Below are 197129 nucleotides of genomic sequence, written 5' to 3'. Positions count from 1 at the left end.
CCCGCGAAAGATTCTCGGCTACCGGACACCGGAAGCGTGCTTCTTAGAAGAGCTCGCCCACATCGCCTGAACCACACACGGTTTAATGGGTTTTCATGTTTTGTTGCATTTAATATTGCAATCTAGGTTTGTCTTATTTTAAAGTATAAGTTTAATAACCAAGATTTAAAAGGAAGTATTTTTTGTATACAATTAAAAAATAAATGTATACAAAAATATAAATTGTGTGTACAATTCAGTTTATGTAAGAGTGAAAGCGCTATCTAACCGATTGTAGTTCGAAATTGAAGGGAGATATTTAAATGACAAAGACTATAGGAGTTATTGGTTTAGGAATTATGGGGAAGCCGATGTCACTCAATTTACTTAAAGCTGGATACGAGGTAACCGTAAACGATCTCAATACACAAAGCGTAGAAGCGTTAGTAGAGGCGGGAGCAACATCAAGCACGCCTGCTGAAATGGGGCTTACTTGTGACGTGATTATCACAATGTTGCCAGCTTCACAACATGTGAAACAAGTTGTAACCGGAGGAAATGGAATTTTAAAAACGGCAAAAGAAGGACTTGTCATTATCGATATGAGCTCTATTTCTCCAGTGGCTTCTGTTGAAATTTCTAATGAAGCTGCAAAACAAGGAGTAGAAATGTTAGATGCTCCAGTAAGCGGTGGGGAGCCAAAAGCAATTGATGGCACGCTATCTATTATGGTAGGCGGCAAAGAAACGGTATTCGAATCCGTAAAACCTGTATTGCAGGCAGTAGGTTCAGAAATTATACTCGTTGGCAAAAGTGGAAGCGGTGTCACAGCTAAATTGGCAAACCAAATCATTGTCAACTTAAATATCGCAGCAATGTCTGAAGCACTCATTCTCGCAGCTAAAGCAGGCATAGACATTGAAAAAATGTATCAGGCGATTCGAGGTGGACTGGCTGGAAGTGCAGTTCTTGATGCAAAAGTACCTTTGATTCTAGATCGTAATTTTGTAGCAGGTGGACGGATTGATATTAATTTAAAAGACATCTCAAACGTAATGGAAACAGCGCATGATATTGGGGTGCCGCTACCGCTTACGAGTCAACTACTTGAAATTTTCCATGCCTTAAAAGTAGACGGTAAAGCGGGAGACGATCATGGCGGCATTATTCAGTATTACGAAAAATTGGCGAATGTTGAAGTGAGAAGGGGGTAACCAACTGATGACCAATTCAAAAAAACTTAATACAACCGAAACACTTAATAGTTTACCAACCGTTCCGGATGAACAAACAGTAAACACCCTACTCAATCGTGAATTAAAAAGTTTTAACAAAAAAATCATTGTGTTAGATGATGATCCGACAGGCGTTCAAACAGTACATGGGATTTCTGTTTATACAGACTGGACTTTTGAAAGTATAGAAGCTGGTTTTGCTGAAGAAAGTAAAATGTTTTTCATCTTAACCAACTCAAGAGGATTTACAGCTGATGAGACTAAACGCGCACATGAGGAAATAGCAACGGCGATTCGTCAAACAGCAGAAAACCTACAAAAAGACTTTATAATCATTAGCCGAGGAGACTCAACACTACGTGGTCATTATCCTCTTGAGACAGAAGTATTAAAAAATACAGTAGAAGCGCAATCTGATCGTGTATTTGATGGAGAAGTGATTATGCCATTTTTCAAAGAAGGTGGGCGCTTCACAATCCAAAATGTTCATTACGTGCAGGACGAGGATCAATTAATTCCAGCCGGTGAAACTGAATTTGCGAAAGATCGTACATTTGGTTATACATCTTCACATCTCGGTGAATGGGTAGAAGAAAAGTCAGCGGGTGCGTTTAAGTCAACCGATGCGGTCTATCTTTCTTTGGAGGACATTCGGGGTCTTAAAATCGATCGTCTAGTGAATCAGCTAATGGCATTAAAAGACTTTAACAAAGTCGTTGTTAATGCCACTGAATATCTTGATGTGAAAGTTGTCGCAATCGCTCTTATCCGGGCGATGAAAGAAGGGAAAAATTTTATGTTCCGAAGTGCTGCAGCTTTAACTAAAATCATTGGCGGTATTGAAGACAGAACGCTTTTGACCAGAGAAGAGTTGATAAAGGATCATTCTGGAAATGGCGGACTCATCATGATTGGATCTCACGTGAAAAAAACAACGGAACAGTTTGAAGTGCTTCAGACATGTGATTTTATAGAATTTATTGAGTTCGACGTTCATTTGGTATTGCATCCAGAGAAATTTGAAGAAGAAATCCAACGAGTTATTCAAACGAGCGAACAACTTATCCGAAAAGGAAAGACGGTTGCCGTCTATACGAAGCGGGAGCGGCTTGATCTGGGAGAGAACCAAAAAGAAGGAGAGCTTAAGCTATCAATAAAAATTTCTGATGCTGTAACAAGTATTGTCAAAAAAATTAAAGTAAGACCAAGCTTTATCATTGCCAAAGGTGGTATTACTTCTAGTGACATAGGGACAAACGGACTCAGTGTGAAGCGAGCAACAGTGGCGGGACAAATCAAGCCGGGTATTCCAGTTTGGTTGACAGGTAGTGAAAGTAAATTTCCAGGACTAGCCTATGTTATTTTTCCAGGGAACGTAGGGTCAAAAACAACCTTGAAAGAAGTAGCAGAGCTATTGCACCAGTAGGTTGATGGATTTTTGTTCTCTAGATGTATTATAAGCAAATACAATGAAAAGGCGGTTTTTGAATGTTAATAAATACGAAAGACATTCTTTTAGCAGCACAAAAAGAAAAGTATGCCGTAGCTGCTTTTAATGTCTATAGTCTCGAAACTCTGCAGGCAGTAATTCGCGTGGCAGAAGCAGAAAATCAGCCAGTGATTATCGCGCTAGGAGAACGCTATTTTAATATGGTAGATGTAGAAGGCTTTGCTGCTTTAACTAAAGCATTGGCAGAAAAATCGACAATTCCGATTGCGCTCCACTTAGATCATGCCTATCAAAAAGAATCGATTATTCGGGCGATTGACTGCGGGTTTACTTCTGTCATGTTCGACGGCTCAAAACATGATCTTGCACAAAATATCCGCTACACAAAAGAAATTGTGGAAATTGCCCATATGGCAGGGGTGAGTGTGGAAGCAGAAATTGGCTCAGTTGCTCGAGGTGCTTTTTCAGATGAAGAAGATGGCGATGGGACATTAACAGATCCAAAGTCCGCTAAAACATTTGTGGAGGAAACGGGCGTTGATTTTTTGGCAGCCGCCATTGGCACTGTACACGGCATGTATACAGGAAAACCAAACATCAACTTAGAACTATTAGAAGAAATTCAACAGGCTGTTAGCATTCCGTTAGTTTTACACGGTGGCTCGGGTACGCCAGAAGACATTATGAAACGAGCAGTAGCAAAAGGGATTTGTAAGGTAAATGTAAATACAGAAGTATCACTGGCTGCTACTATTTACCTCAAGCAGGCTTTAGAAGAGCAAGAAAAAATGCATCTTTCAGATGTAATGGCTGGTTTGCAACAAGCCATAGAACCGGTAATAGCGAAGTTTATTCGTGTGCTGAAAAAGTAGTATGCGAATACAAAGCAATCATTTTTGCTCGTCACAAGCCATAAAGCTAGTTTCGTGCATAAATCATGCTTTGAAAGATACGGAATAGGTTTTGTGAAACCGCTATCATTTCTAAATAGATTCTTACTAGGTATGCCCAATAAAAACTTAATTGATAAGGGAGATGTTCTCATGATTACTGGTAATTTGTTGATTTTGATTTTTGTTCTGTCACTTGCTGTCTTATTTTTTGCTATTCTTAAGCTGAAAATCGAACCATTTCTTGCATTAATTACGATTGCTGTTTTAACAGCACTATCTATCGGTATGCCGCTAAACGAAGTAGCTTCGACTGTAACCGCAGGATTCGGAAATACGCTTGCAGGCGTTGGTATTTTAATTGGTCTTGGGGTCATCTTTGGTCAGTTTTTGGGTGCGTCAGGTGCGGTTGAAAAAATTGCACAAACTGTCTTAAACATATTTGGGATTAAACGATCTCCAGCAGGTCTCGCATTGACAGGTACAGCCGTTTCGATTCCCGTATTTTTTGATGCAGCATTTGTTATTTTAAGTGGTTTGATTCGCTCTCTTGCTACCAAAACAGGAATTTCAGTCGTTAGCTTTGTAACGGCACTTGGTGTCGGGTTAATCGTGTCACATAACATGATTGCACCAACACCCGGACCACTTGTGGTCGCAGAAAATATGGGGGCAGAGCTTGGTCTCTTTATCATCTACGGCATTATTGTCGCTATCCCAGCTACCTTAGTTGGTGGTTATTTGTATGGAATGTTTATCGGAAAGCGCATTAAGCATTCGGGTGAGGTCGAAGAAATCGCCATTGATAAAGCAGACTTACCGAAAAAAGAAATTAGCACAGGCCTAAGTTTCTCTATGCTAGCATTGCCGATTATCCTAATTTTGACGAATACGGTTTCTCAGCTATTAATGCCTGGTACAGCAGCAGCTAGTTTCTTCGGCTTTGTTGGAGAAAAAAACGTGGCACTGTTAATCAGTGTGTTCGCAGCAATCATCTTTTTACGTCCGTATATTGCCATTCCAAACAATCGTTTGTATTCTGAAGCGATCAACTCGGCAGGAATGATCATCTTGATTACAGGTGCGGGTGGTGCGTTTGGTGCTGTTATTAACAGCAGTGGAATTGGTGATCACTTGATTGCAACCATGCAAAGTTGGAGCATTCCAGTTCTCTTGTTAGCCTTTATCTTTTCTCAGATTTTACGTGCTTCACTTGGTTCCGCAACAGTGGCACTTGTTACGACATCTAGTATTCTTGGACCAATGGTTGGTGAACTTGGCGTTTCGCCAATTTTACTCGGTCTTGCAATTTGTGCGGGAGGGATTGGGCTGTCACTGCCAAACGATTCCGGCTTTTGGGTTGTTAATCGCTTTGGCAAACTGACAATTCCGCAAACGCTTCTCGCTTGGACAGGTGGAGGATTTGTCGCAGGTTTAACTGCTTTAATTACGGTCTTTATTTTAAACTTGTTTGCAGGAATATTGCCCGGGTTATAAGTGGTAACTGGAGTAACAAAAAACAAGATTTCTTATCAAAGTCCAACTAAATCGAACTTCTTGCAACATGAGCAATCTGACTGAGAACATCTAGTAAGAAGGAGATAAAGAGTTAGGGAATAACTATTGTTTCAACTAAAAACACACCATTTCTAAGCTGCAACAAGCTTTGAGATAGGTGTGTTTTTGTGGGTATGTTGATGCTTTTGTTAGTTATGTCCCGCGCTAAATAAAAAATCGTGAAGGATCAAGTCCCCTCTCTACCAATAGAGCATCTAGTTCAAAAACAGCTCTTTTCAATCCGTATGTTCAGTTTCTCTAAAGCCCAAAAATAGAACGCTAAAATAAGTAAGTATAGCCGTTAGCAAACCTACAGCAAATAGAATACCACCCAAAACAACGAAGACAGTGGTATACGCTTCCATCACCATCACAAACTGGCTAGTATCAGCAATACCATCTTGTTGACTCCTAAGCCAAGAGCTTCCTAACGAAATTCCGAACGAAGCACTCACAAATAGTAGGACCAAGCCTACAATTGCTAATAAGGTCGAAACGATTACCAATCCACTAATATGGTTTTTGAATATCTTCTCTACTCCCCCATAATCTTTCTTTAAAGCTTACTAACACCTCTCCGAACACTTTAAAGTTATTCTTGAATTTCAAGCTCGAAATACTTTCCGACTTCAGAAGAGCAACCGCTCAAACGGTAGATTCTACCTGTTTCGCTCGTTTCACTTTCTAGATGTTCGCAAGTTCCACTTTCTACTCCCGTATTTGAATCACCAAATTTATCCCGAGAGTTGTCATACGTATATGTAATAGTTTGACCATTATATTCTAGTGTATTAAAAATTGGATCGCCTTCTGTAGTTCTTTGGACAATGCGTATTTTATCTTCTTGTCCATTTTCAAGATTTCTGATAAACGTTTCAAACTTCTCCGAATTAGTTGTTATTTCCTTTTGCTCGAGCACGATATCGCTATCCTTAACGGGGTTACATGCACTTAAGAAAATGGTCAGTAAAATTAAAAGGAACCCTTTTTTCAATACCTTAACCTCCTGAAACAAGGGACAATTTTCACCTGAGCTAGAAAATCACTCACCTACCATCCCGTCGTTATCGTTATCACGCATATGTGGGTACAACCAATGATCGCTCATAATTGGCATACTAAATCCGGCTGCTTCGGCTTCTTTGATCGTCACTTGTCCGTTGCCATTGGTATCCACGTTAGAAACATCCTCAATTGTAGTAGCGCTGCTTGCACTAGCTGAATCTGTCGGCTCGCTATCTGTTAACCCGAGTGATGCGTTTACTTCGTCAGGGTTCACATTATCAAACGTATCAACAATTTCGTTGCCCATTAATGTGTAGGTGTATTGATAACTCGATGGGATCTGAGTTTCTGTATCTGTATAGGTAATAATGGCTTCAAAATCTGTAGCACCACCGGCATCGCGGATAGCATCTTCCATATACGCTTGATCCCCATGGCGGTTGAGCGTACTTTCTTGCGGCGTAATATTATAAGCATTCGAAACCCCGCCAAGTGAATCGGCAAGGACATGCCCTTCATCTAATAGATCACTTTCCACACCCGGCACCTTTGCCTCGTCCGAATAGTACCTGCCAGTCGATAAGACAGGTTCGGTATCGTCATCCTGCAAAACGATTTCGTCCGCAACAACCCGTTCCAATTGTCCGTATTCGTTTGTAAATGCCCAATAGTCACGATCGCCAAAGCCAATGTTCACGGCGACATTAGGTTCACGAGAGCCCGACAAATCCCCGCCATCGACTTCGATTAGGTCGTATCCTGCTAAAAGGTCATCACTTGTTTTTGTTGGTGTTTTTTCAACAGCTTGCTCTTCAACAGCTGGTGTGACAGGTTCTTCTTTTTCACGATTATCATTTGCTTCATCTGCAGGTACTTCCTGTGCCTCTGTGTTTGTAATGGCTGTTTCTTCTACATCGGTACAGCCGACTAGAAAGACAGATAGCAAAAGGATCATTAAGTGGTTCCATTTCATTTTAAAAACTCCTCTAATTGTTTCATGCTAATCAAAAATCTCATGATTTAACAGTGATTAATATTTTTTCCTAATATTAGTATATTATAAAAGCAACTTTATTACAGGAATACTTTCGGAAAGAGCAACTTGAATCGAATTGTATAATAACAAAAATACACTGGATTTAGAGTTATAGTAAATTGGAAACAAGGGGTTGCGTGGTATGTTTTTCTTTGGAGGTTCAGTAGCAAGACTTCGATGGGAAACTTAAATAACAAGTACAAGTACTGTGATTTTTAGAGCAGAGAAACACGAAGTATATGTTAAAATAATGTAAATAAATACTATTGAAAAGGAGACCATCCATGCCAATTTACAACAAACTAGTACGCGACGGGATACCCGAAGTGATCACTAAAACAGGTAAACAATTTTCAACACGTATTTTACTGAAAGAAGAGTACGAAGTAGAAGTAAAAAAGAAACTCAGCGAAGAACTTGATGAATATAATGAAGCGAATACGAACGAAGAAGCTATTGAAGAGCTGGCTGACATCCTCGAACTACTCCACGCAGCAATAAAGGTTCAAGGTTCTTCTTTTGACGAATTAGAAAAAGTGCGCAAGGCGAAAGCTGAGAAACGTGGCGGTTTTGAAAAGCGGATCTTTTTAATCGAGGTAGAAGATGACTAAGCTGGAACTGGTTACTTCTCAGCTTGTTTCACATTTAGAGAGATTATCAAATGAAGCAGTTGAAATTCAGTGGATTACAGCTTTCGCTATGAAGTCAGGCGTGAAAAAAATCATTCCTTTCTTGCAGCAAGCTGCAAAAAGAGGCGTACCGATTAAACTACTGGTAGGCGATTATTTATTTGTCACACAGCCAGATGCACTGCAATTACTGCTTGAAGAGTTGTCTTCTGCTGAAATTCGAATTTGGAAGAGTGGTGGAACTTCTTTTCATCCCAAATCTTATTTGTTTCGAGGAACAGAAACGTCCCATTTAGTAATAGGATCTTCTAATTTATCAGCTACTGCTTTAACCAATGGAGTTGAATGGAATTTAATTGCGCCAACGTCTGTTGATGCAGAAGTTTTTGAGGAAGCGACAACTCAATTTTTGAAATATTTTTATGCCGAGCAAACGGTGTCTTTAAACAAAGAGACGCTGGCAGAGTATCGGTTCTTACATACAGCAGCAAATACAAAACGACCCATCAGTCCGGTGTGGTCAGAAGCAGAAGAAGTTGAAATGACAGTCGGTCCGATTCTCCCACAACAACCCGAAGTGGCGGAAACTCAAGAAGCTTACGGTGCATCCGTTTCTCCAAGACCTGCACAACAAGAAGCGCTCGACGCTTTGGATAATGTGCTAGCCGAAGATTACAACCGGGCAATGGTCGTATTAGCAACCGGATTAGGTAAAACGTATTTGGCCGCTTTTTTTGCGGATCAATTTAAACGGGTGTTGTTTGTTGCTCACCGAGAAGAAATTCTGATGCAAGCCCAGCAATCCTTCAAGCATGTTCATCCCGATAGGACGAACGCGTTTTATAATGCTTTAGAGAAAAAAACGGACGCAGATTTTATTTTTGCTTCTATTTATACATTAGGAAGTCAGTATCATTTAGATCGGTTTGAAAAGGATACGTTTGATTTAGTTGTCATCGATGAATTTCATCATGCAGCGGCACCAACTTACGAACGATTACTAAATCACTTCGAACCTAAATTCTTGCTAGGCATTACCGCAACACCTGATCGTATGGACAATAAAGATGTCTATGCCTTATGCGATGGAAACGTCGCGATATCGATTCATTTTTTAGATGCTATTGAGCGCAATTGGCTTTCTCCGTTCCGCTATTATGGAGTGTATGATGCTAGCGATTACTCAGCTATTCCATGGAGAGGAACGCGCTACGATGAACAGGAATTGCTTCAGTTACAGTTACGTGATAGTTTTGCGCAAAAGATCTACGAAAAATGGAATCGTCACAAACAGACGAGAACCATTGTCTTTTGCTCTTCTGTTAAACAAGCTGTCTATATGAATGACTTCTTCCAACGAAAAAGTGTGCGTTCTATCGCACTTCACGGAGAGTCTCATCCAAAAGAGCGAAAAACAGCCCGTTCCAAATTAGAAACGGGAGAACTTGAAGTTGTTTTCACGGTAGACCTATTTAATGAAGGAGTCGATATTCCAAAAGTAGATACACTGTTGTTTATTCGACCGACAGAATCACTAGCTGTTTATACGCAGCAAATTGGGCGAGGTCTGCGAATTGCAGAAGGAAAGTCACATTGTGTCATTATTGATTTTATCGGCAATTATCGGAATGCGGATTTGAAATTGGCTATTTTTGATCCAAAAGACAATATGACAAAAAATAACCCTATTGCGCCACTTGTACCTACTTTGTGTGAGTTCAACTTGGACTTGCAAGTAATCAACTTGCTTGAAGAAATGCGCAGAAAAAGAGCGCCTCGTAAAGACTTGTTAGTTACGGCTTACCATGAGTTGAAAAAAGAAGCAGGAAGACGTCCCACTTATCTTGAATTTCATCTTCATGCAAACACGGACTCCAAAATAGTCAAGCAAGAGTTTGGTAGTTATTTCGGAATGCTTGCTTATGCCAATGAATTAACGACTGAAGAACAACAAGTATGGCTGGCATACAAGAGTTGGTTTTTAGAAGTTGAACAAACAGCAATGACCAAAAGCTATAAGCTGGTCGTTTTAAGTTATATGCTGTCAAAAGGCACAGAAAGCTGGCTAGACTCAACAACTCCAAAAGAAGTAGCACCTTTTTTTCACAGCTATTTAACGGAAAGGGACTACCGTATGAATATCGACTGGAGCGGTGCACAAGGAAAAAGATTACGTATATATGACGAGAAGAAAACGGCTGATTTGATTTCGCAGATGCCAATGACGAAATGGAGCGAAAGTGATAAAAATGACGTGGTTTCTTTTGAAAATGGTGTTTTTAAATTCAAGTTGCATCCATCTAATGCCGAAAGAGAGCCTTTGTACAACTGGACTCAAGAAATAACGGCGTACAGACTGCATGCTTATTTTGAACGAAAATCAATACTTTCAGCAAAAAACTAATTCCATCTATTTGAGGATTGGCACTACTTAGATGGAATGATCGGTCAGGTTGCAGTGAATGTGTGAATAAGTTTCTGAAAGTCTCATTTCACCTCATCAACTGCTCGACTCCTGCAGAAAGTAAGTGCTGGAACGAAAAGCAATTAAGAACGCAGCTCTCTCTCTATATTCGTTCCCAGAAAAAACAAAGTAAAAAATACTTGATTAAAAATAAGAAAGCGTTCGCCTGATGCGATTTCTCCACATTTTATCTATGGCTATTACCCTACGAACAGGTTATTATAAAACCAACTGCTGCAAGTCAAATGCCAGTAGATTGACCTGCATAAGAGCTAGTCATCCATCAAATTTATAAAAAAATTACTAAGGGGGCTATCAAGTGGCTTATCAACTAGGAACAAACTTTAAGCTGTTTACATTGAATTCGAATCCAGAATTGACCCAAGAAATTGCGGATTTACTTGGCTGTGAGATGGGTAAAAGCGCGATTACCCATTTTAGCGATGGGGAAGTTCAAATTCATATTCAAGAAAGCGTCCGAGGTGCAGATGTTTACGTCGTACAGTCGACATCTCAACCGGGTAGCGAACACGTTATGGAACTGTTGATCATGATTGATGCCTTAAAACGAGCATCTGTAAAAACCATTAATGTGGTCATTCCGTATTACGGCTATGCCCGTCAAGACCGTAAAGCCAGTTCGCGTGAGCCGATTACGGCGAAACTTGTTGCGAATATGCTGGAAAAAGCAGGCGCAACGCACGTCATCACTATGGATTTGCATGCGCCTCAAATTCAAGGATTTTTCAACATCCCAGTAGATCAATTGTTAGGTGGCAAAATCTTAGAAAAGCATTTTTTGGACAAAGGATTAACAGATGCCATAGTCGTCGCTCCCGACAACGGAGGACTTGGACGTGCGCGTAAATTGGCAAGTCATTTAGACGTGCCAATCGGCTTTATCGACAAACGTCGGATGCACCCAGATGAGCCCGAAACGGTGAACATTGTCGGAGACATTAAAGGCAAAAACGTCATCATCATTGTCGACATTATCGATACGGCTACGACGATTTCCTTAGCTGCTAATGTGCTTGTGGAAAACGGGGCAAAAGCGATTTATGCTTGCTGTACGCACGCTGTGTTATCTGGCCAAGCCGTTCAACGAATCCAGGACTCAGCGATTACAGAGCTTGTCGTGACGAATACGATTTACTTGCCTGAAGAAAAACGTACTTCGAAGATCAACATTCTGTCAGTCGCTCCTTTATTAGCAGAAGCGATTGAGCACGTTCACAACGAAAAACCCGTAACGCCTTTGTTTGAATAAAGACAAGAAAAGGCTCCAGTAAAACACCGCAGAATTAATTTTCTGCGGTGTTTTTGTTAGAGAAACTGAATTTTGCCTAATTTGACGCAATTCTCCTGATACGTTATCTTTAAAAATGCGTAAACAATAAAACGAAAAGGAGAACGATATGAAAAAAGTCACAAAAGTATTTTACATTACCATCTCACTTGTCGTGATTGCTGTGCTGATTGCTGCATTAATGCCAGTTGCGTATGAACAAGCGACAAACTCGATTACTTCCGTACTGAGTACTGTATTCGGCTGGTATTATATGCTGATCATGACCGTCATCTTATTTGTTGTTGGATTCCTCATTATTAGCCCCTACGGCAATATCCGCTTAGGTAAACCTAATGACCGTCCTGAATTCGCTCGAGCCACTTGGGTAGCGATGCTTTTTTCGGCAGGATTAGGAATTGGCCTCGTCTTTTACGGCTCTTATGAACCGCTGTCTCATTACGCCATTCAACCCGCAACGGCAGATCCTGAAACAGAAGCTGCTTTTAAAGAATCCATGCAACGAACTTTTTTCCATTACGGCTTTAATGCCTGGGCTATGTATGGAATCGTCGCGTTGGCCCTTGCTTTTTTCCAATTCCGCAAAGGTGAACGGGGCTTGATTTCGAGCACCTTGAAACCACTATTCGGTAAGAAAATGGAAGGTGGTTGGGGAACGCTCATTGACGTGATTGCGATTTTCGCAACCGTGTTTGGCGTAGCCAGCTCACTTGGGTTTGGTGCCGTCCAGATTAACGGGGGACTCACGTATTTGTTCGGTCTTCCCAATAACAACTGGAGTCAACTGATTATTATTGCGATTATTACCGTGTTGTTTATTATTTCGGCATGGTCTGGACTCTCAAAAGGGATTAAGTACTTGTCCAATATCAATATGGTGTTAGCACTCGTCTTGCTTTTACTCGTCGTCGTTTTGGGACCGACCTTACTCATTTTTAATGTCTTTACGCAATCCTTTGGTGCCTATATCCAAAATCTAATTCCACTCAGCACCAATACAGAAGCCTTTAATAGCGGCAATCGAGAATGGCTAGACGCTTGGTCGATCTTTTACTGGGCATGGTGGATTTCTTGGTCACCATTCGTAAGTATGTTTATCGCCCGTGTTTCTAGAGGCAGAACAATCCGCGAATTTTTAATCTTTGTGGTACTTCTGCCGACGGTATTGTGTGCGATTTGGTTTTCTACGTTTGGTGCAACAGCAATCGACATCCAGCAAAAAGGCGTTGTTGATTTGACGACCAGCGCTGTAGAAACAACGTTATTCACGATGTTCAATGAAATGCCATTTGGTTTTGGTTTGTCCATCATCGCCATTATGTTGCTGTTGACGTTCTTTATCTCGTCTGCTGACTCTGCGACATTCGTTCTTGGCATGCAGTCGACAGGTGGCTCGTTGACGCCTGACAATAGCGTTAAAATTGTATGGGGCGTTCTGCAATCAGCTATCGCGGCAATTCTTTTGTCGGCTGGTGGACTAGCAGCCATTCAAAATACAATTATCATTGCCGCTCTGCCATTTTCTCTGGTCATGGTGCTTATGGTATTCGCACTGTTAAAAGCATTAAAAGCAGAGTTAAAGGTAATCGAAAGCAAAAAGAAAACAGTTTAATCGGGAGTAGAAATAATCACACAAAAAGCCTCCAAGTATTCCTTTAGTGGAATGCTTGGAGGCTTTTTGTGTGATTTTGTATTCATTGCTTTAAAACAGCGTTAAAAATTTCTCCGCCGTCATCAATATCGGTGAGGATGAGTCGATCTGTATTTTTGATGAAGATCGATTTGTATTGTTCGACACCTTCTTTGTCACTAAGGAGCAGAATTCGTTTTTCTTGATTGTCCGAAACCGTCTCGAATTTATAGTCCCCGTCTTCGATTTCTTCTATGATTGTCGGATATTCAGGCAATGAAGCCCATTCTTCGTGACCGGCGATTACCGTTTCGTTTGGAGGTGCGGTGTCACTACAAGCGGCGAGGAATAAAGCAACAATGAACACCATGATCATTTTCTTGGTCATCTTAGTTTCAGTCTCCTTTGAAAAATCAGTTAGGATTCTTGTTTGTTAAGGCTAAGGCGATTCGGTCTATTCCGTCAGCTAAGGTTGCACGAGGACAAGCTGCGTTTAATCGTAAATACCCCAGTCCAGCAGATCCGTACTTGCTTCCAGGTTCTAGTGCAACTTTTCCAGTAAACAATAGTTTTTTCATGACTTCGTCTTCTGTTAAGTCGAGTCTACTGTAATCGAGCCACAACAAATAAGTCGATTGTGGCTTCATAACGCGCAGTCCAGGAACTTTTTTCTGCAATTCACTGCTGGCGAAATCGATATTGTCAGAAATCGTCGTCAGCATGTCCTCAAGCCAAGACTCGCTTTCATTATATGCTGAAGTCAAAGCTGCAGGTGCAAACGCGTTGAGCATGCCAGAACCATGAGCCAGTGCATGTTTTTCAAGCTTGTCGCGTTTTCCTTTGTCTGTGGCAACAATCATGGCCACTTGAATGCCAGCCAAATTAAATGTTTTCGTAGGAGCCATGCAGGTAAAGACTCTATCGCTTTCAGCGCCAGCAATTTTTGCGAGCGGCGTGTGCCGATGAGGTTTAATCATTAAATCGCCATGAATTTCATCTGAAATAATAAGAACGTCGTGTTTGCTACACAATCGGACGATTTCAGTTAACTCTTCAGGTGTCCATACGCGGCCGCCGGGGTTGTGCGGGTTACAAAAAATGAAAAGAGACGCATCTCGCAGTTTTTCTTCAAAATCGTTAAAATCTATGACGTATTGGCCATCTTGAACAACTAGTGGTGAATAGATTACTTCTCGATCTTGATGTTCAGCCAACTCGAAAAAGGGAGGATAGACCGGTGTAGTGACGACTATTTTATCGTGTTTTTCTGTGAAAGTCTCAATGATTGAAGCGATGGCTGGAATAATCCCTTGATGGAAAAGCAGCCAATCTGATTCGATTTTCCAATCGTTTCGTTTTTTCTGCCAATCAATCACAGCTGTTCGGCATTCTTCACACATAAACGAATAGCCAAAGATCGAATGTTCTACTCGGTCGTGTAAGGCTTTTAAGACAGCAGGTGGTGCAGGAAAATCCATATCGGCAATCCACATAGGCAAAATGTCTGAGCTGTCTTCTATACCGTATCTTGTTTCCATTGTGTCCCATTTAACGGAACGGGTATTTTTTCGGTCGTGTATATGTTGGAAAAAAGTCATTTTCGTATCTCCCTTATCAAATAATTTTAGAAATTCATTCGCTTTAATCGTAAAGCAATAAACAAAATTGTCATAGTAGATAATGAGAGCATAGCCCGTTCAAGCCAATCTTTCAAGGTCCTTTTGTGCGAATATAGCTTTGAGATGCGCATTTAGAGTCTTCGTCGACAAGGAAAGACCAAAATGCGAAACTATGACATAATCAAATTATTAGAAAACTTGGGAGGGGAAATCCATATGGCGAAAAAAAAGACACCTCAGCAAATGAGAGAAAGTTTAAAGCGAGACGAATTGAAAAACAATCCGGGTGGAACTTTGCGAGATGGCTTCGACAACGGAGCAGGCGCAGCGGGTGATATGGGTTGGAAAGGAATGGCTTTGTTAATCTTAGTATTAGTAATAGGCTACATCATTTATCAATTGTTTTTTTAGTTGAAAGGGGAATTCAGATGGATGTGCTAGCGCTCGGTTTGTTTTTGGCAGTTTTGTTCGGCGTAATTTGGTTGGTGAAATGGATGTTGAGAAAAGTATTTGCTATTAAGAAAGAAAAAGTTGATTGGCTTTCTTATAATCATATAAACAAGCTACATAAAAAAATAGACTGGGGAATCCGAATCGCAACGATGGTTGGGATGATCTTCACGATCTATTTCGTGTTGTATAAACAATACCCAATCGCTCTTTACCTTGTTGTTTGGGGTGCATTCACCATTATTGATTACTCTGTCAGGGCTTTTTTTGAATGGAAATACACCGATAATCCAAAACAATGGATATTGACCATGAGTGAAATCGTCATTTTGGTTATTGCGGCAATTGTTGCGACGATTCAATTCGATTTGCTTACGATTGGTTGATCCATAACCATAAAAACACACCAAGCTTTCAACGGCTTGGTGTGTTTTTTTGTTAATTTACAGCTTTGTTGTTGCGGATAAACAGAGAACCGATTAATCCAACAATGGCAGCTATCAATACCGCATAAAACGCGAAATTTGTCCCAAACGCTAAAAATTCTGCAGGATTGAGCGCACCAAACTCTGCAATGTAATTTTTTTGGCCGGCTGTAAACAAGGTAATAGCAATCGCTGTCCCAGCAGCACCTGCAACTTGAGTCAATGTATTCATAGCGGCTGAGCCATCTGCATACAAATTTGGTGGCAACTGATTCATCGCATGGGTTTGTGCGGGCATGATGGCCATGGAAATCCCTAAGTACAGGACACAAAGCGCTGCGATGATTTGCCATACCGGCGTCGTAGCTGACAGAATGACAATAAACGCAATGGCCGCTACTGTCATAAAGGCAAACCCAACACGTGTGTAGAGGCGTGCACCCACACGGTCAAAGCTAGAGCCGACGATAGGCGCCATGAGGATGTTTAATAGGTTAGCAGGTAACATCAACAGACCAGCAGCAATCGATGAGTAAGCGAGTACACTCTTCAAATAGATCGGAATTAAAATCGATACCGAGAGAATAACAAAAAGAGTAGCAACCATAAGCAAGGTTCCTAATGAGAACATCGAGTAGTTAAAGACACGCAAATCGATCATTGGCTGCGACATCTTCAGCTGGCGAAGGATAAACAGCAACAAGGCAATAAATCCTGCAGTTAATGGGCCAAAGACGAGCGGCGCGGTAAGAGACGTTTCTGCTAATGCCGCCAGTGAATAAATAATTCCTCCAAACGCGATGGTGGATAATACCAACGAAGCCACATCAATTTTAGGTTTGGAAATCGTTGAAACATTTTCAATCGTTAATGCACCCAGTAGTAAAAACCCGTTTAACGCGATCATTACCCAGAAAATATAATGCCAGCTGCTGACCTGGATGATTAATCCGCTTAGTGTAGGTCCAAGAGCCGGACCACTCGTTAGCACTAGCCCGACAATGCCCATTACCGATCCTCGTTTTTGAATTGGAAAGATCATTAACACCACACTGAACATCAACGGTAAAAAAATTCCGGTTCCGATGGCTTGGATCAACCGACCAGCTAACAGGATTGAAAAACTCGGTGCCACAGCAGCGAGCGTCGCACCGAGTGAAGAAATAACCAGTGCTGAAACGATCAACTGGCGTGTAGTAAACCAACGAACCAAATACGCAGACAACGGCACTAAGACGGCTAATACCAACAAATAACCGGTCGTCAACCACTGTGCGGTACTCGCGCTAATCGAAAAATCCTCCATAATATTAGTCAACGCCATATTCAATGCAGTTTCGCCGAATAACCCGATAAAGGATCCGAGCATTAAAATAGCGGCAATCAATTTCGGTCTTTTTACGTGTACATGAGATTCCATAACGCAACTTCTCTCTATCTGTAATTTTGACTTGTCAATTTTCTTGACGTTCCGAGCTTTTCAATAAAATCAATAAGTCCATTTGCAACTATAGCAAAAAATCTTAAGAAAACTCAATACAATTTGATTGGATAAAAGGTAGTTCAGCCATACTTTTGTCATATTCTCTGGAAAGAAAAATTTGTGATACGAATATAAAAGAATATCTTCACCAATGATTAAAATGATAGCGCTACCTTTTTACATGTATAGAAATCCTACTGTCTGAGAAGTTTTGGAATAGCCAGTCGTAGCAAGGGAACAAGCTGTTTTTAAAGGTGTGCTACCACTTTCCTAAAAATCTCAATAGTTTTAGCGCCAACAATAAAAAAAATGAAAGTAATTATTCACCGGTGCTATTAATTTTTAGAACGGGCGCATAAAAGCATCATCGATTTGCAAGCTGTTGGTTGCATATCCAAAAAATTAATCATAGATGACTAACAACAGAAAGGATTGAAGTAACATAGACAACGGGTGAATATAGGACCTTTCGTAGTAGAATCTCTATGTATTTTCTAACGGAGCAGCGATCCAGGAACAATAGACGACTATAAGCTTATTTAAAATCCGTTGACAAAATAATATTTATCGTTAAAATATATTTTAACGATAAATATTATTTGTGGAGGTGATGAGTTGTTAAAAGATAAAAATATCCGAAATCTTTTTTGGGGAAGGCTGGTTTCTACATCCGGTGACAGTCTATATGAAATTGCCGTAATTTGGTACGTGTTTGAACTGAGTCAAAATGCTTTTTATACAGGTTTGGCAGTAGCTATTGTCATGATCCCCAACTGCTTTAATTTTCTCTTAGGCCCATTGATTGAAAAAACGAACAAAGCGAAAGTATTGATTTATGCACAGTTTTTTCAATTTTTTTTAATGCTGTTGATTCCTATAGGAATCGGATACGGATACGAATCAGTTTTTCTTGTTCTCGGAATTATGTTTTGCATTTCATTTCTTGAAAATTTTCAAGGAACTGCTGAAATTTCGGTGGTACCTAGAATCGTTGTGAAAGAAGAGAGAGGAAAGTTTAACTCGTTAATTAGCAGCTCACAACAACTGGTGGATATCTCGATGAAAGCTGTTTTTGCTGGGTTTATTTTGACCATTGGTGTACAAAATATTTACTTGTTTAATGCCTTAACCTTTTTAGTAGCAGCCATATTTTTTAGTATGCTAAAGATAAAGTCGACAACAGGAGAGGCAAAACAAACAACAGGAAATTGGGAACAGTATCAATCCAGTTTGAAAACTGGATTTGCGTATTTTTTCAAATCAAAAATTGTCTTTATTTGCTTGCCGTTTTTAATCGCTAACTTTTCTTTTGGTATGGCTGAAGCTATTCTTCCAGTCTACGCCAGTGAAAGAGGTGGAGCTGAACAATACGGCATCGTCATTATCGCCATCACACTCGGCAATTTGGCAGGATCTTTACTAGTAGTGAAAGTAATGAGATATCCGTTAGGGATTTTGATGATTGTTTTGCCACTTCTGTCATTTTTATTGTGGTCTTCATCCATTTTGGTGAGTCACAACGGAATCTCCACCTTCCTTTTAGGCTTGGCTTTCCTTCCTTTTGGAATGATGAGCATTCTATTAATCACGTTTTTGCAGACATCGATTGAAGAGCATTTACTAGCAAGAGTGTCGTCGATTATCGATAGTATGTTAGTATCTGCCATGCCGCTCGGTGCCTTGCTTGGCGGAATTTTATCGCCTGTCATTGGTGTTGGGAACATGATGCTAGTGAGTTCAACAGGTTTACTGGCCATTGTTTTTTACTTTTTGTTCAATAAAAACATTCGCTCCTTGCCGAAAATTGAAGACATTCAATTACAAGAATAAAAAAGCCATTAAGCTTTTTTAGGCTTACTGGCTTTTGCGTCTGTTTCATAAGTTAGGATAGAAAACGTATAGTTTGTCTTGTCATCTGTAGAAGAGCGCTTACTGATCAATTTTTCGATTTCCTCATTGATCTTCAGCCATTCGGAATGTGTGAGAGAAACTGTCGCTTCTCGGTACATGGCACGCGTTTCACCTGTGTCTTCTAAATCAGCCTTCAGCAAATTCGCGCCTTTGTTGAAGGTTAGAAACATATGAGATAGTAGCGCCGCCGAATTTGTGCGAGCTAGTTCTCCTTCAATGCTCATAAATTCTTCGTTAGTAGCGAACAATTGACGAGAAGAGTAATATTTTTCGATTAAGTTACCAACTTGTTTTTCTTCACTCACTTGAATAAGTCCTGTATCCAAAAGCTTTTGGATCGGGTAATACAGCCTCGAAGGCTTGTCATCCAATTCACTAGCAATTTCTTTCACAGTTTTGTCTACAGCTTGAATCGAGTACAAAATCGCCTCTATTTTAGGGTCAGCAATCAATTTCATCAAATCAAAATTACTCGTCATGAGTCCACTCCTTTATCTTTCGTATAAATTAATTTTAACGGATTAATTCTTTTTAACAATGGCTGATGAAGATAAAGTGAGGCTTACGACTATTTTTATATCTACAGAGAGAAACTCGCTCTATGAAACTTACATCAATCCCAACCGTATTACCTAAAAAGGAGTGATCTTTAAGCATATGAAAATTTTCAGGCTAGCATTACTAATAATAGGAATGGCTTCAGCAATCGTCTGTATGGGAATTGGTATTTTTATATTCATTCACCCAGCTACTGAAAGAGTTCAGTTTTTAACACAACTATCCTATGTTTTAATAGTGATCACTCTCCTAAGTGGAGTAATGATTAATAAATTAAGAAGATCAAAAAGTACCCAATCATAAAGAAAGCAGCATATCTAAAATATTACTCACAGAGGCAAATCTATGGTTCGACGAAAAATCAATATGCTTAGTATGCAAAAGAGAAAGAGAAGGCGGGGAAATCGTACATATTAAAATGTGTTATCCAAAAAGAAGAAGGATGACTGAAATCAAGGTCTACTTAAAAAATGAAGCCTATTCTACGTGTGAATCTTGTTTCGGAAACCAGAAGAAATCAGTCTACAGTAGCTATCCATTATTATTTCTAAAAGCAGCAAGGGCGTTTTCCTTGCTGCTTTTTCTTACCTAAAAACTTGTGCCAGGATATGCAAGACCGATTAGTATCCTGATAACTCGAAAGTGAGTGGCAAACGAACCATTAGAATAGTTTATGTAGCTGATTCTTTAAGGTGATTTGCTGACAACTAACTATCAAATTTTAAAAAATATTGACAGAAAACTCTCATAAAAGTATACTTACAATAACTTAGTGAAGGTTCTTTGTCAAAAATAAATAAATAATGAAAGTCAGCTTTCATTATTTGTAAGCACTTTCATTAAAGAATTGAAACATTTTTAGAATTTATCGGGCTGCAAAAAATATGAATTTCGATAAGTGAGGTGAGTTGCTAAATGAAAACACAAACAAAGTTGGTCGGTCTTAAACCGACGCTATTAATGGCACAAATGAAAGCAGACTTCACAAAATCAGATATAAAAATTTACGAATACATTTTGGCGAACAAAGAGAAAGTTCTTTATCACTCTTTAACAGAAATGGCAGAAGCGTGTGTTGTGGCAGAAGCTACATTATTGCGGTTCTTTAGAAAATTAGACTACAAGGGCTTCCAAGACTTCAAGTTTATGCTTGCTCAAGAACTTTCATTAACCACAATCGATGCGGTAGAAAACACCTATGTTGATAAAGTGAAAAATAATGTGATTCAAGTAATTACAGATACTGCTGCAGTGGTAGAAGAAGATTTGCTAGACCAAGCCATCATTAAAATAGCAGCTTCTGAAGATCTTGTGATTTTTGGTATTGGTTCATCAGGAATTGCAGCACTAGACATGCAAAATAGGTTGATGCGTATCGGAAAAAATTCAAGTATCATCACCGATTCGCATTTCCAAATGATGCGGGCAGCTTCTATGACGGAAAAAACGGTCGTTATTGCGGTTAGTTTGACAGGCAGTACAAAAGACATTGTAGACGCCGTAAGTGCTTCGAAATCGAACGGAGCAACAGTTATTGCTTTGACGAGCTATACAAAATCCCCTTTAACAAAATTCGCTGATTTAGTCTTACTATCTTCTTCAAAAGAAAGCCCATTAGACAGTGGATCGCTCATTTCAAAAATATCGCAGTTATTTTTAATTGATCTTATTTGCACAGGATTAGCGTTGAAAAATGAACAAGAAGCAAAAGTAATACAACTAAAAATTTCGGAAAACACAGCAAATAAACTTTATTAAACATTAAGGAGTAGTCATTATGGATAAACAATTATTGTTAGCAAAACTAAAGGGTGGTCTAATTGTCTCTTGTCAAGCATTAGAAGACGAACCGCTACACAGCTCTTATATCATGTCTAGACTAGCAGCGGCAGCTCAAGAAGGTGGAGCAGTAGGCATTAGAGCTAATGGTTACGAAGATATCAGTGCCATTAAAAAATCAGTCAATTTGCCAGTTATCGGCATTGTTAAGCGAGATTACGATGACAGCAAAGTATTCATCACAGCAACGTTAAAAGAAGTCGAAGAAGTGGTGAAATCAGGAGCAGAAATCATTGCTCTTGATGCAACAGATCAGTTGCGGCCAAACGGACAGCGACTGGATGAATTTTATGTAGAGGTTCGTCAAATTTTTCCAGATGTTGTGTTAATGGCAGACATTTCAACGTTCGAAGAAGGTGTAAAAGCAAGTAAGCTGGGCTTTGACTTAGTGGCAACTACATTATCGGGATACACGGATTACACAAAAGACCACGTGCTACCGAATACCGACCTGATCAAATCTCTTGCTGAAGCAATAGATACACCGGTAATGGCAGAAGGAGGATACTGGAAGCCGGAAGAATTAGAAAGAGCGATGGCTTATGGAGCTCATGCGTGTATCGTAGGATCTGCTATTACGCGGCCAAGAGAAATCACCAAACGTTTTGTTGCAAGTTTGAATAAATAAAACGTAAAAGTATAGTGCGCGATTAGATGTACTATTTCTTTTAGTAGTTGTTCTTTGGTTGATGGTGTGATGGGAAAAGTTGAGGTTGTCAAAAAGAGTAGCATAGAATATTTTAGCTTCTAGCTGTTACTGAAAATGAAATCTAATTTTGGTACGCAGTATGCAGAATCGAAATTATCTAATGTAAATCATCAAGGGGGTTTGTAAGTTGAAAAATTTATTTGGAAAAGCACAGCAATTTGGAAAGTCATTTATGTTGCCCATTGCGATACTACCAGCAGCAGGATTACTGCTTGGAATTGGTGGATCTCTATCGAACCCGAATACAGTAAGTACTTACCCGTTTCTAGATATCGCATTCTTACAAGCGATATTTACAATTATGAGTAGTGCAGGAAGCATTATTTTTGCGAACTTGCCTGTTATTTTCGCAGTCGGGATTGCTATTGGTTTAGCACGTTCAGACAAAGGGACGGCCGGTCTTGCTGCACTTATCGGCTACCTCGTGATGAACGCATCAATTAATGGGATTTTAATCATCAACGATGAACTTGCTGTTGAGGCGTTATCCGGCGCTGGACAAGGGATGGCGCTTGGTATTCAAACGCTCGAGATGGGTGTGTTCGGCGGAATTATGGTTGGGATCATGACAGGGCTGTTGCATAACCGATTTAATAAAATTGAGTTGCCCCAGTACTTAGGATTCTTCGGAGGCTCTCGTTTTATTCCGATTGTGACTGCTTTTTCGGCCATTCTATTAGGAACGGCGTTGTATTTTATTTGGCCGCTATTCCAGCACTTGATTACTCAGGCAGGCGGTTTAGTTAACGCAACGGGTGTTATTGGCACTTTCATTTACGGCTTTATTCTACGAATGCTTGGTCCTTTTGGATTGCATCACATTTTTTATCTGCCCTTTTGGCAAACGGGGATTGGCGGGTCACTTGAAATTGGTGGTCAGCTCGTACAAGGAACACAGAACATTTTCTTTGCTCAGTTGAGTGATCCTTCGACTACTCACTTTTTTGAAGGAACATCACGCTTTATGTCTGGTCGCTTTATTACGATGATGTTTGGTTTGTTAGGTGCTGCATTAGCAATTTATCATACGGCAAAACCTGAAAACAAAAAAGTCGTGGGCGGGCTTATGTTATCTGCAGCATTGACTTCGTTTTTAACGGGAATTACCGAACCATTAGAATTCTCTTTCCTCTTTATCGCGCCGGTCTTGTATTTAGTTCATGCGATTTTTGATGGTCTAGCCTTCATGATGGCGGATATTTTTAATATCACAATTGGTCAAACGTTCTCAGGAGGATTTATTGACTTTATCTTATTTGGAGTGTTACAAGGTCAGGATAAAACAAACTGGATATATGTGATTCCGCTTGGGATTGTTTGGTTCTTCATGTATTATTTTGTATTCAAATTTTTGATTAAGAAATTCAATTTCAAAACGCCAGGTCGTGAAGATGAAAAAATGGACGCACCCGCAGCAAATGCGGTTTCGGTTGATCCGCAACAGAGCCGTCCACATACAATCATTGAGGCATTTGGCGGACAAGCAAATATCGTGGATCTGGATAATTGTGCAACTCGCTTAAGGGTAACGGTTAAAGATCCAGAACTTGTACAAAAAGAGGCATTTCCTGCGACGGGTAGTAAAGGAATTATTATGAACGGAACAGGTGTACAGGTTGTATACGGACCGCAAGTATCGGTTATTAAAAATGAAATTGAAGAGATACTTGAGCAATAACAGTAGAAATAATCAAACAGAGAATCCTGTCGAGTTTAACTATCGGCAGGATTCTCTGTTTTGTTGAACTGTAAAATCACAATGCATGAAAAGCGATTATTTCAAAACTAGCCAAATAGTTTTTCAACGCGTCAATGTCTTGCGCTGTACTCGCTAAAGCGACGTGACCATCCGGGCGAACAAGATACAATGCATTTTGCTGAAATCCTGCTTTTTTCATAGTAGCTTGCCACGCAAATTCATGGACCTCAAGCGACTGCATGTCAGCGAAGTCTTTTAGTTCTTGACTGGCTTTGCCATAAATATGGATTTGCCAATCAACCGATTGCAAGGCTTGAAAGTTACTGCTGTCAGCAAGTTCGATCCATGGCAAACGCATACCTCCAAAAATTTTTCCCGCTTTTCCTTTACTTAAGGCACTGTCCCGGTAATTAATGTGAATTTGAGATAACACTTTAAAGGCATTCAGTTTAGTAAGCGAAAATTTGAATAACGAAGGCACGACATACGGTACGATAAACTTACGCAATAAAGTGCCGCGAAGCTTTTGATTGATGATGGTTTGAAAGGCTTTATCAGTAGTCGCAACCAATCTCCGCGCAAAAGCAATCCGCTCCGTTTCATAAGTTTCGAGTAAGGATGAGGCAGCTTTTCCATGGAGCACTGCTGCGAGCTTCCAAGATAAATTGAAGGCATCGCCAATACCCGTATTCATGCCTTGTCCGCCTGCAGGGCTATGAAGGTGTCCTGCGTCACCTAATATAAAGCAACGTCCTTTGGAAAAATGCTCACTGACGCGGTAGTGGACGCGATAAGTAGAAAACCAGTTGACCTGTGACGTTTTTACTCCAATTTTCCTTTCGATATAATCGCTCATATGGTGGTATTCAACATCCGGAATCTCACTGAGTTCCTCAGGCACAACTCCAAGTATCCTTTTTGTGTGTGCGTTTCTTACAGACATATACAACATAAAACCGTCATCATCCATATACATATCCATTTTTTCCATTTCCACTTCTGATTTTTCGGTTTCGACATCGGCGACGAAAAATAACTGCTTATACGTACCACCGGGAAATTCAAAGTTTAGTCCTTTTCGTACCGTACTTCCCGCACCGTCGCATCCGCATAAATAAGCGAAATCAGCAGTTTCTTCAGGGGCTCCTTCTTTTTTTAAAACCGCGCGTATGCCTTCTCCGGTGTCTACAAAAGAAGACAGTTCCGTATTCCACTCCACGCTAATTCCGAGTTTTTTCAATTCATCAACAAGAATTTCTTCGTGTTCATCTTGAGGCAAGCTGAGGATTAATGGAAATGGGCTCAAGCCTTTACCAAAATCGTGAAATTTCAAATTGGCTTTGACTTCTTTCCCATCACTCAAATCGAGCGATAAAATGGGTTGCCCTTTCCTGACGATTCTATTAGATAAGCCGAGCTGTTGGTAATGCTCTAATATCCGTGCATGCACAGCGAGTGCACGAGACGCTGTACCGGTTCCGGACTTTTTTTCGATGATCCGAAAAGGAATATGAAAGCGTGCTAGGCTGTAAGCAAGATCAAGTCCTGTTGGACCTGCTCCTACGATTAATACTTGTGGTTTCACGATGAAGACCTCCTATCGAATAGAACAACTAATTGGTATGAGAATGTATTCGTTTAATTTAAGGAAGTGTCGATAAAGAATAGAGAAACGCAACTGCAATGAGTTGATCGAATTTTGTTCCAGCCTATCGAGACGTTTTCTAAAGCTGGTGAAAAAATTATCTAGTACTGCTACTATATCCTTAATCAGACGAGTTCAAGCAAATTGGGACTAAAAAATTGTAATCCTGTAGAAAGCAGCGAGCCGCAAGAGAGAATTACTTCGCTTTTTTTTTATCTAATTTCCCAATTATAGGAACTTTCCTTCTTTTGGTTCGTAAAGTAAAGGGAAGAAAATTTATGGAGGCGAGTTTATGTCAAAACCAGCAATGCAATTGGTCAACTTAAAAAAGACCATTGGGAAAAAGCCAATTATTAAAGGGCTAGATTTTGAAATTCAAGCAGGAGAAGTGTTTGGATTTTTAGGGCCAAACGGAGCGGGCAAGACGACAACCATTCGCATGATGGTCGGCTTAATCGATATTACAGAAGGTGATGTGCTGATTGAAGGAAAAAGCATTAAAACCGATTTTAAAGGAGCCATTCAACATGTTGGGGCAATTGTCGAAAATCCCGAAATGTACCCATTTTTAAGTGGTTGGAACAACTTAAAGCAATATGCACGAATGGTTAACGACGTTACGGAAGATCGCATGAAACAAGTAATTTCACTCGTTGGGTTGGAACATGCGATTCATGAAAAAGTAGGAAGGTATTCACTCGGTATGCGTCAGCGTCTAGGGATTGCACAAGCATTGCTGCACGGACCGTCGATTTTGATACTAGATGAGCCGACTAACGGTCTCGATCCTTCTGGAATTCGAGAAATTCGTAAATACATCCGCAATTTAGCTGAAAAAGAAAATGTCGCGGTCATCGTATCGAGTCATTTACTAACAGAAATTGAATTGATGTGTGACCGGATTGGTGTCATTAAAAACGGGGAATTGATTGCGATTGAAGCGGTTCGGAGCGTCCAAAACGATGAAGCGTTAAAAGAAGTATTCATTGAAGCAGAGCCACTTGAATCTGCTAAAATCTATTTGGAAACGCAGACCACAAATAAAATTGGAGTGACGGCAAAAGAGCTGTCCATATCCATTAAACACGAAGAAATTCCCGCTGTTTTAAAGAGTTTAATCGAACAAGGAATTAATATTTACGGTGTTCGTGTGTTACAAGCAACGTTAGAAGATAAATTTTTCGACTTGATTGGAGAGAATACCATTGAGTAATTTTATGAACTTAATCTGGAACGAGCAAATCAAATTATATGCCCAAAAATCGACATGGATTATGTTTATTGTTTTAGCACTTATTGTTATAGGCGGCGGACTGATAACCAAATTTATGGGTCCTGAAACTGATTTTAAAGAATACGGCGACAATTGGCAGGAAGAAGTGCAGGCGGAAAATGCACAGCTGGCGACTGAAATGGAGGAAGATGAATTTCTGCAATTTTCCAATCCGGTGATTATTGAAGAAAACAACTATTATCTAGAAAACAATATTAAACCGCAGCCTTATGACGGCTGGGAATATGTGTTAGAAAATAGTTTTCTTTCATCAGTCATTAGCTTGTTTACCATTATTGTCGCAGCAGGAATTATTTCAAATGAATTTAAATGGGGCACGATAAAGCTATTGCTTATTCGTCCGATTTCACGCACTAAGATTTTGTTTTCCAAATATGCCTCGGTGCTAATTTTCGCACTGACGTTGCTCGTTTTCCTGCTTGTCACTTCTTTAGTTGTTGGAGCCATACTATTCGGCCTTAACGGGGTGAATCCTTCTATCGTGCAGCAACAAGCGGGTGGCTTTGGCCAAAATGGCGTGTTAGGTGAAATTGTGCAAGATTACGGATTGAGTCTCATAACACTCGTTATGATGGCAACTTTCGCATTTATGATTTCTGCCATTTTTAGAAGCAGTAGCATGGCAATTGGCTTAGCGATTTTCTTAATGATGGCGGGCAATGCGATTGTTGCGTTCCTCTCACAGTACGGATGGTCTAAGTACATTTTGTTCGCCAATACGAATTTAAAGCAATATATGGACGGTGCAGAGCCACTGATTGAAGGCATGACACTAACGTTCTCGATTGTCGTTTTGTTGGTCTATTTCGCCTTGTTCATTGGTGCAGCGTGGACTGCGTTTACTAAACGGGACATTGCAGGACAATAAATCAAGTATAGGATTAACATTAGGAGGATGATGATGAAACGAACAGCAGAAATTGTATTAGCCGTTATCGGTGCCTTGGGTTACGCGTTTACCGCAGCTTTAGGTGGGTTTATGATTTGGCTTCAGAATAATAAAGGGTTAATGGAAGAGGTGTTCAATGAAACGATTGAACAAAATCCTGAACTTGGTATGAGCGATATGGAAGTTATGCTAGATGCATTAGGGACGGGCGGCTGGTTGTTCGCAATCGCTTCTGTTGTGGCCGTGATTTTAGGGATTGTTGCGATCGTTTTACTAAAAGGCAACGAAAAGCGGGTAGTGGCTGGCATCATCTTTATTGCGACCGCAGTGATCGTCGCAATTGTTACAAGTGGAGCCGGTATTTTGGCTGGACTCTTTTATCTTATTGCGGGCGTGATGGCTCTTGTTCGTAAGCCTAAGCAAGTGATTGAAGAATAAGTGTGAACTGAAAAGACAACCTGGAAGATATCAGTGTATCTTCCAGGTTGTCTTTTTTAACTTAATGAAATTGGTGAAAAGAGGGAGAAAACTATGAATCGGTTTGATATGAGTTTTAAAAATAACAGAGTACGCGTCTATTTTGCTACAATGATCCCGTTAATCATCGGAGCCATCTTATTGTATCTATTTTTACCGAATGAGCTTCAGCTGATCCCGACGTTAATGGTGATTATTGGAGTGATTACTTATTATATTTGGCTAATTCTCGATCGAAAAAAACAAAAGGGAGGTAACTAAATCAGTTAGTAAGCAAACGCGCAGCTTGGTATTAGAATCTCTTTTAAGTTTTCTGAAAAGTGTGTTAATATTAGATCATTTATAAGTATTGTTCACGTTTATTTTGAAAATTTTAGCAGTAGATGAAGCAGTAAACCGAATATGTTAGAAATCGAACGAAGAATTTTTAGGAGGGATTTAGATGAGTCGAGAATCGTGGTTACCAACGTTAAAGACGGATACACCTGAGGAAGGGTACGAATTAGCAGTGAAATTGGCACGGAAAGCTGTAGGAATGACGCAACCAGATGAAAGTATCCGTAAAAAGTTACGTCCAGTCTACGCAAGTAACGCAGATAGTTTAACTTTAGCTTCCCAAGTGGTGGCGATCAATTTTCAAACAGTAGCTGCAGCTAATAATTATTGGAAAGAGTAAGTACTAGTAAAAAATTGATTGACCGTTGATTAAAGTCTGATTTCCCAGCAATAGCCGAATACGAAATAATCGATGTGAACAGCATAACCCCCACAAAGAATTATTTTCTTTGTGGGGGTTGTACTTTTTTAGTGATCTTCACGTACTTTTTTATCACCAATCATAAACGTCAAGATGAACATCATTACGTATAGCGACAAGATAATACCGAACGTATACTGATGATTTGCGGTCACGTCGTAAACAACTGCAATCAAAAGTGGCAATAGTCCACCTATGATAAATCCACCGGTTTGCATCATGGCCGTCCAGGAACTAGCTTCTTCAGCTGTCTTTGTTTCATCCAGTGGCAACAGCAGGGCAATCGGGAACAATCCGCCAAGCGGAATACCCATAATAAAGGCACCTGTCCACATGAGTGGATGAATCCCTGTCCAAAACAAGGCGACTGCGAGCGTCCCTGCAACTAGCATAAGCAACAACCAAAACTTCCGTGCGGGAAAACGCTCCATGAGCAACGGTAGAAGGATGTTCAAAAACAGTTGAACGGTCGTCATAATGCTAAGCAACAATCCTGCCTGCAGCAAGGTCATTCCAGCCGCAACCGCAATTGGTGCGAGCCATGTAATGATCGAGAAAAACGCAGATGACTGTAACCCGAAGAATAATAAAAATAGCCAGGCCTTGCGTGTTTTCCACGGAGATCGTATTTTTTTCTGATGCTCTTTCGCGACAACGGAATCGAGTTGACGTACTTCGATAGGTCCTTTCATCGCGAAAAACCACGCAACTAAACCAAAAAGTGTCAGCACAGACCAACTACTAAGCGCCAACAAGTAGGACCCGGTTCTATCAAAAAACACAACGGTTAATCCGGCACTAGCTGCAGAACCTACTCCCATACCGAGTGAGTAAACGCCAATGACGGCTGCCGCGCGATCCGGGAAATACTGTTTAATCATCGCGGAAAGAAGGGGGCCAATTACCGCAATCGCGATACCAATAATTAATGCGGTCCCGATTAAAACGATAAAGCTGGAAACAAAACCTCGTAACGCAGTCATGAGTCCAATCAAAATGAGCATCGCATAAATCGTCCGTTTTAATCCGAATTTCCGGTTTAATACGGGAGCCATCGTGGCAAAAACACCCATACAAATAACTGGAACCGCCGTCAACAAACTAACTTGTGCATTAGACAAGGTCAGTTGCTCACGAATCGTTTCAAGCATGGGACCAATTGATGTGATGGCGGGTCTCATATTGATAGATATCGCAAAAATAGCGAAGATAATTAGAACAGACTTTTGCTTGCTTATGTTATTGAGCATATACTGGTTCCTCTATCTATCTATTTATTTGCTGTATAGCTTTTTCTAATGCGAACGTGCGTTAAAAAAACTACACTAACTCTATTCCATACTATAGTAATTCATTACCACTTTCTATAAGGTAAGAACTTTCCGTTCAATGTTAGAACGACACGATCTCCTTTTGGATCTTCTTTTTTCTGCATATCCAGTTCAAAATCAATCGCACTCATAATGCCTTCGCCAAATTTTTCTTGGATGAGTTCTTTAATGGTAGGACCGTATACCAATACCATTTCGTACAAACGATATAGACCTGGATCAGTAGGGGGCATTTGTATGGCGTCGCCTCGGAATGGGATTTGCGTCAAAGCTTGTACGACTTCTTCATCAAGATCTAATAATGTTCCCATTTTTTCAGCTTCTGGACGAGTCATTGTAGCTTGTCCTAATAAAGCAGTGACGATCCAACTTTCAGCATTTTCACTTTCCATAGCGATTTCGTTCCATGTTAATCCTTTTGCAAATTTAGCATCAAGTATTTTTTGAGTTGCTTCTTTTCTATTCATTTATAAAAACTCCCTTTTCATTTCATTTATTTTGATATAAGTGGAACGGATGCTCCTGGGCATCTCCTCTAGTGTGCACTGTATTTTACCGATTTTTAGTATAAGACACTGACAACAAAACGTCTTTCTAGAGTGATTGCTCCAATTCAACAGATCTTGCTAAATCTTTGTATCCATCAACGATGACATCTAGTTTTCCTGTCTGCGGGTCAATAACAAGACCGTGTACGGGAATATCTTTAGGAATGAGTGGATGGTTTCGAACTAATTCGGTGTTCGCAGTTATGGAGTCAACGACGTCATCAAATCCGAACAACCATTTGTGCAGGTCAACACCCGCATATTCGATAGCAGAAAGAACCATCGGAGAAGTCACACCGCGATCGACCATCTTTTGCAGTGTTCCTTGTGGATTGCTTTGGCTCATGCCGCATCCATGATGTCCAATAATGTAAATCTCTTCAGCATTCAGTTCGTATACTGAAGTAACAATACTGCGCATAATGCTGCCGAACGCATGGCTAATAGTTCCGCCTGCATTTTTAATAATCTTGGCATCCCCATTGTGTATATCTAACGCTTTTGGAAGCAACTCAATTAAACGAGCGTCCATGCATGACACGACAACCATTCGCTTTTGTGGCATTTTAGTAGTTTCATAAGGTACGTATTCTTTTTTTGCTACGAACTGGTCATTGTGCTCTAAAATTTCCTGTAGTAACATTCATATAACCTCCTTTTGGTTTATATCTTATTTCTTTAGGAATGAACTAAATGTATATGGCTAAACAATTAGTGAAACAGGATATAAACCAAGTATAGATAGTCGTAGACAAAAGAAGAATAAGTTGGCGAATCGCTTTTTGACGTTCAACTTTCATGATGAAAGGGTTGGGAATTATCATTGATCACATAGATTTTGAGATACTGGCATTATTAAAAGAAAACTCCAGAATACAGTGGAAAGAAATTGGACAAAAAGTACACATGACTGGGCAAGCTGTGGGAAATCGGATTCGAAGGTTGGAAGATATGGGGATTATTGAACAGTACACAATCGCCATAAATCGCGTAAAGCTAATACAGCCGATCACAGCATTTATCACGTTCTTCGTCGAAACGACGGATCACAAAACCTTTCATGACTTTTTTAAAGCACAAGAGGCCATCTCTGAAGCGCACCGTACGAGCGGAGATGGCTGTTATTTATTGACTGGGCATTTTGGTTCGAATGAAGAGCTGGAGATGTTCCTCGAACGTCTTTTAACATACGGAAATTATCGTATTAACTTATCAATAGGTAAAATTAAGTGACAGTTTACCTTTATATGTTCACCTGTTCATAATGTAAAGTCATATCCAAATTAAAAACACCCCGGTCTAAGCACTTTTGATAAGTGCTTAGACCGGGGTGTTTGTTTTTCTATGCTTTATTTGTACCATGTTTTTCGTTCCACAGTTTATAAGGGGCTAATCTTTCCGAATGATCAACTTGTGTCATCGGAAGGCGTCGCGCATCGGTGGATTTTGAGAACTCATCGTAAAAATTTTCTAACTCAAAATATTTTCGATCGTCACGGTAATAGGTTTTGTACTCTTCTCTAGTTGTGATGTAAGTGACTTTTTGCGGGCTGCAATAATACATCGCGCCTAAACACATTGGACACGGACTGGCCAGTATGTAAATCTCGCAATCTGTTAAATGTTCAGTTCCGAGCTTTTTACAGGCGTCTTGAATAGCAAGAGTTTCTGCATGTGCAGTGGGATCATTTGTTTGCGCAACTTGGTTTGCGCGTTCAGCGATAATTTCATCCCCACGCGTAATGATACATGAAAAAGGTCTGCCGCCTTCTGCTACATTGTTATTGGCTAATTGAATGACTCGTTCAATAATATCCAAGTTATCCATCCTCTCAAAAGCAATTTCGTTCTTTTCAATACATCAACTATTCCCACCTCTCCAGTTCGTTAAACTTTTAACAATATTAAAAGTAAAAAAATGTTTTTTTAAAATGTTAATGTCGTATACTGTAAATGCAAGATAAAAACATATACTAATGAAGGTTTAATTTTGAAAAAATTGGCTATTGACTCGACTTTATGAGTGACCATTTCATGAGTGTGAAAGTACCTGCAACAACTTAAGTGCATGTAAGCGATAATAGCTGCAAGTAAAAGCTGTTTTTCGAAACAGGAAGTCTATAGACATCAAGGAGGAAATGCATGAAGAATTCATTTGAAAAAGGGATTAGGTATAAATATTTGCGGTTAACATTTTCATCTGTCCTTGTTTGTTGCTTACTAATTATTGGGATTTACTTCTATATGAACAACCAACAACAAGAAAAACTAGACGAATTTACAGAACTCACAGAAAAACAAGAAACACTTAGAAGTCTTGTGCATTCATTAAATCAATTATTTTTCCGAACTAGAGGATTTTATGCTTTTCAAAACGAACAAGAATTGATTATGTCATATACAGAGCTAGAGGATTTAAAAAAATCAATCGTTGACATGAATGATCTATCAATTACGCGACAAGAAAAAGAGCGGCTTGTTGAGTTAAGTGATTTTGTTGGTACATTCGAAGAAGTAATCTTTCCTGCTGCAGTTGCTGCTGTTCGGAATAATGATTACGAAGAATTACGGAAGTTATCTCAAGGCGGTACGAACACTGCAGTAAATGAATTTGTAGCATTTTCTGAGGAATATCAAGCGGCTAATGAAAATACATTGAATAAATTAAACGAAGATATGCTCAAAGAAGCAGAAACTTTTTCGTTTGTCTTAATTCTTTTGTTTGTTCTTTTATTTATCGTCATTGTTTTTATTATTTTAAGAGCTTTAAACGATATTGTGAAGCCTATCGAAGGAATGCAAAAATCAATTGAAGGATTTGTGCAAGGAGAGGAAGTCGCCTACAAACCACTCGAACGCTCAGATGAACTAGGCGTTTTGTCTAAGACTTTCCATGAAATGATCAACACCATTCAAAAAAACCAAGAAGAGTTAACTTCTCAAAACCAAGTGTTGCTTTTAAACGAGACAGAATTACAAGAAAAACAAACGAAGCTCGGGGCATCTTTAAAAGAAACCGAGAAAACGAAAGAACGGTTGATTCGATTTAATGAGCTAAATCATATTTTGTCTTTTACGTTGGATAAACAGAAGTTGATCAATGCAACGCTTGAATATTTTAATGATACGTATGAAGTTGATACGGGAGTACTGTGGTTGCCTAAAACTGGTGAGTATACGTTAAAAGGATTTACAGCTATCATGTTCAAGCAATTTCAAGAAGAACGAATCAATTATTTGAAAGCTAGATTGAAAGATCGCCAATCGTTTACTGTAAAAAGAGAAGCGCAGCAAGAAAAAGGATTTACTGCTGATACTGTATATATCCATGATCTATATGCTTCAGTGAAAAACGAAGAAAATGATCATATTGCGTTAATTGGCTTATCGCGAGTAGGCAGAACTTTTTCAACTGAAGAAGAACAAGATATTAGTGGATTGTTAAACCGCATTCACTTAGCGATTGATCGCATTCAACTTTACGATGCGGCCATCCATGAGCGGACGCTAAATGAACGAATTATCAATAATATAAACGAAGGCATTCAATTTATTTCGAAAAATGGAGACATGGTGCAGCGCAACGACACCATGTGTACAATGCTAAATTGTGGCGAGGCACCACTGGATACTTCGATTACTCAAGACATATGGATTAAGGGCATGTCTGATCAGACCACTGATTCTGAATCGATGTTTACGTTTTTAACTAACTGCATTCGCGAAACAGACCGAGAAGCCAATACATTCCAGTACACTGTAAAAGAACCGTATGAGCGCGTGATCGATGTTTACAGTACACCGGTCATTGTAGAAAATGAAAAAACCGGTACTATTTTTGTCCACCGAGACATTACGCGAGAACACGAAGTGGATAAAATGAAATCTGAGCTTGTCAGTACCGTGAGCCATGAGCTTCGAACACCATTGTCCAGTGTTCTCGGATTCACCGAGTTATTGCTTAACAAGCAACTCAAGCCAGAAAAACAAGAACGCTATTTAAAAACCATTTACAAAGAAGCGAAACGTTTAACTAACCTTATCAATGACTTTTTAGACTTGCAACGAATGGAGTCTGGAGACCAAGTCTATCGCATGGACAAAATTTCACTCAATGAAATCATCATCGAAACTGCTGAGAAATTCCGTACGCAAAAAGATCATTCAATTGTCTTTGTGGACGATGCTTCTGACGTGATTGTTGAAGGAGATCAAGAGCGTATTGCCCAGGTGTTGATGAATTTAATCGGCAACGCTGTTAAGTTTTCACCACTTGGTGGTAAAGTGACCATTTCTATCAAAAACGATGCGAACAACTTGCGTGTATCGATAGAAGATGAAGGAATCGGTATTCCACCTGATGATATTCCAAAACTATTTTCTAAATTCCAGCGTATTGATAACAGCTCACGCCGAAAAATTGGTGGAACTGGTCTGGGTCTTGCAATTTGTCAGGAAATTATCCTTCAACACGACGGAAAAATTTGGATAGAATCGCAAGAAGGAATAGGATCAGTCATTCATTTTGAGTTGCCGCTTGTTTCTAAACTGCAAGGACACGCGACTCACGAAGGCGCAGAAGAAAATCCGCCAGTGATGATCGTAGAAGATGATATGAGTCTGACGCTCTTACTTTCTGAAGAACTAAAGGTCAACGGATTTAAAGTGATTTACCATACTTGTCCAAAAGCCGCCTTTGAAGAAGCAAAACGCACACCGCTAGTAGGAGCAGTTATCGATATTATGCTCGGTGAAGAAATGGATGGCTGGGACCTTGTCGACATGATGAAAGCGGATGATTTAACCAAAAACATCCCAATCGTCATTTCCTCTGCGCTAGATCCTTCTTCTGATGCCAAGAAAATCAATAAAATTAGCCATTACTTAACAAAACCATACGCGCCAATTAACTTATCAAAAGTAATGAAAAAGCTATTGGCTGGTCAAGATGAAGACGGCGTTATTTTTTACGCTAGAAAAGATTATATTGATAACGAATAGCGAGTGTGCAGGTTGTACGAAAGAAACCGATTTTTTGATACCGCTTCGCTTACGTGGATGCGCCGGCGCTAAGCAACCAGGTAGAATTTTCTATTTGGTTCGAAATTTTAAAAAGTAATTTCACAAAAAACGAACAGGTCCTCAAAGGATCTGTTCGTTTTTTCTTATGAAGCTAATATGTTCTCGACAAGTGTGAGCAGTTCCATTGGGCTAAATGGTTTGGACATAAAATAATCCGCTCCTTTTGCTATCGCATTTTCCCGGTCCGCATCTTGTGCTTTAGCCGTCAGCATCAGCACTTTGGTGGTGTTATGATCGTTTCTTACTGCTTCTAATACTTCGAGGCCTGTTAAGTAAGGCATCATATAATCAAGAACAATCAAATCGTAATCGTTGTCTCTAATTTTTTGAAGCGCTTCTTTGCCATCTTCTGCTTCTTCAATATCAAAATCGTCTTCAAGTGTATCCGTAATGAGGATGCGCAAAATGTCTTCATCATCTGCTACTAATATTTTTTTCAACTAAGCTTACCTCCTAAAATTAAGACGAAATTCCTTTGCGTTTCATATCGCCCCAATGCGCTTGTTTGCGAAAAGTGGCAAAAATGCCTTGAATTCTCCACAACACCATTAGCGGGCGGTACCAAAAAGCTTCTGTTAATGCCCAAAAATATAGGCGTACTAAATGAGACGTTTTTGGATATTTGTGGAGTGTTAATTCTTCTAATAAGACAGCTAATGCCGAAATGAGAGAGCCATATAAAACTGTCACTAAGAACAGAATGCCGGCAATTTGTGGATCGACCAAAGAAAAGAAAAGGCCACCAACAATAATGAAATAACCAAAAAATTCAAAGACTGCGCCGAGAAGTTCAACGAAAAGAAAATAAGGCATTGATACCAATCCAACTGCGCCATATTTAGGATTGAACATCATTTTTTTATGCGTCCATAAAGTTTCGAATAATCCGCGTTGCCATCGCACTCTTTGAGATCTAAGAACTTCAAGTGACTCCGGGGCTTCGGTCCAACAAACTGGATCGGGAATGTATTCAATGCGCTGTTTGGATTTTTCTTCTCGTAAAAGTCGGTGCAGCCTTACGACCAGTTCCATGTCCTCACCGACTGTGTTTTTGTTGTATCCGCCGGCTTGTATAACTAGTTCTTTGTTAAATACGCCAAAAGCGCCAGAGACGATAAGTAAAATGTTCAAATGGCTCAAAGCTAGTCTGCCGATTAAGAATGCGCGGAAGTACTCAATAATTTGCATAAGCACAACAGGATGCTTTGGAAGATCAATAATTTCTACTTTACTTCTCGAAATGGTGGAACCATTTGCAATCCGCACCGATCCGCCGGTTACAATAACTTGTCCATCCGACTCGATAATGGGTTTCATCGTTTTAAGCAGTCCATCATTTTCTAAAATGGAATCGCCGTCAATCGCACAAAAATAGGAATAAGAGGACAAGTTAATACCGGCATTTAGAGCATCTGCTTTTCCGCCATTGGCTTTCTTAATCAGGCGGATATAAGGGAATATAGAAGATTGATAGATTGAATCGATTTTTGCTGTTTGTATATGTGTACGAACAGCAAAAGGGATTTGAACCATGTTAAACTCTTGAATCATTCGTTCAGAGGTGGAATCTTTCGAACCATCGTCAATTACAATAACTTCTTTTTCGGGATATTCGAGTGCTAACAACGAACGTACTGTGCTAACGACACCTACTTCTTCATTGTAAGCGGGAACCAGTATAGAAACGGGGTACGTATACGGATTTTTTAAGATGTCTTCGGTTGACTCTCTTCGGTCTAGCTTGCTCTCTTTTTTTACTTTTCCAAATGCCAGCATGAAAAGACCTACATAACTCAAGCTCGAAAAAAGCATATAGGCAATAATTACATAGGCTAAAATTTCAAAAAACGTGTGCATTACGTTTCACTTCCTAAAAGGAATGTTTCCCACTGAGCTGCCATGTCTCGAGCAAAGCGATCGGGGTGGTTAATAGCTAAATGGGTGAGTAAAATATCCCCATCTGAAAACTGTGTCAAAGCCTCAGCTGACGAATAACGTACCCACCAAATTGAATCGCCAAGTAGTTCACCAAGTATTTCTTTAAAGCGGGATAGCTGAAGTCTTCCCGCAATTCGAGAAGCGAACATGCGCTCTTGCCAAGAGGTAGAGTGAAAAAATGGCATTAATGAGCTTGGTGTCGTTATATATTGTAAACGTAAAATTGACTTTAAAACTTGAATTCGTATTTCGCTGTCTTGACTGTTTAATTCTTTCTCAATCAGAGGGAGAAATGCTGTTAATCCAGCCATTCCGATATAAGAAATCGCAGCATATTTCAATGTTTTATTCGCATGATCAGCTTGTAGAGCAGCATGCAATGCTCTTTCTTGCGTACTCAATTCCATTCGCTTGAATACGTCAATGTACAAGCGAACAGGTGCATCGGGATATTTTGCTAACGCAGAAACAGTTTCCGACTCGTTTAACGAGGCTAAGGTTCGAATAAGTTGTTGCGTTTCTTGATCCAATCGAACCGATTTGTGAAGTTTTTCTTTAAGCAGTGGGGAGAGGGATTGCATATGAAAATCTTCGATAAAATACAATGTATTCATGCGAATAGCCCAGCTCTTACGCTCGAGTTGCTTCGTATAACGTTCGGTCAAAAAATCTTCTGAAAGTTTTGCGACAAGGGGAGATGTGCTACTGCCTTTTGTAACAGAAACATAACCGTTTAATAAGTGTTCAAGAACTACTTCCTTATAGGAACTGCTGCGTAGTTCTTGACTAAACTTTTCATCAGAAGGGTCCAGCATATAGGTACTAAATGAATCTGTTAAGGCTTCATATTGCGCTTGGATAGCTTGTTCTTTCGTCCGTAAACGTTGTTTTCGCCAAGCTAAAATGAACAGAAGAACAAGTTGGCTAAGAAACAGTGCAGCAACGACAATCCATAGATAGTATATAGTCAATTGAACATCCTCATCGTTAGGCGTTGAACACGTGCCACAATTTCCTGTGCATAAAATGGCTTAACGATATAGTCATCTGCACCACTCTTCAAAGCGAGAACGATATCCGATTCATTTGTACGTGACGTCAACATAGAAATGACAATGTTTTCGTTAGGGTACTGACTCCGCACATGATTTAATACTTCTAACCCATCCATTTTCGGCATGACGCCATCAAGTAAAATCATATAATTTTCATCCGGTGTGTACCATTCGGACTCGATAAAACTAACACCATCAGCAAATTCTTTTATATAGAGATCAAAATCATCTGGCTTCCAAGTAGAGAATTGTTTTGAAACCAGTCTACGTACGAGCGAATCGTCATCGACAATGATGATATTGAGATGACGTCTTAAATCTTCACTAGCCATTTCATAAATCATCGTCTGATTTCGGCCATTCTTTTTAGCTTGATACAAAGCTTGGTCTGCCGTACTCACTAAAGTATCTTGTTTTAGTCGGTACTGACTAATTCCAGCAGAAAACGTAACATGAAATGTTTCATGTGTGTCATTTGGAAAAGTCATATTCGCGAAGGCTATGCGAATTCGTTCTACTAAAACTTTGGCATCTAGTGCCTTTGTATCTGGAAGAATCAAAGCAAACTCTTCTCCGCCGTATCTAAAGAAATAATCTGATTGTCTTTTCATTTTTAGGAAAAGCTGACCGAATGTCCGCAAAACGTCATCGCCTACAGGATGACCGTAACTGTCATTTACTTTTTTAAAATGATCCAAATCAAATAAAACAAGAGTGAAGATGTTTTTTGTTCTTTCTGATGAATTCGTCATTTGTACCAATACATCATTAAAGTACCGTCTATTTCCGGCTCCAGTTAACTCATCAAAAAGTGTTTCTTGTAAGATCAGTTCTTGATTACGCAGCCGGTTCATCACATAAGGCACAAAAATAGCCATATTCAAAGGCTTAGGAAGAAAATCTGTTGCGCCTATTTCCATTGCTCGAACTTGGTTATCCACGTGATTGTCCTCACTGACGACGGCAATGGGAAGGGAACGGCTTTGAGCAGCGTCGTGAATTTGAGTGACCAACTTAAAGCCATCTGCGTCTGGTAAGTTTGAGTCAACTAGGATCATTTGCGGTTGAAGGGTATAAAAGAACTCCATTCCTTTTTTACCATCAAGTGCAATCACGACAGGAACTCCTTGTTCTTCCAATGATTCTTTTATGTGCGATGCAAATTCTGGATCAGAATCAATAACTAACACCAATGATTTTTTAGTAAGCGCGTGTTCTTCTAAATCTACAATTACTTCTACGTTTGGAGAAAAGTCCTCTACTACAAAAAAACTTTTTAAGGTCAACATGAATTCTTCTAATGAATCAACGGGCAGTAAACGGATGCTGTCTTCTGAAAAATGCTCGAGTTGTGTTCCACAAAAGTCAGATAGCTCCATAAGTCCAATGGTTCCTGCAGTACCTTTCATCGTATGCAAAAAACGATAAACTTCGCGCTCTTGAATTTCTTTTTGCTTAAACCATTTTGAAAAATCTTGCTCCACTCTATCAGAAAGCAAAACTTTATAATTTGTTGGTGCCATTATCATTCACCTTCTTTTGAAAAAATATCTAGATACTTCCACTATACTATATAAATTCCTTTTATGTAGTGATGTATAACTAAGATAGTTCGCGATATTTACGGATAAGAAGTATGATGCTTTCCTGGTTTAAAAGGATAGTAGCTGTGTGCTTTGTGATTGCTAGCTTACTGGAACAAGTTGTTTAGATCAGTCTATGGATAGTGTCTAGCGTCCAAATTACAAGAAGTTCCTATATGTATGGAAGTAACCAAATCATCTTTTTAAAAATAAAGTGATCTAAACAAATGCCCTTTGCGTTATGTCTGTATAACTTAAAAAAAACAAGAAAAAGGGAGCGATTTTAGTATGAAATTAAACAAATTACTGTTAGCCCTACCACTTAGCCTAGCGTTACTTGTACCAACGGCAGCACTTGCCGACAGCCACGGCGGTCATTCTGCGTCAAGCGAAACCGCAACGGAAGTAAGCACGACAACACCTGCGGCGGAACTGCGCATCGCACTGGATACGACCTTAACAGAGCACGCATTTCTAGCAGTTGAAGCGATGCGGAAAGGCGTCGACGGGGCAGAAGATTTTGACCAAGCAGCCGGGGCGTTACTGGCAAACGCTGACGACTTGTCTGCAGCTGTTGGTTCAGTTTACGGGGAAGAAGGCGCCACACAGTTTGACGAAGTATGGAAGTCGCACATCGGCTATTTCGTCGATTACGTGACAGCAACCGCTGAAGACAACCAAGAAGGCAAAGATCAAGCGTTAGCAGAACTGGAAACCTACAAAGTCGAACAATCGAAATTCTTTGATACTGCCACAGGCGGACTCTTGCCAGCAGCGGCGGTTCAAGAAGGATTGGACATGCACGTCGATCAGTTGATCATGGCGTTTGACGCGTATGTAGCCGGCGATTTTGAAAAAGCTTACTCACTTGAGCGCGAATCGATTCAACACATGAGCATGTTCGCCGAAAGCTTGTCAGTAGCGATCACGACGCAATTCCCGGACAAATTTGACAACACCAGTGCCGATACACCGGCCATTGATTTGCGTGCAACATTGAACCAAACGTTCACTGAACACGCAGGACTTGCGGTTATGGCGATGCAAGACGGCGCGGACGGTGCTGAAAGTTTTGACCAAGCAGCAGGGGCACTTCTTGCGAACGCCGATGACTTGTCAGCAGCCGTAGGATCGGTTTACGGCGACGAAGCCGGTGCACAGTTTGAAGAAACATGGAAGTCGCACATTGGTTACTTTGTGGATTACGTAACAGCAACGGGTGAAGGCAACAAAGAAGGGCAAGAACAAGCACGTGCCGAGCTTGATCAGTACATCGTAGACCAAGCAGCCTTCTTAGACGCAGCAACAGAAGGTCGCGTTCCTGCAGCAGCATTGGAAGAAGGTTTAACTGCCCATGTTGGGCAACTATTGGCAGCATTTGATTCGTATGTAGCGGGCGATTATGACGCAGCGTACAGCTCGATTCGCGAGGCGTATGCACATATGCAAATGCCAGCAGCCGGCTTGTCAGCAGCGATTGTCGATCAATTCCCAGACCAATTCGGCGCGACTGAAATGCCAGCCGAAATGCCAAAAACAGGCATGGGTGGTATGTCTGATACCGGATCATTCCCATTCATGTGGGTACTGGCCGGCTTAATGTTAGCGGCATTGACGACCGTAGTCGCAGTTCGTACACGCAAGCAATAAGCGTTAGTTTAAACGGAAAAAGCTAGCCTAACTGGCTAGCTTTTTTTTATCGCATTCGCTTAAGGAAGTTGTGTTTATTTGGAAAGCTATTACATTAAACCTTGCACTGAATACAAGAGGAGGTATTCGATTATGGAGATGGGATGTGACTTTGTTGTAGATTGCATCAATAGGTCTTTGCCGTTTGAAAGAAAGTGGGAAGAAAAGGTTGAAAAGCATCTAGAGGTTTGTCAGGAGTGTCAGGAACTTATGCAGTTCATAAGTGAACTCCCTTCCCTCATGAATGATGGCGTGTTTTCAGCCCAAATGAAAAAAAGAATTTTGACTACGGTGTTTGAGGAGAAGGTCGTATCAATTTCGGCAGAAAAACCTTTTCATGGTAAAATAGTTGGGTTGCTATTTCTTTCGGTCCCTTTTGTTACATCATTGTTTCGCAAGGTGATAAAAGAGACAAAGTAAAGTTTGAGGAAAGAAACAATAAAGAGTTGATGATTTTAAATTTTAAAAACAGGAAATGGAGCGACTAAAGATGAAAAAAATTATCCTACTACTCGTATTAACGCTCTTCTCAATGCCATTAGTTGGCCAAGCACACACAACGCTGTCTTCATCATCACCTGCAGAAGGGTCAGTGGTGGTTGAATCATTAGAAGAAGTGGTTCTGACTTTCGGAACTGTCGTTGAACAAGGAAGCACAATGACATTAGAAAGCGAAGGAACTACTTACGAGTTTGATGAAGTTTTACTGTCAGATGAAGTCATGACAGGGACGATAACAGAAGAGCTACCGAACGATACGTATACGATTAACTGGAAAATCATCGGTGTAGATGGCCATCCAATAGAAGGAATTGTGTCGTTTGAGTTGAATGTTGAGGCGGTAGTCGAAGAGCCAGTGGTAGAAGAGCCGGCAACTGAAACAGTAGAAGAACCAGCTGTAGAAAAAGAAGCATCAGTGGCAGAAGAAAAAACTGCTCAAACTGTAGACAACTCTTCAGAAGATGAAGGCAGTTCATTAGTTACCATTTTGCTAGTGTTAGCCGTTCTGGTCATTGGATTTGTTGGGTATCGACTTATGAAGAAAAAATAACATGATAGCTAAGCAAAAAAAGAGAGGAGCTTCTAATAAAGCTGCCTCTCTTTTTGTGCAATTGCCTAATGGAATGACGACCAACTACTCAACCAAACCATCTTTCATCGTAACAATATGGTCAGCATATGACAGCATGTCTTCGTCATGTGTAACTAATAGCGTAGTGATACCCAAAGTTTTGGTCAAATTTTGAATCAGCTCCATGATTTCTTTCGAGCGCTTTGAATCTAAGCTCGCCGTTGGTTCATCGGCAAACAGCATTTTAGGTTTGTGGATAATGGCACGCGCAATCGCCACACGCTGCTTTTCTCCGCCTGACATGGATGCCGGATACGCATCTTTTCTGTGACTCATCCCAATTTGTTCTAGAAGTTCGCGCACTTCTTTTTTTTGCTGCTGTTTGGTTAATTTGGATCCTGACACTTCAAGCATCAATAGCAATTGTTCTTGCGCTGTCAGAAAAGGGACCAAATGTGCGGATTGAAAGATAAAGCCAAACTCACTTGCCCGAATTTCTCGGATTTGTCCTGGATTCATCGCAGTCAAATTTTTACCGTCAAAAATAATTTGACCATCCGTCGCTGGTTGTAGTCCTGCAGCAATGGTTAGTAGCGTACTCTTGCCGGAACCAGAAGCCCCGACAAGTGCGGTAATCTCGCCTTCGTGAAGTGAAAGATCAATGCCTTTCAAGATTTCTTCCGCTATTTCGCCATTGGTAAATGTCTTTCTCACTTCTTGAGCTGTGAAAATGGTCATTTTAAACCTCTCCTTGTTGAATCGCTTGTAGCGGTTCGACTTTTTTAATTTGAATGCCTGATAACGTAGCTCCAATAAACCCGATGATTAAGAATACAATCGATAGCTGAATTGTTACGGTAGCTGTTAAGCTAAATGGCATGCCAGCCGGTGCAAATTGGTTGAAAAGTTGGCTCAGTGTAATTGAAAAGACCAACGCAATTCCTGTAATAAAGAACATTTGCATCCACATCATTTTAAACAAGGTACTGGTTTTCACGCCAATGGCTTTCAATATGCCATACAAGCCTATTTTCTGTACATTCATCATATAGAAGAAAATAGCGAACAATAAAGCGCTAATGACTACTAAAAACCAAACAATCATGTTAAGTGATAGTTGTTCGGCACTATAGCTTGGCATAGCCGAAAGAAACTCTTTGTTCGTAAAAGATTGCATGCCAGCAATGGTCGGGTACGTATCACTTTCAGGAACAAATAGCATTTGCATTTCAGTGGTGCGGTACATTTCTTTATAATTGTCCATATTAATAAAAGCAACAGGGGCATGGCTGTATTTTTGCTGATCGACGAAATCTTTTACAACAAATTCGCCGCTGAATTGGTCATTTGTTAATGTGTCGCCCACTTGTAAGCCCGCTTCTTCTAATGAGCGATCGAGTACGATTTCGCCTTTTTTCACATCTTCAAACAGTGGGGACTCTGTAGAAGTAACAAACGCAACACTGCGTTGTTTGTCTTCTTCATCATTCAAAAAGCCCATTTGAATGGATAAAGCAACGGCATCTTTGGTTTCTGTTAGCATTTCATCTTGAATCTCTACATTGATACGCGATAAATTATTGGTGCCTTCCGCATCTTCAGCCATGTAAAACTGGCCGTCTGGTAAATCTTTAATAAGCGCTGCATTATCTTGAGAAAGCCCATTTGCTAGTCCTGAAATAATAAATGTTAAAAGGCTAACGAGAAAAACAATTGAACCTAAAATTGCGAACCGTACTTTATTTTTTTTAATTTCTTTCCATGCGATATTCATCATAGCGCCTCCGTTTTCTTTAATAACTTAAGTTTAACGCTCGTAGATGAACGGAAGATGAACAGAGGGTGACAATGATAAAAAAGCCGATTTTCTCTGTAGAAGAGAAAATCGGCTTTTTAAAGTACGGGTCATTCGGACAAAGGGAGTGTTACTTGTACGGTAGTGCCTTCTCCCGGAACACTGGATAGTAGGACCGTTCCGCTATGAAGCTCTACAATTTCTTTTACAATCGCAAGCCCTAAGCCTGACCCTTTTGATGAGCGAGTCCGTGCTTGGTCTGCACGATAAAATCGGTCAAAGGCGTGTTCGACTTCATTTGGGGACATGCCGATGCCTTCGTCTTGAATGGCTAACAGGAGTTGTCCAGAGTGAATACGTAACTGGACATCGATAGAACTTCCCGGTTCACTGTATTTGATGGCATTGGTCAAAAGATTTTCCCAGACGGTTTGAAGAAGAACGGCATTTCCCTTTACAGTCCCGGTTTCTAGTTGCGCTGAAATGCCAATGTCTTTTTCTTCAAAAGCATAGCGCAGGTGCGAAAGGGTTTGCTGAAGTTGCTGGTGTACAGGCACTCTTTCAGATAGCTCTGCAGATTCTGCGTCAAAGGATGCTAGAGTCAGCAATTGCTTTGTGAGTAGAGATAAGCGTGCTGTTTCATCTTGAATAATCGCGGCGTAATGTTCTTTTTCGCTCTTTTGAAGGCCTTCTTTTTGAAGCAAGGCCAGATAACTTTGGATAGTGTGGAGCGGCGACTGAATATCGTGGGAAACGTTATGGACAAATTCTTTGCGTTTTAAGGTGGATTGTTCGATTCGCGAACGCATCGTTAAGAATTGATCAGCCAAACGACCAATTTCATCTTTGCGATGGATAGTGAGCGGCACATCAAACGTTTCCGTTCCCATTTTTTCAGTCGCTTCGGTCAATTTTGTAATCGGTTGTATTAGCAAGCGTGCAACGATCAACATGCCGATAAAACTAAGTAAAATAATGCCTACTGCCAAGCCACCAAATAGTAAGTGAAGTTCTTGAAATAGTAATTTAATGTCAGGTCGCATAAAGAGTGCATAGGGCTCACCGTCTAATTCAACTGGAACACCCACTGTGTTTTTCAATTCATTGGCAAAAAAACCAGTAACGAACGTTTCGCGAGGGAACTCACGAATCCCATTAAAGGACTCTCCAGCAAGCACTTGTTGAATATCAGCTAGATCAATTGACTCATCCCGGTAGTCGCCGCCAAAACGTTCTACGGAGTCACCGTTTGTTACATAAAGTTGATAGCCAGCATCGCCAAGCATTGTCAAAGTGGCTTGTGCTCGTTCTGTAGATTCTCCATCTAAAAAATCTGCAAAAGACAACGCAATGGCCATGTTTTTATCATTGTTTTGTTCTTTTAAATGACTGTGATAATAAGCATTCATTCCGAAAAATGCGATGCTGCTACTAACGAGCATTGTCGCGAAAGTAAACCAAATAAATTTGACATAAAGACTCATCCAACAACCTCCAGCTTATAGCCCACGCCTCTGACCGTGACAATCCGAACGTCAGGTGCAAACCGCTCTAAACGCTGACGCAGTCGTTTAATATGAACGCTAATCGTTTGTTCGTCTCCTTGAAAATCAATGCCCCAAACTGACTCAATGATATGGTCTCGGCTTACAACTTGAGGAGATTTTAGAGCGAGAAGTGCCAGTAAGTCAAATTCCTTTAACGGAATAAATAACATACCGGTAGTCGATCTGATTTCATAGCTTTTTAAATCGATAGTTAAAGAGCCTACAGTTAGTAAGTCGTTTTCAGGATGGTTGTACCGTCGCAAAATAGCTTTGACTCGGTACAAAAGCTCTTTTGCTTCAAACGGCTTGACCAAATAATCGTCAGAACCAGCTGAAAATCCGCGTTCTTTATCTTCGATATGATGTCTAGCTGTTAGTAAAATTACGGGCAACTTATAGTCTGCGCGAAGTATGCGTGTCAGCTCAAAGCCGTCGATGCCTGGCATCATTACGTCAACAACTGCTAAATCGACTGTTTCGGATTCCAAGAGTTGTAAAGCCTGCTCGCCTGAGTTTGCTTCTAGGACTTCATAGCCTGTTTGGCGAAGTTCGGTAGCAACAAAATTCAACATATGCATATCATCATCCACTGCTAATATTCGAATCATTGAAATCAGCCTCCTTGATTTGTATTATACAGTGATTTGGTGAAAGTGCGGATTTAGGAAGAGGGCGCGGTCTTTTCTGTCATCCTCAGTAAAAGATGCTCCACACAAAACAGGGATCGCCTCTGTTTTGTGTGGAGCATCTTTTTGGTAAAGCCTGCATGTTATTTGGTGCATCTACTAATGGATTAACGAAGGGATGCCTACTAGTTGCCAGACCTATTCATAAACTTGATACGCATCGCGATCGCTTTTTTTAGCTTCATACAAAGCTAAATCGGCACATTTAATCAATTGTTTTTCACTAGTAGCGTGATCGGGATATAAGGAAATTCCGATGCCTGCGCCCATCGTAATTTTATAGCCGTTAAAAAGAAATGGAGCTTCATATGACGTTAAAATTCGTTTAGCGGTATCAATCGCGGTTTTTACAGAGTCGATATCAGGCAAAATAACAGCCATCTCATCTCCACCTAAACGTGCAGCCGTATCACACGGACGAACGCAAGCTTGTAGTCGCCTAGCCATTTCTTTAATGACGGCATCTCCGGCATCGTGGCCAAATTGGTCATTAATTTGTTTAAACTTACGTCCATCAAGCATCAAAAGGGCGATTTTTTTGCTTGATGGATCAACTTGTAGAAAGGCTTTTTCCAATTTGCTATCAAAATTACGTCGATTAGGAATTCCTGATAAATGGTCATAAAAAGCCATTTTTGCAATTTCACTTTGAAGTTTTTTGCGCTCTGTAACATCTCTAGCAAGTGTAAACAATTGAATCATTTCTCCATTTGAAAAGACCGGATTAAAGGAAACTTCCATCCAAATGTAGTGACCATCCCGGTGCAAGTAACGAACGTCTAATGGGATCGGCTTTCCTCCATTAAGAAGAGCCGTAATACGATCTGATAAATGCAAGACGTCTTCTGAATGGATATTTTGAGTAAAGGAGTTCCCAATGTATACGTGTTCAGGAAATCCTAGAACTTTTTCGCTGGCAGGAGAGACGTATTCGATTTTTCCAGAAAGATCCATTAGCGTAATGATATCTAGTGTATTCTCTGTGATCAATCTGTATTTCTCTTGGCTTTTTTGAAGTTCTTTTTCAATTTTTTTAAGTTCGGATACATTGTTGTATATGATGGTTGCTCCAACGATTTCCCCCCTCTCGTTACGCACAGGTGAATAAGAAGAAATGATATTTAGTAATTTCCCTGACTTGGTTACACGGAGCGTATCATGTGATTTGACTGTATCTCCTTTTAAAATTCTTTTGAGAATATTGTGTTGATCTGACTTCATCCCTTTCGGAATAATAGTCCCTTTACCGGCTATCATTTCTTCTTCTGTAAATTCAAATGTTTCTTCAAATGCAGGGTTTGCTTTTAAGATATCTCCTTGTGCATCAATATAAAAGATGGGAACTGCGGAATTTTTCCAAAAGATTTCAAGTTCTTCTTTTGTTTTAGTTAAGCTTTGTTGAGCCTGTGTAATTTCAGTGATGTCGGTCACAACGCTATGAATTCCAACCAACTGACCATGTAAGACGAGGGGGATATTTGTTGCTTGAAGATAAATGAGCTGGCCGTTTTTATGATGGCAAGCAAATTCATAACGCTCGGACTTATTGTTAGTGATTGTCTCGTGAAAATGATAACTTATTTTTTCTAGTTCATCCGGGATAATCATGGCTATAAAGGACGTCTCGAGCAATTCTTCTACAGAATACCCAGTAATATTTTCTGTTCCAGGATTTGCGTTCTTTAAATGCCCCTTTTCGTCAAAAACAAAAATTCCGTAAGGATGGTTAGCGACTAGTGATTTATAGCGCTGCTCACTTTCTTGCAAAAGCCACTCTGTTTTTTTCTGTGTGGTAACATTCTTGGCAATCGCATAGACTCCAGTTAACGTTTCTTCAATAACTATAGGAACCGTATTCACTTGAAAAACAACTACTTCATGTGTTTTTGTATAAAGAGTCATTTCAAATTCAATAGGTATTCCTGCTAAAGCCTGTTCGAAATTCGAAAGAGTAGCTACTAATTGGTTTTCGACAGTTAAGGAGAACAAAGATTGAACGAGCAATTCTTCTTTACTAAAGCCGGTGATTTCAATAGCTTTAGCATTGACGTTGACTATTTTCTTTTGCTGGTCAAACTCGAATACAGCATGAATATTGTTTTCAAAAATAGATATTCCTTTTTGTCGTTCTGCATCCAAAGATTGAAGCGTTTCTTGCAGCATATTGTCTTTGTTCCTTTGTTCTGTAATGTCTTTTACGGTGGCTAAAATATAGTGGCAGTAGCCGTCTTCTGTCAAGATGGGATTGAGTACAACTTCTCCTAAAATTTCTCCGCTTTCGGTTTCAATATTTTCAATCATTTCGATCGATGTTTGTGAAGCATGAACTTTACGATAGTACTCAAAATGGATTTGAGCTCGCGCGGGAGATAGGACATCTTCTATGTTTTTGCCAATATCTGTTTGTTGGAGTGAGAGAATTTTGAAAGCAGCTGCATTTGCGTAAACATAACGGAATGTTTCGTAATCTTCGGCTACCAAAAAAATCGCATCTTGCATCAAGTCAAAAAGTTCAGTAGAAAGTAAAATAGGCTGTTTTGATTTGTCTAAAAAGTTTTTCAATTTTCTTGATCTCCCTTCGATACAGAAAGCCACTATTTCATTCAAAATCTATGTATTGTATTGTGAAAATGCATGCTTGGAACAGTTTTTTTGACACTTGCAACTCCAGTCAAGTCGATTGTTCCTATCATTTGATCGCTACTTAAAAGTAAGTATTTAACATCTTTCTCCAGTTTAGTGGATTAACTAACAACAAGATATAGTTTTCTGAAATATCGCTTTAAGTTATATCGTGTCATGGCAAAGAGAGGAGATTTTATTTTTCAATTTAGTGGAATGGGGATAACTGAATATAAGTTTATACATCACTAGCTATTGAAAGAGTATTCTGTCATTTGATTTGAAACGGAGAGACATTTCCCTTATGATGAAGAGACATCAAGGAGTGAAGGTTCATAGAGCTAAGACCGCATCACAATTTGAGGAGGAACTCATTCATGACAAAAATCGGGATTATTACAGGCAGTACACGACCAGGACGTAATAGCTTGCAAGTTGCTCAGTGGGTGAAAGACATTGCTGATCAGCGTGGAGACGCTGAATACGAAGTAGTGGATTTGGCAGAATTCAAGTTGCCGATGTACGCAGAGCCCATTTCAGCAGCATATAGTCAGGATTACAAAACACCTGAAGCCATTCCATGGTCGAAAAAAATTGCGGAACTCGATGGCTATGTCTTTATTTGTCCGGAATACAATCACGGTGTAACGTCTGCCTTGAAAAATGCGATCGATTATTTGTATCCGGAATGGAACAACAAAGCAGCAGGAATTGTCAGTTACGGTTCGTCAGGCGGCGTACGCGCAGCTGAAGCATTACGGGTTATTTTAGCAGAGTTACAAATCGCAACGGTTAGAACCCATCCGGCTATGTCGTTATTTACGGATTTTGTGAAAATGAGTGAGTTCAAACCGGCAGATCTTCATACGAAATCAGTGACGACCTTGCTTGATCAAGTGAATGCGTGGACCAATGCGTTTGAGCCACTTCGAAATAAAAATGAATAGTTAGTAGAGAAAAGAGCAATCCGAATTTTTGGATTGCTCGGACTGCATGAAAAGTTTAATCAACATGAAAAAATGTGATGCATGAATGGTGGCGAAACAGGAGATTTGCACATGAATTTACCTCAGGGGTTAATGACATTTAGAGCTTAAGAAAAAGATTCACGCATTCAAAATTCGCTGGAATTCGAAGAAGCGTGTAGAGGCTTAAAATACCTTGTTCGAACGTGTGTAAGCCAACTCTGCACAACAAGCTTTTTTCTTTAGTAGTGAACAGCAATGAAATCACCTGAAAATCGAGTCACCAATGATTAATACGTAATATGCAATGTACAAATCGTTTCATTAACTTTCGCTAGAAGAGCGATTCCGGTCAAAATGGCCGTGGAAGTAATGAACTTCACTTTAGAGACCCAAACATCTTCTTGCCTAAATTTTGCAAGTTATTTCTAAATATATTCCCTAAAAATTCAATAATTATGCGCAGGCAAGACTCTTGAAAGAAATCTTTTTTTAGACACATTTATTAGTTAGTCGGTAGGTCAGGAGGTGTTATACTAATCACACAACTCAATAGACTTTGACATCACGTCAAGGGGGAGTAGCTATAGGGAAACCTATTTCACAGTCGTCATTACATGGTTCGTAGCCATCGGTTGTGATAGCAAAATTTTGCTTAGCGAGACCTTTGCCTTTTATTAGGCAAGGGTCTTTTTTGTTGGCAAAAAATAAGAGGAGGATGAAAGATGGAAGCGGTTTTATTGGAGTACGTATGGGTGTTGCTGGTGTTGGTGGCGTTGGAAGGGTTGTTAGCTGCAGATAACGCAGTCGTTATGGCGGTTATGGTCAAGCATTTACCAGAAAAACAACAGAAAAAAGCGTTATTTTACGGATTAGTAGGAGCATTTGTTTTTCGCTTTGCAGCTTTGTTCATGATTACACTATTGGTAAACGTATGGCAGATTCAAGCGTTAGGTGCTGCGTATTTACTGTTTATCGCGTTTAAGCATATTTATGATCAGCGAAAAAGAAAAGAGCATAGCCTTGAACCAGAGGCGACAAAAGGTTCCGGTTTTTGGATGACTGTATTAAAAGTTGAACTAGCGGACATTGCGTTTGCGATTGACTCAATGCTAGCAGCTGTTGCATTGGCGATTACTTTGCCTCATTTGGAGTTGTTCGGTGTCAGTGAAATTGGCGGCATTAACTCGGGTCAGTTCGCAGTCATGTTGGCAGGCGGACTCGTTGGACTCGTTATAATGCGGTTTGCCGCCCACAAATTCGTCAAACTCTTAGCCGATTATCCACAGTTAGAAACAACTGCTTTCATCATTGTTGGTTGGGTAGGTGTTAAGTTGACCGTACTTACGCTAGGACATGAGAAGCTCGGGATTATCCCATATGATTTTGCTCATTCTACAGAGTGGAAACTTATTTTCTGGGGAGTGCTGCTTGGAATCGTTGCAGTAGGTGCATTAATAAGTATCAAAAAGAAAAAAGAACAGCAAGCATAAAAAGCAGTATCCAAAAGGCCGCATGTATGTTAAATCTAAGGAAAAAAGTTCATTTAAATATGTTGCTATAGTAATCACATACTTAAGGAATGAGGAAATAAGTTGAAAAAAGAAGTTGTTATTATTGGACTGGGCAGATTTGGGACAAGCATGTGCCGAGAGTTAAACCGATTAGGACATGACATACTCGCTATTGATACGGATGAAGAGAAAGTCAATGAAGTCTCGGATTGTACGACTCAAGCCGTTATAGCAAATGCCACAGATGAAAATGTATTGAAATCACTAGGAGTGCGCAATTTTGAACACGCCGTTGTAGCTATTGGAGATAATCTTCAATCTAGTGTGTTATGTACGTTAATCCTCAAGGAAATGGGGATTTCAACTATCTGGGTCAAAGCCAGAGACTTGCAACATCAAAAAATTCTTGAGAAGGTGGGGGCAGACCGAGTGATTCAACCGGAATACGAGATGGGAGTTCGTATGGCACATCACCTAAACTCTGAAAAAATCATTGATTATATTAATCTTTCAGAGGAATATAGCATCATCGAATTGGTCGCTCCCCCGTCTATTTCAGGAAAAACCTTGTTTCAGCTTGATATTCGTGCCAAATTTAATTGCACGGTACTGGCGATTAAACGTTTTGAAGATGTCAACATTGCCCCGAGTCCAGAAGATGAGATTGTCAAAGGAAATATTCTGGTCTTGATGGGCCATAAAGATGATTTAAAGCAATTTGAGGAAAAAGGACTGTCATAGCTTTCCCCTGTTTGGTTTTAGAAAGAGACGGCTAAACAAAGGTAACGAACAGTAAGCTAAAACGATTTTCTTAACGTATAGTGATGAGTTGGAATTATCGTCTTGAGTAATGGCGTATGGTTGTGTCGAAGGAAACGCTAGAGAAGTCATAGCAAAAGAGGGAGCTCAGTTCAGTCATGCTGGAGTTCCTTCTTTTTTGTGTAAATAGCTAGGTTCATAAAGTCGTAAGAATTAACGCATAATGCAAGAACCAACTTTGCTATAGTAAGGAAGAGAGGAGAGATACTATGAGAGTTCCATTTTTTGTGATTATGGTGGCTTTACTAGGGTTACTAGCAGGATGTACGGAGGAACCATCGTTAACCCAAGCTGAAGTAAAGGAGTTAGTGTCTGACTTAAGTGGGAGTGACAAAGTCAGTGCAGCTTCGATAGATGATCAAGAACTAACGGTTGAAGACGAGGGAGAAACAGTTGTCTATCCGTTAGCAGGAGAAGAGTTTTTTGTTTCAATCGCACCTTATGAGACATACACACATCCTTGTGAAATTCATAGTTTGACGGGATGCCAAGGAGAGCTAGCAGAAAAAGAAATGACGGTAAAGATTATAGATGATCAAGGAGAAGTTTATGTAGACGAAGTGATGACAACGCCGGCAAACGGGTTTATCGACCTCTGGTTGCCTCGTGACCGAACATACACAATTGAAATTGAAGCAGAAGGTAAAAAGGGAGAGATTGGCTTTTCTACATTTGCAGGCGATCCTACTTGTTTAACCGATTTACTGCTGAGCTAAGTTGAAAGTTCACTAGTATAACTTCCTTTAACATTGTGCTTGGTGTCTTGAAAAAATTGGCATGAATTACACGACCATAATGAGTTGAGAAACTTATATAACATTGTCATTAGGCTGTTTGCGCCCTGGATTTCCTGGGCGCAAGCAGCCTAATTTTTGGGGGATCGGATTTGCATTCGCGTACTTTTAAAGTCTAGCATCTCGAAGATGTTTTTTAGTTTCTCACTTAATTATGGTAAACACAATAAAGTTCTGAATTGAGGGAAGTCACTTCTAAAGTAACAACTAATCCTTCCAATAAAAAATTGCATCAATCACCAAGTATTGTCGCGTACTTCTGTAGATGATCGGGATGATCGTTGGAAAAGGCAAAGGCTGGTTCATCTTTTTTGACTCCATTAAAGTAGACATCAGCCTATTCTGTAGTAGGCAAAAAGAGCTGCACTCAAGAAGTCATTTTTCATGACCTTATGGGACAGCCTTTTTAAATTAAAGCTTTAGCATTCTGTAACCAACACGTACATGGGTCTGAATGTATTTTGGATCTGAAGGGTTTTCTTCGATTTTTTTTCGTAAAGTGGCCATAAATACACGCAAACTCGGAACGTCAGATTGAGATACATGCTTCCAAACTTCTTTTAATAGAAAGTTATGCGTCAAAACTTTTCCTACATTTTTGGAAAGTACAATCAGTAATTTATATTCAATCGGAGTCAAGTGAATTTCTTGTCCACCGATAAAAACGGTATTTGCTAAGTAATCAATACATAAGTCACCATTTTTGAACACCGGTTGTTCGTTCTCATAGTTGCGTTCGATCGTATTTCTTCTAAGAGCCACACGAATACGAGCTAAAAGTTCATCAACGCTAAACGGTTTTGTTACATAATCATCTGCGCCTGCGTCAAGCGCATTTATCTTGTCATGGTCTTCTCCTCGAGCGCTTACTATAATGATTGGTGTTTGTGACCAGCTTCGGACTTTATGAATCACATCAATTCCATCCAAGTCAGGCAGCCCAAGATCTAGAATAATAAGGTTTGGTTGAATGGAGAGCACCTTTTGCAGTGCAGACTCACCATTAGTTGCAATTTCATGTTCATATCCATTCACTGTTAATGTCATTTTAATTAAATTTGCAATTGCAACATCATCTTCTACCACAAGAATTCGTTTATTCATCGTCATTAATGTCTCCTTTTTTTAGCATAAAACTAAAAATAGTACCTGTTGGATGATTGTCCAATACCGTCAATTGACTACCGTGTACGTGTAGGATTGACTGACATAATGCTAATCCAAGTCCAAGTCCTCTACCACTGTCACTTCGATGTATTTTTCCTGTAGTAAAAGGTTCAAATAGTATGGATTTCAATGTGTCGTCAATACCTTGTCCAGTGTCACTAACAGTAATTTGAATATCATCATCAATTTCCTCAGCTTTTAAACTTATTTCAGTGCCTACAGGTGTGTACTTTAATGCATTATCAATGAGATTAATTAGTACTTGGATGAGCAGCCTAGCATCCATCATCGCGATTGCTAATGCAGGCTCGACTTGGCATGAAATACGGTGTGTGGTTTTGTTGTGAACTACATGTAAAAGAGCTTCTTGCATAATATCTTGCATAATCTCAGGCTGCATTTCAATCGCGAGTTTCCCCTCATCCAATCGAGATACAGCTAGTAAATTTTCAACTAACTGCACGAGCCATTTTGAATTGCTGTAAATATCATGATACAACTGATTTTTTTGTTCATCGGTAATTTTGTTTGAGCTAGTCAATAATATATCTGCGTTGCCTGAAATACTTGTTAAAGGTGTACGCAAATCATGTGAAATCCCACGCAATAAATTAGCCCTCATTTGCTCTAGTTCTGCTTCTCGTTTTACTTCTTCGGTCGCTTTTTGCAAATACCATTTATCTAGTGCAAACGCAAAATCATTGAGAATAGCATTCAAAATATGACGTTCAAAAGCGGGTAGTGGCACTTCAATGGGTAGTAAAATACCGAGGACGCCTTTAACACTTTCACCAGAAAAAAATGGAACATAATAAGCGCTCGCTTCAGGAAACGTATCAGTTGTCATACCTGCTTGTTGGTTATTATTTGCTACCCACGTTATTACACCACGCTCGTTGGCATTATGGAATTTGGAGAGTAGCTCCTTATTTTCCTGAGCTGTTAAGACGTCAGAAGACGAAGCTACTGAATGTGTGATGAGTTCGTTTGCAATTTCACAAAAAATAACAGGTCGTTCGATGAGTTTTACAACTTGAGACATTCCTTCTGTAATAATCTCTTCCAGCGATTTTGCATAGTTTAATTTGCGACTTGTTTCTAACAATACTTCTGTTCGATAGGACTTGCGTATCGCTTCCCTAGCCTGTTTTTTTACTTTTCGTGTCAAACTGCTTGTAATAAAACCAGATATGAACATGATGGGAAACGTCATTGCGTAATCCCGATGATATGCTTCAAACGAAAATCTGGGTTCAGTAAATAAAAAATTGAAAAGTAATACGGCAATTAGCGAACTGACTATGCTGACCATCCACCCACTTGACCACAAGGCGAGTACTAACACTCCTAAAATATAAATAGTAATAATATTCGATTCACCTACGCCAAATGTAAAGAAAAGCAAACCGATTGCTGATACCGCAATAAAAATTACTATCATCTTTAATAAGTCGTTCCAGTCAAGTGAAAACTGTGGCTTTACAGGAAGAAAACCTTTTGGTTCTTGATGTTCATCTACGACAATGAACATCGCCAAGTTAGGCGCGTACTTACTAATCTGATCAGCTATTTTAAAATTTGTAGACCACCATCGATTTTTAGTTACCGACTTCCCTATTACTAAATTTGTTACACCACTCATCCGTGCATAGTTTGCGATAGTCGCAGCGACATCATCTGCTTGCATACTGACAACGCGCCCGCCAAGCTGTTCTACTAATTTGCTATGTTCTTGAATTCGTTGTGAGTCTGAAGGATAAGACCGATCATTATCATCTTTTTGTACGTATATAGCGGTGAAGTTCCCGTGAAGGGCTTGGGCAAGTCGTGCTGCTGACCGTATCACTTTAGGATTAGTAGACGAGCTACTTATACCAACTAATATGTGTTCTTCTATATGCCCGCTGGTCCCGAATGAACCCGCTTCGTGAGCCGTTCGACGATAAACGGTATCTGCTGTACGACGAAGTGCAATTTCTCGAAGTGCAACAAGATTTTTTCTTTGAAAAAAGTGATCCATTGCGTATTTGACTTGTTCAGATTTATAAATTTTCCCCTCTATTAATCGCTGTATCAGATCATCTGGTTCAATATCGACAAGCTTAATCTGAGAGGCATTGTCAATCATAAAATCTGGAATACGCTCGCGCACATTGACTCCAGTAATCTCTTCGACCAAATCGTGAAGACTTTCAATATGTTGAATGTTAACGGTGGTATAAACATCAATGCCTTGTGCTAATAATTCGTTTACATCGCCGAAGCGCTTTAAGTGACGCATGGTTGGAACATTACTATGTGCTAACTCATCTATCACTACAATTGAAGGCTTTCTTTTAAGAATTGTATCGATATCGAGTTCTTTGAAGGTCTTTTCTTTGTAGTCGATTTTAATTGGTGGTATGGATTCAAGACCGTTGAGTAAAGCTGTGGTTTCTGGTCGGATATGTGGCTCAATATAGCCAATTATTACATCTATTCCAAGCGCTTTTGCATGATGCGCAGCATCTAGCATTGCGTAGGTCTTACCAACACCTGCCGCATACCCAAGAAATATTTTTAACTTTCCTTTTTCTAAGTCCATCTGCTGTTGTTTGATTTTTGCTAAGATTTTTTCTGGATTCGGCCGGTTGTCTTCCATCAGTCTTCACCTCTTCTTGATTATACCGCCAACTATCATTAAGACAGTATTAAGATTGGCATCTTAATACTGTCTTAATACAATTTGTCTTTCTCTAACGCTACGTTAATTTAACAAGCAGTATGATGAAAATAATTACTAAGTAGAAAGGGTGATAGATGTGATGGATGTTTATATGGTCGCTTTACTCGGCATTTGCTTTACTAGTCTCTACGGTTTTACTAATTGGTGTTATCAGAAAGAAAATAAGTAGGAGGAGATTTTATGTGGGTTGTTATCCTCATTATCGTTGGATTGTTTGTCTATTTAGGTCATGCATTACTCTACCCAGAAAAATAGTAATAAGCCAATAGGAGGTTAAGAAAATGTGGCAAATCGCTTTCGTATTACTTATCTATCTACCTATGGTCGTGTTAATAGGCCATTATTTATATCATGTAACAATGCGCGAAAAAACATGGTTAGATCCGGTTATGGATCGTATCGATGGAGTTATTTACAAAATTTCTGGTGTTAAGCAAAATGATATGACTGGTAAACAATATGTGCTGGCACTCATTCTTTCGAATGCGCTCATGGTATTTATCGGTTATATTGTACTGCGTATTCAGTCAGTCTTATTTTTAAATCCAAATGAAATTACTAATATGGAAGCAACGTTATCATTTAATACGATTATCTCCTTCATTACCAATACAAACCTACAACATTATAGCGGTGAATCAGGACTAAGTTATTTGTCTCAAATGCTTGTTATTACATTTCTGATGTTCACTTCTGCAGCAACGGGTTACGCGGCGTGCATGGCATTCTGTCGACGCTTAGTAGCAAAAAAAGATACACTCGGCAATTTTTTTGTCGATATGGTACGTGTAATCACTCGAGTGTTACTGCCGATTTCATTTATTGTTTCAATGATTTTAGTGTTCCAGGGTACACCGCAAACTTTTAAAGCAAACGAAACTGTTCAAACTATTGAAGGAAAGATGCAAGATCTTGCCCTTGGGCCTGTGGCATCTTTAGAATCTATCAAACACGTTGGTACAAACGGCGGCGGTTTTTACGGTGCCAATTCAACGACGCCATTTGAAAACCCGACTGTGTTAACAAATATTATTGAAATATTATCTATGATGATACTGCCAGGGGCGTGCGTTATTGCGTTTGGCTTAATGGTTGCAGCTCGACGTAAGAGAGCCTTAATTGGAAAGCAAGGAATGGTTATTTTTGCTGCGATGGGAATTTTATTTCTGGCTGGCTTAACTGCTTGTTATATGGCAGAGCGTGAAGGAAATCCAATCATTAGTTCACTCGGTATTACTCAGGAACTGGGTAGTATGGAGGGGAAGGAAATGCGTTTTGGTATTGCACAATCGGCTTTATTTACTACTGTAACAACGGCTTTTACAACGGGTACTGTAAATAATATGCATGATACGTTAACGCCAATTGGAGGTATGGTTGCATTATTTAATATGATGCTTAACGTTGTGTTTGGAGGTAAAGGTGTTGGGTTGATGAATATGATGATGTATGGCTTGCTGACAATTTTTATTGCTTGTCTGATGATTGGACGCACGCCGCAGTTTTTAGGTAAGAAAATTGAGGAGAAAGAAATGAAGTTAATCGCGCTGTGTATTTTAATTCATCCGGCAATTATCTTAAGTTTCTCAGCAATTGCAATTTCGACTACGGCAGGTATCGCAGGTATTACAAATCCAGGTGCACACGGGTTGTCACAAATTCTTTATGAGTACGCCTCTTCTTCAGCAAATAATGGTTCTGGCTTTGAAGGATTAGCGGATAATTCAACGTTTTGGAATGTGACAACGGGCTTAGCGATGTTTTTTGGTCGTTATCTTTCAATTATTATTCAACTGGCTATTGCTTCTATGCTTGCGACTAAGTTACTACACAGTGAAACGGCTGGAACATTAAAAACAGATAACGTAATGTTTGCATTCATGCTGATTTCAATTGTACTAATGATTGGTGCTTTGACATTTTTACCGGCTTTGGCACTCGGTCCAATTACAGAACACTTGCAAATACGTTCTTGACGAGGAGAGACAACGATGGAGACTGTATCTAAAAAAAGTTTTATCACAAGTGAAATTATGAAAAGTTCCATTACAGCAGCTTTTAAAAAGTTAAATCCCGTTTATATGGTGAAAAATCCGGTAATGTTCGTAGTCGAAATCGGTTTTATTTTTGTTCTTGTATTAACTATTTTTCCCGCTTTATTAGAGGATAGTAGCGTTCAGTATGCACGTCTTTATAACGCGCTCGTTGCGGCTATTTTGTTTATCACAATTCTCTTCGCAAATTTTGCTGAAGCAATTGCGGAAGGTCGAGGTAAGGCTCAAGTACAGACACTTAAGAAGACAAAAACAAGTACAGATGCACGTGTCGTGATGGCTGATGGTACGCATCTTATGAAACAAGCTGAAGATCTTAAAAAGGGAGATGTTGTCTTAGTAAAGACTGGTGAAATCATTCCTAACGATGGTGAGGTGGTGGATGGAATTGCCACTGTTGATGAATCTGCAATCACTGGTGAATCTGCTCCGGTAGTGAAGGAGCGTGGTGGAGACTTTTCATCAGTTACCGGTGGTACGACTATAACAAGTGACTGGTTGAAAGTTGAAATCACTTCGTTACCAGGAGAATCGTTTCTAGACAAGATGATTGCGTTAATCGAGGGAGCAAAGCGTAAAAAAACGCCAAATGAAATTGCATTAAATACATTATTAGTCAGTTTAACTATTATCTTTTTACTAGTTGTGGTCACACTTTACCCTATGACCATCTATTTAGATGTTGATATCCCCATTTCAACACTTATTGCGTTAGTCGTTTGTTTAATACCAACAACAATCGGTGGGCTATTATCGGCAATTGGAATTGCAGGTATGGATCGCGTGACGCAATTTAATGTAATTGCAATGTCAGGAAAAGCTGTGGAAGCCTGTGGAGATGTAGATACTTTGATTTTAGATAAGACGGGGACAATTACTTATGGAAATCGTCAAGCTTCAGAGTTTTTGCCAGTACAGGGTATTGATCGGAAAAAACTTCTACGTGCTGCATGGCTAAGTTCACTAAAAGATGATACACCGGAAGGTAAATCCATTTTAACTCTTGCAACTACATTAGGTATTGAAAAAAATGATGAAAAAAAACTTGTCGAAACGAGCACTCACGTAGCATTTACAGCCCAGACGCGTATAAGTGGGGTGGATTTAGAGAATGGTCAAAAAATTCGAAAAGGCGCTTACGATTCAATGAAAAAAATGAGTGATGCTGCCAATCAAGTGATACCGAAAGACTTGGAGGGCATCGTTCAACAAGTATCATCTCTTGGTGGAACCCCGTTAGTAGTTGCCATAGATGAAAAAATACTGGGCGTCATTTATTTAAAAGATGTTGTGAAATCTGGTTTAAAAGAACGCTTTGAACTACTACGCGCGATGGGTATTAAAACCATTATGTGCACCGGGGATAATCCATTGACAGCAGCCACAATTGCAAAAGAAGCAGGTGTTGATAGTTTTGTTGCAGAAAGCAAACCTGAAGACAAAATCAATTTGATTAAAGAAGAGCAAGCGCTTGGGAAGGTTGTCGCTATGACTGGTGACGGTACAAATGATGCACCTGCACTTGCGCAAGCCAATGTTGGATTAGCGATGAATTCTGGAACAAATGCGGCCAAAGAAGCGGCAAATATGGTTGATTTAGACTCGAATCCAACCAAAATTATTGAAGTTGTAGAAATCGGAAAGCAATTGCTAATGACTAGAGGTGCATTGACAACTTTTAGTATTGCCAATGACGTTGCAAAATACTTTGCAATCCTACCAGCGATGCTAATGGTAGCGATTCCAGAGATGGACGTCTTAAATATTATGCATTTAAATTCACCAACAAGTGCGATTATCTCCGCATTGTTATTTAACGCAATCATCATTCCATTGCTCATCCCTATTGCGTTAAAAGGTGTCTCTTACAAACCCATGAGTACAGAGAAATTATTAACTAGGAACTTGCTACGTTACGGTCTAGGTGGGGTTATTGCGCCTTTTGTGGGCATTAAATTGCTTGATATACTGACAAGTCCTATTTTAACTATGATGAATTTATAGGAGGTAGATGAAATGAGAGGACTTTTTGAATATACAAAACAAGCCATGTTTATAACGTGTTCGTTGTTCATCTTATGCGGGCTAGTTTATCCATTTGCAGTCACTGGTGTTGCGCAAGTGTTTTTCAAACAACAAGCAAACGGTAATTTAATCCAGGTTGACGATAAAGTAGTGGGATCTAAAAATGTGGGACAAGCGTTCACAAATCCAGCTTATTTTTCAGGTCGGATATCTGCAATTAATTACAATGTTTATACAAAAGAAGATACCTTACCGGATGTAAATGGCGACATAGCTTTTGGAGGTGTTAGCTCGGGGACATATAATTATGGACCTTCTAATCCAGAACTGGAGAAACGAATTGAAACAGACATAGTCGCATTTTTGAATGCTAATCCAGATGTAAAACGCGAGCAAATTCCAGCAGATTTGATGACTGCCTCTGGGTCGGGTCTTGATCCTCATATTAGTATTGAAGCTGCACAGATTCAAGTGAGCCGAGTAGCACAAGCAAGTGGATTATCTATAAAGGAAATAAATACGATTGTGCTGGACAATACTGAAAATAAAGTATTGGGATTATTGGGTGAAGATAAGATGAATGTTTTAGGGTCAAATATAGCTATTTTTCAAAAAATAAATGAAAAATAATCTTTTTGCTAGCAGTTCATAAAAATCAATACAAAGTATAAGTTGTTAAAGAGCATCTAATGTAACTTAAAAAGATGCTCTTTTTCTTTTATGTATAGTTTTGATTGTTCTCAACTACCAACCTAAATCAGTTTTTTATATCACAGCAGAACCAATTAAACATCAAACTAGAAAAACCAACTCAACTAGTTGACACCCCAAAAACTACATGGTATTATTATCTCGAATTAAAGATAAATTGTTTCGAGATAGTTTGTGTTGATAGAATCTTGGATTTATTAATTGTGAAATTTAATAAGCTTCCGTTGAGCCACTGAAAATTATAGGACGATTAAATTTTTTTAACTATATATCTCGAATTCGAGATATTGATTGCTTTCAAAAAGAGGAGAGAATTTGATGAACGAATTAAAAGGAATTCACCACGTAACAGCCATCACTAGCAGCGCGGAAAAAAACTATGAATTTTTTACGTATGTATTGGGCATGCGTCTTGTCAAGAAAACGGTGAACCAAGACGATATCCAAACGTATCATCTATTCTTTGCAGATGATAAAGGGTCAGCGGGAACAGATATGACGTTCTTTGACTTCCCGAACATTCAAAAAGGCGTGCACGGAACAAACGAAATTTACAAAACAGCTTTCCGCGTGCCAACGGATAGCGCACTCGATTACTGGATCAAACGTTTTGACAAATACCAAGTGGCACATAAAGGTATCGAAGAAGTATTCGGCAAAAAAACGATTTCGTTTGTTGATTTTGACGATCAGCAGTACATGCTGATTTCAGACGAAAACAATAGAGGCGTAGCGTCCGGTACACCGTGGCAAAATGGTCCTGTTCCACTGGAGTTTGCGATTACAGGACTTGGCCCCGTGCATATTCGAATCGCAGATTTTGATAGCTTGAAAAAAGTATTAGAACATGCAATGTTGATGCGCGAAATTGCAAAAGAAGATGCTTTCCATTTGTTTGAAATAGGAGAAGGTGGAAACGGAGCACAAGTAATTGTCGAGCACAACACATCGTTGCCATCTGGACGCCAAGGCTTTGGTACAGTTCACCACGCGGCTTTCCGTGTAGCAGATACTGACGTATTGCAAGAGTGGATCGACCGGATGCAAAGTCTTGGGTTCCATACATCCGGTTACGTCGATCGTTTCTTCTTCGAATCATTGTATGCACGAGTGGGACAAGGCATTTTGTTTGAATGGGCAACGGATGGACCGGGCTTCATGGGGGATGAACCTTATGAAACAGTCGGAGAAAAATTATCTTTGCCACCATTTTTAGAACCAAAACGTGAGGAAATTGAACAATTAGTTCGTCCAATCAATACGATACGCAGCACACAGACGATTGAAAAAGAGGTTTTGTAACAATGGGAAAAAGAACAAGCATAATGAGTAAATTGTTCGGAACCAAACAAGAGGAGGAAATAATAATGACAACAGTAAATATCGGCATCATCTTAGGATCAACACGCGAAGGGCGCTTAAGCCCACAAGTAGGCAACTGGGTAAAAGAATTAGCAGACAAACGCGGTGACGCGAACTATACAATTATTGATATTGCTGAATACAAATTGCCGCTTCTTGGCGAAAACGGTGGCGACGCATCCGGAGCAGCTGGCTGGTCTGAAGCGATTGCTAAACAAGACGGCTTTGTCTTTATTACACAAGAATACAACCATTCCATTACAGGGTCACTAAAAAATGCACTCGATTATTTACGCGTGGAATGGAACAATAAAGCAGCGGGTATCGTATCGTACGGATCTGTCGGCGGAGCGCGTGCTGCAGAACATTTACGGGGCATTTTGGGTGAATTATCTGTAGCGGACGTTCGCGTTCATCCAGCATTGTCATTGTTCACAGACTTTGAAAATGGCGCAGAGCTAAAAGCTGCACCGGTTCAAGCAGATTCCGTCAATCAAATGCTCGACCAAGTAATTCCGTGGTCAACAGCATTGAAAACAATCCGTTAATCTTCTCTAAACCGACAGAATGTGCGTAACTATCCGCGCATTCTGTTTTTTAGTTACAATGGGTTATAGATGACGTAAATTGAGTAAATAAGTTGAATGAAAGAAGAACTCGCTGCAAACGGACGTTTTGCAACGAAGCTAGCGCAATTTTTTCTTAGCCTGTTCAATTAACAAATCATCAGGCTATGGAGCAAACCAGCGTAGACTCCCGCGAGATAGCGAAGTGTCGAAATCCACTCAGGCGTAAAGTCCGAGTTAGTTTGGTGCAAGCTCGCAGGAAAGCGTAGTTGGTTTGTGGAATAACCATTGCAGAACATTTCTTACGGAAGCTATGGCCAAAGCGATATGTAAAAAATAGCTCATTTATATAGATCAATCTCATTAGTAAAGGAGTGGATAAGCATGATATCAATTGATCCGGAACAAAACGAGGAACGCGACAATTACAAACTATTAGTGGGCTCAATTATTCCACGACCCATCGCGTTTGTCACAACGCAATCCGCGTCAGGAGTCGTTAACGGTGCACCGTTCAGCTATTTCAATGCTGTGTCTTCCAATCCGCCGATGGTGTCACTTGCGATTCAACGACCAGCAAGTGGCATGAAAGACACTGCTCGTAATATTTATGGGAACGGTGAGTTTGTCGTGCATATTGTAGACCGTGACAATGTAACAAAAATCAACGAAACAGCCGCTTCTTTGCCTCCATCAGAAAGCGAAGTTGAAATAGTAGGGCTGACGCAAGTGCCGAGTTCAATCGTATCGGTTCCAGGCATCGTCGAGTCGAAAATTCGTATGGAATGCCGCTTAGTAGAGTCAGTTGCGTTAGGTGGAGACGGTGCAGGCAGTGATTTGTTCATTGGGGAAATTGTGCAGTTCCACATTGACGAAGCTATTTACGAAAAAGGGCGCATCGATCCGAAAGGACTAGATGCTGTAAGCCGGTTAGCAGGAACAAATTATGCAGCGATCGGCGAAATTTTTTCAATGGAACGTCCAAAATAAAGAATTTAAAAACAAGACAAGCCGCTGTCAGATAGCGGCTTGTCTTGTTTTTAGTTGATGAATTCTTAGGAACAGACTAAATCATTTTGACTGAAGGGAATCCGGTGACCATCAACTGAGTAAAACGATCAGCAGGTAGCGGTCTGCTGAAGAGGTAGCCTTGGATTTCGTCACAGCCCAATTCTTTTAGTAGCGCCAATTGCTCTTCAGTTTCCACACCCTCTGCAATTACTGACATATCGAAGCTATGAGCGATAAAAATCATCGCTTCGACGAGTGCTTTATCGTATGGATTTGTGGTCATGTCTTGGACAAAAGGTTGAGCGATTTTCAAGTTGTTGAGTGGGAAACGTTTCAAATAGTTTAGCGACGAGTAGCCAGTTCCAAAATCATCAATCGCCATCTGAATGCCCATTTTTCTCAATGCGTGCATTCGAGAAATGGCTTTTTCCGCATCATCAAGCGCCACACTTTCCGTAATTTCTAGTTCTAACAAAGCTGCTGGAAAGTGGGTAGTTGCTAATATCAGACTGATCGTCTCCATCAAATCGTCTTGCAAAAACTGAAGGGGTGATAAGTTTACAGCGAGCTTCAGGTGAGGATATCCAGAATCATGCCATTCTTTTACTTGCTTGCAAGCTGTATCAAGCACCCATTCACCAATAGGAAGAATTAAGCGAGTTTCTTCAGCCAAAGGAATAAATTCTGCGGGAGAAACGATGGTACCCTCTGCTTTTTGCCAGCGAATCAACGCTTCCATTCCGATAACATCACCACTCGAAGCACAGACTTGTGGTTGATAATGAAGAAAGAATTCCTCATTGGAAAAAGCGCGACGCAGATCATTTTCTAATACTAATTTACTGGAAGTAACGAAAGTCATATCAGTTGAGAAAAATTGATAATTATTTTTGCCTTTTGCTTTTGCACTATACATGGCACTATCCGCATGTTTTAGCAATTCGCTTGGTGTTTCTCCATCTTCTGGATACATGGCAATGCCAATACTCATCGAGATAGGCAATTCTTGCCCATTGATGTTCATAGGCTTTGCAAAATCAGACTGTAACCTACGAATGATTGGGATAACGTCTGTTTTAAGATGGATATCAGCAAGGAAAAGTGTGAATTCGTCACCGCCCTGTCGAGAAATGGTATCAATCGGACGCAAATTCGCCAATATTTTTTGCGAAAATGCTTGAAGCAATAAGTCTCCAAATTCGTGGCCGAATGTATCATTAATATTTTTGAAACGATCCAAATCTATGAATACGACAGCGAGCTTTTGACCATTTTGTTTGGCAACTGCTATGGAATTCTCCACTTTTTCAACGAATAGCCTTCTGTTTGGAAGGTTGGTTAACACGTCGTGATAAGCCATGTGCTCCATTTGTTTGACCGCTTTTTCTAGCTGTTCGTTCTTAGAAGTGACTTCTACTGTTCGTTGTTCAATTTTATGCTCAAGGATAGAGGTTAGCTGGTCATAGTTGAATAGCAGTCTCCGATTATCACGTAGCGTAAAAACTTGTCTCGTAATAATGAGAACAGCCGCCACAAAAGCACCAGCGATCAAGCCCATCATGTTTTCTTTTTGTTCAACAAGCATAATGGTGAACAGTAGAAGGAGACTCAGGTACGGTAACAGCATACGAATTGAAATTCGTTCATGTGCCCTTGTTGAAGTTGCTTGTAAACCATTTTTGGGTAAAGGATCAAGAGCATTCAAGCCAGCAAGTGCCACTAGTAACAGACTAAGAGACCATAACGGAGCATATAAAATGCCCGATCTATAAGTATCAGTAACTGTTGAATACAGATAAGCAGTATCGGCAAAAACCATGAAAATAAGACCAGTGATGATTAGAGCTAATACACGTGTCGGTAACAAATAGGAAAAGCTGATATAAAAGCTGATAGCACCAAACAGCATCAACAAATCTCCAATTGGATAACCTATGAATACCACAAGCAGCATAGGGGAAGATGCTTCCGTCAGTAAATACTGAATCAAAAAATGCCAGCTGAGAGCAGTAGAGACGGTAATAATAATCATAATATCAAACATGAATTTAATTTCATAAGAAATTTCTTTCTTTTGCTTAAACTGATAAACAACAGCAGCTAAATAGAAAAAGATTTGGAAAAAGTAAAAGACATCTGGCCATCCTGGATAACTGGGTTCTTTATGTAAAACGTTGAAGCTATAAACCGAAATGCCTTCAGCGATTGCGTAGCTGAAAGCTCCTAAAGAAAGCAGTAACCAAAACAGACGATTTTTGCCAACTAATTGACGGGAGACGATAAACAACGTGACACAAGCAACGATAGGCGCAAGCCATGAAATCAGGTTTTCGACCAATACAAAAGTACGTTCGTTGCTATCACTAAACAAAATCCAAGCGTAGTAAATAGAAATATGAAGAAAGATATAACTAGCAAATTTACTTTTAATGTTGGAACGTTCGATATGCTTCACCTCTTTTTAGAGAGCAGAATTATCTGCTAGAGTATCAAGGTCGGAAATTCACTCGTATTTTCTTAAGTATAAAGAATTTCTGAAAGAAAGGAATAGATATATCCCATAAAATAACATTTACTTAATAAATATTATTCTTTATGTAATATGATTTTAAAAGTCCAATAGCCTACCAAATTATTCATTTAACGTAATGTGTTAAAACTCACGACAAAAAGACTGACTCCCTCCTGTCGTCAGTTTTTTCGGTGTGTTCTTTTCAGTGAACTGATTAAAGGAGAGGAAATCAACAATAATCCAACTTAAAAAGACTTATTCCTACTATTGGGAATAAGTCTTTTTCATTTTAGCTAATAGTTATAGCCCAATTTAGCCGAAATACGCTGACTTGTTTCTTTCACTTGCTGTGCTAGAAACGCAAGTCGCTCGTCTGTCAAGTTATAGCTGACAACACCGATGCTAAGAGCACCTTGCACTTTTCCAAAACGATTAAGGATAGAAGCGCCAACAGAAGAAGTGCCTTCTGTTCGTTCGCTATGACTGATGGCGTAGCCTTGATCTTTGATTTGCTGCAGGAGGTCATAAAAAGCGGGTTGTTTTTCTTTGGCGATAAATGGCGTAATGGCTTTTTTTATTTCTGCATTTGGCATATGCGAAAGCATCGATTTATTGGCAGCTCCGATGTGAAGTGGAATACGGGAACCGAGTTTGTCATAGACACGGATTGCGTGATTTTCGTTGTCAATTCGCTCAGTAATCAATGCTTCACTTCCCATCGGCTGGCTTAGGTAGACGCTTTCTCCAGTTTCTGTCATTAGACGAACGAGTTCTGGCCGGATGGTACTAATATAATCCATCGTGTCGTACATATGCAGTCCGTACTCTAGCCAAATATTGCCTAAATCATAACGTTTTGTTTTATCGTCTTGCTGAATCATGCCGTGAGCTGCCATGGCTTTTAGTAAACGATGCATAGAACTCACCGGAAGGTCACATTCAGTTGAGAGTTCTGTAATGGTTAGCCCACCTTCAGTTGAACGTGAAACTAATAATTTCACGACACCCATTGCGCGATCAATTGATTGCATAATTCTTTCACCTGTCCTCTGTCTAATATAATTGTTTTAACATTTAAAATATATTGACATTATAACACGTGTATCTTATATTGTTAAAAATATCTTTTCAACTAGCGGAAATAGTTTCCACTATGCGGAAAAAAGGAGTTGAGAGTTTTGAGTGTTTCATCCATGTATCACTTTTTAGAACGAGTTATCGTCAAGCATCCGAATGATGCTTTTATCAACCAGCATCATATTAAAAACGAGTGGCAAAAGCTTAATTATTTATCAGAACCTGATTTTGAAGAAGCAACAAGTGAATACGCTGAATTTATTTCACTGTTATCGCGACATGTTCCGACAATCGATTACTTACCACCGTCAGAGCAGGTTAGTATGGATTCCATCTATGCGCACGACCCGGTCAAATTTACACCTGAAGGGGCTCTTATTCTAAAGTCTGGAAAAGCGCTTCGTCAGCCAGAAGCAGCTATTTACAGAAAATTTCTTGAAGAAAAAGAAATTCCTATTATTGGTGAATTGACCGGGCAAGCGACGTCCGACGGCGGTGACATTGTTTGGCTTGATGACCGTGTGTTAGCTGTAGGAAACGGTTACCGAACCAATGCAGAAGCTATTCGACAAATCAAAGAAATGACGGCACATCTAGTCGATGAGTTTATCGAGGTGCAGTTGCCTCATGCAGACGGGGAAGAAGAGTGCCTGCACTTAATGTCATTTATCAGCATGGTCGACAAAGATCTCGCTGTTGTCCACTCGCCCTTGATGCCCGTCGCTTTTCGAAAGCTCTTGCTGTCACGCGGTATCCAACTAATCGAAGTACCAAAAGCGGAATACGATCTTCTCGGTTGTAACGTACTGGCAGTTGCACCTCGAGTGTGCATCATGGTAGCAGGCAATCCATCAACAAAACAGCAGTTAGAAGAGGCTGGAGCTGTAGTTTACGAATACAAAGGCGAAGAAATTAGCGTTAAAGGAACTGGCGGACCGACTTGCCTAACAAGCCCGGCCGTGCGTACACCAACTTTAGTGAAAAGGGGACTAACACATGTTTAAAAATGTCATCGTCAAATCACCAGGAAAAAGCTACTTGAATGGATTAACGACATCGGATTTAGGTACACCCAACTACGAACTTTTGCTGGAACAGCATGCTGCTTATATTGAAGCTTTAAAGACGTGCGGAGTTGAAATTACACATTTGTCAGAAAGCGAAGAATATCCCGATTCAACTTTTGTCGAAGACGCAGCCGTGTTAACACCAGAATTTGCGATGATCACAAACCCTGGGGCAAAGAGCCGAAACGGCGAAAAAGAAGAAATTGAAGCCGTACTAAAAAATTTCTACACGAATTTCCATTACATTACGGCACCAGGCACATTAGACGGTGGAGATGTTTTACAAGTAGACAAACATTTCTATGTAGGGATTTCTGAACGTACAGACCGTAAAGGCGCAGAACAATTCAAAACGATCGTGGAGTCAGAAGGCTACACGGCAACAATTGTTGAACTGCAGGAATTTTTCCACTTGAAAACGGGCATCGCTTATCTTGGTAATAATACGGTGGTAGCAGCTGGAGAATTTTTGGACCATCCTGACTTTGTGGATTACGAGAAAGTAGAAATTCCCGCGACAGATGAATATTCGGCAAACTGTATCAAAGTAAACGACTATGTCATTATTCCAAAAGGCTTTGAGGAGACAAAACGCAAGTTTGCAGAACGCGGGCTCGAAACCATCGAGCTCGAAATGTCAGAGTTTCAAAAACACGATGGCGGACTTAGCTGTTTGTCATTGCGGTTTTAAAAAAGCTGACGGATGAACAATTCGACTAAGTGGCTCTCGTGTTGATATAAAGTGTCCGTGTAGAGGGACTTTATCGTTTATCAACTACAGCTAAAATATAGAAAATAACAATAGGAAAGGGGAAATTTTATGGTCAAAACACCGGAAGTGCCAGCTGCAAACCAGTTGAATCGTTCCATGAAAAGCCGCCATTTGTTCATGCTTTCACTTGGAGGCGTTATCGGAACAGGATTGTTTTTGAATGTAGGGTATACAATCAACCAGTCCGGTGCAGGAGGCGCGTTAATCGGCTACCTAATCGGCGGCTTGATCCTGTATATGGTGATGGTGTGTCTCGGAGAGCTAGCGGTTCATATGCCAGTTACCGGTTCGTTTCAAACGTATGCCTCGAAGTACATTAGTCCATCTGCAGGATTTTCACTCGGGTGGATGTATTTTGTGGGATCTGCTGCGACAGCGGGTGTTGAATTTACCGCAGCCGGCATTCTGATGAAATATTGGTTCCCAGAAACGCCGATATGGATTTGGTGTGCATTCTTTGTAGTGCTGCTATTTGCATTGAACGCGTTGACGACAAGAGGCTTTGCAGAAGCAGAGTTCTGGTTTGCTGGCATTAAAGTAGTCGCGCTTCTGTTGTTTATCGGAATTGGAGCTGCTGCGATTTTCGGTCTGATTCCACTAGCAGATCGTCCGGCGCCGTTTATGGATAACCTGGCACCTACAGGGCTGTTCCCAGCAGGTATTGCCATTATTTTTATCACGATGATGAATGTTATTTTCTCTTATCAAGGATCAGAGCTCGTTGGAATTGCAGCGGGTGAAACAGAAGATCCTGAAAAGAATATTCCGAGAGCGATACGCAATATCTTAGTCCGAATTATCGTTTTTTATATCGCGTCTATTATTATCCTATCCGCGATTTTCCCAGCGTCTGAACTCGGTCTTATGACGAGTCCGTTTGTGACATTGATGGAAATGGCAGGAATTCCATACGCGGGAAGCATCATGAATTTTGTGATTTTGACAGCGATCTTGTCTGTAGGGAACTCGTGCCTTTATGCATCGACCCGTCTTTTGTGGGCGATGGCAAATGAAGGCATGGCGCCGCGTATTTTCAGCACGCTGACAAAACGAAAAGTACCGCTTGCAGCATTAATTTTTACGATGATGTTTTCACTGCTGTCGCTTTTAACAAGTGTTATGGAAGCAGACACAGTCTTTATTTTGTTGATGTCGATTGCCGGTATTTCTGTAACGATTTCTTGGATGGGAATTGCCACTTCTCAGTTAATGTTCCGCCGTCACTACGTGAAGTCGGGTGGAGATATTGCCGATTTAAAATTTAAAGTACCTTTTTATCCGTTTGTCCCGATTTTCTGTATTGCTTTTTGTTTGCTGATTCTTGGATTTCTTGCTTTTGATCCAACGCAGCGTATCGGGTTGTTATACGGCATCGGATTTTTCGTAGCCTGTATGGTGTTCTACAAAGTGAAACTAGAAAAGAAAAAATCTGTTCTAGCTCCGGTGGAAGTAGAGACTGTCAAATAAGGAGGAATAGAGAGTGGGAAAATTGTTGTGGGGAACGCCAAAAGATCTTCGTACGCTACTATGTGAATTAGTCAGCTGGGAAAGCCGGACACTGACAGAAGGAGAAAAAGAATTTCCTTTTAAAGTGGAGAATAAGCTAAAACAACTCGATTATTTCAAGCAACATCCTGAATTTTTGGCGCTTCACGAAGCAGATCAGGGACGAAACTTGGTGATGGCTCTTTATGAGCATCCGAAAGCGTCCGATACAATTGTGCTCATCAGCCATTTTGATACGGTGCAAACCGAAGAATACGGGGATCTGGAACAACTCGCATTTCGTCCTGAAGAGCTAACGAAAAAGCTGTTTGAGCGAAAAGACGATCTTCCAGAAGAGGCGCGTGCAGATCTCGAGTCAGGCAACTACTTATTTGGCCGTGGCACGATGGATATGAAAATGGGGCTGGCTCTCCATATGGCACTCATTGAAAAAGCCAGTACGGAAAACTGGCCGCTGAACCTCGTGTTATTGACTGTGCCCGACGAAGAAGTTAACTCAATGGGCATGCGTAAAGCGGTGAGTGAGCTTGTTAACTTACGCGAAGAGCGCGGCTTGTCGTACAAGATGTTCTTTAACAGTGAGCCGGCATTTTCACAAAAACCGGGTGACGAAAAGCATTACGTCTATTCGGGGACGCTCGGAAAAATCATGCCAGCTGCACTTTTCTATGGCAAAGAAACGCATGTGGGTGAACCGTTAAAAGGCATGACAGCGAATTACATGGCTTCTTTTCTATCGCAAGCGATGGAGTGGAACGCTCTATACCGCGAAAGTGATCTTGGTGAAAGTACACCGCTACCGGTTTCGCTTCAACAAAAAGATTTGAAAATGCAGTATTCGACACAAACACCTTACCGAGCAACTGCTTTGTATAATGTTTTTCTCATGAAACGAAATGCTGCCGAAGTGATGGAACTGTTTGAACAAACGGCAATGCAAGCGGCGACTATGTGTAATACGGCATATAGCGGACTATGCAGGCGTGAAGGGATCGAAGGCATTGGGGAAGTACAGGTATTGCGCTTTGAGCAGTTACTTAAGTATGCAGAAGCGAAACGCGGTGTTCGCTTTGTTTCAAAACTAAAAGCAGAAATTTTAGCACATCCAGAATGGGACGAACGCGAGAAATCGTTGCGTATTGCTGATAAACTGATGATTCAATGTCACGAATTAGCACCAGCAATCATCTTGTTGTTTGCACCGCCTTATTATCCGGCAGTCAATTCATCGGAAGATCCATTTATCATGGAGTGCATTGCCACTGTAAAAAGAGCAGCCGCAGAAAATGGCATTGAAGTTGATCAAGTTCACTATTTTAACGGACTTTGCGATTTGAGTTATGTTAATTATAGCGACCCTGGTAACGGATGGAGCTCGTATGAACGCAACACGCCTGTATGGGGAAAAACCTATAGCATTCCGTTTGCCGACATGCTTGAGCTACAAGCGCCTGTGTTGAATGTTGGTCCGTTCGGCAAAGACGCTCATCAGTATACAGAGCGGCTTCATATGGACAGTGCTTTTGTTCATACGCCGCATATGCTGGAAAGTTTGATGAAGAGTTTGTGTAAAAAAGTACTTGAGACAGTTTAATGACAAAAACAAAAAGCACAGCCAAAACGGACCCCCGTTTGGCCGTGCTTTTTGTTCTATCTGAACTTATATGACTCCGACTTCTTCGGTTTTTATATCTGTAATAAACATATGCCCTGGCGCATGAGTAATCATGAATGGCGGTTTGACATGTGCAGCAATGGCTTGTGGCGTGACCCCGCAAGCCCAAAAAAGCGGCACTTCACCATCGTTAATCGTCACGCGGTCACCGTAGTCAGGCTGATTTATATCGTCGATACCGATACTTTCCGGATTGCCAATATGGAGCGGTGCACCGTGGACGGTTGGAAAACGACTTGTTACTTGCACAGCGCGTACCACATCTTTTTCGGCAACAGGACGCATACTGACAACAGTGGGTCCTTCGAATATTCCGGCTTTAATGGTTGGAATAGATGTTTTGTACATCGGTACATTTATTCCTTCGTCGTTGTGGCGAATCGGAATGCCATTGTTGACTAAAGCTTCTTCAAACGTAAAGCTACAACCAATGAGAAACGCGACCATGTCATTATTCCAAAGCTCCGTAATGTTTGTCAGCGTTTCCGTTAATTTCCCGTCTCGGTAAACATGATAAAGCGGAATGTCACTTCTTATATCTGCTGTAGGCGCGGATTGGACAGGTGTAAATGAACCGGCATCGGTGACGTCTATTAATGGACAAGATTTTGGGTTGCGCTGGCAAAATAGCAGGAAATCGAACGCCATGTCTTTTGGAAGAACGACAAGGTTAGCTTGCAAAAAGCCATTCGCCATCCCCGAAGTAGGACTCTTTAAATTGCCTTCTCGAATCAGCTGCCGGATTTCTTCTGGTGTGGAATTTTGTAAGTTGATCATTTGCGATCTACTCCCATCTGAAAGCGTGAGTTTTATCAATTGGTAGTCTTGTTATGTGAGGTTACTGATTAGCAATAAAAGTAACATCTGATCATTATTTTATACATCAAATAAAACAACAAAGAGCACAATCAAAACGGTACTCCGTTCTGGCTGTGCTTTTTCATAGTGGATCAAACTTGAGCTGCCCAAATTTCAATTTCAATTTTGATGTCGGGCAACCCCAGTTCTGTAATGTACCCAATCGTCATGGCTGGATAATCAGTGCCGAATAGCTGTGACCATTCAGCATATAAGAAATCCCAATCGATCTTTTCGGTAGCCCATATATTTACTTTGATGATATTCTCAGCAGTTAACTGTTCTGAATAGAGAACTTGTTTAATATTTTTAACTGTATTGGTAATTTGAGAATGGAATCCCTTAGGAAGCTTGCCGTTCGCATCTAGACCAATTTGCCCCGAAGTCACATACAGCTCTGCATTTCTGGGGATTCTCGTAATGTGTGTGTAATTGCCGACGGGTTTCGGCATACCGATGGGATTGCGTCTGGTGATTTTATCGTTTTCCACTAGGCTTCCCACCTTTCTTTGCAATTGTATTTTTAGAAAAAGAAAGGATGATCAGTTGTTCCACACCACGTTTTTTTGCGCTTTCTCATTGACACTCAACTGAAAAACATCCGGTCTAGCGTAATGTCCCGATACGTCAAAATCAAACTGACTTTCGGCGATTTGGTCTAAATCGAGTTCGGCGTAGAGAATGGTTTCTTCTCCGTACACCGGCTCGACGATCAACTCCCCTAGAGGTCCTGCTATGCAACTTCCGCCACGAGACATTTCCTCTGGCAACTCTTGAAATTCAGCCCGTGACGAAATAGCTTCTGGGTACATTGATTTTGTTGAATACTGATTGCACGACAATACGAAGCAACGCCCTTCTGCCGCTACGTGTCGAACCGTTGACGTCCACGTATCCCGTCCATCAGCAGTTGGCATAACGTAAATCTGGATGCCTTTGTCATACATTGCAGCACGTGCGAGGGGCATATAATTTTCCCAGCAAATTAACGCACCAAGTCGTCCGTAAGGCGTCTCGAAAACTGGCAATGTGCTGCCGTCGCCTTGTCCCCAAATAAGACGTTCCGACCCGGTCGGTTTTAACTTACGGTGCTTGCCGAGCAATTCGCCATCAGGTCCAAAAAATAAGACCGTGCAATACAGCGTGCCTTGGCTACCGTTCGAGTCTTTTTCGATGACACCGATTACGACGTAAGCTCCCGCTTGTCTCGCTGCTTTGCCAATCGCTTGTGTTTCAGGACCAGGTGCTGTGATGGAATGGTCCCAGTATTCACGAAAATCTTTGCGACCTTCCCAATCACGGCTGCCAACCACTGCACCAAACGACATACCACGCGGATAGGCGGGGATGAATGCTTCTGGGAAGACAATAATGTTAGCTTGCTGCCTAGCTGCTTCTTGAATCAAACGAACCGTTTTGGCTACGCCTTTTTCTTTGTCCATGATTTCAGCACCGGCTTGCACGACGGCTACTTTGAATTTCGTGATTTTTTTCATGTGATCATCCTTTCCTATCTAATAGGTGTTTTGAAAAATCTCAACTCGTTTGAAAAAATTTCGAATATACACAAAAAATATTCCATAAAATAGAAATAGTGGAAAGTTGACTTGATCCAAAGCTGCATTGTATATATCCTTGATAAGAAGACATAACTTATATCGTAACAATTAAACCGTTTTTCTAAAACTGAATTTTGCAACAGTTAAATTATATCAAATTTAAATCAATCTATTACCACTGCTTTAACTTAAATGAAAATAAAAGTAGGTGAGAAAAATGAAAATAAAAAACATACATGTCGTTGGGGCAGTTATTAAAGACGGTAACAAAATTTTGTGTGCACAACGTGGAATGGAAAAAAGTTTGCCTGGTTTATGGGAATTTCCAGGAGGCAAAATAGAAGAAACTGAAACGCCACAAGCAGCGTTGCGAAGAGAAATCCAAGAAGAAATGCATTGCCAAGTAGAAATTGGTGAACAAGTAGAACATACGGTGTATGAATACGACTTTGGTATTGTTCACTTAACTACGTTTTACTGCCAATTAGTCGAAGGAACTCCAGTATTAACAGAACATATAGCAATCGAATGGTTAGAAGCGCACGAACTCGAGCAGCTAGAATGGGCGCCAGCAGATATTCCAGCGATACAAAAACTAAAACAGTATGCTTAAGTTTAGAGATATAAAATTGGCTGAAAGAAAAGCGGGGGATAGGTATGAATTTTCTTCAGAATTTAGAAGACTCTCTATATAAAGGGTTTATCGACCAAGCAAAACCAAGTGGTGAACGTTTCAAGCCAACTTTGCTGATCAATAATACGAAAACAAATGACACTGTGTTGAATTCCATTACAGAAGAGTTAGATAGCTGTCAATCATTTCTCTTTTCTGTAGCATTCGTGACAGAAAGTGGCTTGGCGACCTTAAAAACGCATTTATCGGATCTTGACCGAAAAGGAATCAAAGGAAGAATTTTAACTTCGACTTTTTTAAATTTCAATCAGCCTAAAGTATTTAAAGAACTTATGAAAATCAATAATGTGGAAGTCCGGTTATCGAACATAAAAGGTTTTCATTCAAAAGGCTATATTTTTTCACATGAAACGCATCAGACGTTAATTGTCGGCAGTTCTAATTTAACGGCACAAGCCTTGCAAGTGAACTATGAGTGGAATGTCAAATTGAGTTCTCATGAAAACGGAGAATTGGTCCACCATTTTTATCAACAATTCGAAGAGGTTTGGGAAAGTGCACAACCACTAACAGAACAGTGGATTACAAACTACGAACAATCTTATGTACCGATTGAATACCGCAAAGAATTAAAAAATATAGCTGAATTTCCCGAAGTGTATACTGAAAATCCGTTAAAAGAAGCCATCAATATCAAGCCGAACAAAATGCAAGAAGCTGCTCTTCAACAAATACAGTCAGTACGTGAAGCTGGAAATGACAAAGGTTTGGTAATTTCGGCGACGGGGACAGGGAAAACTTATCTATCTGCTTTTGACGTCCGAAGTTTTGCTCCAAAAAGAATGCTATTTATCGTTCACAGAGAACAAATTCTTCAAAAGGCAAAGTCGGACTTTATTCGAATACTGGGCGGAGTGGAAAGTGATTTTGGAATTCTTTCAGGAAATTTAAGAGAAACGGATGCGCGTTATTTGTTTGCGACGATTCAAACCATTTCAAAAGAAGCGACGCTCAATCAACTAGATCCGCAAGCTTTTGACTATATTTTGATTGATGAAGTACATAAAGCGGGAGCTAAGTCGTATCAGAAAGTCATCGAGCATTTCCAGCCGAATTTTCTCATGGGCATGACGGCAACACCGGAACGAACCGATGATTTTAATATATATGAGCTATTCGACTATAACGTTGCGTATGAGATTCGCTTACAAGAGGCATTAGAAGAAGACATGCTTTGTCCGTTTCACTATTTTGGCGTAACCGACGTTGAGTATGAAGAAGGCGTGATTGACGAAGCGACCGTTTTTTCGAAATTGATAACAGAAGAACGAGTCGATCATCTTCTGCAAAAAATCAATTACTATGGACATTCAGGTGAAAAAGTGAGAGGGCTCATGTTCTGTAGCCGAAAAGAGGAAGCTATCAAGCTTTCAGAAGAATTGAATCGTAGAGGGTTAAAGACGGTAGCATTGACTGGCCAAAATTCGCAAGAAGAACGAATTTTACACGTTGACCGGTTAGAGAATGGCATCATTGATTATATTTTAACTGTCGATATTTTTAATGAAGGAATCGATATTCCGAGTGTCAATCAAGTGGTTATGCTAAGACAAACACAGTCTAGCATTATTTTTATCCAGCAGTTGGGCCGTGGTCTTCGCAAGCACGGATCAAAAGAATTCGTAACCATCATTGATTTCATCGGTAACTATAAAAATAACTACCTCATTCCGGTCGCGTTGTCAGGTGAGCGTTCACAAAACAAGGATAATATTCGCCGCCGAATGAAAGACACTAGCTACATCAGAGGGATTTCCACAGTGAATTTTGAAGAAATTGCGAAAAATCGTATTTTTAGTTCTATTAGTCAAAGTAAACTAGTCAATATAAAAATTTTAAGAGAGGCTTATTTTGAATTGAAAAATCGACTAGGGAAAATTCCTCGATTTGAAGACTTTATAATTCACAACTCTATTGATCCTATGATAATAGTGAAAACTCATAAAAAGAATAAAGCAAGCTACAATCTCTTTTTAAATTATTATCAGTTTTTATTAAAATTAAAAGAAACAGAACAGGTATTAAATAAATACGAAGATCAGATACTAACTATGTTATCTCAGGAAATTCTAAACGGCAAAAGGCTGCATGAGATCCTATTGCTTGAATTGTTAGTGGAAAAAGACCAAGTCACGCTGGGCACTTACGAGCAATCTGTAAAATCCCATAACTGTACGGTCAATTCGGACACTTTTGCTTCGGTAGAGCGCATCTTAGGTTTAAGCTTTTTCAACCAAGGTCCACGTAAAAAATATGGCAATAAACCACTTGTGGTCTTTGGAGAAAGCAGCATCTATTTTAATGAAGATATTCAAGAAAGCTTAAAGAAGAATACGAGCTTCCGAAAAATGTTTGTTGATCTAATAGTGAGTGCTAAAGAATTGAGCAAAAGCTACGAATGTAATCGTGCTTTAACACTTTATAAAAAATACACGCGTAAAGATGCGTGCCGTTTATTAAACTGGTCAAGCGATGAAAGCTCCACGATTTATGGCTATAAAACAAAGCACGGTTCTTGTCCGATTTTTGTTACGTATCACAAAAACGATGAAGTAGAATCGAGCGTCGCCTATACAGAAGGCTTTATCAGTCCTGAAATCTTTAAATGGTCAACAAGAAGTAATCGCACTTTAGCATCTGGAGAAGTAAAAACCATTATAGATGCTGCTGAAAATGATATTGATCTTCATTTGTTTATCAAAAAGGATGACGACGAGGGTGGCGATTTTTATTATTTGGGTCAAGCTCTTCCAGATAAAGAAAACATCGAGCAAGCGTTAATGACGGATAAAAATCTAAAAGAAATCCCGGTAGTCCATATGCATTTAGCGTTAGAGAATACTGTGGAAAGTAAGTTGTATCACTACATTACGAGTGAAGAAAATTGATTTTAACATCAGCTCTTGCAAAGGGAAGACACGTATTTAGATTCACCACTGCCGGCAATGAGTACAGTAATCGGTGACTAGATACGTGATTTGCATGACTGGAAAGCAGCGGGTAAAAAATGTGCTTACATAAAAAACTGCTGTCTCGTGAGTCTCTATAAGTACGATTAATGCTTGATTTTACTTTATTAATTTTTACTTTATCTCCATTTGAGAATAGGCTGATTGAAATGAAGGCGGCGACTCCTGCGGGAACAGCACGAGCTGGAGCCACTGGACTGAGTGGAGCGAAGGAAGCGGCAGAGGCCGTGCCCGCGGAAAGCGTCCGCCACAATGAAAATTAGCCGGTCTTATCGAGAACAATAAAAGGGCTGTCACCAAAAGTCATTTTTTATGACCTTTTGAGACAACCCTTCTTTTTTATGCTGTTTTCCCTGAAAATCCTACAACTTCACAATCGTTCTTCCTAAATGCTGGCCGTTTTTAATCGCTTCAATCGTCTGAGGCAATTCTTCAAGCGTTACTTCATCCGTTAAAGTCGTTTGGGTGATGTTCCATTCGTTGGCCATCTTCTCCCAAATAGCTCCACGCTTGTGAATCGGTACGTTCACCGAATCGATACCAAGCAAGCTTACACCTCTCAAGATAAAGGGCAAGACCGTAGTCGTGATTTGCAAGCCACCAGCGTTGCCACACATGCTCATACTGCCGTCGTAAGCAAGTTGAGGAATGAGTACAGCGGCAACATCTCCACCGACTGTATCGACCACATAATCAAAACGTGTTTTGTTTAATGGCTTTTGCAATTCACCTAAGTCATCTGCGAAAACGACGTTTGTTGCGCCAAGTGATTTTGCGACTTCAACTTGGTTGTCTTTCCGAACAAGTGCCGAAATGTTTTGGAAGCCCATTTTCGATAAAATCTGAAGTGCGATACTGCCGACTCCGCCTGTTGCACCGGTAACCAAAATTTCGGGATGGTTCGCTGCGTCCATTCCGCTCTTTTCCAACGCACCAATAGAAAGTGCTGCAGTAAATCCAGCTGTTCCGAAGACCATCGCGTCCTTTAAGCTCAAGTTACCAGGCAATGGGACAATCCAATCTGCAGGGACACGTGCGTATTCTGAGAAACCGCCTGTGTGGCTCATGCCCATGGCAAAGCCTGTAACGATGACTTCTTGCCCTTTTTTGAAACGTGAATCTGTCGACTCAAGGATTGTTCCGCTCAAATCGATTCCTGGTGTCATCGGATAATTGCGGATCACGCCGGTATTTTTTTGAACAGCTAACATATCTTTATAATTGATGGAGGAGTAGGCAACTTTGATTAAGACTTCACCTTCTGAGAGTTGGTCGATGGTGACCTCTTCTAAATCATAAGTGACTTCAGTATTTTGTTCATTAACTCGAATTGCTTTAAACGGATTCATAAATAATTGCCCCTCTCTATTTGTTGTTTCTACAGAATAGTTCTGCAACAAAACTATTTGAATACAAAACCTAACATGATAAGATGGATATTGTCAAGATGGAGGAGATCAAATGGAACTAAATGAGTGTATTAACTACTTACTGAGTATTAGCCAAAACAAGGTGTTTAAACACTTTAGTAAGCTATTAGAAGAATACGACTTAACCCCAGCTCAATATGGGGTGTTAAATTGTTTATGGAGAAAAGGCAAAATGTCTCCTAAACAAATTGGTGCCATGATGCATTTGGAAGCTTCGACGGTGTCTGGGATTTTAGATAAAATGCAAAAAGCAGGCTTTATCGAACGCTCAATCGATCCTGAAAACCGCCGAAACATTTTAGTGGCCACCACGAAAAAGTCGAAAGCGATTCAACAAGACGTAGAAGCAACGACTGAACAGCTAAATGAGTCAGTGCTGCAATTTCTCTCAGATAGCGATAAAGTGGTGCTAAAGAAATCATTAGCAAGTATCATACAAGCTGATTTTTATTAACTAAAAGAGCTACCGAATCGAGGGATTCGGTAGCTCTTTCTTATCGTAATTTTCTTTTTAAGCTAAGCTGTTTTTTCTTTTTCTTTTCTGAAATGGGCGGCTCTGGTGCTGGATTGTAAGTATCTGCATATAATCCGGTGTAGGACTTGTACCAGGTGAACAGATGACTCAAAATTACTTTAAGGACGGCGTAGGCCGGAATTCCGAGAATGACGCCGAAAATACCAAAGAGATTTCCCGCAGTCAACAAAACCGCAATGATGGTAACAGGGTGAATTTGTAAATTACTGCCAAGTATAAGCGGTTGAATAACGCGCCCTTCTAAAGTTTGTTCGATAAAAAAGACAATCAGTACTTTAACGAGCATAAACGGCGAATGGACGACAATCGCGATAATAACGATAGGAACGAAAGCGATAAAGGATCCAAGAAAAGGAATCAAGTTCAAAATGCCCGCCAGTACACCTAGGGTTAACGCGTATTTGAGTCCAATGATGCTAAAACCAATCCAGAACATCAGTCCAACAAAAAAGGCGACAATCAATTGTCCTCGGATATACTGGCTAATCTGCAAGTTCATTTCGCGCAACAACAGGTAGCTATGTTCACGCATATGCGAAGGCACGAGCTTCATAATGTGATAAGGCAGATGGTGGCCGTCTTTCAGCAAGTAAAAAAGAATAAATGGAGTCGTGATGATAGCGAGTAACGTTGTCGACAAGACGCCAAAGACACTACCGAGGCCAGTCACGGTCGTCCCCACCACATTATCTGCTTGACTAGTAATGGACGTGGATAAGTTCTCTGTTCCTCCCGTTAGCTGCGTTTGCAGTTGTGACAGCAAATTACTTTGGAAAAAGCTATCGATTTGAGAGACAAAGGTATTCAAATAGTCTTGCCAGTTTTCAAGTAAACTTATTGTCTGTTCTCGGATAATCGGAATCAATGTTGCAATGCCCCAAGCGAGCAACCCAGCAATCACTACAAAGACAATTAAAATACTAGCCGAGCGTGGGAATTTTTTCGTTTCCATCCAATTAACGAGTGGATTAAGCAAGTAATAAAAGACCCCCGCCATGATTAATGGCAGCCCCATGACATCGAAAAAAGCAGTGAATGGCCGGAATATAAAACTAACTTTTGGTAACAGTAGCAAGTTTACTAAAATCAACAAAACAATAATCAGTATAGCTACCGCTTTGTTGTTCAGCACCCATTTTGTAAACCAGGAAGCTGCATGGCTAAAAGCATTCTTGTTTTTATCTTGCTCCATCATGTCCACCTCTTTCTCATTAACTCTAGCTAGTGTCGTTTTGAAATTCCATTTCTTGTAGTAAGATTAAAATACCCGGATAGCCGATTTTTCACACTAAAAAGAATTTTTCTTTCAAATTGTTTTTAGTTATGTTGAAAGTTTGTCGTAAATTTCTAACGTATTTGTCCACATGTGGATAAGTGGCAGAGAATGACAAAATGACATAGTTATCCCCGTTTCTACGTGAAATCATCCACATATTCAAGGTTAGGTCCAATCCCTAAACAACTTCTCCTTCACTATCCACTAAATTAAAGAGCAGAAAAAACCGAAACCTCAATTCTTTTCGTTCGTAGAATAGACAAGCGGTTAGGAGGTGCGAGATATGGATACAAGTTTTTTGTTTGTTTGGCTAGTCGTTATTTTCGGCTTTCATTTTTTAAGAATATTTTTGAAAAAGCGCTTTGGGATTGATAAAGAATTACATGCGGGAGTCCCGGTTAACAAATTCGAGCGTTGGAATGGTCTGCTGACTGTAGCTGCAATCATTGCCATAGCTTTAATGTTCCAAGGTTCATTAGAAAGATTTTTCTTTTGGGTATTTTGTATTTTTTTTGTGGGGAGTGCCATGCAAATTATTTTAGAATGGAAGTATTTAAAAGGATCTCGAAAGTATCAGGCGTCACTTCTGTACTTTTCAATCGTAGCAGTGACCTTGGTCGTTTTCATGACGATGGCTTCCTTACAAGTAAGCCAGTAGATGAAAAAATTTCGGGCAAATTGATTTTTTGAGGAGGTAGAGTGAAATGGAGGCGTTAATACTAATTGGACTTGGTGCTCTTCTGCTGTTTATTGGCTTCTTGCTCCAGCGAATAGAGAAAAGCACGGAGTAGACCGAAAAGCAGCGTCCGTAAAGAAAATCGAGCGATGGGTAGGATGGATCCTTGTCACGAGCTTGATTGTACTTATACTTTTGTCGATAAACGAGGTAACGATCAATTACATAAATGTCTTATTGTTTTTTGGAATAGTAGCATTGTTCCAGGCTGTTCTTGAATGGGGTTATGTTAGAAATACGCAACGATCTGTTATTAGCTTAGTTTTAAATCTTGTTTTTGTCTTGTCGCTAGTTGGGTTGGTTGAAGTTGTGAAATGGACGCTTGCAAACTTTTAAAAGAGATCTCGCTATGACGAAAGCATAAGCATAATCAGTAGAGAATGAATATTCTTTTCTCTTGTTTATACCGGATTCTGCACTCCAGTCGGTCGCTTTCCGCGGGCTTGCCCCGAACTAACTCTGGCTAATCGCCCGAGTGGATTTCGTCGCTTCGCTATCCGGCAGGAGCACCTCTTTGTCCTTCGCCGCTTTGCCCTTCGAATCCTGGAGTGTCAGGGCTACACGTATTCAGCATCTCTAAGTAAGAAACGGATAAATAGTCTGCTCTCTTTGATTAAAGCCGCCTGCTTCTAAGCGGGCTGAGCCCACGGAAAGCGAAGTGGTCAGCTCGCTTGGAAGTATACACTACTATTCATTCTCATGTGGACTAGTTATCCAACACTACCGAACCGTCATACATTTTGCCATGAAGTTGCGCAAGTTTACCCGCCATGATTTTGGGAGAATCTTTAAAATCTTGCTGGATCCAATAAAAGAAAAAACCTAAGCTACCGTAAGTCATAAAATAATTGAGTGTGGGAATTTCTAAGTCGCTTGTTTCTTCCAATTGCAGCTCTGTAGCGGATATCTGAATGAGGGTTTCACAAAATTGATTTTGTGAACCAGGCAGTACTTCTCCTTTAATAATCAGTTGGAAGATAAATTGGTGTTGGTAAATGTGTTCGAAAATCGGCAAATGGCGCTGTATGTCGGTTGAAGAAAAGCGCTTAAGATCCTGAAAGCTCTTACGGAAATAACTCGCGAGACTCTCCAAGTGATCTGTCACGATAGCTGCGAGCAAGTCGTTCAAATCCTTATAATGTGAGTAGAACGTCACCCGGTTACAGTCTGCGCGTTTCGCGACTTCTGTAATAGTCAGTTGTTTCAGTTCTTTTTCTTTCAATAAATACAATAAGGCTGTTTTTAACTTTTTTTGTGTTCGCAGGATACGGCGGTCTTCTGTGCTGTTCACCTTATGTTCCTCCTTTTGTATCTAGAAAATGAAGCCATTTATGACTTAAGTATGACACGGAATCTTTTCATTGGACAAACTGAATATTTATCTGTTAACTTACAAGTGTAGTTTAATTATGAATCGTTTTCCAGCAAAACCACAGGAGGAATAGAAAATGGCAAGATTACAAGACAAAGTAGCAATTATTACGGGTGCGGCACAAGGTATGGGTGCATCACATGCGAAGAAATTTATCGAAGAAGGCGCAAAAGTGGTAATTACGGACTTAAACGTAGAAAAAGGCGAAGCGCTAGCGAAAGAACTTGGAGACAATGCATTATTCGTTAAGCAAAACGTCACAAACGCAGAAGACTGGGCAACAGTAGTAGCAGAAACTGAAAAAGCATTCGGTCAAGTAGACGTATTGGTTAACAACGCCGGTATTACGATGGCAAAATCAATCTTACAAACGACAGAAGAAGAATACCGTCGCATTGTAGACATTAACCAAGTATCTGTATTCCTTGGAATGAAAACAGTCATTCCAGCTATGCAAAAAGTAGGCGGCGGTTCGATCGTCAACATTTCTTCTATGAACGGGATGGTTGGTGGAGCAATCGGTTACACAGATACAAAATTCGCAGTTCGCGGCATGACAAAAGCAGCAGCACTTGAATGCGCAAACTACGGTATTCGTGTAAACTCTGTACACCCAGGCGTTATCGCAACGCCAATGGTTGTTCAAGAAGATACAAAAGCAGCTGTAGAAGCATTTTCAAAAACAATTCCAATGAAGCGCGTTGCGCAATCTGAAGAAGTTTCGAACATGGTATTATTCTTAGCTTCTGACGATGCAAGCTACTCTACTGGTTCAGAGTTTCTTGTTGATGGTGGACTAACAGCTCAGTAAAAAAAAATAAAAAGCCGGTGCGCTGCAATTTGCGTAACGGCTTTTTATTTTGTTTTTTTGTTTACAAACAATACGAGTACGGGTCCAATAATTGGAATCCAAGCGAGCGCTTTGAGTTTCGCGTGTGGGTAAAAATGATAAGTAGCATAGACGGATAAGCCCCATAGCACAAACCAGTCAACAGTCATGACAGATACCAAGCTTGATGCGAAAAAAGCTTCGCGGTAAGCAGCTAATGAAAACCCCTGCAATAATGTCAGGCCATTGATTAACCAAAACACCATAAGCACAACCAGCCAAAAGCGGGAAGCAAGAAAGCGAGCAAGCCAGTCGGGAGTCCGTAATTTTCTGTCGGTGTGTCGATTGCCAAAAGCGAAATACAGTAAGAGTGAAAAAGCACCGATACCAAAAGACAGCAGTGCAAACGGCCACGCCGGCCATTTTTGACGATCGTTTAACAATAAAATCGTTACAAACATCATTGGAAACAAACCAAGTGAATTAAAAACAGCGAGCACGAGCGGATCAATGGCACCGAGGTCGCCACTGAATATGCTCGACAAGATTGGATCTGTTTCGCCACCAGGTGCTAGAAAAACAGCATAGCCGATTAGTAGTAGCCAGACAATCAAAAAAATCACGGGTAGCACTCCTTTTTAGAGTAAAGTTATTAAGTGACTAGTTCCCTTAAAAAGCTATAGACAAACGAACGAGTGGTTTAGCTAACATGGAAAAAAACCATAAGGGCAAACAAACCGAGAATTAGTAAGCTTCTGACTTTACTAGCTTTCCATGTGACAATGCTTGAACCAATGCCACCTATAATCAGTAACACAAGGCCCATTGTTTTGATCATGGGAACAGCAAAGGTATCACTGAATTCGATAAGAAAAGCCCCTAAAGCAAAAGAGCCCATACTTACTAGGAATTTTGGCGATGTAAAATCAGACTTTACAGACTGTTGGTCAGTCGCGTTCATTTTGAAATAAGCCCATGTCATCATTGCAATGGGTACACCAAACGCAATGAGGAAAGTGACAAGTGAATCTGTATCCGTCTCCAATGCATATGCCTCCAATCACGTAGAAAAATAAGTAGCAGGTGAAATCGTCTCTTTTGTAGAATTTTAACAGGTAGAGGAGTGCTTGCATATGGAAGTTGTGATGTATATGGGGTTATTTGTTCTTGTCATTTCTTATTTTCTTTTCTCGGACGTATATTTAAAGAAAAAGCGTGGAATCAAAAGAGGTTCGAGAAGTATTTTTCACGAAGACAAAAATCGTTACGTACTGATTTTGCAAGGAGTTATTTTCATCGGTTTTATTTACGCGTGTATGTATATAATTGCAGAACTAGATTTTACAGAACTTTCTTTAGCTGTCCAGATCAGTCCTTTAGCAGGTCTCTTTGTTCTCCAAACAGTTGTTACAGGGCTTGAAGAGTGGGTGCTCCATAGAGACAAAGAGCGCTATTGGTATGATTGGACTGAAACAGTATTTGTTGGACTAATTTTTGCTTTATTACTTACAACGGGAGGGTAATGACTATGTATAGGGTAACGAAAAAGAGAGCCAAAGCGTTGTTGATCGATTCGGTGATTGCTGCGACTGTGTCATTGGGCGCAGAACTGTTATTAAAAAAGAGAATAAAAAGTCCGTTTTTTCACCAGATAGTTTCGCCTTCATTAGTTTTCTGGGGGCTTGAGTATGCGCAGCTACGAGTGAACGGGCAAACAATCGGACAGAAAACGATAGGCATTGCGTTAAAAGATGAAGCCGGTGGTGAGCTAAGCGCAGAACAAATTCTCAAACACATCGTGCACCGAGATACGATAGGTGCCTTCATGTATGTGAAAAATCGAGCACGCTACGATAGTTACAAAGGTGAAAAATACCCACATGATCTTTATGCGCACACAGTCGTTAAAGAAGTAGATTGACGGTCATCTCTCCTTATTCAAGGAGAGATTTTTTTGTTTTGAAAATGATATTGCAAGATACAAGACATAATCTACCGGCATATCCTACTCGTTTGATTTGTGAGAATATATTCTATCGATATACAATCTTGTTTTTTAGCGCTACAATATCCAAGGTGCTAGTCATTCCATCATTTTTTAACGGGTGACAAGTGCAAACGTATACGTCAAAACGATGAACTAGATGGTTCGAAAGAATATAAAAGTAAGCTGCTGGAGGATTTGTATGAAGAAACAAACAGAAATAAACAATACTGAAAAAGCTGGATGGTTATTGTTGATTGGTATTGTGTTAATTGGAGCAAATTTACGTGTGCCGATCACGTCGGTGGGTACGTTAATGTCGTTTATCCGTGAAGATCTTGCCATAAGCAATGCGGTCGCAGGATTGGTTACGACATTGCCTTTAATCGCTTTTGCTGTGCTTTCTCCCTTTGCACCGAAAATCGCAAATCGTATTGGCATGCAATGGACAATCGCCTTATCCATGGTGTTTCTAATTATCGGAATTGCCATAAGGTCTGTAACGGGAATTGGTTTTCTGTTTATCGGAACACTTCTCATCGGATTGGCGATTTCTATAGGAAATGTGTTGATCCCGGGAATTATCAAAATGAATTTTCCCTATCGAATCGGCGTCATGACGGGTATATATGCAGTCTTTATGAATATATTCGGTGCGTTAGGCTCTGGTTTAAGTGTACCGATTTCTGGTATCGGTAATATGGGGTGGCAAGGTGCGCTTGGGATTTGGGGATTACTTGCCACCATTGCCTTAATCGTGTGGCTTCCGCAATTGCGCAAACAGCAAGGAGCCGTGTCAAAAGCACCGATACAACCAAAACAAAAAACCAAGTTATGGCGATCCCCGCTTGCTTGGAGTGTCACTCTTTTTATGGGAGGACAGTCTTTAGTCTTTTATACCTTAGTCGCCTGGATGCCAGATATACTAAACACGATTGGGTACAATGCCGGTTCTGCCGGATGGATGGTCTTTCTAATGCAAGCGGCCATTATTCCGACTACGTTCGTAGTTCCCGTGATTGCTGAGAAGTTAAAAAATCAAGTCGGTCTTGCGATTGCTACAGCTTTGTTGTTTATGACCGGATTTTCGGGCTTGCTTTTTGGGAGTATGATGTTGGTGCCGTTGTGGGCCGTGTGTCTCGGAGTTGCTGGGGGAAGTGGATTTAGTCTTTCGATGATATTCTTTACACTAAGAACGAAAGATGCAAAAGAAGCAGTGGAATTGTCAGGGATGGCTCAATCATTTGGTTATATGCTGGCAGCTATTGGTCCTGTTTTTGCAGGCGTCTTGTACGATATCGGCAGCGGTTGGACATTGCCACTGTTATTCTTGATGTTGATATCTATTGTTATCTTGATTGCAGGGATCATCTCTGGTAAAGAAGGCACAATTGCAGAACGAGCTAAAATAATAGCATAAATGCACGATAAGCTTTTATTACTCGACTTTCCTATCATAAGGAAAGTCTTTTTTATGGAGAAAATCAACTAGAGTACAATCTTCTTGCCAAGTTATATAATGATAAAAAAGCGAAAGGGTGATTCGCGTGAAACTGTACAAGGACTTGGCCAACTGGTGGCAGCAATACTTTTTACTTTAAAAAGTTTTTTTCAATGACTTTGACGGACTTGTCACCAAATATGTTGGAAGTGAGTCGGGAGTTGAACCCAGATTGTCTTCATATGCAAAGCGAAATGGGGATCATCGACGCAGGGCGCGATTTTGATTTGGTATTTATTCATGACGTAATTTCTTATTTTACGGATAAAAATGATTTACTCACGGTAATGAAAAATGCTAAAAAACATTTGAACTCCGATGGCCTGCGCTATTTGGAATGGAGCTATGACTTAGACACAAAAGACCAAGTAACGGAAGTTGAATACGCTTATCTTATGTGTGGAGAAGACGACTAGATTTTCTATGAATTTGACAGCGCAAAATGCGTGTAGTTTTCTATGGGTAACTAATAGGTAACGCTGGAATTAACGCTCATTTTGAACGCGTAATCTTTTCAGAGGAACCCGGTACCTATTTTGCGATTGCTGCTACACAAATAAAACAAAAAGTATAAATATGATTCAAGGAATAGAAAGGACAGTGGATATGGAACAGTACCGCATCAATCCAGACAAAGGCATGGAATTTGGTATTTATACTTTGGGAGATCATCTGCCAGACCCGCATACTGGGCAGCGGATTTCTGCAAGAGAGCGCATTCAAGAAATCATTGGCTTGGCAGAACTAGCAGATCAAGCGGAACTCGACTTTTTCAGTGTCGGTGAAAGCCATCAAGAATATTTTGCCACTCAAGCGCATACGGTGGTACTCGCGGCGATTGCGCAAGCAACGAAAAATATCAAAATCTCTAGCTCTTCTACTATTATTAGCACGTCAGATCCGGTACGTGTGTTTGAAGATTTCGCGACCATCGATTTGATTTCAAATGGCCGCGCAGAAATTATTGCGGGGCGAGCGTCGCGTGTTGGATTATTTGACTTGCTTGGCTACGACATCCGTTATTACGAAGAATTGTATGAAGAGAAATTTGAGTTACTGCTAAAAATCAACAAAGAAGAAACGGTCGATTGGAGCGGGCAGTTTCGTGCTCCGTTACGTAGCGCACAAGTTATTCCGCGTCCGCTTACAGGTTCGCTTCCCATTTGGCGTGCGGTTGGTGGACACCCAGCAAGTGCGATTAAAGCAGGGCATGCGGGTGTGCCGATGATGCTTGCGACGCTCGGCGGTCCTGCAGAAACATTCAAACATACGATTGATGCTTACCGCGAAGCCGCGGAAGAAAGTGGCTTTAGTCCCTCTGCGTTACCTGTTGCGACTGCTGGGTTTTTCAACGTGGCCGCAACAACTCAACAAGCCATGGAAGAAGTTTATCCACATGTGGATAAAGGGATGCGAAAAACCAATGGACAAGGTTACCCACAAGCGGCATTCATGCACGGTGCACAAATGGATAGCGTCATGAACATCGGCAGTCCCCAGCAAATTATCGAAAAAATCCTTTACCAACATGAACTGTTTGGTCATCAACGCTATATCGCGCAAATGGATTTTGGTGGCGTGCCGATTGACCGCTTAAAGCGCAATATCGACTTGATTGGTACAGAAATTTTGCCAGCGATTCGGAAATATACGATGAAAAAATAAAAAGATGGTTCAGGCATTTCGCCTGAACCATCTTTTCGAATCTTACTGTTTTACTTTTACAGTCGCTACAAAGTCTAAAAGATCTTTCAACGGCATATCCGCCATCGAATCCAGGCGGTGCTCTACGTGACCAAAATTCATTGTGCTTGTGATTTTGTTCGGCACCACTACACAACTCATACCCGCGCGTTTTGCCGCTGTGGCACCATGAGCCGAGTCTTCAAAAACAAGACATGTCTCAGGAGCTAAATCCAAATGCTCGGCTGCTTGTAGATATAAAGCAGGATCGGGTTTTACTTTTTCAACATGGTCCGATGTTCGGATACACTGAAAGTAATCATACAGATCTAGGCGTTTTAAATGACCCGAAACCCAGCGATAACTAGAACTCGATGCCAAACCAATTCTCAAATCCATTTCTTTTGCTGTTTCCAAGTACTCAACGACACCATCGCGTGGTTTTTCTTTAGACAAAACAGAAAGAAATCTTTCTTTATATTGTTTGTTTAGTAACTCATGTTCTACGGGCTTACCAATTTGCTGCTCCATATAATGGAACGGTGAAAACGAACCATCTGTACCTACTTCATTTTGCCACATACCTAGTGGCAATTCGCTATTATACTCGGCAAACATTTCTTGAAGAAGTTGATACTGATGTGTTTCTGTGTCAAAAATCAATCCGTCAAAATCAAATATAATTCCATTTATCATAAGGCACGTCCTTTGCTGTTTAATTGAATAAGCTATTCTTCAAAATTAAAGCTACTCTATTTCTTCTGCTATATGTCTAAATACAACATACTCAGAAGAAAGTGCGAAAGGCGGCGACTCCAGGGGGAACAGGACGAGCTGAAGACCCTGGACTGAGCGGAGCGAGGGAAGCGGCTGAAGCCGGCCCCCCGGAAAGCGTCCGCCTGGAGCGCTTTCTTCTTTGCTCTCTACGCCAACAACTTCGTCACTTCACGAGAAATAGCATGTGTGTTGATCGTTGATTCTAACTGCTCGTTTTTCACACAGCTGATAAACTCTGCCAACTCATAATACATCGAGTCAAAATTATGCGCTACAGACAAGTCTTCAGTCTGACCGTCTCTATACTTAATAAGGATATTTTTCGGATCACTGATGCGGTCGATTTCAATCGTTCCATTCTCGCCTTGAATTTCACTTGGCAGAAAAGAATCCGAAATCTTCGAATACATAATAACCGCTTCCATATCCGCATAGTTCCAAATCATGCTGCCTTGCCCATCGGCACCTGTCGATAATAGTAATTGATTTTTCATTGCTGAATCAGGGACACCAACCAAATGAATAATCGGCGCGATGCAATAAACGCCTAAATCCATTTTAGAACCATTGCCAAGTTCAGGCTTAAAGGCATTTTCAATAATGCCCTCTTTGTATTTATCGTAACGTGAAGAATATTGGTTATAATGAAACACAAAGCGACGAATTGGTCCGATTTTATCGATATTTTTCTTCAAGTTCAAAAAAGAAGGAACCAATGTTGATTTCATCGCTTCCATATAAGTGGTTTTGTATGTTCTTGAAGCTTCAATAATTTGATCCATTTCTTCAATTGATGTAACAGCCGGTTTTTCACAAAGAACATGAATGCCGTGCTTCATCGCCAATATGCTTTGCTCGGCATGCATAGCATTAGGTGACGCGACATAAACCGCTTCAATCTGTCCGCTGCTGAACATAGCCGCCATATCGGTATAGACGTTTTCAATCGTGTATTTTTCTGCAAATGCGGTGCCAGTTTCTAACTTTCTGGAATATACAGCTCCAAGTGTAAACTCAGGATGCTCTTTAGCCGCTTTAATAAATCGGTCGGTAATCCAATTTGTGCCGATAATGCCAAACTTCATTGTAACTCCTCCAATATAAATATAGATACGATTCTCATTCTCTATTCTAACCTAAATATCTCCCAAAAGAGCGGGAGGGATCAGACTGTAGAAAAAGTCTCATTAAAGTGAATAGCGGTGTATAACTTCCAAGCGGGCTAACCACTTCGCTTTCCGTGGGCTCAGCGCTTCGTCCGCGGAAAGCGTCCGTTTGATGCGGAGGATCCCACATAAATACGAGACAATGAATTACTATTCTTTTGTCTACAAGCTGGGAGGGATGTTCTTTCTAAAGTTTGTTCGGAAAATGATTCAGCTTCTCTGCTACGGAAGTTATACTGTAAGTACAGAAGCTTCACTGGAATAGCTGAGCTCTACTTTAATGCATGAGGAGTCCTTAAAATGAAAAAAACGATGGGTCTTATAAGCTTGGCTTTGTTGATGAGTGGTTGTAGCAATACTTCGGCAAATGACGAAAAATTGTTAGTTTCAGCAGCCTCTAGTCTGACAGATGTACTGAAAGAAATGGAACTGCAATTTCATGAAATCGAACCGAATATTGAGCTGACCTTCAATTATGGCTCATCTAGTAAGTTGAGAAGCCAAATTGAACAAGGCGCACCGGCCGACTTGTTTTTGTCAGCTAGTGAAACAGATATGGAATTACTGGAATCCCAACAGCTAATAGATGAAGATAGCATCAAGCCGTTTGCTGAAAATCAGCTCGTTTTAGCGTCATTAGAAGAATTTCCGGAAACAACTGATTTTCAAGAACTCGTCTTGAATACAGAAGAAAAGATTGCGATTGGAGAACCTGACAGTGTTCCCCTTGGCGCCTATTCAAAAAAAGCATTAGAAAACGAAAACTTGTGGAACTCCCTTAGTGCTCGTCTAATTTATGCAAAAGATGCTCGTCAAGTCGTTACTTATGTGGAAAGCGGAAATGCAGAACTCGGAATTATTTACTCATCAGATGCGGTTATTTCCCGGGAAATAAGTGGGACACTTGAAGTGCCAGGGCAGACAGACCCTATTATCTACCCAGGAGCAGTCGTTGCAGATTCCGCAAATCAGCCTGCAGCAACTGCTTTTTTAGAGTTTGTCACCAGTTCAAAAGGGCAAGCCATTCTTAAAGAATATGGATTTATGCCCCCAGCTGGAGAAACGCCATGATGGCTTATGATTTGTCTCCACTTTGGTTATCGCTCAGAGTCGCAGTGATTTCAACGTTATTTGTGTTTGTCGTGAGTCTTGCGCTGGCTCGCTTTATGACGAGACGTGATTTTTTCGGCAAAAGTTTTCTTGAAGCGTTGATCCTATTGCCTTTAGTATTGCCACCGACAGTAATTGGCTTTGGGTTAATTGTGTTATTTGGCGTAAATGGGCCACTAGGTATGTTACTTGAACAGTGGTTCGGCTTTCGCGTAGTGTTTACATGGATTGGTGCAGCAATTGCTTCGTTTGTTGTGTCGTTGCCGCTTATGTATCAAAGTGTTTTGGCTGCTTTCGAAAAAGTAGATCCGCGCTGGGAAAACGTAGCGCGAACTATGGGCGTTTCTGAATGGCGAATTTTTCGGACCATTACGTTTCCGCTTGCTTGGTCGGGTATTTTGGCCGGATTAATCTTGGCTTTTGCACGTGGCATCGGTGAATTTGGTGCGACGCTAATGATTGCCGGCTATATTCCAGGGGTAACAGAGACTATACCACTGGCTATTTATTTTGCTTATGAAGCAGGCGATATGGAAAAAGCTTTGTTTTGGGTATTGATTGTGTCGTCACTCGGAGTAGCTGCAATTACGTGGGTGAACTATTGGCGTAAAAAAACCGCTGTACGAATTGGAAGGGAATGAGCAAATGCTGCAAGTGGATTTCAAAAAGCAATTAGAGCATTTTAGTTTAACGATGCAATTTAGATTGGATAAGGAAATTTTAGCATTGGTTGGCTCTTCTGGTTCGGGTAAGACGACGCTATTAAACTGCATCGCAGGTATTGTCCATCCGGATGTTGGTGAAATTTCATTGAATGAACGAAAATTTTATAGCGATGATCAAAAGCCACTAAAAATACAAAAGCGCAAAGTTGGTTATTTATTTCAAGACTATGCACTATTTCCGCACTTGACCGTAGAACAAAACATTCTTTACGCAGTGCCAAGAGAAAGCGCTATTGCACATATTACGGAATTAACGAAAATTCTTGGCATTACAGGTTTGTTAGGAAAATACCCACACCAAATTTCAGGTGGCGAAAAACAGCGTGTCGCATTGACGCGTTCGTTAGCCGCACAACCAGATATTTTATTGTTGGATGAACCTTTTTCAGCATTGGACGATGCCAATCGTGACCGCTGTCAAAATGAACTGTTGCGAATTCACGAAAAGTGGCAGATTCCCATTATTTTCGTAACACACCGAATTGCGGATGCTGAAAAATTAGCCGACCGTATTATGAGAATTGAAAAAGGACAGATGACTGAAGAAACGGTACGCTTAGAATTATAAGATAGATAAGATCGTTTGAGAGATCAAGCGGCTAGAAAGTGGGAATCACAGTGGATGAACGTTATTCAAGACAAGTCTTATTCAAACCGCTTGGTGAGTCGGGGCAGCAACACTTATCACTTGCGACCGTTACCATTGTTGGTTGCGGAGCTTTAGGTTCAGCGATTGCAGAAACCTTGACACGAGCTGGTATTGGAACGATTCATTTGGTCGATCGTGATTACGTTGAAGTATCCAATTTGCAGCGCCAGCAATTATTTACGGAAGAAGATGCGCGGCAAATGATGCCAAAAGTGGCAGCGGCTGAGCAAAGACTAAAAGCCATTCGCAGCGATTTGCAGTTAATCACCTATTTAGAACATCTCGATGCAGCAGGTATGGAAAAGTTGGCAGCAGTCAGTGATTTGATCTTGGATGCGACGGATAATTTTGAAACACGTTTGTTGATCAACGATGCTTCTGTGAAATTTGGCGTGCCTTGGATATACGGTGCTTGTGTTGGCAGTTCAGGAGTCGTATTTCCATTTGTGCCGGGAGAAAGCTCATGCTTTCGTTGCTTAATACCCATTCTTCCAGCCATTAATGAAACATGTGATACAGTCGGTATTATCTCTCCAGCTGTTCAAGTGACAGCAGCGCTTCAATGTACAGAAGCTTTAAAGTGGTTGAGTGGCAACCGTGGTGCAATGCGTAAAAAAATTCATCATTTCAACTTATGGGACAATAGTCAAATGGATATTGGCGTATCGCGCATTAAAGATCCTAACTGCAAAACGTGCGGAGAAGATGCGGTATTCCCGTCACTTAATGAAACAGTCTCAAGTTCTTATGCCGTTTTATGCGGACGCGATGCTGTTCAAATTTTACCTGATGCGAACCGTCCGATTACGTTAGACGACGCCGAAAAGGTCGGCAACCGATTAGCAGCTGGTGTAAAAAGAACGCCTTATTTTGTTGAACTGAAAGTATTCAATCATCGCATGGTCTTGTTCGGTAATGGCCGCTTGCTAATTCACGGCGTTCACAATATAGCAGAAGGTCGGAAATTATATCACCAAGTATTTGGCTAATCAGAAAGGGGAGATTGGATGTCGGAAACGTTTCACACAGACCATCAAGTGCGCATTGCAGTATTAACTGTTAGTGACACCCGGACAGAAGAAACGGATACTGGGGGTCAGCTCGTACAGAAAATGGCTAAAGATAATGCGCTAGAAGTTAGGGATTATGCGATCGTTCAGGATGATATTGCAAGCATTCGATTAAGGATTTCTGACTGGTTGGAGCAAGATGATATAGATGCGATTATTACAACTGGTGGAACGGGAATAGCGAAACGCGATGTCACTTTAGAAGCTGTTCAGTCGCTGTTTGAAAAAGAAATATCCGGATTTGGAGAACTCTTTCGTTACGTAAGCTTCACTGAAGATGTCGGCACTAAAGCACTTCTTAGCCGAGCGGCAGCAGGAGTAGCCAATGACAAAGCCATTTTTGTATTGCCAGGATCTCGCGGCGCTGTAAAGCTGGCGATGGAGCGATTGATTTTACCGGAGATTAAGCATATTTACTCGGAATTGACGAAACATTAATCACGTTCATAATCACTGATTGAAAAACCCTGTGGCATTGTCAGTTGAATGACATTACCACAGGGTTTTTAAATTCATAAAGTAACAATTTAATCACGCGCATAATCAGATTTCCCGCCAGTTTTCTCAAGCAACATCGTCGGTCCAATGACCATTTCTTTGCCAGAAGCTTTGCACATATCATAAATCGTCAGTGCTGCGGCAGAAGCGGCGGTAAGGGCTTCCATTTCAACCCCTGTAGGTCCTTTTGTTTTTACGGCAACGGTCAACAACACTTCGAAATGGTTTTTTTCTTCATCAACATTCCATTCAAATTCAATATCGACTCCACTAAGTGCTAATGGATGACACATCGGAATGATTTGTGAAGTGTTTTTAGCTGCCATAATGCCAGCTACTTGAGCAACTGCAAAAACATCGCCTTTTTTATTGGTACCCTCTTTAATTTGTTGATAAATTGCTTTGTTTAACAAGACAGAAGTAGTCGCACGCGCTGTGCGGACACTGTCTTTCTTGTCGGAGACGTCGACCATCTTGGCACGTCCTTGGGCATTAAAATGTGTGAGTTTTGACAATGAAATCATCCTTTCGCGAGTGAATAATGTCAGTATAGCATGGCGGATATCGACTGCTTTAACTATTCAATCCGGTTACACCGATGTTTGCGAGAAGAATGCTTAACACCGCGTAGGTTGAATAAACTCTTATGATGGCTGTATTTTCTAATATTTACATTATTATTCCAATATGTTTGAATAGAGAGAGTATAAAAAAAGGTGGAGATCAATTGAAAACGACAGAGTACCAAGATAATTTGAATCCGTTTACGGCTATTTGGACACGTCCGCGCGAGACCGTTCGATATGTGATTGAAGAAAAAGAGTCTAATTTTAGTTTTTTATTAATCGTGTTGTCAGGCTTTGTGGGAGGTCTTCTCAGTAGCCTGGATTCAGAGCTATTTCTTCCTGTATGGGGAATTCTTTTGCTAGCGTTACTAGGTGGACCGATTGGGGCTGTAGTAAGTACCGCGATTGGAGCTGGTATTTATTTGTTAGTAGGTCGGTTATTTAAAGGCGAAGCTACATATACTGAAATGTTTCGTGCAATTTTAACAGGACAAATTCCACAAATCTGGCTTTTTCCACTTCTGTTATTTTGGATGCTCGTATTTCCGGAAACTTATTTTGTAGAGTCTGACCAACTGCCATTTGAAGACACGAATCTACTGTCAATGATTTTTTTCCTTGTTTTAGGGGTAGTGTCTATTTGGACGTTTGTTGTTCAGTGTAAAGCTGTAGGAGAAGCACATAGACTTTCTGCTTGGAAAGGGTTTTTCATCATTGTTCTTCCTGGGATCGTGTTTATTGGAGTCATTGTGGCCATTATTGCCGCGGTTCTAACGACAATTATGTAAGTTATCAAAAACAAGGCAGCCAATAAGGCTGCCTTGTTTTTATGGTTTTTCTACCTTATGAACAACTCCAGTTTCTTCAACATCGGCTACTTCTCGACGGACCGTCTCTTTGACAACCTCTACGTCTTGAACAGTACGTTTGCCAATGACAATTTCTTCTCGAATGACTTTCTTTTTGCCAATATCTAAACGTTCTTCGGACAGCGGAATGTAAATGGCATCGCCTTTTTCATACGCTTGCTGCGGTGTTAATGTATGTTCACTTTTTTCATTAGCTGTTTCTTCAGTAATGGGACGTCGGTTAATGACGATTTCCTCGCGCTCTACAGGTACTTGAATTTCTCTGTCTTCTTCGACCATTTTTTTATGAACTTGGACTTCCCCTGTCTGAACTTTTTCTTTATCAATGCTTAGCCGTTCTTCGTGTAAGGCAAGGCGTTGTTCTTCAGTAGCAATAGCTTTATTTGTTTGTTCAGCTGGCGAAGAGGGTTCGGATTGAAGTGCAGACAAGGGTTCGCTGCTTGTGTAAAGGAGGAGTCTACCATTCTCAACCTGCTGGAAATAATAATCTGTTTCTTCCGCGCTCAATCCCATCCGGTTAAAGGCATCTTTTGTGATGTCATCGCCGGCTAAAAAAGCAATGACTTTGCCTTTGAAATTGTCCCGGTCTTGTGTATCCACATGGACAGCTGTGTGCGTGATTAGCAACTCTATTTGTTCGTCATGTTTTGATACTAAATACAGTTCCTCTTCTTCGTATCCTACTGCTTTGAGTTCACCGACTGTAATCAGCACTTGTGCTTGCGCATCAAATAATCCAATGCGTTTGTTTTCTTTTTTATCCATGCCCAATTCCTCCCCTGTCAATTGTACCGAATTGCTTTGTTAAGGCTCATTTACCCGTAGTCACGTTCTAGATAAACCTCAACATCAAAAAGCGTATCCGAACAAAATCGTCCGGATACGCTTTTTTACCCATTAAAATAAATCGCGCTCATCTTTTTTCGGTTTTACTAGTTCATCAATATCCGCTTCTTCGTGTCGGACAGTTTCGCTCACCAGTTCAGAGTCTTGAACTGTGCGTTTACCGACAATAATTTCTTCACTAACGACGTCTTTCTTACGGACGTTGACACGCTCTTCTGAAACAGGAATATGAATCGTTTCTTCATCATCGTAAAGGTTTATATTTGCTGAATTAGTTGTATTAGAGTGGACTTCTTCGTTTACCGGACGACGTTCTACATAAACTTCTTCACGTTCCACTGGAATTTCGAGAGTTTGTTGTTCTTCGACAACGTGCTTTCCGACAGTTACTTCACCTGTCTGAACCCGTTTTTTGTCAACGCTTAGTCGTTCCTCGTGAAGACGTAGATGTTCTTCTTCAGCAGTAGTTGCTCGCGCCTCTGTTTGAGTATAAGTGTGTGGCTTGTACGATGCGCCGTAATCGCTATTCACGTAAAGCACTAACTTGCCGTTTTCGACTTGTCTGTAATATTCGTCTGCTTCGCCGCTTCCTAACCCCATTTGTGTAAATGCATCATGCGTCGAATCTCCACCAGAAATGAATGACTTGAATTTGTCCATCATATCTTCATCATCCTGGACATTTAAATGAACATCTGTCTGGCCTTGAACCATAGATAGCTGATCGTTACGCTTAGCGATCACATACATATCTTCTTCTTTATAGCCTTGTGCTTTTAGTTCGCTAATTTTGTGTAAAACTTCTGCTTGTACATCATATGATTGAATCATTACTGTTTCTTTGTTTGTCATTTCTAATTCCTCCTAATAGTGATAGATCACCTATAGAGCAAGGTAGTGATAATGTACCCTGTTGTTTTTCAGAACAAACCCATTGGTTTTGAATAAGTAAAAATGCTATAGCTTGAAAATAAACGCTTGCTTTCCTGTTAACTTTTTAATACACTATAAAACGTAATGATTACTATTTGTGAGAATGGACGACAATGTACAAAAGGAGGGGAAAAGATGAGAGTCAATATCACGTTAGCGTGTACAGAAACAGGCGACAGAAATTACAGTACGACGAAAAATAAGCGGACAAACCCCGAGCGCATTGAGTTAAAAAAATACAGCCCACGTCTTAATAAAGTTACTATTCACCGGGAAACAAAATAATTTTTTGTGTAGTATAAAACGTAGCAATTACTTTTGGAGGTAATTTCATGGCTAAAAAATCAAAAATAGCACGTCATAATAAGCAACTGCAGCTAGTCGCGCAGTTTGCTGAGCAGCGACAAAGCTTTAAAGAACAAGGGAACATTCACGCATTAACCAATTTACCGAAAGATTCTTCTCCCACTCGTCTAGCTAATCGATGCTTGGTGACAGGAAGACCACGTGGATATATGCGGAAATTTGGGATGTCGCGTATTACCTTCCGGGAATTGGCGCATAGAGGTCAAATTCCTGGCGTTAAAAAAGCAAGTTGGTAAAACAAACCCAATCAAAAACAGCAGATAAAAATCTGCTGTTTTTTTAATTTATATAGAACTATCACAAAAAAAGTGTTTTAACTAATAAAATTTTTCTACCGGGCTCTTTTAAATATAACTTTTGATGCTATGATTAGGATATATTTAACTTATATATAAGAAAAAATTTGCAATAAGAAATGCACAAAGGGTGATAATTAGAATGACAGTTCAAACAGCAAATGATATTTTAAAACGCAATAACGTTCAGGTTATTGGTCAAGGTGAAAAAACCTTAGTATTTGGTCATGGTTTTGGCTGCGATCAGCAAGTCTGGGACAATACCATTGTAGAATTTTCAGCAGATTATCGAATTGTCACTTTTGACTATGTCGGTGCAGGGAAAAGTGATAAGGCCGCTTATTCGACCGAACGCTATAGCACGTTAGACGGTTACAAACAGGATCTTCTAGAAGTTTGCGCTGCGTTAGCACTTGAGGAAATCTTATTTATTGGTCACTCTGTCAGCGCTATGATTGGGATGCTTGCTTCAATCGAACGTCCAGAGTTGATGGAGAAAATGATTATGATTGGACCATCTCCCTATTATCTGAACGAACCTGGCTACAATGGTGGATTTGAACAATCTGATATCGATGAATTATTGGATATGATGGAAATAAACTATAAAGAATGGGCGAAGTATTTGGCGCCTGTCGTCATGCAAAACGAGGAACGTCCTGAACTGGCTGCGGATTTTGAGCAATTATTGTGTTCAAATGACCCGATGATTGCTCGTCAATTCGCTGAAGTAACATTCACTTCAGATCTTCGTGACCAATTAGATAAAGTTACAGTACCTACGTTGATTCTTCAACCAAAATTTGATGCCATTGTACCATTAGAAATTGGTCAATATCTCCGCGATCATATCTCAGGTAGTCAATTGGTTGTAATGGAAGCAATGGGACACAATCCACATTTGAGTGATTCAGAGGAAACGGTAAAACGCATTAAGGCGTATTTAGCAGAATAGAGGAGTGAAAATCGTGGAACAGCAACTCGATAGAGCCCCTTGTGGTTATTTGGTTCTGGACCAGGAATTGCGTGTCGTTGAAATGAATAGCACGTTGCGGAATTTGACAAGCGTAGAAAATCCGCAGCATATCCATGATTTACTAACTATCGCTTCCCGGATGTATTTCCAAACGTACTTTACTCCTTCTATTAAAATGCATGGCACCGTAAATGAAATGTTTTTGACCTTGAAAAGTGCGGCAGGACATATGCCAGTCTTGATGAATGCAGTAGAGCAAAATGGTTTGTACGAATGTGCATTGATGCAGATGAGTGTTCGTGGTGAATATGAAAAAGAACTCCTATTAGCCAAACGTAATGCAGAAAAGATCAACCGTGAAACAGTAGAAGCCTATGAGAAACTACAACACTTAATGAGCGAAGTAGAAAGTAAACAGCAACAACTGATTGATCTCAACTCGACACTTCAACAATTGTCCATTACGGATTCGCTAACGGGTTTGAAAAATCGTCGCTATTTGGAAGAACGACTTCATGACTTTTTACTGCAGGCGCAAAATGGTCGAAAAGTGGCTCTTTTGATTTTGGATATTGATTATTTTAAGCAAGTTAACGATACATATGGTCACCAAATAGGTGATGCAGTATTGCAGGAATTAGCGTGGCATCTAGAAACGAAAGTTGGAGCGGCTGGCATTGTAGCACGTCTCGGAGGAGAAGAGTTCGTCGTCGTGATGCCAGACTCAGGAATTGAAGAAGGCTTAGCTATGGCTGACTCTTTGTGTAAGCACATAGAAGCTGCTGACTGGATGCATGTACCCATCACGGTAAGTATCGGTGTCGCCGTTTATGCGCTTGGAGACGAAGTAGGAAGCTTGCTATCCAGAGCTGACAGTTTTCTGTACAAAGCAAAAGCTAATGGAAGAAATTGTGTCTTTGGCAATGAATAAAGAACTACCTTTAACATCCGTCTTTAAAAAACGGATGTTTATTTATTGGGAGAAATAGGGAACTGGACTCATTGCAACCATTCATTTAACAGCTATAATTAGCGTACAAAATATCTTTGCCTCTGGAGGACTTATGGAAAAAGAGAATCGGTTATTGGGGGAACGCGTGTCGGCAGATAGAGAATTGATCGCACAATTGATCCATGAAGAAGTCAGCGCGAATCTTCAGGCTGAGCAGTTGCAAATGACGAAAGCCTTCATTGAAGTTGTAAATAACATTCGAACTGATTTTGTGGATTTGATCGGACAATCCATTAGCAATAGTTACAATATTCAAGAGGTCTATGCGAAGATTCAACGATGGGGAGAAAAAACAGGTGATTTTTTTCTTGAAAACAATCGATCGCTAGAAGACGCACTTGCCGAAGTTTCTTTATTTCGAAAACACATCGGAACAGTCATCAAAACAGAAGCCCTTCACAAGAAGATTAACATTCAAATTCTTTTTGATAGTATGGAGACCTTTCATTCGTTACTGGATTATGCAGCTGTTTCCTATACAGAAGCCTACACAGTTTCATATCGACGAAAATTGAACTGCGCAAGAAAAGAATTTCTTGAACTTTCCTCACCCGTTGTCCCGGTCAGTGATCAGATTGCCGTTTTACCACTAGTGGGTAGCATTGAAATGGACCGAGCTCGCTATATACTGGAGAAAACCTTACTAGCAGCAAATCAACTAAAAATTACGGTATTGATTGTAGATTTGTCAGGTGTCGTGAGAGTCGACTCAATCGTTGCAGAACAAATTATTAAAATCATCCAGTCGCTAAAGCTCGTAGGTATACGCTCGGTTCTCACGGGAATCCGTCCAGAAATTGCAGCGATGCTTATTGGTATTGGAGTTGATTTAAAAGACATTGAAATTGGTGGCAGCCTGAAACGTGTCTTACATCAGATGAATGTCACTTAACTAAAAAAACGCTGAAGTTCCTAGACTTCAGCGTTTTTTTTTAGTTAGTCAATTTGTTACTGCTTCTGAATGCAGACTGGGTAAAGACTTGTGTAACGTCAGGGTTTCTTCGTCAGTCAGTGCAATCATTGGTAACCGAACGCCCCCAGTCGAAACACCTGTCATGTGCAGTGCTGCTTTGATTGGAGATGGATTTGGCGCAGCGAACAATGCTTTCATTGTTGGCAATAACCGTCTATGAATAGCTGCTGCTGTTTTCACATCACCTGTTTTAAAACTCGTAATCATGTCTTGCATATCGTTGCCGATAATATGTGCAGCAACCGAAACGATGCCCGCACCACCGATAGACAGCATCGGTAAAGTCAGACTGTCATCGCCGCTATAGACAGTAAAAGATTCAGCTGTGTGTTCAATAATTTCTGAAGCAGCATCCAAATCACCGCTCGCTTCTTTAATAGAAACGATATTGTTAATTTGAGACAAGCGGATGACGGTTTCTGGAAGCAAGTTAACGACGCTACGTCCTGGAATGTTATAGAGCATGACAGGTAGATGAGTCGACTCCGCAATGGCTTGGAAATGTTGGAACATGCCTTCTTGTGAAGGTTTATTGTAATAAGGCGTAACTAGCATAATGCCATCTACGCCGACTTTCTCTGCTTGTTGAGTCAAAGAAATCGATGCCCGCGTATTGTTCGAGCCGGTTCCTGCGATGACCGGAATCCGTCCGGCAACAGTGTTGACGGTAAACTCGAACAATTCTACTTTTTCCTCTATCGATAAAGTTGGCGATTCGCCTGTGGTTCCTGCGACGACAAGACCGTCAGATCCATTAGCAATCAAGTGCTCGATTAAGTTTTGCGTTGCCGGAAAATCAATTTCCTCGTATTGGTCGAATGGTGTTACCATTGCTGTAATTACTTGGCCGAAATTCATACAGAACACACCCTTTTCTAATTTTTTTCGAAGCTTAGAGGTGAGAGGCCAGTCAGGAACAAACAAAAAAGCAGCAACAGGAGGTCCTGTTGCTGCAGTAGAAACAATGTTTACCATTTGCTCCTGTGCATCAGATAGCCCTCCATATAGTTTCCTATATGACAGTCCTGCATTTATTAAATGCAGACCCAGCGCACGGAAATGTGAGATCTCCGCCACTTCGGCAAATCCCCCTTTCGGCAAACGTCAACGGATCTCATCATCCTCGTTTTGCGTACTAATGGTTTTTGCGCCTCTATCCTACTCTTGTAAAAACAAGAGCAAGAAATATTGAATTAGCTGTACTATAACAAATGTTTCTATTAATTGCAAGATGAAGAACGTAAAAAATTATAGCCGAGGAGAGATAGAATGAGTGAGCAAGCCTATGACCAACTGCTAGTGATTGCAACAACAGGAAACCAGCAAGGATTTAACGCCTCTTTGCATCATAATCGTTATGAGCCTACACCTTACGATTTACTCGACAAATTGTTTGAGCATTATAGCCTGTCTCCTGAAGATTGTATCGTTGATGTTGGTTGTGGAAAAGGGCGCTTGAATTTTTATGTGCATCATTTTTTTGGTGTAAAAAGTGTAGGCATCGAAATGAATCCGACATTTTACACAGAAGCCCTCGAAAATAAAAAACAGTACGCGAAAAAGCACAAAGGTGCAGAGTTTCACATTAACTTTTGTAATTGCTTAGCTCAGAAATACCCAGTTACAGCAGACGATACCGTATTCTATTTCTTTAACCCTTTTTCAGTGGCGATATTCATCGCATTTGTGAATAAAATTTTAGCTTCAGTCGAAAAATCTCCACGGACGGTAGACGTGATTTTGTTTTTTGCCTCTCAAGATTACAGTGATTATCTGGAAACTAACGGAGTTTTTCAGCTAATAGAAGAAATTCAATTGTCGGATTTCCATAAAGATCCGCGCGAACGATTTTTAATTTATCGATTGTCTAAAATGGATTAGAACTAGTGCTCTAAAGGGTATGTTTACAGTAAAACAATTGTGAAACGAGGGACCCCTATGGAATGGAAAGGTAGAAAAGCCAGTAGAAACGTTGAAGATAGGCGAGGGAAAGGTGGAGCGCTAGTAGCAGGAGGCGGCATCGGCGGTATTTTAATTGTGTTATTAGTGGCTTTTTTAGGAGGCGACCCAGGTGTCATTCTTGATCAATTGGGTGGATCCTCAGGAACGACTTCAAACCAGTCTTACGAATCAACTCCACAAGAAGAAGAATTGGCTGAATTTGTGTCAGTCGTTCTAGCGGATACGGAACAAGTTTGGACAGAAGTTTTTAAAGAAGAAGGCATGGAATATGTTGAGCCGACACTCGTTTTGTATAGTGGCAGCGTCGAGTCTGCCTGTGGAACAGCAGGCGCAGCCGTCGGACCCTTTTATTGTCCAGGCGATTACAAACTTTATATTGATTTGAGTTTTTACAATGACCTACAAACCCAATTTCAAGCACCCGGTGATTTTGCCATGGCGTATGTCGTGGCACACGAAGTTGGACACCACGTTCAAAATCTTCTTGGTGTTATGGAAGACGTGCAGCCACTTCGCAGCCAGCTTAGTGAAGAAGAATACAATAAAGTGCAAGTACGCTTGGAGTTGCAAGCGGATTATTTGTCAGGCGTCTGGGCCCACCATGCGCAAGGTATGGGCTATTTAGAAGAAGGTGACCTAGAAGAAGCATTGACAGCGGCAAGTGCGGTAGGGGATGACACCATTCAACAGCGGTCCCGTGGTTACGTTGTACCTGAGAGTTTTACACACGGTAGTTCCGAACAGCGCCAGCGATGGTTTAAAAAAGGCTTTCAAGCCGGTAATTTAAAAGAAGGCGACACGTTTAATGCAACTGATTTGTGATGGCACCTAAAGTGAAAATCACTTTTAGCATGCAAATAAAAGGGTGCAGCATTGATATTTTTGCTGATGTGATTCATTATATAAAATAGACAGTCTTTTCATTTCGTATGGAAAGAAATATAGCTCTGCGAAGGAAGTACAGCATGTTGGATGACAATATCACACGCCTAGAATACAACGGCAAAGAATTAATCCTAATCGGTACGGCACACGTTTCTAAAGCTAGTGCAGAGCAGGTGAAAGCCGTCATTGAAACCGAGCGACCGGATTCGGTATGCATCGAATTAGATGCGCAGCGCTATGAATCGGTAACTCAAGACAGCAAATGGAAAGAAACCGACATTTTCAAAGTGATCAAAGACAAAAAAGCAAGTTTGTTACTCATGAATTTGGCTATTTCCTCTTTTCAGAACCGTCTTGCAGATCAGTTTGGCATCAAACCTGGACAAGAAATGATTCAAGGGATTGCTTCTGCTAAAGAAACTGGCGCAGAATTGGTACTCGCTGACCGCAATATTCAAGTAACGTTTTCGCGCATTTGGGGCAATATCGGTTTTATGGGGAAAGCGCAATTGCTGACTTCCGTATTCTTTAGTATTTTCAGCAAAGAGACGATCTCAGAAGAAGATTTGGAAAAGATGAAGTCACAGGATACCCTCAACGCGGTAATGAATGATTTTACTCAATCTTTCCCTAAACTGAAAGAGCCGCTCATTGACGAACGAGACCAATATTTGGCGCAAAAAATTAAAGAAGCTCCTGGTCAAAAAATTGTCGCGGTTCTTGGTGCAGCGCATGTTCCAGGAATCATTAAAGAAGTCCACAACGAACACGATTTGGAAGAACTGTCAAAAGTTCCGGCCAAATCAAAGTGGCCGAAAGTTATCGGTTGGGCGATTCCCTTAGCATTGGTCGCTATGATTGCCATCACGTTTATGAATAACCCTGCGGCTGGTCTCGACCAAACGATTAGCTGGATCCTTTGGACCGCATGTCTTGGGGCAATAGGCGCTGCTGTAGCTTTCGGTCATCCATTAGCAATTCTCACTGCTTTTGTCGGGGGTCCGATCGGTGCACTACATCCATTGTTAGCGGCAGGCTGGTTTTCAGGACTTGCACAAGCCTATGTTCGTCGCCCGAACGTTGGGGATTTCCAAACCTTATCGAAGGACGTGTTTACGCTTAAAGGCTTTTGGGACAATAAAGTTACGCGTGTTCTACTAGTTGTGGTGTTAACAAATTTGGGTACGGCAGCAGGCAATGTAATTGGTGGATTAGACGTTATTCGTTTGTTTTTCCAAAACCTATAAGTAGATTTCCTACCGGACGGCGAAACTTTGCTGTCCGTTTTTTTGTTTTTCTATTGTTGCTGATAGTTTAAGAACGGGTATATATAACAAAAGACCATTAGAAATAAGGAGGCGCATGGAGATGAGCTTTTTTCTAGTAGGCATTTTACTGTGGTCGTTGGTCATTTTGTCCGTCGTGTTGGCAATAATTGGTTTCTGGAGGGGTTCATGGCAAGCGTTAGCCTGGAGCGGAATTGCTTTGCTTCCACCGATGCTACTTATTTATATGGGGGGAGATGGCGTTTGGTTCCAGTTTGGTATCTTGTTGCCGATCCTTTTGTTGGTTGCTGCTTTTTTGATGAAACAGCAAAAGACACCCAATTCGTAATCGGCTGGTAATTTCAGCCGATTTTTCTAAGCATGCCACTGGTAATTCCAAAGCCATAGTTATACAATTGTTATACAAAAATGCAGAGGAGACAGGCCAATGAAATATCTATTAGATCGAAGCAAGTTATTCATATTTTTAATTTTAATCTTATCGATCGTTGGGGCATATGTCTTTATCACATTACCGCAACGTGAGATTCCGGAAACCCCATCAAGCCTTGTTTTAATTTCAACAATTTTGCCAGGTGCAGGGCCTGAGGAAGTGGAAACGTCCATCACCAATCTGCTCGAGCGTGAAATCCAACAAGTAGATGGCATTGCATCGCTGCAATCCGTGTCTGCCAATTCTGCTTCCATCATTACATTGGAAATAGAAGATGGTGAGAATCCGGATGAGTTAATCAACAGCATCCAGCAACAAGTAGGAAATGCGACATCAGGATTTCCTGATAACGCATCAGAAACAACGGTGGAAAAACTAGATTTAACTTTCCCCTTAGTGTCGTACATGTTCTATGGGGATAAAGAAGAACTGAAAAGTATGGAAGATGCGTTAGCCACGCTTTCTGAAGAAGTAGAAGCCGTTTCAGGAGTTGCTGGAACAACGGTTATAGGATTAAACTCACAGCAAGTTCTAATTGAACTCAATAGTGAAGAACTAGCCGCTAATGGGCTTCAGCCATTTGAAGTACTTCAATCGCTTCAACAAGCAAATCAGCCATTGTCACTTGGTACACATGATAATGGCAACGAGCAAGTGAGCCTAACTGTGCAACAAGGTCAAGGCATCGACAAACTAAAAGAACTACAAGTAGGTGCAGTAGCAGTACCACTTGAAGATGTTGCAACGATCGAGACGATAGATCAAGAAACAGAAGACATTGTAACGTTTGAAGGCGAAGACGCCATTTCGTATACGGTCTTTTTGCAAACGGCACAAGACGTTCCTTCTGTAGATGATAAGGTCTCTAAAGTTATTGAAGAATTTGCAGCTGATCTTCCAGCTGGCGTTCAAGCCGAAAAATATGAATCTCAAGCTGATAATGTGAATGAAATCTTCGACAGCCTATATGTTTCATTGGCCATCGCTGTCTTAGCTGTTTTGATCGTCACAACAGCTGGATTAACGTTGTATGGATCTTTTGCAGTCGCGTTAACTGTCTTAGCTTCCGTACTCATCGGGATGATCCCAATTCCGTGGTTAGGCGTTGACTTGAACCAAATCTCAGTGATTGGTCTCATTATTGCCATCGGTATTTTAGTCGATGACAGTATTGTTGTTAACGATAATATTCAGCGGCGTTATAAGCTAGGGGATTCCGCTCGCGATGGAGCGATTACCGGCGTCCGTGAAGTATACCCGTCGATTATTTCTTCTAGTTTGGCAATTGTCGTGACATTCTCTCCATTGTTATTGCTATCAGGCGGTAATGGTGCGTTTATCAAGGCCTTGCCAAGTATTTTAATTACGACAATATTAGCTTCAACGGTGCTGTCGATTACACTTGTACCCATGATGCAATATTTGAAAACGAAACGAAGAGCAAAGAAAATTTCAGATACCCCTGGATTCTTAGGGAAACCACTCGAGAAAATTGCGTTGTTTTATTCGAATAAAGTATTGCGTGGCGTATTAAAACGCCCTCTACTTGTTGGCGTCGGAGGCTTGTTAGTCGCGACAGGATTATTATCTCTTGCGCTCTTTACGCCTTTTGAATTTTTCCCAGCAGCTGACCGTGAAGAAGTAACGATGAACGTCCGCCTTGCAGAAGGCACAACGATTGAAAATACGGATGAATTTCTTGCTAACTTAACGGAAGAAGTCAAATCTGAAGATGATAACATTGCTGAAATTTCAATCTTTTCAGGTGAAGGATTACCAAACTTGTTTGCCTCTTCAATGAACAACACAGGAGGCAACACCGGTCAAGTGGTATTCCGTATTGATCGTGAGCAAACAACCGCTTCGGACTTTATCGATAAATGGCAGCCCGAGTTGCGTGAACGTTTCCCAGAAGCCGAAATTTTCTTGGATACGATTGTACAAGGGCCACCTGCAGGAGCTCCAGTTACAGTGGATATTACAGGTGAAGATATTGAAGAATTGGCGTCTATACGCGATGGATTAAAAGCGCAATTGTTGGCAGAAGGCGCTACGATTGTTACCGATAATTTAGGAGCTGCGGTTCCAGCGATTGAGTATGTACCAGATCAACAGGCGCTACAAGAAAACAAAATCGCGCTTAGTTCAGTGACCAATCAACTCCAGCTGTTGACACAAGGTGTGCCTCTTTACACCATTTATGAAGGTCAAATGCCATACCAAGTGTTCTTGAAGCAATCAGGCATTGACGATGGTCAACCAATTGACTTGTCTCAGTTTGAAGTTCCGGCGCTTAGTGAACAAGGACCACCGACATTGGTGCCGATGAATGAGTTGCTAACACCAGAAGACACAACGAAATTGTCACAGGTACCGCATAAAGAAGGAGACCGTTCGATTACACTTCGTGCATTTGGTGACATTGATGACTTTGAAAATGAAATGTTGGCTGTCATTGACAAAGAGCGTGAGTCATTGACAGATGGCTACGAATTATCGACAGGTGGAGAAAACTCTGATCAAGAAGCTTTCTTTGCTGAAATTGGTCTATTGTTCTTAGTTGTCATTTTGTTAGTGTACTTAGTTATTGCTTTCCAGTTTAAATCGTTTAGCTTACCATTCCTTGTGTTGATCGCTGTTTACTTAGGTATTTCTGGTGCAATTCTTGGATTGTTCTTAACACAAACACCGCTAAGCTTCCTTGGCGTTATGGGAATTGTTTCCCTGACAGGGATTGTTGTGCGAAACGCAGTTGTGTTGATTGACTTTGTAGAAACACGTCGTCTATCAGGAGACTTTGATATTAAGGAAGCCATTGTCGAATCAGGCTATGCCCGTATCAAACCAATCCTTTTGACAACTATCACGTCAATCATCGCACTCGTGCCAGTCGCCTTATCAGGAGATCCATTATTTGAACCATTAGCCATTACAATCATTGCAGGACTTGCATTCTCAAGCTTGTTCACACTGGTGATGATTCCATCACTTTACTTGGTATTTTACCGTGTGAACCGTCGCAGAAATCAAGTGACAGAATAACAATAGACTGCGCAGCCTTTGGGTTGTGCAGTTTTTATTTGAATGATGAGTATTTGGAAAGTGAGCAGATCAGTAATGAAGTAACGTTGATCGAAAGAGTGAGTTATAAAGGGGGTTCAACAGAACAAGCAGGTGACATGGCGAAAGCTTCGTTTTTGCTAGTGCGTAGGGCTGAGTCTTTCCGGCAATGCTCAATCCGATTCTGCGCGCTACAGTTTCACCTCGTAACATGAATAACTTAAGCCATACTGTGAATACGACAGACAAAGAATCAGATTTCAGGTGCTGGAGTGAACATACGAAGTATTATCGGAGTAGTTTCAGCTTTTTTTCTAAGAAAATGACTTACTTTAATGAAAGAAGAGACTGAAAAAATGAAACAAAGCGTGTCACAGCGGGATAGGTGGACAATGTATGCGTTATCATTTTGTCGCACGATAGTCATTTACTTCTTTCACTAGATTTGGTAAGATGTCTGACGACAGTAGAGTTAAACAATGTATTTGCTTAATTTTCTGATAAAAATATATATAGATGAGGTGAAGTTGTGAATTTATTGTGGGGCATCTTTGGCGTATTCGTTGTTCTTGGAATCGCCTTCTTATTATCAAGCGGCAAGAAGTCTATCAAGCCACGGACAATTCTCGGCGGATTAGCCATCCAGATTACATTTGCATTTATGGTACTAGAATGGGAATTTGGAAGAAAAATGTTGTTAGGTCTTTCGAATAAAGTCCAAAATGTAATTGACTATGCAGGTGAAGGAATTGCTTTCTTATTTGGTCCAGCGGCTGACATTGGTGGATTTGGATTTGTTTTTGCCTTCCAAGTTTTGACAATCATCATCTTCTTTTCTTCTTTAATTTCAGTACTATATTACTTAGGTGTTATGCAAATTGTCATCAAAATTCTAGGAGGCGCATTATCGAAGCTTCTTGGAACGAGTAAAGCAGAGTCAATTTCAGCAGCAGCGAATATTTTCGTTGGCCAAACAGAAGCACCGCTAGTCATTCGCCCCTTTATCGCGGGGATGACCAAGTCCGAATTATTTGCAGTTATGACAGGGGGACTGGCTTCTGTAGCAGGTTCTACTCTGGCGGGTTACGCACTTCTTGGTGTACCGCTTGAATATTTGTTAGCTGCCAGTTTCATGGCTGCTCCAGCCGGGTTGATCATGGCTAAAATCATGATGCCGGAAACAGAAGAAGTCGAAGAAAAAGAGTTTGTTATGGAAAAAGACGAAGCTTCAGTTAACGTCGTAGATGCAGCAGCACGTGGTGCGTCTGACGGTCTTCAATTGGCGTTAAATGTGGGCGCGATGTTACTTGCATTTATCGCATTAATTGCTTTACTAAATGGTGTACTTGGCGGCATCGGTGGATGGTTCGGTTTTGGTGGTTTGACTATCCAAAGTATTTTAGGCGTCATTTTTGCACCGCTTGCATGGGCAATTGGTGTACCTTGGGCTGAAGCAGTCCAAGCGGGTAGCTTTATCGGACAGAAGCTAGTACTTAACGAATTTGTTGCGTATTCAGCTTTTGCTCCTGAAATTGCCAACTTGTCACCTAAAACGGTCATCGTTGTCAGCTTTGCTCTTTGCGGATTCGCAAACTTAAGCTCATTGGCAATCTTACTTGGCGGACTTGGTGCGATCGCACCAAGTCGTCGTTCAGATATTGCTCGTCTTGGCATGCGCGCCGTTGCGGCGGGTGTACTCGCTTCATTATTGAGTGCAGCAATTGCCGGAATGTTCGTGTAAAAAATAAACTAATGAGGGCCTGCAGCTATTGCAGGTCCTTTTTAGGTTTTGAGGCGAATAGCTGCGGCATATGCACGCTCGGGGAGAAATACGCACGTTCGGGATGCAGATATGCACGTTCGTGGAGAAATACGCACGTTCGGGATGCAGATATGCACGCTCGGGGAGAAATACGCACGTTCGGGATGCAGATATGCACGTTCGTGGAGAAATACGCACGTTCAGCGAAGGCTTACGCACGTTCGTAGAAAAATACGCACGTTCAGTGAAAAAATTAGATTTTAGTGCTTTTCGCCAGCGAAAAGCGAGGCATCTGGATTTTGGTTTGTGTGTGTGAGGCGAATGAAGGGTGAGCGGCGAATAGCTGCGGCATACGCACGCTCGGGGAGAAATACGCACGTTCAGTGCAAAAATTAGATTTTAGTGCTTTTCGCCAGCGAAAAGCGAGGCATCTGGATTTTGGTTTGTGTGCGTGAGGCGAATGAAGGATGAGTGACGAATAGCTGCGGCATACGCACGCTCGTGGAGAAATACGCACGTTCGGGATGCAGATATGCACGTTCGTGGAGAAATACGCACGTTCAGCGAAGACTTACGCACGTTCGTAGAAAAATACGCACGTTCAAAAAACTCAGCAAAAAAGCTTCCCACTCTAACGGGAAGCTTTTGCATTATTCTCGTATGCAATACGAGGAGGCTTTTGATTCTCCGGTTTTCTCTAAATCCAATTGACCAAGCAACCTGGTGGCAACCGCACGTGATGCGAATCCGCAGAAATTACGAAGCTTTTGATTTGTTATGGTCGGCCCTACAAACGTGAAATATTCTTGAAGAGCCAAAAGGTGCGCAGATGCGTCTCGTACTCCGCAATAATCGCAAACCCAGCTACGCTTGTTCCGTTGCATCGTAAAAGCTTTGCAAGTTTGACAATAGACGCCAGGTTGTAAATCTATTGGATCAATAAAATAGTAAGCGCACAAAGGGAGTTTTTTATAAGGGGTTTGATTGGTCAAAATCAATTTCTTGAGTTTGGTCAGTTTTATCATTTCGGCTTCGAGGGGGAAAGCCTGTAGAATTTTCAAAAGGTATTCGATCATTTGGTAAGTCTTACAACTAGCAACACCGCGTGGTTTGGAAATAAATTCACTGTCTTTAGCGGTGAAAACAACCAAGCCAGATACGGGTAAATTAATTTTATGCAGTTTAAAATATTGTGTCAGAAAACGAATATGCTTATTCAGCTGGATTTTCGGATTTTCCATAACCGTTTTTTCTCCTGCGGAATTAATACGGAAAAATTCATCCGTCTGTTCATCAAAATGGAGTTGGCCACTAATGTTTTTAGACTCAATGATGATTACGCAACGCTTAGTCAGCAATAGACCATCCATTTGGACAGACCAGTTGTCGATTTTCAAGTTTACATCCCATAAGATATGAAACTCTCCTTCAAAATGGAATTCATTGAATTTCTTCTGCATCCGATTTTCTCCACGCTTTCCCGCCGTAATCCAGTAGAGCTCCCTTTCAAGAAATTGCCGTTGTGGATGGTGACAGCTAAGCCTTGCTAGAAGTAACGTTAAAGCATCTGCTTGTGTTAATAAACTAATTTTTTTCGTTATGTCGTTCCCTCCTTTGTGTGAATTACTTGAATTATAGCACTCGCAGCTTTCTTGCAAAAGCTTATTTTTAAAACCCTAATTACCGGCTTTTCGCGAGCGAAAAGCGATAAAACCAACTAGTTTTTCGGGGATACGCAAGGTCGTGGAGAAATACGCACGTTCAGCGAGGGCATCCGCACGGTCGTGGAAAAATACGCACGTTCAGCGAGGGCATCCGCACGGTCGTGGAGAAATACGCACGTTCAGCGAGGGCATCCGCACGGTCGTGGAAAAATACGCACGTTCAGCGAGGGCATCCGCACGGTCGTGGAGAAATACGCACGTTCAGCGAAGGCATCCGCACGGTCGTGGAGAAATACGCACGTTCAGCGAAGGCATCCGCACGGTCGTGGAGAAATACGCACACTCACATCCCAAATACCCACCCGCCAAGCGAAACACCTTGACAGTGCCTTCTTTTTAGATTACACTCCTACCTTGGCTTACCTATTTCGATAGGCAGAGCGGGTAGGGAGAGGGCTAATTTAATAGAAGGTTATGACGATGTTTAATTGGATGGATCGGTTTTTCGGTCTTCAGGAAAATGACACGACAGTTAAGCGTGAAATGACAGCGGGCTTAATCGGCTTTTTTACGGTGGTCTACATTATTGCCGTCAATGCGCTGATTTTGTCGGAAGCCGGCATGCCGCTTGAAGCAGCAATTGTTGCGACGATTGTGGCGTCGGTCTTTGGCTGTTTGCTCATGGGCTTTTGGGGCAATGCACCGATTTTGTTAGTGCCAGGTATGGGCATTAATGCGCTATTTTCGTACACGATGGTTCAGTCTATGGGCTTGTCTTGGCAGGAAGCGCTAGCGGTAGTGTTTGTTTCCGGTGTGATTTTTGTGGCGGTGGCTTTTACGCGTTTTGCGAAAATGCTGAGTGCCGCCGTGCCGCATTCGCTGAAAGAAGCCATTACTGTCGGGCTCGGCTTATTTCTTATGCTGATTGGTCTAGAAAAAGGCGGCATTGTTGAGCGTGGCACGAGTTCGATTTTGGCACTTGGTTCACTTGCGGATGCGCATGTATTGGCCACTGTTTTGACGGTTATTATTGCGGTAGTGTTGTTTATTCGCAATGTGCCAGGGAATTTCCTGATTACCATTGTTGTGGGAACAGTCATCGCGGCGTTTTTCGGCCTTATCGACTTTGGCAGCATGAACGAGTCGTCGATCAACGCGACAGAAGCTTTTGCAGTATTTGGGGCTTTGTCTTTTGGCAATATCCTGTCCACCACGTTTTGGGTTGCGGTATTTTCTCTGACCATGGTGCTAGTGTTTGAAAACATTGGGCTGGTTCATGGGCAAGTGGCGTTTATTGAGCGCCCTGAGAAATTCAGTCGTGCTTTTCAGGCAACGTCTGTGTCTGCGATGACGTCGGGAATTTTTGGTACGAGTCCAACTGTAGCGACAGTTGAAAGTGCTGCGGGCATGACAGCTGGCGGCCGGACGGGATTAACGTCGATTACGGCGGGATTGTTGTTTTTGGTCGCTTCGTTTTTCATTCCGGTCATCAAGCTGATACCAGATAGTGCAATTGCGCCAATCTTAATCATCATTGGTTTTTTGATGCTGCAAAACATTAAAAGCCTTGATATGACCGATATGACGGAAAGCTTTCCAGCGCTTTTAATTGTGGCGTTGATTCCGTTTACGTACAGCATTGCCGATGGAATCGCGATCGGCTTTATTATGTACCCGATTTTAAAAATCGCTGTCGGTAGAGGACGCGAAGTATCTCCAACGCTCTACGTCATCGCTAGTTTATTCCTGGCGAATTTTGTTTTTCATTATTTAGGATAAACAATAGATGGTCACGCACTTGCTGAGCAAGTGCGTTTTTTTCTGCAGCAGTGTACAATAAAGACAAGAAGATCTAAAAGGAGCGGATACAGATGAAATACAACAAATCCAAAATGGAGCAATTGGTCAGTGATCATCCGGAATTGAAAAAACGGTTGAAAGTGCTGAAGGATGAGATGGAGCTTGAAAAAGGCTTTGCGTTAAAAGCGCTTTATCACTCAGAAGTCACAGACAACGGACCATACCAAAAAGACTACCAAGATCTTGATTGGCAATAAAACACAAAAAAACTCCCTCAATTTCATTATTGAGGGAGTTTTTGGATAGGTGTCAAAATTTTTGGTCATCTAACCACTGCTGCCAAACTTTTACATCGCTACCTAAATACCAGCGATTTTCTTTAGTTTGTTCGCAGTCCACACCTTGCCCACCAAGAACAAAATGCATTTCTGGATTTGCCTTGGCTAAAGCGTCGATATAGTCATTGGCCAGTGGCAACATCTTAGGAGAAGCGATGGACATACAGAGTAGTTTGAAATTTTGTTTAGCGACCATTTCCTCTAAGCCTTCAAGAGGCGTATCCGGTCCAATGTAAACTACGGAAAAACCGTTCTCGCGTAAGAACAAAGTAAACAGCAGTAAGCCAAGCTGGTGCTGTTCACCGCTTGGGCTAAGTGCCATGACTTTTGGCAAGTTTGGGGAAATTGGGAAAATGCGGAAAAACTGATTAAAGCGTTGTTGAACGATATGGGTAATCATGTGTTCGTGAGCAACACTAATGATGCCGTTCTCCCAAGCCTCTCCAATTCGCACCATCAGTGGCGCAATAATATAAAAAAAGACTGTTTGATGATGAAATAAAGAAAAATGCAAATCCAACAAATAGTTAAAGCGTTCCGTATCCATTTCGGCAGCGGCCTGAAAAAGTTGATCAATTTGTTCGCCGTATTCCAATGTCTCTCTGTTAGGAAGTTCGTTATTCGGAACAATAAACTTCTTGCGTGAAGCATGTAGTTTTTTTACAGCTTCACTTATCTTCATGCCGTTGCCTTGTACTTGTATTTTTAGCCATTTCAAATCTTCCAGATTTTGATCCGAATACAAGCGATGTCCAGATTCTGTTCGGGCAGGAGTAATCGCACTATAACGCGTTTCCCAAGAACGAATTGTCACTTTCGGCATATCTAAAATTTTGGCAGCTGCTTTAATGTTATACATAGCATTACCTTCATTCTATCTATAGATTTATCGTGCATGTTGTACAAATATTATACAACGTATCGTTAGAGCCGTAAAGCAGGACACCGTAAGTGATAAAAACAACAAAAACGAACTCTCTGGTGAGAATCCGTTTCAGATAACTGCCGAATTTTTTGCGGCACGTGAGCGTTGCCAAGCTGTAGTAATCAACAATGTGATCAGTAACATAATCAGTCCTAAAATGAATGGATAGACAATATTAATATCGTAAAGAACGCCTGCTAGTAAAGGACCAATTACGTTTCCGATACTCATATAGGCATTGTTCATGCCCATCGCAAAGCCAACTTCACCATCAGCCATTTTGGAAATCAGTGTATTTAAGACAGGTCGTAAAATAGAAGTAGCAAGGAAAATGATTAGCGAAACAGCAAAGAACATAGCATAGCTTCCAGCAAAAAGAGACAGCAAAAAGCCAAATGCAGCGACGCCAAGAAATGCAACCAAAATGGACACTTCACCATAACGGCGAACAATCCGATCTACAACAAATAATTGCACAATTACACTGACGACGCCCGTTGCAGTAATCATAACAGCGATATCTTTCGCCGTGGAATTGAACTGATTGTCTAAATACAAACCAACTACTGATTCGTAGGCTAGCAAACCAAAGCTCATAACGAGAGTAATGATTAACGGAATAAAATACGGCATCTTGGTGGAGCGGCCAATTTTAGTGAACATAGATTCTTCATCGGTTAACTTTGCAGCCAGTGAAGGATTGGCATCTGTAGCGTCGTGTTCTTTCAACCAAATGACAGAAAAAATAGCAGCTCCTAGTGATACGAGTGCTGAGACGAGAAAAGGTAATTTTAAGGTGTAATCGGCTAAAAATCCACCAATTCCAGGTCCAACCACAATGCCGAGCGACATCGCTGCAGAAACCATGCTCGTTCCTTTTGCGCGCTGGTCGAAAGTGGTAATGTCTGCGATATAGGCAAAAATCGCTGGAATCAGCATCGCTGCCCCAACGCCACCGATGACACGAGAAAAATACAAAATCCAAATAGAATCAGAAGCATAAAAAACAAACATGGAGATGGTTAATCCAAATAAACCGTAAATAATCATTTTTCGGCGACCGTATTGATCGGCCCATTTACCAGCAACTGGGGAAAAGATAAATTGGGAAGCGGCAAAAATAGCAATCATCAGGCCTGCTGCCATGCCGCCTTGGTCGATTGAGACCAAGTACGAAGGCAGAATCGGAATAACAATTCCAAAACTTGCAACCGCGATAAACATATTAATCATTAAGATGAAAATCTTCTTTTTTTGGTCTGCAGACATGTTGCGCACCCTCTTTTCTTCTATATGTTCGTACAAATTTGTTTTCTATAACTTTTCTATGTTATTTCAGTAGAAACTTGTTGTCAATGGAACAGTCTTGCTATATTTTCCATCTGTTAAATCCATAGAAAAGAGTAGTGAAATCGAAATTTACGTTAACTAAGAAAAGACTCCACGTGTTAACAAGACAAGAATTTCGAGTACCCACAAAAATTCATAAGCTTGAAAAAATTACATTTTTTGATTGCAAGAATAAAGAATTAATTTAATGAAATGTTCTTGTGTTTTGTTGCAGGACTGTGAAGAATAGCAGGAAAACTCTGTATTTGGAAGCTTAGTATAGAGTCGATGAACCAATGAATAAGATATAATTAATGTATAGGCTAACAAAAACTAAAGCCTCCGAAAGGTGATAAGGATGGACAATAAACTTCATCGTATCAAAGCTATCGAATTACAGGACCGAGTGGTATCTGCGGATGAGGCGGCGTCTTGGATCAAAGACGGAATGACGCTCGGATTAAGTGGATTTACACGTGCGGGAGATGCTAAAGCAATTCCTTATGCATTGGTTCGCCGCGCTGAAACAGAGCAGTTTAAAGTAAATGTTTTTACTGGGGCTTCTTTAGGTTCAGATGTCGATAAATTAATGGCAGAAGCAGGAATTGTGCACAAACGGTTGCCGTTTCAAGCAGATCCGGCTATGCGCAGAAAGATAAATAATGGGGATATGCTGTTTGTTGATCACCATTTATCACAAACGGCTGAATGGATCCGGGCTGGAGTCATCGAATCAATCGACTACGCGGTTATTGAAGCATTGGAGATTACAGAAGACGGCATGATTATTCCAACGACGTCGGTTGGCAACTCTTCGGTTTTCGTCAAGCACGCCAAAAACGTTATTATAGAAATCAACCTTTCGCAGCCTCAACTGTTTAAAGGCGTACACGATATTTATGAACCTGAAAAACAAGGTCAGCGTTCGCCGATTCCTTTGGCACATGTTAGTGATCGAATCGGAACAATCGGGATACCCGTGGATCTTGAAAAAGTCCGAGCGATCGTCTTTACTGATCAGCCGGATTCTCCTTCAACTATTCTGCAACCGGATGACGACACCGAAGTGATGGCTCAACATCTCCTGAATTTCCTGCGCTCGGAAGTCGCATCGGGACGCTTGACTAATCAGCTTGCTCCTTTGCAGTCGGGAATTGGTTCGGTCGCAAATGCTGTTTTGCACGGTTTAATTGATTCGGAGTTTGAAGACATGGAAGTCTATTCAGAAGTTCTTCAAGATGCTGTTTTTGACTTGATTGATGCTGGGAAAGTGAAATTTGCTTCCGCTTCGTCGATTACATTGTCTAAAGAAAAAATGGATCAGGTGTTTGGAAACTTTGAAGAGTATCGTGATAAAATCCTCTTGCGGCCACAAGAAATTACGAATCATCCCGGATTGATTCGCCGACTTGGGTTAATTTCCATTAATACAGCATTGGAATTTGATATTTATGGCAATGTCAATTCAACGCATGTCTCAGGCAGTAAAATGATGAATGGCATTGGGGGTTCTGGTGATTTTGCCCGCAATGCACGTCTCTCGATATTTGTTACGAAATCGATTGCCAAAGGCGGCATCATCTCGAGTATTGTGCCATTCGCCACGCACGTTGACCATACTGAGCACGATGTCGACATCGTTGTGACTGAACAAGGGTATGCAGATTTACGTGGGCTCGCTCCGCGTGAGCGGGTTCCTCTAATTATTGAGAACTGCATGCACCCAATGTACCGCGATCAAATGCGCGCTTACTATGAGGAAGCACTATTACGTGGTGGACAAACGCCTCATGTACTGGAAAAAGCATTTTCATGGCATGCAAATTTAACAACTAACGGTACGATGCTTCTACCGGAGTAGCCGTATAGACCAGTCCCTTTAAAGGGCTGGTTTTTCTATTTATAGAAGAAAGCTAGTTCATGTATAATTAGAAGGATGAGTTTAAACAGGAGGATTCGAATGGAAAGTTTTACGCTAGGTTCTCTATTGGATGTCATGGGAGAATTATTCTCTGACGAAATTTCAATAGCCGTTACAAATACAAAAGAATATATTTACTATCGTCCAAGTAAGCGAGTAGATTTAAAAATCAAACCAGGCGATTTGGTTAAGTCTGGAACGATTGCACACAAAGCATTGCTGGCAAATCAGAAAACGTCTGAATTCATTAATCGTGAAATTTTTGGTGTTCCATATCACGGCATGGCTGTACCTTTTGAACATGAAGGTAAATTGCAAGGATGTGTCATGGCCATTTATCCGGCATTTACTGAAGGGAAGTCAGTGGTTACTGTGAAAAGTCCAGATGGCTGGAAGCCGATTCCTTTTACAGAAGTGAAGTATTTGGAAGTCAAAGATCGCAAAACCCATGTTCATGCAGAAGGCTATTCGGGCACCAATAAAAACTCTCTTCAGGAATTTGAATTTATACTGCCACGTGAATCATTTATCCGCTGCCATCGTTCATTTATTGTTAATGTGCATCATATAGAAGAAATTTACCCAGATACACATTCCACATTTGTTTTGGCAATGAATAACGGAGCACGAATCCCCGTCAGTCAGTCTTATTCTAGCTATTTCCGAAAACTTTTAGGGTTTTAAGAAAAGCGCATGTCCGCGAAAAGCGATCATGCGCTTTTTTTTTGGCTTAAAAAAATGCTGTTTGAGACAGCTGTTTCTCTGCTTTGAGACAGTTAACGCTTGTCCATGCTGTAAAACTCAGTTTTTTAACAGGATAAGTTAAAATTATCTAATAATTAAAAGATAGTCGATAATGACATGCTCTACCCTTTTTTACGTGAAATCCGATTTTAAACTGAGCGTACGCTCATGAAAACGCTTTATTTTAAAAAAGTCATTAAAATTAATAGTGAAAGAGAGTGATCTACAATGGAACAGAAAGTTAATCGAATCAAAGCCAAACAGTTGCAGGAGCGAGTAGTGACACCTGAAGAGGCGGCTTCATGGATACAAGACGGCATGACACTTGGACTTAGCGGGTTTACGCGTGCTGGAGATGTGAAAGCGGTTCCTTTCGCTTTGGTGAAACGTGCAGAAAATGAAAGCTTTAAAGTGAATGTTTTCACAGGCGCTTCGTTAGGCTCAGATATCGATCGATTGTTTGCAGAAGCGGGGATTGTCAACAAACGTTTGCCATTCCAAGCAGAACCGGCAATGCGCAAAAAAATTAATGACGGCGAAATGCTGTTTGTCGATCATCATTTGTCACACACGGCAGAATGGGTTCGTACAGGCGTTACAGAACCGATTGATTTTGCTATTGTAGAAGCGTTATCTATTACAGCAGACGGCATGATCATTCCGACAACTTCTGTTGGAAATTCGGCAGTGTTTGCGAAACATGCTAAAAACATCATCGTTGAAATTAATATGGCACAGCCCCAATTATTTGAAGGCTTGCACGACATCTACGATACAGGCAAACAAGGTGAGCGCTTGCCAATTCCAGTAACCGCTGTTGATCAGCGCATTGGCACAGTTGGTATCCCGATCGATATGGAAAAAGTGAGAGGCATTGTTTTTACTGAACAATTGGACTCTCCTTCAACTATCGTGCCACCTGACGAAGATACAGAAATTATGGCTGGCCATTTGCTTGAATTTTTACGTGCTGAAATTCGTGCAGGTCGCTTAACAGAAAGCTTGGCTCCTTTGCAATCAGGTATTGGATCTGTAGCGAATGCCGTTTTACACGGAATGGTTGATTCGGAATTTAAAGATTTACAAGTATATTCGGAAGTCTTACAGGATGCTGTTTTTGATTTGATGGATGCGGGTAAAGTAAATTTCGCATCTTGTTGCTCAATTACATTGTCCGAACCGAAAATGAAACAAGTTTTTGGGGAATTTGAAAACTACCGCAACAAAATTATTATGCGTCCACAGGAAATTTCCAATCATCCGGAAATTATCCGCCGTCTCGGACTCATTTCGATTAATACCGCATTAGAGTTTGATATGTATGGAAATGTTAACTCGACGCATGTTTCAGGCACTAACATGATGAACGGCATCGGCGGATCAGGTGATTTTGCGCGCAATGCTCGTTTGGCGATTTTTGTAACAAAATCAATTGCCAAAGGTGGAAATATTTCAAGCGTCGTTCCATTTGTCTCGCATGTTGACCACACAGAACACGATGTGGATGTCGTTGTCACGGAACAAGGCTATGCAGATCTTCGTGGCTTAGCACCGCGCGAACGCGTGGAAGTTATCTTGAAAAACTGTGTACACCCATCGTATCGTGCACAACTTCGCGCGTATTACGACGAAGCGCTAACACGCGGTGGGCAAACTCCACATGTCTTAGAAAAAGCGTTCTCTTGGCACACGGACTTAGCAAAAAACGGTACCATGCTACAGAAAAAACAGCAGGCAGCCGTATCTGTGTAAAATAGTTTGGAAATAAAACGCTTCTATAAAAATCAATGAAACCAGGTCTGCTTAACAGCGCCTGGTTTTATTGTTTCCAATAAGCTTCAATTAAATAGGCAATTCCGTATAGGAAAGATCCTTCTTTTTACCTTTTTTTATTTTTGAAATAGGCGGTATAAAAGCATTTATTAATCAGATTTTTCTGTCTAAACAAAAATAGTTGTTGTCAAGCGTTATTTTTAGTATTATAATAAGCAATTGTGAAATTTGAAATGAGGGTTCTTTAAATGAAAAATTCCATCTATGGATTAACGATAGACCAGTTAAAAGACTGGTTTTTAGAAAATGGTCAGAAAAAATACCGTGCGGAACAAGTATGGGATTGGTTGTATATAAAACGCGTCACTGAATTCGCAGAAATGAACAATCTGTCGAAAGACTGTGTTCAGTTGCTAGAAGACAACTTTGCGATTCGCACGTTGAAAGAAACAGTGAAGCAAGAATCTGCAGACGGCACGATTAAGTTTCTTTTCCAAATGCAAGACGGTAACTTGATCGAAACGGTATTAATGCGTTTTAAATACGGAAATTCTGTTTGTGTAACCACACAAGTGGGTTGTAACATTGGCTGCAGTTTCTGTGCCAGCGGACTATTGAAAAAGAGCCGCGATTTAAACGCGGGCGAAATCGTTGAGCAAATTATGCAAGTGCAAGCGCATTTTGACACACAGCAAAAAGAAGAACGTGTGAGTCACATCGTCGTAATGGGTATCGGCGAACCATTTGATAACTATACGAATTTGATGGGCTTCCTAAACATCGTTAATTCTCAAAAAGGTTTGGCTATCGGAGCTCGACACATCACCGTTTCAACAAGCGGTATCGTGCCAAAAATTTACGATTATGCAGATGAAGGCTTACAAGTAAACCTGGCAATTTCAATTCATGCACCGACTAATGAGTTGCGTACGCGTATTATGAAAATCAATAAAGCATATCCAATCGAGAAATTGATGGCTGCGATCGATTATTACCTAGAGAAATCCAACCGTCGCATCACGTTTGAGTATATTTTATTGCGTGACGTCAATGACCATGTAGAAGAAGCGCATCAATTAGCGAAATTGCTAGAAGATAAGCGTCACTTGTCATACGTGAACTTGATCCCGTACAATTCAGTTGATGAGCACGATCAATATCAACAAAGTACACCAGAAGCCATTAGTGCTTTCTACGATGCATTGAAGAAAAAAGGCATCAACTGTGGCGTACGTCACGAGCAAGGCGCCGATATCGATGCTGCTTGTGGACAGTTACGAAGCAAGCAAATCAAAAAAGAGAAAAAAGAAGTAACCGTTTAATAAGCAAAAACGTTCCTGATTTTCAGGAACGTTTTTTTATGCTGAAAACAAACTATTTTAAACAATGGTCTTTCAAAAAATACTTTTTTAGTAAATGAAACTTTCTGAACATTAAGAACGTATGAATCTTAGTAGCACGAGTAATTTATCTAATCGATTATTTTTGGTCAAAAGTTTATAAATAATGGGTTAAGAAAGGAAGTGGGGGATTGAAGAAAGTTCTGTGTACAGTAATTTTGCTTGGAGCAGTCACCTTAGCTAGTTGTAGCGGCCTTTCAACACACGAAGATGATGAAGTAGCCGCTATTGTAAATAATCATGAAATTACAATAGGGGATTTACGATTTTTATATCCTGACGATAGCGCATTAGATTACTTGGATTCAGCAATAGCTGTAGAGTTGATCAAACAAGAGGTACAGGAAATGAACCTTGATATTTCTCCACATCTTACAGGAGAAACAACCTCGGAAGAATTTGAAAAACTTCCTCCAGCGAATACAAAAGATGAAGGTGGAAAGCAAGTGCGTGCGTATGCTATCGCTCAAGCTGAAAAACTAGATATGTCACCCGAAGAATTCCAAAAGCAATACGGTAAAAAAATTAATGAACAAAATGCTTATATCAATACGTATCTTGAGGAGAAACTAGGGGGAGGAAACGTTAATGATCTAACATGGATGGATGACTTTGGGGAAGACTATAATAGGTTAGTAGAAAAATTAGTCGAGAAAAATAAAAATGACATTGACGTGTTTATTAATTAATGTTTTTGGAGAACACCATTTAGAAGTACACGTAGTTCTATACCAAACCAGCAAAAAGAATTGTATAAAGACTATAGAATTAGTAGAATCTATGATATAGTGATGTCGAAAACATAATTAAAAACACCACTAGGGGAGCCGGATATCGGCTGAGATGAGCATAAGCTCGGACCCTTTGAACCTGATCTGGATCATACCAGCGGAGGGAAGTGGCGGAACGTCTGCTATTTTCTTATCGACTGCATACGCCGCTTCCCTTTATTGGGGAGCGGCGTTTTTATTTTGTGCAAGAAAATTGACCGTGCCTGTCAGAGCAAGGCACGGAAACTAGATACAGAAAAGGAGATAGGAAAATGACATTTTGTACAGAAGTGAGAAAAGAATGTAACAGTTTATGGCAAGCAAGTTTTGATCATCCGTTTGTAAAGGGAATTGAAGATGGGACATTACCAGTCGAGATATTCCGTTTTTATGTCATGCAAGACGCTTATTACTTATCCCATTTTGCTAAAATTCAGGCACTCGGTGCGTCTAAAGCAAAGGATATGGAAACGACGCAACGCTTTGCAATTCATGCGACACATACCAGTACAGCCGAGCTATCGTTACATGAATCATTTATGAAAATGTTAAGTGTTACGGAAAAAGACTGGTCCCAATTCGAACCTTCACCTACAGCGTATGCGTACGTCTCTCATATGTACCGCGCATCTGCAGGGGAATTGGCAGATGTATTAGCAGCCATATTGCCTTGTTACTGGTTGTATTACGAAATCGGTGAGCGATTGAAACATGCAAAACCGGATCATCCGATTTATGACCGGTGGATTGAGACTTACGGGTCCGAAGAATTTGGTGAACTGGTCAACGAACAAATTGAACGGATGAATCAGTTGTCAGAAGACTTGCCAGAAGCACGCCGTAAAGAATTAAAAGACCATTTCCGCAAAAGCAGTTATTATGAATTGAACTTTTGGGATCAAGCCTGGAGACAAGAATCCTGGTCTATAGAGCCAACTAAAAAAGTAGGTGTTTAACATGTTTCAACAAATAAAACAAAAAAACCCGTTGGTTCATTGCATCACAAACCATGTAGTTTCGAATTTTCAAGCGAATGGTCTATTGGCAATAGGCGCTTCTCCAATCATGGGAGAAGCGCCTGAAGAAGTAGAGGAACTCGCTGGATTAGCACAGGCAGTGTCATTAAACATTGGAACTTTACACGCGGAGTCGCTGAAAAGTATGCTGATCGCTGGAAAAAAGGCAAACCAATTGGGCATCCCGGTTGTTTTAGATCCTGTTGGAGCAGGAGCAAGTAACTTCCGACTCCATGCTGTTCGAGAAATTTTAGAGACAGTTGACGTCAGCGTTCTTCGCTGCAATGCAGGAGAGCTCGCAGCTGTAGCGGGTAAAGAGTGGCAGTCTAAAGGTGTTGATGCCGGAGAGGGGCTTCTAGACGTTAAAGAGCTTGCTATGTCTACTGCGAAACAGTTGGGCTTGATTGTAGCGGTCACGGGCAAAATAGATTGTGTGACAGACGGAGACTGTGTTAATGAAATTCCTTTTGGAAGTCCGATTATGGCTTCGATTACAGGAACAGGCTGCTTACTGAGTAGCGTTGTCGCTGCAGGTCTTGCTGTTGATTCTGAAAATCCGTTAGAAACAGTGAGCGCTATTTTGCGATATTTTGCGATTGCTGGTGAACTAGCTAGTCAAAGCGTGAGTCTCCCTGGAGATTTTCAACTTGCTTTCATGAATAGACTAGCCAGTTTAACGGACGGCGAAGTCGCCGAACAAATTTATTTACAGGAGAGAGTGCTATGACAAAAACACCGCAAACTTTAACGATTGCTGGATCCGATTCTGGAGGAGGGGCAGGCATTCAAGCAGACTTGAAAACGTTTCAAGAGCTGGATGTCTATGGCACCTCTGTTATTACGGCCGTAACCGCTCAAAATACGATGGGTGTTTCCGCTATCTACCCAATGTCGGCACAAGCCGTACACATGCAATTAGAAGCGGTAGCTAGCGATTTTGAACTAACGGCTTTAAAAACAGGTATGTTATTCAATTCTGAAATTATTAAAGAAGTGGCAACCGCAATTCACAAGTTCGACTGGAAAAATGTCGTTGTGGATCCCGTCATGATTGCTAAAGGGGGCGCGGATTTATTGCAGCAAGAAGCAGTAGATGCAGTGAAAACGCATTTATTGCCACTGGCATTACTCGTTACCCCAAACATTCCAGAAGCAGAAGCTTTGACGGGCATCCCCATTACAAATGTTAGTAGTCGTCAACATGCAGCTGAAAAACTTTTGTCACTAGGTGCGAAATCCGTCGTTATTAAAGGTGGCCATGCAATGGATAGAGACTATGCAGAAGACTATTTTTTGCAGGCAAATGGGGAATCGTTCGTGTACCGAGCAGCTCGGATTTCAACAAGACAAACGCATGGTACTGGCTGTACGTTTGCAGCGGCTGTGACAGCAGAGCTAGCAAAAGGTCAGCAACTAAAAGACGCTATTTTTACGGCCAAACAATTTATTCAAGCGGCTCTTAGTGAACCACTGAATATTGGACAAGGTCATGGACCCACAAACCATGCGGCATATAAAGCTAGGATAGTAGATAAGAGGGAGGCACATAAAATTGAAGTTTTCTACTAAATCATCCATCTATTTTATTATGGGTTCAAAAAACTCAGGAGTTCGAGACCCTTTGCAAGTAGTCGAGGCAGCATTAAGAGGCGGCATCAACCATTTCCAATTGCGAGAAAAAGGTGATGGTGCATTGACGGGTTCAGCACTACTTGAATTTGCGTTACATTGCCAGCGATTATGTCGTGAGTACAGCGTGCCGTTTATTATCAATGATCAAGTCGAGCTGGCATGTAGTATTGGAGCAGATGGTGTTCATATCGGTCAAGATGATGCAGCGACGCAAAAAGTTCGTCAACTGATCGGAGCCGACAAAATTTTAGGCGTTTCTGTTCATTCTGTAGAAGAAGCTAAAATTGCTAGTAGAGAGGGAGCAGATTACGTTGGAATGGGTCCGATTTTTGGAACAGTTTCAAAAGCAGATGCCAAAAAACCGGCTGGCGTCAAAGAAATTTTAGCAGTTAAAAATGAATTGCCTAACTTACCGATTGTCGGCATCGGCGGCATTACTGCTGAAAATGCCCATCAAGTTTGGCAAGCAGGCGTTTCAGGAATTGCCGTTATAACCGCAATCACAGAAGCAGCGGATATTGCAGAGCGCATTCAACTGTTACAAGCGCCCTGCAAAGAAGAGCATAGAACATGACAACGAAAAAAATGGTCGTTATGGCGATGTTTGTGGCGATTGGAGTGGCAGGTTCTGCTTTTGTTTATTTTCCAGCAGGAATTGCTCGAGCCTATCCAATTCAGCACGCGGTCAATGTGATTGCAGCAGTTCTCCTGGGGCCAGGTCCGGCTGTATTGATTGCCTTTATGACCGGGGTCATTCGAATACTAACGGGAACCGGCTCGTTATTGGCTTTTCCTGGTGGAATGATTGGAGCTTGCCTAGCCGGCATTATGTATGCCAAGTTCGGTAAGATTTGGCTAGCTGCTCTAGGAGAAGTAGTAGGCACTGGACTCATTGCTTCACTAGTAGCGGTTCCTTATGCACAGCTTTTCCTTGGTACTGAATTTGGCGCTTTATTTTTTGTGCCACCTTTTTTTATTTCCAGTTTGTCTGGTGCCGTGTTAGGTGTTGTGTTGGCAACGCGTCTCATGAAGGCTCAGACTCCAAAAGCCTGGCAGTAAATCATTGAGCTTTCTAAATGTGTTTATAACTTCGTAAATAAGGGAAAATGAAAGATATAGACATTTAGAAAAAGGGAGTGGACAGAATATGGTGAAAATTGCAGTCGAGCATCCATTTACATCGGTACGTGAAGCGTTAGAGAAAAAGGGGTATCAGGCAGACATGCTTGAAGACAAAGTAGATTCTACTGATTACGACGTTATTGTTGTGAGAGACCAAGCAGATTTAGCTGACTATCACATGAGCGTGTCACTTGTCGAAGCTAAAGGCCGTACATTATATGAAATCGTGGAAGAAGTAGAAGAACGTCTTGTGCGCGGTGGGAAAATTCAAGAGCCGCAACCAACTGAAGCTGAACGAAAAGAAAGCGGTGGCGGCGGCGGCGGCTTCTTAGCTGGCGCAGCAACTGGTGTAGTTATTGGAGCCGCAGCTGGATTGTTATTCGCACCAAAGAGCGGCAAAGAACTTCAAGAAATCGTTAAAGAAAAAGCAACGGCTTTAAAAGAAGACAACGCTGAAGGTTCAGGCGGCGCAGTAGATCAAGTGAAGGACAAAGTAAACCAACTAAAAGAAAAAGCAAGTGATTATACAGAAACTGCTAAAGATAAAGCAAGCGATTATACCGAAAAAGCGAAAGACAAAGCTGACGAACTCAAGGCAAAACGTGTAGAAAAACAAGAAGAAAAAGAAGTTGAAAAACAAGAAAAAGCTATTGAAAAAGAAGTGAAAGAGCAAGAAAAAGCAATGAAAAAAGAAGAAAAAGAGCAAGAGAAAGCTGAAAAAGAACACGAGAAAGCTGAAAAAGCAGTAGAAAAAGAAATCGAAAAAGCTAATAAAGAAGCCGACAAAGAAACAGGCGGCACTGAAGTGGTCGATTTAAAAGATGCAACGATCAAAAAAGACAATGCTGGCAACGTAACAGTTAAAGCAGACAACCCTAACAAAAAATAATGATAAAAAGGTGCCCCCCGACTTAGTTGGAAGGCACCTTTTTTGATTTCAATTTGTGGTCGTTTAGTCACTTTAGACCTCGGATACTTCGTCTACAGAGTCATGCGATGTTGGTTCAGGTACACGAGACAATACGATCAGTCCGATGACGAATAAGATAACCAGACTGAACACACCCATATTGGATTTGCCTGTCACTTGAGAAGTGATAGCTACAAGCAAAGGACCAAGGATTGCGGCAAACTTCCCAAAGATATTGTAAAAACCAAAAAACTCATTGGAATTTTCTTTAGGGACGAGTTTCCCGAAATAAGAACGACTCAATGCTTGAATGCCCCCTTGGCTTGTTGCTACCAGCATAGCCAAAATCCAAAAATCCGTAATGGTTTCCAGAAAATAAGCATAGATACAAATAACGATATAAACACAAATTCCTACGTAAAGCATTTTTTTTCCGGTAAATCGATTAGCCAAACGACCGTAGAGAATGGCGAATGGCGCAGCGACTATTTGTGTAACCAGTAAGACAATCAATAAGCTCGATGAATTTAATCCCAAATCAGTGCCGTATGCAGTCGACAACGCAATAATGGTTCCAACACCATCAATATAAAAGAAATAAGCGATTAAAAACAAGACCAATGCTCGGTATTGCCGAATTTCCCGGAGCGTTTTTCCTAACCGTTTAAAACTTTGGCGAACTAGACGCGGTTCTCGTTTAATATAATGCAGTTGCTTAACATGGCGAAACATGGGGATTGAAAAAGCAATCCACCAAATGGCGGTGATCATAAAAGCGATACGGCTAGCGATGGTTACAGAAATGGGTAACAGACCATTTTGAGCGAGTATAATAATAGCAATCGATAATATAAATGGAATGGTCGAGCCGATATATCCGAGTCCGTATCCAAATGCGGAGACGCTGTTCATTCGTTTTTCTGTCGTAATGTCTACAATAAATGCATCGTAAAACAAATTAGCACCTGTCGCACCAAGAGCGGCGAAGACATAGCAAATCAACATGAGTAACCAATTTTCACTGGGTACGAAAGCCAGCAATGCAGTTGACGCAGTTCCTAATATGAAAAAGCCGACGAAAAATCGTTTTTTCAATCCTTCATAATCCGCAATAGTACCCAATATGGGACCAATCATCGCTAAAATAAAGGTGAAAATAGCAATGGTATAACCTAAATAAGCAGTTGAATTGGCTAAGCTAATACCGGCTTCAGTGGCAGAGGCTTTATAGTAAATAGGGAATACAGCTGTCGTGATAATTAGGGTATAAGCAGAACTTCCCCAATCATATAGGGCCCAGCTTTTCTCCTCTTTCGAAAATTTTTTCATGTTCTTTCCTCCTTTGTCTTTGAGATGCGGAATCGAAATTTTTATATTCAAGAGACTGCATTTCGAGCACGTAGCATGTTACTTTACAAGATAACTTTATTGTACAAGAAGTTCCTTCTGAATAATGCAGAATGTTTTAAAAAATACAGAAATTTTACATAAATGAAGTGTTATAAGGGATGGGTTGAGTCTAATCTATGCTTCCTTTAAACTAAGGGAGGGTTAAGAAAGAAGGGGCATCATTGAAATTAATTTCGTGGAATGTTAACGGCCTTCGCGCTGTTATGAAAAAAGGCTTTATGGATTTTTTTACTCAAGTGGATGCAGATGTATTTTGCCTACAAGAAATCAAATTGCAGGAAGGGCAAATAGAAATGGACCTTCCCGGCTATTATACATATTGGAATTATGCTCATAAGAAAGGCTATTCAGGTACCGCTATTTTTACGAAGCAAAAGCCGTTATCGATTCAATATGGTTTAGGTGTAGAAGAACACGACACGGAAGGACGAATGATTACATTAGAGTTTGATAGCCATTATGTTATGACGGTATATACCCCAAATTCGCAGCACGGATTGCTTCGCTTAGCTTATCGGTTGTTGTGGGAAGAGGCTATTTTATCATTTGTAAAAGCGTTGGATAACCAAAAACCGGTTATTTTATGTGGAGATTTAAATGTGGCACACGAAGAAATTGATTTAAAAAATCCGAAAGCGAATAAGAAAAATTCAGGGTTTACCCCTGAAGAACGTGGCAAAATGACGCAGTTTTTATCAAGTGGATTTGTGGATACATTCCGCCATTTTCATCCGGAAGAAACTGACTTTTACTCGTGGTGGTCGTACCGCTCTAATTGTCGTGAAAAGAACGTTGGCTGGAGAATTGATTACTTTCTCGCCTCTCAAAAGCTCGTACCTCAACTTACAAGCGCAAAAATACATGCAGACATATGGGGATCAGATCATTGTCCGGTAGAATTGCAGATAAAACTATAAAAAGCGTTAATCGAAAATGGCTTTCTACAAAGTTTGTGCAACGATACCGGAATGTTCTTTCGCACTTTCTCGACTTGATCGGTATGTTGAAACTGCATAAAAAGAAAAAATGGCAGAGAAAATGATAATTTTTCTCTGCCATTTTAATTTTAAGAAATGTATAGGATATCTATAAGTTTCACGTGGAACTATTAAAGCTTCATAACACGCTTTGTCAGACGCTTGCAATTATCTTGGTCGAAATAATCAATATAATCTGTAGCTTTTGGGTACCACTCGTTCCAAGTAATTTTTTCTTCGATGATTTTTTTCAAGTATTCATAAACATGATCGATTGAATTTGCTTTATATCCACTAAGATCTGTATCCATATTTAAATAAGATCCTCTTTTATCTAAATATTCTTCTTGATCAAACATGAAGAATATAATAGGTTTATTTAAATACAGGAAGTCCCATGACACGCTGGTGATATCAGTCAATAACATGTCATTATGATCAATCGAATAAGCGATTGTTTCTCGACTAGAGTCGATAAATGTAATGCCGTTTTCAGCATTTGTTAAGTTGGTAAAGTAACTTTCAAATTTTTTCATGAAAGGATGCAACGCAATATTTAAATGAAGATGGTGATCGGCGAGAAGCTTTTGAATACCTTTGTGCTCCAATAAGCCAGTTGTGTTTTTAAAATAAGCGCTGTCAATAAATTGTTCTTTAGTCAAATCAAAAAGCCATTCACGCCAAGTCATCATCATTAAAATGTTTTTGACTTCTTTAGGTGGCTGATTTGGGGGATACCGATCAAAGCGAGGAAAGCCAGTTATAATTAGTTTCTGTTCAGGCATTTCCCATTCATTTAGCTTCAAGTTGTATTCATATTGGGAAGCGCAATTGAAATAATCTGTTCTTTTTAATAAAGGAATATCTTCTTTTTGAATCAAAATCTTCTTGAATCCTTCTATGCCATGGCTAATATGAGTGATGATCGTTTTCCGGTTGAAAAAAAGAAATTTATCAGCTGCTGGAACAATATCGTAAAGAAGAGAATGTCCATGGAATGTATAATCAGCTTGAAAAAACAGCAAATAGTTTTTGAAACTACCAAGCGGAACAGCGTTTTCAATATTCTCGTTTTTAGCATAGGTAGTTTTTGGATCGTACATCCAATAAGCCGTTACTTGTTCTTTATGGTTACTCAATAAATAGTTATGATAAATTGCGGCATTGTCTTCGTATTTTTCTCCAAGATTTCCACCGACTAAAGCAATTTTCTTTCCATCTTTGTTCTTTACAAAAAAGGAAAGAGTATAGGCAATTGAAACTTTAAAAAATACCTTTAAAGGATCCCATCTCCTTTTTTCTTTTAATTCTATACTCATCTAAAAGCCCTGCTTTCTACTAGTTGTCATTGCTTTAGTTTTCCACATATCACAGTCTTTGTCTATTGCCAGTTAGCAAAAAAATGGATTTAAAAGGGGGAACTGCCGAGAACGATAGCCAAAGACAGCGATTCAAGAAGAAGATGTCGATTGTAGATGTGCAATTCCATATTGACGAAATAACGTTACTAAGCGCTTTAGGAGTAAAAAAGTGGGATAGCAGAAGACGCCACACCACTTTTTTTACTTCTTAAATAATTCTTCTAATGCATCTTCAGTAGAGGAGTCAGCCAATTTAACATTTGATCGGTATGCAGCTCGTGTAATCAGATGTCCCGAAACCGGCGCCGTTAAAAAAACAAAGGTTATACCTAATAGGAGCCTGACGCTGATAAAGTTTTCAGATGCCCAGAAATAGATAAAGGTTCCAGATAACGATAACAAAACAGCGAGTGTAGAGCTTTTCGTAGCAGCATGTGAACGCGTGTAGACATCGGGCAACCGAAGAATTCCAATGGCGCTGATTACAGCCATGATACTACCGATTAGAATTAGAACAACTCCGAAATATTCAGCGATTGTGTTTATGCTCAACAATATCGCCCCTTTCAACAAAACGTGCCAAGGCAAGAGTGCTGATGAATGCTAAAATTCCAACAATCAAGATAACTTCTAGAAAAGCATGCGTGTGAAGAACCACAGAAAAAACAGCCACTCCCGAAATCAAATTGACACCGATCATATCTAGTGCGACAACACGATCAGGCATGGAAGGTCCACGGATGATTCGGTAAAGTGCCAGAATGATCGCTAGGATGAAAAGGGAAAGAGCAATGGTTAATAATGTGTCTATCAATTTCTTGTCACCTCCATAATTGCTTTTTCAAAAGCCTTGATGGACTTTAGTACGGCCTCACGTGAACTTTCTACATCCATCGCATGAATATAAAAAATTTTACCATTTGGCGAGACTTCCATAACGACAGAACCAGGAGTCAAGGTTAGCAGAAGGGCCAGTGTGGTCAATTCGTAATCGCCTTCCATACTATGTTCATAAGTGAAGATGCCAGGTTTTATATTCAGCTTTGGACTTAAAATTTGTTTCATAATCAGTAGGCTCGATTGGAAAAGTTCCGAAACAAAAATCAGCAGCAATTTGATGGTAGAGTAAACGCGCAGCAAGTAAAACTTAGTTCCAAAAAAACGGTGCATCAGAAAAAGAATGCCGATGCCAATCAAATAACCGCTAAGAAAAGTTGTGATATAAAAAGCATCTTCATCCATTAATAATGTCCACAGCAAGGCAATGGTGATATTTAATAGAAACTGAGCTGGCACTTGGATTCACTCCTTTCAATCGAGAATGGATTTACTGATGGATGCCTAATACTGCATTGATATAAATACCGGGATCCAGTAATGTTTCAGCAGCTTCTGTGACATAAACTGACAGACCTTCAGTGCCTAAGCCAATGCCGATAGTTAGGAATACAAGCACCAGACAAGGCAACAAGACACCTCTACGCAGTGGCAGCTGTTCTTCTTTACTGACGATTGTCTCCCCCCAAAAACAGTTTTTAAAAATGCGAAGCAATGAGTAAAGAACAAAAATACTCGATAACAGTGCCAGGGTTAACAGTACATAGGAACCGCTATCGATTGCTGCACTCGAAATCAGAACTTTGCCGATAAAACCGCTGAAGGGAGGAATTCCGGCAAGCGATAGCATTGTAATAAAGAAAGACCAACCAAGTAGCGGATAGTTCTTCATGAGTCCACTCATTCCTGCCATTTTCGAGGTGCCGCTCAGCGTAATCATCGTACCAACAAGTAGAAACAACAATGCTTTGGCAACCATATCATGAATTATATAGTAGATAGCTCCTTCAATTGCTTCGGGTGTGGCGATTGCCAAACCGACAAGCATGAACCCTACGGCAATGACAACGTTATAAGCTGCAATGCTGCGGATATCGTTAAAGGCGATTGCACCTAAGCTACCGCCGATTAAAGTCAACGCAGCCATAATGCCGATGATAGTATGTGTGATTTCTGGCTGATGGTAAAAAATCAATGAAAAGATACGGAACAGGGCATAAATACCAACCTTCGTTAGCAGTGCCCCGAAAAGGGCGGAAGTAACAACAGGTGGTGAACTGTAAGACCCTGGAAGCCAGAAGTACAGAAGTAAACCAGCCTTTAAACTGAAAACAATTAGAAAGACGATGCTGATGGTTGTCAGAAGCGGTGTTTGACCAACTTCTGCAACTCGTTCAGCTATATGTGCCATATTCAACGTGCCGAGCGTTCCATAGAGAAAAGCTAAGGCGACAAGGAAAAACCAGGAAGAGACGATATTAATAGAGACATATTTTACAGCTTCTCGTAATTGACGTTTGGAATTCCCTAAAGTCAGTAGTACATAAGAAGACAATAGCATTACTTCAAAACAGACAAACAAATTAAATAAATCACCAGTCAAGAATGAGCCATTGACCCCTGCTATCAGAAATAGCACGGTCGGATAAAAATACATGGTCTGTAATTCTTTGCTAGTGGAGATTAATGCATAGCTTAAGCAGATAGCTGTCACAATGCTAGAAGTCAGCACCAGCAGAATAGAAAAGGAGTCCGCAACGAATAAAATGCCGAAGGGCGGTTCCCAGCCGCCAAAATCCAAACGGAAAATTCCATCGGTCTGTACCGTATGTAATAGATAGAAAGAAATTCCTGCAGTCATGATCATAGCTGCAATGCTGATCCAGGCCTGGATACGTCCGTAGGTCCGGAGGAAAATCAATAATACACCAACAATAATCGGGAGTAACATGGGAAGAACTAAGATGTTATTCATCATCAGAACCTCTCATTGTTCCTAAATTGTCGGTACCCAGCTCTTGATAAGCCCGGTAGGCTAGCACTAGGATAAAAGCGGTAACAGCAAAACTGATGACAATGGCTGTTAGGATTAATGCCTGAGGCAGTGCGTCCACGTAGGATTTAGCTTCTTCACCGAGCAACGGAACCGTACCCAGCTTTAAGCCGCCCATCGACAAAATCAGCAGATGAACAGCATGAGACAGAATGGCCGTTCCTAATATGACACGTACTACGTTTTTTGATAATACGAGGTAGATGGCGACCGTGGTAAGGACGCCGACCAAAATAATGATCAATGATTCCACAGGCTACTCATCCTCACTTATACTTAGAATAATATTCACGACAACGCCAATAACGGTTAATGCGATGCCAGCTTCAAATATGGTGACAGTGGCAAGCTCAGTTTTCCCAAAGATCGGTAAATCAAAGTAGCCGAAGCTTTGGCTCAGAAATGCGCCACCAAAAAACATAGGAGCTACACCGCTCATCATGGCCAACAATACACCGAGTGCAGAAAGCTTCTTAAAATCGATGGGCAATGCTTCACTGACGGTTTCCGAGTCGTAGGATAGAAACATTAAGACAAAAGCCGAAGCAATAACCAATCCACCAATAAATCCACCACCCGGCTGGTTATGTCCGGATACAAACAGATAGATGCCAAAAGTTAAAATGATTAAAACAACAGCTTTTGAGACGGTTTTTAAAATCACATCATTGATGTTCATCTTTGTCCGCCCCCTTTCCCAGCTTTAAACGGATTAATGTATAGACACCGAGTCCGGCAATAAACAAGACCAGTGATTCAAGCATCGTATCGAAAGCGCGGAAATCACCCAGAATCGCATTGACGATGTTGTCTCCTCCTGTCAGTTCATAGGAATTTTCAAAATAACCAGAAATGCTGTCAAATAAAGTGCCACTATTAACTGTTAGGCCAATCAACGTAACTGTGACACCGACTCCGATGGCAATCATCGCATTCAGAACTTTAATCCATTTTGGAGAATCTTCTTTTGTCCATTCCGGTAAAAAGTGAAAGCAGAGAAGAAATAAGGCGGTAGTTACGGTTTCAATAACCAATTGCGTCAATGCCAAATCGGGTGCTCGGAACAACACAAAGAAAATAGCGATGGAAAAGCCCAGCACACCATTTAGCAAGATGGCTGTAAGGCGAGATTTTGCAAATAGGATAGCGATGGCCGCGATGGCCATCACCACAACTAGCATGCCTTCATAAAAACTAATGGGCGAGTCCGCTGTCAGATCAATTGATAACGCACCAGTAAAAATCAAGGCCCCCCCAGAAGTTACGATGAAAAAAACAAAGATATAGGCAAAATAAGTAGGCAGATGACCTGTCATGTAACGCGTAGTCAGCCAATTGGCTACGCGTTTCAAATCCTTTAGAAAAGAATTGTACAGTACAGTAAAATTCCATCCTGCTGGCTGAAGCAGGTAAATCTTATGCCAACTGCGGAAAGTAAGGAAAAGAAAAGTGCCGACTACTATAATCCCCAGTGTCATAAACAATTCCGTATTAAAACCGTGCCATGCTGAAATTTGCGGAGCCGCTCCTGAAATTCCAGGAATAATGCCACTCATAGCAGGTTTCAGTAAATAGTCACCGAGCAGATTAGGGACGAAAAACAGACTCACAATCAATATGCAGAGAATAGCTGGAGAAATGAGCATGCCAATTGATGGCTCTATCGGCTTGCGATCCAACTTCTTTAATTGTGGTGTTCCGAAAAAAGTGCGAAACACGAAAATCATGCTATAGATAAAAGTAAAGACAGAAGCAATCCAAGCAATTACTGGAATCAGCAACCCCCATGTAGAAACACCAAAAGCGGGGAGACTGACCGCATCAACTGTCGCTGTGAAAAACATCTCTTTACTCAAAAATCCGTTAAGGAACGGCAGTCCAGCCATCGAAAAGCTACCAATAACAGCGAATGTAAACGTGATAGGCAAAAATGCCGAAAGGCCACCTAATCGCCGTATATCACGAGTTCCAACTTGGTGATCGATAATGCCGACGACCATAAAAAGCGCACCTTTAAATGTGGAATGGTTGACCATATGGAATAAGGCGGCAAAAATAGCTAAGCCGTACAAAGCACCTCGCTCACCATCACCAAAATGCAAAGCCGCTGAACCGAGGCCGAATAGACTCATGATCAAGCCGAGTTGACTGATTGTGGAATAGGCAAGCAACGCCTTCAAATCTGTTTGCCGCACAGCGCAGAAGGCTCCCCAGAACAAGGTGACAAGTCCAACGATGGTCACCGTCCAAAACCAGGCAGCAGTGCCGCCGAAAATCGGTATAAAACGAGCAACCAAATAAAGTCCGGCTTTCACCATCGTCGCTGAATGAAGATAAGCGCTGACGGGTGTTGGTGCTTCCATCGCATCGGGCAACCAAATATGAAAGGGGAACTGTGCCGATTTTGTAAATGCTCCGAGCAGCACTAGGAACATAGCTGGATAAAACAGGGCGTAATCTGTATACTGGCCGATGACAGCAATAGTTTCCCTGATGCTGAAAGTACCAGTCATCGAATGCAACAATAAAAATCCAGCAAGCATTCCGAAACCACCGAAGACGGTAATTAACAATGACTTTTGAGCACCATAACGGGAATTTTTGCGATGATACCAAAAAGCAATCAGCAAGAAAGAAGAAATACTGGTTAATTCCCAGAAGATGTACAGAACAAGAAGGTTATCAGATAGGACGACACCGAGCATAGCGCCCATAAATAGCAACAGATAAGCGTAAAAATGAGGGAACGAGTCGGATGATGATAAATAATAGATGGAGTAAAGAACGACAAGGCTTCCCATACCGGTAATCAATAAAGCCATGATCAAGCTGAGGCCATCAAGATAAGCGGTAAAGTTAATGCCTAATGAAGGAATCCAATCGACTGTCTGGATGAAAGTTTCACCATTTGCAACAGCGGGAATTTGGATGACGAACACAACAAACAAAGTGAGTGGGACGAGTAGCACGAGCCAGCCAATATGCAACGAGCCTATTCGTTTATGTATGAGTGGAATCAGAGCAGTAGCAATAAAAGGAATGAAGATAGCTAAAATCAATAGATGCACAGCAGAACCTCCTGTATTGGAATAGACGAGCAATTGTGTATGGAAAAGCCATTGAGCGGGTATATATAAAGGAAAAAAGTTTGCTTTTTTAGTAAGATGATTGAAGTACGCAACACAATCATTGTAAATTATACAGGAAGTCCACAGACTTTTCATTTGCTAGCCAATGCTGAATTGAAAAATGCTGAAAATCTATAGGGATAGAAAGTTTAAAATTGGCCATAATCTCTTGATTTTCTACAACAGAAGAAGTATAATTTCATAGTTTTGAATGTCAGGATAGGAATGATATTTTCAGGGGGGTGAACATAAATGAAAAAAATCAGAGGACGAATGGATGAAAGCATTCTGGTGTGCGTTTTTTACGGACCGAATGGAGAGCGATTAATCAATAGAGGAAATAAACTGGCTACCATGCTAGATTGTCCCTTGTATATTCTAACGGTAGATGCAGCGTCCGTTGATGAATTTGACGCTCAGAAAGCATCTTATATTGAAAGATGGAAAGAGCTTGCCGAAGAGTACGAAGCTGAAGAATTTATTGTTCGTGATAATGAAAAACGCCCCTCTGCAAAAGTGATTGCGGAAGTGGCTCATAAATTCAATATTACGCAAATTGTTATGGGGCAGACTGCTAAAAGCAGATGGGAAGAAATTACTAAAGGTTCGTTCCTTAACATGCTACTGCGCGAAATTCCGTTTGTAGATTTGCATGTCGTTTCATTGGCACGCACAGTAAAAGGTGTCGAAGGAGACGAGTTTGAAAAAGGGGTTCGCTGTTACTTGGTAAAAGACGAGAACAGCTATAAAATTAACTTTACACAATCAAAAAACTGTCAGCTTGAAGGGATTTTCTTTAAAGAAATCGGTACCGATTTTGATAACGGGGTCTTTAAGTTTATGCATGATAATAAATTGTACCAGGTAGAAGTAACAGAAGATCGGATCGATTTGCCTGAAGTTATTGATAAGTGCTTAGACAAAGAATTGGTAAGAAAATAAATCCACTAACAAAAGGCTGCTTCGCCACTGGAGCAGTCTTTTGTTTAGTTAAAAGGAGAATCAGTAAATCATGAAGAAGACTAAAAGATTAGCACCCATTCTTCCAAAGGAATTAGAAACGTGTTCTTTTGTTGAAGCTTTAGATGATCAGTACATAAGCAATTGCCGAATTTCACAGGAGACCATTGATTTTAGTACAGAAGAAGCTCTTCATATCGATCGGGTCGTTTTTGAAAACGTTCATTTTCTTGAAACGGTTTGGCCGCGTTCAGAATTTGTTGATGTTGTTTTTTTGAATTGTGATTTGTCGAATATGGATATGAGTCGTGCGGTTTTTCACCGAACTGAATTCCGTAATTCTAAATTGCTCGGCACGAATTTTGCGGAAGCCGGAATTCGTCATACTCTTTTTGATGAGTGTGTGATGAATTATGCAACTTTCGGTTTTTCTCTATGCAATACAGTGAGTTTTGTTTCTTCTTCTCTGCGTTTTGCAGACTTTTATGAGATGGAATTAAAGAGCAGTGAATTCAGTATGTGCGATATGAACGATATTAATTTTACAGAAACGAGTTTAAAGGGAATCGATCTGAGTACCAATACTTTTGAAAGCATCCAAGTATCGATTGAAAAATTGCGGGGCTGTAAAGTATCACCCGATCAAGCCATCGCCTTTGCACGACAAATGGGGTTGGTTGTCGAAAATAGGTAATCTTATAGAAGACATAAGAAAATAAGGGACTGCATTCAAAAGGTCATGAACAATGACTTTGAATGCAGCCCCTTTTGTCGGCCGGGATTCAAAAAAACAGACGGAGAAAAAGATTTTCTTTTTCTCCGTCTGTTTTATGTTAGGGGCTTATGGACAGCCTCATGTTTTTATTATAAGCCATTTCCGCTTTTCTAAGGATCTAGAAGTCACTCTGACTATCGGAGCTTCATGGCTGCTTCCGCTTTTCGAGAGATCCAGACTCCAGCAGCCAGCCCCTCGAGTCGCTTCAACCTTACCAGCAATGGCAAAGGCGCCATTACCGGTAAGGCTTCCAGCGCTTGTCGGAGCTTCATGGCTGCTTCCGCTTTTCGAGAGATTAACGAACGCCTTTCATAAATCCTTGAATGCGTGGTGCGAAGATGAACAATAGGATACTGAGGGCGATGGAAGCTCCCCCGATGATTCCAAAGTACATCATTTCATTTTCTACTGTATAGAACTTAACTAACTGCGCATTGATTGCTTGAGCGGCAGCATTTGAAAGGAACCACAGACTCATCGTTTGCGCTGAGAAAGCGGCAGGTGCTAATTTGGTTGTTGCCGATAGTCCTACTGGAGACAGGCAAAGTTCGCCAAGTACGACGATGAAATAACTTAGAACCAACCAAAGTGGGTTGACTAGTGCTGAAGCGCCACCAAAATAAGCAGGTAATAAGATTACCAAGAATGATAATCCGGCAAACAACAGGCCGAGTGAAAATTTCTGTGGAATAGATGGTTGTTTGCTTCCAAGTTTAACCCATAGCCAAGCGAAGACCGGGGCCAGCATAATGATGAATAATGGATTTAAAGACTGAAACCAGGCAGGAGAAATAGTGATTCCTGCAAATTCAAGGTCCGTACGAGTATCCGCATACGCAGCAAGAATCGTCGAACCTTGTTCTTGAATCGCCCAGAACATGACTGAGGCGATAAACAATGGAATATAAGCCAGTAGATGTGAACGTTCCACATCGGTTGTTTTTTTACTGCGGTACATAACTGTGAAATAAACGGTCGGAATCAAAATACCTAAAATACCAACAATCGCAACGAAGCTGTCAAAAGTTAGTAATCCAGTTGGAATACCGATAGCAACAACTGCTGCAATAATTAACGTAGCAATCGTGAAAATTTTAATCGTTCTCTTACGTTCCGATGGCAACAAAGGATTGGGTACAACAGTTCCTGCCAAACCAAGATTTTTCTTTTTAGTAGCTAAAAATATTACCAAACCTAAGAACATGCCGACAGCTGCAAGACTGAAACCTAGATGGAAGCTGATTCGCATGCCCACAGTACCAACGATTAGCGGGGCAAGAAACCCACCCATATTGATCCCCATATAGAAAATACTAAAGCCTGCATCGCGGCGGTCATCGTTTTCAGCGTAAATTTCACCTACAACACTGGATACGTTTGGTTTCAAAAGACCCGTACCTAGAACAATAAGCACCATAGAAACGAAGAATAAAGCAAGGTTTCCAGGGATCGCTAAAGCAATGTGTCCAAGCATGATGAGAACGCCACCATAAAATACAGCTCTCGACGTACCAAATATTCGATCGGCTAACCAGCCGCCGATAATTCCAGACATATAAACAAGTGATCCATATACAGACATGATGGATAGTGCAGTTGTTTTATCTAGACCAAGACCACCTGCGGACATTTCGTAGTACATATAAAAAACTAGAATAGCTCTCATCCCATAGTAGGAGAACCGTTCCCAGAACTCTGTGAAGAATAATGTAAATAGCCCTTTGGGATGACCAAAAAAGCCTTTTTGAGGAACACTTTCAACAATTTCTTGCCTTGAATACTTTTCAGACATCATACTAACCTCCAATTGTTTATTCTAACATAATACTTTTTTTAGTTGAAAAAATCAAAATTTATTTTTCTTTAGTATATAAAAGCTCTTTTTATTGAATGAAGTAAGAAGAAAATAAAATAAGTTTTTTTAGAATAGTTATTAAATTCAAATTTTATTTTTAAGTATTTTAAGGTAATTTGCAACTCAAAGAATTTTTTTCTTAAAAGTGTCTATTTACCTGCTATTTGAAATCCTTTTTAATATGATAAATTTAGTGGATATAAAAAACTAAGTAATTACCACAATTAGGGACTTGTAGATGGTGTTCACTAATTATTCACATTTTTTTAAAGAATTATCCAAAAAAGATTGTGAAAAAGCGCAAGGTGCAGTATATTTAAAATAGTTAGAATATTATTTAGGGAGCAGGAGTATACAATGAAACAATTAAGTAAACGAATCAAGGACTTAAGAGAAGCTAAAGGACTATCTACTGAAGAATTGGCAGAAGCAATCGGCTTTGCAAAAAGTACGGTTTGGGCTTATGAAAGTGGGAAAAAACAAGTCTCTGTAGTACATCTTGAAAGACTTGCTGATTATTTTGAGATTTCGGTCGACAGTTTGTTGGATCGCGACGAACGGACTATCAATGTTGATCTTCAAAATACTAGTTTCTTAAATGACTACAATTTAATGCTAGATGACCAGCCACTAAACCAAACTGAGATTGCTGAGGCTGCATCATTCATTCAAGTTAAACGGCGTATGGGCAGTTATGGAGCCGCGACTTCTTGATTGCTTGATGAGTTAATAAAATGTCCGCTCCTTTTAAATTGGAGTGGGCATTTTTTTGCGTGTGCCTTCCATTTCTTCTTAAGATTCTGTCACAGAAAAAGGTGCGGAAATGTGGTAAGCTAACTCATACGATACGAGTATTAGGAGTGTTCTATTTTGTTGGAAAGCGCAAAAAAATTACTGCAGTCCCATTTTGGTTATGAGTCCTTTCGAGTAGGTCAAGAGCAAGCTATTACGCAAGTATTTGAAGGACATAATTCGATTTGCGTCATGCCGACAGGCGGAGGGAAATCTATGTGCTACCAAATTCCGGCGCTTGTTATGGAAGGCACCACCATTGTCGTGTCACCATTGATTTCACTGATGAAAGACCAAGTAGATGCACTTTTGGCCGCTGGTATTCCGGCGGCTTATATAAATAGTTCTCTCGATTTTGATGAAGTGAGAGAAACGTTAATGGACGTACAGCGTGGAGCGATCAAATTACTGTATATTGCACCTGAGCGATTGGATTCAGAGATGTTCCTTAATGAATTGCAAGGCGTTCATGTGCCGTTGATTGCTGTCGATGAAGCTCATTGTATTTCACAATGGGGGCATGACTTCCGTCCGAGTTACCGGTTGATTAGCCGGATGACAGAATTGTTTCCGAACAATCCGACAGTACTGGCTCTGACTGCCACTGCAACACCTCAAGTGCGGGAAGACATTTGCCGAATTTTGAACATTGAAGAGCAGCATACAATCATGACGGGATTTGAACGACCTAATTTAACATTTTCCGTCATACGAGGGCAAGATCGTGAGCGATTCGTGAAAGAATATGTGGTAAAAAACGATAAGGAAGCCGGAATCATTTATGCGGCTACTCGTAAAACAGTAGACTCGGTATACGAAATGCTACTTAAAAAAGGCATTAAAGCGGCCAAGTATCATGCCGGTATGCCTGATCATGAAAGAAAGAGTGGTCAAGAGCGTTTTCTGAATGATGAAGTGACGGTCATGGTTGCCACCAATGCATTTGGAATGGGGATAGACAAATCCAATATTCGGTTTGTTATTCATTACCAGCTTCCGAAAAACATGGAAAGTTATTATCAGGAAGCAGGACGTGCTGGGCGAGACGGCCTGCCAAGTGAGTGTATTGTGTTATATGCTTCGCAGGACGTTCAAACGCAGCGGTTTTTAATTGATCAAGCACAAGATCCTAGCCGCATTCCAGGAGAATTAGTGAAATTACAGGCAATGGTCGATTACTGTCATACAGAAAGTTGCCTCCAACAATTTATCATTCACTATTTTGGAGATACCGCAGCAGAAACGTGTGGGCATTGTGGAAGTTGTATAGATGATCGTGAAAGCTTAGATGTTACTAAAGACGTTCAGATGGTTTTGTCATGTGTCATTCGGATGGGGCAGAAGTTCGGTAAAGTGATGACAGCTCAAGTGTTGACCGGGTCACGCAATAAAAAAGTGTTAGATTTCAAGTTCGATAAGCTGTCAACATACGGAATTTTAAAACACCAAAACTCCAAAGAAGTTTCGAATTTAATCGAATTCATGATTTCACAAGAATTATTAGCGGTCGAACAAGGCTCATTCCCAACTATCTACGTTCCAGCTGGGGGCAGAGATGTCTTGCTCGGTAAACGTCAGGTCCTTAGAAAAGGAGCAGTCGTGACAAAGCAAATCGCTGCTAACGATCCTTTATTTGAAGAATTACGTGTAGTACGGAAAAGTTTGGCTGATAAAGATGGTGTTCCACCTTTCGTTATTTTTTCTGATAAGACTTTGCAAGATATGGTAGCTAGAAGACCGCAGAATGATGCTGAATTTTTGGAAGTCAATGGAGTAGGTGCCAACAAACTTGAAAAGTATGGCGATGCCTTTTTACAAGCAATCCATTCGTTTGATGCTCCAAATAAATGAATAACCATAAACAAGGAAAACCTCAAATAATAGTGAGGTTTTTTTATTTTGAAAATAGTAAGTATGCATAAATATACATTAAATTGTTATGGAAAATAGTGTTCAATACTATGTTAAATGGAAGCGTTTTCAATTGGGTCATAGGGATTTGGCTTTATAAATTTTATTTTTTTACTCTATCGAATTGTATATATATTCAGACTTATGATATACTATCAAAATATTATGACACTTGAGTGTTATGAAGGAGGCGGTTTGATGAGCAAGAAAGAGTATCCAATCCCACAAGGACTTTATCATCCAGATCAAGAGCACGAAGCGTGCGGAATAGGAATGATCGCCAATATTAACGGGGAAAAATCGCACGCAATCGTTCAAAATGCAATCAATATATTGTGCAACCTGGAACACCGTGGTGGCCAATCTTCTGATACGAGCACGGGAGACGGAGCTGGAATTTTAACTCAGATTCCTCATCGTTTTTTCTTGAAACAATGTGAAAAAGAAGGCATCACTTTGCCTGACGAAGGCAAGTATGGCGTTGGTATGCTATTTATGCCACAAGATTACGATTTGCGAATGAAAACCAAGGAAATGATTCATCAAATTATTCAAGAAGAAGGTCAAATTTGTCTTGGATGGCGTCCAGTTCCGGTCAATGATTCGTTTGTTGGAAAAGTTGCAGCAAAAACCAAACCTGTTATTCGTCAAGTATTTGTTGGTGCTGCGCACGGATTGGAAAATCGGATAGACCTTGAGCGGAAATTATACATTATCCGTAAACGAATTGAGCAGACCATGCTTGGAAAAGAAGAGTTTAAAGATGTCTACTTTAGTAGTCTTTCAGCAGGTACGATTGTTTATAAAGGTATGCTAATCCCAGAACAACTAGACTCGTTTTATATTGACCTCAACCATCCTGAATTCAAATCAGCATTGGCTCTCGTCCACTCCCGTTTTAGTACAAATACCTTCCCAAGCTGGCAGCGTTCACACCCTAACCGCTATTCAATCCACAATGGTGAATTTAATACTTTAAGAGGAAACGTCAATTGGATGCGCGCCCGTCAAGTACTATGTGAATCTCCAGCGTTTAATGCAGAAGACCTTCAAAAAGTTTTGCCGGTTATCGATGAAACTGGCAGTGACTCCTCTATGTTCGATAATTGCTTTGAATTTTTGCATTTATCTGGCAGATCGCTCGCGCATACGGCGATGATGATGGTGCCAGAACCTTGGGTCAATGATCCAACTATTAAAAAAGAGAAAAGAGATTTTTATGAATACCACAGCACATTAATGGAACCTTGGGACGGACCAGCTGCGCTTGTTTTTACAGATGGTAAACAAATTGCGGCGTGTCTTGACCGCAACGGGTTGCGTCCTGCTCGTTATTACGTGACGAAGAGTGGCATGATTGTCATGGGTTCAGAAGTAGGGGCTTTGGATATTTTTGCGGATGACATTATTTACAAAGATCGTCTGCGTCCAGGTAAAATGCTATTAGTCGATTTAGAAGAAGGAAAGATTATTCCGGATGAAGAAATCAAACTTCAAATTGCCGGAGAACTTCCTTATAAAGATTTTATCGAAGAAAATATGTTTGATATGGATGATCTTCCAGAGCCTTTGAAACCATCCAACTTTAACGAAACAGAAGCGTTGATTAAAAGACAGCTAGCTTTCGGTTATACAATGGAAGAAGTTCAAAAAATGATCAAGCCACTAGCGACTGAAGGCAAAGATCCTGTTGGTTCAATGGGCTATGATTCGCCATTAGCTGTGTTGTCGAAAAAACCACAACTTCTTTATAATTATTTCAAGCAACTATTTGCTCAAGTAACGAATCCACCGATTGACGCGATTCGTGAACATATAATTACGGCAGCACGCACAACCATTGGTGCAGAAGCTAACTTGGTTCAGCCAACTCCTAAAAGTGCCCGCCACATCCGCTTAGAAACACCCATTTTAACTAATTTTGAGCTCGAAAAGTTACGACAGCAATCGATTGTTGATTTTAAAGCTGCTACGATTTCAATTTTATTTGCAAAAAACGGTGGAACACAGGCAATGGCACAACGATTAGATGCAGTTTTTGCAGAAGCGGATCAAGCAATTAAAAAAGGCGTAAAACTGATCATTTTATCTGATCGCGGAGTAAATGAAGAATATGCAGCGATTCCAGCACTGTTAGCGGTTTCGGGCTTGCATCACCATTTGATTCGTGAGAATACACGCATACAGATGAGTATTTTGTTGGAATCTGCAGAACCTCGTGAAGTTCATCATTTTGCTGCTCTTCTAGGTTATGGTGCGGAAGCCATTAATCCATATTTAGCTTTTGATACAATTGAAAACTTGATTGAAATTGAAGATATACACAATGTTACTTTTGAAGAAGCGCAAGCAACGTATGTGAAAGCTGTTACGGATGGAATCATCAAAGTATTGTCTAAGATGGGAATTTCGACAATTCAAAGTTATCGGGGTGCGCAGATTTTTGAAGCAGTCGGTATTCATATGGATGTAATTGATAAATACTTTACTCGGACTTCTTCTCGACTAGGTGGAATTGGTCTCGATATTATGGCAAAAGAAGTTCTCATGAGACATGCAATAGCTTATCCAGTTGCTCAAGGTGACAATCAAGCATTAGAATCCGGTGACGAATTTCAATACCGTGAAAATGGTGAAAATCATCAATACAATCCGAAAACCATTCATACATTACAACATGCATGCCGAACGAATAACTACGAAGTTTTCAAGAAATACACGAACTTACTAACAGATGAGAAAGCCAACCTTCAATCGTTGCGAGGTTTAATGTCCTTTAAAAAGCGGACGCCAGTATCAATTGAAGAAGTAGAAACGGTTGAAGAAATCTGTGCGCGTTTTAAAACAGGTGCTATGTCATATGGCTCTATTAGTAAAGAAGCGCATGAGGCTCTTGCAATTGCGATGAACCGTGTAGGCGGGAGGAGCAATTCAGGAGAAGGTGGAGAAGAGACTTCTCGCTTTATTCCTGATGAAAATGGAGATAATCGCCGAAGTTCTATCAAGCAAGTAGCTTCTGGGCGGTTCGGTGTAACGAGTCATTACTTAGTGAATGCTGATGAAATTCAAATTAAAGTAGCGCAAGGAGCGAAGCCGGGAGAAGGTGGACATTTGCCAGGTAAGAAAGTTTACCCATGGATTGCAGAAGTTCGTGGTTCAACTCCAGGTGTCGAGCTTATTTCACCACCTCCACATCACGATATTTATTCAATTGAAGATTTAGCAGAATTGATTTTCAATTTAAAAAATGCAAATCCAGATGCACGAATTAGCGTCAAGTTGGTATCGGCTGTTGGGGTTGGAACAATTGCAGCAGGTGTTGCAAAAGGTCGTGCAGATGTCGTGTTGATTAGTGGTTATGATGGTGGCACAGGAGCTGCACCAAAGACTAGTTTGAAGCATACCGGTTTGCCGTGGGAGATTGGATTAGCTGAAACGCATCAAACTCTTCTATTAAATGGCTTACGTGACCGAATTATCGTAGAAACAGACGGCAAAATGATGACAGGTCGAGATGTAGTAACAGCAGCTCTACTTGGAGCTGAAGAATTCGGGTTTTCTACTGCACCTCTTGTCGTACTGGGCTGCGTTATGATGCGAGTGTGTCATTTGGATACATGTCCAGTTGGCATTGCCACTCAAAATCCAGAACTGCGCGAGAAGTACGGTGGAGATCCGGAACATGTCGTAAACTTCATGCGTTTTATTGCGACAGAAGCCCGCGAATTAATGGCAGAACTTGGTTTTCGTACAGTCAATGAAATGATTGGTCGAACAGACGTTATTGAAGCGAATCAGGCAGTTGATCATTGGAAAGCAGGCGGCATTGATTTGAGTGCATTGTTGTACCAGCCAAATCTACCGGAAAAAGTAGGACGTTATGCAACAGTCAAACAAAATCATGAACTAGAACAAACATTAGACTATCAGGAACTGTTGCCACGTTGCAAAAAAGCCATTGAAACAGGTGAACGTGTAGAAGTGGCAACAGCTATTCGGAATATTCATAGAGCTACAGGAACAATTGTGGGCAGTGCTATTTCCAAGCGTTATGGTGCAGAAGGCTTACCTGACGACACGATTAACTTAAACTTCCAAGGATCTGCAGGACAGAGCTTCGGCGCATTTATTCCAAAAGGGATGTCGATGAATTTAATAGGAGATGCCAATGACTTTGTCGGTAAAGGCTTGTCAGGCGGTAAAATTATGGTTTATCCAGCACTGGATTCAACATTCCTACCTGAGAAAAACATTATTATTGGTAACGTGTCGTTTTATGGGGCATCTGCAGGTGAGGCTTATATTTATGGCGTCGCAGGCGAACGTTTTGCGGTCAGAAACAGTGGCGCGAAAATTGTTGTCGAAGGCGTAGGCGATCATGGTTGTGAATACATGACAGGTGGTCGAGTAGTCATTCTTGGACAAACGGGTAAAAACTTTGCGGCTGGTATGTCAGGTGGCATAGCATATGTTCTCGATGAAGAAGGGACATTCAGTGAACGCTGCAATCCAGAAATGGTTCATTTGCAGCCGCTTGCCGATCCAGCAGAAATTGAAGAGTTGCGAGAAATGATCCAAAAACATGTGCATTATACGAGCAGTACCAATGGAACACGGTTACTGGCGCATTGGGAGATTTACTCCGCAAAATTTGTGCGCGTCATTCCGAAAGCTTATCTGCAAATCAATGAACGAATCAGCAAGTTGCAAAGTAGTGGCATGGCAAGAGACGAAGCTGAAATGGCAGCGTTTGAAGAAAGCAAAATGGCTGGAGTTTAGGTGAGAACATTACAGCAGGAATCTGCAGATATAATAGAATGAATTGTGAATAGGAGGGAAACGATGGGGAAACCAACTGGATTTATGGAATATGACAGACAAACAGTCAAAGAGCGTAAAACCGGTGAGCGCACAAAGGATTGGAACGACTATACAATTCCTTTGTCAGATGAAGAAGTAGCAAAACAAGGGGCACGTTGTATGGATTGTGGAGTGCCAACTTGTCATACCGGAATGGAACTAGATAATGTAACGACCGGTTGCCCTGTAAATCACCTCATCCCAGAATGGAATGATCTTGTTTACCGCGGTCAATGGAAAGAAGCGTTACACCGTGAGCACCTGAAAAACAACTTTCCTGAATTTACAGGAGTGGCTTGTCCGGCTCCGTGTGAAGGCGCCTGTGTACTAGGCATCAATGCACCCCCTGTAGCCATTCGTACAGTCGAACGTTCCATTATCGAACGTGGATTTGCAGAAGGGTGGGTTGTGCCTGAACCACCTAAAACGCGAACCGGTAAAAAAGTAGCAGTGATTGGTTCTGGACCAGCTGGACTCGCTGCCGCTGCTCAATTGAATAAAGCAGGACATTTAGTAACGGTTTTCGAAAAAAGTGACCGTGTGGGTGGCTTGTTGACATACGGAATTCCAGAAATGAAACTGTCATATGATATGGTCACAAGACGTGTCAAGATTCTTGAGCGAGAAGGCATCACTTTTATCACAAGTGTAGAAGTTGGGAAGAATTACCCTTCTGCTAAATTGCAGAATGATTTTGATGCAGTAGTCATGTGTACCGGTTCAACCGTCCATCGGAATATTGATGTAGAAGGTCGTGCATTAGAGGGCGTCCATTTTGCCATGGACTTCCTGCACGCGAGTACAAAAAGTTTGCTGGATTCGAATTTTGATGATGGCAATTATATTTCGGCTAAAGATAAAAACGTCATTGTCATTGGAGGTGGAGATACCGGGACAGATTGTTTAGCGACGTCTGTTCGTCACGAATGCAAGAGTCTCGTTCAGTTTGATGTCTACGATAAAAAAGGCGCGATTCGTGACGAAAAAGGCAATCCGTGGCCACAATACCCGAAAATTCACCGTGTCGAATACGGCCACAAAGAAGCGGCTGCTACTTTTGGCGAAGATCCGCGAGCTTACGCGGTTATGACAAAGAAATTTGTTGGCAATAGCGAAGGGCAAGTCAAGGAAGTGCACACCGTTAATGTGAAATTGAAAATAGATGAGCAAGGCAACCGGATCCGCGAGGAAATTCCAGGCACTGAAAAAGTTTGGAAAGCGGATTTGGTCTTAATCGCTATCGGCTTTAGCGGACCTGAACAAGACCTAATTCAACAATTAGAGATCGAGACAGAGAAAAATTCCCGAGTAAAAGCGGAGTATGGAAAATACACGACTAATGTAGAAGGTGTATTTGCAGCAGGAGATGTTCGCCGTGGTCAAAGTTTAATTGTTTGGGCAATAAATGAAGGACGGGAAGCAGCGCGTGAATGTGACCGGTTCTTGATGGGTTCTACTGTGTTACCGTGATGAATAGAATTTTGGATTTTAAGCTGCAGCAGAACTTGATAACAAGTTCTGCTGCAGCTTTTTATGCGAAAATGACATCTAAGTATGAATAAAATGATAAATTATATCACAAATATAAGGTTTTTAAAATTTGGTAGTAATTTGATAATTACTTAATCCAGTTCTGTTTTACTCATTTGAAAAAATGTCTTTGTCTAAAAAATATAGTATCTGGTTGTGCTAAAAACCCAATAAGTATATACTATAGAAGGTAATAGTTGGTATTTTAAGTAAAATTAAAGCGGTATGTTATTTATTTTAGTTTGCAAGAGTTTGAGTTTTCGGTTTCTACTAATTAAATTGAACGAGGAGGAGAAATATGTTTAAAAAGAGTGTAATCGCTGTTTTATTTTCATTGATGATAGCTATGGTTTTAGGTACGAGTACATTTGCACAAACTAATATTCAAACTGTGAAATATGACTCAGAAGAAGTAACGCCAGAAATAGCTAAAGCATTAGCAGAAGTGGAAAAAACGAATGCAAAAATTTTCGTAGAAATTGAAAAGACAGTTATCAAATATGAAAAATTATACAATAGATACAATAAAGATTTGATCAAACACCAAAATTCATCAAAACAAGCCAAATTAACTGCAGACTACAAAAAACAATCTGATAAGTTAATCAGCCAATTAAAAGTGAAAACTGAGAGAATGACAATTAAAGGAATTGAAAAGGCTGAGAAAGCGGGATTAATAGTAGAGATATATTTAGAAACCGTTGAGTTTTCCGATCGCACTGAGTTAATTGACCCTATATTAGTTGTGGGCTGGTAATAATATTATCAAAAAAATAAAGTGATACAAGAGTATAGAGAGTTTTCTATACTCTTATATTTTTAATAGAGGAAGTGTATCGGTGAAAGGCTTGAACATATTAACAGACAGCTATCTTGAAAAAGTGAATAATGGTGCAACAACGCTGAGTCTGTTAGGTCGTGGAAATGGTATCGAATTAATGAAGCAAACGATATTAAAGGATAGTATATTTGTATTATTTCCTAGTCAAGATAAAGAAGCTCAAGAATTTTTTTATATATTGAGTGGCGAGATTGAGGCTAATATAAATGGTAGTATCGTACAGCTTGGGACAAATGATTTTATTTCTGCGAAAAACCTTGAGGGTACAGTACAATTCAAAACATTAGCTGACTTAACTTTTTTGTCTGTTTCTACTGTTCCAGTTTTTCATTATTTAAGTAATATAATAAGTAAGTTAAGAAGTATCGGAGAAGCAGTTGAAAAAAAAGATAGATATACTTTCAATCATAGTGCTCGTGTATCAAATTACGCTGTGAAAACAGCTTCTAAAATGAACTTAAAAAAAGAACAAATGGAAAATTTGTTATTAGCTTCTATCTTGCACGATATTGGCAAAATTAACATTCCGGAAAAAATTTTGAAAAAGCCAGGAAAGTTAACAGATGAAGAATTCGATTTGATGAAAAAACATCCAGGTGACGGCGCTAACATGATTCGAGAAACACCTTATGCAGAAATTGCAGCTATCGTTGAACAACACCACGAGCGTGTTAACGGAAAAGGCTATCCATTTGGACTAATGGCTGAAGAAATATTGTTAGAAGCTAAAATTATCGGGGTATGCGATACATTCGATGCGATGACAGAAGACAGAGCGTACCGATCTGCATTTTCTGCTGAACATGCGATGACCGAAATCAAAAATTTAATTGGGATTCAATACGATGGAGAAGTTGTTAACGCCTTCGAACAAGTGATAAAAGAAGAAGGCAAACTAATTTTATAAATGCTAAATCTAGACGCCTGAAATATTTTGAGGTGTCTTTTGTTTTGTCGAAAATGTTTAAGAGTGTCTCATTTAGTCAATACTTTATACACAATCATTTATACAATTGAGGAGGAATTCATATGGCTAGAAAATCATCAGGTGGCGTGTTCGGTAAACTTGTATTAATTGGCCTCGGTGCATTAATTGGTTCGGCAATGACTCAGCAGAAAACAGGAACAAGTGGGACCTCTCAAACGAGCAAAGCAGATATGAAAGCGAATATTAAAAAAGGGCTCGATCGTTTAAATGAGCAATCTGGTGGAATGGTAGATAAAGTGAAACCCACAGTTAACAAAGCTGTTGAAAAAGTGAAAACAGCAATTGATGCACAACAAGACATGATGAACAAGGAAAAGGATGCGTTGGATAAAGCTAACAAAACATTACAAGACGAAGTTGGAAAGAATGCTGACAAGCGTACTCATTCAACTACTGATAAAACCGATACAAGTTCTACAGAAAGTGTTTCTCCTAACACCAACAAACCAACAGGTGGGATTTATGGAGGAAGCACCAAATATACAGAGTCACTAAAAAAAGGTGTGTCGAATGACTCAGAGAAAAAGAATGATTCAACATTTGGCAAAGACAATTCTTCTTCTAACACCAAGGAAACATTTGGTGGAAGTACGGAATATACAGATTCCTTGAAAAAGAACTTATCGGAAAATTCGTCGAAAAAAGATAATTTACCTAAAGATGATTCAACATTCGGAAAATGAATTTGATATAATAAAAGAAGAAAAAGCTATGCACGTTTGCAGAAACGGCATAGTTTTTTTCTTTCTTATTTTATCGGAATATTCGAAAAACGAAAGGGGATGCTAGCTTGTTTAAAACTTATTCAACGGGCGCATTTTTTGATGAAATGTTTACGCCATATGGAAAACCAAAATCACATTACCGAAATTTCTTTGACGTCCTTCAAAGATTTTCAGAAGAAGAGCTGAGAGAAAAGCATGAAACAGCTCAATTGTCTTTTTTAAGGCAAGGAATTACATTCACTGTCTACAACAATAACGTGGGCACTGAAAGAACCATGCCTTTTGATTTTGTTCCCATTATCATTCCTTCTGAAGACTGGGAAGTGATTGAAAAAGGAATGATTCAACGAGCGGAAGCACTCAATCAATTTTTGGAAGATGTCTATCATGACAAACGGATTCTTCAAGATGGAATCGTTCCGAGAGGACTAGTCGAAGACAATCCCTATTATTACGATGAACAAATAAAGGGAATTGATATTCCGTTAAAAAATCATATTTTTTTAGCGGGCATTGATTTGATTCGTGATGAGAATGGAAAATACCATGTGCTTGAAGATAATTTACGCAATCCGTCTGGCTTGTCTTATGTCTATCAAAACCGTTATGTCATGCGTCAAGTCTACCCCGAATTTTTTGCCAGTCAGTCAGTTCACACCCTCGAGCACCAATTGTCTCATTTGCATCAAGCGATATTAGATCATGCACCAGAATCAAGAAAAGATAAGGCTTTTGCCGTTTTGTTGACACCTGGTATGTACAACTCTGCCTATTACGATCATGTCTTTTTGGCTCAACAGATGGGAATCGATTTAGTAGAAGGCAGGGACCTTATTGTTAAAAAGAATATTGTCTATATGAAATCGATGAGAGGGTTAAAGCGTGTCGATATTATTTATCGTCGAATTGATGATGATTATTTAGATCCTGAAGCATTTTTGGCTCACTCTGCTTTGGGCGTTCCTGGTTTATTGCTGGCTTATAGAAAAGGCAATGTGGCGATTTTGAACGGTATTGGCAATGGTGTGGCAGACGATAAAGCGATATACGCTTATGTTCCGGATATGATTCGCTATTATTTGAACGAAGAGCCGATCATTGACAATGTAAAAACGTATTTACTCGATAGACCTGAAGAACGGGAATGGGTTTTAGAACATCTAGACGAATTAGTAGTCAAAAATGTAGGGTCTTCAGGTGGCTACGACATGTTAGTCGGACCACATGCATCTAAAGAGCTAATCGAAGAATTCCGAGAAAAAATTATTCAATCCCCTCATCAATATATTGCTCAACCTACGATTAAACTATCTAGAGCTCCTGCATACCAAGGAGAAGAATTTTATCCATGCCATGTTGATTTGAGAGTGTTTGTGATCCGAGGGGTAGATACACAGGTTATGCCGGGCGGACTATCCCGTGTTGCTTTGAAAAAAGGATCGCTTGTCGTCAATTCTTCACAAGGCGGTGGCGGAAAAGATACATGGGTATTTAAGAAAAGAGAAGAGGAGGGGACTCCTAATGCTTAGTCGTGTAGCGAATTCGTTGTATTGGATGTCAAGAAATGTTGAACGAGCGGAAAATAATGCGCGAATTTTAGATGTTCAATTATTACGAATGATCGAAGCTTCTGACGAAGAACTAGTCGGTGGCAGTGATTGGAAACTTATTTATGAAATTTGTGCTTCAACAGAGACAATGGAACAAATCAAATCGATGCCTAGTTACCAAGAAGATCAGCTTGTTTATTATTTAGCGATGGAGAAAAGTAATTTTAATTCTGTTGCAAGCTGTGTAAAAGTTGTCCGTGAAAATGCAAGAATTAGCAGAGATCATATTCCTGATGACTACTGGGAAGCTTGGAATCGCTGTTACTTAATGTTAAAGGAAATGGATCAGCAAAGCTGTACAGTTCAAGAAATGCGTTTATTTCTTGAACAGGTCAAGTTAACGTCATTGATTACGCAAGGAATCGTTGAATCTTCGATGCCGCGTGGTGTTCCTTACCAAATTATCAAAATAGCCAAATGGTTGGAACGCGCAGAAAAAACAGCACGTATTTTAAATGTCGTTTGCGAGCGAACAAGAGAACGGTCGGTAGAAACCCAATCGGAAGATTACTATTATTGGCTAGCTGCTTTACGAATGACGAATGGGTACAATGCTTATTTAAAAATGAATCCACCGCAGATGAAGCCAAAGAGAGTGTTGGCGTTTTTGATTGCGAATACTGATTTTCCGCGTTCGATTCGTTATTGCCTTGCGCACGTTCGTCAAGCAATTGATGAATTGGAAGGTGGGAAAATTTCTCATTATTCATGGGAACTCTATGCAAAATTAGATCAGTTGCAAGAGGAATTTAAAGAAATTAGTATAGATGAGCTAAGCTCGGACGAAATTATGGATTTTCTAAACGACTTCCAAAATGGCTGTAATGAAGTGGGACACATTTTTTCGAAAACCTATTATTTAAGCGATTCTGAGATAAACTCTGTAGAGTCCAGCCAATCACAAAGCATGGGCGCGAAAGGAATAACATCTATGAAATATAAAGTTGAACATACGAATGTTTTCGAGTATGAAACTATTGTTGATCAAAGCATGAATTCAATTCGGTTAAAGCCAAGAACCGATGAATGTCAGCGACTTTTATCTTACCGTGCCGACATTACACCTGCTTCTTTGACGAAAGAACATATCGATATTTGGGGCAATCACGTGGAAACATTTTTTATTGCTGAGCACCATCAACATCTTGAAGTCAAGACAACATCAATTGTCAGCATTCAAAAAAGTCCGTTTATTCACAGAATTGATTACTCACCAGAAATGAATGCTATTTTTCATTCGCAATTATTCGGTGAGCATTATTTAGCGTTTTTGAGTAATACAGCATATACCTACTTAACCGTGGAGCAAATGAGTCAAATCGATCGTGAACTTGGAATAATGAAGAATCCAGTGCAATATGCAATTGATGTAATGGAATACATTCATCAGCATTTTACGTACGATGGCGAATCTACGACTGTCGATACGAAAGCGGAAGAATCTTTTAACCTTAGAAAAGGTGTTTGTCAGGATATTACGCACGTGATGTTAGGGATTTTGCGTTGCAAGCACATACCGGCGCGTTACGTTAGTGGCTATTTGTATGTAGGCGAAAACTCTGCACTAGTGGGTGATGCTGCGAGTCATGCATGGGTAGAGGTAATGGTGCCGGGCATCGGTTGGGTCGGTCTAGATCCTACTAATAATGTGGAAGCGTTGGAAAGCCATATTCGGGTTGGTGTTGGTCGGGATTATAACGATGTCAGCCCGGTTCAAGGGGTTTACCGTGGGGGAAGCCAATCGTTGGATGTTAAAGTCTCAGTGAGCCTTATGGATCAGTAGTAACTCTTGTGCCACACGATTTTTACTGTTATTAGTAATTGACGAAGCTGGATAAAACTTAATAATCGTTTAACTGCAGAATTTTCTAATCCGTGCGATAATAGGAGAACCTGAAATTTTTGAACGGAGATGGAGAATGATTATGAACATTAAAAAGTTTAGTGAGTACGGAGTAAGTGAACCAATTGTAAAGGCTCTTGAAGGACTGGGCTATACAGAACCGACAGAAGTCCAAAGTAAAGTGATTCCTGTAGCATTGTCAAAGACTGACCTAACGGTAAAGTCGCAAACAGGAAGCGGTAAAACAGCAGCGTTCGGAATTCCAATCTGCGAACTAGTTGACTGGGAAGAAAACAAACCGCAAGCATTAATTTTGACACCAACGCGAGAATTAGCAGATCAGGTAAAAGAAGATTTAACAAATATCGGCCGCTTTAAACGCATTAAAGCGGCGGCAGTTTATGGTAAACAGCCTTTTGCTTATCAGCAGGCTGAACTCAAGCAAAAATGTCACGTCGTCGTTGGAACACCGGGCCGTGTTTTTGATCATATTGAACGTGGAACATTGAACTTAGAGCGTATAGAGTACTTGGTTCTTGATGAAGCGGATGAGATGCTGAATATGGGCTTTGTCGAACAAGTAGAGGCTATTATCAACAAATTGCCGAAGCAGCGCACAACCATGCTGTTTTCAGCGACTTTGCCTGAAAATGTAGAAAAACTGCAGAAAAAATACATGACTGATCCCAAGCATATAGAAATTGCTGCCACTGAAAGCTTAACAGCTCAAATCGATCATTCGTTATTTGTTGTTGCTGAACAGAAGAAGTTTTCGCTGTTACGTGACGTAACAATTGTTGAAAATCCGGATAGCTGCATCATTTTCTGTCGCACAAAAGACAATGTCGATTTTGTCATGGAACAATTGGAAAAGCATTATTATACTTGTGATAAATTGCACGGTGGTATGCTTCAAGAAGATCGTACAGCAGTCATGAACGATTTTAAGCGTGGAGAATTCCGTTACTTAGTAGCGACAGATGTTGCAGCACGCGGAATTGATATTGACAGTATTACGCACGTCATTAATTATGACTTGCCAATGGAGAAAGAAAGTTATGTGCACCGTTCAGGACGTACCGGACGTGCGGGTAAAACAGGAAGAGCGATTTCGTTTGTAACACCAAACGAAGATAAATTTCTTGCGGAAATCGAAGATTATATCGGATTTGAAATTCCGCGTAGAACAGCTCCTTCAGTTAATGATGTGGATCGTGCAATGCCTGCGTTTACTGAGAAGCTTGAAAGCCGTCCAAAACTCAAAAGAAATAAAAATGAGCAAGTGAATAAAGATATTCTTAAGTTGTACTTTAATGGGGGCAAGAAAAAGAAACTTCGTGCTTTTGATTTCGTTGGAACTTTGACGAGCATTCCGGGAGTGACAGCTGAAGACATTGGAATTATTAAGATTCAAGATACAGTGACGTATATTGATATTTTGAACGGCAAAGGCCCTATGGTGCTAAAAGCGATGAAAGATAAAACCATAAAAGGAAAGACACTCAAAGTGCACAAAGCAAATAAATAAGTAGCAACCACAGGCATTTAAAAGTCTGTGGTTTTTTTATTTTCCTGGAAATAAAATTGCTGTGTAACATATGAAATAGTTAAAAAGTCTTTTTATATACCATTATTTAGGCTAAAAAATATGTCTATACAATACTTATGTCACAAAATGAATTCTTATTGTAATGGAATATGTTCTTTATTGTTACACGTCTGTAATATTGCCGTGCTATTTTGGTTGTACTTAGAAAAAGCAAAGGGGATAGCGGATTGAAAAAACTATTAATCGTATTGAGTTTTGCACTGGTTTTATTCCTAAGCACTTCGATTGTAAGTTCAGCTGCAACTAATGTTTACACAGTAAAAAGTGGGGACACATTATATAAGATTGCGAAAACACAGAAAGTATCGGTTAGTAATTTAAAGATTTGGAATGGCTTAAAATCCAATACAATCCATCCAAAACAAAAACTCAAATTGAAAAAAACAACAGCAAAGCCAGCTTCTAAAAAACAGACTCCATCACGTGCTACGAGTGGATCGGTAAAAAAAGAGTTTACAGTTAGTTCAACAGCCTATACAGCATATTGCAAAGGGTGTTCAGGAGTGACAAGAACTGGACTTAATTTAAAGAAGAATCCTGGACTAAAAGTTATCGCAGTAGATCCGAAGGTCATTCCGCTAGGGACGAAAGTTCATGTTGAAGGCTATGGCTATGCGGTTGCTGGGGACACGGGCGGCGCTATCAAAGGTAAAAAAATTGACGTTTTCATCCCAACTCAAAGCAAAGCACTTAAGTGGGGACGCAAAAATGTAAAAATAAAAATACTTAACTAAAAAAACTCCGACTCATTTTCATGAGTCGGAGTTTTTTTAGTTAAAAAGAGGTGTCACTTGATATTCAATCCGTGTTTTACAAAAATACAATTACAGGTCGTTCTCTTAAAATGGGTTTATCTACTTGAGCCGCACATTGAAAAGATCAAAAGAGGGTAAACTCAAATAAATAGTCTTTTATTAACTTACACGGTATAATATTTGTATAGTAAATGTAGAACTTTTAGGGTGATTCGAAATGGAGGGCATCTGTTATGCCGGAAAAAATGATTGTCATAGGAGCTGGACCAGGCGGTTTAGCTGCAGCTATGCTACTGGCCAGTAAAGGCTATCAAGTAGACGTCTACGAAAAACAACCATGGGTCGGAGGCAGAAATGCCGAACTGCGCCTTGGTGACTTTACCTTTGATACAGGGCCTACTTTTTTAAGTATGTTGCATTTGGTAGAAGAACTGTTTGAAGCTACTGGACGCGACTTAAAAGATTATATGGATGCAGTTGAGTTGGATCCTATGTATGAGCTGATTTTTGAAGATCAAAATTTGATCATGACACGGAATAATCAAGAGATGAAGAAACAAATAAATGAGAACTTTAAAGGTGATGGAGACGGATATGAACGTTTCATGAAAGAAACAGGGAAAAAGCTAGAAGCCTTATCGCCTATGTTGCAATCGAAGATGGACAGTTATTTTGATATGGTTCACCCGAAAGTTTTAAAAGCTCTTCCAGAACTTGAAGTAAACAAAACTTTGTACGACGTATTATCTCGCTACTTTAAAGATGAACGGATGAAAATGGCGTTTGCTTTTCAATCGAAATACTTAGGAATGTCGCCGTGGGAATGCCCTGGTGCTTTTTCAATTCTTTCCTATATGGAACATGCTTACGGCATCTACCATCCAATTGGTGGAGTCAATCAATTATCACAAGCGATGGCAAAAGTGGTAGAAGAATTAGGTGGGAAAATTCACACGAGTACGGGTGTAAAGAAATTATGGATTGAAAATCGCAAAGTTAAAGGCGTAGACCTTGAAAATGGTGAGCGTAAAATAGCGGACGAAGTAATCATTAATGGGGATTTTGCTCACGCGATGAACAATTTAGTGGAACCGGGGATTCTGAAAAAATACACACCTGAAAAATTGGCAAAGAAAAAATATTCTTGCTCAACATTTATGTTGTATTTAGGATTGGATAAAAAATACGATCTCTCTCATCACACAATTGTATTTGCAAAAGATTACAAAAGAAATGTTGAAGAGATGACGAAGTCTCGTATTCTTTCAGCAGACCCTTCGATTTATGTGCAGAACGCTAGTGTCACTGATCCGACCTTGGCACCAGAAGGGAAATCAGCGCTCTATATTTTAGCACCTGTGCCTAATAATTTTAGTGATATTGGCTGGGAAAATGAACAACATGCGTTCCGAGAATTGGTATTGGATACGATTGAAGAGAAAACGGAATTTAAAGACTTGAGAAATCATATAGAAGTTGAAAAAATGCTGACACCTATGGGTTGGCAAGAGGATTATTCAGTTTATCAAGGAGCAACATTTAACCTTGGACATCAACTAACTCAAATGATGGTATTTCGTCCTCACAATAAATTTGAAGAATTAGGGAATTGCTGGTTGGTTGGTGGGGGAACTCATCCAGGAAGTGGGTTGCCGACTATTTTGGAGTCTGCGCGCATAACAGCTAACGGCATTCTTCAGCAACACGGAAAAACAGGAATACCAATTTTACCTCTACCTAAAATGGAGGGATTTGCATGAAAATAGCTATGGTCGGTGGTGGCGTCGGTGGTCTGATGGGCGCTTTATATTTATCGAATATGGGATTTGACGTTACTATTTTGGAAAAAGAGAAGAAGCTGGGCGGTCGCTTAACTTTCGTAGAAAGAGACGGTTTCAAAGTAGATCAAGGTCCAACCATCGTCTTATTACCTGAAATGTTTCAAGAACTACTCCAACAAGCAGGGATTCAAGCAGAGGATATCGAATTGTTATTATGTGATCCACTTTATTCAATTCGTTTTCCAGATGGTACGGTGTATACCAAGTACCCAGATATTGATCGTCAGTTACAAGAAATCGAAAACGTCTTTCCAACTGAAAAAGAAGGATTTCTTCGATTTATCTCAGAAGGGCGTGAACGTTTTAAAATTGGCAAGTCCTCATTTTTAGAACATTCATTTGTAAAAAAAGCCGATTTTTGGACAGCGGGAAATATAAAAAAACTATTAAAGCTAAAACCTCACCAGTCTGTTAATAAGCTGATGTCGAATTACTTTCGGGATGAACGGTTGCAATTAGCGTATTCCTTACAATCTTTGTATATCGGTGGAGATCCCTTTCGTGCTCCAGCGATGTATGCTCTTGTTCCTTTTAGCGAACATGAACACGGAGTGTATTATTTAAAAGGTGGCTACGGTAGCTTGATTCCAGTTCTGGAAAAAGAATTACGAGCACGTAATAACGTCACGATTAAAACAGAGAGTTCAGTACAACAAATCGTCACAGAAAATCAGCAAGCAAAAGGAATTGAGACGGCAGAAGGCTTTGAAGCATTTGACGCGATTGTTTATAACGGTGATTTTCCAGGTATCGAAAAAATAGTGCCAGCGCAGAAAAAACGAAAGTACACAGCTTCTTCAGGATGTGTCTTGTTGTATTTTGGACTAAATAAGGTTTATGAAGAAGGCAATGTGCATCAATTTTTCATGGGTGATAGCTATGAAGATCATATGGATGATGTATTCGTGAAAAAGCAGAAAACGGAAAATCCGGCCATCTACACCTTCCATCCATCGAAAATAGATGATTCGTTGGCTCCAGAAGGTAAAGGTGTTCTTTATGTATTGGTTCCAGTACCTTCAGGAACAGATATCGACTGGGCAAACGATAGCGTCTGGATTGACAAAATTATTGATCGCATGGAGAAGTTAGCTTTTCCAAATTTCCGAGAAGCAGTCGAGTGGATGGAAATTCGGACGCCTAAAGAAGCAGAAGCTTTTGGTTTGTTTAAAGGAGGCAGTTTTGGAATCGGTCCGACTTTGTTCCAGTCAGGCGTTTTTCGTCCTCAAGTCAAACCATTTAAGACAGATCATTTGTATGCAGTTGGTGCCTCAGTTCATCCAGGAGGAGGAATACCGATTGTCATGCAAGGTGCAAAACTGCTAGCAGAGCAAATACAAAGCGATTTTGCAAAGGAAAGGGGCAACGCATGATGGACTTAAAAGATGCTTATACCTCCTGTGAAAAAGTTATTGCTATGCATTCGAAAAGTTTTTATAAAGCTTTTTCTTTATTGCCAAAGGAAAAGCGTAAAGCTGTCTGGGCCGTTTATACGTTTTGCCGTACAGTTGACGACATTGTCGACGAAGGACTAAATTCAAAAGAAGAGCTCGAGCAATTCAAGCACGATTTTAATGAATTCATAGAAGGCGTTTATGATTCTGAAAATCCGATGTGGGTGGCGCTTGCTCACGTATTCGAAAATTATGAAATGGATGTCGAGGCATTTTTAGGGTTGATCACGGGGCAAGAAATGGATTTGACGATCAACCGCTACCGAACGATGGAAGAACTGTTGAACTACAGTTATCACGTGGCAAGTACAGTCGGACTGATGCTGCTGCCAATTTTGGCGCCAGGTAAAACAGCCGTTCTAAAAGAAGGTGCTATTTCTCTTGGCTATGCTATGCAGATAACCAATATTCTCCGTGATATCGGAGAGGATCTAGAGATGGGTAGAATCTATTTGCCGGAAGAAATTATGCATAAATACGAACTGGACGAAGAGGAGCTGCGATCTGGAATTGTGAGTCCGCAATTTATTGCTGTTTGGGAATGCTTAGCAGACGAAGCTGAATTTCATTATAAAAAAGCGTTTGAAACAATTCAAGACTACCCATTGTCTTCAAGAGTTCCAGTCAAAGGGGCAGCACTCGTATACCGGGAAATCCTTTCGACCATCCGCTTGAAAGAATACAATGTCTTCAGCGAAAAGCATTACGTACCAGACAAATCAAAACAAGCAATCCTAGCTTGCTTGTAAAAAGAAAAGCGCAAGCACCCGTGTAGCTCTGCCGGGCATAAGACGATCTGGCGAAGCGGCGCACTTTGCCGCACAGCAGGAGTCATCGATTGAAAGAGAGCGCAAATCATGAAGACAATGACTTGCAACCAAACATGTAGTGTAGTTTCTTTTAATGAAACAGGCAGCGATGAGGCCATAGGGAAATCAGGCTCATAGTGACGCTATGAACGAACTAGATAAATTCTCTAGAAAAAAGACACGTAAACACAAGTTTTTACCTTGTGTTTACGTGTCTTTTTTTATCTTTAGGTTATGCAGGTATGTCACTTTAACGAAACCCTTTTTTTAGAAGCTGAAATGATTTTTTCGGCGACGTTCAGTCCGCTTAACACAACCATTGGCGATCCACCGCCGGGATGAGTACTTCCACCGACGAAATAGAGATTTTGAATATCACGACTAGCATTAGCGGGGCGCAAAAAGGCATCTTTTCGCTTATTGGAAGAAGGACCGTACAAAGCTCCGCGGAATGAACCGAATTTTTCACGAATAAAAGTAGGGGTGAAAATTTTTTCTTCTGCTAAATAGCTACGAATGTCGACGCCATAGCTGAACAAGAAGTCATAAATACGTTCCTTGTAAGCTTCAGGATCAATTTGAAGATGTCCTTGTTTAGTCAGTGCAGGTGCATTGACTAAGATAAACAGGTTGTCGCCATCTGGTGAAACGGAAGAATCCGTATAGGACGAGTTGCTAATATAGACAGTGGGTTCGTCGCTATATGCAGAAGCCTCAAATAAATCGCTAAACTCTTTTTGATAATTCGATGAGAAAAAAACATTGTGGTGCTTCAAAATATCGAGTCGTTTAGTTAAACCGACAGTTATAACGAATGCCGATATTGATGGTTCGAAAGCTGCCACTTTCGCATCGGATAAAGAAGGACGTTTTGCTTCTTCAACTAAAGCGGGAAACGCTGATAATAAGTCTCCATTTAAAATAACCAAATCAGCAGCAACGTGGGTACCATCTGCAAGTTCAATGCCAACTGCTTTTTTATCAGCTGTTACTATTTTTGCAACCTCTGTACCGGTATGCAATCGAGCACCTGATTTTCTAGCAACAGCAGCAAAAGCATCCGCAATTCCGGTATTTCCACCTTTTGTATAGTAGACACCTTCAACCAATTCCAAATAGGCGATCATGGAAAAAGTGGCGGGTGCCCGGTAAGGTGAAGAACCAATATATGTGGCATAGCGGTCAAATGCTTGAACTAAGTAAGGGTCGGTGAAGTAGCGCTGGAAAAAATGATGCATGGACTCTGCTGGGCGTACTTGTAAAAGCGCAAAGCCAAGAGAAGGTGATAAATAATCACGCCAGGATTGGAACGTTACCGGAAAGAAATAGCGCTTTGACAATGCATATAAGCGACTGATTTCTTTTATGAAAGCCTTGTATTTTTCAGCGGCTACAGGGTCAAAGCTTTGAAGCTGGTAAATCATTTGTTGTTGATCGTTAGTAAAGTCAAATGCACGACCATCAGGGAAATGATTGCGAGTATGAACTTCTAACGGAATGAAGTTCAGGTAATCTTGTGGACTTTCGCCAGTCTGTGAGATGACACTATTGAAGACATCTGGCATTGTGATAGTATTTGGACCAAAGTCAAAATGATAACTTCCCAGTTTAACGGGCATAAGTTTGCCACCAAGATGATTGTTTTTTTCAAAAAGTTCTACATCGAACCCTGCATGGGCAAGCGTTACTGCGGAAGAAAGTCCACCCAATCCGCCACCGACTATAACGATTTTTTTCATGAATAATGCCTTCCTTTCCACGAATAAGGCTGTTTTTTCAAGGATTTTCGCATCGATTCCACCAATACGGCAAGCATAGCTGCTGCTTGAAGGGGAATCAGGAAAGACAAGTACCAACGTTGGTTGGTGACCATGTCTACGTACCAGCGCTGAACAACTGTCAACGCGTAAGGGGCAATCCACCAGTAAGAGCCACTCAATCCGCCGTAAATAGCTAAAAATGGAGGGAGAACGTAAAATATCGAATAAAATAAGATAAGAAAGAAGGCCATTAGCGGAGAGCGACCGATTCCTGCATAGCTATTTTTAAGAAATCCTTCCCACACTTCAGCGTTCGTCTCATACATTCGACATTTTACTGACATCGTAATATTCGCTAACACCACACTAAAGCCGTGAGCTTTTACTTGACGTGCGATATGAACATCCTCGACTAGCGAATCACGAACAGCAGCATGTCCGCCAATTTTTTCGTAACTGGTTCTTTCAAACATCATCCACATGCCGTTAGCTGCTGTAGCCGCTTTGAATTTAGTGTAATTGGCCAGTGCAATCGGCAAGTGGAATAAAATTACAAAATGTAGCATCGGTACGAGAAGCTTACTTAGAAAAGGAGTGACATCAAAAGCCGGAAAGCCAGTGAGCAGTTGCGTACCTTTTCGCTGCATTAACGCCAGTGACTGCTCAATGGCTTGTGGACGAAAACGAACGTCAGCATCGACAAACAGTAAATAGTTTCCAGAAGCGGCGAGTTGCAATTGGTGACAAGCGTGCACCTTTCCAACCCAACCTACAGGCAATTCGTTGCCTTGTAAAATAGTGAAACGGTCGTCACCAGCGATTGTGCGCTCCAACTCCCTTTGCGTGCCATCCGTCGATTGATCATTTAGGACAATAAATTCCATACGGCTGTAAGAGGAATTCTTTAAGGATTTTATAAGAATTTCAACATTGCGCTCCTCGTTTCTCATGGGAACTAAAACGGATACCAAAGGCTCAGCTGAAAGTTTTGGATGTTTAGACAGAGCTGGAAGAAACAAACGATTGATAATAATCCAGGCTAGGAAAAATAAATGGATTCCGATATAGCTAGCCATCATCATTTTCTTCTTCTTCCGAGAGAATAAAATGTTTCGCTGTTTTCGCTGATTACTGTATTTCTTAAGGAATCAAGTTGTTCTGTGGAAAGTTGTTGAAGATAAAGCGTTTTTTCTTTGCGTGTCATATGTTCAAGCGTACTCGCTCGTATCGGTTGGTGCTGTTGAATCCACAGCTCGGGTTTTTGCTGATGTCCAAAAGAGTAATAGAAACTGAGTGGCACAATAGGGACTTCTGGACAATGTTCTATTAAGTAAGCGGCTCCTGCTTGAAAAGCGAGTGGCCTTGTTTCGAGATGAAATTCATCGCCTTGAGGAAAAAGAACGACGGACTTTCCTTGCTTTAGTAATGCTTCAGCGTATTGAAGCGAAGTCAAAATTTCTTTGGGCTTTTGACGATTAATAGAAAATGCTCCAAGGTAGCGAAAAAAAGAATGTTTTTTAAGCCCTTCTTCGTGCATCATCATATGAATATCGTGATGCCAGACTGTACGGTTTAAGTAGAAAAAAACAAGTCCGTCCCACCAAGAACTATGGTTAGCAATAAACAAAACGGGCTTATCCGGTATCGGCTTTACTCCTTGTCCAAGTATCCGAGAAAAGGAAAACCGGATGAGCGGCGCCAAATACATCGTGAATCCTGCCTCAAATAAAGCCGATTTCTTCGCGCTAATCATACAGGTTTCCTCTTCCAAGCAAGCAAGACAATCGCAGCAGTCAAGCAAGTGGTTAAAATAGCAGCTAAGGTTAAACCACCGATTGCGCCAAGCATGACGAACATGGCAATCATCAATACATAGAGAAGAACCATCCGTTTTTCAGCTAAGTTGCTAGTAATGATCATCTTTCGTTTTTTCATCATCAAGTCGATAATCAGATGAAGAACGAATGCTACGACAAACCAACCAAAGAAATTAGTCCAAGGAATATCATAATAGAGTCCGGTATCAGCCCAAATCCAATATTGTTTTATTTGATAGGCTACTGGATCAATAATCAAGTCAATAATTACAGCCCCAATGCCTCCAACAATGGCATACACTAAGCCACCGCTCGGAACAATCCAACGCGCTACGACATGGGTGGTTGCCATGACCATTAACCAAGCGAAACCTATGGCAATTGGAACACCGAATACATTGGGGGCAAAACGATCTGTGTAATCATAAGAACCAAATAAGAACCCACTGTCCGAACCTGCCCATTCCACAATAAATGTTGAAAAGAATACAAAGACGCCGAGCACAGAACCACCAACAACACCAAAACGTTTAAGGAAATACAAAAAGCCTAATGTACCAGCTAAAATCAAAAAGAATGCATTGGCCCATTCAAGCCAAGATGGCAAAATGTCAAAGCCGAGTAAAATGATGCCGCAAACATACCAAAAGATAAAAAGTTTAAATATCCGATTTTCCCACACGATAAACAGCCCCTCAATAAAATGACTTATACAAATATTATACAGGAGAGAAAGAGAAATACGAAAAGAACCGATGCTAGATAGAAAAGAGCAGTGGATTTTTCCTATGAATTGTCTAAAGAAGCCTAATCTTTGAAGAGGATAATTAGACATAATAGTTATTTGTCAGGGACATTGCTCTGATATAACTATTCTGTAAACGAACCTTTAAAACAATAATCTAGGCCTTTTTGGCATTAAAGCGAATGCTATTCCACTTTTTATCTTGTATCAACTGTTGTTTTCGCAAAACTGATGTAAGCAATCAAACTAAAAAAAACTAAATTTTTTGTTTTGAATGAGTGTATCTATTCCTTTGCGGGCGGCTATTTATGCATGTTTATAAATAATCTGAGAAAATAATTTCTGTAGAATTTTCTGTAAACTATTGCAGGTTTTCCTGCATGATAGTATACTTTAGAGAGTAAATGAGTGTGTTCTTCAAGTGGAGGCGTTAAATATGCAGGATTTACTGCGAAGTATTTCTAATTCTTATCCAGATTTTAGTTCAGGCCAAAAAAAGGTGGGTGATTTGTTTTTCAAAGAGCCTATTTTCTTAGCATTTTCTACTGCTCTTGAAGTCGGCAAGCGAGTCAATGTCAGTGAATCGACGGTAATTAGGTGGACGCAAAAACTTGGATACAAGGGATATGCAGAATTTCAACAAGTTGTGCAGCGGAAACTAGCTGAAGAACGTCTGGAGAAAGCGGAGCAGAATACCCCAGAACCTGTTGATGATCAGTCTTTTTTGGAGAATTTACTGGACGCAGACATTTTGAGTATCGTCAAACTGAAGAAATCGATAAATGAGGAGAAACTGCTTCAAGTTGTCGACAAAATCAGTCAAGCAGATCAGATTTATGTAACTGGCAATTTTTTTGATTATGGGATAGCCCATTGGTTCGCTAATTGGCTGAACCTGGTACTTGGTCATACGGAAACAATGTATCCTTCGACTGGAGAATACTATACGCAGCTATCGAAATTGAAAAAAGGAGATTTGGTAATTGCCTTTGTTTTTCCGCGATATACCCGAATGGTTATCGATACATTAAAAACTGCTAAAGCACAAGGAGCTGAAGTTATCATTTTGACTGATTCAAATGATTCTCCAGCGATGTCTTATGCAGACTACGCACTGACTGTATCCGTTAATTCAAATTTGAATATTGATTCGTATACTTCTGTCCATGCACTTTTAACTTCGATCATGCGGTTTGTTTACGTTAAGGAGCATGCAAAAGTGAATGGTAATTTAGCAAAAGTGGAAGCAGTCTATAAAGATCGAAATCTTTTTATTTAATCGTATTCAATTTACTGGGAATTTCCGGAACGCCTTGGCGATTTGGTCAACTATAAACGAAAAGGGGAGAGCAAAATGAAAAAGAAATTATCATTTTTAAGCGTAATTTTTTCTGCGGGAATGCTATTGGCAGCTTGTGGAGGAGACGACTCAACTAGTTCGGAAGAAGGATCAAACACAGAAGGCGGAAGCAGCGATTTGAAATTGGTTGAAGAAGGGAAATTTACTACGGCATCGAGTGGTCTTTATAAGCCATTCAACTTTACAGAAGGTGGCGACTTGACGGGATTTGATATTGATATTAGTAACGCACTTTCAGAAGAAATGGGACTAGAACCAAATCCGGTTACAACACCTTGGGAAACCATTCTTCAAGGCTTGACGACAAATCGTTTCGATGCAATTATCGGATCGATGGCGATTACAGAAGAGCGTGAAAAACAAGTTTCATTCTCTGATCCTTACTACTACTCAGGTGGTGTGATTTTCACTAGAGCAGGCAATACAGAAATTACATCTGAAGCCGATCTTGAAGGTGCGAAAATTGGCGTTGTCGGACAAAGCACCTACGACACAGCTGCACAAAAATACACAGACGATATCCAGTATTACAATAGTGATGTTGTCGCATTGCAAGATTTGGCGATTGAAGGCCGTTTAGACGCAGTTATCACTGCCGATGTAGTAGGATTTGAAGCACAAAACGCTGGACTTGAAGTCGAAATGGTAGGAGATCCATTATGGATTGAACAAGCAGCAGTTGCAATTAACAAAGAAGACGAAGAACTATTAGCTGCAGTAAACGAAGCACTAGCTGCAATCGTTGAAAATGGCACATACGAAGAGATTTCAGATAAGTGGTTTGGCCGTAACCTCCTTGATGTAGATCTTGAAGGGGTAGAAATCCTCAAGTAATCATTTGGGATAAGGAGGAGTGGTGTCTATGTTAGAGTTATTTTCAACAGTCTATGAAGTGTTCATGCGGACCTATCCAGGATTTCTGAGAGCAACCGTTGTCACGCTTCAATTGACTGCGATTGGTGTTATTCTAGGTACGGTGATTGGTTTAGTTTTTGCATTGATGAAAATTTCAGGATCGAAAATTTTACAGGGCATTGCGAATGTCTATATCACCATTATCCGAGGTACACCGTTAATCGTTCAAATTATGTTCTTGTACTTTGGTATAGTGGAAATTTATACGATGGATAATTTCTGGGCAGGTGCAATTGCTTTAGGTATTCACAACGGGGCCTATATTGCCGAAATTTTCCGCGGCGCGATTCAAGGCGTTGACCCTGGTCAGCGTGAAGCGAGTATGTCGCTCGGGATGAACCGGAAACAAACGATGCAACGGATTGTATTTCCACAGGCGTTGCGTCGCTCAATTCCGCCACTTGGCAACCAGTTTATCATCACATTAAAAGATTCATCTCTTGTTTATATTATTGGGGTATCGGAAATTTTTGCGCTCGCAAACCGTGAAGCAGCACAGTCTTTCCAACCTTTTGAATCTTTCTTAGTTGTTGCACTTTATTACTTGGTACTAGTAATGATTTTCACGTACCTATTGCGTTGGTATGAAAATAAACTCGATGTCGATAAAGCCTAAGGGGGAACACACATGATTATTGGAGAAAACATTCATAAATCTTTTGGTGACCTCGAGGTGTTAAAAGGGGTAGACCTTCACGTAAAGCCCCAAGAAGTGGTTGTCCTTGTTGGAGTCAGTGGCTCTGGTAAAAGTACACTTCTCAGATGCTTTAACTTTCTTGAGATGATTAATGATGGAAAAATTACCATTGATGGTCATATGGTAAATACGAAAAAAGACAACTTAACGAACATTCGCGCTGAAGTCGGCATGGTGTTCCAACATTTCAACTTATTTCCTCATAAGACGGTATTGGAAAATGTAATTGAAGCACCGATCACTGTTAAAAAGATGAAAAAGGAAAAAGCGAGAGCTTTAGGTATGGAATTGTTGAAAAAAGTAGGGTTGGAAGATAAAGCAAATGTCTATCCAAGCAAACTATCGGGCGGACAAAAACAGCGTGTTGCCATTGCGCGGTCACTTGCGATGGAACCAAAAGTCATGCTTTTTGACGAACCAACTTCAGCACTAGATCCAGAGTTAGTTGGAGAAGTGCTTCAAGTTATGAAACAACTAGCTGAAGAAGGAATGACGATGGTTGTTGTGACTCATGAGATGAAATTCGCTAAAGAAGTAGCGGATCGTATTATTATGATTGATAAAGGAACAATTATTGAATCGGCAGATCCCAAAAACTTCTTTGAAAATCCGCAAAACGAACGGACAAAACAATTTATTCAGCTAGTTGAATAGCAAGGCTAGCAAATAGGTTGAAAATACTATGCGAAATAAGAAGGAATCGGTTCAAATGAACCGATTCCTTCTTTGTTTTCACAATTGATGTTTGCTAGCTTCCAAAAAGGCTAAGGTATAGTAATAAAATCGTTTAAGGAGGCAGAAGGGATGAAAATCGAAGAAATCATGACGGTTGATGTCGAAACATGTAAACCTGAATCAACGCTTCAAGAAGTTGCCTCGAAGATGCGGGAAATCAATGTAGGGTCTATTCCTATTTGTGAAGAAGGCCGTCTAGTCGGCATCGTTACAGATAGGGATATTGTCATTCGAGGAATGGCTGAACAAATTCCGAATGATGCGCCCATATCGGAAATCTTATCGGCAGAAGTTATTACTGGAACGGCAAAGTTAACAATCGAAGAAGCAGCTGAGTTGATGGCCGCACATAAGATTCATCGGCTACCGATTGTTGCAGATGAACATGTAATTGGCATAGTCTCTTTATGCGACCTAGCTGCAAAAGACGTTTTAAAAACCCAGCACGCAGAAAATGCGATCGTTAACATTTCCAAAATAGACTAAAAGCTAAAAAAATCGATTCTTCATGGAGTCGATTTTTTTCTTTAAATAATAGATTAGTTGATGAAAGGCAACATTTATCAATTGTCAAACACATGTAACGAATGCTCTGTTTCTTGATTGCTTGTAAAACTAGAAAATAATTTGAAAAAAAACCGTCCGGGGAGTATAGTTATAACAAAATCTATTCTGATAGAGGAGATGCATATGGCTAGAGCAACCAGAAAAATTGAAATTCTTCATGCAGCGTCCAAAATAGTCAGTGAACGGGGCATTTTTAATTTGACGTTAGAAGCAGCGGCTATTGAAGCTGGAGTTAGTAAAGGTGGATTGCTTTATCATTTTCCCTCAAAAGAAGCTTTAGTCAAAGGAATGGTAGACCACTTAGCTGAAAATTACCGTCATAAAATTGCAACTTCAGTAGAAGAATCATCCAAAGAAAAAGGGAAATGGATTCGCGCATACGCTGATGTAACTTTTAATAATCCATACCCAAATAAAGAAATGCATGCGGGTTTATTAGCCGCTAAAGCTGTGAATTCTGATTTGTTGGATCCAATTCGTGACCTCTATAATGAATGGCAAGATGAAATTGAAGGCGATGGTATTGATCCTATTAAAGCTACTATTATTCGTTTAGCGACAGATGGAATTTGGTTGTCTGAACTTTTTGATATACATTATTTAGGTGAAGAAAAAAAGCAGGAAATTTATATGAAGTTAAAAAATTGGATAGATGAATAATAAAAATCACACCATTTAACAAAATGGTGTGATTTTTTTAAATTTTTTTAATAATGGGTTAAAGCCAAGCCGCGTCTAGGATGAAGGAGTTTTCTATAGACTAGTTAAGACGTTTACGAGGGAAATCGCCTTGAAACAATACCGTCTGGATGGTACAGTTTAAAATATAAAAAACACTTAATTGGTTATATGGAATAAAAAGTAATTTAACTTAGAGTACATACCTAAAGATCAAATAGGGAGAGATTATATGACACAAAAAGTTTTATTAACAGTAGCCGTGACGGGAGCTGGGGATACAGCAGGGAAAAATCAATATGTTCCTGTGACACCCAAAGAAATAGCAGACTCTGCAATTGAGTCTGCAAAAGCAGGCGCAACTGTTGCACATGTTCATGCACGTAATCCTAAAACAGGTGGTATTAGCCATAGTCTAGATCATTACCGAGAAATTATTGAACGTATTCGTGAATCTGAAACAGACGTAATAATCAATATTACATCTGGTGGTGGAGGAGACTTTATCCCTAATCTGTCAAACCCTTCAATGGGCGCAGAAGGTACAGATATGCAAACGCCTGAAGAACGACACGAGCCAATAGGCAGTTTGCTTCCAGAAATGTGTACGTTAGATTGTGGAAGTGTCAACTTTGGCGATATGGTTTATATGAGCCCAACTCGTTGGCTACGTGAACAGGCAAGGCTTATACAACAAAGCGGCGTGAAGCCAGAGCTTGAGTGTTTCGATACGGGACATCTTCGGTTCGCCAAGCAATTAATAGCAGAAGGTCTAGTTGATGGGGATCCGATGTTCCAATTCTGTCTGGGCATTCCGTGGGGAGCAGAAGCTGACGAAGAAACGATGTTGTACATGAAAAATCGTCTTCCAGACAATGCTCATTGGTCAGCTTTTGGTATCGGACGGATGCAAATGCCGATTTTGGAAATGGCCGCACAAAACGGTGGAAATGTTCGTGTGGGACTTGAAGATAATCTTTATTTAGGAAAGGGAATTTTTGCACGCAACGAACAACTTGTTGACCAAGCGGTAACAAAGCTGCACGCTGCACATGTAGAAGTGATGACGCCGCAAGAAGCGCGTATCCACTTCAACTTGAGAAATCCTTATAGAGGTGAGAAATAATGGGGAATAATCTGCAACAGATAAACCAAGTGGCGGTAATTGGGACAGGTGTAATCGGTAATGGTTGGATAGCTCGCTTTTTAGCTCAAGGCTATGACGTCATCGCATTTGACCCTTCTGAAGGTGCAGAGCAGCGGACCCAAAAAGCCGTAGCACAGGCATGGCCATCTTTAGAGAAGATAGGCTTAGCAGAAGGTGCGGATCGAAACCGTCTCGCATTTATGCCGACTATTGAAAAAGCCGTTTGTGATGCTGATTTAATCCAAGAAAATGTGCCAGAACGAGAAGACTTGAAAAAAGCCGTATTGGCAAGTATTGATGCACATGCTAAGAAAAGCGCTATTATTGGGTCGAGCACTTCAGGTATTATGCCGAGTGTTTTGCAGGAAGGTTTAGCACATCCTGAACGCCTGATCGTAGCACATCCTTTTAATCCAGTTTACATATTGCCTTTGGTTGAACTAGTAGCAGGTAAGAAAACGGATCAACTCGTTATGGATCGTGCTAAAAGCTTTTATGAAAGTATAGGGATGAAGCCGTTGATTATTCAAAAGGAAATCGAAGGTCATTTGGCAGATCGGTTGATGGAAGCATTGTGGCGAGAAGCATTGCATCTGGTAAATGACGGAGTTGCAACTACTGAAGAAGTAGATGCTGCTATCATTTATGGAGCAGGCTTGCGTTGGGCTCAAATGGGACCATTCTTAACATTCCATCTTGCTGGCGGCGAAAAAGGAATGCGTCACATGCTTGAACAATTTGGTCCTGCACTAAAACTACCTTGGACCAAACTAGAGGCCCCTGAACTAACGGATGAATTAAAAGAAAAAGTTATTTCAGGATGCGAAAGCCATGCAGGTGACGTAACGATTGGTGAGTTAGAAAATAAACGCAACGAATTTTTAGTTGAGCTACTAAGTTTGGTTGAATCTTATTGGCCAGAAACTACAGCAACTAAAAAACTAGTAGTTGAAAAATAGATTATTGGGAAGGGGGAAGAGGTGTGGCACGTTCGACCTTTCTATATGAAGAAAAAGTTCAAAGTGAATGGGTTGATTACAATGGTCATATGAATGATGCGGCCTATGCAAAAGTATTTAGCCAAGCAACGGATAGCTTTATCGGATTCCTGGGCTTGACTGAAAATGTTCGAACCCAACTAAATTACACGATCTTCACGCTAGAAACACATTTATGCTACTTAAAGGAAGTCCATGAACACGATAGCTTAGCAATTAGGGTGAAGCTGCTGAATTGTGATGCGAAAAGATTACATGTCTTTTTGACAATGAATAACTCAGTTGGTGACTTGGTCGCGACAAGTGAACAAATGTGGATGGGAATGGATTCTGTACTAGGAAAACCTACACCGTTTCCAGAAACGATAGCAATAGCAATAGAAGTGCTAAGAACACAACAAAAAGAACAACCGGTACCAGAACAAGCAGGCAGAAAGATTGGCTTTCGATGATCATCTGAAACAAAAAATTAAGGGGTATGTTGATGAAAAAGATAGAAGTAAATAACCTAACAAAAATTTTTGGCTCTCATCCGCAACAAGGATTGAAAAGACTTATGAACGGTGAACAAAAAGATGATATTTTAGCAGAAACTGGAATGACTGTGGGGGTTAATCAAGCTTCTTTCTCGGTAGAAGCAGGTGAGTTTTTTGTTATTATGGGATTGTCAGGAAGTGGGAAATCTACATTAATCCGTTTAGTAAACAGATTAATCGAGCCGACTTCAGGTGAAGTGCTAATTGATGGCGAAAATATTGTGGAAATGGGAAAAAACAAACTGATTGAAACGAGACGGAAAAAGCTAGGCATGGTATTTCAGCAATTCGGATTGTTTCCACATCGAACTGTTTTACAAAATGTAGCTTATGGTCTTGAAATTCAAGGAGTCAAAAAAGAAGAACGCAACAAGCGCGCTCAACAATCAATTGAAGATGTTGGTTTGCATGGGTATGAAAACAGTTACCCAAAAGAGCTGAGTGGTGGAATGCAGCAGCGCGTCGGTCTTGCGCGTGCACTCGCTAATGATTCGGATATTCTTTTAATGGATGAGGCATTCAGTGCGCTAGATCCATTAATCCGTAAAGAAATGCAGGACGAACTGTTAAATCTGCAGAACAAATTAGGGAAAACCATTTTGTTTATTACACACGATTTGGATGAAGCGTTAAAACTTGGAGACCGAATCGCTATTATGAAAAACGGTGAAATTGTTCAGGTAGGAACAGCGGATGAAATTTTAGAAAATCCTGCGAATGAATATGTGTCAAATTTCGTTAAAGATGTAGATCGCTCCAAAGTTCTTATGGCTTCTCATGTTATGAAAAAGCCAGCTGTTCACATGATGGATAAAAGCGGTGCGTTAGCTGCTGTCCGCAAAATGGAAGATGCCGGAGTTTCAAGTATTTTTGTAGTTGATAAGGAGAAAAATTTCAAAGGTTTGTTAACAATCGACAATGCCATCAATGCTTATAAAAAAGAATTGGCAATTGAAACGGTATTAATTAAAGATATTCACGAAATTTCTCCAGATACCCCTTTAAATGACCTCTTTGGTGTGGCTGTCGAAGCGAAATATCCACTGGCAGTAATAGAGAACGGAAAGTTACTTGGCATCGTATCACGTGTTTCTATTCTTTCCGGCTTAGTGTTAGGGAAAGGTGAGGTGACTAGCTCATGAATTATTTCACATTGCCTCTTGAAGAATGGACAAATCGATTTGTAGATGATTGGCTATTACCGGTCACAGGTGATTTTTTCGATAGTATTAGCAATAGCCTTCGTACTTTTGTCGATGGTGTAACGGATTTTTTGATTGCAGCTCCTCCAGAAGTGCTTGTGCTAATTCTTGTATTAATTGCTTGGAAATTCTCTGGTAAAGGACTGGCGTTGTTCGCTTTGCTTGGGAGTTTATATCTGGGATCTGTTGATTTGTGGGAAGCAGCAATGCAGACGGTATCCATCGTTATCGTTTCTACGTTGATATCCATCATTATCGGTATTCCACTTGGAATATTAGCAGCTACCAACAAAACGATGGCTAGCATTGTTCGCCCGATTTTGGATTTTATGCAGACTTTGCCAAGTTTTGTTTATTTAATACCGGCTATTCTTTTATTCGGGCTTGGAAATGTTCCGGCCGTAATTGCTACTTTCGTATTTGCTACACCACCAGCAGTACGGATGACAACGCTCGGTATTCAGCAGGTTCCTGCGGATGTTGTCGAAGCGTCAAGAGCTTTTGGTTCGACTAAATGGCAACTGCTTTATAAAGTACAGTTACCTTTAGCAATGCCTTCAATTATGGCAGGAATCAATCAGACGATGATGCTGGCCTTATCAATGGCAGTTATTGCTTCAATGATTGGAGCACCTGGACTTGGTTCAGTAGTTCTTGAAGGAATCTCTACGGTAAATGTGGGACTTGGCCTGACAGGCGGTTTAGGTATCGTTGTGTTAGCTATTGTAATGGATCGCATTACTCAAGGATTGGTTCAAAAAAATAAAAAATAAAAGGGGAAATGAATGATGAAAAAGATTTTATTTGTAACAATGATTGCATTAATGGTTGCAGTATTAGCCGCTTGTGGTTCTGATAAAGAAGAAACAGGAAAAGCAGAAGGTGCCGAACAAAAAACAATCACTTTCGGTGTAACTCCGTGGACCAGTACTGTACCACCAACAAAAATTGCTGGTTTGATCTTAAAAGATATGGGCTATGAAGTTGTTGAAACAAGTGCAGATGCAGGTAGCGTTTATACGGGCTTGTCTCGTGGAGATCTTGATGTATTTATGGATGCATGGGTACCGATCCACCAAACATATCTTGATAAATACGAAGACACCATTTCAAGTACTTCTGTAAGCTATCCGGATGGAGAAACAGGCTGGACGGTTCCTACTTACATGGAAGATATCAATACTGTTGAAGACTTAAAAGGTCGCGAAGCTGAATTTGGCAATAATTTTTATGGCATTGAAGCAGGGGCAGGAGCAACGATTGAAAGTAACGAAATTCTTGAAGCCTATGAATTTGATATGACACAAGTAAATTCTTCAGAGGGCGGTATGCTAGCTCAGGCTCAAAAAATGATGGCTGATGAAGAACCGGTTGTCTTTTATGGCTGGAGACCACATACTATGTTCAACAAATTTGACTTAAAAGTGTTGACGAATGAAAAAGGATTTTTCGAAACCTCTTCTGTTGAAGTCATCACGAACAATGAATTAAAAGGGAATGCACCAGAAGCTTATGAATTCTTAAGTAACTGGAGTATTTCAATTGATGATGTGGAAGAAATGATTGTGAAGATTGAAGAAGGTGACGATCCTGAAACAGTTGCACAAGAATGGATTGACAACAATCAGGACAAGGTAGATGAAATGTTAGGTAAGTAAATTGAAAAAGTGTATTTCCTATTGCTTAACCAATAGGAAATACACTTTTTGGTTATAACGGGTATATAGGTAGAAAAGGGAGCGAGGTGATATAAATGGAAATGATTGGAACGCCTAATCTATTAGGTGAAAAAAACAAGCATGTCCAAAAAGCCTTAAGTTTTGGCAATACTAAGGTTGTGAATATGCAATTACAAACAGGTGAAAACATTGCAGAACATGATTCAGTGGCTGATGTCATCATTATCGTACGGAGTGGTAAAGTTTCGTTTAGTGTAGAAGGTGAGACGGTAGTCGTAACACCTGAAAATATTCTGCATATGAGTCCAAAAGAAAAACACAGTTTGCTAGCTATTGAACCAAGCGATTTGTTGGTTCTGCAAATTAACCAATGAAAAAAGCTCACGCATCGTTAGCGTGAGCTTTTTACTTTTTTAGATTTAGGCTTCTTATAATTCCATTATATCTGTCGAATCTACATGGCAGCCTTTGCTTTTCTTGTTGTCTAGCTCCGGCAGCCAGATTCTCGGGTCATAAGCCACTCCGGCTGTGTGGCAAAGAACGCCACTTCGCCAGAGCGTCTTATGCCTGTCGAATCTACATGGCAGCCTTTGCTTTTCTTGTTGTCTAGCTCCGGCAGCCAGATTCTCGGGTCACAAGCCACTCCGGCTGTGTGGCAAAGAACGCCACTTCGCCAGAGCGTCTTATGCCTGTCGAATCTACACGGCAGCCTTTACTTTTCTTGTTGTCTAGCTCCGGCAGCCAGATTCTCGGGTCATAAGCCACTCCGGCTGTGTGGCAAAGAACGCCACTTCGCCAGAGCGTCTTATGCCTGTCGAATCTACACGGCAGCCTTTGCTTTTCTTGTTGTCTAGCTCCGGCAGCCAGATTCTCGGGTCATAAGCCACTCCGGCTGTGTGGCAAAGAACGCCACTTCGCCAGAGCGTCTTATGCCTGTCGAATCTACATGGCAGCCTTTGCTTTTCTTGTTGTCTAGCTCCGGCAGCCAGATTCTCGGGTCATAAGCCACTCCGGCTGTGTGGCAAAGAACGCCATTTCGCCAGAGCGTCTTATGCCTGTCGAATCTACACGGCAGCCTTTGCTTTTCTTGTTGTCTAGCTCCGGCAGCCAGATTCTCGGGTCATAAGCCACTCCGGCTGTGTGGCAAAGAACGCCACTTCGCCAGAGCGTCTTATGCCTGTCGAATCTACACGGCAGCCTTTGCTTTTCTTGTTACCACTCAAATTTTTCTGGGTACTCGGCCTTTATGTCGATTTCATGTATTGGCTTTTTGTAAGGTGTTGCGGCGGCAATGACTTGATTGCGGAAGGCCGTGTAATCTTGATCTTGTACGGCGATTTTCATTGCGATAGTGGACAGACTTTTTTCACGTTGTTCTTTCGTCATGCCAATGTATTTCAAGTTCAGTAAGTCAACATATTGAATTGCGTAATCATTTACTGAAGCAGGTTGATTAAAGGCTTTTAGGATAACGTCAAATTCTTCAGCTGGCACGTGTCCCTGGAGACAGTCGAGGACCAAGGATTGAAAGCGGAAAATGGTCGGTAAGTGAACATCCCACAGTGGAAATTTTTTATCTTCTTGATAGAAGTTGACGAAATCCTTCAAAGCGATAGCGGCGTAGATTAATTCGGGCCATAGTATTTCTGTGGAAAAATAAATATTCTTGTCGGGAGCGATCAAGCCATGCTGTTTCATCGTATGTTCATGCAGGCCGTTAAAAACAAAATCTACATTGCGATCACCTTGAGCAGCTTGGCGAATTTGATAAGCTACATTAAGGATTCGCATCCGCGATCCTTCGTAACCATAGTACTGGTCTTCCTGACCAATCATTTTGTAAATGGCCACGTTGAGTTCGTCTAAATCGAAGTAATCGCCGCTGACTTTAACGCCTGTATGGTTCGGTGTACTTTTCATATTCAGCATGTTAATAGCCTCCTCAACGTTTTGGTGTGTAACCGAGTTGATTGAATAGCTCGTTTCGTTCTGCGTCAGTCAAATCGCGCCATTCTCCAACAGGCAGATCTTCTAAAAAGATATTGATAATGCGGATTCGTTGTAAACTCCGAACCTCGTAGCCAAGCGCTATACACATGCGGCGGATTTGGCGATTTAAACCTTGACGTAAGGTTAGTTTAAAGGTGTAACTAGACAACTTTTCAGCTTTTGCTGGAAGTGTTTTTGTATCGAGAATTTCGACACCTTCTTCCATTTTTGCTAAAAAGGATTCGGTGATCGGCATATCTACTTTGACGATGTATTCTTTCTCATGTTCATTCTCAACACGTAAAATTTCGTTGACGATATCCCCGTCATTAGTCAATAGAATAAGCCCTTCTGAATCTTTATCCAAGCGTCCTATGTGAAAAATACGTTCCGGATGGTTAACGAAGTCAACAATATTTCCTTCAATATGCCGTTCTGTTGTACTGGTAATACCAACGGGCTTGTTTAATGCCAAATAGACGTATTGTTGCTTGGGCTGTTCGATGATTTTGCCATCAACTCGGACTTCGTCGTTGGATTCGACTTGGCTACCCAGTTCGGCTAATTTGCCATTAATCGTCACACGTTCTGCTTCAATGAACTTATCAGCTCCGCGTCTTGAAGTAATGCCTGTTTCGCTTAAAAACTTATTGATTCGCATAATAAATTCCTCTCAGTTCCATATTTCCTAGTCTCGCTCTTATTATACATCAACTGCGTGAGCGAATAAAAAAATTTGATGTTCCACAGTTGCAATTTTTAGATTAGTTTGACAATATAGAAGGGAAGCTGTTATTGATGCGCCTTGGGTTAGCTGAAATAATGTAAGCGCGTACATAACGGTAATACGAGTAAAGGGGAGAAATGGGAATGGTCTACGCAATGCCGAATACAGAAGGCTCAAAAGTTACATTTAAAGATAAGTATGACAACTTTATAAATGGAGAGTGGAAAGCACCTGTTAAAGGGCAATATTTTGATAATGTTTCACCGGTAACTGGTAAGAAGTTTACGGAAATTGCTCGTTCCACTGCAGAAGACGTAGAACTGGCTCTTGACGCAGCACATGCGGCAAAAGAAGCTTGGGGAAAAACTTCAGTTACTGAACGTGCCAATGCTTTGCTTAAAATTGCAGATCGTATGGAGCAAAACCTAGAAATGCTCGCTGTAGCTGAAACATGGGATAACGGCAAAGCAGTACGTGAAACTTTGAACGCCGATCTGCCACTGGCAATCGATCATTTCCGTTATTTTGCTGGAGCTATTCGGGCACAAGAAGGTTCGCTAAGCCAAATTGACAATGATACTGTAGCTTATCACTTCCACGAGCCACTTGGTGTTGTTGCTCAAATCATCCCATGGAACTTTCCGATATTAATGGCTGTTTGGAAACTAGCACCTGCTCTTGCTGCGGGTAACTGTGTCGTATTAAAACCAGCTGAACAAACGCCGGCAAGTATTCTAGTGTTAGCTGAACTGATTGGGGATATTTTGCCTCCTGGAGTCTTGAATATCGTTAACGGCTTTGGTCTTGAGACAGGTAAGCCGCTTGCTTCAAGTCCGCGTATCAGTAAAGTAGCATTTACCGGTGAAACGACTACAGGTCGTATGATCATGCAATATGCATCTCAAAACCTGATTCCAGTTACACTGGAACTGGGCGGGAAATCACCGAATATCTTTTTTAAAGACGTAATGGACAAAGACGATGCGTTTCTTGACAAAGCGATCGAAGGATTTGTCATGTTCGCATTGAATCAAGGCGAAGTGTGTACATGCCCATCTCGTGTGTTAATTCAAGAAGACATTTATGATGAGTTTATGGAACGTGCACTAAAGCGCGTAGCAGCCATCAAAACAGGAAATCCACTTGATCCAGAAACAATGATGGGAGCACAGGCTTCCACAGAACAAATGGAGAAAATCTTGTCCTACTTAGATATCGGCAAGCAAGAAGGAGCTGAAGTTCTTGCAGGAGGCGATCGCAATAAATTAGAGGGTGATTACTCTGAAGGCTTCTATATTCAACCAACAGTCTTTAAAGGCCATAACAAAATGCGTGTTTTCCAAGAAGAGATTTTTGGACCAGTTGTTTCCGTAACGACTTTTAAAACGAAAGAAGAAGCGCTTGAAATTGCCAACGACACGCTATACGGATTAGGCTCGGGAATTTGGACGCGTGATACCAACACAGCTTATCGCTTTGGCCGTGGCATTCAAGCAGGACGCGTATGGACAAACTGCTACCACCAATATCCAGCTCACGCAGCCTTCGGTGGATACAAAATGTCAGGCTTTGGCCGTGAAAACCATTTGATGATGCTCAACCACTATCAACAAACAAAAAATATGTTAGTTAGCTATAGTGAAGATAAACAAGGATTCTTTTGATTCTAGAGGAAGTCTACAAGTGTTTCAGTGAACCAAGAAAGTAGGGATAGCAATGGTCGAACGCGTTATTGCGACAGATGCTGCTATTGAATTGATTGAATTGCTGAAAGAAAAGCATGGACCGGTTATGTTCCATCAATCAGGTGGCTGCTGTGACGGCAGTTCACCGATGTGTTATCCAGAAGGTGACTTGTTTATCGGAGATCAGGATATTTTGATGGGAGTTATCGGAGACAGCAAATTCTATATGCACAAAAACCAATTTGACTATTGGAGCCATACGCAGCTAATCATTGATGTCGTTCCAGGACGCGGCGGAATGTTCTCGCTGGAAGGAGTCGAGGGTAAACGATTTTTAACGAGATCGAGAGCTTTCACTTCAGATGAAACCAAAGAATTACAGCAACAAGCTTGAGTAAAACCGGATGCAAATGCATCCGGTTTTTTACTGTTTATAAATTTTTTGATATTCGAGAAGCCGCTCCATATAAGTTGAATGAAAGAAACCGACTTTTCTACACCGCTTTGCCCAGCTTGCGCTAGGTAACCTGTTGAATAAGAAGGCATTGTCTATGTTTCCATTGTTAACTAGAAGATATGGAGAAAAGTAGTAGAGACTCCCGCGAGCCCTTGGCAACTGGCACCGCGTTGTCCTGAAGCACCAGTTGCATGACCCACATCCTGTAGGCCCGAAAGCATAGCTAGTTTGTAGAATGTCTACAAGTGGAAATCATTAGTTTAAGCCATATGGAACAAGGGGTGAAGATAGAAAGTAGGCTAGTAAAATGGTATAATTTTAGCATGAAAGGTGGTTATCCAGTTGACGAAATTAGTGAACCGAGTTTCTCGCGAACAAGCCAATCATGCGATTTCCTACGCTTCGCATTCTTTAGTTACAGAAGGATTTGAAGTAACAAGTGAGGATGAAAATTTCGTTCGGTCGGTATTGACTGGTGAACGGACGGAAGCACAATTCCATCAAGCCATCAAAAGGAAGTTTGATGTCTAACTATCAGCACACTTCCATGTATTGTTACTCTGGGACTGATGTATTGATTAATTTATTTCATGTAGAAGATGAAGAAAAACTGAAAGAATTGGAGAAAGTTTATTCGTTGCTTCGTCTTTCGGAACTTCAACTGCAGAAACCGATAAATCTTTTGGATATTAACGCATTTTTAGCCATCCACCGATATATCCTTCAGGACGTTTATCCGTTTGCTGGAGAATTGAGACAAGAAATGATTTCCAAAGGTTCTTCTTCTTTTGCTCATCCTAAACACATAGAAGCACAGTTGCTAAAAATTTTTACTGACTTAAAATCGGAAAATTATTTGAAGAAATTACCGCGAAGTCAGCTGATCTCAAGACTTGCTTATTTTCTTTCAGAATTGAATGCTTTACATCCTTTTCGTGAAGGTAATGGACGCAGTGTTCGCGAATTTGCGCGCCAGTTGGTACTCAATGCGGGTTATCGATTGGATTGGGGAAAAGTACCAGAGCCCGCTGAGATTATTAATGCTTTTGTCGATTCCTTTAATAAAGATAATAACCGTCTAGAAAGACTGTTGGACGACATCATTACGCCATGAAAAATGCCAGTTACTCAGAGAGTACTGGCATTTTCTGCATGTTACGTTATAGGATGTTCCCGAAGCCAGTCGATTCCAAATTCGACAAGGGGTTTCATATCTACAAGACGGGTTTCAGCTTGCCCGAGCAAACCTTCAGAAATATTACCTGGAAAAGCTTTTGCAATTTCTGGGAAGCGGTCTGAATCCATATCCACACAGTCGTAAGTTTGCCAAGCGCGTTTTCCATCCTTCAAAACAGCTGCGCCTTGCGGTATAGTAGGTCGGTTTTCTTGAACAAATTCAGCATAGTGAAGCGCCGTACACGAATCAAAGCCAACACCAATAAATAAGATTTTCACATCTACTTGCAACATTTTTGCGAGCGGCGATTTTTCCCCGAAAGAGTCCTCGAGGGGTTGTTCACTCATCCATTCAGCAGCTTGTTTTCCATAGGCTGCAAAGGAATGCGAAGGGTGAGGGCTACGTATAGTTGCAGGATGGCTATGGAAGCATTCTGCAATTTTCCCCATGCCGCGTAATCCGCTTAAGTGGGGATCGAAAGCAGGAAGCTGTTCGCGTATTGGCTGATGCCAATTTTCAGGGACTGGTGGCTGCATCCAGTAACTAGGGTCTGAGTTGTCCGTAGACTGCGCAGGCATGACAATTGTGCCTGCTTCTGTAATTGTTTCAAGCAACGCTTCAACGACCGCCTGAGCACCTCCAGCGATCCATCCCATGGACTTCAGTGAAGAATGAACCATTAACGCATCTCCAGCAACAATGCCTAGTTGCCGAAGTTGATGCTTTATAGTTGTTTTTGATTGGAATTCAGGGGTATTTAAAATATTCAATAACTCTGACATAAAGCATCCTCCTCATTTCAATATAGTATATAGGAAAGCCCACTGTTTTTGGGGAACTTCTGATGTTAGGGCAATAGAGAAAGGAATGATGAAAATGGAAGCAAAACCAATGAAAGAATCAAGAACAATCCAAACAAAGTTGGTCCTCCCACCCGATACCAATCATATGGACTCCATATTTGGTGGCAAAGTATTAGCTTATATCGATGAAATTGCAGGGATCACGGCAATGAAACATGCACGCCGTCAAGTAGTTGTAACTGCATCGATCGATTCTGTGGACTTTTTGTCTTCAGCACGTGTTGGAGACGTACTCGAACTCGAAGCAAATGTCACGTCAACCGGCCGAACTTCGATGGAGGTATATGTTCGAGTAAAGTCGAAAAATCTGCAAACGGGTGAAGAAAAGCTAACAACGGAATCCTTCTTGACCATGGTTGCAATGGGAGATGACGGAAAACCAACTCCTGTCCCACCCGTATTACCGGAATCTGCAGGAGAAAAACTCTTTTTTAACACAGCACCTGCAAGACGCGAACACCGAAAAATGAGAGTGAAAACACCAAGAACATAAGAAAAAGGTGCATGGATTAAACTCCATACACCTTTTTTGTTCGATTAACTTTCAGAATTTACGTTCTCTAATGCGTTGCCCGTTTCGCTACTAATAACGGATAGGCTCCCATCCGTTTCGAGAACGACTGCTTTTACTTTTTCGGTAGAGCCAAATCCTGTATTGCGGATGGCTTGTAAAATCTCCATTTCTTTGATTCGTTCTTTTTTCATCGCTTTTCTTAAAAAATTTCCATCCAGAAATAGCAAACGTGGTTCTGATTTGATGACGTTGTTCACCCATTTGGAGTGAACCGAAAAAAAAGTAAGTAAATACTGCAGGGAAATCAGTAACGCAAATGCAGTCATTCCTTCAAGTAAGCTAATGCTGCTGTCTAATAATATGGTGGCGAGTGTTGAACCTAAAGCAACAGTTACGACTAAGTCGAAGGCATTTAATTTAGTTAATGTACGTTTACCAGAGGCACGAAGTAAGATAATAAGTCCCACGTAAGCTAAAAAACCGACAGTGACAATTCGAATAAAGCTAGTGAGCGTAATTTCAAACATGTAATTCCTCCTCTTATGTGTCTTTCAATAGAACTTATCCACATGTTAATAAGTCCTATTCATATGATAAAATTAACAAAATTCAAACATCTTATCCACATAGCACACAGAAACATCCATTTTACTGTGCATAAGGCTAGGTAGTTAGAGAGTTTATGTGGAATAACGGGTTTTCAAGCGTTTTGCTATTCGACTCTATAATTCCCTTTAGGGTTATCAACAAACACAAAATAAGCAGAAAAACAGTGAGAATGATTTAAACTTCTCTTAAAGAGAAATAAAAATAAGTATCTTGATATCGGAGTAACCCATTAAATTATGTTTAGCTGATAATAAAATGATGCTAGGTGTATGCATTACTTAAAAAAACACACAAAAAAAGAGTAACCGAGGCTACTCTTTTTTTTGTAATTTTCGTTAAGAGAATATCTCACACGATAAACTTTTATTTTTTGGCTAACAATTCTTCGAAGTATGCGCTAAATTCTTTTGAACGCTTTAAAATCGTGCTAGAAGATACACCAAATTTTTCACTTAAGTCTTTTGCAGAAAGCATCGGACCTTCAATCAGTTCGTGATCCTGCAAGAATCTCCAATACCCCGCAACAAGCGCTTCGGGTTTTTGAACAGTCGGCTGTTGACTGACAAGGTAGCTGTTTAAAATGCTTGTAATGTTGTCGACAGTTTCTTTATCAAATTCTGCCTGCTCGATATGCTTATCAAGTTCAGTCATAACAGCGTCATGTTCTGGAGAAAGCTGAATGCTTTCTTCTACGCTGCCTGTTGAGTACTTAACAATTTGTTCAACAATTGGTAAATAGTTGTCGCGTAAATAGCTTTCATCTTGCGTAGCATTTTCAGCAGCTATTTGTGCTTTTAATTGTTCGAAGAATGGACTAAACTCTCCAACAACGGTTAAATAGCCATTTAGGAAAAGAACGCCTTTTTCTCCAACACGAGAGTCTGGAAGAAGGATAGCCAGTAAACCTTGTCCATTTTCCATATCAGTTGGAGGCTGGTCTGCCATTTCAAGCGTTTCACCAGTGAAGACGTCTGTAAACTGAGCTTTCTCAGTATCGCCTTTAACATATTGACCAAGGAATACTTTTACGTCTTTCCAATTTCCAAGTACTTCTTTTGTTGTTGGACGTTGAGCAAGGTCAATGTGTTTTGTTAAAAATTCTTCCCACAATTCGGGTTTTTTCATAAACAGGAAATTCTCAATAACAAATGCTTGCGCATCGTTTTCAGCCATTGATTTCATTAGATGTGGCTGCCATTCTTGTTGCAATTCACGGAACTCAGTAATATGTGTCTGGTTTGGGTTTTCCGAGAAGAACTGTTGGCGTACTTTGAATAGTTCTTCATTAATCAAATCATTGATAGACACAGTTTGCTGTTTCCCGTGACACTTTTTATATTTTTTGCCACTGCCGCATGGACATGGATCATTTCTTCCTACCATTCTAATCACCTACATTTTTTATTGAGTGTAACATAAAATTGCGATGGGCTCAAAAGTCTGACGATTCAGACGCCAGTATGGTCCTTGGAAATAGCAGATATACATGATGATTGTGCTTAGAAAAATGAGGTGGAGTCCTTTGTAAGTTGATGACCTTTTGGAACAATAGGCAGTATGACAACTACTAGAAAGTATGCACGAAGCTGAAGGCGTATTATAATACAGTGAGTAACGACAAGCAGGAGGTGACAATATGTATACAGATCCAGTAAAAGAATCGATTTCCTGGATGCGCGTCATTTTAGTAACGGTGCTTATTGTCTTGCTATCTCGGCATTTTCTGTTTGAGCCGGTAGCTGTTCATGGTGAATCGATGATGCCTACATTTGAAGAAGATGACAAAGTTGTATTAGCGAAAATATACACAATAGAAAATTTTGATATGATTGTTTTCACTGCACCAAATGGCGTCAATTTCATTAAACGTGTGATTGGTGTACCAGGAGATGTCATTTCGATGGTGGACGACCAATTGTATCTAAACGGTAAAGCTCAAGTTGAGCCCTATTTAGAAAACAACTTAAAAACTGCGAAACAGCGTGGAATGATTCGTTTAACTGAAGACTTCAAGGAATTCACTGTACCTGCGGAATCTTATTTTGTCTTAGGAGATAACCGCTTAAACAGTACGGATTCAAGGATTTTAGGATTTATTTCTGAAAAATCTATTGTCGGAGAAGTGAAAATCAGAATTGCGCCTTTTAGCCATATGGGTATCGTAGAATAAAAAACAGTCACGCTAAAACTTAAAAAGACAGCGACCCTTTAACACGGATTGCTGTCTTTTTTGAGTTTAAAATAGTGCTAGTTTATCAATACGGTCCATTGCCTCGATGATTCGGTTTTCATCAACCAATAACCCAACGCGAATAAATCCTTCTCCGCTATCACCAAAACCGCTGCCAGCTGCGACTGAAATAGCTGCCTTTTCAAGTAAAAAATCAGCAAATTCGATACTGGTGAAGCCTTCCGGCACTGGCAGCCAAGCAAAAAAAGAGCCTTGAGGTGCTTCGATATTCCAGCCAATACGCGTGCATTCCTTTACGAGCACATTACGTCGCTTTTCATACAAATCTACCAAATCGGCTACGCATTGTTGATCCGCATTCAAAGCTTCTGCAGCAGCTAATTGGACAGCAGGGAACAAACCGGCAAATAAATGATCTTGGATTAGATTTAAAGCTTCAATCATTTTCGAATGCCCCACAGCAAAGCCAATTCGCCATCCCGCCATATTATAAGTTTTCGATAACGTATACATCTCAATCCCAACTTCTTTGGCACCTTCAGATTGCAAAAAGCTTACCGGTTTTTTTCCTTCAAATCCTACGGCGCCGTATGCAAAATCGTGAACAACAGCGATGTTATGGTCTTTTGCAAAAGCGACGGTGTCATCAAAAAATTCTTTATTTGCAACGGCGCCTGTCGGGTTATTGGGGTAATTCAAATACATTAATTTTGCACGTGAACAAACAGTTTCTGACAAGTCATTAAAGTCTGGTAAATAACCATTTTCAGGGTGGAGATGCATCAATTCGTAATCAATATTCGCTAATGGAGCACCGGAAAAGTAGTCAGGATAGCCCGGGTCCGGCAGCAGCAAAAGATCTTGCGGATTAAGCAATGCCAAGGGCAATTCAACAAGTCCAATTTTGGTTCCAGCCAAAATGGCGACCTCTAAATCAGGATCAATGTCTACACCATATTCGCGTTTATAGAAATTCGCAGCAGCTTGACGTAATTCTGAAATGCCGCGGAAAGGTGAGTACTTATGTGTCTTCGGATCAGCCGCCGCCGTTTGTAATGCTTTAATAATATGATCGGGTGTTGGTTGGTCGGGATTACCTTGTCCAAGATTGATGACATCGCGTCCTTCAGCGACGGCTTTGCTCGTTTTGGCAACTAGTGAAGCAAAAAACTGAGTAGGTAAGTTTTGTAAGCGATTTGAAAAGTCCATAAAATTCTCCTCATTTTCGAAATAATTGCACATCTACTCCGAATCTTATAGAATTTAGATTAGCTTGTCTACTGGAGGAGAAAACATGAAAATTGCATGTGTTCAAATGGATATCATATTCGGAGAGCCCGAACAGAACTATCAGCAAGTCATAAATTATTTAACGGAGGCAGCCGCTAACGGAGCGGAGACAATTGTTTTCCCAGAAATGTGGAACACGGGATATGCACTGACTGAGCTTGGTACTTTAGCAGACAGCACTAACCAAACTGTAGAGCTACTGAAAAGTTTTGCGAAAGAACATGCTGTGAATATTGTCGGAGGTTCTGTTTCAACACAGAAGAATAACGGCTTTTATAATACGATGTATGTCGTTAATAAAAACGGTGAACTTGTTTCAGAATACGACAAAGCACATCGTTTTGGTTTAATGGATGAGCATATTCATCTTGAAGAAGGCGATACACTTGGGACGTTTAAACTGGACGGCACTGTTTATGGCGGAGTTATTTGCTATGACATTCGTTTTCCTGAATGGATTCGTGCACAAGCACTAAATGGAGCGAAGCTGATCTTCGTATCAGCGGAATGGCCAGAAGCGCGAATTGACCACTGGCGTATTCTTTTACAAGCTCGTGCAATTGAAAATCAGTGCTTTATCGTTGCCGTGAATCGCGTCGGCAGCGATCCGAAAAATGTATTTGGCGGCAGTACGATGGTCATAGCTCCTTGGGGAGAAGTTCGCTTGGATATGCAAAAAGACGAAGGCGTGGGGTATGTGGAAATCGATTTGGACGAAGTAGAGAAAGTCCGAAAACGGATTCCGGTCTTTGATGATCGTCGTGATCATTTGTACGAGAAATTCAGTAAGTCAATAAATGAGGTTCTTTAATATTCGCAATATGAAATACAACCAACTTTTACGAACTTAGTTTTCCAACTAGAAAGCCGCTCCAGATGAAAAATCTGAAGCGGCTTTCTTCTATATATATGGGAAGAAATAAAGAACACAAGCAAACGAAAAGTTAAATGCTCAAGAAATCTCTTTAACCATATGATGAAAAGGCTCACCAATAATAGTCCAAGGTTCGGCAATAGAATAGCCTAGACGTTTGTAAAGACGAATCGCCCCGTCTTTATCAATATCAACGTTTAACGAAAGTTTGCCTCCTCCTTGAGAAGAAACCAGCTCCTCCGCAAATTGGAAAAGTTTTGAGCCAATTCCTTGGCCTTGATAGGAAGAATCGACTGAAACAGTGTCGATATACCACTCGTCGGTATGAGCTTCTGGCTCAATTGAACGATTGTGCCCTTGTTTTTTCAGTTGATCAGCCAAGTAGCGATCTAGTGCTTCAGCTTGATTGCCGTGATAAAGCACCAAAGTGCCAGCAATATTGCCATCTACTAATGCAACGTATGTATAACGGTAGCTATGACGTGTATTTTCTCCACGAATCATATCCTCCACTTTTTCAAGTACCGCTGCTGGTTCTTTTTGTGCAGTCATGTGATTTGCGATGTCTCCAATCGCATTGATAATGAGTGGTGCGACTTTTTTTGCGTCATCGGGTTGCGCTTGTCGTATAATAATATTCATGTAGTATGCCTCCTGTTACTTGATTAAAACCTGCTTAGACTGAAATAATAGATCGTAGAAGTATAAAAGCTGAGCTATAGAGAAGTAGTTCAACATATAGTATATCAATGAAGGCGTTTATTAACACGAAGGGGGTCTACGGATGGTAAATACGAAACATGTGCTGACATACGGAGATACATTTGTGGATTATATAGCGACCAATGCCGCGAATGATACTTTCGAACGTCATCTTGGTGGAGCTACCGTGAATGTGGCTGCAGGCGTTAGCCGTTTAGGTGTGCCGTCAGGATTTATTACAATTACAGGAGACGACGAGACTTCTGCTTTTGTACGAAACGAATTACTGAAGGAGGGCGTAGATTTAACTTATGCCATCAAGGTACCCGAAAAGAGGGTGAGTGGTGTTTACATTCATTTGACGCCTGAATTTGATCGTGTGTTCTCAGCATATGTTAACAAAACTCCTGATCTTCAAGTAGCGAGCGATGAACTAAAACCAAAAGCTTTTGAAAATGCTAGTGTATTCCATTTCTGTTCAGGAACTCTTTTTCATCCTAAAGCAAGAGCCACTACTCAAAAGGCATTAAAACTAGCAAAGGAATATGATGTCCTTTGTTCATATGACGTTAATATTCGACCATTGCGCTGGGAAAGCGAAGACCTTTGCCGCAAAACCATATTGGATTTTCTTTCATCGGCAGACATTGTTAAACTAACGACAGAAGAACTTGCCTTTTTAATGGAAACGGAACGAATGGAAGATGGGATTACCCAATTATCCCATAATCATATTCCGTTGGTTTTTGTTACAGATGGTGAAAATGGCACGTATGCCGTTTGTAAAGATCAAACCTTTCACGTACCGGTTATTCCTGTGCAACCGGTAGACACAACAGGAGCGGGTGACGCCTTCATGGCTGGTATTCTCAGATACATCCATTTGTTTGGATTGCCTAAAACACATCAGGAAGTGATTCGCTGTACTGACTTTGGTAATAAAATGGGCGCACTTTGTACGACAAAAACAGGTGCGTTAACAGCAATGCCGCGTATTGAAGAGATTGAGAAAAATAAGGATTAAGAAGGAGAAACTTTATGACTTTGCATAGTTTTCATTTAAAAGCAGATTGGCCGGGTCTACGCAACGACGTAGGAGATATTGAAGTAGGCGGATTAAAAACTCAGATATCGATTCCACCGGAAATGGATGGCCCCGGAATCGGCACAAATCCTGATGAAATGTTGTTGGGTGCCGCGGCTACTTGTTACATTATTACACTTGCTGCTATGATGGAGCGCAGCAAGGTAGAAAAATCATCTTTAACGATGGAATCAGAAGGTATTGTAGAAGTCGTAAAAGGCGTAGTTACGTACAAGCGCATTATTCACAAACCACAAGTGGTTTTAAAAGCGACTGCTTCTGACAAGGATTTAGCATTAGTTCAGAAACTGGCAGAAAAAGCTGAAAGCTCTTGCATGATTACACGTGCGATTAAAGGCAATGTGGAAGTTGAATTGCAAGCGGATATAAGAAAAGAAAACTGAGATTCAGTATAGGCATGCCCCGGAAACCTTTAAAATAATAGACGAAGAAAAAGGTTTTCTTTTTCTTCGTCTATTATTTTTATGAGAAAATCCTGACAGTGCAATGTTTAGGTGGATTTATACCGGGTAGGGTACTGATAGAGCGAAAAACAAAAGGAGGAACTAACACATGTTTAATTACACAGTAGATACATTAAAAACAGTAAACGAAGCGGTTGAAGCTTTAGAGGAAAACTTAAAGGCGGAGAAATTTGGTGTTCTTTGGAATTTTGATTTAACTGCCAAACTTCAAGAAAAAGGGGAAGACTTCGATACGCCTTATAGAATTCTAGAGGTTTGTAATCCAAAAGAAGCGAATCGGGTGTTATCGGAAAACTTAATGATTGGCTATTTCTTACCGTGTAAAATCGTAGTGTATAAAGAAAGTGATGGTGTGAAAATTGGAATGCCGAAGCCTACTGCTTTGATTGGTATGGTTGAAGATCCAACCATCAAGTCGATTGCTGAGGATATTGAAGAACGTTTGATCAAGTGCATCGACCAGTCTGCATAAAAAGTCAGACGCTTTTATAAAGGTTAATCCCCGAAGTTTAACGTGATTGTTGTTGTAAGCTCATCTATTGACATCATACCCTTAGGGGTATATTATAAAGGTAAGCAAGAATCCTTTCGTTTATTAATAGGAGGCATCAATAATATGAAATACGACAAACTTGTTGAAAATCGATTGAAAAGAATAGAAGGTCAGCTTCGGGGTGTTATTAGAATGGTAGAAAACGACGGAGAGTGTAGAGATGTCGTTATGCAACTTTCAGCAGTAAGAAGTGCAGTAGACCGTGCTATCGGCGTTATTGTTAGCGATAACCTTGAAACGTGCGTACGTGAAAGCATAGAGAAGGGCGAAAGCACAGAGAATATGGTAAAAGAAGCTGTTGACTTACTAGTGAAAAGCAGATAAAAATTTTGTTTGACATTCACAGAGAGTTGCTTTAATATACCCTATAGGGTATCAAGAGAGTGCGGCGTCACTATAAAACGTTATTTTTTTTGGAGAAAAAATATACCCCTACGGGTAATTTAAAAAATGGAGGCAATACAATGGCACAAGAGCAAAAGAAAACGACGATCGTATTATTCAGCGGTGATTATGATAAGGCGATGGCAGCTTATATCATTGCTAACGGTGCTGCAGCATATGATCACGAAGTAACAATTTTTCACACATTTTGGGGATTGAATGCATTACGAAAAGAAAATCCACCAGCTTTGAAAAAAGGTCGTCTAGAAGCCATGTTCGGTAAAATGATGCCAAGAGGTGCAGATAAACTCGGTTTATCAAATATGCAGTTTGGTGGAATGGGACCTAAGATGATTAAACAAGTTATGAAAAAACACAATGCATTATCTTTACCACAACTAATTGAAATGGCAGCAGAGCAAGACGTGAAAATGATCGCCTGTACGATGACAATGGATCTTCTGGGGTTACAACAAGAAGAATTGCTCGATGGAATTGAATACGCAGGTGTTGCGGCTTATCTTGGAGATGCAGAAGACGGAAACGTTAACTTATTCATCTAATCAAATTGAATATGAGGGGAAGA

General features: G+C 40.6%; 185 protein-coding genes and 2 riboswitches. Of the genes, 122 read left to right on the top strand and 63 right to left on the bottom strand.

The window, feature by feature from the left end; all coding sequences use genetic code 11:
- Window positions 1–302 precede the first annotated feature (302 nt).
- The 4 genes from garR to FQ085_RS05805 all read left to right on the top strand — a co-directional run bounded on the left by garR (window position 303) and on the right by FQ085_RS05805 (window position 5051).
- A complete protein-coding gene (garR, locus tag FQ085_RS05820; RefSeq protein ID WP_149456128.1) occupies window positions 303–1193 on the top strand; it encodes a 2-hydroxy-3-oxopropionate reductase in 891 nt (296 codons plus the stop codon).
- A 7-nt stretch (window positions 1194–1200) separates the two neighbouring features.
- Window positions 1201–2640 (top strand): four-carbon acid sugar kinase family protein, encoded by a 1440-nt coding sequence (locus FQ085_RS05815; protein ID WP_149456127.1) that lies wholly within the window; start codon window positions 1201–1203, stop codon window positions 2638–2640.
- Window positions 2641–2702: 62 nt separating this feature from the next.
- Window positions 2703–3536 (top strand): class II fructose-bisphosphate aldolase, encoded by an 834-nt coding sequence (locus tag FQ085_RS05810; RefSeq protein ID WP_149456126.1) that lies wholly within the window; start codon window positions 2703–2705, stop codon window positions 3534–3536.
- A gap of 171 nt (window positions 3537–3707) precedes the next feature.
- Window positions 3708–5051, top strand: a complete 1344-nt coding sequence (locus FQ085_RS05805) for a GntP family permease (RefSeq protein WP_149456125.1) — start codon at window positions 3708–3710, stop codon at window positions 5049–5051.
- 652 nt (window positions 5052–5703) lie between these two features.
- Here FQ085_RS05805 and FQ085_RS05795 read toward each other — a convergent pair.
- Window positions 5704–6105, bottom strand: a complete 402-nt coding sequence (locus FQ085_RS05795; RefSeq protein WP_149456124.1) for a DUF4362 domain-containing protein — start codon at window positions 6103–6105, stop codon at window positions 5704–5706.
- Window positions 6106–6153: 48 nt separating this feature from the next.
- Window positions 6154–7089: a DNA/RNA non-specific endonuclease gene (locus FQ085_RS05790; protein ID WP_058384075.1), complete on the bottom strand. Its 936-nt coding sequence runs from the start codon at window positions 7087–7089 to the stop codon at window positions 6154–6156.
- Window positions 7090–7436: 347 nt separating this feature from the next.
- Between FQ085_RS05790 and FQ085_RS05785 the strand changes: the two genes are divergently transcribed.
- The 4 genes from FQ085_RS05785 to FQ085_RS05770 all read left to right on the top strand — a co-directional run bounded on the left by FQ085_RS05785 (window position 7437) and on the right by FQ085_RS05770 (window position 13166).
- A complete protein-coding gene (locus tag FQ085_RS05785; protein ID WP_058384076.1) occupies window positions 7437–7763 on the top strand; it encodes a nucleoside triphosphate pyrophosphohydrolase in 327 nt (108 codons plus the stop codon).
- Window positions 7756–10185, top strand: coding sequence for a DEAD/DEAH box helicase family protein (locus tag FQ085_RS05780; RefSeq protein WP_058384077.1), 2430 nt, complete (start codon window positions 7756–7758; stop codon window positions 10183–10185). The genes FQ085_RS05785 and FQ085_RS05780 overlap by 8 nt, the downstream gene beginning before the upstream one ends.
- Before the next feature lie 379 nt (window positions 10186–10564).
- Window positions 10565–11515: a ribose-phosphate diphosphokinase gene (locus FQ085_RS05775; RefSeq protein ID WP_058384078.1), complete on the top strand. Its 951-nt coding sequence runs from the start codon at window positions 10565–10567 to the stop codon at window positions 11513–11515.
- Window positions 11516–11663: 148 nt separating this feature from the next.
- Complete coding sequence (locus FQ085_RS05770) at window positions 11664–13166, top strand: BCCT family transporter (RefSeq protein ID WP_058384079.1); 1503 nt, start codon at window positions 11664–11666, stop codon at window positions 13164–13166.
- Window positions 13167–13248: 82 nt separating this feature from the next.
- Here the strand turns inward: FQ085_RS05770 and FQ085_RS05765 are convergent, their stop codons facing one another.
- The gene (locus FQ085_RS05765; protein ID WP_058384080.1) at window positions 13249–13572 is read right to left on the bottom strand and encodes a hypothetical protein; all 324 of its coding nucleotides are present in this window, start codon (window positions 13570–13572) and stop codon (window positions 13249–13251) included.
- Between the two features lie 25 nt (window positions 13573–13597).
- Entirely contained in the window at window positions 13598–14782 is a 1185-nt protein-coding gene (locus FQ085_RS05760) for a MalY/PatB family protein (protein ID WP_149456123.1), read from the bottom strand.
- A 237-nt stretch (window positions 14783–15019) separates the two neighbouring features.
- On the opposite strand from FQ085_RS05760, the gene FQ085_RS05755 reads away from it, so the two are divergent.
- Together FQ085_RS05755 and FQ085_RS05750 are read left to right on the top strand one after the other, a co-directional pair.
- Entirely contained in the window at window positions 15020–15214 is a 195-nt protein-coding gene (locus FQ085_RS05755) for a DUF6366 family protein (RefSeq protein ID WP_149456122.1), read from the top strand.
- A 17-nt stretch (window positions 15215–15231) separates the two neighbouring features.
- Complete coding sequence (locus FQ085_RS05750) at window positions 15232–15639, top strand: DUF4181 domain-containing protein (RefSeq protein ID WP_149456121.1); 408 nt, start codon at window positions 15232–15234, stop codon at window positions 15637–15639.
- 52 nt (window positions 15640–15691) lie between these two features.
- Here FQ085_RS05750 and FQ085_RS05745 read toward each other — a convergent pair whose 3' ends face one another.
- The gene (locus tag FQ085_RS05745) at window positions 15692–17098 is read right to left on the bottom strand and encodes a DHA2 family efflux MFS transporter permease subunit (RefSeq protein WP_149456120.1); all 1407 of its coding nucleotides are present in this window, start codon (window positions 17096–17098) and stop codon (window positions 15692–15694) included.
- A 678-nt stretch (window positions 17099–17776) separates the two neighbouring features.
- On the opposite strand from FQ085_RS05745, the gene FQ085_RS05740 reads away from it, so the two are divergent.
- On the top strand, window positions 17777–18991 hold the full coding sequence (locus tag FQ085_RS05740; protein ID WP_188074713.1) for an MFS transporter: 1215 nt from the start codon (window positions 17777–17779) through the stop codon (window positions 18989–18991).
- Between the two features lie 8 nt (window positions 18992–18999).
- Here the strand turns inward: FQ085_RS05740 and FQ085_RS05735 are convergent, their stop codons facing one another.
- On the bottom strand, window positions 19000–19551 hold the full coding sequence (locus FQ085_RS05735) for a helix-turn-helix domain-containing protein (protein WP_058384087.1): 552 nt from the start codon (window positions 19549–19551) through the stop codon (window positions 19000–19002).
- A 994-nt stretch (window positions 19552–20545) separates the two neighbouring features.
- On the opposite strand from FQ085_RS05735, the gene FQ085_RS05725 reads away from it, so the two are divergent.
- From FQ085_RS05725 to FQ085_RS05715, 3 genes are all read left to right on the top strand, one after another.
- Window positions 20546–21388, top strand: a complete 843-nt coding sequence (locus tag FQ085_RS05725) for a MurR/RpiR family transcriptional regulator (RefSeq protein ID WP_058384089.1) — start codon at window positions 20546–20548, stop codon at window positions 21386–21388.
- A 19-nt stretch (window positions 21389–21407) separates the two neighbouring features.
- Window positions 21408–22097, top strand: a complete 690-nt coding sequence (locus FQ085_RS05720) for an N-acetylmannosamine-6-phosphate 2-epimerase (protein WP_058384090.1) — start codon at window positions 21408–21410, stop codon at window positions 22095–22097.
- Window positions 22098–22305: 208 nt separating this feature from the next.
- On the top strand, window positions 22306–23856 hold the full coding sequence (locus FQ085_RS05715; protein ID WP_058384091.1) for a PTS transporter subunit EIIC: 1551 nt from the start codon (window positions 22306–22308) through the stop codon (window positions 23854–23856).
- A 76-nt stretch (window positions 23857–23932) separates the two neighbouring features.
- Here the strand turns inward: FQ085_RS05715 and FQ085_RS05710 are convergent, their stop codons facing one another.
- On the bottom strand, window positions 23933–25462 hold the full coding sequence (locus FQ085_RS05710) for an FAD-dependent monooxygenase (protein WP_058384092.1): 1530 nt from the start codon (window positions 25460–25462) through the stop codon (window positions 23933–23935).
- A 352-nt stretch (window positions 25463–25814) separates the two neighbouring features.
- Between FQ085_RS05710 and FQ085_RS05705 the strand changes: the two genes are divergently transcribed.
- The 5 genes from FQ085_RS05705 to FQ085_RS05685 all read left to right on the top strand — a co-directional run bounded on the left by FQ085_RS05705 (window position 25815) and on the right by FQ085_RS05685 (window position 28858).
- Window positions 25815–26735: an ABC transporter ATP-binding protein gene (locus tag FQ085_RS05705; protein WP_058384093.1), complete on the top strand. Its 921-nt coding sequence runs from the start codon at window positions 25815–25817 to the stop codon at window positions 26733–26735.
- On the top strand, window positions 26728–27684 hold the full coding sequence (locus FQ085_RS05700) for an ABC transporter permease (RefSeq protein ID WP_058384094.1): 957 nt from the start codon (window positions 26728–26730) through the stop codon (window positions 27682–27684). Before FQ085_RS05705 ends, FQ085_RS05700 begins: the two co-directional genes overlap by 8 nt.
- Window positions 27685–27717: 33 nt before the next feature.
- A complete protein-coding gene (locus FQ085_RS05695) occupies window positions 27718–28143 on the top strand; it encodes a DUF4064 domain-containing protein (RefSeq protein WP_149456118.1) in 426 nt (141 codons plus the stop codon).
- A gap of 93 nt (window positions 28144–28236) precedes the next feature.
- A complete protein-coding gene (locus FQ085_RS05690; protein WP_058384096.1) occupies window positions 28237–28443 on the top strand; it encodes a hypothetical protein in 207 nt (68 codons plus the stop codon).
- Window positions 28444–28624: 181 nt separating this feature from the next.
- Window positions 28625–28858, top strand: coding sequence for a hexameric tyrosine-coordinated heme protein (locus tag FQ085_RS05685; RefSeq protein WP_058384097.1), 234 nt, complete (start codon window positions 28625–28627; stop codon window positions 28856–28858).
- A 128-nt stretch (window positions 28859–28986) separates the two neighbouring features.
- Here the strand turns inward: FQ085_RS05685 and FQ085_RS05680 are convergent, their stop codons facing one another.
- From FQ085_RS05680 to FQ085_RS05670, 3 genes are all read right to left on the bottom strand, one after another.
- The gene (locus tag FQ085_RS05680; RefSeq protein WP_071152776.1) at window positions 28987–30189 is read right to left on the bottom strand and encodes an MFS transporter; all 1203 of its coding nucleotides are present in this window, start codon (window positions 30187–30189) and stop codon (window positions 28987–28989) included.
- Window positions 30190–30293: 104 nt separating this feature from the next.
- Complete coding sequence (cynS, locus tag FQ085_RS05675; RefSeq protein ID WP_058384098.1) at window positions 30294–30737, bottom strand: cyanase; 444 nt, start codon at window positions 30735–30737, stop codon at window positions 30294–30296.
- A 127-nt stretch (window positions 30738–30864) separates the two neighbouring features.
- A complete protein-coding gene (locus tag FQ085_RS05670; protein ID WP_058384099.1) occupies window positions 30865–31461 on the bottom strand; it encodes a beta-class carbonic anhydrase in 597 nt (198 codons plus the stop codon).
- Between the two features lie 158 nt (window positions 31462–31619).
- Here FQ085_RS05670 and FQ085_RS05665 point away from each other — a divergent pair, with 158 nt between their 5' ends.
- A complete protein-coding gene (locus FQ085_RS05665) occupies window positions 31620–32051 on the top strand; it encodes an Lrp/AsnC family transcriptional regulator (protein WP_058386820.1) in 432 nt (143 codons plus the stop codon).
- A 109-nt stretch (window positions 32052–32160) separates the two neighbouring features.
- Here FQ085_RS05665 and FQ085_RS05660 read toward each other — a convergent pair whose 3' ends face one another.
- Entirely contained in the window at window positions 32161–32637 is a 477-nt protein-coding gene (locus tag FQ085_RS05660; RefSeq protein ID WP_177167549.1) for a nucleoside deaminase, read from the bottom strand.
- Window positions 32638–32960: 323 nt separating this feature from the next.
- On the opposite strand from FQ085_RS05660, the gene FQ085_RS05655 reads away from it, so the two are divergent.
- The gene (locus tag FQ085_RS05655; protein ID WP_058384101.1) at window positions 32961–35819 is read left to right on the top strand and encodes an ATP-binding protein; all 2859 of its coding nucleotides are present in this window, start codon (window positions 32961–32963) and stop codon (window positions 35817–35819) included.
- Between the two features lie 164 nt (window positions 35820–35983).
- On the opposite strand, the gene FQ085_RS05650 is transcribed toward FQ085_RS05655, so the two are convergent.
- From FQ085_RS05650 to FQ085_RS05635, 4 genes are read right to left on the bottom strand one after another with little or no spacing between them, the layout of a single operon-like run.
- Complete coding sequence (locus FQ085_RS05650; RefSeq protein ID WP_058384102.1) at window positions 35984–36340, bottom strand: response regulator transcription factor; 357 nt, start codon at window positions 36338–36340, stop codon at window positions 35984–35986.
- A 19-nt stretch (window positions 36341–36359) separates the two neighbouring features.
- Window positions 36360–37757, bottom strand: coding sequence for a glycosyltransferase family 2 protein (locus FQ085_RS05645; RefSeq protein ID WP_149456117.1), 1398 nt, complete (start codon window positions 37755–37757; stop codon window positions 36360–36362).
- Entirely contained in the window at window positions 37757–38809 is a 1053-nt protein-coding gene (locus FQ085_RS05640) for a HEAT repeat domain-containing protein (protein ID WP_188074712.1), read from the bottom strand. Before FQ085_RS05640 ends, FQ085_RS05645 begins: the two co-directional genes overlap by 1 nt.
- The gene (locus FQ085_RS05635; RefSeq protein ID WP_058384105.1) at window positions 38806–40416 is read right to left on the bottom strand and encodes a diguanylate cyclase; all 1611 of its coding nucleotides are present in this window, start codon (window positions 40414–40416) and stop codon (window positions 38806–38808) included. Before FQ085_RS05635 ends, FQ085_RS05640 begins: the two co-directional genes overlap by 4 nt.
- A gap of 348 nt (window positions 40417–40764) precedes the next feature.
- Between FQ085_RS05635 and FQ085_RS05630 the strand changes: the two genes are divergently transcribed.
- From FQ085_RS05630 to FQ085_RS05620, 3 genes are all read left to right on the top strand, one after another.
- The gene (locus FQ085_RS05630) at window positions 40765–42126 is read left to right on the top strand and encodes a hypothetical protein (protein WP_058384106.1); all 1362 of its coding nucleotides are present in this window, start codon (window positions 40765–40767) and stop codon (window positions 42124–42126) included.
- Window positions 42127–42258: 132 nt separating this feature from the next.
- A complete protein-coding gene (locus FQ085_RS05625; RefSeq protein ID WP_058384107.1) occupies window positions 42259–42585 on the top strand; it encodes a hypothetical protein in 327 nt (108 codons plus the stop codon).
- 70 nt (window positions 42586–42655) lie between these two features.
- Complete coding sequence (locus tag FQ085_RS05620) at window positions 42656–43216, top strand: copper resistance CopC family protein (RefSeq protein WP_149456116.1); 561 nt, start codon at window positions 42656–42658, stop codon at window positions 43214–43216.
- 84 nt (window positions 43217–43300) lie between these two features.
- On the opposite strand, the gene FQ085_RS05615 is transcribed toward FQ085_RS05620, so the two are convergent.
- The 5 genes from FQ085_RS05615 to FQ085_RS05595 all read right to left on the bottom strand — a co-directional run bounded on the left by FQ085_RS05615 (window position 43301) and on the right by FQ085_RS05595 (window position 49827).
- A complete protein-coding gene (locus tag FQ085_RS05615; protein WP_058384109.1) occupies window positions 43301–43975 on the bottom strand; it encodes an ABC transporter ATP-binding protein in 675 nt (224 codons plus the stop codon).
- A gap of 1 nt (window position 43976) precedes the next feature.
- Window positions 43977–45011 (bottom strand): ABC transporter permease, encoded by a 1035-nt coding sequence (locus FQ085_RS05610; protein ID WP_058384110.1) that lies wholly within the window; start codon window positions 45009–45011, stop codon window positions 43977–43979.
- 131 nt (window positions 45012–45142) lie between these two features.
- On the bottom strand, window positions 45143–46516 hold the full coding sequence (locus FQ085_RS05605; RefSeq protein ID WP_058384111.1) for a sensor histidine kinase: 1374 nt from the start codon (window positions 46514–46516) through the stop codon (window positions 45143–45145).
- On the bottom strand, window positions 46513–47187 hold the full coding sequence (locus tag FQ085_RS05600; protein WP_082707530.1) for a response regulator transcription factor: 675 nt from the start codon (window positions 47185–47187) through the stop codon (window positions 46513–46515). The genes FQ085_RS05605 and FQ085_RS05600 overlap by 4 nt, the downstream gene beginning before the upstream one ends.
- 216 nt (window positions 47188–47403) lie before the next feature.
- The gene (locus FQ085_RS05595; protein ID WP_188074711.1) at window positions 47404–49827 is read right to left on the bottom strand and encodes a PAS domain S-box protein; all 2424 of its coding nucleotides are present in this window, start codon (window positions 49825–49827) and stop codon (window positions 47404–47406) included.
- A gap of 437 nt (window positions 49828–50264) precedes the next feature.
- Between FQ085_RS05595 and FQ085_RS05590 the strand changes: the two genes are divergently transcribed.
- The 4 genes from FQ085_RS05590 (at window position 50265) to FQ085_RS05575 (ending at window position 53901) form a co-directional block, all read left to right on the top strand.
- Window positions 50265–50834, top strand: coding sequence for an NADPH-dependent FMN reductase (locus tag FQ085_RS05590; RefSeq protein WP_058384113.1), 570 nt, complete (start codon window positions 50265–50267; stop codon window positions 50832–50834).
- A gap of 743 nt (window positions 50835–51577) precedes the next feature.
- Window positions 51578–52345, top strand: a complete 768-nt coding sequence (locus tag FQ085_RS05585; protein WP_149456115.1) for a TerC family protein — start codon at window positions 51578–51580, stop codon at window positions 52343–52345.
- Window positions 52346–52447: 102 nt separating this feature from the next.
- Window positions 52448–53107: a potassium channel family protein gene (locus FQ085_RS05580; protein WP_058384115.1), complete on the top strand. Its 660-nt coding sequence runs from the start codon at window positions 52448–52450 to the stop codon at window positions 53105–53107.
- A 287-nt stretch (window positions 53108–53394) separates the two neighbouring features.
- Window positions 53395–53901, top strand: coding sequence for a CueP family metal-binding protein (locus FQ085_RS05575; protein ID WP_149456114.1), 507 nt, complete (start codon window positions 53395–53397; stop codon window positions 53899–53901).
- A 489-nt stretch (window positions 53902–54390) separates the two neighbouring features.
- Here the strand turns inward: FQ085_RS05575 and FQ085_RS05570 are convergent, their stop codons facing one another.
- Window positions 54391–55083: a response regulator transcription factor gene (locus tag FQ085_RS05570; RefSeq protein WP_058386822.1), complete on the bottom strand. Its 693-nt coding sequence runs from the start codon at window positions 55081–55083 to the stop codon at window positions 54391–54393.
- Window positions 55076–57787 carry a sensor histidine kinase gene (locus FQ085_RS05565; protein ID WP_058384117.1) on the bottom strand — a complete coding sequence of 904 codons (2712 nt, stop codon included), beginning with the start codon at window positions 57785–57787 and terminating at the stop codon, window positions 55076–55078. The genes FQ085_RS05570 and FQ085_RS05565 overlap by 8 nt, the downstream gene beginning before the upstream one ends.
- A gap of 264 nt (window positions 57788–58051) precedes the next feature.
- Between FQ085_RS05565 and kdpF the strand changes: the two genes are divergently transcribed.
- From kdpF to FQ085_RS05530, 7 genes are all read left to right on the top strand, one after another.
- On the top strand, window positions 58052–58126 hold the full coding sequence (kdpF, locus tag FQ085_RS18425) for a K(+)-transporting ATPase subunit F (protein WP_078080859.1): 75 nt from the start codon (window positions 58052–58054) through the stop codon (window positions 58124–58126).
- 26 nt (window positions 58127–58152) lie between these two features.
- Window positions 58153–59847: a potassium-transporting ATPase subunit KdpA gene (gene kdpA, locus FQ085_RS05555; RefSeq protein WP_149456113.1), complete on the top strand. Its 1695-nt coding sequence runs from the start codon at window positions 58153–58155 to the stop codon at window positions 59845–59847.
- Between the two features lie 15 nt (window positions 59848–59862).
- Window positions 59863–61929, top strand: coding sequence for a potassium-transporting ATPase subunit KdpB (gene kdpB / locus FQ085_RS05550; RefSeq protein ID WP_149456112.1), 2067 nt, complete (start codon window positions 59863–59865; stop codon window positions 61927–61929).
- A 12-nt stretch (window positions 61930–61941) separates the two neighbouring features.
- Window positions 61942–62580, top strand: coding sequence for a potassium-transporting ATPase subunit KdpC (gene kdpC / locus FQ085_RS05545; RefSeq protein ID WP_058384120.1), 639 nt, complete (start codon window positions 61942–61944; stop codon window positions 62578–62580).
- A gap of 399 nt (window positions 62581–62979) precedes the next feature.
- Window positions 62980–63963: a ring-cleaving dioxygenase gene (locus FQ085_RS05540; protein ID WP_149456111.1), complete on the top strand. Its 984-nt coding sequence runs from the start codon at window positions 62980–62982 to the stop codon at window positions 63961–63963.
- 65 nt (window positions 63964–64028) lie between these two features.
- A complete protein-coding gene (locus FQ085_RS05535) occupies window positions 64029–64571 on the top strand; it encodes an NADPH-dependent FMN reductase (protein WP_058386823.1) in 543 nt (180 codons plus the stop codon).
- Between the two features lie 402 nt (window positions 64572–64973).
- Window positions 64974–65579, top strand: a complete 606-nt coding sequence (locus tag FQ085_RS05530) for a flavin reductase family protein (protein WP_149456110.1) — start codon at window positions 64974–64976, stop codon at window positions 65577–65579.
- A gap of 76 nt (window positions 65580–65655) precedes the next feature.
- On the opposite strand, the gene FQ085_RS05525 is transcribed toward FQ085_RS05530, so the two are convergent.
- Window positions 65656–68055 (bottom strand): EAL domain-containing protein, encoded by a 2400-nt coding sequence (locus FQ085_RS05525; protein ID WP_262499757.1) that lies wholly within the window; start codon window positions 68053–68055, stop codon window positions 65656–65658.
- Between the two features lie 350 nt (window positions 68056–68405).
- Window positions 68406–69143 carry an IclR family transcriptional regulator gene (locus tag FQ085_RS05520; RefSeq protein ID WP_149456109.1) on the bottom strand — a complete coding sequence of 246 codons (738 nt, stop codon included), beginning with the start codon at window positions 69141–69143 and terminating at the stop codon, window positions 68406–68408.
- A gap of 162 nt (window positions 69144–69305) precedes the next feature.
- Here FQ085_RS05520 and FQ085_RS05515 point away from each other — a divergent pair, with 162 nt between their 5' ends.
- The 4 genes from FQ085_RS05515 to FQ085_RS05500 all read left to right on the top strand — a co-directional run bounded on the left by FQ085_RS05515 (window position 69306) and on the right by FQ085_RS05500 (window position 74128).
- Complete coding sequence (locus FQ085_RS05515; RefSeq protein ID WP_149456151.1) at window positions 69306–70193, top strand: dimethylarginine dimethylaminohydrolase family protein; 888 nt, start codon at window positions 69306–69308, stop codon at window positions 70191–70193.
- Window positions 70186–70947 (top strand): dimethylarginine dimethylaminohydrolase family protein, encoded by a 762-nt coding sequence (locus FQ085_RS05510; RefSeq protein WP_149456108.1) that lies wholly within the window; start codon window positions 70186–70188, stop codon window positions 70945–70947. Before FQ085_RS05515 ends, FQ085_RS05510 begins: the two co-directional genes overlap by 8 nt.
- A gap of 129 nt (window positions 70948–71076) precedes the next feature.
- Window positions 71077–72495, top strand: coding sequence for an amino acid permease (locus FQ085_RS05505; protein WP_149456107.1), 1419 nt, complete (start codon window positions 71077–71079; stop codon window positions 72493–72495).
- A gap of 13 nt (window positions 72496–72508) precedes the next feature.
- A complete protein-coding gene (locus tag FQ085_RS05500; protein WP_149456106.1) occupies window positions 72509–74128 on the top strand; it encodes a M20/M25/M40 family metallo-hydrolase in 1620 nt (539 codons plus the stop codon).
- Window positions 74129–74194: 66 nt separating this feature from the next.
- Here the strand turns inward: FQ085_RS05500 and FQ085_RS05495 are convergent, their stop codons facing one another.
- The 3 genes from FQ085_RS05495 to FQ085_RS05485 form a co-directional block, all read right to left on the bottom strand.
- Window positions 74195–74986, bottom strand: a complete 792-nt coding sequence (locus FQ085_RS05495; protein ID WP_058384123.1) for a putative hydro-lyase — start codon at window positions 74984–74986, stop codon at window positions 74195–74197.
- A 173-nt stretch (window positions 74987–75159) separates the two neighbouring features.
- The gene (locus tag FQ085_RS05490) at window positions 75160–75558 is read right to left on the bottom strand and encodes a RidA family protein (RefSeq protein WP_058384124.1); all 399 of its coding nucleotides are present in this window, start codon (window positions 75556–75558) and stop codon (window positions 75160–75162) included.
- Between the two features lie 51 nt (window positions 75559–75609).
- Window positions 75610–76563: a carbon-nitrogen hydrolase family protein gene (locus FQ085_RS05485; RefSeq protein WP_149456105.1), complete on the bottom strand. Its 954-nt coding sequence runs from the start codon at window positions 76561–76563 to the stop codon at window positions 75610–75612.
- A gap of 280 nt (window positions 76564–76843) precedes the next feature.
- Between FQ085_RS05485 and FQ085_RS05480 the strand changes: the two genes are divergently transcribed.
- Together FQ085_RS05480 and FQ085_RS05475 are read left to right on the top strand one after the other, a co-directional pair.
- The gene (locus FQ085_RS05480) at window positions 76844–77239 is read left to right on the top strand and encodes a (deoxy)nucleoside triphosphate pyrophosphohydrolase (protein ID WP_149456104.1); all 396 of its coding nucleotides are present in this window, start codon (window positions 76844–76846) and stop codon (window positions 77237–77239) included.
- Between the two features lie 44 nt (window positions 77240–77283).
- Window positions 77284–80208 (top strand): DEAD/DEAH box helicase, encoded by a 2925-nt coding sequence (locus FQ085_RS05475; protein WP_149456103.1) that lies wholly within the window; start codon window positions 77284–77286, stop codon window positions 80206–80208.
- A gap of 443 nt (window positions 80209–80651) precedes the next feature.
- Here FQ085_RS05475 and FQ085_RS05470 read toward each other — a convergent pair whose 3' ends face one another.
- Complete coding sequence (locus FQ085_RS05470) at window positions 80652–81638, bottom strand: YhdH/YhfP family quinone oxidoreductase (protein ID WP_058384128.1); 987 nt, start codon at window positions 81636–81638, stop codon at window positions 80652–80654.
- Window positions 81639–81750: 112 nt separating this feature from the next.
- Between FQ085_RS05470 and FQ085_RS05465 the strand changes: the two genes are divergently transcribed.
- Window positions 81751–82173, top strand: coding sequence for a MarR family winged helix-turn-helix transcriptional regulator (locus FQ085_RS05465; protein WP_149456102.1), 423 nt, complete (start codon window positions 81751–81753; stop codon window positions 82171–82173).
- A 40-nt stretch (window positions 82174–82213) separates the two neighbouring features.
- Here FQ085_RS05465 and FQ085_RS05460 read toward each other — a convergent pair whose 3' ends face one another.
- Window positions 82214–83446, bottom strand: coding sequence for an AI-2E family transporter (locus FQ085_RS05460; protein WP_058384130.1), 1233 nt, complete (start codon window positions 83444–83446; stop codon window positions 82214–82216).
- A gap of 367 nt (window positions 83447–83813) precedes the next feature.
- On the opposite strand from FQ085_RS05460, the gene FQ085_RS05455 reads away from it, so the two are divergent.
- Together FQ085_RS05455 and FQ085_RS18420 are read left to right on the top strand one after the other, a co-directional pair.
- Window positions 83814–84188: a DUF4181 domain-containing protein gene (locus FQ085_RS05455; RefSeq protein ID WP_149456101.1), complete on the top strand. Its 375-nt coding sequence runs from the start codon at window positions 83814–83816 to the stop codon at window positions 84186–84188.
- Between the two features lie 159 nt (window positions 84189–84347).
- Complete coding sequence (locus FQ085_RS18420) at window positions 84348–84602, top strand: DUF4181 domain-containing protein (protein WP_149456150.1); 255 nt, start codon at window positions 84348–84350, stop codon at window positions 84600–84602.
- 370 nt (window positions 84603–84972) lie between these two features.
- Here the strand turns inward: FQ085_RS18420 and FQ085_RS05445 are convergent, their stop codons facing one another.
- A complete protein-coding gene (locus FQ085_RS05445) occupies window positions 84973–85557 on the bottom strand; it encodes a TetR/AcrR family transcriptional regulator (protein ID WP_058384133.1) in 585 nt (194 codons plus the stop codon).
- Between the two features lie 157 nt (window positions 85558–85714).
- Here FQ085_RS05445 and FQ085_RS05440 point away from each other — a divergent pair, with 157 nt between their 5' ends.
- Window positions 85715–86449 (top strand): glucose 1-dehydrogenase, encoded by a 735-nt coding sequence (locus FQ085_RS05440; protein WP_058384134.1) that lies wholly within the window; start codon window positions 85715–85717, stop codon window positions 86447–86449.
- A gap of 44 nt (window positions 86450–86493) precedes the next feature.
- Here FQ085_RS05440 and FQ085_RS05435 read toward each other — a convergent pair whose 3' ends face one another.
- Window positions 86494–87090 carry a hypothetical protein gene (locus tag FQ085_RS05435; RefSeq protein ID WP_149456100.1) on the bottom strand — a complete coding sequence of 199 codons (597 nt, stop codon included), beginning with the start codon at window positions 87088–87090 and terminating at the stop codon, window positions 86494–86496.
- Between the two features lie 77 nt (window positions 87091–87167).
- Window positions 87168–87512 (bottom strand): hypothetical protein, encoded by a 345-nt coding sequence (locus FQ085_RS05430; RefSeq protein WP_058384136.1) that lies wholly within the window; start codon window positions 87510–87512, stop codon window positions 87168–87170.
- Between the two features lie 88 nt (window positions 87513–87600).
- Here FQ085_RS05430 and FQ085_RS05425 point away from each other — a divergent pair, with 88 nt between their 5' ends.
- The 5 genes from FQ085_RS05425 to FQ085_RS05405 all read left to right on the top strand — a co-directional run bounded on the left by FQ085_RS05425 (window position 87601) and on the right by FQ085_RS05405 (window position 91617).
- Complete coding sequence (locus tag FQ085_RS05425; protein WP_149456099.1) at window positions 87601–87990, top strand: DUF4181 domain-containing protein; 390 nt, start codon at window positions 87601–87603, stop codon at window positions 87988–87990.
- Window positions 87991–87995: 5 nt separating this feature from the next.
- Entirely contained in the window at window positions 87996–88388 is a 393-nt protein-coding gene (locus FQ085_RS05420; protein WP_149456098.1) for an RDD family protein, read from the top strand.
- 265 nt (window positions 88389–88653) lie between these two features.
- Window positions 88654–89871 (top strand): CynX/NimT family MFS transporter, encoded by a 1218-nt coding sequence (locus tag FQ085_RS05415; protein ID WP_149456097.1) that lies wholly within the window; start codon window positions 88654–88656, stop codon window positions 89869–89871.
- Between the two features lie 194 nt (window positions 89872–90065).
- Window positions 90066–90368 carry a methyltransferase domain-containing protein gene (locus FQ085_RS05410; RefSeq protein WP_149456096.1) on the top strand — a complete coding sequence of 101 codons (303 nt, stop codon included), beginning with the start codon at window positions 90066–90068 and terminating at the stop codon, window positions 90366–90368.
- Window positions 90369–90558: 190 nt separating this feature from the next.
- The gene (locus tag FQ085_RS05405) at window positions 90559–91617 is read left to right on the top strand and encodes an LLM class flavin-dependent oxidoreductase (RefSeq protein ID WP_058386825.1); all 1059 of its coding nucleotides are present in this window, start codon (window positions 90559–90561) and stop codon (window positions 91615–91617) included.
- 42 nt (window positions 91618–91659) lie between these two features.
- On the opposite strand, the gene FQ085_RS05400 is transcribed toward FQ085_RS05405, so the two are convergent.
- On the bottom strand, window positions 91660–92331 hold the full coding sequence (locus FQ085_RS05400) for an HAD family hydrolase (protein WP_058384141.1): 672 nt from the start codon (window positions 92329–92331) through the stop codon (window positions 91660–91662).
- Between the two features lie 227 nt (window positions 92332–92558).
- Window positions 92559–93497, bottom strand: a complete 939-nt coding sequence (locus FQ085_RS05395) for a Gfo/Idh/MocA family protein (protein ID WP_149456095.1) — start codon at window positions 93495–93497, stop codon at window positions 92559–92561.
- Window positions 93498–93878: 381 nt separating this feature from the next.
- Here FQ085_RS05395 and modA point away from each other — a divergent pair, with 381 nt between their 5' ends.
- The 5 genes from modA to FQ085_RS05370 are packed head-to-tail and all read left to right on the top strand — an operon-like array spanning window position 93879 to window position 97570.
- A complete protein-coding gene (gene modA / locus FQ085_RS05390; RefSeq protein WP_149456094.1) occupies window positions 93879–94649 on the top strand; it encodes a molybdate ABC transporter substrate-binding protein in 771 nt (256 codons plus the stop codon).
- Window positions 94646–95329, top strand: coding sequence for a molybdate ABC transporter permease subunit (gene modB / locus FQ085_RS05385; protein WP_058384144.1), 684 nt, complete (start codon window positions 94646–94648; stop codon window positions 95327–95329). Before modA ends, modB begins: the two co-directional genes overlap by 4 nt.
- 4 nt (window positions 95330–95333) lie before the next feature.
- A complete protein-coding gene (locus FQ085_RS05380; RefSeq protein WP_149456093.1) occupies window positions 95334–95981 on the top strand; it encodes an ATP-binding cassette domain-containing protein in 648 nt (215 codons plus the stop codon).
- A 50-nt stretch (window positions 95982–96031) separates the two neighbouring features.
- A complete protein-coding gene (locus tag FQ085_RS05375) occupies window positions 96032–97051 on the top strand; it encodes a ThiF family adenylyltransferase (protein ID WP_149456149.1) in 1020 nt (339 codons plus the stop codon).
- 18 nt (window positions 97052–97069) lie between these two features.
- On the top strand, window positions 97070–97570 hold the full coding sequence (locus FQ085_RS05370; RefSeq protein WP_058384147.1) for a MogA/MoaB family molybdenum cofactor biosynthesis protein: 501 nt from the start codon (window positions 97070–97072) through the stop codon (window positions 97568–97570).
- A gap of 89 nt (window positions 97571–97659) precedes the next feature.
- Here the strand turns inward: FQ085_RS05370 and moaC are convergent, their stop codons facing one another.
- A complete protein-coding gene (gene moaC, locus FQ085_RS05365) occupies window positions 97660–98145 on the bottom strand; it encodes a cyclic pyranopterin monophosphate synthase MoaC (RefSeq protein WP_058384148.1) in 486 nt (161 codons plus the stop codon).
- 212 nt (window positions 98146–98357) lie between these two features.
- Between moaC and FQ085_RS05360 the strand changes: the two genes are divergently transcribed.
- Window positions 98358–98984: a Yip1 family protein gene (locus tag FQ085_RS05360; RefSeq protein WP_188074710.1), complete on the top strand. Its 627-nt coding sequence runs from the start codon at window positions 98358–98360 to the stop codon at window positions 98982–98984.
- 39 nt (window positions 98985–99023) lie between these two features.
- Here FQ085_RS05360 and FQ085_RS05355 read toward each other — a convergent pair whose 3' ends face one another.
- Both FQ085_RS05355 and FQ085_RS05350 read right to left on the bottom strand, forming a co-directional pair.
- Complete coding sequence (locus FQ085_RS05355) at window positions 99024–99830, bottom strand: DUF2382 domain-containing protein (protein ID WP_058384150.1); 807 nt, start codon at window positions 99828–99830, stop codon at window positions 99024–99026.
- 132 nt (window positions 99831–99962) lie between these two features.
- A complete protein-coding gene (locus FQ085_RS05350) occupies window positions 99963–100763 on the bottom strand; it encodes a YsnF/AvaK domain-containing protein (protein ID WP_149456091.1) in 801 nt (266 codons plus the stop codon).
- 216 nt (window positions 100764–100979) lie between these two features.
- Here FQ085_RS05350 and rpmG point away from each other — a divergent pair, with 216 nt between their 5' ends.
- The 5 genes from rpmG (at window position 100980) to FQ085_RS05325 (ending at window position 104386) form a co-directional block, all read left to right on the top strand.
- Window positions 100980–101129, top strand: coding sequence for a 50S ribosomal protein L33 (rpmG, locus tag FQ085_RS05345; protein ID WP_058384152.1), 150 nt, complete (start codon window positions 100980–100982; stop codon window positions 101127–101129).
- Between the two features lie 47 nt (window positions 101130–101176).
- Window positions 101177–101446: a 30S ribosomal protein S14 gene (rpsN, locus tag FQ085_RS05340; RefSeq protein ID WP_058384153.1), complete on the top strand. Its 270-nt coding sequence runs from the start codon at window positions 101177–101179 to the stop codon at window positions 101444–101446.
- Window positions 101447–101648: 202 nt separating this feature from the next.
- Window positions 101649–102461, top strand: coding sequence for an alpha/beta fold hydrolase (locus FQ085_RS05335; RefSeq protein WP_058384154.1), 813 nt, complete (start codon window positions 101649–101651; stop codon window positions 102459–102461).
- A 13-nt stretch (window positions 102462–102474) separates the two neighbouring features.
- Entirely contained in the window at window positions 102475–103413 is a 939-nt protein-coding gene (locus FQ085_RS05330; RefSeq protein ID WP_237150104.1) for a GGDEF domain-containing protein, read from the top strand.
- A 133-nt stretch (window positions 103414–103546) separates the two neighbouring features.
- Entirely contained in the window at window positions 103547–104386 is an 840-nt protein-coding gene (locus FQ085_RS05325; protein WP_149456090.1) for an STAS domain-containing protein, read from the top strand.
- Window positions 104387–104434: 48 nt separating this feature from the next.
- Here the strand turns inward: FQ085_RS05325 and dapA are convergent, their stop codons facing one another.
- Window positions 104435–105325 carry a 4-hydroxy-tetrahydrodipicolinate synthase gene (gene dapA, locus FQ085_RS05320; protein ID WP_149456148.1) on the bottom strand — a complete coding sequence of 297 codons (891 nt, stop codon included), beginning with the start codon at window positions 105323–105325 and terminating at the stop codon, window positions 104435–104437.
- Between the two features lie 127 nt (window positions 105326–105452).
- Window positions 105453–105631: riboswitch (Lysine riboswitch) on the bottom strand.
- A 105-nt stretch (window positions 105632–105736) separates the two neighbouring features.
- On the opposite strand from dapA, the gene FQ085_RS05315 reads away from it, so the two are divergent.
- The 6 genes from FQ085_RS05315 to FQ085_RS05290 all read left to right on the top strand — a co-directional run bounded on the left by FQ085_RS05315 (window position 105737) and on the right by FQ085_RS05290 (window position 113834).
- Window positions 105737–106348 carry a class I SAM-dependent methyltransferase gene (locus FQ085_RS05315; RefSeq protein WP_058384157.1) on the top strand — a complete coding sequence of 204 codons (612 nt, stop codon included), beginning with the start codon at window positions 105737–105739 and terminating at the stop codon, window positions 106346–106348.
- A 57-nt stretch (window positions 106349–106405) separates the two neighbouring features.
- Complete coding sequence (gene ypfJ, locus FQ085_RS05310; protein ID WP_058384158.1) at window positions 106406–107251, top strand: KPN_02809 family neutral zinc metallopeptidase; 846 nt, start codon at window positions 106406–106408, stop codon at window positions 107249–107251.
- Window positions 107252–107394: 143 nt separating this feature from the next.
- Window positions 107395–108561, top strand: a complete 1167-nt coding sequence (locus FQ085_RS05305) for a TraB/GumN family protein (protein ID WP_058384159.1) — start codon at window positions 107395–107397, stop codon at window positions 108559–108561.
- A 121-nt stretch (window positions 108562–108682) separates the two neighbouring features.
- A complete protein-coding gene (locus FQ085_RS05300) occupies window positions 108683–108928 on the top strand; it encodes a hypothetical protein (RefSeq protein ID WP_058384160.1) in 246 nt (81 codons plus the stop codon).
- Between the two features lie 99 nt (window positions 108929–109027).
- On the top strand, window positions 109028–112075 hold the full coding sequence (locus tag FQ085_RS05295) for an efflux RND transporter permease subunit (protein ID WP_149456089.1): 3048 nt from the start codon (window positions 109028–109030) through the stop codon (window positions 112073–112075).
- Between the two features lie 547 nt (window positions 112076–112622).
- Window positions 112623–113834: a NupC/NupG family nucleoside CNT transporter gene (locus FQ085_RS05290; RefSeq protein WP_058384162.1), complete on the top strand. Its 1212-nt coding sequence runs from the start codon at window positions 112623–112625 to the stop codon at window positions 113832–113834.
- A gap of 671 nt (window positions 113835–114505) precedes the next feature.
- Here the strand turns inward: FQ085_RS05290 and FQ085_RS05285 are convergent.
- Window positions 114506–115444 carry a nuclease-related domain-containing protein gene (locus tag FQ085_RS05285; RefSeq protein ID WP_082707583.1) on the bottom strand — a complete coding sequence of 313 codons (939 nt, stop codon included), beginning with the start codon at window positions 115442–115444 and terminating at the stop codon, window positions 114506–114508.
- A 555-nt stretch (window positions 115445–115999) separates the two neighbouring features.
- Here FQ085_RS05285 and FQ085_RS05280 point away from each other — a divergent pair.
- Together FQ085_RS05280 and FQ085_RS05275 are read left to right on the top strand one after the other, a co-directional pair.
- A complete protein-coding gene (locus FQ085_RS05280; protein ID WP_149456088.1) occupies window positions 116000–117298 on the top strand; it encodes an NCS2 family permease in 1299 nt (432 codons plus the stop codon).
- 92 nt (window positions 117299–117390) lie between these two features.
- Window positions 117391–117576 (top strand): hypothetical protein, encoded by a 186-nt coding sequence (locus FQ085_RS05275; RefSeq protein WP_008498283.1) that lies wholly within the window; start codon window positions 117391–117393, stop codon window positions 117574–117576.
- Window positions 117577–117628: 52 nt separating this feature from the next.
- Here FQ085_RS05275 and FQ085_RS05270 read toward each other — a convergent pair whose 3' ends face one another.
- Both FQ085_RS05270 and FQ085_RS05265 read right to left on the bottom strand, forming a co-directional pair.
- Window positions 117629–118516 carry a MerR family transcriptional regulator gene (locus tag FQ085_RS05270; protein WP_058384164.1) on the bottom strand — a complete coding sequence of 296 codons (888 nt, stop codon included), beginning with the start codon at window positions 118514–118516 and terminating at the stop codon, window positions 117629–117631.
- Window positions 118517–118651: 135 nt separating this feature from the next.
- Window positions 118652–119851, bottom strand: a complete 1200-nt coding sequence (locus FQ085_RS05265) for an MFS transporter (protein WP_149456087.1) — start codon at window positions 119849–119851, stop codon at window positions 118652–118654.
- A 418-nt stretch (window positions 119852–120269) separates the two neighbouring features.
- On the opposite strand from FQ085_RS05265, the gene scpC (FQ085_RS05260) reads away from it, so the two are divergent.
- The 11 genes from scpC (FQ085_RS05260) (at window position 120270) to FQ085_RS05210 (ending at window position 131178) form a co-directional block, all read left to right on the top strand.
- The gene (gene scpC, locus FQ085_RS05260) at window positions 120270–121772 is read left to right on the top strand and encodes a succinyl-CoA:acetate CoA-transferase ScpC (protein WP_149456086.1); all 1503 of its coding nucleotides are present in this window, start codon (window positions 120270–120272) and stop codon (window positions 121770–121772) included.
- Between the two features lie 99 nt (window positions 121773–121871).
- Window positions 121872–122516: a LytTR family DNA-binding domain-containing protein gene (locus tag FQ085_RS05255; protein WP_149456085.1), complete on the top strand. Its 645-nt coding sequence runs from the start codon at window positions 121872–121874 to the stop codon at window positions 122514–122516.
- 288 nt (window positions 122517–122804) lie between these two features.
- On the top strand, window positions 122805–124328 hold the full coding sequence (gene scpC / locus FQ085_RS05250; RefSeq protein ID WP_058384168.1) for a succinyl-CoA:acetate CoA-transferase ScpC: 1524 nt from the start codon (window positions 122805–122807) through the stop codon (window positions 124326–124328).
- A gap of 269 nt (window positions 124329–124597) precedes the next feature.
- Window positions 124598–125671: a dual-specificity RNA methyltransferase RlmN gene (gene rlmN / locus FQ085_RS05245; protein WP_058384169.1), complete on the top strand. Its 1074-nt coding sequence runs from the start codon at window positions 124598–124600 to the stop codon at window positions 125669–125671.
- Between the two features lie 209 nt (window positions 125672–125880).
- Window positions 125881–126438: a hypothetical protein gene (locus FQ085_RS05240; RefSeq protein WP_058384170.1), complete on the top strand. Its 558-nt coding sequence runs from the start codon at window positions 125881–125883 to the stop codon at window positions 126436–126438.
- Window positions 126439–126559: 121 nt separating this feature from the next.
- Window positions 126560–126663: riboswitch (TPP riboswitch) on the top strand.
- Window positions 126664–126791: 128 nt separating this feature from the next.
- Window positions 126792–127475: a thiaminase II gene (tenA, locus tag FQ085_RS05235; protein ID WP_149456084.1), complete on the top strand. Its 684-nt coding sequence runs from the start codon at window positions 126792–126794 to the stop codon at window positions 127473–127475.
- 1 nt (window position 127476) lies between these two features.
- Complete coding sequence (gene thiM, locus FQ085_RS05230; protein ID WP_149456083.1) at window positions 127477–128262, top strand: hydroxyethylthiazole kinase; 786 nt, start codon at window positions 127477–127479, stop codon at window positions 128260–128262.
- Window positions 128259–129104 (top strand): bifunctional hydroxymethylpyrimidine kinase/phosphomethylpyrimidine kinase, encoded by an 846-nt coding sequence (thiD, locus tag FQ085_RS05225; RefSeq protein WP_149456082.1) that lies wholly within the window; start codon window positions 128259–128261, stop codon window positions 129102–129104. The genes thiM and thiD overlap by 4 nt, the downstream gene beginning before the upstream one ends.
- Window positions 129088–129741: a thiamine phosphate synthase gene (gene thiE / locus FQ085_RS05220; protein ID WP_149456081.1), complete on the top strand. Its 654-nt coding sequence runs from the start codon at window positions 129088–129090 to the stop codon at window positions 129739–129741. The genes thiD and thiE overlap by 17 nt, the downstream gene beginning before the upstream one ends.
- Window positions 129738–130226: an energy coupling factor transporter S component ThiW gene (gene thiW, locus FQ085_RS05215; RefSeq protein WP_149456080.1), complete on the top strand. Its 489-nt coding sequence runs from the start codon at window positions 129738–129740 to the stop codon at window positions 130224–130226. Before thiE ends, thiW begins: the two co-directional genes overlap by 4 nt.
- Before the next feature lie 88 nt (window positions 130227–130314).
- Window positions 130315–131178: a YkuS family protein gene (locus tag FQ085_RS05210; RefSeq protein ID WP_149456079.1), complete on the top strand. Its 864-nt coding sequence runs from the start codon at window positions 130315–130317 to the stop codon at window positions 131176–131178.
- 72 nt (window positions 131179–131250) lie between these two features.
- Here FQ085_RS05210 and FQ085_RS05205 read toward each other — a convergent pair whose 3' ends face one another.
- Window positions 131251–132528, bottom strand: a complete 1278-nt coding sequence (locus FQ085_RS05205; RefSeq protein ID WP_149456078.1) for an MFS transporter — start codon at window positions 132526–132528, stop codon at window positions 131251–131253.
- Window positions 132529–132770: 242 nt separating this feature from the next.
- On the opposite strand from FQ085_RS05205, the gene FQ085_RS05200 reads away from it, so the two are divergent.
- A complete protein-coding gene (locus FQ085_RS05200; RefSeq protein ID WP_078080754.1) occupies window positions 132771–133526 on the top strand; it encodes an exodeoxyribonuclease III in 756 nt (251 codons plus the stop codon).
- Between the two features lie 191 nt (window positions 133527–133717).
- On the opposite strand, the gene FQ085_RS05195 is transcribed toward FQ085_RS05200, so the two are convergent.
- The 8 genes from FQ085_RS05195 to FQ085_RS05160 all read right to left on the bottom strand — a co-directional run bounded on the left by FQ085_RS05195 (window position 133718) and on the right by FQ085_RS05160 (window position 140905).
- On the bottom strand, window positions 133718–134905 hold the full coding sequence (locus FQ085_RS05195) for a CDP-glycerol glycerophosphotransferase family protein (protein ID WP_149456077.1): 1188 nt from the start codon (window positions 134903–134905) through the stop codon (window positions 133718–133720).
- 243 nt (window positions 134906–135148) lie between these two features.
- The gene (locus FQ085_RS05190; protein ID WP_058384179.1) at window positions 135149–135499 is read right to left on the bottom strand and encodes a Na+/H+ antiporter subunit G; all 351 of its coding nucleotides are present in this window, start codon (window positions 135497–135499) and stop codon (window positions 135149–135151) included.
- The gene (locus tag FQ085_RS05185; RefSeq protein WP_071152702.1) at window positions 135477–135761 is read right to left on the bottom strand and encodes a Na(+)/H(+) antiporter subunit F1; all 285 of its coding nucleotides are present in this window, start codon (window positions 135759–135761) and stop codon (window positions 135477–135479) included. The genes FQ085_RS05190 and FQ085_RS05185 overlap by 23 nt, the downstream gene beginning before the upstream one ends.
- Window positions 135758–136243, bottom strand: coding sequence for a Na+/H+ antiporter subunit E (locus FQ085_RS05180; protein WP_058384181.1), 486 nt, complete (start codon window positions 136241–136243; stop codon window positions 135758–135760). Before FQ085_RS05180 ends, FQ085_RS05185 begins: the two co-directional genes overlap by 4 nt.
- Before the next feature lie 31 nt (window positions 136244–136274).
- Window positions 136275–137759 carry a Na+/H+ antiporter subunit D gene (locus FQ085_RS05175; RefSeq protein ID WP_078080752.1) on the bottom strand — a complete coding sequence of 495 codons (1485 nt, stop codon included), beginning with the start codon at window positions 137757–137759 and terminating at the stop codon, window positions 136275–136277.
- Window positions 137752–138090: a Na(+)/H(+) antiporter subunit C gene (locus tag FQ085_RS05170; protein ID WP_058384183.1), complete on the bottom strand. Its 339-nt coding sequence runs from the start codon at window positions 138088–138090 to the stop codon at window positions 137752–137754. Before FQ085_RS05170 ends, FQ085_RS05175 begins: the two co-directional genes overlap by 8 nt.
- A 3-nt stretch (window positions 138091–138093) precedes the next feature.
- Window positions 138094–138516: a Na(+)/H(+) antiporter subunit B gene (locus tag FQ085_RS05165; protein WP_058384184.1), complete on the bottom strand. Its 423-nt coding sequence runs from the start codon at window positions 138514–138516 to the stop codon at window positions 138094–138096.
- A complete protein-coding gene (locus tag FQ085_RS05160) occupies window positions 138503–140905 on the bottom strand; it encodes a Na+/H+ antiporter subunit A (RefSeq protein WP_149456076.1) in 2403 nt (800 codons plus the stop codon). Before FQ085_RS05160 ends, FQ085_RS05165 begins: the two co-directional genes overlap by 14 nt.
- Window positions 140906–141217: 312 nt before the next feature.
- Between FQ085_RS05160 and FQ085_RS05155 the strand changes: the two genes are divergently transcribed.
- Window positions 141218–141907 carry a universal stress protein gene (locus tag FQ085_RS05155; RefSeq protein ID WP_058384186.1) on the top strand — a complete coding sequence of 230 codons (690 nt, stop codon included), beginning with the start codon at window positions 141218–141220 and terminating at the stop codon, window positions 141905–141907.
- 70 nt (window positions 141908–141977) lie between these two features.
- Window positions 141978–142619, top strand: a complete 642-nt coding sequence (locus tag FQ085_RS05150; RefSeq protein WP_058384187.1) for a pentapeptide repeat-containing protein — start codon at window positions 141978–141980, stop codon at window positions 142617–142619.
- A 215-nt stretch (window positions 142620–142834) separates the two neighbouring features.
- Here the strand turns inward: FQ085_RS05150 and FQ085_RS17995 are convergent, their stop codons facing one another.
- Both FQ085_RS17995 and FQ085_RS05145 read right to left on the bottom strand, forming a co-directional pair.
- A complete protein-coding gene (locus FQ085_RS17995; RefSeq protein WP_188074709.1) occupies window positions 142835–142972 on the bottom strand; it encodes a hypothetical protein in 138 nt (45 codons plus the stop codon).
- A 23-nt stretch (window positions 142973–142995) separates the two neighbouring features.
- On the bottom strand, window positions 142996–144492 hold the full coding sequence (locus FQ085_RS05145; protein WP_149456075.1) for a peptide MFS transporter: 1497 nt from the start codon (window positions 144490–144492) through the stop codon (window positions 142996–142998).
- A 420-nt stretch (window positions 144493–144912) separates the two neighbouring features.
- Between FQ085_RS05145 and FQ085_RS05140 the strand changes: the two genes are divergently transcribed.
- From FQ085_RS05140 to FQ085_RS05075, 14 genes are all read left to right on the top strand, one after another.
- Window positions 144913–145269, top strand: a complete 357-nt coding sequence (locus FQ085_RS05140) for a helix-turn-helix domain-containing protein (RefSeq protein ID WP_058384189.1) — start codon at window positions 144913–144915, stop codon at window positions 145267–145269.
- A 156-nt stretch (window positions 145270–145425) separates the two neighbouring features.
- The gene (gene recQ, locus FQ085_RS05135; protein ID WP_058384190.1) at window positions 145426–147198 is read left to right on the top strand and encodes a DNA helicase RecQ; all 1773 of its coding nucleotides are present in this window, start codon (window positions 145426–145428) and stop codon (window positions 147196–147198) included.
- 258 nt (window positions 147199–147456) lie between these two features.
- Window positions 147457–152037, top strand: coding sequence for a glutamate synthase large subunit (gltB, locus tag FQ085_RS05130; RefSeq protein ID WP_149456074.1), 4581 nt, complete (start codon window positions 147457–147459; stop codon window positions 152035–152037).
- Window positions 152038–152100: 63 nt separating this feature from the next.
- Window positions 152101–153588, top strand: coding sequence for a glutamate synthase subunit beta (locus tag FQ085_RS05125; protein ID WP_058384192.1), 1488 nt, complete (start codon window positions 152101–152103; stop codon window positions 153586–153588).
- A 358-nt stretch (window positions 153589–153946) separates the two neighbouring features.
- Window positions 153947–154405: a hypothetical protein gene (locus FQ085_RS05120; RefSeq protein WP_058384193.1), complete on the top strand. Its 459-nt coding sequence runs from the start codon at window positions 153947–153949 to the stop codon at window positions 154403–154405.
- A gap of 82 nt (window positions 154406–154487) precedes the next feature.
- Window positions 154488–155396 carry an HD domain-containing phosphohydrolase gene (locus FQ085_RS05115; RefSeq protein ID WP_058384194.1) on the top strand — a complete coding sequence of 303 codons (909 nt, stop codon included), beginning with the start codon at window positions 154488–154490 and terminating at the stop codon, window positions 155394–155396.
- A 122-nt stretch (window positions 155397–155518) separates the two neighbouring features.
- Window positions 155519–156160 (top strand): hypothetical protein, encoded by a 642-nt coding sequence (locus FQ085_RS05110; RefSeq protein ID WP_058384195.1) that lies wholly within the window; start codon window positions 155519–155521, stop codon window positions 156158–156160.
- Window positions 156161–156267: 107 nt separating this feature from the next.
- Window positions 156268–157731: a circularly permuted type 2 ATP-grasp protein gene (locus FQ085_RS05105; protein WP_143039484.1), complete on the top strand. Its 1464-nt coding sequence runs from the start codon at window positions 156268–156270 to the stop codon at window positions 157729–157731.
- The gene (locus tag FQ085_RS05100; protein WP_058384196.1) at window positions 157724–159595 is read left to right on the top strand and encodes an alpha-E domain-containing protein; all 1872 of its coding nucleotides are present in this window, start codon (window positions 157724–157726) and stop codon (window positions 159593–159595) included. The genes FQ085_RS05105 and FQ085_RS05100 overlap by 8 nt, the downstream gene beginning before the upstream one ends.
- A 142-nt stretch (window positions 159596–159737) precedes the next feature.
- The gene (locus FQ085_RS05095) at window positions 159738–161183 is read left to right on the top strand and encodes a DEAD/DEAH box helicase (protein ID WP_058384197.1); all 1446 of its coding nucleotides are present in this window, start codon (window positions 159738–159740) and stop codon (window positions 161181–161183) included.
- Between the two features lie 248 nt (window positions 161184–161431).
- Entirely contained in the window at window positions 161432–161998 is a 567-nt protein-coding gene (locus tag FQ085_RS05090) for a 3D domain-containing protein (RefSeq protein ID WP_058384198.1), read from the top strand.
- A 254-nt stretch (window positions 161999–162252) separates the two neighbouring features.
- On the top strand, window positions 162253–163779 hold the full coding sequence (locus tag FQ085_RS05085; RefSeq protein ID WP_058384199.1) for a phytoene desaturase family protein: 1527 nt from the start codon (window positions 162253–162255) through the stop codon (window positions 163777–163779).
- Entirely contained in the window at window positions 163776–165233 is a 1458-nt protein-coding gene (locus FQ085_RS05080; protein ID WP_058384200.1) for a phytoene desaturase family protein, read from the top strand. The genes FQ085_RS05085 and FQ085_RS05080 overlap by 4 nt, the downstream gene beginning before the upstream one ends.
- A complete protein-coding gene (locus tag FQ085_RS05075) occupies window positions 165230–166063 on the top strand; it encodes a phytoene/squalene synthase family protein (RefSeq protein ID WP_149456073.1) in 834 nt (277 codons plus the stop codon). The genes FQ085_RS05080 and FQ085_RS05075 overlap by 4 nt, the downstream gene beginning before the upstream one ends.
- Window positions 166064–166368: 305 nt before the next feature.
- On the opposite strand, the gene FQ085_RS05070 is transcribed toward FQ085_RS05075, so the two are convergent.
- Genes FQ085_RS05070 through FQ085_RS05055 form a run of 4 tightly spaced genes read right to left on the bottom strand, consistent with a single transcriptional unit; the run spans window position 166369 to window position 170382 of the window.
- Window positions 166369–167862, bottom strand: coding sequence for a phytoene desaturase family protein (locus FQ085_RS05070; RefSeq protein ID WP_149456072.1), 1494 nt, complete (start codon window positions 167860–167862; stop codon window positions 166369–166371).
- Window positions 167859–168962, bottom strand: coding sequence for a glycosyltransferase family 2 protein (locus FQ085_RS05065; RefSeq protein ID WP_149456071.1), 1104 nt, complete (start codon window positions 168960–168962; stop codon window positions 167859–167861). The genes FQ085_RS05070 and FQ085_RS05065 overlap by 4 nt, the downstream gene beginning before the upstream one ends.
- The gene (locus FQ085_RS05060; protein ID WP_149456070.1) at window positions 168962–169636 is read right to left on the bottom strand and encodes a lysophospholipid acyltransferase family protein; all 675 of its coding nucleotides are present in this window, start codon (window positions 169634–169636) and stop codon (window positions 168962–168964) included. Before FQ085_RS05060 ends, FQ085_RS05065 begins: the two co-directional genes overlap by 1 nt.
- Entirely contained in the window at window positions 169633–170382 is a 750-nt protein-coding gene (locus FQ085_RS05055; RefSeq protein WP_058384205.1) for a carotenoid biosynthesis protein, read from the bottom strand. Before FQ085_RS05055 ends, FQ085_RS05060 begins: the two co-directional genes overlap by 4 nt.
- Before the next feature lie 499 nt (window positions 170383–170881).
- On the opposite strand from FQ085_RS05055, the gene FQ085_RS05050 reads away from it, so the two are divergent.
- The 13 genes from FQ085_RS05050 to FQ085_RS04990 all read left to right on the top strand — a co-directional run bounded on the left by FQ085_RS05050 (window position 170882) and on the right by FQ085_RS04990 (window position 181333).
- Window positions 170882–171724: a MurR/RpiR family transcriptional regulator gene (locus tag FQ085_RS05050; protein WP_058384206.1), complete on the top strand. Its 843-nt coding sequence runs from the start codon at window positions 170882–170884 to the stop codon at window positions 171722–171724.
- A gap of 75 nt (window positions 171725–171799) precedes the next feature.
- Window positions 171800–172639 carry a transporter substrate-binding domain-containing protein gene (locus FQ085_RS05045; protein ID WP_058384207.1) on the top strand — a complete coding sequence of 280 codons (840 nt, stop codon included), beginning with the start codon at window positions 171800–171802 and terminating at the stop codon, window positions 172637–172639.
- Between the two features lie 28 nt (window positions 172640–172667).
- Complete coding sequence (locus tag FQ085_RS05040) at window positions 172668–173336, top strand: amino acid ABC transporter permease (RefSeq protein WP_058384208.1); 669 nt, start codon at window positions 172668–172670, stop codon at window positions 173334–173336.
- A gap of 12 nt (window positions 173337–173348) precedes the next feature.
- Window positions 173349–174071, top strand: coding sequence for an amino acid ABC transporter ATP-binding protein (locus tag FQ085_RS05035; RefSeq protein WP_058384209.1), 723 nt, complete (start codon window positions 173349–173351; stop codon window positions 174069–174071).
- A 150-nt stretch (window positions 174072–174221) separates the two neighbouring features.
- Window positions 174222–174638 carry a CBS domain-containing protein gene (locus FQ085_RS05030; RefSeq protein WP_149456069.1) on the top strand — a complete coding sequence of 139 codons (417 nt, stop codon included), beginning with the start codon at window positions 174222–174224 and terminating at the stop codon, window positions 174636–174638.
- Window positions 174639–174842: 204 nt separating this feature from the next.
- Entirely contained in the window at window positions 174843–175379 is a 537-nt protein-coding gene (locus tag FQ085_RS05025) for a TetR/AcrR family transcriptional regulator (protein WP_058384211.1), read from the top strand.
- A gap of 250 nt (window positions 175380–175629) precedes the next feature.
- The gene (locus tag FQ085_RS05020) at window positions 175630–176523 is read left to right on the top strand and encodes a beta-keto acid cleavage family enzyme (protein ID WP_058384212.1); all 894 of its coding nucleotides are present in this window, start codon (window positions 175630–175632) and stop codon (window positions 176521–176523) included.
- On the top strand, window positions 176523–177503 hold the full coding sequence (locus tag FQ085_RS05015; protein WP_149456068.1) for an L-carnitine dehydrogenase: 981 nt from the start codon (window positions 176523–176525) through the stop codon (window positions 177501–177503). Before FQ085_RS05020 ends, FQ085_RS05015 begins: the two co-directional genes overlap by 1 nt.
- Before the next feature lie 23 nt (window positions 177504–177526).
- Entirely contained in the window at window positions 177527–177994 is a 468-nt protein-coding gene (locus FQ085_RS05010; RefSeq protein ID WP_149456067.1) for a thioesterase family protein, read from the top strand.
- Between the two features lie 32 nt (window positions 177995–178026).
- Window positions 178027–179220 (top strand): quaternary amine ABC transporter ATP-binding protein, encoded by a 1194-nt coding sequence (locus FQ085_RS05005; RefSeq protein WP_058384215.1) that lies wholly within the window; start codon window positions 178027–178029, stop codon window positions 179218–179220.
- On the top strand, window positions 179217–180053 hold the full coding sequence (locus FQ085_RS05000; RefSeq protein ID WP_058384216.1) for an ABC transporter permease: 837 nt from the start codon (window positions 179217–179219) through the stop codon (window positions 180051–180053). Before FQ085_RS05005 ends, FQ085_RS05000 begins: the two co-directional genes overlap by 4 nt.
- Window positions 180054–180068: 15 nt before the next feature.
- On the top strand, window positions 180069–180938 hold the full coding sequence (locus FQ085_RS04995) for a glycine betaine ABC transporter substrate-binding protein (protein WP_058384217.1): 870 nt from the start codon (window positions 180069–180071) through the stop codon (window positions 180936–180938).
- A 95-nt stretch (window positions 180939–181033) separates the two neighbouring features.
- The gene (locus tag FQ085_RS04990) at window positions 181034–181333 is read left to right on the top strand and encodes a cupin domain-containing protein (protein ID WP_058384218.1); all 300 of its coding nucleotides are present in this window, start codon (window positions 181034–181036) and stop codon (window positions 181331–181333) included.
- A gap of 838 nt (window positions 181334–182171) precedes the next feature.
- Here FQ085_RS04990 and FQ085_RS04985 read toward each other — a convergent pair.
- Window positions 182172–182888: a DUF6904 family protein gene (locus tag FQ085_RS04985; protein WP_149456066.1), complete on the bottom strand. Its 717-nt coding sequence runs from the start codon at window positions 182886–182888 to the stop codon at window positions 182172–182174.
- A 13-nt stretch (window positions 182889–182901) separates the two neighbouring features.
- On the bottom strand, window positions 182902–183609 hold the full coding sequence (locus FQ085_RS04980) for a pseudouridine synthase (protein WP_149456065.1): 708 nt from the start codon (window positions 183607–183609) through the stop codon (window positions 182902–182904).
- 209 nt (window positions 183610–183818) lie between these two features.
- Here FQ085_RS04980 and adh point away from each other — a divergent pair, with 209 nt between their 5' ends.
- From adh to FQ085_RS04960, 4 genes are all read left to right on the top strand, one after another.
- Window positions 183819–185339, top strand: a complete 1521-nt coding sequence (gene adh / locus FQ085_RS04975) for an aldehyde dehydrogenase (protein WP_058384221.1) — start codon at window positions 183819–183821, stop codon at window positions 185337–185339.
- Between the two features lie 52 nt (window positions 185340–185391).
- A complete protein-coding gene (locus FQ085_RS04970; protein ID WP_058384222.1) occupies window positions 185392–185754 on the top strand; it encodes a DUF779 domain-containing protein in 363 nt (120 codons plus the stop codon).
- 405 nt (window positions 185755–186159) lie between these two features.
- Window positions 186160–186348 (top strand): hypothetical protein, encoded by a 189-nt coding sequence (locus tag FQ085_RS04965; protein WP_058384223.1) that lies wholly within the window; start codon window positions 186160–186162, stop codon window positions 186346–186348.
- Entirely contained in the window at window positions 186341–186931 is a 591-nt protein-coding gene (locus FQ085_RS04960) for a Fic/DOC family protein (RefSeq protein ID WP_058384224.1), read from the top strand. The genes FQ085_RS04965 and FQ085_RS04960 overlap by 8 nt, the downstream gene beginning before the upstream one ends.
- A gap of 41 nt (window positions 186932–186972) precedes the next feature.
- Here FQ085_RS04960 and FQ085_RS04955 read toward each other — a convergent pair whose 3' ends face one another.
- Window positions 186973–187776, bottom strand: coding sequence for an AAC(3) family N-acetyltransferase (locus FQ085_RS04955; RefSeq protein WP_149456064.1), 804 nt, complete (start codon window positions 187774–187776; stop codon window positions 186973–186975).
- 94 nt (window positions 187777–187870) lie between these two features.
- Between FQ085_RS04955 and FQ085_RS04950 the strand changes: the two genes are divergently transcribed.
- Window positions 187871–188350, top strand: coding sequence for an acyl-CoA thioesterase (locus FQ085_RS04950; RefSeq protein ID WP_058386830.1), 480 nt, complete (start codon window positions 187871–187873; stop codon window positions 188348–188350).
- A gap of 44 nt (window positions 188351–188394) precedes the next feature.
- On the opposite strand, the gene FQ085_RS04945 is transcribed toward FQ085_RS04950, so the two are convergent.
- Both FQ085_RS04945 and FQ085_RS04940 read right to left on the bottom strand, forming a co-directional pair.
- Window positions 188395–188898, bottom strand: a complete 504-nt coding sequence (locus tag FQ085_RS04945; RefSeq protein WP_058384226.1) for a DUF421 domain-containing protein — start codon at window positions 188896–188898, stop codon at window positions 188395–188397.
- Window positions 188899–189343: 445 nt separating this feature from the next.
- Window positions 189344–190363 carry an SEC-C metal-binding domain-containing protein gene (locus FQ085_RS04940; protein WP_058384227.1) on the bottom strand — a complete coding sequence of 340 codons (1020 nt, stop codon included), beginning with the start codon at window positions 190361–190363 and terminating at the stop codon, window positions 189344–189346.
- Between the two features lie 253 nt (window positions 190364–190616).
- On the opposite strand from FQ085_RS04940, the gene lepB reads away from it, so the two are divergent.
- Window positions 190617–191150, top strand: coding sequence for a signal peptidase I (gene lepB, locus FQ085_RS04935; protein ID WP_149456063.1), 534 nt, complete (start codon window positions 190617–190619; stop codon window positions 191148–191150).
- 66 nt (window positions 191151–191216) lie between these two features.
- Here the strand turns inward: lepB and FQ085_RS04930 are convergent, their stop codons facing one another.
- Window positions 191217–192380, bottom strand: a complete 1164-nt coding sequence (locus FQ085_RS04930) for a pyridoxal phosphate-dependent aminotransferase (RefSeq protein WP_149456062.1) — start codon at window positions 192378–192380, stop codon at window positions 191217–191219.
- Window positions 192381–192465: 85 nt separating this feature from the next.
- Here FQ085_RS04930 and FQ085_RS04925 point away from each other — a divergent pair, with 85 nt between their 5' ends.
- The gene (locus tag FQ085_RS04925) at window positions 192466–193272 is read left to right on the top strand and encodes a carbon-nitrogen family hydrolase (RefSeq protein WP_149456061.1); all 807 of its coding nucleotides are present in this window, start codon (window positions 192466–192468) and stop codon (window positions 193270–193272) included.
- Between the two features lie 141 nt (window positions 193273–193413).
- On the opposite strand, the gene FQ085_RS04920 is transcribed toward FQ085_RS04925, so the two are convergent.
- Window positions 193414–193977 (bottom strand): GNAT family N-acetyltransferase, encoded by a 564-nt coding sequence (locus tag FQ085_RS04920; protein ID WP_149456060.1) that lies wholly within the window; start codon window positions 193975–193977, stop codon window positions 193414–193416.
- A gap of 142 nt (window positions 193978–194119) precedes the next feature.
- On the opposite strand from FQ085_RS04920, the gene FQ085_RS04915 reads away from it, so the two are divergent.
- The 5 genes from FQ085_RS04915 (at window position 194120) to FQ085_RS04895 (ending at window position 197106) form a co-directional block, all read left to right on the top strand.
- A complete protein-coding gene (locus FQ085_RS04915; RefSeq protein ID WP_058384235.1) occupies window positions 194120–195061 on the top strand; it encodes a carbohydrate kinase family protein in 942 nt (313 codons plus the stop codon).
- Between the two features lie 14 nt (window positions 195062–195075).
- The gene (locus FQ085_RS04910; protein WP_058384236.1) at window positions 195076–195525 is read left to right on the top strand and encodes an OsmC family protein; all 450 of its coding nucleotides are present in this window, start codon (window positions 195076–195078) and stop codon (window positions 195523–195525) included.
- A 169-nt stretch (window positions 195526–195694) separates the two neighbouring features.
- Window positions 195695–196078: a DUF302 domain-containing protein gene (locus tag FQ085_RS04905; protein WP_058384237.1), complete on the top strand. Its 384-nt coding sequence runs from the start codon at window positions 195695–195697 to the stop codon at window positions 196076–196078.
- Between the two features lie 144 nt (window positions 196079–196222).
- Window positions 196223–196483, top strand: a complete 261-nt coding sequence (locus FQ085_RS04900; RefSeq protein ID WP_049693154.1) for a metal-sensitive transcriptional regulator — start codon at window positions 196223–196225, stop codon at window positions 196481–196483.
- A 140-nt stretch (window positions 196484–196623) separates the two neighbouring features.
- Window positions 196624–197106, top strand: coding sequence for a DsrE/DsrF/DrsH-like family protein (locus FQ085_RS04895; protein ID WP_049693153.1), 483 nt, complete (start codon window positions 196624–196626; stop codon window positions 197104–197106).
- Window positions 197107–197129 lie beyond the last annotated feature (23 nt).

The sequence above is a fragment of the Planococcus sp. ANT_H30 genome (assembly GCF_008369335.1).
In the GTDB taxonomy this organism is placed as follows: domain Bacteria; phylum Bacillota; class Bacilli; order Bacillales_A; family Planococcaceae; genus Planococcus; species Planococcus kocurii.
This window is presented reverse-complemented; position numbering and strand designations above follow the sequence as displayed.

Coding starts and splice junctions, on each gene's coding strand:
- garR (WP_149456128.1), top strand. CDS start 303: ATGACAAAGACTATAGGAGTTATTGGTTTAGGAATTATGGGGAAGCCG.
- FQ085_RS05815 (WP_149456127.1), top strand. CDS start 1,201: ATGACCAATTCAAAAAAACTTAATACAACCGAAACACTTAATAGTTTA.
- FQ085_RS05810 (WP_149456126.1), top strand. CDS start 2,703: ATGTTAATAAATACGAAAGACATTCTTTTAGCAGCACAAAAAGAAAAG.
- FQ085_RS05805 (WP_149456125.1), top strand. CDS start 3,708: ATGATTACTGGTAATTTGTTGATTTTGATTTTTGTTCTGTCACTTGCT.
- FQ085_RS05790 (WP_058384075.1), bottom strand. CDS start 7,089: ATGAAATGGAACCACTTAATGATCCTTTTGCTATCTGTCTTTCTAGTC.
- FQ085_RS05785 (WP_058384076.1), top strand. CDS start 7,437: ATGCCAATTTACAACAAACTAGTACGCGACGGGATACCCGAAGTGATC.
- FQ085_RS05780 (WP_058384077.1), top strand. CDS start 7,756: ATGACTAAGCTGGAACTGGTTACTTCTCAGCTTGTTTCACATTTAGAG.
- FQ085_RS05770 (WP_058384079.1), top strand. CDS start 11,664: ATGAAAAAAGTCACAAAAGTATTTTACATTACCATCTCACTTGTCGTG.
- FQ085_RS05765 (WP_058384080.1), bottom strand. CDS start 13,572: ATGACCAAGAAAATGATCATGGTGTTCATTGTTGCTTTATTCCTCGCC.
- FQ085_RS05760 (WP_149456123.1), bottom strand. CDS start 14,782: ATGACTTTTTTCCAACATATACACGACCGAAAAAATACCCGTTCCGTT.
- FQ085_RS05755 (WP_149456122.1), top strand. CDS start 15,020: ATGGCGAAAAAAAAGACACCTCAGCAAATGAGAGAAAGTTTAAAGCGA.
- FQ085_RS05750 (WP_149456121.1), top strand. CDS start 15,232: ATGGATGTGCTAGCGCTCGGTTTGTTTTTGGCAGTTTTGTTCGGCGTA.
- FQ085_RS05745 (WP_149456120.1), bottom strand. CDS start 17,098: ATGGAATCTCATGTACACGTAAAAAGACCGAAATTGATTGCCGCTATT.
- FQ085_RS05735 (WP_058384087.1), bottom strand. CDS start 19,551: ATGACGAGTAATTTTGATTTGATGAAATTGATTGCTGACCCTAAAATA.
- FQ085_RS05725 (WP_058384089.1), top strand. CDS start 20,546: ATGAAAACACAAACAAAGTTGGTCGGTCTTAAACCGACGCTATTAATG.
- FQ085_RS05720 (WP_058384090.1), top strand. CDS start 21,408: ATGGATAAACAATTATTGTTAGCAAAACTAAAGGGTGGTCTAATTGTC.
- FQ085_RS05705 (WP_058384093.1), top strand. CDS start 25,815: ATGTCAAAACCAGCAATGCAATTGGTCAACTTAAAAAAGACCATTGGG.
- FQ085_RS05695 (WP_149456118.1), top strand. CDS start 27,718: ATGAAACGAACAGCAGAAATTGTATTAGCCGTTATCGGTGCCTTGGGT.
- FQ085_RS05690 (WP_058384096.1), top strand. CDS start 28,237: ATGAATCGGTTTGATATGAGTTTTAAAAATAACAGAGTACGCGTCTAT.
- FQ085_RS05685 (WP_058384097.1), top strand. CDS start 28,625: ATGAGTCGAGAATCGTGGTTACCAACGTTAAAGACGGATACACCTGAG.
- FQ085_RS05680 (WP_071152776.1), bottom strand. CDS start 30,189: ATGCTCAATAACATAAGCAAGCAAAAGTCTGTTCTAATTATCTTCGCT.
- cynS (WP_058384098.1), bottom strand. CDS start 30,737: ATGAATAGAAAAGAAGCAACTCAAAAAATACTTGATGCTAAATTTGCA.
- FQ085_RS05670 (WP_058384099.1), bottom strand. CDS start 31,461: ATGTTACTACAGGAAATTTTAGAGCACAATGACCAGTTCGTAGCAAAA.
- FQ085_RS05665 (WP_058386820.1), top strand. CDS start 31,620: ATGAAAGGGTTGGGAATTATCATTGATCACATAGATTTTGAGATACTG.
- FQ085_RS05655 (WP_058384101.1), top strand. CDS start 32,961: ATGAAGAATTCATTTGAAAAAGGGATTAGGTATAAATATTTGCGGTTA.
- FQ085_RS05645 (WP_149456117.1), bottom strand. CDS start 37,757: ATGCACACGTTTTTTGAAATTTTAGCCTATGTAATTATTGCCTATATG.
- FQ085_RS05635 (WP_058384105.1), bottom strand. CDS start 40,416: ATGGCACCAACAAATTATAAAGTTTTGCTTTCTGATAGAGTGGAGCAA.
- FQ085_RS05630 (WP_058384106.1), top strand. CDS start 40,765: ATGAAATTAAACAAATTACTGTTAGCCCTACCACTTAGCCTAGCGTTA.
- FQ085_RS05625 (WP_058384107.1), top strand. CDS start 42,259: ATGGAGATGGGATGTGACTTTGTTGTAGATTGCATCAATAGGTCTTTG.
- FQ085_RS05620 (WP_149456116.1), top strand. CDS start 42,656: ATGAAAAAAATTATCCTACTACTCGTATTAACGCTCTTCTCAATGCCA.
- FQ085_RS05615 (WP_058384109.1), bottom strand. CDS start 43,975: ATGACCATTTTCACAGCTCAAGAAGTGAGAAAGACATTTACCAATGGC.
- FQ085_RS05610 (WP_058384110.1), bottom strand. CDS start 45,011: ATGAATATCGCATGGAAAGAAATTAAAAAAAATAAAGTACGGTTCGCA.
- FQ085_RS05605 (WP_058384111.1), bottom strand. CDS start 46,516: ATGAGTCTTTATGTCAAATTTATTTGGTTTACTTTCGCGACAATGCTC.
- FQ085_RS05600 (WP_082707530.1), bottom strand. CDS start 47,187: ATGATTCGAATATTAGCAGTGGATGATGATATGCATATGTTGAATTTT.
- FQ085_RS05590 (WP_058384113.1), top strand. CDS start 50,265: ATGACAAAAATCGGGATTATTACAGGCAGTACACGACCAGGACGTAAT.
- FQ085_RS05585 (WP_149456115.1), top strand. CDS start 51,578: ATGGAAGCGGTTTTATTGGAGTACGTATGGGTGTTGCTGGTGTTGGTG.
- FQ085_RS05575 (WP_149456114.1), top strand. CDS start 53,395: ATGAGAGTTCCATTTTTTGTGATTATGGTGGCTTTACTAGGGTTACTA.
- FQ085_RS05570 (WP_058386822.1), bottom strand. CDS start 55,083: ATGAATAAACGAATTCTTGTGGTAGAAGATGATGTTGCAATTGCAAAT.
- FQ085_RS05565 (WP_058384117.1), bottom strand. CDS start 57,787: ATGGAAGACAACCGGCCGAATCCAGAAAAAATCTTAGCAAAAATCAAA.
- kdpA (WP_149456113.1), top strand. CDS start 58,153: ATGTGGCAAATCGCTTTCGTATTACTTATCTATCTACCTATGGTCGTG.
- kdpB (WP_149456112.1), top strand. CDS start 59,863: ATGGAGACTGTATCTAAAAAAAGTTTTATCACAAGTGAAATTATGAAA.
- kdpC (WP_058384120.1), top strand. CDS start 61,942: ATGAGAGGACTTTTTGAATATACAAAACAAGCCATGTTTATAACGTGT.
- FQ085_RS05540 (WP_149456111.1), top strand. CDS start 62,980: ATGAACGAATTAAAAGGAATTCACCACGTAACAGCCATCACTAGCAGC.
- FQ085_RS05535 (WP_058386823.1), top strand. CDS start 64,029: ATGACAACAGTAAATATCGGCATCATCTTAGGATCAACACGCGAAGGG.
- FQ085_RS05530 (WP_149456110.1), top strand. CDS start 64,974: ATGATATCAATTGATCCGGAACAAAACGAGGAACGCGACAATTACAAA.
- FQ085_RS05520 (WP_149456109.1), bottom strand. CDS start 69,143: ATGCAATCAATTGATCGCGCAATGGGTGTCGTGAAATTATTAGTTTCA.
- FQ085_RS05515 (WP_149456151.1), top strand. CDS start 69,306: ATGTATCACTTTTTAGAACGAGTTATCGTCAAGCATCCGAATGATGCT.
- FQ085_RS05510 (WP_149456108.1), top strand. CDS start 70,186: ATGTTTAAAAATGTCATCGTCAAATCACCAGGAAAAAGCTACTTGAAT.
- FQ085_RS05505 (WP_149456107.1), top strand. CDS start 71,077: ATGGTCAAAACACCGGAAGTGCCAGCTGCAAACCAGTTGAATCGTTCC.
- FQ085_RS05495 (WP_058384123.1), bottom strand. CDS start 74,986: ATGATCAACTTACAAAATTCCACACCAGAAGAAATCCGGCAGCTGATT.
- FQ085_RS05485 (WP_149456105.1), bottom strand. CDS start 76,563: ATGAAAAAAATCACGAAATTCAAAGTAGCCGTCGTGCAAGCCGGTGCT.
- FQ085_RS05480 (WP_149456104.1), top strand. CDS start 76,844: ATGAAAATAAAAAACATACATGTCGTTGGGGCAGTTATTAAAGACGGT.
- FQ085_RS05475 (WP_149456103.1), top strand. CDS start 77,284: ATGAATTTTCTTCAGAATTTAGAAGACTCTCTATATAAAGGGTTTATC.
- FQ085_RS05470 (WP_058384128.1), bottom strand. CDS start 81,638: ATGAATCCGTTTAAAGCAATTCGAGTTAATGAACAAAATACTGAAGTC.
- FQ085_RS05465 (WP_149456102.1), top strand. CDS start 81,751: ATGGAACTAAATGAGTGTATTAACTACTTACTGAGTATTAGCCAAAAC.
- FQ085_RS05460 (WP_058384130.1), bottom strand. CDS start 83,446: ATGGAGCAAGATAAAAACAAGAATGCTTTTAGCCATGCAGCTTCCTGG.
- FQ085_RS05455 (WP_149456101.1), top strand. CDS start 83,814: ATGGATACAAGTTTTTTGTTTGTTTGGCTAGTCGTTATTTTCGGCTTT.
- FQ085_RS05440 (WP_058384134.1), top strand. CDS start 85,715: ATGGCAAGATTACAAGACAAAGTAGCAATTATTACGGGTGCGGCACAA.
- FQ085_RS05425 (WP_149456099.1), top strand. CDS start 87,601: ATGGAAGTTGTGATGTATATGGGGTTATTTGTTCTTGTCATTTCTTAT.
- FQ085_RS05420 (WP_149456098.1), top strand. CDS start 87,996: ATGTATAGGGTAACGAAAAAGAGAGCCAAAGCGTTGTTGATCGATTCG.
- FQ085_RS05415 (WP_149456097.1), top strand. CDS start 88,654: ATGAAGAAACAAACAGAAATAAACAATACTGAAAAAGCTGGATGGTTA.
- FQ085_RS05410 (WP_149456096.1), top strand. CDS start 90,066: ATGACTTTGACGGACTTGTCACCAAATATGTTGGAAGTGAGTCGGGAG.
- FQ085_RS05405 (WP_058386825.1), top strand. CDS start 90,559: ATGGAACAGTACCGCATCAATCCAGACAAAGGCATGGAATTTGGTATT.
- FQ085_RS05400 (WP_058384141.1), bottom strand. CDS start 92,331: ATGATAAATGGAATTATATTTGATTTTGACGGATTGATTTTTGACACA.
- FQ085_RS05395 (WP_149456095.1), bottom strand. CDS start 93,497: ATGAAGTTTGGCATTATCGGCACAAATTGGATTACCGACCGATTTATT.
- modA (WP_149456094.1), top strand. CDS start 93,879: ATGAAAAAAACGATGGGTCTTATAAGCTTGGCTTTGTTGATGAGTGGT.
- modB (WP_058384144.1), top strand. CDS start 94,646: ATGATGGCTTATGATTTGTCTCCACTTTGGTTATCGCTCAGAGTCGCA.
- FQ085_RS05380 (WP_149456093.1), top strand. CDS start 95,334: ATGCTGCAAGTGGATTTCAAAAAGCAATTAGAGCATTTTAGTTTAACG.
- FQ085_RS05370 (WP_058384147.1), top strand. CDS start 97,070: ATGTCGGAAACGTTTCACACAGACCATCAAGTGCGCATTGCAGTATTA.
- FQ085_RS05355 (WP_058384150.1), bottom strand. CDS start 99,830: ATGGATAAAAAAGAAAACAAACGCATTGGATTATTTGATGCGCAAGCA.
- FQ085_RS05350 (WP_149456091.1), bottom strand. CDS start 100,763: ATGACAAACAAAGAAACAGTAATGATTCAATCATATGATGTACAAGCA.
- rpmG (WP_058384152.1), top strand. CDS start 100,980: ATGAGAGTCAATATCACGTTAGCGTGTACAGAAACAGGCGACAGAAAT.
- rpsN (WP_058384153.1), top strand. CDS start 101,177: ATGGCTAAAAAATCAAAAATAGCACGTCATAATAAGCAACTGCAGCTA.
- FQ085_RS05335 (WP_058384154.1), top strand. CDS start 101,649: ATGACAGTTCAAACAGCAAATGATATTTTAAAACGCAATAACGTTCAG.
- FQ085_RS05325 (WP_149456090.1), top strand. CDS start 103,547: ATGGAAAAAGAGAATCGGTTATTGGGGGAACGCGTGTCGGCAGATAGA.
- dapA (WP_149456148.1), bottom strand. CDS start 105,325: ATGAATTTCGGCCAAGTAATTACAGCAATGGTAACACCATTCGACCAA.
- FQ085_RS05315 (WP_058384157.1), top strand. CDS start 105,737: ATGAGTGAGCAAGCCTATGACCAACTGCTAGTGATTGCAACAACAGGA.
- ypfJ (WP_058384158.1), top strand. CDS start 106,406: ATGGAATGGAAAGGTAGAAAAGCCAGTAGAAACGTTGAAGATAGGCGA.
- FQ085_RS05305 (WP_058384159.1), top strand. CDS start 107,395: ATGTTGGATGACAATATCACACGCCTAGAATACAACGGCAAAGAATTA.
- FQ085_RS05300 (WP_058384160.1), top strand. CDS start 108,683: ATGAGCTTTTTTCTAGTAGGCATTTTACTGTGGTCGTTGGTCATTTTG.
- FQ085_RS05295 (WP_149456089.1), top strand. CDS start 109,028: ATGAAATATCTATTAGATCGAAGCAAGTTATTCATATTTTTAATTTTA.
- FQ085_RS05280 (WP_149456088.1), top strand. CDS start 116,000: ATGTTTAATTGGATGGATCGGTTTTTCGGTCTTCAGGAAAATGACACG.
- FQ085_RS05275 (WP_008498283.1), top strand. CDS start 117,391: ATGAAATACAACAAATCCAAAATGGAGCAATTGGTCAGTGATCATCCG.
- FQ085_RS05270 (WP_058384164.1), bottom strand. CDS start 118,516: ATGTATAACATTAAAGCAGCTGCCAAAATTTTAGATATGCCGAAAGTG.
- FQ085_RS05265 (WP_149456087.1), bottom strand. CDS start 119,851: ATGTCTGCAGACCAAAAAAAGAAGATTTTCATCTTAATGATTAATATG.
- scpC (WP_149456086.1), top strand. CDS start 120,270: ATGGACAATAAACTTCATCGTATCAAAGCTATCGAATTACAGGACCGA.
- FQ085_RS05255 (WP_149456085.1), top strand. CDS start 121,872: ATGGAAAGTTTTACGCTAGGTTCTCTATTGGATGTCATGGGAGAATTA.
- scpC (WP_058384168.1), top strand. CDS start 122,805: ATGGAACAGAAAGTTAATCGAATCAAAGCCAAACAGTTGCAGGAGCGA.
- rlmN (WP_058384169.1), top strand. CDS start 124,598: ATGAAAAATTCCATCTATGGATTAACGATAGACCAGTTAAAAGACTGG.
- tenA (WP_149456084.1), top strand. CDS start 126,792: ATGACATTTTGTACAGAAGTGAGAAAAGAATGTAACAGTTTATGGCAA.
- thiM (WP_149456083.1), top strand. CDS start 127,477: ATGTTTCAACAAATAAAACAAAAAAACCCGTTGGTTCATTGCATCACA.
- thiD (WP_149456082.1), top strand. CDS start 128,259: ATGACAAAAACACCGCAAACTTTAACGATTGCTGGATCCGATTCTGGA.
- thiW (WP_149456080.1), top strand. CDS start 129,738: ATGACAACGAAAAAAATGGTCGTTATGGCGATGTTTGTGGCGATTGGA.
- FQ085_RS05210 (WP_149456079.1), top strand. CDS start 130,315: ATGGTGAAAATTGCAGTCGAGCATCCATTTACATCGGTACGTGAAGCG.
- FQ085_RS05205 (WP_149456078.1), bottom strand. CDS start 132,528: ATGAAAAAATTTTCGAAAGAGGAGAAAAGCTGGGCCCTATATGATTGG.
- FQ085_RS05195 (WP_149456077.1), bottom strand. CDS start 134,905: ATGAGTATAGAATTAAAAGAAAAAAGGAGATGGGATCCTTTAAAGGTA.
- FQ085_RS05175 (WP_078080752.1), bottom strand. CDS start 137,759: ATGAATAACATCTTAGTTCTTCCCATGTTACTCCCGATTATTGTTGGT.
- FQ085_RS05165 (WP_058384184.1), bottom strand. CDS start 138,516: ATGAACATCAATGATGTGATTTTAAAAACCGTCTCAAAAGCTGTTGTT.
- FQ085_RS05155 (WP_058384186.1), top strand. CDS start 141,218: ATGAAAAAAATCAGAGGACGAATGGATGAAAGCATTCTGGTGTGCGTT.
- FQ085_RS05150 (WP_058384187.1), top strand. CDS start 141,978: ATGAAGAAGACTAAAAGATTAGCACCCATTCTTCCAAAGGAATTAGAA.
- FQ085_RS17995 (WP_188074709.1), bottom strand. CDS start 142,972: ATGAAGCTCCGACAAGCGCTGGAAGCCTTACCGGTAATGGCGCCTTTG.
- FQ085_RS05145 (WP_149456075.1), bottom strand. CDS start 144,492: ATGTCTGAAAAGTATTCAAGGCAAGAAATTGTTGAAAGTGTTCCTCAA.
- FQ085_RS05140 (WP_058384189.1), top strand. CDS start 144,913: ATGAAACAATTAAGTAAACGAATCAAGGACTTAAGAGAAGCTAAAGGA.
- gltB (WP_149456074.1), top strand. CDS start 147,457: ATGAGCAAGAAAGAGTATCCAATCCCACAAGGACTTTATCATCCAGAT.
- FQ085_RS05125 (WP_058384192.1), top strand. CDS start 152,101: ATGGGGAAACCAACTGGATTTATGGAATATGACAGACAAACAGTCAAA.
- FQ085_RS05120 (WP_058384193.1), top strand. CDS start 153,947: ATGTTTAAAAAGAGTGTAATCGCTGTTTTATTTTCATTGATGATAGCT.
- FQ085_RS05110 (WP_058384195.1), top strand. CDS start 155,519: ATGGCTAGAAAATCATCAGGTGGCGTGTTCGGTAAACTTGTATTAATT.
- FQ085_RS05100 (WP_058384196.1), top strand. CDS start 157,724: ATGCTTAGTCGTGTAGCGAATTCGTTGTATTGGATGTCAAGAAATGTT.
- FQ085_RS05095 (WP_058384197.1), top strand. CDS start 159,738: ATGAACATTAAAAAGTTTAGTGAGTACGGAGTAAGTGAACCAATTGTA.
- FQ085_RS05085 (WP_058384199.1), top strand. CDS start 162,253: ATGCCGGAAAAAATGATTGTCATAGGAGCTGGACCAGGCGGTTTAGCT.
- FQ085_RS05080 (WP_058384200.1), top strand. CDS start 163,776: ATGAAAATAGCTATGGTCGGTGGTGGCGTCGGTGGTCTGATGGGCGCT.
- FQ085_RS05075 (WP_149456073.1), top strand. CDS start 165,230: ATGATGGACTTAAAAGATGCTTATACCTCCTGTGAAAAAGTTATTGCT.
- FQ085_RS05070 (WP_149456072.1), bottom strand. CDS start 167,862: ATGAAAAAAATCGTTATAGTCGGTGGCGGATTGGGTGGACTTTCTTCC.
- FQ085_RS05065 (WP_149456071.1), bottom strand. CDS start 168,962: ATGATGGCTAGCTATATCGGAATCCATTTATTTTTCCTAGCCTGGATT.
- FQ085_RS05060 (WP_149456070.1), bottom strand. CDS start 169,636: ATGATTAGCGCGAAGAAATCGGCTTTATTTGAGGCAGGATTCACGATG.
- FQ085_RS05050 (WP_058384206.1), top strand. CDS start 170,882: ATGCAGGATTTACTGCGAAGTATTTCTAATTCTTATCCAGATTTTAGT.
- FQ085_RS05045 (WP_058384207.1), top strand. CDS start 171,800: ATGAAAAAGAAATTATCATTTTTAAGCGTAATTTTTTCTGCGGGAATG.
- FQ085_RS05040 (WP_058384208.1), top strand. CDS start 172,668: ATGTTAGAGTTATTTTCAACAGTCTATGAAGTGTTCATGCGGACCTAT.
- FQ085_RS05035 (WP_058384209.1), top strand. CDS start 173,349: ATGATTATTGGAGAAAACATTCATAAATCTTTTGGTGACCTCGAGGTG.
- FQ085_RS05030 (WP_149456069.1), top strand. CDS start 174,222: ATGAAAATCGAAGAAATCATGACGGTTGATGTCGAAACATGTAAACCT.
- FQ085_RS05025 (WP_058384211.1), top strand. CDS start 174,843: ATGGCTAGAGCAACCAGAAAAATTGAAATTCTTCATGCAGCGTCCAAA.
- FQ085_RS05020 (WP_058384212.1), top strand. CDS start 175,630: ATGACACAAAAAGTTTTATTAACAGTAGCCGTGACGGGAGCTGGGGAT.
- FQ085_RS05015 (WP_149456068.1), top strand. CDS start 176,523: ATGGGGAATAATCTGCAACAGATAAACCAAGTGGCGGTAATTGGGACA.
- FQ085_RS05005 (WP_058384215.1), top strand. CDS start 178,027: ATGAAAAAGATAGAAGTAAATAACCTAACAAAAATTTTTGGCTCTCAT.
- FQ085_RS05000 (WP_058384216.1), top strand. CDS start 179,217: ATGAATTATTTCACATTGCCTCTTGAAGAATGGACAAATCGATTTGTA.
- FQ085_RS04995 (WP_058384217.1), top strand. CDS start 180,069: ATGAAAAAGATTTTATTTGTAACAATGATTGCATTAATGGTTGCAGTA.
- FQ085_RS04990 (WP_058384218.1), top strand. CDS start 181,034: ATGGAAATGATTGGAACGCCTAATCTATTAGGTGAAAAAAACAAGCAT.
- FQ085_RS04985 (WP_149456066.1), bottom strand. CDS start 182,888: ATGCTGAATATGAAAAGTACACCGAACCATACAGGCGTTAAAGTCAGC.
- FQ085_RS04980 (WP_149456065.1), bottom strand. CDS start 183,609: ATGCGAATCAATAAGTTTTTAAGCGAAACAGGCATTACTTCAAGACGC.
- adh (WP_058384221.1), top strand. CDS start 183,819: ATGGTCTACGCAATGCCGAATACAGAAGGCTCAAAAGTTACATTTAAA.
- FQ085_RS04970 (WP_058384222.1), top strand. CDS start 185,392: ATGGTCGAACGCGTTATTGCGACAGATGCTGCTATTGAATTGATTGAA.
- FQ085_RS04960 (WP_058384224.1), top strand. CDS start 186,341: ATGTCTAACTATCAGCACACTTCCATGTATTGTTACTCTGGGACTGAT.
- FQ085_RS04955 (WP_149456064.1), bottom strand. CDS start 187,776: ATGTCAGAGTTATTGAATATTTTAAATACCCCTGAATTCCAATCAAAA.
- FQ085_RS04950 (WP_058386830.1), top strand. CDS start 187,871: ATGGAAGCAAAACCAATGAAAGAATCAAGAACAATCCAAACAAAGTTG.
- FQ085_RS04945 (WP_058384226.1), bottom strand. CDS start 188,898: ATGTTTGAAATTACGCTCACTAGCTTTATTCGAATTGTCACTGTCGGT.
- FQ085_RS04940 (WP_058384227.1), bottom strand. CDS start 190,363: ATGGTAGGAAGAAATGATCCATGTCCATGCGGCAGTGGCAAAAAATAT.
- lepB (WP_149456063.1), top strand. CDS start 190,617: ATGTATACAGATCCAGTAAAAGAATCGATTTCCTGGATGCGCGTCATT.
- FQ085_RS04930 (WP_149456062.1), bottom strand. CDS start 192,380: ATGGACTTTTCAAATCGCTTACAAAACTTACCTACTCAGTTTTTTGCT.
- FQ085_RS04925 (WP_149456061.1), top strand. CDS start 192,466: ATGAAAATTGCATGTGTTCAAATGGATATCATATTCGGAGAGCCCGAA.
- FQ085_RS04920 (WP_149456060.1), bottom strand. CDS start 193,977: ATGAATATTATTATACGACAAGCGCAACCCGATGACGCAAAAAAAGTC.
- FQ085_RS04915 (WP_058384235.1), top strand. CDS start 194,120: ATGGTAAATACGAAACATGTGCTGACATACGGAGATACATTTGTGGAT.
- FQ085_RS04910 (WP_058384236.1), top strand. CDS start 195,076: ATGACTTTGCATAGTTTTCATTTAAAAGCAGATTGGCCGGGTCTACGC.
- FQ085_RS04905 (WP_058384237.1), top strand. CDS start 195,695: ATGTTTAATTACACAGTAGATACATTAAAAACAGTAAACGAAGCGGTT.
- FQ085_RS04900 (WP_049693154.1), top strand. CDS start 196,223: ATGAAATACGACAAACTTGTTGAAAATCGATTGAAAAGAATAGAAGGT.
- FQ085_RS04895 (WP_049693153.1), top strand. CDS start 196,624: ATGGCACAAGAGCAAAAGAAAACGACGATCGTATTATTCAGCGGTGAT.